Below are 230,686 nucleotides of genomic sequence, written 5' to 3'. Positions count from 1 at the left end.
CTTATATGATTTAGTAAATCATTCCTTTTTGCAACTACCAATTTAAAATACATTTAAATTTTAACCACTCACTTAATAATACAGGCAGGCAATTTATCGCCTGCCTATATAAAAACTAAAATAAACTAACTCTAATAATTAAATAAACTATATTCTTAATAATTTGGATTTTGTGTCATAGTATTTGGCGATAAATCTATTTCTCTTGTTGGAATAGGTCTCAACAAATGCTTTGATGCATCAAAAGCACCATGATCTATAACATGAGGATTGTATAGTTCTATACGCTCTTCTAATTTACCCATACGCTTTAGTACTGCCCATCGGTTGGTTTCACCAGCCAATTCTAAGGCACGTTCTTCAAGTATAGTATCTAAATCTATAGAGGTATAGTGATTTACTACACCTGTAGCACGCTCTCTTACTCGATTTATGTGAAATAATGCCTGTGTGGTATTACCTGCCCCAAGAAATGCTTCGGCAGCCAATAAATGTGTTTCGGCTACCCTAAAGATAAAGGTATCACGGGCACCGCCATTTTCGTCCAAATAAACCTCATCATCAAATTTTTTCATGATTGGGAAGTTTACAAAATATGGAGTAGCAGAGTATTGATAGTTTACCCCAGGAATATCGTCTGGTTTTCCCCATAGGTACTGATCTGGTTGATACACCCAATACCTATCTAATTTATCGGTAAGTTCAGCAATATCGATTGGCTCCTTAGGGAAATACACTACGGTATCTCCAGGAACAATAACATCATTTACCCAAGAATCATCTTCGTCTGCGTAGATTACACGATGTATAGTTGCTTCTTCGCGTGTATCATTATCGGCGAATAAAGAATAGAAATAGGGTGTCATCATCAAACCATCTCCTTGTACACCATATTGGTTTGTTCGACTCACACCTGCATAATCGAACAGATTATACATAAATAATGAATGTTTGTTATTATTTCTATCGCTTGCGAATGCATTATTTTCCCACTGCGTTGCAAAAAGAATCTCATCATTAATTTGATTATCATAATCAAACACTTCTGCAAAGGATTGGGTTCTAATATCGTATCCATCTATAGCTTGAACAGCTAAATCTGCTGCCGTTTGAAAATCGTTAGCTCCTGCATACGATTTATAAGCTCGTGTTAAATATACTTCCGAAAGAAGGTGCTGTGCTGCTCTTTTTGAAATACGTCCTATTTCAGGATTGTCTTTAAGATCTGGAATAGATGCTTCCAATTCACCAATTATTAGTGCAAAAGTCTCTTCCTCCGTCGAACGCATATAATCGTTACGTATGGTTAATGGTTCTTCAAGATCTAACACTACACCACCGTATTGTACCGCTAAATTAAAAAATGCTAATGCTCTTAATGCCCGAGCTTGTGCTATGCCATAAGCTTTAGCTTCTAAATTGGTATCGCTCCAGCTTACTTGGTTTTCGTATCGGTTTATAGCTGTATTTGCTTTGGCTATTACATTGTAATTAACACTCCATACCCCATCGGTCTCTGGTGCGATAAAATTATTATAATCGTTAGCACTACTAAAGGCAAATAGTTCGCTTTTTGTAGTAAATAGGTCTGTTCCCGCAAATTTGTAGCCATGGTTTCTATAAGCGTTTCTTGTGGCAGTGTAAACACCTACTATTAATTGATCGGCAGTATCTTCTGTGATGAAGTTTTCACTAGTTACATCAGAATACACATCCTCTTGTATAAAGTCATCACAGGCATTCAATAACATTGAAAAAACAAACAATGCTATTACTGGTTTTATGTTTTTATATATTTTCATCTTTAATATATTTATAATTAGTAGGATAACTTAAGTCCGAATAAAAATGTTTTCATCATATAACCTGCGTTATATGTATTTCCTAACGCGGTTTCTGGATCTGGACCTGCATAATCGGTAAAGGTAAATGGGTTTTGAATATCTAAACTCAACCTTAGACTAGACATTTTTAGCTTATCTAACATGCTCTGATTAAAATTATATCCTAGCCCGATATTACTAATTCTAACAAAATCTACATCCACATAATAATCATTTCCTGTTGAAGCATATTGTGCTGCTGGGTATTTAGCGTTTTGGTTATTAGGCGACCAATAATCTAAGTCTACTTTATTAAACTTAGCTCTATCATTTTGCCAGGGCGCAAAGTTGTTATAAAACTCTGAATGCCCATATGTTCCAAATCTTGCGTGCATTTGTACCGTAAAGTCTATATTCTTATAAGTAAGTGTATTGGTCATACCCCCAATCCAATCTGGTGATATAGAACCTAACACCACATTATCATCTTGGTTTAAAACACCATCATTATTTTGGTCTACATATTTCCATTGCCCTGGGAACGCACCATAAGTATGTGCCTCTGCTGCCTCGTCTATTTGCCAAATCCCATCGAATTCGAAACTATAAATAGCATCCACGGGCGCTCCTATTTTACGCACACCATGGTTTCCATATGGGATTTCATCTAAATCGCCATCTAGCTCTATAATTTCGTTTTTATTACGTGCATAATTTAAGCTTGTAGTCCATCTAAAATCTTCGGTTTGTATATTTGTTGTATTAAGCGTTATCTCTACACCTTTATTTCTTACCGAACCATAATTACCTATAGCTGTTCCATAACCAGTTATAGCCGATAGGGTTTTACCTAAAATAGCATCAACCGTTTTTTTGTTGTAAATTTCAAAACCTAGACGGACTCTATTTTGAAGTACTGCTAAATCGATACCTAAGTTAAATTCTTTAGAGCGCTCCCAAGTTAATTCTTGGTTAGCTAACCCACCTACAACTACACCATTTAAGTGGTTTGTACCAAACACATAATCAGAACCATTTAAAAATGCTAGTGACTGATATGGCCCTATAACATTGTCGTTACCAGACTCACCATAACTAAATCGTAATTTAAGGTTATCTAACCAATCTACGTTTTGCAAAAATGTTTCGTCACTAGCTTTCCAAGCAAATGCTGCTGATGGAAAGAACGCCCATTCCTGCCCTACAGCTAATTTTGAAGACCCATCATATCTGCCTGTAAACGTAAAAAGATATTTGTCATCAATGCTATAGTTTAATCTACCTGCAAATGATGCTAGAGTCTCTTTTTCATATCCAGTTGAATAGTTTCTAACATCTAAACCTGCGGCTGTGTTATAATATTGATATATATCGGTATCGAAATCTCTGGTTTCAATTTGGCTTCCTTCATCCTGTCTGTAATACACAGAAGATATTAAAGTGGTTTTTAAATTGTGTCCTTCGGCCACATCAAAGTTTAAGTCAACAATATTATCCCATGTGTAAGAGGTGTCAAAAAATGCATCATAATAAGCTCTGGTACGAGGTGTTTCATTTCTTGCAGATTTTGTTAACAACCCAAACTGCTGCCCATGACGCGTTGTGCGTAAGTTAGGCGCAAATTGGGTTTTAAAACTTATCCAATCGGTAGGCTGATAAGTTAAAAATACATTTGCTATTACATCTAATGCTCTCGTGTTATTTAACCAAGAATTTTCGTAAGCTTCGTAGTATGGATTTAAAAAACGCCCATCTTGACCATCTGGAAATAAAATAAGATTACCATCTGGATCGCGAGGATTTACAGTAGGCGCTAAACGCAGCGTACTTCTAAACAACTCATTACTTCCAGTTTCACGTTCTGAAAGAGACAAATAAGCTTTTAAACCTGCTGTAAATTTTTCAGACACCTTTTTAGTAATTGCGGTACTTAAATTGTAACGCTCAAATTTTTCAATTCCCATTATACCTTCATTGCTTAAATAACCTATAGAACCATTATAGGTTAAACCATTATTACCACCAGACATTGCAATAGTATGGCTTGTTTGAATACCTGTTTTAAGATAATCGTTTTGCCAATCGGTATAACGACGGTTTGCCACATTATCGGCTTCCTCGTTTGAAGCTCTAAATTCATTTGAAAAATCTATATCGGCATTATTATAATCGTCTACCGTAGGATAATAAGGTGTATCGTAATCAAATAACCCTTGCCATACACTACTTCTAAGCACATCTTCAACAAAAGCAACATACTCATCACCGTTAAACATGTCTGGTTTATTAACTACCGAATTCATACCTATAGTAGCTTCATAAGTAAATCTTGTTTTTCCCTCTATACCGTTTTTAGTGGTAATAATTACAACGCCATTCGCTCCTCGGGAACCGTAGATAGCCGTTGCTGAAGCGTCTTTTAATATATCTACTTGTTGAATATCGGCAGGGTTTAAGATATTAATGTCATCAAAAAACACACCATCTACAACGAACAAAGGTTTTGAAAGGTCTCCATCATAGTTTAAACCATCTCTAGTTTCATCATTGTTTTGTATTACGGTATTTCCTCTGATATCAAATGACAAAGGTGCTCCTGGTTTATTGTTAGTGGTTCTAACATCTACACCTGCAACTCGCCCTTGTAAGGCTTGTCCAAGATCGGTTTTCTTTTGTTGCGTAATTTCTTGTGTCCCAATAGAGGCTACAGCACCAGTTAAATCGGTTCGCTTTACAGCACCATAACCAATTACCACTACTTCCTCAAGCCTTGAAGTATCTTCTGCCATTGTAACATCAATAGTAGATTGTCCGTTGTAAACAATTTCTTGTGTTTGATACCCTAAATAAGAAAACACAATTACATCACCATTATTTATGGTTAATTCGTAATTCCCATCAAAATCTGAGGCTGTTCCTGTATTTGTACCTTTAACAAGAACATTAACCCCAGGTATGGGAACCTCTTGTGCATCTTTAATAGTTCCCGACACTTTAGATTGTGCCCAAGAAACATTAGTAAAGCCTATAATTAAGGCGACTAATAAGAGTTTTAGTTTTTCCATATGATTATTTGTTTAGTTATCGAAGAGCAAATTACAGTTAAACTTTTGTTAAGGAATGGACAAAAAATTCTTAACTATGGATTATTTAACCAAGTGACGTAATAAACCATACCAACCAATACCATTAAACACTTTTAAATTTTATAGAGCAAACTTTAAACAAAACCTTTTTAAGCAGACCAATTAATCCATATATTTGAACTATAACTCCATTTAAAAACACACTCAAAAACATAACTTGCTTAATTAATATTCAGATAATATTTAAACCTTACTAAAATGAAAAAATCTGTACTTTACAGTAAAATATTGCTTGTAGCTTTTGTTAGTTTATTTTATAACTGCAACCAAAAACCAAAAGATGATACACCATGGAAATCTTTGTTTAATGGTGAAAACTTAGATGGCTGGCACCAAAAAGGTGGTGAAGCAAAATATACAGTTAAAGATGGTGCCATTGTTGGAAGCACGGTGCACAATACCCCGAACTCATTTTTAACTACCAACGATACGTACTCTGATTTTATTCTGGAATTAGATTTTAAGGTAGACCCAAGCATGAATTCTGGTATTCAAATTCGTAGCAACAGTTTTCCGTATTATAAAAATGGACGTGTACACGGGTATCAAGTTGAGATAGACCCTTCTGATAGAGCTTATAGCGGAGGTATTTATGATGAAGCTAGACGTGGTTGGTTACATACTTTAGAAAACAACCCTGAAGCACAAAAAGCATTTAAACAAAACGAATGGAATCATTACCGTATTGAGGCCATTGGCGATACTATTAAAACATGGGTAAATGGCGTGCCTGCTGCTCATTTAATTGACGATAAAACCGATAGTGGATTTATATGTCTTCAAGTACATAGTATAAAGCCAGATCACGAAGAAGGTACAGAAATTGCTTGGAAAAACATTAAAATACTTACAGAGAACCTTTCTAAATATTCTAAAAACACAACAATTCCTCCAATTACCACAAAAAACAAACTAACAGTTGATGAGAAGAAACAAGGCTGGAAGCTTTTATGGGATGGTAAAACCACCAACGGATGGCGCGGTGCTAAACTAGACCATTTTCCTGAAAAAGGATGGGTTATTGAAGATGGTGTATTAAGTGTTTTATCCTCTGGCGGTGCAGAATCTAGAGCTGGTGGCGATATTGTTACTACAGATCTATTTGGCGATTTTGAGCTAAAAGTAGATTTTAAATTAACTCCCGGTGCTAACAGCGGTATTAAATATTATGTAGATACCGAAATAAATAAAGGTCCTGGATCTTCAATTGGTTTAGAATATCAAATTTTAGATGATGATTTACATCCTGATGCGAAAAAAGGAAATCATGAAGGCAGTCGTACTGTTAGTTCATTATATGATTTAATTAAGGCAGACCCTAACAAACCTATTAAGCCAATTGGCGAATGGAATACGGCACATATTATTTCAAAAAACAACCATATAGAGCATTGGTTAAACGGTGTGAAAGTGTTAGAATATGAAAGAAAAAGCGATGAGTACAGAAAATTAGTTTCTGAAAGTAAATATGTAAAATGGCCAAATTTTGGTGAACTTGATAAAGGTCAAATTCTTTTACAAGATCACGGCGATTTTGTATCGTTTAAAAACATTAAAATTCGTCCATTAAACTAAAAAAACATTAAAATGAGTTCAAACAGAAGAGATTTTATAAAAAAGACAGCATTAGGAGCCGTTGGAGCTACTTTAGTTTCTAATAGCGTTAATGCGATGACTGCCAAAAGTTACAGTAAAATTATTGGTGCTAACGACAGAATTAATGTTGCTATTCAAGGTTTAGGAAGGCGTTATGGTTCGTACATGCGCCCTATTTACGATAAAAAGAACAATATAGAGTTAAGTTATTTATGCGATGTGATGAAAAGCCAGCGCGATAAAGCAGCTAAGGCGGTTAAAGAAAATAGTCATCACAAACCAAAACTGGAAAACGACATTAGAAAAATAATTAACGATAAAGATGTTGACGCTATTTTTATGGCAACTCCAGACCATTGGCATGCACCAGGAGCCTGTATGGCTGTAGCGGCAGGCAAACATGTGTATTTAGAAAAACCTTGTAGCCATAATCTAAAAGAAGGCGAATTGCTTATCGCTTACCAAAAAAAATACGGCAAGCACATACAAATGGGCAACCAACAGCGTTCTTCAGCGCAATCGCAAGAAATTATAAACGATATCCATAACGGTATTATTGGTGATGTATATAATGCTATAGCATTTTATACTAGTAAAAGAGGCCGTGTACAAAATCAAATTGAAACGGCTCCACCAGAAGGATTAGATTGGGAACTATTCCAAGGACCAGCACCAAGACGCCCGTATACAGACGATACTTGGAACTATAACTGGCACTGGTACGGTTGGGATTACGGTACAGCCGAAATGGGCAACAACGCTACACATGAGCTAGATATTGCACGTTGGGCTTTAGATGCAAAATATCCAGAACATGTTGAAGTAAAATCTGGTAAATTTCATTATAAAGATGATGGTTGGGAAATGTACGATACTATGGAAGCTACCTTCCGTTTTGGCGGCAATAGAACCATACAATGGGATGGCCGTAGTAGAAATGGTTACGACAAATACGGTGCCGGACGTGGTACCATAATATATGGATCTGAAGGTTCTGTATTTATTGATAGAGATGGCTACAAATTGTATGATTTAAAAGGAAAGCTTATAAGAGAAAATATAATTCCTGGTCTAGAAAATGGTAATGCGCTTGGTGGCGGAGGCGCGCTAACAAGAGCTCACACTTTAAACTTTTTTGATGCCATTAGAGGAAAAGCTCCGTTAACATCACCCATAGATCAAGGTGTTATTAGCCAAACACTAACACATTACGCTAATATTGCGTCTAGAATAGACCAATCGTTTGATGTTGATGAAAATACTGGTAGAATTTATAATAGGGATGCCATGAAATTATGGTCTAGAACCTATGAACCGGGTTGGGAAATTAAACCCGTCTAACATTTATTTATTAATATACATTGTATCTTTATTGCCTAAAATCTTAAAATAATCCATGAAAAGAAGAGAATTTATAATTAAGGGCTCTATGGCGTCTGCTGCATTAACAACTTCGGCATTTGCCATGAATAAGGCGTTTAATTTTAAACATGCAAATGAAACCATAAATATTGGTGTTATTGGTACCGGAGACAGAGGAACCGGACTTACACATAACATTAATTCTATTGATAATTTTAATGTTATTGCTTGTTGCGATATTTTACCTTTTAGATTAGAAAACGGTTTAAAAACTGCTGCGGGTAAAGCAAAAGGCTATAAAGACTACAGGAAATTATTAGACAATAAAGATATTGATGCTATATTAGTTACCACACCATTAAATACACACTCGCAAATAGCTATTGATGCTTTAGATGCTGGAAAACACGTGTACTGTGAAAAAACCATGGCAAAAGGTTATCAGGACATTGATAATTTAGTTAAAAAAGCCAACCAATCTAAACATCTTACATTTCAAACAGGACATCAGTACCACAGTTCTAGATTATATACGCATGTGGTAGACCTTATTAAACAGGGTGAATTAGGTAAAATTGCTGCGTTTGAATGCCAATGGAACCGCCACGGTAATTGGAGGCGTCCTGTACCTAGTCCGGAACTTGAAAAAATTATTAACTGGCGCATGTATCGAGAGTTTTCTAGCGGATTAGTTGCTGAACTTTGCTCGCATCAAATAGATTTTGCCAATTGGGTATTAGGTGAAAAACCAACGCAAGTTATGGGAACTGGTGGTGTTGACTATTGGAAAGACGGACGTGAAACTTACGATAATATTCATTTAATATACAACTACGATAGCGGTGTAAAAGCCAAATTTACCTGTTTAACAAGCAATGCTAAAGACGATTACCAAATTAAAGTATTAGGAGACAAAGGCACACTAATACTAGATTATACAAAAGCATGGTTCTATCCAGAAGGCGGCAAAAAGAAACTAGATGTTGTAGATGGTGTTTCTGGAGCCACATCTAGTTTTAGTAAAGGCAAAGGTTATCCTGTGGTTGTGGATCATAAAGAACCTAGCTTACAAGCTTTAATTGACTTTAGAGATAATATTATAGATAATAAAGAACCTATATCTGGTTTAAAAACAGGAGCTAATACAGCTGTTTGTATACAAATGGCCTTAGATGCAATGTACAACAACAAAATTGTTAAAGCACCTTCTTACTATTAAGCTTACATTTAATGCAAAAAAAAACGAAACTTACAGTTTCGTTTTTTTTGCATAACATTTTGTTTGTTATATACTAGAAAATCTTATAATTAGGTAATACTAAAATTTTAGTTCGCAACTACCTTATCTGTTTCAGAATTAAGTTTTTCTAAATTTTTTAATCGAAGTAATGCTTCCATATAATAATAATCGGCATATACTATAGGTACATCAATTTCAGAGTTTTTAGGATAATGCCCAGTTGAGTGCAATAGTAATGCTTGGTTTTTATCTCCGCTTAAATATTCAGACGAACTTAAAGTAGACACCAAATCTTTAGCAGCCTTAAAATACTTTGCTTTTAACTCTTTATCTTCTACTAAATTTACTAACTCAAACAATCCACAAGCCACTACTGCTGCCGCAGATGCATCTTTAGGCGCTTCTGGTATATTAGGATCATCAAAATCCCAATAAGGAATACCATCCTTAGGTAGTCGGTTTAAAAAATGGTCTGCTAATTTTTTTGAAGTTTCTAAAAACGCTTTATCTCCTGTTTCTCTATATGCTACAGCAAAACCATAAACACCCCATCCTTGACCTCTAGCCCACATAGACTCGTCTGCATATCCTTGGTGCGTGTAACCTTTTAAAAATTCGCCAGTATCTTCATCAAAAGATCCTACATGATATACAGCACTATCTTTTCTAACAATATGTTCCATAGTTTGTTGAGCATGACTTACCGCTATGTCGTGCAAAGATGTATCGCCTCCGTTTTTTGCAGCCCAAAACAAAAGCTCTAAATTCATCATATTATCTATAATAGTATTGTACTTAAATTTGTGCATTTGACTAGGCCACGATAAAATTGTACCAACTTTGGGGCTATATAAGGTTGCTAATGTATCAGCAGCAGATAACAAAACATCTTTATAAGCTTCATTACCCGTTAACCTGTAGCCATTACCATAACTACAATACACCATAAAGCCTATGTCATGATTTCTAGCCGAACTATATGCTATCGTTTTTAATGGAGCTGTAAACCTCATAGCTTCTGCTTTCATCTCAGGATCGTTAGAAGCTTCATAAGCATACCATAAAACACCAGGCCAAAAGCCACTGCACCAATCTTCAACACCTACAAAATCCCAATCCGTTTTATCCTTTTTTATGTTTCTAGGGAAACTATCAGCATCTGATAGTGTTTTTACTACCTCTTTTAACTTTACAACATTAGATTGTAAAACTTTACTTGTTTGAAGACCTGAGATTTTATCTGCAGATACTTCTTTTTTTGTTGAATTACAAGCTAACATTAAAAATAAAGCTGCAATTAAAGATGGCTTGACTATACTCATTATAATAATATTAATTTCAAATTAAATTTATAGAAACATGCTTTTTTTAGATTCTATTGTGTTTAATAATTTACCGTATACAATTTTATGAATTAAACCCTAAATGAGCATTAAATTATAATTCAAAGACTATAAACTATAGCTCTTTTATAATGCTTTAACCAATTATTACCGTGTACCATTACTAAGTTTTACCAACCAAGGAGTTGTTTTTAGTTGTTTTAATAGTAAACTGCATGGTTAATTGTTTTATTAAACTATATATGGTACATATTACAGTAAAGAACAATGGTAATATATAGGGATAATTAAAGCAACCTTTCATATCAATAAAAGTAGAAGCAGAGAACTAAATTTAGTACTTGCCTACAAACATTTATAAAAGGGTAATAATTTACAGTTGTTGCACTTTAATTTATCAAAAAGCGATTTCCATTTTTTTAATATTGCTTTAACAATTAATCCATGATTTAATTCATGATTACCAAATGAATTATTTGAATGGACAACTAACACATTAAAACTAAACTTTATGATTAAACTTAAAAACTTTCAGTTAACTCTGAAAAAGCTAGCAAGTCTATTCTGGATAATAGGCTTGATGTTTTGTGGTATATCCAACAAAGCACATGCAACTACTAAAGCTACCACTTTAGATGTTGCTCAAACAACCATAACCGGTACAGTTATAAGTGCCGAAGACGATATGGGAATTCCAGGGGTAAATGTTCTTGTAAAAGGAACTTCAACAGGTGCTGTTACAGATTTTGATGGTAATTATTCCATAGATGCTCCATCTGGTAGCACATTAGTTTTTTCGTACATAGGATATGTTACCCAAGAAATTGTAGTAGGCAACCAAACTACTATTAATGTTACGCTTAGACCAGATCTAGCGCAATTAGATGAAGTTGTGGTAGTAGGTTATGGTACAGCAAAAAAGGAAACTCTAACTGGCGCCGTAGAACAAGTAAAGGCTGAAGCTTTTGAAGATTTAGCCGTGGGTAGTCCTGCTCTGGCACTTCAAGGTAGAACACCTGGATTAGTTGTTACCCGTACCTCTTCTAGACCAGGTAGTGAAGATGTTAACTTTTTAATTAGAGGTGTATCGTCTATAAACGGTATATCGCCTCTTATTGTTATAGATGGTATTCCAGCAATTAATGCAGATTCTTTTAACAATTTAAACCCAAATGATATCGAAAATATAAGTGTATTAAAGGGTGGTTCTGCTTCTGTATATGGTGCTCGTGCAGCTGGTGGTGTTATACTTGTAACTACTAAAAAAGGAAAAGGAAAAGTTTCTGTGAATGTAAGCTCTATATTACGTATGGGCACTATAGGTATTCGCCCTCCTTCACCAACCATGAAGGAATATGGACAACTTTATTTAGCAGCTGTAGATGAAGATATAGCAACAGGAAAACCTCCTAGATACTTCTTCTGGAGCGATAGAGAAACCGTACAAAGAATTGCTAACGGAGAAGAAGGGTATTATGATTTACCGATAAACGGAAGAATATGGTTAGGTAATGGTAACCGATTTGATGAAATGTTTGGCAACTCTTACTCTAGCCAACATAACATTAGTATTTCTGGCGGAACAGAAAAAAGTAGTTATCGTATTTCTGCCGGTTACGACAAAAATGTAGGTGGTTTAAAAGTTGCCGATGACACTGTAGATAGATATAACTTATCTGTAAACCTTTCTAATGATATTAGTGATAAATTAAATGTTACTACTAATATCTCGTACTTTAACAATACCTTCTCAGGTCCTGCAGAAGGATTGGCTAGAGAAGCAGCTACCTGGGATGCACCTTTATTCCCAACGTATAACCCACAAGGCCAATATTACGCAAACTTTGGTGGTGTTAACATTACCGGAGATAGAAATGCCATAGCACATGTTAAAGATGCCGGACGCCAAAATTATATAGATGAACAACTTAAATTAGCGTTCCAAGCTACTTACAAAATTAACGACAATTTAAACATCACTGGTTCTTATGCTTTTAGCAAGCAACATAGTGAAGACCAAGAGTATCAAGTACAAGTCCCTCTTTACAGTTGGGATGGCGATTTTTCTAATAATATCAATAACACTAATTTTATTCAAGAAGAAACAAGCTCTATAGTATACAAAAACTATAAGGCTGCTATTAATTACAGTAATACTTTTGGAGATCATAACTTATCTGGTCTTTTGGCTGTTGAAGCTGAAAAAAATGTAAGTAATGGTCTTAGAGCAAGAAGACAAGGAGCTACTGGTTTTATAGATTATGGCGTATACGACTTAAACTTAGGTGCTACAGATCAAATTGTACAAACTGAAGGTGGAGGTAGCAGTTGGGGCTTCTACGGATATATTGGCCGTATTAACTACGACTACAAAGGCAAGTACTTACTAGAGCTACAAGGTAGACGCGATGGTTCTTCTAGGTTCGCACAAGGACAAAAATGGTCTAACTATGGTAGTATTTCTGCTGGTTGGGTATTAACAGCTGAAGATTTTCTTGCTGACAACGACGTTATTTCTTTCTTAAAACTACGTGGTGGTTATGGAGAAGTAGGTAGTACAGCTGGTATTGGCAACTTTGGCTATTTATCTACAGTTGCTTTTGGAACTACAGTGTTTGGACAAACTTCTGCAGAACAACAAGTTACTACAAGAGCTAGTAGTTTATTTAGCAACACTACTACATGGGAACGTATTGTTAATAAAGAAATTGGTATAGATTTTAGATTGTTCAACAATAAAGTATTTGGTGCTGTAGACTTGTTTAACAAAAGAAACATTGGAATGCTTATTCGAAGACAAAGACCATCTATTTTAGGTACAAACCCACCATTTACAAACGAAGGAACATTAGAAACTAAAGGTTGGGAAGTACAGTTAGGATGGAGAGACCAAATTGGCGATTTCGATATTTCTGTAAGTGCTAATATGAGTGATGCCAGAAACGAAGTCATTGAGTTTTATGATGAACCAGGTTTTATAGGAGTCCCTACAGAAAACCTAAATAGTGGTAATGAAATAATTGAAGGCAAACCTATTAACTCTTTTTATTTATGGGAGACAGCTGGTTATTTTGATTCCCAAGCACAAGTAGATGCCTATTACGCAAGCTTAACTCCTGGTGGTATCTTACCTCCACAAACCTCTAATGATGCGCTACGTCCTGGGGATATGATTGTTGTAGACTCTAATGGAGATGGCATTCTTAACGTAGACGATTTAACCTATAAAGGTGATGCTGCACCTCATTACAATTACGGTTTAAATATTGATGTAAAATATAAAAACTGGGATTTAAGTGCCTTTTTCCAAGGTACTCTAGAACAAAACATATACAGAACAGGTTATTTTGCTCAACCTTTCCAAGCAGAATGGCAAAACCAATCAAATGCATGGTTAGGAAGAACATGGACAGAAGACAACCGTAACGCCGAATTCCCAAGACTATCTACACAACGTGGAATATCTAGATGGAATTATAGAAGTAAAGACCATATTTTACAAAACAATCGATACCTAAGACTAAAAGCGCTTATTATTGGTTATAATATACCCGATATAAAAATTGGTAATACAAACATTAATACGTTCAGAGTTTATTTTTCAGGAAACGATTTGTTTGAGTTTACCAGCGTAAAAGATGGTTATGACCCTGAATTTCAAGCTAGTACAAACGCAAGTGCTTATCCATTTATGCGTACTTGGGCATTGGGTGTAAAAGTTTCATTATAAATTTTAAGACAATAAAATTTATTAATCAATAAAAAAATATACAAATGAAGAAAATAATAAATATAATTATACCATGCGTAATGGTCTTTTTCACAGCCTGTGAAGATGAATTTATAGACTTAACACCACCTGCGGCGATAACAGATGATGTTTATTATACGGAAGCTGAGCACTTTTTAACAGGCTCTAATAGGTTTTATACCAACTTACACAGATGGCAAGACCAACCTTTATATTCAGATCACGGTTCTGATTTAGTTGGTTATGATGAAGCCAGTGATATGCAAGAATACAGTAGAGGCGAAACACAAGCGCCAGCATCTGATGCATATTACAATAATGCTTACAATGCTATTAGAGATATGAATCTTTTATTAGCAAGAGCTGAAGATTATCAAGGAAATGATATTGGAGAATATGTTGCAGCTACTCATTTTCATAGAGCTTACCAATACTTCTTTTTATTGCAACGTTTTGGAGGAGTTCCTTTAGTTACTGAACCTCTAGATGTTTCTTCTGCAGAGTTGTACGGCCCACGCAGTAGTAGATATGAAGTTACCGATCAAATTTTATCAGATTTAGATCAAGCTATAGCAGGTTTACCTAATGAAGCAAATATAGCAGGCTCTGATAAAGGTAAAATTAGCAAAGAAGCAGCTATGGCTTTTAAAGCCGATGTTTTGCTACACGAAGCTACTTGGATGAAATACGTTGGTGATACTACCGATGGTGACGGTACTTCATTTGGTGCTGGAAGTGCTGGAATGAACCCTGCAAATATTAATACTTATTTGCAAGAAGTAGTTACATTAACAAAATCTATAATGGATTCTGGCACTTTTGAATTGTGGAATTACAACGACCAGCTTGATGACTTAAGCTCAAATTTCCTTTTCAATTTAGAAGATGGAGGATCTAACCCTGCAGGACTAGACAAGGCAACTAACAAAGAATTTATTTTCTACAATAAATACGATTTTACATTCAGACAAGCAGGAACATTATTAAGCCATGTAATGGAAGGAAGGGTAAAACCAAGTAGAAAAATGATTGATTTGTTTTTATGTTCGGATGGATTACCAATAGATCAATCTCCATTATTCCAAGGTTACGCCAATCCTGAAGACGAGTTCCAAAACAGAGATCTTAGAATGCGAGCTTACTTTACCAATCACAGAAATCTTGGAGTTATACCTACAATAGCAGGCGATGACAGATTAAGATTAAATGGAACCAACAATTTTGGATACTTTAATGCTAAGTTTATGAGCTGGAAATGGGGTACAGATGAGGCTTATAGAGCTACACAGACTGAAGCGTTCGACATGCCCTTTATACGTCTTGCAGAAGTGTATTTAATGTATGCAGAAGCACTATATGAGTTGAATGGCAGCTTAAGCGATGCTGAAATGAATGAATCTATAAATTTAGTAAAGGAAAGAGCAGGATTACCTCCTCTAACCAATGCATTTTTAACTGCTAACAACCTAGACATAGGAACCGAAATTAGAAGAGAACGTGCTATTGAACTATACGCTGAAGGGTTTACAAGGTTTAATGACCTAAAACGATGGGGTATTGCTGAGCAAGAACTTGGTGAACCCATATATGGTGCTGTTATTGAAGGTACAGTTTGGGAAACCGATACTAATTTATATGATCCTTCTAAATATGGCTTCCCTGAAGAGACAACCGAGACAGGAGTTGGCCCTAGAAGATGTTTAGTAGTTCAGCCGTCGTCAATTCGTAACTTTTCTCGAGATAATTATTTATTTCCGTTACCAACAAACGAGCTTGGTTTAAATGATAACCTGTTACAAAATCCAGGCTACTAGAAATAAAATGATTAAAAAAAATGAATTAGTTAGTTTTTGTTGAGTTAATTTTAAAACAACGTTTTTACTTAGTTTTTTAGCCGCAGTTAAATCTGCGGCTTTTTTTATGCTTTATTTTTGCTGTATTATTTAAACGGTTTTGTGGGCTCAATATATAACTATTACTTTCACCTAAACCCTACTTGCTAAGTCACTTTTTTATGCAATAAAGAGAAACCTTAAAGAACTTAAATCTGTAGAATTGCTTAATAGAAATTAGGCATACTTAATTTGCGTAATTATGCATAATGCTATTTAGTAATTTAGAACGAAATGAAGCATTTATTGATAATCAATGAGATTCCTCGCTGCCTTGAACACCTAATCTTTACAGGAATAAAAAATGAATATTTTTTGGTTTTTAACAGTTCCTGACATTCAGTACTGAAGTATTATTTTTTAAATAAGATATGAGTCAATCACAAATTATTAAATGTGTACAGCTCGTTTATTAATATTTTAAGAGGTAGCTTAACATCTACTATTAATTTTTTTTAAAACTATACTTTAGCTTAAAAACCACTTGCTAATGTATACTTATGGAATGGGTTTAAATATTTAACCAACCATTAAAATAAAGATGTGTTTTAAACATTTTAACGGCGTTACACAAACAAGTTAACCTTATACGTAAATTCATAAAAAAACGCCATAAAAATAAATTTATGACGTTTTGTATTAATTGAAAAAGTGTTTTTTACTTTACGTTTATTCTTTATTATTAATATAAATTAAACTTCTGTTAAGAAAACTAAGGTATAAGTTTAATTACCAGATGAAAAATTACTTGGAATAGTTAACGGTAAAAACCAATTTTCCGGATTCATTAATTTAGCCTGTATAGCTGCAGCTCCTGCATCATCTCCCGAAGTTTCAAACTTATCAGCAACGGCATTTGCCAAAATACTAGCATCGTTACTTCTAAGCGCAAAACGCATTAAGTCCTCCCATCTGTTGCCTTCAAAAGCAAGTTCTAGAGCCGCTTCTTCTAATATAAGCATACCTACTTCTTCTATTTTCTCTGCCTCAGTTAAATCTTCATTAACAGTTACTGGCTCCATAGAAACGCGTCCTCTAACACCTAAATTACCAGATATGGGCTCGTCGCTAGAATTGGTGTTAAAATATTGGTCTACATCAAAATTTAAATACCCCTCGTCATTATCAAAAATCGGCGCATCTTTTGGCTCTACACCTGGATTGTTAAAAATACCATTTACTATAGTTAAGGCCTGATCTGGGAAACCTGCATAATTTATAGCTTCGGCATATCTTAAATAAATCTTTACTACTCTATTCCAAACAAAATATTCGTATTGGTATTTTGTAATTATAGCTAAGTCTCCTTCGCCTTCGTAAGATGCTTCTGCTCTATTATCGCCTAGTTCGTATCGTTCGCCTTCAAATGCTTTAAACTGAGCGCCCCATTTTAAAATGGCAAGGGCAGAAGGCTTTATTTCGTTCATTAAAATAGAAAATGCGCTATTTGGTTGTCTATACTGATCATCGAAAGCAACATAATTAATAACCACATTGTTCTGAATGTTTTCTTGATAAATATTTTCCCAATTGTTCCTTACGTTATAATTTCCACCAGATTGCGTTGTAATAGCCCCATATTGACTAGTTAAGTTGTAAAAATTTCCACCTCCACTAACATTATCATCTAAAAATTGCTTGTAGTGTATAGCTGCCTCTACATAATTACCTTTCCATAAATTTAAATCGCCTAGTAAAATATCTTGATTAGGAATCATTTTAAATATGTTAAACCCTAACGAATTTTCATATTTGGTTACATTTTCTACACCTGTAATGGGTTGTAAATCTAATATAAGTTGATCAATAGCCTCATTAATGGTTAATAACGGATAATTCTTTTCTAAATCGTCATTGGTTCTTATAGGCTCTGTAATGTACGGAAGTTTACCGTAGTGTATTAAAATTTGCATTTGTGCCCAAACTCTAATTCTAAGTATAGATGCATAATCGTCTAGCAATAAATTTTCATAAGCCTCAGTATCAATACCTTCAATAGCAAAATTACAATTGTTTATGATGGCAAATAATGCCGTAGGGTCTGAATAGCTATTGCCTTCTTCTACCTCATGCTTACTTATTTGTCTTAACTCGTCTGCTGTTCTAGAATTTACGTTAACTAGATCTGCTCGTAGTTCTCCCAACACAACATACTGCCCTGTTAGCTCTTGCATTTGGGACAATACACCAAATAAAGCTGATCTTGCATCTAATTCGCTATCTCCTAAGTAATCATCAGAAAGTACAACTTCTTCTGGATCAACGTCCAACAAGCTTTCACAGGAAGTAAACACCGCCAAACCAAAGAGTAATAGTAACGTAATATTTATATATCTTTTCATTATATATGTTTTTATTTTTTTTACTTTTTTATAATCCTACTCTAACTCCAATTAATACTGAACTGTATTGTGGTGTAAAACCAGCATCAATACCCTGCAAATAACTTACCTGTGAAGTACTAAATTCGGGATCAAAACCTAAATAGTCTGTAAAAGTTATAATGTTATTTGCCGTTACATAAAATGTTGCATTGAAAATTTCTGGACTGTAAGACAATGATAAGGTTTTAAGACGTATAAACGAACCATCTTCAATCCATCTATCTGAAAATCTAGAATTACCAGGAGCATCTCCATAAACGGCTCTGGGAATGTTAGTGTTTTGATTACTTACTTGCCAACGATTTACAGTAGCTAAACTTTGATTTGATACACCACTCATAGACTCGTTTTGCCATCTTAAAGCATTGTAAACATCGTTACCTTGGCTAAAAGAAAATACAGCAGACAAACTAAGTTTTTTATAAGTAAATGTATTGTAAATCATTCCTGTAAAATCTGGGTTGGGATCTCCAATCACTACTCTGTCATCTTCATTAATTACATTATCTGAAGCATTTGTATTTACAAATCGTACATCTCCAGCCACAAATGGTCTTTGAAAACCTTGAGGGTCTGTCCAATTTAAACCAGCTGAGGTAGCTTCAGCAGCATCGTTATAAATACCATCTGTTTTATACCCATAAAATAGACCTAGAGGACTACCTTCTTGATTTAGTATAGTAGCATTTACTCCTTCAATATTGTTTATTTGCTGATTTCCGGGTAATGAAAGAATCTCATTTTTGTATGTTGAAATATTACCGCCTATATCCCAACTAAAATTACTTGTATTGAAAATTCTAGCATTCAAACCTAATTCAAAACCGGTATTTTTTATTCTACCGTCGTTATTTAAAAAGCCTTCACTTCCAAAAATTGGACTAGTTTCATTTAAGTTTAACAACCCTTCACTAACATTATTAAAGTAATCTAAATTCAACGATAATCGCTCATTAAATAAACCTATGTCTAACCCTAAATTTGCTTTGGCAGTTTCCTCCCATCTAATAGAACTATTAGCAATATTACCGTTAACCAAACCTGTTCCTTCTAAAAATCTTGTTGAGACAAAATAAGATTCTGCGTTGTAGTTTCCAACACCATCGTTACCTGTTAATCCATAACTTACACGAAGTTTTAATTGATCAACGGAAGGAAGATTAGACATAAATTTTTCAGATGAAACTAACCAAGCAGCTCCAATACCTGGAAAAAACCCAGCAGATTTATCATCCCCAAAACGTGAAGACGCATCTATTGCAAGATTATAGCTTACAAAAAACTTATTTAAAAATGAATAATCTGCATTGGCATAAATAGATCCGTAGTTCCAGTTGCCAATGCTACCAGATGTTACAAAGGTTAAACGATCTCCACTTTGTAAATTAGTGAATTGATCATCTCCAGCATTTCCACTGGTAGAAAAAGAATTTTCGTAATTGTTTTGATTGTAACGTACACCAAGGTTTAAAGAAAAATTGTGAATATCGTCTACGTTAAACACATAATTTAGTCTTGTATCGTTGTATAAAGAAAATAAACTTTCGGCACTCACTTTAGAAGTTCTTACCTGTTCGTCTCCAAATGCGTTAAATTCTGTAGATAAACCTAAATCTGGTAAAAATACTTTCTGTCTGTTTTTAATATAATTGGCACCTATTAAAGTACTAAATGTTAACTTATCTGAAATCTTATAAGAAATTTTAAAGTTACCAAATAAGTTATAATCTTTAGCTGCAAAAATTGTATTATCTGTAATAGCCACAGGATTACTAAAACCACCAATATTATCTACATCCTCGTAAACACCTGTTACTACTCCATCTGCATTTGGAACAAAAGGAGCTAAAAATGGAGATTTGTTGAGTGCTGAAAAAATTGGTGAGGAGCTTAATAAACCATCATCAAAAACATCTCTATTAGTATAACTTACACTTAAATTTGTATTTAAAAATAATTTTTCTGAAATACTTGTTTCAGCATTAAATCGTGTGGTAAACCTGTCGAAACTAGAATTCTCAACAACACCTTTATTAGTTGTATACCCAATAGATAGCCCGTATTTAGAAATTTCATCGCCCCCTGTTACTTTTAAATAGTAGTCGTTTACATAATTGTTATTAAACACCTCATCCTGCCAATTGGTTTCATTATGATACCTTTCGTAATCTTCAAACTCCTGGTTGTTATTAAAAAATGGTAACCTACTAATTTCGTCTACTGAATAGAGTCCTGAATCGTTCAATTGGTTAGATAAAAACGATCTAAACTGTTTGCTATTCATCATTGGCAAGTTATTGGGCTGAAAATTTAAGCCCCCTTGAACGTAAAAATCAATTTTTGTTGTTACACCCTCGGCCTTGTTTGTTTCTATAAGTATCACACCGTTTGCTGCCCTAGAACCATAAATAGATGCTGCATCCTTTATTACAGTAATATTGGCAATATCCTTGGGGTTAATATCAGATAATGGATCGTAGCTGTAGCCACCAATTAAATCGTTGTTAACAAAAGTGTTTGTTTCTATCATCATACCATCAACAATAACTAATGGCTGGGTTGTTCCGTTAATAGTATTATAACCTCTAATAAACATGTTTGCTCCTATTCCTGGTACTCCAGAACGCATAATGGAGCGCATACCACTTAATTCTCCATTAATAATATTGGCAAAAGATTCTCTAGGTGTTGCAATATCACCTTCTTTTGTAGAAATAGCGTTAACAATAGAAGCGTTGGATTTACCATTTAATAGCATATGAACGTCTTGTTCGTAATACGAATTAAAATCTGTATTGTGCAACTCAATTTCAACATCTGTTCTTCCTTTAAGCGCTACTTCTTTTGTTTTGTAATCTGGATTAGACACAATAAGCGTAACCCTAGGATCGGGAACCTTTATTGTAAACTTACCTTCTTTGTTTGTAGTAACAGAAGCGTATGCACCAATACGAATGTTTATTCCAGCTAAAGGTTGTTTATCCCTGGCATCTATTACCGTTCCTGTAACGCTTAAATTGGTACTTTCCTGTCCTCGCAATGCAAAAGTGATTCCGAAAAATAAAATGAAAAGCAGTAAATATGTATTTTTTATTTTCATCATGATCAGATAATTGATATTTAGTTTTAGGTTGTATTAATTATTCTGTTGGAACTAATTCTGCATAATCGATACCGAAACGGCGGTCGTACAATAAAAGCTCTGGTTCACTTACATCTACTATTACTTTTAGTTTCACAAAGAAGTAATCGTCCTCCTGTCCGGTAGCATAGAATGAAAAATCGAAAGTATCGCCAATTGTTACAACACCATCTTCTAAATTACTAACTACTATAGGCCCTATTTCTTCTATTGTAGGACGAAAATTGGAACGAATATAACTGAACTGAAATTTTAATTTTGTGTCTTGTGTGGCTCCTACTGGAGTGAACTTTAAATTTAACTTGTAACTAGCAGCAAGTACATTGCTAAATGTTATTTCGAAAAAATTATTAGTATCTCCAGGTGTTGGATTTTCTAACAAAGTAATCTCATTTGTAAATTCTTCAGAGGCCGTTATATCATATCTTTTTTGTATTGAAAAATCTGTTAAAGAGCCTGTAGTTCTTTTTTCTGTATTTTCTATTTCGTACCTAATTGGTTTGTAAATCACACCTCTAGGATCAAAGTCTAATTCGTTTACTACAAACACATTACCATTACTTAACTCAATATTTTCAACAATTAAACTGGGATCCAGCATAACCTCGCTACCTGTAGTTGAAGTAATAGTAGTACCGTTTAAATTGTCTGGGTCTACTTGCGGAAAGTTTAAATTTCTAAAAATGGTTTTCTCTGTTTTATTCTTAACAGAATCTACTAATGGATGATTGTAATAATCATCAAAAATATCGAAGATGCTTTCGTATGCATCATCAGTTAAACCAATAAAAGAAAAACGTTCTTCTTCTGAACTTAAATCGCCAATTGTTTTAAAATACGTATTGGTAGTAGTATATATTGAGTCGTATACCGGCTGTCCTAAGGTATTGGTACCTATTTTTACGCTATTTGCCTCATCAAAAGCTGTTTCATTAAATTGGCTTAAATACGCCATTAATTTAGGGTATCTTTCAACATTATCATTTAAGTAACCCCAAATATTAGGATTTACATCAATAACCTCATTTATAGTGTGCAGAACCCCGTTAGAAGCTAAAATATCCTTTTCTACTAAATTAACACCTCCAAAACTAGAATCCCCATTTGTATTTATAAATTCAACATACTTATCATTAAACATCTTAACCAAAACCTCATCATTATGAGCGGTATTATAGGAGAACAAACTTATATGGTTTCCTATGAGTTGCTTTAGCAAATCTGGATCGTTTAGAATCGCAGTTGGAACCTGCTCGAAAGCGGCGTTATTAGGCGCCCAAACTGTGTATGCTTGGGCAGATGCCAATTCTTCATTATAACCTGTTTGATTGAGATATTGTACAAATGTTGAATAGTTAGAATCCTCTGAAAGGATTGAAAGAATGTTATTCTCTAACCTAGAGTCTAGTTGCTCGTAATGGTCATCCCAAGCATCGTCTTTACAACCAATAGCCGTAAACAAGCAAATTAGAAGCATAATAAGGCCAAAGTTAACAATGGTATTATTTCTATTTTTCATTATAAGTTCTTTAATTAAAGTATTTAAATTAGTCTACTGGAATCCACTCTATAAAATCTATAGGGCTATTTCCAGATTTTAAGGTTTCAAACCTTACAACATGTCGTTTTTGTTCTGGAATTAGTAATTCCCTAGATACAATAAATCTACTGTTACCTGATTTTTCAGCTTGCGAAACCCCTTTATTATCTACATATTCTTCATACCCTAATCTCCAACCTCTCGAATCCATTAAAGTTTCGTCTGGCCATCCTATATCACCTGCTCTAAGGGTCATGTTATACACAGAACCAATTGGTTCGCCATCAAAGTATATTTGAAAGATGGCACGCGCTCCGTTACCGCCGTTACCCATTACCAACATTTCGTACTTTCCCTTTGGAATTACTGGGGTATCAAATTCAAACCATGCAACACCAGCAATATCCAGCACTGTGTGGTCGATATTTGAGTTTTTACTTTGTCTTAAGTATCTAACGTCTTTCTCGGGGAACCAGCGTATAAACTCCCATGCCGTACTAGGCACCTTTTGGTGCGAACGAATTAGTCTAGATTGATATTCTGGTTGATCGCTAATTACATCAAAGATGATATGTTTAGGCTTTGGAACAAAAATTGTGAATAATTTATCAACGGTATGATAAACACCATTTTTCGAAGGGTAATTACTTTCAGATGTTATTATAGATGTCCAGGTATCATCAACGCCTGTTTCTGTTTCATTTAATCTTAATTCCTTATCGGTCTTAAAAGACTTAATGGCATTTCTAGGCAATACTGTGTTTATAAATGCATCTTCTGGAAAATCTGCGGTGTACAAAAAGTTCTTTGTTGCATGATATCCTACATATCTATTTAAGTCGTTATCTGGGTTTGTAAAATCAGAATCACTGGGCGATATTCTTGCAACTAAATCTTCAAACGAATTAATACCTTCTTTAGCATAAACCTCGTCTGACTCTGCCAATATTGTAAAGTTATTTTTAGAACCATTATCAGCAAAAATGACTGAAAAAATTTCGTAATATCCTGTTTGTTTCATTGCTTCAACAAAAATATTGTGCTTTCCTGCTTTCTCCATAGCTGCAGGAACTGGGTCAACAAATGGCGACATTACACCATTTATAGCATGTATAACTCCATTATTAGTGCGAATATCGTATTGTTCTAAACCTACCTCTCTATTTATCTCTACATTAGAAATACCACCTCCTCTTAAAAAGGATGTTGTTAAATAATCTCCTGTATAGGTAGTATCAGGAAGTCTTCCTTCAATAAAGCTACTAGTAAGTCGTCCAGATGGCATAGTATGGAACTTTACCAAAACCTTTAAAAACTCAATATCTTGTTCAGATGAAAGCTCATCGATAGAGTTTGCATTAAAGTTTTCTTGTATGTATTTAAGTATTGCTTCGTTGGTTGGTGCAAAACACGTATAGTTACCATAACTTTTTAAAGCGTTGTAATACTCTGTTTTTTCCAGAATTTCTAGGTATAATGAAAATTTCTCTGGATTTGATTCTAGAGTTCCAATAATAGTCATCTCGTCCGTAGTAAAGAACGTTGTGTCTTCGAGATCATCGTTACATGCATTTAGGAATAACATAAACACACATAAACCTACAATCCATGTCATTAATTTTTTGGTTTCCATAATTTATTTTTTTTAGTTTTCGTAATAGGGGTTTTGTTCCAAATTAGGATTTAAATCCACCTCATTTTGAAAAATAGGCAGAAAATACGATTCTTTATCTGAGTAAAAACTCAAAATCAATTCGTAATCATCTGCACTACTTTTAATATCCGCCAAGTCCGTTATTAAATATTGGTCTTGGAAATTGTTCCTGCGGGCAAAACGTAATAAATCGTACCATCTTTTAGCTTCGAATGCAAATTCTTTTTGTCGTTCCAATAGTAAAGCATTTAACAATGAAACTTCATCAATAGGAACTTCCAGAGGAGCTCCAGTTGAACGTTGGTGTACCATTTCTATAAGATTTGCCGCTCTATCTAAGTTTTTGTTTTCGGTTGATAATAAATATGCCTCGGCTTGCATTAAGAGCACTTCTGCATATCTATAAAATATAAACGTATTAAAAAATTCTTGCTGTCCGCGGTATACTCCTGTTTCGTCTACTCCGGCAAATTTAAATACGGTATTTTGCTCTAGATCAAAAGTTGCAAAATTTGTTCTTACATCGTCTGGGTAGCCAGCATAAACTTGCCTAATTTCTGGGAATGGTGCATAAATTGGACTCCCAACATAAAATGAGCTTTGATATGTTCGATTTAAATCGCTAAATTGAAGTTCGAAAATACCTTCTACCGAATTACCTTCAAAAAATATTTCATTAAACCAGTCTGATCCTTCCACCAAACTATATCTGCCAGAATCGATAATATCTTGGGTTGCGACTATACATTCGTTGTATTGCCCGTTCCATAAATAAACATCTGCTAAAATTGCTAATGCAGCGCCTTTGGTCATTCTACCTTTATCGTAAGCAGCAGATTGCGAATAACCTAAATTTAAATCTTGTACAGCTATTTTTAAATCTGAGATAATTTGTGCAATAACCTCATCCTCTGTGCTCTTTGCAGGATAAAAATCTACTTGACTGTTTGAAGTGGCCGTTAGTACTAATGGTACTTCTTTGAAATTTTTTACTAGTATAAAATATACTAGTGCACGTATAGTTAAAACTTCTGCTTTGTAGTTTGCTAATTCTTGGTTTGTGAATGATAAATCTTTTTCTTTGGCCGCATCTGCAAATTCTAATACTAAATTACAGTAATTTATAGTTTCGTAAAAATCGGCCCAATTCACTAAACCATTAGTAGGAATAATAAAATTTCGCATCATATTTTGCTCGTTTCCTCCTGCTCTTAAGGACACTAGCATTTCTGCTCTAAGTTCTCCCCACTTTAAAATCCTATCGGTAAAACCAGATTGGTTCATGGAAGCGTAACAACCAGCAACAGCAGAGGCAACCTGTTCTTTATTCTGCCAAAACTCCTGTTGTATTAAATTATCTTGAGGCTCCAGTTGTAAATAATCATCACAAGATGATAATACAGCTAGTAGCATTGGAACCATTATTAATATTTTTATTGTATATCTTTTCATAAGACAAAAAAGTTATTATCGTTTAAAATGAAAGGTTTAATCCTAAGGTAATTTGTTGTGATCTTGGTGTTTGGTTTGTATCGTAACCAAGTTGTGTCCAGTTTCGGCTATTTCCTGTTTCAGGGTCTGCACCCGAGTATTCTGTAAACGTTAATAAGTTTGTACCAGTTAAAAACACCGAAGCATTTGTAAAGTTTATTTTCTTAATAAATTCTTTAGGGAAATTGTATCTTAAAGTTACAAATTTTAATCTTACAAAAGAGGCATCCTCAAGGAATCTATCAGAAGCTAAAGTATTTACAGGACTATTAAATACAGCTCTTGGAATATCGGTTTGGTCGCCTTCAAATCTCCAGCGTCTCAAAACAGCAGTATTTTGGTTGTCAAAATCATCCATACTTTCAGTTTGCATTCTGGCAATATTTATCATTTTTTGCTTTAAACGAAAGTTAAAAAATGCATTTAATTGAAAGTTTTTATATCGAATTGTTGGTCCAAAACCACCAAAGAATAAAGGATTTGCATTACCTAGATATACTACGTCTAAACGATTGATATTTCCATCATTATTAATATCTTCATACATGGCATCTCCTGGCCTAAATTCGTAACCATTATTAAATACAGTGGTTTTAGGCTCTCCGTTTAAATCCACAATCACTTCTCCGTTTTCATCTCTAGCTATTAAATCATCTCTTGTACTAAACACGCCTTTGTAACGGTATCCGTAAAACGAGCCAATAGGGTTGCCTTCTTGAATTCTTTTTAAGTAGCCACCTGGACCTGTTTGAAGCGGGTTACCTTCCTCAGCATCTTGCGATTCTGCAATGCGCTTTATTAAGTTTCTATTTCTTGCGATGTTGAAATTAAAATCTAAGCCAAAATTTTCTTTTTGAATGATTTTGGTTCTTACACTTAATTCAAATCCTTCATTACTAATATCTCCCAAATTAAGAAATGGTACTCTTGAAAAACCTGATGTTGAAGGTATTGGAGTATTACTAGTTAGAATATCTCTACTTTCACTTTGATAAATTTCAAAATCACCGCTTATTCTTCTATCAAAAAATGAATATGTAAGACCTATGTTTTTTTGAATGATAGTTTCCCATCTTAAATCTGTTAGTTCCATATTTTCAGGAATTACAGGTCGGTCGTCTAGGTAATTATAGTCAAATGTTCTATAAGTATTGTATTGGCCGTAATTAAAATTTGGTGCATTACCATTAACCCCATAACTAGCCCTTATACCAATTTCGTCTATAAACTCATAATCCTTCATGAAAGGTTCACTAGACAAAATCCATTTTGCAGCTATACTTGGAAATGTACCATATCTATAACTACTACCAAATTTAGAATTTCCTTCTGAGCGCACACCTCCGCTAAGTATGTAGCGATCTAAATATTGATAATTAAACGTAAAGTTAAACGCTACATTTCTATTTTGTGTAAAACTAGAGTTTAATGTGTTTCCATTTCCCTCTATACGCGTGTTAGCAATTGGAGTTTGAATGAAATTACTAGGAGAATTACTGGCGACAGCAGTGTAACCTTCACTTGTTTTTTCAAATGTTTGAAGCGCAAAACTTGTTAAAAGTGAATGGTCTTCTGTACCGAAATCTGGAGTCCAATTTAAGCGGTTATCTGTTCTGAAAACAAAGAACTCTGCATCTCCAAACGTAGATCTATTTGCTGCCGAATTAGTCCAAGCTGCTCCTAGAGCTTGCTCTGGTACAAATCTAGAAGTTTTGTCTACATTAATATCTAACGAAATAATGGAACGAAACTCTAAGGATGTAATGGGTTTATAGTTAAACCTAAATATTGGAGTTATTCTATTATTTTCGGTATTATTTCGAGAAAGCCTCGCCATAGCTACCGGGTTGTAATACTCTACGCCATTACCTTGAAAGGCATTAATTGGCGTATAGAATTGATCGGTTAGATTACCGTTTTCATCCACTTGATAAATAGATTGGTTTGGCATTTTAATAAGCGCTAAAGCTCTAAGCGCCTGTTGCCCTAAACTTCCATCTCTAGCATAAGACCTATCTAGAGATCCATGACTATATGACAACTCTGAGGAAATACTTATTTTATCTGAAATATTATAGTCTAATATAGCTCTAGCAGTAAATAGTTTAAAGGCACTTCCTATTGTTGTTCCTAACTGATCTTTATAACTTGCAGAAACTCGGTATGATGATTTTGCTCCACCACCAGAAACTCCAAGAAAATGTTCTTGTGTTGTCCCTGTTTGGGTGATTTCGTCAATCCAATTAATATTTTTATTATACAAATTGAACAACTCATACTCAGGGTCGAATTCTATCTGCGGCACCTCAAGCTCGCTATTAACCGCTATGAGTTCGTCTTTTATGAGTGTGGAATATTGGTCTCCGTTTAACATAGGTATACCTTCTGGCTGCCATCCCACAGTGGCTCTAGCGCTATAACTAAATCTAGCAGGGCCTCTTGTACCACGTTTGGTTTTAATTAAAAGAACCCCATTTGCTGCTCTGGAGCCAAATAATGCAGTTGCTGCTGCATCTTTTAGTACTGATATTTCTTCAATATCATCAGGAGAAACACCTATTAGTGCAGAATACTGTTGCTCATCGGCTGATCCAAAATCGAAAAGTTCGTCAATTTCTGTTTCAAAAGGCACCCCATTTATAACAATTAATGGTTCAGCAGACGCGTTTAACGATGATGTACCACGAATACGAATGGACATACCTGCACCGGGTTCTCCAGAATTAGCAACGATATCTACTCCACTTAAGCGTCCTTGTAATTGATCTACAATTCCAGCTGATACTGTTTCACTGATTTCTTTGGTGGAAATGGTCTCGATAGCTGTAGCTGTTCTTCGTTTAGTTACTTCGAGTTCTCCATTGAAAACCTTTTTTACACCTCGAACGAGAACTACATCTAATTCGGCAATATCTTCTTTTAATACAACATCAATTGTTGTTCTATTACCAGGTACTATCTCTTTTGTAACAAAACCAACGTAAGAGTAAGTTAAGGTATTATTCGGATTTTTAAGTGCGATTGAATAATTGCCGTTAAAATCTGTGGCTACACCATTTATAATTCGATTATCTTTATCTTTTTCACCAACAGTTGCTCCAGGAAGAGGTAAACCATCTGCCTCTGAGGTGATAGTTCCAGATATAATAACCTTTTCTTGTGCAGACATGCTGTATACTGATAGCAACATACATATTACCACTAAGACATACGAATATGACCTATATTTATCCTTCATATTTTATAAACTTTTAGTTTGTTGGTTAGTTATTTTATATAATTATCTATTTCGTGTATTACCACCTTTTTCGACAACAGATTTGAGATTCCGCTCGTAGTTATTGCGTTGCCTGTTACGGTATTTGTTAATGTTAGAGTTGATGTTGCTTTATCGTTTTCTACAATAAACTCATCATAAACCGGAACAAAATCAATCACTCTATCAAAGTATAATGACGGGAAACTTCCTGTTAATCTTCCGTCAGCAGGAATGGCTTGTTGTATAAAGTGCTTCTTAGCAAAATCTAAAAGGTTTTTCTTAGCTGTAGCCAACTCCAAAGGATCTAGCCCTTCTAGATAACTTGGGTCTGGACTAGGTATAACACCATCACTTATAGCTTGGGTTACAGCATCGTTATTAGGAGCTAGCAACGTAAAGGATTTTTGTAAGTTTAAAAGGTTTATCAATTTATCTTCAGAACCAGGTATAGGTATTACAGCTTCTGCACCTTCAAGAACCTGAATAAACATTGAGAACGATGCGGCATTATCAACCAACGCAGAATATGTGAACTGCAATGGTCTTTCAATAGCGCCGCTCATTTCGTAAAATTTACCATTATCAGTTTCTCGAACAGATACTATATCTAACTGTGAGCCGTTTTGTATATCACCTCCACCAGCTATTTTACCGCCAGAAGCATAGATGTATTCGCCACTTTTTGTAACGTAATAGTTGTTTGAATTAAAATCTATTGCTTCTTCTACAATTTGATTTAAAACAATATCTTTTAGTGTTGTTGTAACATAATTAATATCTGAAGAACTTGGGTTTGAAGAATTTGGGTCTGGATATACTCTATTGTTCGATTCAACAGGGTCTCCATCAACTTGCATATAAATGATAGATAGGTCTGGTTCAAAATCAACTACTGTTATCTTTCTTGAAGCACTATTAGGATCTGCTATATTAACAAATTGGTCATTTCTTATTCCAAATACAGAAAAATCAATACCTTGGCTTTGTAAAGCATTATCTATACCCAACTCCTGTACAGCTTTAAGCATAATGGTATAATCTGGATCTAATAAAAGAGGTCCCATACTGGTGGCAAAACTATCGTTAGTATAGACCGTATTTATACCTGCGAAGAAACCATTACTGCAGAATTTTTTATCTACAACGTCTTCTTCTTTATAATCAACTAAGTTTAAAGCAACATTAAAAGACTGACCAAAGTTACTTGGACATATATCCCAGAAGTTTGCAAAGAAAAAAGGTTTTAAGAACTTACCTAATACATCTAGAGGCATATCATCGTAGGAGTCGTAAAACTGACCTAGAATATTATCTCCATCCAAATAATTTTGTAACGCATCATTTGTTGGCACTAAAAGACCGGTACTATTTGCTAGTGTTCTATCTACATTACTTAATAATCTTGGGTAGTTTTCTTCGTTTGGATTAAATGGCAACAAATTCTGGGTAATTCCAGTGGCGAAATTTAATCTATGTATTTCTTCTATTTCACCAGTCTCAGGATTTTCCTCGTCACCTACATAATTAATAGTAGCAAAACGCTCTAACAACCTTTTAAAAGTGCTGTATTTACCACCATATTCTTCAGAAGAAAGGTTTTGATATAAATTCTTTCTCGGCTCTATTACTTCGTCTAAAGCATATATCATACCGTTTTCAGCAATAATATTTGTTTGTTCTACATGGGCTTCAAAAACTTTCATATCACCCTGTTCATGCTGTTTACCTGGGAACATATAATTATAATCAGAGGTTTCCGTTGAGGGTTTCACATCAAAATAAGAATCTAAGAAATAACTGATTGTTTTAATTCTTCCGTTACTTGTATCTATTAAGTACTTTCCTGGATCTGGTTCTTCCATTAAGAAAGGATAATCTGAAGCATCAACTTCAACTACAGGGTCTTGGTATTGAGTTCTGCGTTTAAATGAATTACCCTCATAAAACCCCCTGTAATAATATGTTAGAGTGGTAGTATTCCAAGCATCAATTATTATAGAGTATTTAATAATGTTTTCGATTCTTTCAGCTGGAATAGCCTCAAGGTTTGCATAACCTTCTTTTTGCATAAATTTTTCGAAGGCCTCATCGGTTGGTGCAAATACAGTCCACGACCCACCTTTGGTTAAGGGGTCCTTGTATTCTGTTTTCTCCAATGCCTGAAGATAATAATTAAATGTACCTAATGCCTCTAATTGCGGATAGATTGTCCCTACTAAGTTATCTGGACGCGCATATTCTAGTGGATCTGGTTTACATCCAAAAGCAGTCATAATTATGAGCATCATAATTATAACTTTTTTGTGCTTTAATTGTTTTGCCATACTTAATTATTAATTTAAATTATTATAGTTAAAAAATTGGTTGATAATACTAATTTCTAAAAACCATAAAATTTTGGTTTTCATTAACAATATTTTAAGACAAACTTAAGAAAGCAGGTGTTTTACCTATATAAATTATTGCTCTTTAGAGATAAATTATAGTTCTTTTAACATAAAAAAAACACTATATCGTTGTAGATTGTTAAATATTGAATATTTTACTTTTTAAATAGCTTTAAATAAAAATTTAACATGCTATTTTTAGAATATCTTATTCATATATTCTAAGTATTTAATTTTTTAAAGGTTAGTTGCGTTTTTAATTAAAAGTGAGAGACATTATTACAGGAAAGTTGGTAGCGCACTATTAAAAATAAAAATACTGTTTATGTTAGCTATCTTTTTTGTTCTGCTCAACAAACTGACTGGGAGTTACATTAAATAACTCTCGAAAGGTTTTACTAAAATAAGCCGTAGAATTAAACCCAGACATATGGGTTACTTCTTTTATAGAGTAACGCTGTTGCAATAATAACTCTGAGGCATAACGTAACCGTATAGTACGTATAAAATTACTTGGATTACTACCTGTTAGGGAATTTATTTTTCTATAAAATTGTGAGCGACCAATACCCATTTCCTTTAAAAGCTGTTCTTGTTTAAAATCTACTTGTGTTATATTATCCATTACAATTTTTGTAGCTTTATCTAGAAAGACTTCATCTAAATTATTGGTAGTAATCTCATGAGATATAAATGCCCCACCAATTTCAGAAAAACGTTTTCTTAACCTTCTCTTAGCTTCTAATAAATTATCTATTCTCGCCCTTAATACACTTGTTACGAAAGGCTTGGATATGTAACCGTCTGCCCCTTGATTGTATCCTTGCACCCTATCTTCATCTAATGTTTTAGCTGTTAACAGAATAATTGGTATATGGCAGGTATCAAAATCTGTTTTAAGTAGTTCGCACATTTTAAAACCGTCCATTTTAGGCATCATAACATCGCTAATAACTATATCTGGCATAATTTTCTTTACCATTTTTAACCCTTGCTCTCCATTTACAGCTTCTTTTACAAGATAATGTCCTTTTAAATCGTTAGATAAATGAACTCTTAGCTCTTTATTGTCTTCAACAATGAGTACAACGGGTTTTTTAGACGTATCTTTTTCAACGCTATTTGCGGCAACTACCTCATCATCAGATGTAAGCATATCATATTCTAAAGCATTAAATGTATTTATTAAAAATTCATCTTTAATATTTGCTGCTTTTTCTGTTTTAGATTCTAAATCTATAGGTAATTTTACAATAAATTTAGTACCTACGTTTAGTTGACTTTCAAATGAAATATCGCCTTGATGAATCTCTACCAATGCTTTGGTAAAATTTAAGCCTATTCCTGTACCAGATTTATCATTTTTTACATTATAAAATCGAGAAAAAATATTGTTTTGCTGTTCCTTATCAAGACCTATACCTGTATCTTCCACAATAATTTCAATATAATCTCCCGATATCTTCTTTTTGAAAAAGGCCCCTAAAGTGGTGCTTTTTTCATCTCTTATTTTATTAATAGATACACTAATTTCACCACCGCTATTTGTAAACTTTAGGGCGTTTGAAATTAAATTGGTAGTTATCTTCTCTACCTTATCAAAATCAAAATTTCCTGTAATAGAATCGGCATTAGAATTAAAATTATAAACAATTTGTTTTTTAAAGGCTATGTCTTTAAACAGCAAAAAAATGTCCTTACTAAACTTAACAATATCGCCTTTTTGCAACCTTAATGGCGCCATGCCTGCATCCATCTTTCTGTAATCGAGTAATTGGTTAACCAAATGTAATAGCCTTCTGGCACTTCGCTGTATTGATTGTGCAGACTGCTTTATGGTTTCTGTATCGTTATTAAAGTTAGAAAGTATTTTATCTACAGGATTTAAAATTAGTGTTAATGGTGTTCTAAATTCATGAGATACGTTTACAAAGAATTTAAGTTTCATTTGGTCTAACTCGTGCTGTTGCTTTTCTTGAACTTTTAGGGTATAATAATGTACAATAATCCAAAAAATAGCAGCACCAATTATCAGGTAAATTAAATATGCCCACCAAGTTCTCCAATATGGTGGCAAAATTTCTATGTTAAGCGATGCTACAGATGCTTTACTCCACTCTCCATCTACCGATGCTCTAACCTCAAAAGTATAATCGCCATATTCTAGGTTAGAGAGGTTTACAGTTCTATTGGAGCCAACATTTATAAACTCTTCATCTAAACCCTGCATTCTGTATGCATACTGTACGTTCTCTGGATTATCAAAATTAAGGGCAAGAAATTCAAATGAGATATAATTCTCATCGTAGTTTAGCTGTAAATTATCTGTTTGCGATATATGTTTTCTTAAAAGAACCCTACCATTTATAGAGTCACCAGAAATAACGGTCTTATTATTTAGCTTAAAGTTTACAATTTTTGGTTGAAGGTTTACTGAATCGCTCTCTTTAATATTATCTGGATGAAAAATATTAAATCCGTTTATTCCACCAACAATAATTCTTCCATCTTTAGTTTTCTCAATAGATTTACTTTGAAACTCCAACCCTTGTAAACCATCATGGGAGTTAAAATTTTTAAACTGATTTGTTCGTGGATTAAATAAAGATATACCTCCTTTTGTACTTATCCATAAATTATGATTATTATCTTCTTGAATGCCAACAACTAAGTTATTGGGAAGCCCATCTTGAGATGAATACGATTTTACCAACTCTAAAGACGCATTAAGTTTATGTACGCCGCTATCGGCACCCAACCAAATATTGCCTAAGTGGTCTTCCGTTATATGGTTTATCCCTGTTTCTTCAATGCCTTTACCTTTAATATGAGTGAATTTAATTTCTAATGGCACATCCTCATTTAAAGAATTAAGATCTAAAACATTTAAACCCAAGAAAGTTCCTATTAATAAACGGTTTTTAGAATCTATAAAAGTGAATAGAATATTATTGCTTACTAACCCATTTTTGGTTGAAAACGTATTTTTATAATTATGAAAATTTTGAGTTTTTGGGTTATACAAACTTATACCTTGCGTTCTTAAACCAAACCACAATCTTTTTTTAGAATCCTCAACACCAGTCCAAACGGAGTTTTGAGCAATACTTAAGGTGTCTGAAGCATTATGTAAATAGTGCTTAAAAGTCTTATTATTTGGGTTAAACTTATTTAGACCTCCATCTAAGGTACACACCCATATGTTGCCATCGCTACCCTCAAACGTATATAATATTTTTGTGGAACTTAATGAGGTCTCTTTTTTTCCATTATTCCCGTAATGCTTAAAACTGTTGTTTTTCTCTAGAAATAAATTGAGACCTCCGTTATAAGCACTTATCCAAATTCTCCCTTTTGAGTCTTGTAAAACAGATTGTACTGTTTTTTCACTCATACCATTAGGTTCGCCTGGTTTGTAATAATAATGACCAAATAGGTTTTTTGATGGATCGAATTTACTTACACCTTTATCATAACTCCCTATCCAATAAATACCTTTTCTATCAACAAAAACTTTAGAAGGTTTGTTATTTGGAAGCGAAAACGGGTCTGAGGGGTTATTTACTATATGTTGTTTTACCTTAAGGGATTTCTTTTCAAACAAATAAATACCGTTAACATCTGTAGATACCCAAAATAGCCCTCCTTTGTCTTGGTGTATTCCTAAAATTGGGGTGGTATTTTCTACCATCGACACATGCCTAAAGGTATTACTAGCTCTATTCCATAGTATGAGATTAGAAAAATCGTTACCTATCCAAAAATCCCCATCAGAATCAATAAAAACCTTTTTAGGTATATGGTTTAGCTCATAAGGCTTTTTATTATTAATTAAAATACGCTCAAAATTATCTTTACCTGTATTATAATGGTTTAAATAATCCCCATTGGTACCTACCCAAATACTGTTGTTTTCATCTAGTAAAATTACATTGGCTGTATTGTTATCTAGAGAGCTAGGGTTGTTTTCATCATTTATATAATAAGAAAACTTAAAATTTTCGTAGTTAGAGGCATCGTCTTGCAACACTATTTTTATAACACCATTGTTTGTTGCCACCCATAGATGGTTACTAATGGAATCGTACAAAAGATCGTTTATAATTTTTTGATTACTGTTAGAGAGCGATAATTGTTTATATAAATCTATACGTAAAAATTTATTAGTTCTTTTGTTATACAGGTTTAGTCCGTTGTTTGTTCCTATCCATAAATTGCCTTCGTTATCTTCTTCTATTACATTTATTCTATTATTGCTTATGGAATGTGGATCGTTCAAAATCGATCTAAAGACTTCAAATTCGTATCCGTTGTATTTATTAAGACCATCAATTGTTCCAAACCACAGAAAACCTTCCTTATCTTGAAAAATTTCAAAACAAGTACTACTTGATAATCCCTCAGTTGTATCTAAATTTTCAAACTTAAGGTTATTAAACTGTGCACATAAAAGGTTACAAAGCAAAAAGTAGGATAATGTAATGTATATTCTAGATTTCATTTTAAAACTTTAGTTGGTTGGCTTAATTGGTTAGGGCAAAATACTCTCGTTATACAATTTAATATTTAAACATTTAATAGTGAAACTAAGCTTTATGAAAACGTAATTTTTATAAAAATGATTAATTAAATTTAAACTTAATTGTGTAGAATTTTTACAACCTAAAATACTGCGAAATATAATACTATTTTTAGTATATCGCAATTAACCCATCTATATCTTATTTATTTTTGGAATTATTTTTTTATCCTTTTTATTGAATAACAAAACTGAAATTATTTACAAATAAACGCAGTGTTTACAATACTTTACATTTATTAAAGTAAAATACTACCTATTAAATTTTTTAAGATTAAATTTTACAAAACAGGCATTGAAGTAGTTACAACATACATATAACAAATCTTTAATTGTATTACAGATTTCTGCCAAATTAAGAAGTAATACTATGTTCTGAATTTGGCGAAAAAAATTTAAGCTATCTCGCCTAATTTTTCTATTTTAGCGTACTTTTTTAAATAAGCACACGTGGCGGAATTGGTAGACGCGCTGGCTTGAGGGGCCAGTATCCGTTTAGGATGTGGAAGTTCGAATCTTCTCGTGTGCACTCTTGTTTTTAGTATTTACACCTTTATATTTTTAAAATTTTATTTTTACACGAAACAATCGCAGCTATTTAGTAAAACTATTTTAAAGCTTTTAATTGATTGTAAAAGGTACGGTATTGTTGATTATTAGGGTAAAGTTGCACCAACCTAGAGGCTACATTTGTAGCCTTACTAAATTGTCCACTTTTTTGGTAAACATAAGCCAAAACATATAGTAAACTCTCGTTATCTGGTGCTATTTTTAAACCTTTGGCAGCTATCTGTTCTGCTTTTTTAAGTTTATTTATTTTATCGTACAACAAACTTAAATTATAATAAAACCTAACATTGTTTGGCGTATGTTTTATGGCTAGTTCCATTTGTTTAATGGCCTCTTCCACCCTATTTAATTCTGCCAACAACAAAGCATAAGAGTAATAAGTTTGCGAGAATTCTGGTTCTTGCTCTATAACAAGTTTAAATGCATTTTCAGCTTTATCAAACTCTTTATTACGATAGTATAAATTTGCTAAATTCATACGTATTATATTATTCAAGTTATCTATTTCCAGCGCTTTTTCGTACCATGAAATTGCATTTACAACATCTCCTTTTTTTAGATAATACGATGCTTTTTTTGCTCTACCACCAGAAAAATCGCCTGTAACTTCAATTTGTGCATTAAACTCTTCCTCTACTTTTTTGTAAACTTCCTTATAAGCTTCTGGTATTTGAAATTCATTTAAAACAGCCACAGCCATAAAAGCTTTTACCCTAACGCTACGCTTTTTATCATTAAGTAAAGGGAGGAAATATGTAGCATAATCTGCTGTATACATGTCGCCTAACGCATCAATTGTTGCTCCTCTTACAATAGGCGATTCGTCATTTAAAAACGATAGCATTGTATTTATTGTGTTTTCATCCATGTAATTGGTCATGGCTGTAACAGCAGATGCCCTAGCTATTTCTGGATAAATAGTATCTTTTGATAATTCTAGTAATTTTTCGAACCCATGTGGATCTCCTGTTAAACCCGGGGCTAGTAGCTCTGAAAAATGTTTGGATTTTGGTGTGCCATGTGTTTTCTGATAATGTTCCCAAGCCCAGGCATCATCTTTATCGGTATGGCATTGTACACAAGCATTGGGGGTGCCATATTTTAAGCTTAAATCTGGTCTTGGAATCCTAAAACTGTGGTCTCTACGATAATCGTTACCCATGTAAATTTTACCCGTCATATGGCAGTTTATACATTGGGCGCCTTCTGAATTCATGTCATGAAAATGATGAGAAGGCGCTTCGTAAACTTTGGTATCATGGCATTGGGCGCAGAGTTTATTTCCCTCAAACCTTAATTTTAATGAGTGTGGATTATGGCAATTGGTGCACGTAACGTTATTTTGATACATTTTACTTTGAAGAAAAGAACCATATACGTAAACCTCATCTAAAATTTGCCCATCTGGATGATACAAATTATTTACTAACACTTGAGGAAAATAATGATCCAGAAAAGTACCTTCAAAATTATAAAATTTAGTGTATTGCTCCCTTCTTACATGGCATCTGGCGCAATCATCAACTAATTGTTTAGGCTCTGTATTAAAAGTCATTTTCAAATCACCTGCAACTTTATAGGCCGCTCCTAACCTATTTGCATTTTCTACGTGGGCTTTACCAGGACCGTGGCATGCTTCACAACTTACATTAATAAGCGCATATTTTGTATCATAGCTATGAGTTTCTATATCGTAATTTTTTCTAACATTAGTAGAATGACAATCGGCACACATATTGTTCCAATTTAATCCGCCTCTAGACCAGTGCAGCCACTCAGAGTGCACCACTTTAAAATCTGGGTATAAATCAAACCACTTATTTTTTTCGGTATCCCAAGCAGTTCTTAAACATTGGTAATGCCCATCAGGAAACTTAACTATGTATTGTTGTAAGGGCGTAATACCAAAGGTATATTCAATTTTATAATCGTGGTACTTACCGTCTCGTCCTTCTGTATTTACATAAAACTCACCATTTTTTTGGAAGAATCGCGATGTTATACCTTGGCTGGTAAACGTTTTATTATTAAAATCTCCCAATATAGTAGAATCTGTAGCAATTTGCATCGCTTTGTCATGATGGGAGCCTTTCCAATCTTTAAACGCCTCTTTATGGCAAGATTTACAGGCTGCGTCACCTAAAAAGTGATCGTCTGGGATTTGCGCCGTAGACGCGAAGGTTTTTTCCTCAAAATCTTGAATGTCAACATATTCCGATTTGTCATTTTTACAGGAAAAACATACTAAAAGTGTTAAAATTAAAAAGACTAAACGCATAAATTATACCTATAAAAATTTTAAATAAAAGAAGTTGGCAATTACCCTTCAAAAATACTTAATAATCTAGCAGTATCAAAGGGTTTTCATATTCTAAAAATACTAGGCTAAAGCATTCATAATTAGTCAATTTTAGTAAGTTATTCAATAAAACGATAAAAATTAAGTGTTAATTTTTAAAATTTTAAATCCTTTTGTAGTGATTTGTCATAATCTATTTGTAATTTTGTTTAAGAAAAATTAATTTTTGATGAACAATATACAGGTTAATTTTAGTATTAAGGATTTAGAAAACCTAACAGGTATTAAGGCTCACACCATTAGAATATGGGAAAAGCGTTATAATTTGTTGCGTCCTAATAGAAGCGATACCAATATTAGAAGTTACAGCTTAGCGAGTTTGCAAAAATTACTTAATATATCCTTTTTGAACAATAATGGATACAAAATTTCTAAAATAGCAAAACTCTCGGAAAGTGAAATCCCCATAAAAGTAAGGGAAATAGCTTCTAGAGCCAAGGTAGAAGACCACGCCATTAATGCGTTTAAACTTTCAATGCTCAATTTCGATCAAGTTTTATTTTATAATACTTATAATAATTTGATAGAGCACAAGTCGTTTAAAAAAGTGTTTTACGATGTGTTTTTGCCCCTGCTTAACGAAATAGGTTTATTGTGGCAAACCGATACTATTACTCCTGCACACGAGCACTTTTTAACGTCTCACATAAAGCAAAAAATACTAATTAACATAGAACGCCTACAAATATTAGAGCCAAAACCTGAATCTAAAACATTTATTTTATATTTACCAGATAACGAAGTACACGATATTGGCCTTTTATTTATAAATTACGAGTTAAGGAGCAAAGGCTACCATACCATATTTTTAGGTGAGAGCGTGCCAATGTCTAGCTTAGTTAGCGTTTTAGAATTTTTTAATGAAATTACATTCATATCGTACTTTACCGTAAACCCTGAACTTAGTGAAATCCCAAAATATTTGAAGGATTTTGATGATTTGCTTTTAAATAACGATAGAACTGATTTACTACTTCTAGGCCCCAAATTAATAGGTCTAGACGAAGATGCTAAAATACCTGAACGCATTACTTTATACAATTCCATAGAAAACTTAGTTAAAGATTTATAAATTCATTTATTTTTGTTTAACTTTTTATTACATTTGTTAAACAATGAACAAAACAATCGCTATAATAGGCTCAGGATTCTCCGCACTATCCGCTAGTTGTTATTTAAAACAATTAGGTTTTGATGTATCCGTTTTCGAAAAAAATAATACAGTAGGAGGTCGTGCGAGACAGCTAAAAAAAGAAGGTTTCACTTTTGATATTGGCCCTAGTTGGTACTGGATGCCCGATATTTTTGAGAAGTTTTTTAATGACTTCGGAAAATCAACATCCGATTATTATGTGTTAGACAAGTTAAGTCCCGCTTACAAAATTTTTTTTAAGGACGAAATAATTACCATTGGTGATACCATGGACAAAATTTGTGCTGAGTTTGAACGTATAGAACCAGGAAGCTCTAAACCTTTAAGGCAGTTTATCAATAAAGCTGCAACAAATTACGATATCGCTATAAATAAAGTAGTTTTAAAGCCTGGTATTTCTCCGTTTGAATTAATAACACCAGAAACTGCAACAAGAGTAGACCAGTTTTTTAAGACAATTAGCGGTGATGTTCGTAAAAAATTTAAAAATCCTAAGCTAATTTCTACGTTAGAATTTCCTGTGCTATTTCTTGGAGCTAAACCAAGCAATACACCATCGTTTTATAGTTTTATGAATTACGCCGATTTTGGTTTGGGCACTTGGCACCCTAGAGGTGGCATGTATGAAGTTATTAAAGCTATGAAGAATCTTGCTGAAAGTTTAGGGGTTAAATTTTACACTAACAGCAACATAGAAAAAATAAATGTTGAGGATAAACATGCTAAATCTATAATAGTAAATGGTGAAACAAAAACATTTGATGTTGTTTTAAGCGGTGCAGATTATCACCATTCTGAAACTTTATTGGATGAAAAATACAGACAATACTCTGAGGCATATTGGGCTAAAAAAACTTTTGCTCCTTCTTCACTATTGTTTTATATTGGATTCAATAAAAAATTAAAAAATATAGAACACCACAATTTATTCTTCGATACTAGCTTTGAAACGCATGCCGAAGAAATCTACGATAATCCACAATGGCCAGAAGATCCGTTATTTTACGCTAATTTTCCTTCGGTAACAGATGCATCTATGGCTCCTGAAGGCTGCGAAACTGGTTTTTTTCTAATCCCAATTGCCCCTGGAATTGAGGATACAAATGAAATAAGGGCACAATATTTCGATATTATAATGTCGAGGTTTCAAAAATTAACAAAACAAGATGTGCTAAATAATATTATATTTAAAGATTCCTTCTGTGTTAGGGATTTCATAAAAGAATATAATTCTTACAAAGGAAATGCTTACGGAATGGCCAATACGCTATCTCAAACAGCCTTTTTAAGACCAAAATTAAAAAGTAAAAAAGTTAATAACCTTTACTTTACAGGGCAACTTACGGTTCCAGGTCCAGGAGTTCCACCATCACTAATTTCTGGTAAATTAGTGGCACAACTTATTAACAAACACCATAATTAATAATGAAAGCATTATTTGATACCGTTTCATACAATTGCAGTAAAGTAGTAACAAGAAGTTACAGCACTTCGTTTTCATTAGCTACAAAAATGCTATCGAATTCCATAAGAATGCATATTTATAATATTTATGGATTTGTAAGGTTTGCCGATGAAATTGTGGATTCTTTTCACGATTTTGATAAAGCCGAATTATTTGAAAATTTTACTACCGATTTAGAACATGCCTTAAAACACAAAATAAGCTTAAATCCTATTTTAAACTCATTTCAACACACATATCACACCTACAATATTGATAAAAGCATGGTTGATGCCTTTATGAAAAGTATGCGTTTAGACCTGCACAAAAAAGATTACCTCTCTGAAGAAGAGTATAAGGCTTATATTTATGGTTCTGCAGATGTAGTGGGGTTAATGTGCTTAAAGGTTTTTGTAAAAGGTGATGAAGAAAAATACAACGAACTAAAAGACACTGCAATGTCCTTGGGGTCTGCATTTCAAAAAGTAAACTTTCTAAGAGATATTAAGGCAGATTTTAATGAATTAAACAGAAGTTACTTCCCTAATGTAGACCTAAATAATTTAGATGAAAATTCTAAACAACAAATTATTGACGATATAGAAAGTGATTTTGAAAAAGGTTTAAGTGGCATAAAAAAACTACCTATGGAAGCCAAGTTTGGTGTTTTTATGGCGTACCGATACTACAGTCAACTTTTAAAGAAACTTAAAAAAACACCCGCACTACAAATAAAAGATACTCGTATTAGAGTTTCTAATCCAAAAAAAATTGAGCTTCTAATGCGCAGTTATGTAAAATATCAATTAAATTTAATGTAATTTTATACTATGCAAACAGTTTATTGGATTCTTATTTTTTTAGGCACGTATTGTTTTATGGAATTTATGGCGTGGTTTACGCATAAATACATTATGCACGGATTTTTATGGAGCTTACATAAAGACCACCACCATAAAGACCACGACAGTTGGTTTGAGCGTAACGATGCATTTTTTATTTTTTACGCAGTGGTGAGTATTGGTTTCTTTTTACTTTGGAAATACGCCAGTTTTTGGCCAGGGCTACCTATTGGTTTGGGCATTTTTGCTTATGGCTTGTCGTATTTTATTGTACACGATATTTTTATACACCAGCGTTTCAAGATGTTTAGAAATGCAAATAACTGGTATGCACGCGGTGTGCGAAGAGCTCACAAAATTCACCATAAACACTTAGGAAAAGACGATGGTGAATGCTTTGGGATGTTATTTGTGCCTTTTAAATACTTTAAAAAGAAATAATGCGGAATGGCGAATAGTTCCCATTTCGATTACATTATCATTGGAAATGGTTTGGCTGGTTTACAACTGGCGCTAAAATTTGCTGACGATACATTCTTTAAGGACAAGCGAATAGCACTTATAGACCCTTCTCCAAAAACCGAAAATGATAAAACTTGGAGTTTTTGGGAAACCCATCCTTCATATTGGCTAAATTTACCTTATAAAACGTGGAAAAAAGCCACTATTGTTTCATCAAAAAAAACAATCGATTTAACGCTCTCGCCCTACACCTATAAATCGATAAGAGCCATTGATTTTTATAATTATGCCAAATCTAAATTAAAAAATCATGAAAACATCCATTTTATTAGTGATGAAGCAACTTCGGTTCTAGATGGTTTAGAAACTGTTGTAGAAACGAAACATCAAACATTTACAGCGGGACATGTGTTTGATAGTAGAATTCCTAAGGAATTTTATACTAAAAACAAAAGCATAACCATTAACCAACATTTTAAGGGTATTATTATTAAAACTGAAACTAAAACTTTTAATGCAGATACACTTACTATGATGGATTACCGTTTAAAAGACGGCCAACAAACTACATTCACTTACGTTTTGCCTTTTTCTGAATATGAAGCACTCGTTGAATTTACATATTTTACTGAAAATATTGTTGATGAATCTGTTTATGATACTTTTATTGAAACGTATATTAAAACATATTTAGAAGTTGACACTTACACGATTTTAGAATCTGAACAAGGCAATATTCCTATGACTACTTTTCCTTTTGATAGTTTTAACACCAAAAACATCACAAAAATTGGTACTGGTGGCGGTTGGGTAAAACCATCAACAGGATATTCCTTTAAGCATACTGAAAAAAAAGTAGCTAAACTTATTGAAAATATTAAAGCCAATAAAATACCATCCAAACAGCTATTTAAAAGAAAATACAGGTTTTACGATAAAGTATTTTTAAAGGTCCTTAAAGACGAAAACCATAAAGGCGAATGGATTTTTCAGCAATTTTATGATAAAAATGGCGTAGAAACAATGTTTCGTTTTTTAGATGAAGAATCTACTTTTTGGGAAGAGCTAAAAATTATGTCCTCACTCTTTTCCTGGAGCTTTATAAAAGCGTTTTTTAAGACTTTATAACGCATTTGCGGTATTTAACAAACTATCAATTGTATGTCGCACAGTATCGCTATTCCAATTGGCGGCACCTGTTTTGTCTATTACAATATTTCCATTAGTATCAATTAAAAATGTTCGTGGAATTCCCTTAATATTAAACACATCAGGATGCTTTGTTAATGGTGTATAAACATTAAAAGTGTAATTGTTTTTAGTTAAAAATGCCTTTATGGTTTTAGGCTTTTCGTTTGATACAAAAACAAATTCAATTTTATCTTTATAATCTGCATAAAGTGCTTTCATACTTGGCATTTCTGCAATACATGGTGGGCACCATGTTGCCCAAAAATTAATGAGTACTACTTTTCCCTGCACAGTATTAAAATCTAAAACCTCGTTGTTTATAGATTTTAGCCTCCAATTGTAATCTGTAATATGTTTTAAATTAGCAGTATCTTCAATAGACGGACCGAACAATGCCAAACCTTTGTTTAAAAACACTTGAATAGGCGTTCTTGTTTGCGGAATAATTAGTAGTGCTATTGCCGCAAGAAATATGAGATTTTTAAGTCTAGATCTTGTTAATTTCATTTTAAAATAGTTTAGCTCCCTATTTATAGTTGAAAACCACAGATTTTTAATCCCTAGTTTTACAAAAGCTTTGCTTCTTCACTGTTTTAACATTTGAAAATCACAGATTTTCCAATGTCTATTTTGCCAAAAGCTTTGCTTCTTCACTGTTTTAACATTTGAAAATCACAGATTTTCCAATGTCTATTTTGCCAAAAGCTTTGCTTCTTCACTGTTTTAACATTTGAAAATCACAGATTTTCCAATGTCTATTTTGCCAAAAGCTTTGCTTCTTCACTGTTTTAACATTTGAAAATCACAGATTTTCCAATGCTTATTTTGCCAAAAGCTTTGCTTTTTCACTGTTTTAACATTTGAAAATCACAGATTTTCCAATGTCTATTTTGCCAAAAGCTTTGCTTCTTCCCAAAATACATCCATTTCTCCCAAGGTCATTTCAGATAATGGTTTGTTTAATTTTTTTGCCTTTTCTTCTAAATATGTAAAGCGTTTCGTGAATTTTTTATTGGTACGTTCTAGTGCATTTTCTGGGTTTATTTTTAAAAATCTAGCGTAATTTACCATAGAAAATAATACATCTCCAAATTCGCTTTCAATAGCATTTTTGTCTCCAGATTTTATTTCGGCATTAAGTTCCTGCAACTCCTCCTGTACTTTTTCCCAAACTTGCTCTGGCTGTTCCCAATCAAAACCTACACCAGCTACTTTTTCTTGAATTCTATTGGCTTTCACCAAAGCGGGCAAACTTTTAGGCACGCCTTCAAGCACACTTTTTTTACCCTCTTTTAATTTTAAATTTTCCCAGTTTCGCTTTACGTCGTCTTCATTTTCAACATTCACATCCCCATAAATGTGTGGATGACGGTTAATGAGTTTTTCGCAGATAGAGTTGCACACATCAGCAATATCAAAATCTTTGGTTTCACTCCCAATTTTAGAATAAAATACAATGTGTAAAAGTACATCCCCGAGCTCTTTTTTTACTTCATTTAAATCGTTATCCAAAATGGCGTCACCAAGTTCATAAGTTTCTTCAATAGTTAAATGGCGAAGCGTTTCCATGGTTTGTTTTTTGTCCCACGGGCACTGTTCCCGTAGCTCGTCCATTATGGTTAATAATCTATCAAACGCCTTTAGTTGATTTTGTCTTGAGTTCATTCTGAGAATTTTTGTAAAAATACAATTTTGATGGTACAGAAGAAGCAATTATTGCTTTTAAAACTAGTTTGAAACTTGTATGGGTGTACTTAATTTTATGGGAATAAATGGATAACTTGGTTTACCGTTGGATATTCGTTATATGCGCTGAAGTTGTGCGCCATTTAAAAGCCCCTTATTTTATAAGTATTTAAGAAACAATATCTTTAAAAACAAAATCAGGTTAAAACTAAAAAATCCAGCCCTTTCAGACTGGATTTTTTAATATACATATTTTAAAAAAAATTATGCGTTTTGCTTCTTAATTAAATTAAGCGCAGAACCTTCGTTATACCATGCTATTTGCGCATCGTTGTACGTATGGTTTAGCTTAATTACATCTTTACTGCCATCGGTATGAACTACTTCTAAAGTGAGTTGCTTATCTGGCGCAAATTCGTTTAAATCTAAGAAGTTGAACGTATCATCTTCTTGAATTAAATCGTAATCTGCTTCGTTATCAAAAGTAAGCCCTAGCATACCTTGCTTTTTCAAGTTTGTTTCATGAATACGAGCAAACGATTTTACGATTACTGCGGCAACTCCCAAATGGCGTGGTTGCATTGCAGCATGCTCTCTAGATGAACCTTCACCATAGTTATGGTCTCCAACTACTACAGTTTTAATCCCCGCTTTTTTGTATTCGCGCTGTACATCTGGTACGCCACCATACTCACCTGTTAATTGGTTTTTAACAAAGTTGGTTTTTTGGTTAAATGCGTTTACTGCACCAATTAAGGTATTGTTGGCAATATTATCTAAGTGTCCTCTGAAGCGTAACCAAGGTCCAGCCATAGAAATATGGTCGGTAGTACATTTACCAAAGGCCTTAATTAGTAACTTAGCACCTGTTATGGTATCTCCAAGCGGTTCAAAAGGTGTAAGTAGCTGTAAACGTTCTGAGTCATCCTTAACTACAACATTAACATGGCTCCCATCTGCTTCCGGTGCTAGGTAACCGTTATCTTTAACATCAAACCCTTTAGGTGGCAATTCCCATCCTGTTGGTTCGTCTAGCATTACTTCTTCACCGTTTTCGTTGATTAAAGTATCTGTTAACGGGTTAAAATCTAAACGACCCGCTATAGCGATAGCTGCTGTAATTTCAGGAGAAGCTACAAAGGCGTGCGTATTTGGATTTCCATCGGCACGTTTTGCAAAGTTTCTATTAAATGAATGCACAATACTGTTTTTTGGTGCATTTTTAGGATCAGAATAGCGCGCCCATTGCCCGATACAAGGGCCGCAAGCGTTTGTAAATATTTTAGCATCTAATTTTTCAAAGATTCCTAAAATACCATCGCGTTCTGCAGTATAACGTACTTGTTCAGACCCTGGATTTATACCAAATTCTGCTTTAGTTTTTAAACCTTTATCTAGTGCCTGTTGCGCTATAGACGATGCTCTTGATAAATCTTCATAAGATGAGTTAGTACAAGACCCTATTAATCCCCACTCTACTTTTATTGGCCAATCGTTAGCCTTAGCTTTTTCAGTCATTTCAGAGCCTACTGGCGTTGATAAGTCTGGCGTGAAAGGACCGTTTAATAATGGGCCTAATTCTGATAGGTTAATCTCAATAACTTGATCGAAATACTGCTCTGGATTTTCATATACTTCAGGATCTGCAGTTAAGTATGGTCTAACTTCATTGGCAGCATCAGCCACATCTTCTCTGTCTGTTGCACGTAAATAACGCTCCATAGAATCGTCGTAACCAAATGTAGATGTTGTAGCACCAATTTCTGCGCCCATATTACAAATGGTGCCTTTTCCTGTACAAGACATTGCCAGTGCACCAGGACCAAAATATTCTACTATTGCACCAGTTCCTCCTTTTACGGTAAGAATTTCGGCTACTTTTAAAATTACATCTTTTGGTGCCGTCCAACCCGATAACTTACCGGTTAACCTTACACCTATTAATTTAGGGAATTTTAACTCCCAGGCCATACCAGCCATTACATCAACAGCATCTGCGCCACCAACACCAATAGCAACCATACCTAAACCACCCGCGTTTACGGTGTGGGAGTCTGTACCAATCATCATTCCACCTGGAAATGCATAATTTTCCAATACTACTTGATGAATAATACCTGCACCTGGTTTCCAAAACCCAATACCATATTTATTTGAAACCGATTCTAAGAAATCAAACACCTCACTGCTTACTGTATTGGCATGTTTTAAATCGGTTGCAGCGCCTTCCTTAGCTTGTATTAAATGATCGCAATGTACTGTAGTTGGTACAGCTACTTTACTTTTTCCAGCTTGCATAAACTGTAACAATGCCATTTGAGCTGTAGCATCTTGACATGCAATTCTATCTGGAGCAAAATCAACATAATCCTTTCCTCTCACAAATGCCTTAGTAGGGTTTCCGTCCCATAAGTGATTATATAATATTTTCTCAGAAAGCGTTAAAGGCTTTCCAACAACCTCACGGGCTTTATCAACTCGTTCGGCCATTGTGGAGTAAACTCCTTTTATCATTTCAATGTCAAATGCCATAAAAAATATTTTTAGTTTATAGTTATTTTTTCAGTTTCGCAAAATACGAAATTAATACAAAGATTTAAAAATAAAGATGTAGTTGCAAGCCCTATTGATACTTATTTACTATTGTATCATTATTTGAGCGTATCGTTGTATTTTTTTTAGTTGAAAACATCGTTTACTAATGAATTAATAAATGAACTTATCCCAACAGTTTCTATTTCGTGAAAAAGGATTGGAATTACTACTCTTGTAGTTATTTTATTGCATACAAATAATGGCTCTAAAAAAACTTGACATATGCCTTTTTTATTTCGTTATAATTGAACAAAAAAAGTAAAGAGAAGTTCTATTTAAGATTTATCTATACCTTTGAAAGAAACCAAACAACCAAATGCTTCTTATTGTTCTAAGCTGGATTTATATTGCATTTACATCCCTTAATTGGGGTTTTGTTTTTAGAAAACTTCTAAAAATTAATGATTGCCATGTTACAATACATTTAATTTTAGGCCTTTTTCTTTATACTATAATCACTTCTGGTGCTGCTTTTTTTATTAGAATCCACATTGAATATTATGTGGTTATATTAATCTTAAATTTAATCCTTACGTTTATTTTTAAGAAAGACATAGCTCAATACTTAAATACTGCGCTTTATACATTTAAAGCATTTAAAATTCAATATAAAATATTATTTGGTTTAGTATTTCTACTAGCATTAGCGCAAAGTGCCACAGCGCCCTATTTGATTGATAATGAATCTTACTATATACAAACCATAAAATGGATTAATGAATTTGGTTATGTAAAGGGTCTTGCTAATTTACATGTGTTTTTAGGGCAGAACTCCTCGTGGCATACCCTACAAGCTGGTTTTAACTTTCCATTTATTTCTAACCGTTTTAATGATATTAATGGCTTTGTATTTGTTTTATTAGGACTTCTTTTCGTTGAAAAACTTCACAAAAACGAAACTAAACAGGATTTTTTTTTGGGACTGGTTTTAGTCTTCAGCTTATTTTTTATGCAATTTGTAAACACACCATCTCCAGATTTAATAGTTTTTTTAATAACACCATATGTTATATATGAGTTTATTCTGAATTATAAAAACATCTCAATAAACAGGTTTAAAATTCTTTTAAGTCTTGTATTGTTTTTGTGCTTTACTAAAGTAACAATGCTTGTTTTAAGTGTTTTAATTGCCATACTGTTCTTTATAAACTATAAAACCTTAAAGTTTGAAAGCCTAAGGTATACAATAATATGCTGCATAATTCTTAGTATGTTTCTTTTGAAGAATTATATTATTTCTGGATATTTATTATATCCTACTTCTGCATTTAACGTTCTGGATGTGGATTGGAAACTACCAAAACAATTATTACAACTTTATAAAACGGGTACTTACCAATCTGGTATGAACAATACCGATGTTACACATCTTAATGCATTTGAGACGTTTAGCTATTGGATTAAGATACCAAAACTACACGGCTTTTTTAATAAAGTTTATGTGATTTTACTTATTATTTTTCCGCTTTTTATTCTTAAGATAAAAAACAGAAAACCACTACTTATTATTTATATGCTTGCGCTATTGCAATTTGCAATAGTTTGGTTAAACTCACCGCAATACCGTTTCTTTTTTGTTTTTATAGTAGTATTGTCGCTTCAAATATTTATTAGTGTATTTAAATCTCAAAAAATTGGTTTAATTTTTATTTACGTTTCCTTAGCGCTAAGCGCTATAACTTTGTTTATACCCATAAATTTAAATGCGTTTACATCCAATAATTTTGCAATGTCCTTAAGTAATTTTAAATTAAATTCTCTTGTAATTCCTGCAAAAAATTCAAGAACAACTACCACATTTACTAAAGAAAACAATAGTGGTTTTGAATTTAATTCTCCTGGGGATGATGTGTTTTTTTGGGCTACGGGCGATGGCGATTTACCATGCGTTAACAAACAACAGATTGAATATATTAAAACCTATTACCATTTTATCCCTAAATTAAGAGGCAATGGTTTAAATGATGGTTTTATTTCTTATAAACTGGAAAACAGTGAAAACTAAAACAAACTTTCAATAACTTGTTTTTCTGTAATACCTTCAGCTTCAGCTTTATAGTTTTTAATAATACGATGCCTTAATACACTTAAAGCTACAGCTTTAACATCTTCGATGTCTGGAGAGAATTTTCCATGTATGGCAGCGTGGGTTTTAGCAGCTAAAATAAGATTTTGTGAGGCTCTTGGGCCAGCACCCCAATCTATATATTGTTTTACCAAATCTGTTGCGGTGTTACCATCTGGCCTAGTTTTACCAACCATTCCTACGGCATACTCAATTACATTGTCGGCTACGGGAATCCTTCTAATTACGTGTTGGTATTCTAAAATTTCACCAGAAGAAAAAAGGGCATTAACTTTTATTTTTTCGTCGTTGGTGGTTGCTTTAACCACCTGAACCTCTTCTTTAAACGAAGGATATTCTAAATTTATGGCAAACATAAAACGGTCTAACTGTGCTTCTGGCAAAGGGTAAGTACCTTCTTGCTCAATTGGGTTTTGTGTTGCTAAAACAAAATACGGCAAATCTAATTTATAATGATGTCCTGCTACCGTTACAGCACGCTCTTGCATTGCTTCCAAAAGAGCCGCTTGGGTTTTAGGTGGTGTTCTATTTATTTCGTCTGCTAAAATAATGTTAGCAAAAATTGGCCCTTTTACAAATTTAAAATGGCGATCCTCATCTAGGATTTCGCTACCAAGAATATCACTAGGCATTAAATCTGGCGTAAACTGAATGCGTTTAAAATCTAAACCAAGGGCTTGTGCAATAGTGTTCACCATTAAGGTTTTGGCTAATCCTGGTACGCCAATAAGCAAGGAGTGACCGCCCGAAAAAACAGAAATTAAAATTTGATTTATAACATCGTCTTGCCCAACAATTACTTTGGCTATTTCTTGTTTTAAATCTTTATATTGTTTTACAAACTGTTCTACTGCAGCGACATCAGACATATATACTCCTATTTTTTTAACCAATTACTTGAAAATTCACAATCTCTCATATCACCTGTAATTTTAATATAGGTGTCATCAATTTTTTCAGCTTGCCAATTTTCAATGGCTTTAATTTTCTTTTCGTTTAAGGCTAACTCTTTAATTTTAAGAAAGTCGGTTGCATAATCTGCATCATGGTCTTCTATTCTATCTGAAACCGTTAAAATCTTAAATTTTAGCTTGTTAGACCTATCGGTTTCTGCAACAACCTGACTTACCTCTCCTTCTTTTAAATCTTGAATTTGAGAATACAACTCTGGATCCATTCGTGTTAATTCAAAATTATAATCTTGTGTTTCAGGATTTATTAATTTTCCACCATCATATTTAGTCACATCATCATCACTAATTTCTCTTGCGGCTTCTTCAAAAGTAATTTCACCGTCAACAATTTGCTGTCTTACTTTTTCAATTTTTTCTTTAGCTTCAAGCTTCGCCTCATCGGATACTTCTGGTATTAACAACACATGACTAACATCGTATTCTTGTCCTCTAATTTTTTCACAATACACAATATGAAATCCAAAATCAGACTCAAATGGTTCAGAAACCTCGCCTTCTTGTAACGAGAAAGCTGCTTCCCTAAACTCTTTTACCATTCTAGGTTTTTTTCTATTTAGGGTATATTTGTAACCAGATTGTTTAATACCTGGGTCTTGCCCATAAAGAATTACCTTAGACCTAAAACTTGCACCATTTTCTTCAACATCTGCCTTAAACTGTTTTAATTGATTAATGATACGCTGTTTTTCTTCTTCTGAAACTTTAGGCTCTACTACTATTTGGGCCACTTTTAATTCTGTACCAAAACTTGGTCTTTCATCCTTTGGTATTTTATTAAAAAACTGTCGCACCTCCTCTGGTGTAATTTCTACCTCTTCAATAACCTTAGCCTGCATGCGTTGTGCCAACATCATGTCTTTATTGGTTTTAAACATTTCTTCCCTTAGGCTTTCCTCGCTTTCTTTGTTGTAAATTTTCAATAGGCGATTCATATCTCCATTTACCTGTTGCAAGAACTGTTGCACTTGGTATTCAACATTATTTCTCACTTCGGCATCAGAAACCAATATACTGTCTTGAATGGCATGGTGCGCATAAAGTTTATTTTCTAAAAGTTTACCAAAAAGCTGGCATCTAGTAATATCTTTAGTATCTACACCAGAGGCTTGCAGTTGTAAAAATTCCTTATCAATATCAGAATTTAGAACAATAAAGTCTCCCACAACACCAGCAACACCATCTACCTTTACAGGGTTAAATGCGTTGGTGGAGTCTGTTTTAGTATTTTCAGCTTCTTCGGTTGCTGCTATGTCTTGTTTATCTTCTATTATTTCTTGTGCGTGTATTGAAAACACTGCTGTAAACATTAATAGAAGCAGTAATTTTATAGTATTAGTTGTAGATTTCAAACTCTTTGTTTTTAATGGCATCTTTTGTAATATCTTTTTCTAATTTTTTAATGAGCTCTAACTTACGTTTGTTTATAACTATTTGCCGTATTGTTGGCTTAACATACTCTAAAGGTGCGGTATCGTTACGTAATAAAACATCATTTACTTGCATCAAATATACTCCTAATGAATCTTTGAGTTGCACAAAATTAGATTTTTTTAACAGTTGATTTTTATTTTCTGAATTCACTCCCGGAATTTTGGAAATAACCTGACTCATTCTTACCCAAATAGAATCGTTTAATGAATAGGATTTAAACTGAATGGCTATGGAATCTAAAGCCGTTTTATCCTCATCTTCAAACTTTTTAAAACGGTCTTTAATTGTATTGAAATCTATTATGTTTTCATCTACATGAATGTACCTGAATTTTATGAGCTCTTCGTTAAGTTTAAATACATCTTTATTGGCTTCGTAATATTCGTTGGCTTCTTGGTTACTTACCGTTGTATCTAGATTTTTCTTTACTAATGCTTCTAAATAAGCTTTACTGAACAAATCATTTTTATATTGTCCTACCAGTTTATTAAAGTTACTTTGTTTTTCTTCGCTTAAATTTATTTGTGCACCGTCTACCAAAAGTTGTTCTGTGGCCCACTCTTTTATAAAATTCTGAACTATTAAAGTACTGTCTTCTTTGGTAGTTCCTTCAGTTACCAAGCCTTTTAAGTCTTCCGCATAAAGGTAGCTATCGTTAACTCTAGCAATGGGCTTTCTGTCGTCGGATTTTTTAAAGATGTTACATCCCGAAAAAACAACTGTAGAACTAAATAGTATGATGAGGGATTTTATACGCACAATTATTGTTTAAGTTCTGCTTTAACACGTTTTAAGGCATCGTTATTAACCACTACTTTATACTTTTCTTTAAGTTGGTTTAACCAAACATTTTCTTTGTGGGTTTGGTAGTCGCTCATTACCAAACCCTTAACTTCTTCGTAGGGTTTTTGTTTTTTTGGTAACACCTCGCTAACGTTGGCAACTATATAACCACTGTTATGTTTGTACACTTTAGAAACCCCTTTTGAAATATTAAATTTTTCGGGCAATGCTTGATGGGTAGTGGCCATAGTATCTTTTGTAAAAATAACATTTACTTCGCCGTTAGTGTTTACTAAATTTTTAATATCATCGGTAGGCATATTTTTTTTCATGAGTTTAGCCACCTTGTTAATTACTTTTTTATTTGCTGAAGACGCCACTTCTGCATTTACCCTTACTGGCCAAAAGTAATTTGCTTTATTATTTTCATAAAAGGCCTTAACCTCTACAGAATCTGTTTTTGCAGCTTCCCAAATGGTGCTTTCCATTAAATCGAACAACAGCAAACCATCTCTATATTCGCCTAAAATATATGCATAGTCTTTATTTTCTTCCTCAAGATGCTCTTCTTGGTACTGCTTTAAGTTTGTATTTAAAAAAGAATTGTAAGCATCTTCTACAATTTCATCAAAACTTTGTGTGCCTCTTATACGCTTTTGTTGCGACAGCAGAACGTTACCAAAATCGGCGTTTGTAAGTTGTTTATTACCAATTTTTACTAAAGGAGCGTCGCCCTTAAAATCTTCTGGAAGTTTCCAGGTACGTTTGTAAAAATCCTCATTTAATATGGTTTTAAAATAAGATAAATCTGTATTTGTAATGCCATATTTATCTTTAAGGTTGCTAATTAGTGCTTCTTCTATAAGTTGTGACCGCGCATCGCGTTTTACTTTATCTTCTAGCTCAGGTTTTAGCTCTTTAAAAGCACCAATAGGTTTTGCATTTTCTAGTTTTATAATGTGCCATCCAAAGTTGGTTTTAATAGGCTCTGAAATATCGCCTTTGTTTTGTAACGCAAATGCGGCTTCCTCAAATTCTGGAACGCTCAACTGCCCGCTAGAAAATGGCTTTAACAACCCACCACTAGGAGCAGAATTTTTATCATCTGAAAATTCCTTTGCCAAATCCTCAAACGTTTCGCCTTGTTTAATTTTGGTATAAATATCTTTAATTCGCGTTTCAGCATCTGTGGATGTATCACCTTGTTTTGTGCTTATCATTATATGCTTAACCGTGCGTTCGCCTCTAGCCTTTCGTTTATCAAAAACTTTAACAATATGGTATCCAAAACGTGTTCTGAAAGGTTCTGAAATTTCTCCAACTGGTGTGTTGTAGGCTACTTTTTCAAACTTATATACCATTCTAAATCCAGAAAACCAACCTAATTCTTCACCAAAAACAGTTTTACCATTGTGCACCTGTTTACGAACAATCTCAAACCCCTCATTTACAGCGCGTTTTCGTAAATCCTTGATTTTATTGTATGCGACTAAGGTATCTTGTGGACTAGCATCTTCGGCTAATCGCACCAAAATATGGTTAGCCTTTATATCGTTAGAAATATGATTGTAGGCTTCTTCCACCAATGCGTCGTTAACCTTTGCATCGGTCATATAATTTTTAGCCAGTTGTTTTTTGTAACTTTCCAACTCTCGCTTGTAAGAAGGCTTTTCGTGTAGGCCTTGGGCTTTGGCCTCCTTTAGTTTTAATTTATAGTTGGTGAATAATTTTAAATATTCATCTACATCTTTTTGAGACTCATCCTGTACCAAATTAAGATTTTTGTTATATACCCTTAAAAACTCAGAGACATACACAGCATCATCGGCAACGGTAAACAACACCTCATCTTTTGAGGTTTGAGCAATTCCTGAAATAGCAAACTGCAATACAAAAAACAGAACGTAATACTTCAATTTCATTATAACATATTATTAATCAACGGATACAAAAATACTAATATATAGCTTTAAAACAAGTTGTGTTAACAAACGCAAATAAAGGCGTTTTATTTTACATTTTTAATGCTATTTAACACTAAATTTAAGACCTTTGAACGCAAATAAAAACGGTATGCGACAATTAAAACTTATATGGGATTTTCGTGGTCCCGATGCCTTAAAAATTGCAGAGCATCATGAAATACATTTAAGAGATTACATAAAAGCGCAACAACTAGCATTAAACATTACTGGTTTTGAAGCCATAAACGATGTACACGCCATAGCTTACATGGTAGTAAACGAACACCAAATGAAACCTGTTAGAGACGCCTTAAAACCTCATCGTGGGCAGTTATATAGTGAATAAACGCAGATAATTATTACAATTGTGCGGTTATCAGCTATTTAAAACTCGTTTTTAAAAATAAACCCTTTAAACTTTTACTTAAAAGTTTAATTTTACGATATCCTAATAGAGCAACATGAACCCATCATCATCTGGTTGGATACGAAAACTCGAAAGCGAAATAGCTTTAAACAACCTCTTTTTAAAATTTAGCAAGGAGGAATTTTACAATGCCCTTAGAGCTTCGGGCTTTATTTATGGTAGCAATCAAAATATTGCGGCACAGGTAGTACCCAAAACACACCTTACAGAAGAGGAAATATGCAAAATAAACCTTTGTTTAGCCTTATATTACACACATCATAACTCTAAAAACAAACACCCTTTTGTAGATAGTGTTATTAATTTTTATTCTGAAATAAGCGATATAAAAACCTCGTTTTTCAAAGACTTACTTGGAGGTAAAAAATCTTACGAGCAACTAGAAAACATTATACACAAGCGCATACAAATAGATGCCAATGTACTTACTAAAAATTTTAATTACTTTATTATAAATGCACTACTTTATGTAGATGTTTTAGCCTACCAACGCTATGTAAAACAGGATAATTTCTCCATTAATTACATAAAAACGCTAGAAGGCTCTATAGTTACCATTTCGTTGGACGTGTTAAATTCTAAAGAAGAAAAGAACGAATACGATGAGAGCTTAATAAAGTTATTCCAGTCTTCTCTACGCTTTACAGAAAACAACTATTTAGATTATAAAAAATCAGTACAAAATATTACCACAGAAGAGGAACGCTACTATATTTTAGATTTAGCCTGTATGGCGACTTGGAGCGACCAAACTATTGATATAGACGAGCAGCATTTTTTAGAAAAACTAGGCAAAGATTTACAGTTAAATATTTCCAGGATAAACCAAGCCATAAAAACCGTAAACCAGTTTTATACCTTAAATAAAGACAATATAGCACTTTTAAGCTCTAAAAATGTGGTGCAGAGTTTTTACAACAACTCTAGTAAAATGGTTAAAAAACTAATTAGCAGAAATAGTAAACGTTTGTACCAAGAGCTTAAAGACAGTAAAGAATTAATGGTATTACTTACACAATCTACCACCAGGGATTTAAGTAAGGACGAGCAACAAAAAGTACAAGAACAACTTTTAGACATTTTTAAATCCATACCAAGTTTGGCTATTTTTATGTTACCAGGTGGCGCTTTATTACTCCCATTGGTGGTAAAGTTTATCCCCAAATTATTACCCTCGGCTTTTGATGAAAATAGGGTTGACGATAAGTAAGTTAACTTTATATATATTTTTAGCCACCATTCGTTAACGGTAGATTTAAGTCTTTAAAACGATACAATCTTAGACAGTTAATGAAACCGATTACCCACGTCCAGAATAAAGGTTACATGATTTTAAACATTATGTTTAAAAAACGACAAAGCCTCTAAACGGTATTTAGAACCTTTTAACTGAAAATTCACGAAAACCTTCAAATGAAAAAGTGGTATTAAATCAAAGTTATCATTCCTAAACAGAAATCATTTCATTTTCACAAACAAGTTAAATCTAATCATAAAAAATTCTTCCTATTAAAAAAGATGATGACATTTTAAACATCAACCGATGTAATAGTGATAATATTAAATAAAAATCACTATTATGAAAAATTACAACCCTCTATTAATTATCTTCACCTTACTTTTTATTTCTTGTTCAAAAGATAATCCAAACAATACAGCTCCAAGTATTTTCTCTGCGAATACCATAGAAACAAGATTTAACGGAGCAACAATTGAATGGACAGAATCTATTGATCCTGATGGAGACACAGTGACTTATGCCATTATATTGGATGGACAAGAAATAGCCTCAGGAAGCACCTCTCTAAACTACAGCTTTTCTGGTTTGGAGCCAGAAACACTATATGAAGGTTATGTAGAAGCAAGAGATGGTAATGGTGGTACTTCTCAAGCACCATACTTTTTTACTACTGAGCCTGAAGTAATCATTTTTGAAACAAATATAGAATGTAGGTGGTGGGAAGGAGCAGGAGGTTATGGCATAGTTAATTATTTTGAAATTAATGCTGTAGATAATGCTATTAGTTATCATGTAGAAATTTTGGAATACAGTCCAGATCCAATACCTTCTAATATTGGAAGAGTATATTCATGGACACCCAATTCAAACTTACCCACTGGCAATAATGTTGGTTCAGGTGCCAGCCATCTTACAGAATATACACCCGGTGTTTATCATGCTAATACCAGCACTGGAAGCGGTTCCTTAATTTATCTTGATCAGGCAATAGCCAATTGCGAAGCTGTTACCGCTACAGCCAGAGTGACCATAATTATTGGCGAATAAAATTATTTAAAAGATTTTTTTAATCTTACTTCAAAGCTTTAAAAGGCTTTTTTAGGTAGAAAAGTAATTTATGTCTACTTAAGAAAGCCTATTGTAATTTAAATACTATTGTTTAAAAATAAAAATGATTTTCCAACAATGTACAGAGCTCGTTAAAGTAACCAAAAATTCTACTCCAACCACATTTTAAAATCCTTTACACGTTCTCTTGCTACTATAACTTCCTGTGCGTTATAGGAATTTAGTTTTATTTGTAAGCGCGAGTTGGTATAGCTTATCATATCGTTTATAGCATTTATATTCACAAAGAACCCACGGTTAATTCTAAAAAAGGTTTGTGGTTCTAACGCTTCTTCTAACTGCTCTAAAGTAGCGTCGATTAAGTAATTTCTTCCATCGGTTGTATGCAGGTAAGTGCCTTTGTTTTCGCTATAAAAACACTCTATTTCATCTATATTTATGAGTTTTAAGTGCTGCCCTACTTTTACCGAAAAACGTTTTTTATACTCACGGTCTATAGGGTTTACCAGTAATTTTTTTATGTCGTTAAAATCTAAGGTTACCGCTTGTTTTTTGGGTAAGCGCTCTTGGTATTTTTTTACAGCTGCTGCTAAATCGTCTTCATCGATAGGTTTTAAGAGATAATCTATACTGTTAAGTTTAAAGGCCTGTAACGCATACTCATCATAGGCTGTGGTAAAGATTACGGCGGACTTAATTTCGATGGTTTCAAAAATCTCGAAGGATAAACCATCGCTTAACTGAATGTCTAAGAATATTAAATCTGGGTGCGCATTATTTTGAAACCAATCTATAGATTCTTCTACAGAGTGCAGCATTACCTGTGTTTCTAAATGTAAACTTTGAAGCATGCGCTGTAAACGTCTTGCTGATGGTTTTTCGTCTTCTATAATGATAAGGTTCATAGTTTTGGTTGTTTGCTAATGTGGTTGTATTTGTGGTTAACATTTGCTTTGGCTGATAGGGCTGCGTTAGGGATTGAGGGATTTGTTGAAGCTCTCCCGCTTTTTGCGGGAAGCGACTCCCGAAAGCCCGACCACGCCCAAGCGTGGTAACGCCCATATTATTCCCAATGCCGTTTTTCTTGCTCCATAAATTCATTAATTTTACGTTCTTCCCAACGCTTGCTAAATACAAATCTTTTTCCAAATACGCCCAAGGCATGAAAACCAAGGCCTATACCCCAAAATAATGGTGTAGACCAAGTACCAAAGTGCCAAATATCGCCTCCGCTTCTTACTATAGATGCAACTATAAAAATGTTTACAGCTACATACCAGAAGGCATGCCAATAAAATCCTTTTAGTACTTTAAGGCGTTTTTCTGCCCTAATGTAAGCGTCTTCGTTTTTGTACTTTTTCTCGTTGTAGGGTTCTATGTTGTAGTTTTCCATAATTGTGTGTTTTAATTCCATTTTCTATTTTCTTCTTCGCGCATAAACTGTTCTATTTTGCGCTTTTCCCAACTACCTCCAAAGGCTTTATTGCTATAAAACACTCTAAAGGCTTGTATTATTAACCCTAATCCCCAACCAAACATAGGGAACCAGAACCACTGAAAGCCCCAATAGGTTCTGTAGTTTATAAAGATTAAAAAGGGTATTACTAGGCAATAGGACAATAAACTGTAGTAGAAATTTTTTAACTCTTCTACATGGTTTCTTGCACGTAAATAACTGTCGTCTATTTGATTTGATGTTTGTGGTCTCATAACCGATATTTGTTTTGTAAGCATTGGTATTGCTACCGCAAAACTGTTTGCTTGTTTATTTATGTCTACTTTTTTACTGGTTAACAGCTTGTAACGCTGCATAATATTACTTAAGCCTACACCGCTACTCTTTTTTACTATTTGCTTAGGCTGCAAATTATTTTCTACCACCAAATAACCATTATCTTCATAAATTTTAATGCGCAATGGTTTGCTACTGGTTACCATGTTGTGCTTTACAGCGTTTTCCAGTAGCAGCTGCAACGATAGCGGCACCACTTTGCTCTCTGGGTTTGCGGCCTGCTCTGGCATAGTAAAAACAATACTATCTTCAAACCTCATTTTTAATAAGGACATGTAGGTTTTTGCAAATTGCAGTTCCTCGTCTACCGTTACCAACTCTTTGCTTTTTTGTTCTAAAACGTACCTATATACTTTAGAAAGTGATGTGGTGAATTTTTGAGCCTGATTTGGATTTTCCTCTATTAAACTAGTTAATACATTTAAACTATTAAACAGGAAATGTGGGTCTAACTGATTTTTTAAGGCATCGAATTTTGCACTTGCAGTCCCCGCAATTACCTTTTGCTCTTTAAGCTTGTTTTGCTGATACTTGTTGTAAAAATATATAAGGTGAAATATGGCAACTATAATTAAGGTAATCCATAATCCGAATTGATAATATTCGAATTTTTCCCGAGCTAAAAACGCCTCAAACGTATTGCCCGCATAGTACATAGAGGTAAGCGCCCTTAAAAAAAACAAACCCACTAAGGTAATAGTTGTAGAACCAACAACCCCAACTATTATTCGTTTTAGTGTACTGTTTCTTTTCCAATTTACACGATTCATTCGCCCAAAAAAGTACATATTAGAATACCCCAAAACGAATGCGTAAAGCTGGTAGAAACCAAAGTCGATTAAAAATTCGTTTACATTGTTGTAAATAAATCCACCGGTAAGCATCTTACCAACAACATACACAGTACATCCAATAACAAATGTTATTATGAGATTTTTAACCGATTTTTTCATAGTCGTTTTAATTAATTTTTAGAATTTACTCTTTGCAAGATTCTAATAATACCTCTACACGATCTTTACCCCACTGAGGGTGAAACTGTGTTTCTGCTTTAAAATTAGCAAAAAGTTCTAAGGCACGCTTTAAATCTTTACAAAAGGGCGCAATATCTTGTCCAAAATATTGTGCGCTACCAATATTCCACTCTGCTTTCGATGCTACAACCCTAGGATTATTTGGCGCTAAGGCCTCTGCCTTGGCATATAACTCTACAACCTTAGGAGACAATGTCATACCATAAGTAGCGCCGTCTGATGCTATCCAAGCGGTATGTAACATGGCTTGTAATACCATTATTTCTGGATTGTTTTTAGATATTGCCGTTGCATCATTTAATAAATTCTGTGCCTTTTTTAATTTAGCAGCCAGTTTTTCTTCGTCTTTTTCGCCAAAACTGGTAACTATATTTATTTGAGCAGCCCAATACGGCGGCAACCAATTATCAGTTTCAGCCGAAGCTATACGTTCAAACATATGTACCGCTTCTTCGGGTTTGTTTTGGCTCCATAGGTCAAATGCTTTCTGCATACCTTTTTCATAATTACTTTGTGCACTAGCTACAATAGAACACAAAAGTATGGCGATGCTAATTACATGTTTCATAATATTAGGTTTTATAGTGTAATATGTTGTGTTACAGATTCGTTATTTATACTAAATTTTGCGTCCTCCCATTTTGGTGGCCCCATAAATCCCCTAGCGTTATTAGAGCAACCGTAAGCTTCCTTTGGGATACCAAACATTTTCGTATCCATTTTATTATTATCGTTTTCGTCGTGAAATAAGGATATGGCATAAATACCATTGGGTACATTTTTAAATACCACTTTACAGCTATTGTTTTCAATTTTAGAATAGGTTGCTTTAAACCCTTTGCTTAAAAAACTTTCTTTGGAATTATAGAGCGATATAAATACTTTTCCATCGTTACTCTCTAGATTAGATACCGTAACGGTTACAGTGTTTCCCGTAGCCTCTTGCGCTATTGCAAAAGATGTACTTAAAATAATAAGACAGATAATTTTAATGAGATGTTGCATGATTGTGTGTGTTTTGATTATAGCACAAATATCTCATCCAAATTCTTTTTTTTAAAATGCAACTTACCGAACTGTAAAAAAAAAGAGATGAATTGTAGTTTTAGGGATTTTTTATAAAAGTACGGCACAAAAAAAGGTTAAAGATGCTTTAATTAAAAAACACCTTTAACCATCCAAACATGATAATGGGCATTACCCCTAAAAAGTTTGTTATATGTTTGTTACTGTTCTGCCATTTTAAAGTTAATAGGTAAACTAAACGGCACACTTACAGGCTTTCCTCTTTGTTTACCAGGAATCATTTTTGGCAATTTACTAATAATACGTTGCGCTTCGTCTTCTAAAATTTTATCTGGGCCGCGGGTTCTAACTTTTGTAATCTCACCTTCAGGAGAAATTACAAATATTACAAATACACGTCCTTTTATGCCCATATCTAAAGCAGTTTGTGGGTAATTAAAGTTTTTAACCACATGTGCGTTCATTTTTTGCTGAAAACAATTACGTCTTTCAGATTTTTTAACATTCTCACATCCAGGAAACAAAGGCACATCTTCTATTACTGCAAAAGGCACCTCTACATCTTCCTCTATTTCACCCACATCTACGTCTTCCACACTAATAACCTCCGCAATAAGGTCGTCTTGACTAGTCTCTGTACTTTCAAATACGGTTTCCTCTACATCTTCCGTATCTTCAATAATCTGTACAGACTCTTGCATAACCACAGGTGGCGGTGGCGGTGGCGGTGGTGTATTCATGGTTACTAATGGAATTTCCTCATCTAGCTCACTATCCATCATAACGACATCAAGTTTAATATCGTCTTTTTCATACGTTTTATACTCTATTGCTTGCCAAGAAAAAAATAGCATAACATTGAGTCCGATTGCGAAATAAAGGCTACTGTTTCGGCCAACCTCTAATTCTGGGTTCTTTTTAGGTATCATGCTTACCAGTTTTAAAGTTTGTAATTTCTCTAAAAATAAAACCGAGGGAATTTTATTTTTTAACTATCATTTTTTGATAGATTAAAATTAAGTAAAACACGAGCCATTATTTATGATTTTTATCATATTCTCAAAATATCTAAAAATTTTTAATAATATAAAAATACGAAACCGTTGTAGTGCATTTTTTTATCAAATTTACAACTATAAACAAATGGCTTATAATTTTGGTTGTAGCGTAACTATACTTTAACTTACAAGCTAATTTTAAATACGAATTATGAATATAAATCTTGCTGTTTTAATAGATGGAGACAACATTCCTGCTGGCAATGTAAAAGAGATGATGGAAGAAATTGCCAAATATGGCAACCCAACCATAAAACGAATTTACGGAGACTGGACAAAACCACATTTAAGCAAATGGAAAAAAGTATTGCTAGAAAACGCTATTACCCCAATACAGCAGTACAGTTACACCATAGGCAAAAACGCCACAGACTCTGCAATGATAATTGATGCGATGGATATTTTATACTCTAATAAAGTTGAAGGCTTTTGTTTGGTATCTAGCGATAGCGATTTTACCCGTTTGGCAACCCGGTTACGAGAGGCCCGAATGCAAGTTATTGGTATTGGTGAAAAGAAAACACCAAACCCCTTTATTGTTGCCTGCGATAAGTTTATTTATATTGAAATTCTTAAGAGTAGAGACAACGAGAAGAGCGACACCGATGAGGAAGACGATAATAAAACCAGCAAAAAGGCTACGGTTGACAATATTACCAGAAAGGAAATAAATTTAATAAAATCTTCTATTGAGGATCTCTCAGACGAAGATGGGTGGGCATTTCTTGGTGATGTTGGCAGTTTAATACAAAAAAAGCGTCCTAATTTTGATTCTAGAAACTACGGTTTCCAAAAGCTAACCCCTTTAATAAAATCTATTGGCGAATTTGAAGTAGAAGAACGCAACGCCCCAAATAATAGCAGATACAAACATATTTATATAAAAAATAAGGAAAAACCAAAACGAGGCGGAAAACGTAAGAAGTAACTATGTTTTTTAGACAAAAATACATACATTTAAGGCGTAATAAAAACACAATTACACCTCTTAATACTTTATAAAACCACTATCAAAACCATCGTTATGCTTCCAATTACGGAGTTTATGGGTTTTTTAATTGTTTTTAGGGGGAGTTGTGCACAAGTTGACCAAAAATGAGACTAACCGAATTAATCCTGATTTTGCTGATATCCAATTTGACTTTTGGACAAAACAAGTATGTCGGAATTTATAATGACCGATTTTCGGAAAGTATTGAATTGAAATCGGACTCTACCTTTGTTCATAATTACAGATTTGACCTTTCCTCAAGTTGGACAACTGGAAAATGGAAAGTGTCAAATGACACTATTTATTTCAAAACCGAGTTAGTTTCGGACTCTTTGCAAGTTCGAGATTCAAATGGAAATAAAATTAAAGATTCATTAGTGCTTTCAGCTGACCTTAAAATTAACCGAATTGAATTGAATGAATTTATAATGTTATCATTATCAAGTGGCGGACAAAATAGAGTTAAACCACCAAATAAACTCTATTGGAAAAGAAACAAACTTTATCGGATTAACGAAAATGGAACTCTTTATTTGAGAAAAGTAAAAGCATTTTGGACTGACAAAAAAAATAAAACATATTTCCGAAAAGAAATTAATTAATAAAAAAAACCTGTGCACAACAATGTATAACCGCAATTACGGCGGATTCGACTACGTCCGAATCCACTAGGAATTGCTAACGCCAGTGCCAAACCGAAAATTAACGCATATAAACCCATAACTGACGGTTATACGAGACCGTTGCCAGTAATTTAAAAAACACAGGAAAATAAATTATGATTAAAGGTCTTTATGAAACCCATTTATTCGTTGAAAACCTCGAACGTTCAATTGAATTTTATAAAAATATTTTAGGGCTTGAACAATGCCACTTCGAAGAAGAAAGACGAGCAGCCTTTTTTTGGATAGGCGAACCGAAAGAAGCAATGTTAGGTCTTTGGGAAAAACCTAAATCTGAAATTGACAGAAGACACTTTGCCTTTAAGTGCGATAAAAACTTTATAATAAATGAAGCTTCAGAATTTTTAAAAAAACAAGGACTAAACCCATTTAACTTTTTAAATGATGGTACTGATAAACCAATGGTGTTCGCTTGGATACCTGCAATTGCTATTTATTTTGACGACCCTGACGGACATCATTTAGAATTTATTTCGGTTTTAGACGGCAAAAGCAATCCAGAAAATGGAATAATTACATATGAACATTGGTTAGATTTAGAAACTAAAGAAAAATGATAAAATCAATCTTAACAATTTTACTTTTCATTATTACCAATTCAATCTATGCTCAGGTGAGCAAGAATGAATTAAATGGTATTGATGAGGATATAAAAACCTTAATGAATACCTATAAAGCCGTTGGTTTGTCAATTTCAGTGGTAAAAAATAAGGAGATTATATATTCAAAAGGTTTTGGGTACAGAGATTTGGAAAACGAGCTACCTGTAAACGAAAATACAGTTTTCCCAATTGCTTCTTGTTCTAAGGCTTTTACCGCATCTTTATTAGGTGTTTTAGATTATCAAGGCAAAATTTCTCTGAAAGATAAACCTAGCGTACATATTCCGAAACTTCAATTTTATAGTTCTGAAATGGATAATTTAATAACCATTGAAGATTTACTATCTCACAAAAGTGGCTTGGGAGACCTTAACGGTACACTCGTTCTTTTTCCTGAAAAAAATATACCCAAAGTTGTTGAAAAACTCAAATATTTAAAACCTGAGGGTAAGGTAAAAGACAGTTGGCTATATAGCAATATGGGCTATACACTTGCAGGTGGTATAGTGGAGCAAGTTACTGGTATGTCGTGGGAAGAAAATATTGAAAAAAATATATTTAATCCTTTAAATATGGTAAACTCATACACCGATTTAACGAGTATGAAAAAGGCAAATAATTATTCACTTGGTTATGGTTTATCAAAAGGAAAAATCAAGAAAGTACTTTATGAAGAATATCATAACTACAAATCTGCTGGTGGTGTTAGGAGTTCCGCAAAAGATATGGCTAATTGGATGATAGCTTGGTTAAACAATGGTAAGTTTAATGAAGAACAAGTTTTGCCTAAAGATTTTGTGCAGAATGCTATAACTATTCACAATATTAGACCGGGTGAAAATGAAGAAAATGCTTTTCTATTTGGCGATGGTTTAGGCTGGCGTATGGAGTCACAAAACGGGGATTATAAAGTATATCACGGAGGTAACACCTCTGGATTTAGCACGTTGGTTTTAACCTATCCTTTTCAAAAATTAGGAATAACTATTTTAACCAATCAGACTAATTCAATTTTACCTTACATAATAGGAGATATTGTAAAAAATAGAATATTGAATTTACCAAGAACGGATTTAAATGACTATCCTATACTTGTAAACGATATCTATGTCCCAACTGAAATCAATAGTGAATTAAACCCTGAAAAGAAACCGACACATACCCTAACTTCATTTGCAGGTAAATATACTAATCAGGGTTACGGCATAGTAGAAATTGAGGTTAACAACGGTAATCTTTACATGAATTACCCAACGTATCAATTCTTCCTAGAACATCTTTATTACAATGTATTTGTAATGAAACCAATTAAAGAGATTTCTCAAGTAATGGACCCTGAGTTCGCATTAAATTTTAAAACAAATAATCAAGGTGAAATTTCATCTTTCGAAATAAACTTACAGTCAGTACCTGTGGAATTCATTAAGTTAATAGATAAATAAAAACTACTGGCAACAATGGCTATAAGTAATTGCTTGTTCTCGCCTACTTTGGAAATTCCAACGGAATTTCCAACTCGGTGCGTACTTGCAAAGTAAAGTGCTAACCCACGCAACTATTCTTATACGTAACCGTTAGCAACAAGCAGAAAAACTCACTCAAATGAAAAAAACAAACCTATTTATAATATTGTTTTTGGCTTTCAAAATTGTTAATGCGCAATCGGATAAGGTTTCATTTACAGAAAAGAATTTTGAAATGGAATTCTTAAGCTACAACCCCATTCAAAGAACTAATGTTTCATCAAAAAATTATAAATGGAGTATCGAAGTCCTTTCTGAAACAAAAAAAAGTCTTTTAGAAAATGGTAATAAATATTTCGGAGCTCATTATTGGAATATCTTAACAGCTTTTGATTTTCTTAAAGAAGATACTGATTTATTAAAACTAGTTTTTGTAAAATTAGCAAACTCTAAAGGAGGTTGTGAATACATTACCTCTTATAAAGATATGGTTAAATTCGACGATAAAATCCCTGAATTATACAATCAATATTACAAATCGTGTAATAGTGAACAAAAGGGTAATAAAAATCTGGACATTGACGAATATATTACAGACAACAAACTAAACAATGATTTGGTGAAGCTTATTAATATTATCAATATCGATGACCAAAAATACAGAGGTTCTGACGAACAAACATATAATACCAGACAACCAGAATTGGACAAACAGAATCAAAAACTTATTGACTCATTGTTTTCAGAACATAAGAAATATATAGGCATCTCATTAGTTGGTGAAAAATTTGAGTCTGTTATGTGGAGTGTTATTCAACATTCAAATCTTGAAATGATGGAGAAATATTTACCAATAATCCAAAAAGCAGTTCAAGACAAAGAATTAAATAAAACACCATTTAAAATGTTAATAGACAGAATATATTCTCAAAAACATGATTATCAAATTTTTGGTTCTCAAATCGGAGTTAAAAATGCCGATGAAAAAACTCGAAATGAAATAATAAAAAGATACGGAATAGAATAAAGCCAGTTGCCAAAACCGTATATAATTTATTGCTAGTTATAGCCTACTTACGAAAATCCTCGCGGATTTTCTATTCGGTTTTTATTTGCTAAATTTAGTGCATAAACCACGCAACAAACCATAAACACGTAGCCAATTAGAAAACTCACGCAAATGACACAAGAAATATATCAGAAAGCTATAAAGTTTGCTGGAGAAAAACATAAAAATCAAAAAGTACCTGGAACAGATGCGAACTATTTGTTACATATTTCAAATGTTGCAATGGAAATCATTTTAGCACACAAAGAAAATGAAGATTTTGATATAAATTATGCAATACAATTAGCTCTTCTTCACGATACTTTAGAAGATACCAAAACTGAATTTACAGAACTAAAGGAACAATTTGGACAAAAAGTAGCTTTGGGAATTCAAGCTTTGACCAAAAACGACAATTTGACTTCTAAAAAAGAGAAAATGACAGATAGTTTAAACCGAATTAATGAATTAGAAAAAGAAGTCGGAATAGTTAAACTAGCGGACAGAATTACTAACCTTCAAGAACCACCAAAGTTTTGGGGAAAAGACAAAATCTTGAATTACCTGAATGAAGCCAAATTGATTAGCGAAATGCTAAAAAATAAAAATGAATATCTGAACACTAGATTACAAGCTAAAATAGTTGAATACAAAAAATACGCTGAATAAATAACTGGCTACATTACCGTGTATAATTCATTGCTAGTTATAGCCTACTTACAAAAGTCCTCGCGGACTTTCTATCTGTGATTTATTTGCTAACTTTAGTGCTTAAACACGCAACGAAATCATACACTAGACCGTTACCTGCAATTTATGAAAAAAGTCCTATTAACATTTATAATCGAAATTTTAATTTTCTCTTGTTCAGGGACTAAAATTGGGAAGAACAAAACACGATATTTCGATGAAAATAATGTAGAAATTAGTAAATCCCAATTCAATCGAATTCGCTCAACAAATAAATTATTAGGCATTCCTGGAGATTCAATTAATCATAAGAAATTGACTTTAAGAGAAAAACGAGGGAAAATCAATAATAGAAAAAGTCTTGAATTATTGCTAGAGAAAGCTACGAATCTCGAATTAGATTCATTAAAACCAATTGTTATAATTTTTCATCCTGGAAAAGACAAAAACAATTCTGGAGCATTTAAAAACTATAAAAGTAATTCCTATAACATAGAACGAATTAGACAATGGTACGGACAATTAGAAGATGGAATAAATCAAGTTGCTCAAACTAAACCGATTTATATTTATAAAGATAGTAGTGGTTTGGAAAAATACGATGGGATTCTAACTTGGTATAAAGATCCAGAAAAAACTATTGAAAAACTTTTTTTTAAACATCATTATCCGGGTAGCAGTTTTGTGGTTATTTCTAAAAATGGAGATTATATATCATACTTTGGAGAATTTGGAAAAGAATATGTTTGGGAAGCAACTCAAATAATGAATAAATAAACACGTTTCACAACAATGCCCTGTAGGCTTCCCCTAATTAGGACACCTCAAAATTGAACACATAAATATTATATAAGTATGTGTTTAACAGAAAAGTTAGTGCTGCAAACCCGCTACTTTTATAACAGTTATAAAGTAAAAAAGACCGTTGGCAATAATGCTAAACTCGAGCAATAGAAAAAAACGTATTGATTGAAATAATTAAAAACACTAACTAAAATGAAAGCAAAAATTTTATTCTTATTATTTATTTCAATACTATTTTCTAGTAAAATTACCTATGGACAAACTGGTGGAAAAAAAATTAATGCTAGACTAATTGTATGTTCTGGATTATCTGAAAAGAATGTACCATTAGATGACTTGAAAGAGATCCGTGTGAAAGAGGGCGAAAAAGTCACTTTATATGTTAAATGGTTTAATCTTAAGAAAAAAAGTTATATAACATCAATGGACTTCCTTGATATTAACGGAAATTACCTAGCGCAATCAAGCGAATATAAATTTAAAGCTAAAAATAAAACTCATAATACTTGGAATAACAGAAAATTCAAAAAAGTTATTGTACCTGAAGGCGTTATAAAAATCAGAATAAATTTAGACGATGTAATAATTTTAGAGCGTGAAATTGAAATTAAATACAAATCGGAATAATAAATACAACTGTGTTGTAAGTTTTTGTAATTGAGAAAAAAAGCTCGTATTGCCAACACCATGTAAAAATAATTGCTTTGGTTGTTGCTTATCCTGAAAATTCCTTCGGTATTTTCTTGCGTTGGTTTTTGTTTACTAAATTAGTTGCTGAAACACGCAACTAGCACAACAACGTTATGCCTAATTATTACCAACCTTAACCAATGATAAAATTCTTTAGAACAATACGCCACGACTATATGAAAGAAAACAAAACTGGAAAGTATTTAAAATATGCTATTGGAGAAATTATTCTTGTTGTTATAGGAATTTTATTAGCGCTTCAGATTAATAATTGGAATAGTGAATATAAGGCGAATAAGAATTTAAAGGAAATTTACAAACAAATACAAACTGACCTTAAAGTTGATACAGCAAGAATAGAGAGAACTATTGTTAAGTTTGACAAAAAAGATAAAATAATTCAGGACATTTTAGACAAAAAAATAAAACTTTCTTTTTATGACACAATAACCTCAATGAATTATAAAGATTGTTCTATATGTAGACCAGAAACAACATACTCCTACAGTTTCAAACCAATTACCAAAGGCTATAATTTACTAAGAGAGGCAAATTCTTTAACCGAGATAAAAAAAGATTCACTTGCAGATTACATTAATGATTTTTATTCCCAAATAATTCCTCGTATTGACAATCAGTATGAAGATATTCAAAATATAATATTTGAAAACATAAAAAATTATCAAAAATATTCTTGGTTTTCAGATTGGTATGAAAAGAAATATAATAGAGACCTTTTAATTTATCTTTTTGAAAGTGAAATGTATCGCAAAGAACTAAGTCGATTTAATATTTATACTAAACATATTTTTATAGAAACTTTGAAAAACTATAAAATTAGAGCTACAGAAATTTTAAAATTACTTGAACAGGAAATAGAAAAATAACCAAGGCATAACAACCATTAACCAATGATAAAATTCTTTAGATTATAGAAACATTATTTTGCAAAATAAAATAAAAGATCTGGCAGATCTTTGGTTGAGATAGCCGCTTGCGGAACAATAAAAGCAATAATTATGATTAAGTTCTTTAGACATATCCGAAAACAACTCCTTTCAGAAGGAAAAACTGAAAAATATATTAAATACGCCATTGGTGAAATTATATTAGTGGTTATTGGAATTTTAATTGCGCTATCAATTAATAATTGGAATGAAAACAGAAAAAATAAGATTACTGAAGCTGATTATTACTGTAGAATTTTAGACGACCTTGAACTTAATGAGAAGTTAATTGATGAAAATTATAAGCAGACAACCAACAGAATAAAACACACCAAAGCACTTATAAAAGATTTAAACAGCATACCAAATGATAGAAGCACAATCCTGAATAAATTTGTTGTTGCTTTAAGGCAGGATGTTTCTGTACCTAGTAATATTACTTTTGAAGATTTAACATCTTCGGGACAATTAAAACTGTTAACAGATATTAAATTAAAGAACAGACTAATTGAGTATAGTACATATTTAAACAACACCTTAAACCTACTGAAAGAAAATCGGAATGAAATTGTTAAAAGATATACGGATTTTGAGCTTATAACCGAATTAGGCTACCAAGATATTGAATATATACAACAAGAACTTGATAAGGAACATATTGCTTTTCTACCAAATATTAATTGGACTAACGACCCTACTCACCCATATTTCATAAAATTTCAGGACAATCTTATTTTTATTTTGGGTATGCAAATTAGGCATAAACAACATTTTTCTAATTTAAAGCAAGAAATACAAGAACCCATAAAGCTATTAAAAGACAAAAAATGTGAGTAACGAAAGTATAACGATGTGTACAAGCAATTACTTGTTCTCACCTACGTCTTCCAGATTCTACCAAACTAAAGAACGTTCAGATTACCAAACAGGCAATAAACCATAAAACCAACCCTACAAAAACATGCTTGCCTTTGTTATAAGCTAAACATTAAATAAATTAGTTTATTCTTCCGATACATACGTTACAACATTCTAGCCCAACTTATCTATATCTCATCTATAATTAAAAATCAGGGAACTAAAAAAGTATAGTATAGCTACAACGATATAGGATTCAATCTAGAAAATACTTAAGAAACAACTTGATTTTTAAGTATCGAAACATTAGTTTTGTTTAGTAATTATAGTTAATACATAAATATTATTTATGTATTCCATAAATATTATTACTGTTAAAATTAAAACAAACTACAACAACATACTTTTAAAATGGGCAAAACAAACACTTTTCAAAATATAATTAACGCCAGAAAGTTTATAATAGATTGCTATGTTGAAATGCTTTCGAGAATAAATGAAAACGACGTTATAGATCTTATAAAAAACAATAACACGCCAGAAATAAACAAAGAAAAGCTCTCTAGCGATAAAATTATTCAATCCTTAAGCATCTATTTTCAACTAATGACCCTAGCTGAAGAAAATGCAGCTACACAATACCGCAGAAAAAAAGAAAACCAAGAAGAACTATTTTCTATTAGAGGTAGTTGGGCAGAAGCTTTTAAAATTTGGAAAGACCAAGGTATTCATGAAGATGAAATGCTAGAATCAATTTCAAACACGCATGTTATACCGGTTTTAACCGCGCACCCAACTGAAGCTAAACGTGTTACCGTAATTGAAATTCACAGAGAACTGTATTTACTTTTAGCAAAAAGGGAAAACACATCGTTAAGCAAACTCGAACAAAACGATATTGAAGAAAACATTATTAGCCTATTAGAAAGATGGTGGAGAACTGGCGAAATATACCTAGAAAAGCCACAAATTGAGGACGAAAGAGCAAATGTGGTGTATTATTTTAGTAAAATATTCCCAAAACTACTAGAAAGGAGCGACGAACACTTAAAAGGCTCATGGATTGAAATGGGCTTTAAACCATCTAAAATAAAAAATCCTGATGTTTTCCCTAAAATTAATTTTGGAAGTTGGGTTGGTGGAGACCGCGACGGTCACCCCTTTGTAACACCAAGCATCACTAAAGAAACTTTAGAGCTACATCGTAAGCAAGCACTCTCTTTAATTAAAAATAAATTGGTGGATGCCGCCACCAAATTTTCAATTTCAGCCTTATCAAACCCTATTCCGTTTCAATTATTAGAAGCTATTGAAAAAAAATCTGCTGCCTTGGGAAAAGAAGGGGAAAAAGCCATAAAAAGAAACCCCTACGAGCCTTGGAGACAGTACATTAATTTATTGGTACTTAAGCTAGACAATACCATTAAGAATAACTTAACAGACTCTGGCTACTACTACAAATCAAGTAAGGATTTACAAGACGATCTTAGGTTCTTTAGGAGTGTTTTAATTGAAAATGGCATGAAAGGCTTAGCTGAAGATTTACTGTTCGCATTAGAAAGACTAGTAAGCTGTTTTGGTTTTCATTTGGCAAAATTAGATATAAGACAAAACAGTGCATTTCACGACAAAGCCATTTCACAGATATTGAAAAGCAACGGTGAAAAAGATTTTGAATTTGAAAATTGGGACGAACCTAAGCGCGTGGCTTATCTTAGCAAACTCTTAAAAAACAACGAGCCTATTACAGACATAACAGTGTCTTATGGCACTGAAGCCGACAATGTACTGGATTGTTACCGCGTTGTTAGACACCACATTAATCAATATGGTACAGATGGCATTGGCGCTTTTATAGTAAGCATGACACGTAATTTGAGTGATTTGCTCGTAGTGTATTTTTTAATGAAAGAAACACAGTTGCTAAACACAAACATTAAAGTTGTACCATTATTTGAAACTATTGACGATTTACACAATGGCCCAGAAATTCTAGAACAGTTCTTGCAGCACCCTACCACCCTACTTAGAGCTTCTAAAATTGAATACAAACAAGAGGTAATGCTTGGTTATAGCGATAGTAACAAAGACGGTGGCACCATTGCTAGCAAATGGAATCTTTTTAAAGCAGAGGAGAGACTATCGGAAATAGCAACAAAACACAATTTTAAAACTTATTTTTTCCATGGTGCAGGAGGTACCATAAGCCGAGGTGGAGGAAAATACCATCGGTTTTTAGAGAGCATGCCCAACAATACGGTAAATGGAACCATAAAAATTACTGTTCAGGGCGAAACAATAGCACAACTATTTGGAAACCCGCTCACCGCTACTTACAATTTAAATGCTTTAGCTTCTGGTGTGGCGAAACAAAATATTATTGGTAAACATAATTTTGATGCGCACAATTATCCGTTTGAAATAATGGAATATTTGTCACAAAAATCATTTGAACACTACCGAGAATTAATTGAAACCGAAGGATTTATAAACTTTTACGGTAAAGCAACCTGTATAGATGTACTAGAAAAGAGCAAAATTGGATCAAGACCCGCTAGAAGAACAGGCACAAGAACCCTTAACGATCTAAGAGCCATTCCATGGGTGTTTAGCTGGAATCTTTCGCGAATTAGCTTAACTGGATGGTACGGATTGGGCAATGCGCTAAAAACTTTAAAAGAAGAAAAACCCGATGCATTTCAAAATCTAAAAAAGAGTATAAAACACTGGTCGTTTTTTAGGTTTTTAATGATACAAACCGAAACTAACCTTATTCTATCTAACAAAGAAATGATGGCGCTCTATGCTAATTTAGATGATGACACCGATGAAAGAAAGGTTTTTATGTCTAAAATCTTAACGGATTATGATAATAGTTTCCGTTTAATTGAAGAGCTTTTTGATGAGCCTGCTACCACCCGAAGACAAGGCCAATATGATAACATTGAGTGGCGAAACGAAAAATTAAAAGTTTTACACCATTTACATATAAAACACTTAAAAGCGTGGAGAGCACTAAATGATGAAACTAGTAATGAAAAAGAAAAGACATTAACCAAACTTTTAAGCATTATAAATGCTTTATCTAGCGGATTAAAGAATACCGGTTAATTCCATTAGGAGTAAAATATCTTACATTAAACAAGGGCTATATCATTTCAAGTATTATATAGCCCTTTTTTCTCCTAAGAGCAAGCCTATAAATTATCTAACTGGTTACTGGTCTTATCCTCACTAATCGTCCAAAAGAAGCCCACGAAAAAGAACTGATCTAAAGCAGGACGCAACGCACGACGGTTAAAATTCCCATTCATATCCGGAGTATTGGCATATTGATAGCCGTTTATATTTTTAAATCCTAAAACATTATTTACAGAAGCATACACTATTTTTTGCGGACTAACCAAATATGCCCAATTTAAACTCAAACTATTAAACGCTTTAGTTTTTTCATTTAAAAACCCTGGTTTGTTTGGGTTGGTAAACGTTCTACCTGATGCATAAATATAACTAAACCCTACTTGACTCTTCCAATCGTCTATCCAATATTTAGCTACTGCAGAAAAATTATGGGTATTCGCAAAATTAGGCTGTGCTTTTTCAGGAAAGTTTCTGTAGTCTCGCTTAGTATCTAAAAACGAATAGCTCAACCAATAATCTACATTTTTAATGCTTTTGCTATCTCTCCCAAAAAAGTCTATGCCTTTTGCAAACCCATAACCAGTGTTTGTAAAATTGCTATCGAAACTTGGAAACTCGCCACTAAACTTTGCTAAACTATTATAATCTTTATAATATGCCTCGGCTCTAAATATTTTTCTATCAGCATTGTATTGGTAATTTAAAATATAATGTTGAGCATTTGCAGGTTCGAAATCTTGATGAAACTTTAATACATCAGGCGATGGACTTTGGTAAAAATCACCATAAGCCAATGATAACTGACTTTTACTAGATATTTTGTAAGCAATGGTTGCCCTAGGCGCTAAAGTAAAACAATTAAACAGCTCATTATATTCCCCTCTTAATCCTGTTTTAAACGCTAAGTTTTTAGAAATAAAGATATCAGCTTCAGCAAATGCTGCTGCAATATTATTGTTGAAACCATATTTGGCATTATCAACAAACTCATCGTTGTACCGCTCTTCAAAATTAGTTTTAAAATACTCAGCACCAAAGTATAATTTAAAGCGATTATTAATTCGGTTTTTGAATTTCAGTTTAGAATGCACCGATTTTTCGGCATCCCTTATATCGCTTTCGCCAAATTTTATGTTGTTTTTTGCATTAGTGAAACTAAATCCGGTTTGCATGCGCCATGTATCGCTTAAAACACCACTATAAGAGCCGTTTAAATAAAAGTTATTATTGTTTAATTTAATGTATTGGCCTGCGGGAAGGTTTATATCTTCTTGTGTTAACTCAAAATTACTAGCATCAAAAGCGCCATAAAGTTTAAATAATCCGGCATCTGTTTTTTGCCTAAAAACCACTTCACCAGAAGCAGATTCTGGTGCTTTAATAAAATTATTTCTATTTGAAAAAATAGTATTGTAAGGCGCTAAATTCACATAAGAAGCATTAACGCTAACCGAGCTTTTCTCCCATTTTTGGGTATTTCCTAAAGTAGCACCTACGCTCATAACACCTATATCTGTTTTTTCTTGGTCGGGCTCATCTATTGTATTTAGCAACAATACACTAGATAGCGCTTGCCCATATTCGGCAGAATAACCGCCAGTGGAAAAGGTAATACCGTCAAATAAAAACGGAGAATAACGTCCGCGTGTAGGCGCGTTGTTTGTTGTGGGTGTGTAGGGTGTAAACACGCGAATACCGTCTATAAAAATTTGTGTTTCGTTGGCATCTCCACCACGCACAAATAGGCGACCATCTTCGGCAACCGTAGTTGTTCCAGGCAACGTTTGTAAAGCACCCACAAAATCTCCTAAAGCACTAGCTGTTGTTACCACATCCAAAGGTTTTAACACATTTACCTTACTATTGTCGCCTGCGGAAAATGTACCTGCGGATAATACCACAGCATCCAACGTATTTACGTCATCTTTTAATTTTATAACAATATCTTTCATGTAAGATACATCACCTACCATCGTGAATGTTTCATAGGACAAAAATGATACGATTAAAGTTTGGGTACCTGTTTCTGATGTTGAAAACGAAAACTTACCATTATCATCGCTTGTGCCTCCATCATAGGTGCCTTGTAAATAAATATTGGCGCCTACTATGGGGTCTTTTTTTGCATTGGTTACTACACCGCTTATTTTGGTTTGTCCGTGCAATTTAAAAACTATAAGAAGGATTAAAATGGCATATAAATTTTTCATGATATAAAATTTGTTCGCTTTTTGATAGCACAAATTTGAACCAGAAAAGCGCCAAAAAAAATTTACAATTACCGAACTGTTATTTTTTTAAGACGAATTGTATTTAAAAAAAATACAAAAAAAAGACTTCAATTTTTCAAAAACAATAGTTTAAAAAAATAGAAGATTTTAGAAAGGATAACGTTCTAATCAAAACGTTTTCTATAAAATATTTCCATTTTTAAAAGTTAAAAAACAGGTTCATATAAAATGAATTTCTTTTAAAATACCAACTATTATTTTTTTCCTATATTAGCATAACATCTTCGGTTAAATCTAATCAAAATCATCTAAAAATCACCAATAGATTTTATCTATACATCACACTTAAACAATTATTAACCAACTAGTTTAAATAGTTTATATCATTAAAAGATTTAAATAGTGCGTTTTAAGTAAAAAACAGATGTACCGCTCTAAAAACTAATAAAAAAACTTATAAAATTACTTTAAAAAAATTACGTTTTAATGTAACAAATCAAAATTAAAAGCTACTTATACGTTAACTAAACCACCAAAATTTTTGAGCACAGAACTAGAACATAGCTTTGTTGAATTATTAGAAAAGCATCAAAACATCATACATAAAGTATGCAGATTGTACACAAATAATTATGATGCACATAATGATTTATTTCAAGAAATAACCATTCAGCTCTGGAAAGCGTATCCAAAATTTCGTGGCGATGCAAAATTTAGTACTTGGATGTACAGGGTAGGATTAAACACAGCCATTACCTTATACCGAAAATCTAAACGACGTGTAAGCACCCAGGATTTTGAAGGTGTAGCGTTTAAAATGAAAGCTGAAGAATATGACAACACAGAAGAGGAACAATTAAAATTATTATACAAAGCCATACACCAATTAAACGATATTGAAAAAGCACTCGTTTTTCTGTATTTAGAAGATAAGGATTATAGAGAAATAAGTGAAACACTTGGTATTAGCGAAGTAAATGCACGAGTGAAAATGAACAGAACGAAAACTAAACTAAAAAACATATTAAATCCGTAAACCTATGGATGGATTAGACTTATTAAAGAAAGATTGGAAAAAAAGCGAAAGCAAGTACCCAAAACTTTCATACAACGAAATTTACAAGATGATACTTAAAAAATCATCATCTATTGTAAAATGGATATTCATTATTAGCTTATTAGAATTCGCATTCTGGTTTGGCATTGCCTTTCTACTTAAAGGCACCTCCTTTTCTGGTAAAATGCAAGCATTAGATTTAGATGCTGTACTAATACCCATATCTATAATAAGTTACCTTGTTATTTTTTACTTCTTTTACTTATTCTATAAAAATTACAAAAACATCTCCTCTACCGATAATGCCAAAGTACTAATGGAGAATATCTTAAAAACCCGAAGAACAGTAAAATATTATGTTATTTTTAATCTAGCATCAATCTTTTTCGGTACAGCATTGGGCATTTATTACGCTATAAATCACGATTCAGAATTTATTGAAAAACTACAGCAAGCCTCTGTAAATGGCAATGAAACAACATTATATGCCATTATCATTGCATCAGTTATCGTTATGCTAATTATAGCTGTTAGTATTTTAGCTTTATTTTATTGGTTAATATACGGCCTTTTGCTAAGACGTTTAAACCACAATTACAAAGAACTAAAACATCTAGAAGCGTAAATTTTATTTGGGCGTTCCCCTGCGGGTCGCGCTTTTCGCTGCAAGTCCTCGCTCGTACCTCGCTGTGGGCTATCCGCTGCAATCGCTAACGCAGGCTTGGGCATTTGTTTTAAATTATCGCCTAAACATTAAAGTGTTCAACTTTAACAACATCACCAACTTGCATAGAATTTAAATGTATGCTACCTACCCTAACCCTTACCAACCGCAAGGTAGGAAACCCAACAGCCGAAGTCATTTTACGTACTTGCCTAAACTTACCCTCGTTTAACGTTATAGACAACCAAGTTGTAGGGCCATGGCGTGCGTCTCTTATTTTTTTAGAGCGTTCAGGTAAATTAGGTGTGGCATTTAACTTAAACACCTTACAAGGCTTGGTTGTGTATTTCTTGCCATCAAAACCTATTTCTACGCCAGCACTTAACTTTTCAATCGCTTCGTCTGTAATATCACCGTCCACCAAAGCATAGTATTCTTTATCTACTTTTTGGCTATTTATGTAATCGCTCATTTTGCCATCGGTGGTAAGCAATAACAACCCCTCACTCTTTTCGTCTAATCTGCCAATAGACATGATACCTTCTGGAAAATCATAAAGTTCGCCTAAAAATCGTTTAGATTGCTGTTTGGAGTCGTTACTTTTAAACTGACTTAAATACCCGTAGGGTTTGTATACCACAAAGCAGCTAAATGCAGTTTCCAGCATATTATACTTTATATTTTTTTAGCAAAAATGTTTTTTTAAAACTATTAAATAAGTTGATGCTAATGTAAAGTGCTGTTTGTTTTGCTTTTAGTTTTTGTTTAAATTTTTTGCTAGATTTATTAAAGTATTCGCTAATGCTATAAAGTTTAGAAAGCCCCATTTCTTTACACAAACCATAACAATGATAACGCAAATAGGGCGCTATCCTTCTGCCCCTGTAAAGCTCAAAGGTATACATACTATGCATATAAGCCTCGTTCTTAGCTAGATTAAATGTTTTACCTCTAAATAAATACGAGTCCCGTTTAACAAACATAAAAGCTACAATAGCATCATAATCCTTTATACCAACACAAATTTGCCCTTCTTTGAAGTAGCTAACCAAATCTTTATAATATGATCCCGCGATAAGGCGCTGCGCTTTTTCAATGTCGTTTTCATTAAAATGAGATATCGTAAAACCAGATGTATCCCCTTTGACTTTAGGAGGAACTATGGTTTCGCTTCCTTCAAGCGTCCAGTAATACGGCATAATATCTATACCTATTTTCGCTAATCGGTTTCTTAGTCCTTGAAAAAACAAACCGTGCCGAATTATATTCCAAAACCATTTTAGCCTGTAAAAACGACTTTTATTACCAACTTCCATTATGTACCCAATCCAAATTTACGTCCGTATTTACCGTTTCCAGGCTCTAAGCGCATATGCTGTCTTAATGTTTTTGGCGACATTACCTGCCTTTCATTAGCCTCTGCTATCACATGAACGCGTTCCAACATTTTAGAATTAGTTGCCAATTTTGTTCTAGCCGAGTCGTACCAAATATTATCTTCTAATCCAACACGAACTCCACCACCAAAAGCGATAGATAGGGAATTCATTTTTAATTGCTCGTTACCAATACCAGCCAAACTCCAAAAAGATGTCTCAGGCAAATCATTAATCATAACACCAGCATGCAATAAATTAGCTTGTGAACATGCAATGTTACCAAACAGCAAATTAAAATAATAAGGTGGCTCTATTAAATTCTTCTTCCTTAGGTATTTGGCATAATTTATCATTCCTATATCAAAAACTTCTAACTCTGGCACAATATCTTTTTCTTTCATTATGGTTGCCAAATCTGCAATCATATCTGGTGCGTTTATACTGGCCGTTTTATTAAAGTTTAAAGAACTTAAGGTTAAACTGCCCATATCTGGTTTTAAATTTCCTTCTAAAAATAAAGGATCACTACGTTGCTCTAACTCCCCAAAGTCCCTACCACTTAAAGATAAACATAACACTAACTCTGGTGCAAACTTTCTTATGCCTTCCACTATTTTGGCATATACCTCTTTTTTGTAGGTTGGCACGCCTGTTTTTGCATCTCTAGCATGCAAATGCACCATAGTAATACCTATTTCTGAGGCTTTATGGACATCTTCTATAATTTCAGAGACAGATACTGGCACATGAGGTGTCATATCCTTAGTAGGTATCATACCAGTAGGCGTAAAGTTTAATATAAAATCGTTATTCATAGGCATATAGTATAGAAGAGACACAAATGCGTGACTGTTCTTTTTTAATAGGAAAGACAAGTTAAAAAATTACTTGCAAGTGTATCAAAAATTTTCGACCAAAATAGTATAAACAAGTTCTTTAGTAGGTTTTTGTTTACCAATTTTATCTCGCACAACAGCAAATGCCACCTTAAAATCGCAACCAGATTTGTAGTTTGTACAGCCATAGGCCGTTTTACCTTTTATAACCTTACCGTTTTTGCATTTAGGACATATTAATACATCTGGTTTCGGTTTAACGATGTTTTGTTTAGGCTCTAATTTTAATTTAAAATTTTCATCAAACCTTAGCAGTCCTTCAACAAGTCCTGCATCTGTTTTAAACCCTTTTAGATTTACTGTAGATCCCTTTTTAATTAACCTAAGCAACTGTTTCTCTGAAACCTTTTTATCGTGAACCTTAAACGGCATTACAAAATCGCATCCCGATTTATATGCACTACAGCCATAGGCCGATTTACCTTTAATAATTTGTCCGTTTTTACACTTAGGGCATTTTTCAGCAGTAATCCCCCCTTTAGCCTTAGCCTTGGCCTTTGATGCCTTTTTTTGAACAGTAGCAGCGTGAGAAATATTAGCGCGCTTTGTCTCACTTCGCACTTCATATACCAAGGCATCAACCATACGTTTCATGTTTTTTATAAATGCTCCTGCGCTATACTCGCCTTTTTCAATATCCTTGAGCTGTTTTTCCCATTTACCTGTAAGTTCAGCAGATTTTAGCAAATCATTTTGAATGGTTTCAATAAGCTGAATACCTGTTTCTGTTGGTAATACTTGCTTTTTATTACGTTTTATATATTTTCGTTTAAAAAGTGTTTCGATAATATTGGCTCGGGTTGACGGCCTACCTATACCGTTTTCTTTCATTAAATCCCGCAACTCATCATCGTCTACTTGTTTTCCTGCGGTTTCCATGGCTCGCAACAAAGAGGCTTCTGTAAACTGATTTGGTGGTTTGGTTTCCTTTTCTAAGAATGAAGGCTCGTGTGGCCCTTGTTCGCCTTTTTCAAACTTGGGTAATATTCCAGATTCTTTTTCTTTTTTATTGGGATTTTCAAAAACAATACGCCATCCTTTTTCTAAAATTTCCTTGCCTGTAGTTTTAAAAACTACTTTGGCTGCACTTCCTAAAACTGTAGTGTTTGCCACTATACAATCCTCATAAAACACAGCAATAAAACGCTTTACAATAATATCGTACACTTGTTGCTGATTGTATTGCAAAGTGGTTTGCATACCCGTTGGTATAATAGCATGATGATCGGTAACTTTTTTGTCGTTAAAAACCTTACTCGATTTTTTTATTTTTTTTCCTAAAAGCGGCTGGGTTAACAGGCTGTAATTTGTAAGTTTTTTTAAAATACCAGAAACCTTAGGGTAGATATCGGTCGGTAAAAATGTAGTATCTACCCTTGGGTAGGTTACTACTTTACGTTCGTACAGTGCTTGCACTATTTTTAGGGTCTCATCGGCCGAAAACCCAAATTTGGTATTACAATATACCTGCAAGCCTGTTAAATCAAAAAGTTTAGGCGCATATTCCTTTCCTTTCTTTTTGGTAATAGATTCAATTTTAAAATCGCTTTCCTTTACTTTATTAGCTAAAGCCTCTCCATCTTCTTTTTTAAGAAACCGTCCGTCTTCATAACTAAATAGCGTATCGCGGTATAAGGTTTGTAATTCCCAATAGGGCTGCGGCTTAAAGTTTTCTATCTCTTTAAACCTGTTTACAACCATAGCCAAAGTTGGGGTTTGCACACGACCAACCGATAGAACTTGCTTGTAACCTCCGTGTTTTACGGTGTACAATCTTGTGGCATTAATACCCAACAACCAATCTCCAATAGCTCTAGAAAAGCCTGCGTAGTATAAATTATCGTAATCTGAAGCGGGTTTTAAACTTTCAAAACCTTCTTTTATAGCTTCGGTAGTTAATGATGATATCCACAAGCGTTTTACCTCGCCGTTATAGTTCGCCTCATTCATCACCCAACGTTGAATAAGCTCTCCCTCCTGCCCTGCATCACCGCAGTTTATAATTACCTCGGCTTTTTCAAATAAGCGTTTTACTATTTTAAATTGTTTTTGAATCCCAGAATTTGAAACTACTTTGGTTTCAAACTTTTCTGGAAGCATGGGCAGATTGTTTAAATCCCAACTTTTCCAATAAGCTTTGTAATCTACAGGTTCTTTAAGGGTACACAAATGCCCAAAAGTGTATGTTACGGCATAACCGTTGCCTTCAAAATAGCCATCGTGTTTGGTATTCGCACCTAAAACAGCAGCAATTTCGCGGGCAACACTTGGTTTTTCGGCTATACAAACTTTCATGTACGTTTTCTAATTACAAGCGTGCAAATTATGAATTTTGATATGATTTTTGAAGTGAAGTTTTTAGGAGTTATTAACGGGATTTTTGAGACGGATTCCTATAAACTTAAAAAATATAAACCCTTTAATGATTAATATCCTAACTTTAGGTACAGACCTAGTTTTCGTTAGAGCTTGAGTCCCGCACGTACAGGCATAAAGCCCCTCCTAAAGAGCGACTTGCAAAAGCCCAAACCGACAAGGTAATAGGCAAAAACTTTTAATCATCTATTTTCCACTTGCGCAGTTTATCTAACTCTGCCTGTGCTTTTAATTCTGCTTCGGGAATTACTTTTAAAAACGATGGATGTTGCTCTATAGCATATTCTATTTTTTTTACGATGTCCTCGGTAGTTTCGTTATCGTAATCGATATCTAAAGGCGCTTTAATCTCCATAGATTGCAGAATATTTTTCTTTTTTACGCGCAATCCCTTTTTATCAAAAGAGCGCCTAAAACCATCTATAACAATAGGAACTACAACTGGTTTGTAACGTTTTATAATATGTGCGGTTCCCTTTCTAATAGGTTTAAACGGGGTTGTAGTACCTTGTGGAAAGGTAATTACCCAACCATCGTCTAGCGCCTTACCTATATTAGAAATATCGCTCATTTTTACTTGTCGCTTTACATCTTTACCTTCGCTTCGCCATGTGCGCTCTATACTTACAGAACCTACATAGGCTAAAATTTTTGGCAATAAACCAGCCTTCATGGTTTCCTTTGCTGCTACGTAGTAGATATTAAGTTTAGGATTCCATAAGTAACCAATGTTTTTTATAGAATCTGTTCTACCGCTTAAACTAGCATTAAACACATGAAACATAGCTACTACATCAGCAAAATAGGTTTGATGGTTTGATATAAAAAGTACATTTTTTTCCGGAAGGTCCTTAATAATCTCAGAGCCTTCTATTTGCAATTCGTTAAATCCACGAAAACGCCTGTGGGTGATAGCTCCCAATATACGAATGAGCCATTTTTTTACAAAAAGTATGTGTCCGAAAGGATTTGTTTTAAACAATCCCATATCTTATTTATTGTTAAGGTTGGGCAACAAAGGTAGTAAATCTATTAGCTACGCCAACTGCTTAATTATATCTTTGATTTCACTTAACATCATAGCGGTAGCACCCCAAACAGTATAACCATTAAGCATAAATGCAGGCACCTCTATACCAGAACTATAGGATGTGGTAATTTTTTTTGAAATAATATTGTCATCATTCAGCAAATCTGTAAGTTTTACCTCTATTACTTGCTCAACTTCGGTATCTTGTTTTTTAAATTGTGGCGTTTCATTTAAAATACCTAAAAAAGGTTGTACACAAAAATTGCTTGGTGGAATATAAATTTGCGAGAGTTGTTTTATAATCTCCACAGTGTTTATTGGCACACCTATTTCTTCAAAAGTCTCCCTAACAGCAGTGTCTTTTAGGTTTTTATCTTGAGGCTCTATTTTACCTCCTGGGAAAGATATTTGGGCAGAATGTATTCCTTTATAAGTTTTACGAAGTGTTAATACCACCTGTACTTGAAGGTTAGCGTTAGGATAAAACAAAGCTAAAACCCCAGCTCGTTTTGCTTGTTGCAATTGTTCTTGAGAGTACTGCGCAAATGCTTTTCTTGTAGGTGGCACCATTTTAAAATGAGATGATTCGGCTGGTAGCTCTATATTTTTTATTTTTGAAAGCAGTTTTACAAAATCATCAAAACTCATTATTTATGCGTGTTGTATTATTTTTAAGTCTTTTTGTGTTATTTCTGAATTGTGAAGATAAACAATCTAAAAAAAAATCTACCCTAAATACTAAGGATACTACAACTGTAATAAAACAAATTACCGCAAAGAAAGACACCACAGGTAGCGTATCGCCAAAATTCCCTGTTTTAGATACTAAAAACGCAATGGAATTCTTTTTAGTTTATGAAAAAGAAAACCCTGAAAATACCGTTAGAATCTCAACCGACTTTGGTGATATTGATATTTTACTATTTGAAGAAACTAAATTTCATCGTGCCAACTTTATTTATTTAACAAAACGCAAGTATTACAATGGCACTCAGTTTTATCGTGTTATAGATAATTTTATTATTCAAGGCGGTAGTGGTGACGACAGAAAAACTGGTGTAAAACGTAAAAATATTGGCAGATATTTGCTGCCTCGAGACACCAATAGGGGTTTTAAACACGATAGAGGTACTATTTCTATGCCTAGTAGCGATATTGAGAACCCGCATAAACTGGCATCTCCTTACGAGTTTTTTATTGTACAAAAGCAAGGAGGCGCTCACTTTTTAAATGGCGATTACACAGTTTTTGGGAAAGTAATTAAAGGTATGGATGTTGTAGATAAAATTGCAGCTGTAAAAACAGATGAAGCCGACTGGCCTCTTAAAAACATATATATAAGAAATGTAGTCATCCTTAAATAAACATTACATTTCTTTTGAATAAATGTTGGGGAGAGATATTTTAAATTTCACGGCTATTAACCTTACCGCAATAACTACACTACCAGAAATGACCAAGACAAAATTTTCCTTAATAGGAAACTGAATTAAGGTAAAATACGTAATACCACCTAAAATGCAGGCGGTTGCATATACTTCTTTTCTAAATATTATTGGTATTTCGTTACATAAAATATCCCTAATTACGCCTCCAAAACTAGCAGTCATTGTGCCTAGGGCAATACAAATTATAGGGTGTAATTCAGCCACCAATCCTTTTTCAATACCCAATAAAGTGTAAAGTCCAATACCTATAGTATCGAACAGAAAAAGTGAGGTTCTCAAATAGTTTATTTTACTTCTAAAAATTATGGCAAAAATTGCAGAGCCAAGAATAATGTATGAAAACATGATGTTTTCCATCCAGCCAACAGGCATATTTCCAAGCAACACATCGCTAAGTGTGCCACCGCCTACAGAGGTTACAAAAGCAATAATTAAAACACCAAAAACATCCATTTTTTTATTGAATGCCACTAGCGCACCAGAAATGGCAAAAGAAATAAGGCCTAAAATATCTATGATGAAAAAAATATTCATTTTAAAAATTTGTGTTTTTAACGTTTTTTTAAAACTGCTTTTTGTGTTTATAAACAACCAAACACTACCATGTTTTTAAATGGCTGCCAAAGGTAGGAATTACTAATACAGATAAGTTTAATTATTCAAAAAAAATAATGTTTTACACTCAAGAAATGAAATTAGCCTAAACGATTTTTATAAACGTCCTACGTAAATCCTGCAACAAATTAGAAATTCACACCAATTCCACAAAAAATGAAATTTGGTTCTCTTGGATCCCGCAGATGGCGGGATAAGCGATTCACACAAATTCCACTAAAAAGTGAAATTTGGTTCTCTTGGATCCCGCAGATGGCGGGATAAGCGATTCACACAAATTCTACAAAAAAGTGAAATTTGGTTCTCTTCGATCCCGCAGGTGGCGGGATAAGCGATTCACACAAATTCTACAAAAAAGTGAAATTTGGTTCTCTTCGATCCCGCAGGTGGCGGGATAAGCGATTCACACAAATTCCACAAAAAATGAAATTTGGTTCTCTTCGATCCCGCAGGTGGCGGGATAAGCGATTCACACAAATTCCACAAAAAAGTGAAATTTGGTTCTCTGCTTACATATCTTGGGTATAGAAATTATAATCTTTAAGAATAACATCAATAAATTCAATATCGCTACCCTGCTTAACTTCTTTAATGCCTACTACTTCTATAAGTTTATTTCTTAGCTTTATTAGTGTTGAGTAGTCTTTTGCTGCTTTTGCTCGTGTAAATGTATCTTTTATAATACGGGCATCGTTATCAGACAGCTTAATAACATTGGGATATGTTGGCTTGTAATTGGTGTTTAATTGTTCTAAGATAGTATGATTAATATTAACTTTATCACGCAAACTAATTACACCTGTTCCTGCTGCCATATCACCTAAACGTTGTAATTTTTTACTAAAAACAATAACAAAAAAACCAATACCAAAAAGCCAAACATCTACTATTCTAAAAAACCACCGTACTACATAATCAGAAAACGTGGCTTGAAATCCATCAATTTTTACCACACGAATTTTTAACGCCTTTTTACCAATGGTTTGTCCGTCCAAAAACGTTTCTAAAGCTAATGTGTAAAACATTACTGGAAAACTTAATACAGTGTTAATGCCAATTTGCGACCATTGGTCCATATCTTCAAAAACACCAAAAACCTTATTTAAAACCAACAAATAGCCTATTTTAATGGCAGTATCTATAATAAATGCAACCAAACGTTCACCAACTCCTGCAGCCGTAAACTTTATTTTTACATTTTGCGTCGTGTTAATTTGTAACTCTGACATTTTATATTTTAATTTATCTCTTGTATGAGAGAAGTTGCATTTATTAAGCAAAATAAAGAAAAATGGTTGAGTTTTGAGAACGCTATTTTTAATAATAATTTTAAAGATCCCGATGAACTTGCCTCAAATTACATTCAGCTTATAAACGATTTGGCTTACGCCCAAACCTACTACCCTAAAAGTAAGGTGATTACCTATTTAAATCAGCTCGCTGCCAAGGCATTTCAAAAAATTTATAAAACAAAACGACAGGATACCAACCGTATTATTGGTTTTTGGAAAACCGAAGTACCATTAATTTGTTACCAGTACCGAAAATTTATCTACGTAGCGTTTATCATCTTTTTTGCTTTTACGTTTATTGGTGCTATTTCCGCAGCTAACGACGGCGAATTTGTGCGGTCTATTTTAGGAGACGACTATGTGGATATGACATTAGAAAATATTGAAGCGGGCGACCCCGTAGCTGTGTACAAAAGCGGCAGTAACTGGGGCAGTTTTATAGGCATAACCATAAACAATTTACGTGTTGGTATTATTGCGTTTGTTCTTGGCGTGTTTTTAGGTATCGGTACGCTTTATATAATGTTTAAAAACTGTATTATGTTGGGTTCTTTTCAATACTTTTTTTATGAAAAACAAGTGTTTTGGGAAAGTGTACGAGGTATTTGGATACACGGTGCTATGGAAATTTTTGCTATTGTTATAGAATGTGCAGCAGGTTTAATTTTAGGTGCCAGCATTTTATTTCCTGCAACATACTCTAGATATACCTCTTTTAAGCTAGGTGCTAAAACTGGTATTAAAATTTTAATTAGCACATTTCCGTTTACCTTTTTTGCTGGTTTTCTAGAAGGTTTTATTACTAGATATTCTAATACTATGCCCAATTGGTTATCGGTTGGTATCATATTAATTACACTAAGTATCATTAGTTTTTATTATTTGGTTTACCCGTACAAAGTTCAAAAACAAATCACCCAAACACCTGTTCCGCTAACTACTTAATGAAACCAAAAGCCCTACACATATGTTTAAGTATAGTAGTTTTGATATTAAATTATCAAACTTTAGTTGCTAACTCTGCTACCCAAGAACCACAGGTGTATCGGGTTTTCGATTCTAATTTTAAAGAACGCTATGCTAGTGATAAATATAATTACGAAGGCAAAAAAGTAGTTGGCAAAACTAGAGGAGGATCTGGAACATATGAAGATTATGATAAAAACAAAACCAGAACCGAAGAAAAAAACAATGCTGATGAAGTTGTTATAAATCTTGGCCCTTTTGGGTTCTTGTTTTATATCATTTTAGCTATCGCCGTAGTGTATTTAGCTTACGTTTTATTAAACGAGGGCGGCACCGGCTTATTCGCTTTTAACAAAAACAAAAGCATACAAAGATTTGATGAGATTACTGCCGAAAATATTGAACATGCCGATATTAATTCACTTATAAAAGAAGCTGAAAACAATAACGATTACAGGCTCGCCATTCGCTATTACTATCTTTTGGTATTAAAAACGTTAAGTTTAAAAAATCACATAAAATTTGAAGACGACAAAACCAATACAGAATACTTAAACGAGCTTAACGAAAAGCCTTTTAGCAAAAACTTTTCTTATGTATCCTATTTATACAATTACATATGGTACGGTAAGTTTAATTTAGAAGCATCGCAGTATGCCAAGGCTAAACTTAATTTTACAACACTTTTAAATCAGGTAAATTAAATGAAAAAACTTTTACCTGTTATATTGGTTATTGTGGCGCTTATTGTAGTTGCTGCATTAACGTTTGGAATAAAACGCACCAAAACCGTAGATTGGGAAGAATCCTTTAACGAAAAAAGCAACAAGCCCTATGGCACTAGTGTGCTTTATAAAGAATTGCCAAATCTTTTTAAGGGTAACAAAATAAGAACCGTATACCACCAACCATCAAGCTATCTTACTGCTAATTCTGAGTTTGGATATGGCGATCATCATGCCGAAGGCAATTATATAATTATTGGAAATTCTGATTATCTCACTAATTTTTCGGTAGATAAACTTCTAGATTTTGTAGATGTTGGTAACACTTTATTTATTTCAGATTACTACTATGCACAACGCCTACACGATACATTAGGAATTGATGTAGATTTTGAATACAACAGTAAAAAAGATAGTATTTCGTTACTGTTATTCAAAAATAAAAACTTAAACAGTAGCAATATTGATAAGAATGAAGGCGACTACTATTTTTCGCGTTTTGATAGTATTAATCACACCATTTTAGGATATGCGAAAACCGATATAAATCGTGTAAATTTTTTAAAAATACCTTTTGGTAAAGGACAAATTTTACTACACACTGAACCTAAAGCGTTTACTAACTATAATATTTTAAAAAACGAACGGTATCGCTATGTAGAAAACGCACTGTCTTATTTACCCGATGGCGATGTGTATTTTGATTCTTACATAAAACGACAAACGCCCTATGGAGAAGCCGAAAAAAGATCGAACCTAAGTTGGTTTTTAGAGCAACTGTCGTTTCGTTGGGCGTGGTATACCGCATTAATTTTCACTTTGCTATTTATGGTTTTTAATGCAAAACGGAGGCAGCGTGTTATAAAAATTGTAAAACCACTACAAAACACATCTTTGGCATTCGTAAAAACCATATCTAATTTATATATTGAAACTCAAGATTATAAAAACTTAATCGATAAAAAAATCACATATTTTTTAGAAAAAATCAGAAGCGATTTCAATATCGATACCGCAGTTTTAAACGACGATTTTATAAAAAAACTAGCCACCAAAGCGGGTAGAAAAAAAGAAGATGTAGCACAATTAGTTAATTACATAAAATGGTTGCGCACAAAAAATGAGCTTTCTGAAGAAAGCCTCATCAAATTAAATAAATTTATAGAAGCTTTTTATTCTCAATAATTATGAACGAAAACAAAGAAGAAACAAACCACGAGGATTTTTTACCTAAACCAGAGCAAGATGTGGTCTCATCTGTAGACGATAGCGTTTTAAATAACAACAACAATGATTTGGAATTTAAAAACCGATTAGATTTATCTGAGCTTCAACAAAGCGTAGCCAAAATAAAATCTGAAGTTGGTAAAATTATCGTAGGGCAAACCGATATGGTTGATATGTTAATTGCCTCATTGCTTGCTAAAGGCCATTCTTTAATTGAAGGTGTTCCTGGAGTTGCAAAAACGGTAACTGCTAAATTGTTGGCAAAATCTTTAAGCGTAGATTTTAGCCGTATTCAATTTACGCCAGATTTAATGCCTAGTGATATTTTAGGGACTTCGGTTTTTAATTTAAAAGATTCTGAATTTGAGTTTAAAAAAGGCCCTATTTTTTCCAATATGGTGTTAATTGATGAAATTAACCGTGCACCTGCAAAAACCCAAGCTGCATTATTTGAGGTAATGGAAGAACAACAAATAACAATAGATGGGCACAAGTATAAGCTAGATATTCCCTTTATGGTATTAGCAACACAAAACCCCATAGAACAAGAAGGCACTTACCGTTTGCCAGAAGCGCAACTAGATAGGTTTTTGTTTAAAATAGATGTAGATTACCCAAATTTAGAAGAAGAAATAGAAATCTTATCGAGAGAGCACGATTTAAAAGAGGGCACAAAAACAGAACAAATCACCTCGTTTTTAACAGCAAAACAAATTGCTAACTACCAAGGGTTGGTAAGTAAAATTATTGTGGAGCAACATTTATTAAAATATATAGCAGAACTAATTGTAGCCACTAGAAGTAACCGCTTTTTATATTTAGGCGCATCACCAAGAGCATCAATATCTGTATTAAAGGCAAGTAAAGCCTTTGCTGCCATGGCTGGACGTGATTTTGTAACACCAGAAGATATTAAGCGTGCAGTTACCCCTGTATTACACCACAGGGTTATAGTAACTCCAGAGCGCGAAATGGAAGGTGTGACGAGTAAACAAATTATAAATCAGATTATTGAAACTGTTGAAATACCTCGTTAAAACAGTTACAGTAAACATAGGGCAGTTTTCAACACTGCATTATAACCACCAACATTTAACGAAAAACCAGTAACCAGTAACCAATAACCAATAACCAATTTATTGAAACCCCTAAAACCCTTCTACATACAACCCCGATTTTTTTATGCTGGCATTTGCATTGTAGTACTTTTTGCATTGAGCTACTTTATACCTGTACTATTTAACATCGCACAGTTATGCATTTTGGTTTTATTAGGTTTGTTTTTTATTGATGTTTTAATTGTGTTTGCTGGAAAACAAAAAATTGAGGCTAAAAGAATTGTTCCTGATAAATTTTCAAATGGCGATACCAACCAAATTAAAATTTATATTAAAAATAATTATGCATTTGTTGCGTACGCAGAAATTATCGATGAGGTGCCCGAACAATTTCAAATTAGAAATTTTAAAATTAAAGCAACCATATACCCTAAAAAAGATAAATTTATATCTTACAATTTAACACCTAAAGAACGTGGCGAGTATCATTTTGGGTTTTTAAATATATATGCATCTTCAGCCATAAAATTAGTAGCCAAACGCTTTATGTTTGAAAACGAAGTTATGGTGCCCACCTATCCCAGCTTTAAACAATTAAAGAAGTTTGAACTTCTAAACATTAACAAGAACGCCATGGATTACGGACTTAAAAAAGTACGTCGATTAGGGCACACCATGGAGTTTGAGCAAATTAAAGATTATGTATTAGGCGACGATTTGCGCACCATAAACTGGAAAGCCACAGCTAAGAAAAACCAGTTAATGGTGAATCAATTTCAAGATGAAAAATCGCAACCTGTATATTCCATTATAGATAAAGGGCGTATTATGAAAATGCCTTTTAATGGGCTAAGTTTATTAGATTATGCTATTAACGCAACTTTGGTGATAAGTAATATTGTTTTAAAAAAACATGATAAAGCAGGTATGTTGTCGTTTTCAAAAAAAATTGAAAATGTTGTGGTTGCCGAACGTAGAAGCGGACAAATGCAACTTGTTCTTGAAGCACTTTACAACATAAAAACAGATTATTTTGAAAGTGATTTTGGCCGACTTTACGCTAATATTAAAAGACATATTACCCACAGAAGCTTGCTTTTAATGTACACTAATTTTGAAACCTTAGACGGCTTAAACAGGCAACTGCCCTACTTAAAAGCCATTGCTAAAAATCATTTATTAGTTGTTGTGTTTTTTAAGAATACAGAAATAGACAAGCTCATTAACAATAAAGCGGACACGGTACAACAAGTTTATGATAAAATAATTGCTGAAAAGTTTGATTTTGAAAAGCGCTTAATTGTAAACGAACTTAAAAAGTTTGGTATCTATTCTATTTTAACCACTCCTGAAAATTTAACTGTAGATACTATTAATAAATATTTAGAAATTAAGGCTCGTGGGTTGCTGTAAAATACTAGTAAAAAAATGTTAATTAAACTTTCTTTTATTAAACCAACTACCAATAAAACTTAAGTTTAAAGTGAGTTTATGAAAATTTTCTTGAACTAAACTATTTTGTAGAGTCCCTTCCCCTCCGTATGAATATGCTATATTTAATCTCGATTTGTTTGATAAGGGCATTCCTAAACCAACTGAAACAAAATAACTCTCTATTTTTTGGTTAGATATGTCTAAAAAGCCAGTGTTATAATTTAAACCAAACCTGTATTTAACCCTGCTCCAGTACTTACTGTTTTCAATTGGTAAATACTCTGCCCCAAATGCATATATATTCTGGTTGGTGTAGCGCTCGTTATTTTGCAACTGGTTGGTATTATCCCAATACAGTTTTTTAAAATCTAAACTTGTAGTTAATGATGTATTTAGTTTTGTAACCATACCTAAACCAATAGATAGGGGCAATTCAAAATCATCAAGTTCGTTCTCCACTTCTTCATCAACTGTAATTTCAGTACCGCTAATTGAGGTTTTATAAGAATTTCTTGTTTGGCTACCCGTTAAATTTGCTGGTAAACCTACAACAGCACCTAAAGTAACTTCCTTATTGGCTGTTTTAAGCATATTATACTGTATACCTGCCTTTAGTTTAAGTCCATTGTAGTAGTTAACATCTGTAATATTTACTACAGATTCGTAAAACAAATTTGTTTCTTGATTTATGGAACCAAAAAGATATGATAAATCTAGCCCCAACGCTAGTTTTTTAGTTGCATTAAATCCTGTTGATAGGTAAAACTTGTTTAGTCCGCCAGACCCTGTAATTCTAGAAGCATAACTATCGGAAGAACCTTCAACGGGGTTTAAAATATCTATATCGTAACCAACTTTTGTGTAAGGTAAAAGTCCAAAACTCATGCCTAAATTCTTTGTAATTGGAAATGCCATAACAACATGAGAAATATTATAATCACTTGTATTTTCAGAAACTTCATCTGTTTTCAATGTAGAATACATACCATTTAAACCAAACTCGTACAGAAAGGTTTTTTGCCTTATATTTCCCAAACTAGCTGGATTAAATAAGTTTATTTCATCAGAATTATTTTGTGCTATTCCCGTATTTCCCAAACCTGTTAAACCCCCTGTTGCCGTCTTATTTTCTACGCCCAAACCAAATAAAGAATAGGGTGTACTGGTATCATTTTGAGACCAACACGGTGATGCAATACTTATAAGGAACAATAATAATTGTATTTTATTCATTTAAAATTTAATTTAATAGCTTAGGTAAGCTACACTTAGTTTAATATTGTTATTGTTTTCATCAAAATCATCAATCACTATTCTGTCTACTGTTTTGTTATAATCTAAAAATTGAACCATTATGGCATAGTTTAAATCGTAATTTGAAGCCAAAATTGTTTCTACAAACCCACTCATGTCTACGCTGTAATATGTGTTTTGGTTAAACTCATCATCATTTTGATTTAGAACTGCATAAGCTGCATTTGAATCTATATCGGTTAGCTGATTAACAATTCTGTTTTTATGGTCTACTACATAAACAGCCAAAGAGTCTTTTAGTGGTTGAGCATTACTGTAGCTATTTGTAAGCGGGCTAAATGTTAACTCTGCTTTAAGTGCTGTACTTTGGCTAGATAGAGCGTTTAAATTTTTAATTGTAGGCAGTTCTATTCTTGCCGATATACCAGTACCTGCTTGTGCAAAAATTAACTCGTTAGTATCATGACTAGAAATAGTTGTTTCTTGATCTGGCAAATAATCCATTAATGTATTGTCTAAAATATTGTTTATAGCATTAAATTGTTTGCTTGTAGACGATACAAAGAAATCTATTACTTGGTTGTTATCTTCGCTACTATCATCAACATCTTCGGTGTAAAACAAGCGCATGCTAGTATTATTGTTTAAGTCTGAATACGATTTGAAGTTAAATCCTAAAATATGACTGTTAGTAACTGTATCAGGTATTACAGTTAAACCTTTGAAATATTGAAGAAAATCGTCTACTGTATTAATATCATTATCTCTTATTTTATTAAAAATATCTTCACCTAAATCTTTGTTTAGGGGAATATATATGGAATCTGAAGTGCTGTTTGGTCTGGGCGTAAATGACACTTCGCCAAGTACTGCTTCATCATATTCTAGCTTAGATAAATTATAAAATTCATAACCTTCTTTGGGTTCAAAATCATCTAATAAACGATGTACCTTATAGGTTTGCAAATGTGTTGTGTCGCCATAATGGTAGGTATCGTAATTTAAAATCAAACCAATAGAATCGTAAACTGCACTAGAGCTAATAGAAAAATTAGAGTTATTTACCTGAAAGTAGGTTTGCGCCACTAAATCCCCAAAATACGCATCCTTTACACTTCCTAGTAAAATACGGCCAGTACCAGATGTAACTAAAGAATCTAATTTAAATGTTCCTGCGTTTACAGAGAATGTGTCTATTATTTTAATACTTATATTATTCTCTATAAAATCGCTACCAACAGGATAGTTTTTTATATCGTCGCTACAAGAACACATAAAAAACAAACTTAAACTGCACACAAAAAATATCTTCATTTTACTTTTTTAAAACGTAAAATTACTAGCAGAAAAAACGGATGGCTTCTCTAAATATACCAACCCCACATTTTTATAGATGAAGATGTAAAAAATATGTTAAATTACTATAATTCAATACGTTATTCTATTCATAGATATAAATAAGCTTAACATAGACAAAAAGTAAGCGTTGGTCTATTTTGTAATGCTTTAAAACCAACTAGCTGCTAGATTTGCCATGTATAAATAAGTGATAAATATTAACACGCAACAATAATGAACTTATTAAAAAGAAGTAACATCCTATATTTTACAATGCTGTCCATAGTATTTGTTAGCTGCAGTAATTCCGATGATGAAGATTCAGATGAGTATGGTAATTGGGTAGAAAGCTCGTCATTTGATGGTGACTCAAGAGGAAACGCAGTAAGTTTCACAATAGGCACAAAAGGTTATTTGGTTACGGGATATGATGGAGACGATTACCTATACGATACTTGGGAGTACAATTCAGAAGGCGACTATTGGGTAAAAAAGGCAGATTTTCCAGGAACAGCTCGTAGTGGTGCTGTAGGCTTCTCTATTAATGGGAAGGGTTACATTGGCACTGGTTATGATGGCAGCGACGAGCTAAAAGATTTTTGGGAATTCACTCCTGATACTAATACATGGTCTCAAAAAACCGATTTTGGTGGTACTGCAAGATTTGGTGCTATAGGCTTTTCTATTAACGGATATGGCTATATTGGTACTGGTTACGATGGTAGTGAACAAAAAGACTTTTGGAAATACGATGCTACAAATGATACCTGGGAACAAGTTGTAGGTTTTGGCGGTCAAAAACGGCAAAATGCTTCGGTATTTGTTATAGATAACATTGCCTACATTGGCACAGGAATACGAAATGGTGCCACACAATACGATTTTTATGCTTTTGATGGTATTAATTGGACACGCTTAACAGATTTGGATGATGATGACAACGACGAAACCATAACTTTAAGCAGTAGTACCGGGTTTTCGTTAAACGGCAAAGGCTATCTTGCTACTGGTTTAAGTACATCTTTAGTTAGTGAGTGCTGGGAGTATACACCTTATGAAGATTCTTGGGAAGAAGTCCCCAACTTTGAAGGCACCTCAAGACAAGATGCATCTGCCTTCTCGTTTGATGATAAAGCTTATGTGTTTATGGGTAGAAGTAGCAACTATTATTTTGATGATGTTTGGGAGTTTAGACCCGACGAACTAGAAAACGAAGATGATTAGTTAATATTTGATTGATTTTTGGAAAATAGGGTTGGCTAAAAAGTAAAGAGTTATAAATAGGCACTCTAACCTTTTGTCAACCTTATTTTTATAAAAGTATAACTACTATATTATACCTTTTTTAAGAACCATTATATACTTTTGAAGAAATTTTTATATTGAAAAATTATAAAAAAATTCCAGCAACTATTATCCACATGCTTATATGGATAATTTTTTTGGTTATAAGCGCTACCCAAATTTATCTTAAAATAGGTGTTATTCCCCAAGATTTTATGTTACGTTCTAGTATTTTAATACTAGCATTTTATATAAACTACGGGCTACTGGTGCCCAACCTACTATTAAATAAAAAAACACTACTTTATTTTGTAGCATTGTTAGCCTTTGGCGCTTTCTTTTTATTTATAATGGATGAAACATTGCCTAAGCCCAAGTTTAAACCACCAAATACAAGAGATCTTGGCAATGCCAAAAATATTTTTCCCTCCATAAAACCTTTACCATCTTTTTTAAACTTTAGAGGTTTCTTTCCTTCGGGAGGCTTATTGCTATTAATTTTTGCTTTGAGCACAAGTGTAAAATTAGGCATAGAATGGTTTAAATCTGAAAAAAAAAGGGTAGAAATAGAATCTCAAAAAGTAAATTCTGAACTTTCTTTCTTAAAAGCCCAACTTAATCCGCATTTTTTATTCAATTCCCTAAACAGTATTTATTCATTGGCACACAAACAATCTAAAGATACTACCAATGCCATAGTAATACTATCCGATTTAATGCGGTATATGATTTATGAAGCTAATAAAGAGTTAGTACCTCTTGAAAAAGAAGTTGAGTATATAAAGAATTATATTGCACTACAACTGCTTCGTTTAAAAGACTCTAGCAACGTAAAAATAAATATTCATGGTAACTTAAATTACAGTATAGAACCACTATTACTAATATCGTTTATTGAAAATGCTTTTAAATACGGCACAGATTTTAAAGGCAAAACTAATATTTTAATAAAATTGAATATTGAAAGCGATTTGCTTAAACTTTACGTACAAAACTCGGTATCGCACCAACAAACAAAAACAAAGAGCTCTGGCATTGGTTTAGAGAATATTAAAAATAGGTTAAAGTTACTCTACCCTAACCAACATACCATTAGAATAAAACATAATAAAGACAGTTACGAAGTAACTTTAATTTTAAAACTTAAAAAGCAATGATAAGCTGCATTATTATTGATGACGAGCCTTTAGCTCTAGAATTATTAGAGGATTTTATTTCTAAAATATCTTTTTTAGATTTAATAGCTTCATGCTCAAATGGTTTTGAAGCTACAAATATTCTACACAATCAAAAAATAGATTTAATATTTACCGATATAGAAATGCCCAATTTTTCGGGAATAGATATTATTAAGTCTTTAGAATATAAGCCCCATTTTATTTTTACAACAGCCTATTCGCATTATGCAGTAGAAGGTTTTAATTTAAATGCTATAGACTACCTTGTTAAACCTATACCCTTCCACAGGTTTTTAAAAGCGGCAACAAGAGCACTAAACGTAATTAACGAAAAAGAAGAAACTACAAAAACTATTGAAAAACCTACTTCAGAGCCAGAATATTTATTCGTAAAATCTGAATATGAGAATATAAAAATTAATGTAAACGAAATAAAATATATAGAAGGCCTTAAAGATTACATAAAAATATACACAAGCAACCAAAAGCCCATTTTAACTTTAAGTAGCTTAAAAAAATTCGAAGAAAAGTTAGGAAAAAATAATTTTATTAGAGTACATAAATCGTTTATTGTATCAATTCCCCATATACATTCTGTTCAACGTAACAGAATAATTATAGATAAAAAATGGATACCAATAGGTACTAGTTACAAAAATGAATTTATAAAGCGAATAGATTGCTAAAAAAACCGTCTAAAAAATACCGTTCTATGTGCTTTTAAAACAATATTTTTTAAACGGTTTTACTATTATTTTATTACCGCTTAAACTGTTTCGCCTAACCAAGCTTTCATCATCCAAACGGTTTTTTCCTGTTCAGTAATAAAATCGCTCATCATGCTATTGGTTCCTTCATCATCAGCATCATCAGATTTTTCAAGAATACTCCTTTCTATTTTAAGTAACTCTGATAACGAATCAACAATTAATCGTACTGCTTTTACATCTTCTGAAATATTTTTCCCAACTGGCACTTTGGCAGAATTAGTGTAATCATCAAACGTATGTAATGGTGTTGCCCCCAAAGTTAAAATACGTTCGGCTATTTCATCAACCTTAATATTTGCATCTGTATATAACTCTTCAAACTTAACGTGTAAATCAAAAAAACGTTTTCCTTTTATATTCCAGTGTATACCTCTTAAATTTTGATAATACACTTGAAAATTTGCGAGTAAAACGTTTAAGTCCTCTGCTAAAACTTTGGCCTTTTCTGTGTTTAATCCTAAACTATTTAATGTCATTTTTAATATATTTTTGTTTACTACAAATTTACTATTTATCTAACACTTACTAGCATAAATTTTATTGACAGTTGCTATATTTTAATAGCCTAAATTGATGTTTGTAGCAATAATCCCCCAATGATCAAATTATTAAAAATCGCACAGTAAAATATAACGTTAGTACAATATTTTTTTGGGGTAAAAACTAGGTAGCATTATAATTTATTTTGCTAATCACCTAAATTTTGCGCTTGTACTTCAAATAAAACACAATTCATCATTAAAAATTTACAATTCGGTAAGATGAATTATGATACACTTGCTTTGTAAGGCATCTTTGGAATGTTCAATAAAAAATAACACATAAAAATTACACACCATGAGAGCATTAACAACTTTAAGCATTGTATTATTCTTAACGATGAATTTTAGTAACGCACAAACAGAAAAAAGCGGAAATACAATAACAGTAACTATTGAAAATATTACCAATAATAATGGTAGTGTTTTATTATCATTACACACCAAAAACACTTTTATGAAAGGTGCAGGAATTAAAAATGAAAAAAGCAAAATAGAAAATGGTACAGTAACGGTAACATTTAAAAACGTGGCTCCAGGAACATATGCTATTATGGCGCTACACGATGAAAACGAAAATAACAGTATGGATTTTGATGATAGTGGTATGCCTAAAGAATCTTATGGAATGTCCAATAATCCTATGAGCTATGGCCCACCTCAATTCGCTTACGCTAAGTTTGAAATGACTTCTAAAGATTTAGAAATGGATATTAGATTTTAATGATTACTTATAAAAAAAAGACGACCTAATTGGTCGTCTTAATTCTTTTAACTAAACTAAACTTAAACAAAACTATTTTCAATAGTATGAACTATAAAACTGTTGTTTCATTCCTAGCACAAAAATAATTGATAATTATTCTATAATTCTATAAGTATAATTGATAGTTTTTATATTTTTATAGCCTAAACTTATTTTAATGACAATCACCCAATTATACTATGTTTTAGCTGTTGCTGAACATCAAAATTTCACAAAAGCGGCAGAAAAATGTTTCGTTACACAACCTACTTTAAGTATGCAAATACAAAAACTAGAAGACGAACTAGACATTTTAATTTTCGACAGAAGTAAAAAACCTATTGAATTAACCGATGTAGGCAGAAAAATTGTTACTCAAGCCAAAAATATAGTTAACGAATCTTATAGAATACAGGATATTGTAGATCAACAAAAAGGGTATATAGGCGGCGAGTTTAAATTAGGCATTATACCAACCATAATGCCAACATTACTTCCTATGTTTTTAAAAACTTTTATAAAAAAACACCCAAAAATAAAACTTAAGATTGAGGAGTTAACCACAGAAGAAATTATACACCGTATTAACGAAGGCCATTTAGATGCTGCCATTGCTGCTACACCACTGCAAAACGATAGTATTAAAGAACGTGTTTTGTATTTTGAACCGTTTGTAGCTTACATCCCTAAAGGACACAAACTGCACACTAAGAACAAAATTAAAACAGACGAATTGGTTATTGAAGATATGCTACTTTTAGAAGATGGACATTGCTTTAGGGATGGTGTAATTAATTTGTGCAAAGCCTTTAAAAACCATGAGGAGGATAAGTTTCAGTTAGAAAGCGGAAGTATAGAAACCTTAATAAAATTATCAAACGAAGGTTTAGGCATGACGTTACTACCCTATTTGCATACTCTAGATCTAAATACTAGTGCCAAAGAAAATTTACATTACTTCGAGGAGCCTGCTCCTGCAAGAGAGGTAAGCATTATATACCATAAAAGTGAGTTAAAAATGCAAATTATAGAAGCTATGCAAAGCGTAATTTCTGGAATTATAAGAGGCGCTATAAAATTTCAAGATGTAAAAATTATAAGCCCTTTACCCCAATAAAAAAACGACCTTAGGGTCGCTTTTTTTTATGGTTTTAAATAAATCATACATTGATTTAATTCTGGGTTTTGCTGTACTAGAGATAGAATATATATTTTAAGCTCTTCAATCTCATAAGGTAGTAAACGTTGTACTGCCTTTTGTACTTCTTTGCAAAACAATGTCGCATCAAAACTCACTTTATCTAGTACAGTTTTAGTGTACTCTAGCATTGCTCTTGCCATTTTAATATTAGGATTTAGGTTTGTAATATAAGTAGATTTAATTTATAGGCTTAGATTTTAATTAGTGATTAAATTTACATAAAATTTATAAAAACACATTGCTTTTTATGCTATTTTAACATTACCGTGATAGATAGTAAAATTCTAAAACAGGCTCTGGTTAGCCATAAATATTAGTGTCTTCATTTTATTCTCAGTTATTTAAAAACTTTTACAAACCGCTACCAGGTAAATTTTTCTGTATAAAAATCATACATTATATTTCTAAAAACCAATTAATTTCAAATTCAAAAAAAATTACTATATATTTGGGGAATATTGCTATAATCAGCGCTCTCAAAAAAATATGGACTCTCTCAAATACCTGTTTAGCTTTGCTACGCTAGCGTTTTTTAATATATGTTATTCTCAAGTTGGCCCTGGTGGTGTTGGAAATAGTGCTTCCAACGGTTTATGGTTAAAAGCCGACGATATAACACTTGCTAATGGAAGCTTAGTGAACACTTGGACAGACACTTCTGGAAATGGTAACAACGCTACAGCTGCCGCAACCGAACAACCTTTATTTTTTTCTACAAGTACATTAAACAATATGCCAACTGTAAGACTAGATGGCACTAATGACCAAATGGTTGTAAACGATGCTGCAATTTTAGATGGTACTAGCGGTATAACATTTATAACGGTGTTAAGGCCTAATAACTTAAACGGACAACCAAGAGGTATTTTAGGAAAAAGACAAAGTTTTACAACCTCAACAGATTATGCGTATACATGGTTTTTCCATAATAGTAATTATCTTAATTTAGATATCAACACTCAAAATAACAGATTTAATTCTTCTCCCACTAATTTTTCAAATGGCACTAATTACATACTTCAAATGCAGTATAACGGTGCCTTACCTAGTGGGCAAAGGTCTAAAATGTACAATGAACAAAATTTAGTAGCCCAATCTTCAGAAAGTTCAACTTCAATTATCAATAGTGCGTCCAATTTGGTTCTTGGAGCTTTAAATTTTGACTATGGAACGTATCTAGGAGCAGATTATTCAGAAGTAATACATTTTAATTACGCCCTTAATACAGCCGAACAAATAATAATAAACAATTATTTATCGGCAAAATACAATATAGCCTTATCGTCTGACGATATTTATATACAAGATGATCCTGGAAGAGGTAATTTTGATTACAACGTTGCTGGTATTGGGCAAGCTATAGATGGCTCTAACCATACCGATTCTCAAGGTACAGGCATTGTTAGAATTAACAATCCTAGAGCTTTAAGCAATAACGATTTCTTGTTTTGGGGTGAAGAAACTAGAAACCCAACTTATAATTTTAGTACAAACACTACTAACCATACAGAGCAATTAAATTCTAGATGGCGCGTTCGAAGAAGAGGCAACCCAGGAAGCGTTGACGTTACTTTTGATTTGAGCAGCGTAGATTTATCGGGAAAACAAAGCTGTAGCCCTTTACAGTTAATTGTAGATAATAATTACGATTTTTCATCGCCAGAAGCTATTTACGATTTAACAATAGTTGGATCTATCGCTACAGCAACAAACGTTACACTTAACCAAAACAGATATTTTACGCTTAGATATGTAGACGAAATTGTAAGAGATGGCAGCAGTTATTATAATGGTTCTGGCGTTGCAAATGCACCAGATAATACTAATGCCTGTTTAAAGTTTACCGTAAAGTCTGGAGCAGTTTCTAATATAAATACAAGCATACATGTAAGAAGTGTAGAGGTTGAAACAGGCGGTGTTTTAAATATTTTAAATGGCAACCTAATACAAGTAGATAATGAAGTAGTTGTAAATGGTACAATTAATTTGTTAGGTGAAGCGCAGTTAATACAAAATCACACTGGTACAACATTAAATTCTGGTAGCGGATCTTTAACCCAACCACAACAAGGTAGTGCTAGTTTTTATAACTACAACTATTGGAGTTCACCAGTAAATGTAGGCGGCATTTGGCAAGTTGGGTATTTAGAAGATGCTGCTGGTGTTATTAATTTTAGCAATACCTTAAATGGTGATGCTTCTACATCTCCAATAACATTGAGTTCGAAATGGCTATATAGCTTTAATGGAACAACTGATGATTACAGCCAATGGATAAAAATATCACCTACTACTAATTTATTACCTGCACAAGGATTTACCATGAAAGGTTCTGGCGCAACTACTGCCAATCAAGAATATATTTTTAGAGGTATACCCAACGATGGAGATTATAACCATACCGTTACCGCTGGAAATGATTTTTTAACTGGAAATCCGTATCCTTCTGCATTAGATGCAGATCAATTTATAATAGACAACTTACCAGTTATTGATGGTACGCTATATTTCTGGGAACAGTTTTCAACCAACAACACTCACACCTTAGCAGATTATCAAGGAGGGCACGCCATTTATAATTTAATGGGAATGGGCATGCCTGCAACAGCAGACGCTTCTGGCTTAACCAGTGGTTTAGGAACAGCGTCTCTCCCAGCACCAGAACGGTATATCCCTGTTGGTCAAGGGTTTTTTGTATCTATACAAAATTCCGGATCTATAACTTTTAATAACCGGCAACGTGTTTTTGCTAGAGAATCTTTGGGAGAATCTGTATTTTTTAAAACTAATACAAAAAAAATAACCCAAGAAGATACTAGAACTAAAATTTGGTTTTCGTTTACAAAACCCGATACCTATACCAAATATATAGGTTTAGGATACGATGCCAATGCCAGCTACAATTACGACAATGGCTATGATGCCTTAGCATACGATGAATTACAAAACGATATATCATGGTCGTTAAATGGTGAAGCATTAGCGATTCTGGCTTTACCAGAACTTAATATTGAAGATATACTTCCTTTAAATGTTAAAGTAAGCGATGCAGGTTTTTATAATTTTTCTATTAGTAAAATGGAGAATGTTCCTAACGATATAAACATTTTTTTAAAAGATAATCTACAAAACTTATACTATAACTTAAGTGAAGGTGAAGCTAGTTTATTTTTAAATTCTGCAACTGCACCAGACCAGTTTTCTATTGTTTTTCAGAAGAAAAATACTCTTGGGAAAGCTGATTTTGAAACTACTAACAAGTTTTATGCTTCTTACGATGCCAATTTAAAACAATTGAAACTGCATACTAAAGAAGCTATTAATAACATTGAAGCTTACAATGTCTTTAATAGTTTAGGACAACAAGTTCTGCAAGTAAGGTCTCCCAAAACACAAACCATAACTGTTGAAAGCTTAAGCGATGGTATTTATATCCTTGAGATTGCTATTGAAAATCTTAGAAGTCCTAAGAAAATAAAATTCATAAAATATTAGTTTAAAACCTATTGTCTCCATCTAATAAATCGCCTAAACCACCTAAAATACTACCTTCGCCTTTGTTCTTTCCACCGCTCCTTGGTGCTGATGCCAATACCCTACCTGCAAGTCTGCTAAATGGTAAGGATTGTACAAAAACTGTACCTGGACCTTGTAATTTAGCAAAGAATAAACCCTCGCCACCAAACACTGTATTTTTAATACCTCCAATAAATTCAATGTCGTAATCTACGGTATGGTCAAAACCTACAATACAGCCCGTATCTACCTTGAGTGTTTCTCCCGCGGCTAACTCTTTTTTGGCCATAGTACCACCTGCGTGTACAAATGCCATACCATCACCTTCTAGTTTTTGCATAATAAAACCTTCGCCCCCAAAAAGTCCGCGACCTAATTTTTTAGAAAACTCTATGCCTACGCTAACACCCTTTGCGGCACAAAGAAATGCATCTTTTTGACAGATAAACTTTCCACCAAATTCGGTTAAATCTATTGGGATTATTTTTCCAGGATAAGGTGAGGCGAATGATACGTTTCGCTTTCCAATTAACGTGTTGTAAAAAGCGGTCATGAACAAACTTTCACCTGTAAGGATACGTTTTCCTGCACCAAGTATTTTTCCCAAAAAACCAGTATCCTTTTGAGATCCATCTCCAAAAATAGTTTCCATTTTTATACCATCTTCCATCATCATAAAACTACCTGCTTCGGCTATAACACCTTCATGAGGATCTAGTTCTATTTCTACATATTGCATTTCTTCGCCGTAGATACGGTAATCTATTTCGTGTGCTGTCATTTTAAAAAAAAGTTTATCTGTTTAAAAGTTTAACTGTTTATAAGTTGTCTTAAACTAAGTTTTGTTACAACTTATAATGAAATTTCAAAAAAACAAAAAATTATTGCACAGAATTTCCCAGAGATTTCATAGAGATTCGCGGAGAAAAATAATTTTCGCGCTAAGGCACTAAGACGCAAATTGAAACGTGACTTGTTGCTTACTGCTTACTGTTTCACCTTCACACTCCACTCAAAATTAAAGGTAGATACTTCAACATTATCTCCGTTAACTCCAACAGATTTCATCCAAACGGTTTGCCCTTCTCCAGTTTCAATTGCTTTTTGCAAAGCTTCATCAATTAAATGTCCGTCGTTACATGTAAACACAATTCTACCCGTTGCCTTTTTAGTAAATGTAGCGTTATTTGAAGTTACTAACATTGAAATACGTTTGCCAGATGCTTGAATTTTCCCAATCATTAGTGCGCCTGTAGAAAGTTCTGCAGCCATACCTTGCACCGCCCAAAACATAGATTTAAATGGGTTTTGATTTATCCATCGATGTTTTACTGTTACTTCACACTTTTCATTATCCAAATATTTTACGCGTACACCACACAGGTAAGCCGATGGTAACTTAAGCATGCTAAAGGTGTTTAATTTACTAGGTGTTAGCTTCATTTAACTTATTTTTTTTGTGTAAGTTATGAAATAATTCAACACCTATAATTGTTAAAAATTTGTTAATTTTTAGTACTATGCGTAACAAAGTACCTGTTTTTAGACATATATTTGTATAAGAAACTATTATATGTTTTAAATCAATCAAAAAAAAATCATGTTAGATAATCATCAAAAAAACATCGCTACATTTATTCATCTCTCCACCTTTAGTAGGTTTGTTATTCCGTTTGGAAATTTTATTGGTCCGCTAGTGTTATGGATTATTAATAAGGACAAATCGGAATTTATAGATAAACACGGTAAACAAGCATTAAACTTTCAAATAAGCATTTTGCTTTATGCCATTATTTTAGGAACGTTAACCATTCCTTTTTTTATTTTTAAAATATTTAGTGGAATGGATTTTATAGATTTTCATGGATTTCACGATTTTCATATCTCGTTAGGAAAACCATCGCCCTTACTATATATAGGTGGCGGGCTAGGTATAATTGCAGTACTAGCTTTTATTGTAGAATTAGCTCTTATTGTAATTGCAAGTTTAAAGGCTAGAGATGGTGAATTGTACAAATATCCATTTACTATTAACTTTCTAAAATAACGACAATGTAAACTATAGCCAATATCGCGTTAGGGATTGAGGTCCCGCACGTGCGGGATTGAAGCTCCTCGAAGAGAGCGACTGCCGAAAGCCCGACCCGAAGGTAAACGCAAAAAAACAGAACATAAAACATTATAAAGACATCATCAATCAATCAATCAAAAAATGAACAGTTTTAAAACATTAAAGGAATGACACTATGAAGATAGAAAACACAAAAGCACAAATGCGAAAAGGCGTTTTAGAATTCTGCATACTCTCGGTCTTAAAAAATAACGACGCATATGTAGCAGAGATTTTAGAAACGTTAAAGGATGCTAAGTTGCTAGTGGTTGAAGGGACAATTTACCCTTTACTTACGCGACTTAAAAACGCAGGACTCTTAAATTATAGATGGGAGGAATCTACATCTGGACCTCCAAGAAAATATTATGGTTTAACCGAAACTGGTAAACTATTTTTAAAGGAACTAGACACCACTTGGAACGAATTGCGTAACGCAGTAAACATTGTAACAAGCCACACTGAAACAAACACAGCACAAGAAAAACAACAAAATAATGAATAAAACAGTCAACATAAATTTAGCAGGTATATTTTTTCATATAGATGAGGATGCGTACCTAAAACTACAACGCTATCTTGAGGCTATAAAACGTTCATTTACAGACTCTCAAGGTCGATCTGAAATTATTGCCGACATTGAAGCACGCATCGCTGAACTTTTTAACGAGCGCGTACAAAACGACAAACAAGTAATACGAATTACCGAAGTAGACGCCATAATTGCTATTATGGGACAACCAGAGGACTATTTAGTAGATGATGAAATTTTTGAAGATGAGCCTAAACAAAGCTATACTGGTAAATCGTCGCCTAACAAAAAACTTTATAGAGATACAGACAACTCTTATATTGGCGGTGTATCCTCAGGTCTAGCACATTATTTTGGGATAGATACTATTTGGATTCGTTTAGCTTGGATACTATTGTTTTTTGGTGCCGGTACCGGGGTTTTACTTTATATATTACTTTGGATTTTAGTACCTGAAGCGAAAACAACTGCTGAAAAAATAATGATGACCGGAGAGCCCGTAAACATCAGCAATATTGAAAAAAAAATAAAAGACGGATTTGATACAGTAACCGAAACCGTTGGTGATGTAGCTAAAAATGTTTCGGATTCTGTATCAAAGGCTGCTAAGAATGTAGATGTAAAAAAAAGCGCTAACTCTATAAAATCGTCCTCCAGAAGTTTTTTTGAAACACTTGGCGATATTATTTTATTCTTCTTCAAGATATTTGCAAAATTTATTGGAGTACTGCTAATTTTTATTGGTGCAGTAACATTAATAAGCCTTATTGTGTCGTTGTTTACTGTTGGCATATCAGACGCTATTAATGTACCAGGGTTTGATTTTGTAGACGCCGCCAATGCTGCAAACACCCCCGTTTGGTTAGTGTCTGTACTTGTACTTTTTGCTGTAGGTATTCCTTTCTTTTTCCTATTTTATTTAGGATTAAAAATTTTAGTTAACAATCTAAAATCTATAGGTAATATTGCGAAATTCTCCTTATTAGGATTATGGATAATAGCCATTATTGGTATTGCTGTTGTTTTTGCAAAACAAGCCAGCGAACATGCTTTTGATGCTAACGTTACAAAGAAAGAACCATTAAATATTACTGCCAAAGATACCTTACGCGTAAAAATGGTGGGTAACGATAATTATTACAAATCAAATTCCGGACACCTTTACAGAGATACTCATGGTTTTAAATTGGTGTATAACGAAAACGACGAGAAGATGATTTATTCTTCTGACATAAGACTTATTGTACGATCTACAAAAGACTCTTTAGCATCATTAAGCATTGAAAAAACATCTGAAGGGAGTAGTTACCAAATTGCTAAACAACGCGCTGAACAAATTAACTACAACTATGCGTTGGTTGATAAAGAATTACTACTTGATGCTTACTTAACTACAGATTTTAAACATAAATTTAGAGACCAAGAAGTACATCTTATTCTTTATTTACCAGAAGGCTCTACCCTATATGCCGATGATAACACATACTCGTTTCACCGAAACACATCAAATTACAACGATATTTTACAAAACGGACAAGAAGAGCACTACCTAAAAATTTTGCACAACGCAACTAAATGTATGGATTGTGATGATGACACCTTTGATGTTAATGTAGATACCGAAGGAATTAAAATTAACGAGGATGGTATTGAAATTAGGGATAATAACGACCATGTTAAGATAAACAGTAATGGCATTAACGTAGAGGCAGACGATGTTAAAGTGAACATTAACAAAAACGGTATTGATATAAAATCTGATAACTAACAGTTCATCTTTAAAAATCAACAATTCAGAAATTTTACTTTTAAAACTAATAGCATATAAAAGATATTTGAACAACAAATAAATTACTAATCATCAATCAATTAAAACAATTATTATGGCTACACTAATCAGAATTATCGTCACCTCAATCTTAAGTTTGTTATTCCTTTCCTGCAATTTCAATATGAATTGGAATTCTGGTGTAAAAGGGAATGGCAATGTAGTTATGGAAACTAGAACCATTAACCAATCGTTTTCTAAAATTAAAGCTTCCGAAGGTCTAAATGTATATGTAACGCAAGGCAATAGCGAAAACATTACCGTAGAAGCTGATGAAAATTTGCAAGCACTTATTTTAACTGAAGTTAATGATGGTGTACTAAAAATTCATTGTAAAGAACAAATTGGTAGAGCTTCATCTAAAAAAATAAATGTTACTTTTAAATCTATTTCAGCTATTACCTCTACTAGCGGAAGTAGCGTACACGCCACAAATACAATTACCTCAGATAAATTAGTCTTAAAATCTAGCAGCGGTAGTACTATGAAAGTACAAGTAGAAACTAATGATCTTTTTTGCGATTCTTCAAGTGGCAGTAGCTTAAAAGTTTCAGGAGAAACAATAAGTTTAACAGCCGAGGCTAGTAGTGGCAGTAATATTAAAGCAGGAGATTTAAAAGCCGAATCTTCCGAAGTGTCTGCCTCTAGTGGTGCCAACTTAACAGTAAATACCTCAAAGGCGCTTATAGCAAAAGCTTCAAGTGGTGCAAGCGTGAAGTACTATGGCAACCCCGAAATGCTAGACACCGATAAAAGTTCTGGCGGAAGCGTAAGCAAAAGATAACCAACTAAACTTTATACTATTTTACACACCACCTTAATCCTTAATTGGTTTGGGGTGGTTTTTATTTATATTTGTTTCGCGCTGTTAGTGACGTTTACGCTTTTAAGTGTGTCTAAATAAGTAGATTACGAACAAATAGTACAGCGAAACTCGTTATTACGCTGATATTTTAACCCTCATTAAAATGAAAAAATTAGCTCTATCTTTAGTTTTTGGATTATTAATAGGCACAACTATTACTGCTCAAAATCCAGAAAAAATAAAAGGAAACCGCTTAGTTTCTATTGTAAATACCGAGATTAATTCCTTTCATACCATAGCCTTAGATGAGGATTTTGAAATAGACTTAATCTACAACAAAATACCATCAGTTGAAATTGAAACCGATGAGAATTTACACGACGTTATAGATTTTATAATAAAAGATAGCATTCTGTATTTTAACAAATTAAAAAGAATTACCTCGAAAAAAAGACTAAATATTAAAGTAAGCTACGACGATTATTTACAGCATATTGATGTTACCGATAATGCAGAAGTAAACGGTTTAACGCCTTTAAGCTTAGTTAATAGTTCGCTAAAAACAAATGGTTCTGCCAAGGTAGCCTTAACCGTAAAAGCCAATACTTTTGCTTTTGAAAGTGCCGATAAAGCAAAAACCAAACTAAATATTACTGCAGATACTTGTGACGTAAATATGAGAGGTACTGGAAAACTGGAAGCTTTAATAAACGCACCTAAAGTAAATATAGCCCTTTACGAACGTACCATTGCTGCAATTGAAGGCAACTGTGATTTAGCCGATGTAGAGCTAGACAATAACGCGCAATTAAACGGTAAAAACTTTACTATAAACACCTGTAACGTTACAAGCCATATTTCTACTGATGCGTATTTAGAAGTTATTAAAAAAATTACCATTAATGCCACAGGTACAAGTGCCATTTATGTGTACCAAAACCCAGAAATTATTATTACCGGTATGACCGATACTACCAAACTTCAAAAGAAAGTAAAATAGTAGTATATTATATTTTAAATTACCCGTTCTACATTTTTAACTAAAAAATACAATCCGTCGTTAGTGCTGTTAAGTTTTGGTAATTCGAAAATAAAATTACCGAAAATTAATTTTGTTCCGTTAGAAACTATAATAACGATTTAACTCTAGTTCGCAACTACATTCAGAAATAATAAACTAGGTGAAAATTGTACAAAATATTCAAAGAATAGTTCAATTCTCAGTCTTTAAAATTGCTTTGTTTTAAATTGGAATTGTTTTTGATTATCTTTATAATTCATTAAAAACTTTTGACTATTAAGTATGAAAAAACATGTAATTCTCTCAATTTTTCTATTCTATTTTTTAAGTGTTTTAAACGCACAAGACATATTAGTTTCCAACATATCAGAGTTTAATGCCGCATTAAAAAATGCTTCCAATGGTGGCACCATCATTTTAAAAAATGGTGTTTGGAAAGATGCTAATTTAGTGGCTAAAGGAAATGGAACTAAAGACAACCCAATAGTTATTAAAGCAGAAACTGCTGGCAATGTTATACTTTCTGGAGATTCTAGTTTAAGTATTTCTGGAACTTATGTTATTGTTAGCGGGCTATGGTTTAAAGATGGAAATACTACCCAAAAATCTGTTGTGCAATTTAGAACTAGCAGTAAAGACTTTGCATACAATTGTAGGCTTGCAAATTCTACTATTTCGTATTACGATACCAAAGATCCCGATTTAAAAAACCATTGGGTAGATATTTGGGGAAAAAATAATCGCGTAGATCATAATAATTTCACTGGAAAATCATCTCCAGGAACCACTCTAGTTGTTTGGTTAAAAGGAGATGAAAATATAGACAATAACCATCAAATAGATCATAATTATTTTGGTTTTCGTCCAGATCTTGGAGAAAATGGAGGCGAAACCATAAGAATAGGAACTAGCGATAACTCCATGAAATCGTCTAAAACCGTAGTAGAATATAATACCTTTAAAAATTGTGATGGTGAAATAGAAATAATCTCCAATAAATCTGCCAATAATATTTTTAGATATAACCTATTTCTTGAAAGCAAAGGCGCCTTAACTTTAAGACATGGCAATAACGCTTTGGTAGAACACAATGTTTTTTTAGGGAATAACGTACCCAATACGGGTGGTATACGAGTTATTAACGAAGGGCATATTATTAGAAACAATTTATTAATAGGGCTAAAAGGTTCTGGTTTTAGAGGCCCCATTGTTATTATGAATGGTGTACCAAATTCTCCATTAAACCGCTATAACCAAGTAAAAGATGTAGATATACAAAATAATACCATAATTAATTGTGGTCCTATGACGTTTGGAGCGGGAAAGGACGACGAACGTACTTTACCACCTATTAGAACAGTATTTGCAAACAATATTATAACAAATACCGATGCTGGAACCATTCTAGAAATTGATGATACAATTGAAGGCATATCATTTAGCGGTAATATTGTTGATAGTGAAGCCTCGGTTAATTCAGAACTGTTTCAAAAGGCAGAAATTGATTGGGTAATGGTAGGCTCGCTACCTATTCCTTCAGAAAATAACGCTGTTTTAACATCTGTTAGCAAATTAAAAAATAGTCCGTCTGTAGATATTACAAATTTAGAAAGAACGACGTATGCCTCTGGTGCATTTAATTTGGGCAATACCAGAATACCTAGAGCCATTAGTATGATAACTGGCCCTGGCTGGAAACCAGACATTAAGAAACCCGTTGTAAAACCAACCGAGCAATTAATTAAACCCGCTATTGGTGCTATTAGAAAAGCCATTAGTTCTGCGCCCTCAGGATCTATTATAAAATTAGAACCCGGAGTTTATGAAATTGAGAAAAAGATTAAAATAGGTAAAACCATAACAATTCAAGGCGCTAAACAAGGGCAAACTATTTTAAAAATGAAGGATAATACAGAAAATACATTTGATTACTTTTTTAGGGCAGATCCCGGTGCAAAAATTTATTTAAACGATATTGAGTTTTTGGGCGATAATGGCTACGACATGAAATACGCCATTGTATCTCCCGACGAAAACGAATCTGGATTGTATAGCATATACGTTAATAATTGTAGCTTTAAAAACTTTACAAACACTAACGGCGGCAGTATTTTTAAGGCCTATAAAGGTACAAAAGCAGATACTTTAAGCTTTATTAATTCTAAGTTTAAAGATAGCTACAGAGGTTTAAACCTTTCTTATGAAAAAGATTTAGGAATGTATAGTGCCAATGTAATATTTGTGAAAAATAGTGTTTTTGATAATATAGAGCAATTTGCCATTAATTACACACGTAATATTCCTAACGTTAATTTAGAAGGAGGCGAACTGGTTATAGACCATTGTGTTTTTAACAAAGTAGCCAATACCGAAAAAGGAAGAATTATAAAAAATAATGGCATTCACAAGGTTAGTATTTTAAACTCTGCTTTTTTATATAGTTATAAAGCTGAAACTCCTATTGTACTATCTGGAATTGAAAACACTATTAAAAACTGTTTAATCTTTGATAGTGGTAGCATAAAAGTAAATAAAGGTGCCCAAGAGTACGATATAATTAACAAAAACCCTAAATGGGAAGATAAAGATGCTTTTATTCCTAGTGAAAAATCGCCTTTACTAAAAGCTAATAATGGTATAGAAACTATTGGTTTAAAATTAGAGTAGTACTAAAGCAATAATACCTTAGAAAAATATGCGCCCTTTTGATGGTTTATTTATAATAACATCAGTTGTAATTATATTTAAATATAATATACTTAAGTTCGGTTAATATTCTTAGAAAATATTAATTAATGATTTTAAATCCTGCGAGTTCTATTTTTTTCACCTTGTAGGCATAAAATACAGGAATCAAAAAAAACTACACGATATTTAAAACCTTGTAGGATAAGAACAATCATTTTAAAATCACACTATTTTATAGCCGTTCTAGGTTTCCATAAAAAAAGCACGTGATAAAAACCACGTGCTTTTTTAGTCAAAACTAAATCAAAACTAATTAATAACTATACGTCTTGTTGTGCTTGCATTAGTGCTACTAATTCTTAACATATAAACCCCTGAAGCTAATTCAGAAACATTAAGTTTATCGTCAACTAATCTGCTTTTTAATATATTTTTACCAAGCATATTAAATACTTCAACCGATTCTATTTTAACATCACTTGATTTAATAGTAATACTTGTGTTTGCTGGATTTGGATAAATCTTAAAACTTGAAACTGAAAAAATATCATTAGATAATGATGCAGCAGTAACATTTTCAGATCCGTATCCAGAACCTAATACATAGTCTTCAAAAGCATTAGGAATTGAATTTGCACTATTGCCCGAGAATTCCCAAGCTGGAGGTACAGATGCTGACAATAAAGAAGTACAAACCCAATCGGTTGCTATAGCATAACCAGTAGAAGTACCTTGTCTTGCAACATAAGAGGCTTGAGTACCTGTATTTACAATTGTAGCGCTTGAGTTCAATCTAAAATTATTCGGAAGAGGTGTATCATCATAATCCTCAACAAAAATAATGTTACCATAACCTGCCTCAATTTCAGATGCAACATCATCGGCTTCAACTATACTAACTGAATCATAGATTGTCCAGTCTACAGTAGAAGCTTGGTCTGTATCATCTGGGTGACTGTCTAAAATACCGTCATCATCCTCATCTACATCACTACCGCTAGTAACAGTACCGTTAACCAACATAAAAGTATGAGATTGATCTTCAAAATTATTGTCATAAACATCAGTTAAAACTGTTGCATCTGTATCTATAGTATAAGGATGACCAGTAGTAACTATAATTACATATCCATTTGCGCCTATAGTAACACCTGATAGATCTATAAATTCATCTACATCTCCTAGATCACTAGATCCATCGCCTTCTATATTTACAAAATATGTTCCACTTGGAAACGTTCCACCTGCTGGTCCTCTCAATTCAATAAATTCAAAAGGATCGTCAGTACCAGGTGGACTTGCCATAACTTCGTTAATGTAGTATTGCGCACTCATAAACTGAACCGCAAGTAAAAAAGTAAAGAGTAATGTTTTTTTCATAATTGTTTTGTATTAAATGTTAGTAATTAAATTTAGGCAAACCTATATTATAAAGCGTACAAAAAAGGTACAAAATAGTACTTATAAAAGCCACCTAATTTGGCGCATTAATTTGGTTTACCAAACTGGTTAACCAAATATAGGAAAATGAATTTAAATTTCATATAAAATATAAATATTTGTTTGTTAGCGCTTTGTAATAAAAATCAAATATTAACGTTCAACCCATAATAATGGATACCTAACAGGCATATTTCTTAATATTTCCTCTTTTTCTGGAAGTGGCGGTAAAGCTTCCCATGTATTTAGATATTTATTGTTGCTATAATTAAGTCCTCCAAACAATAAGGAAGGTTGTTTGGTTGGCCAATCATCCCAATACATAACATCTTTCTTATAAGGCCATTTGGTTTTATCTTCCAAATATGGATATAGAAATTCTAAGCCTAACTTTAAGCTTTTTCCGTATTTTGTTGTAAAGTCAAATAAATTATCTTCTTTATCTGATAAAATTTGCGCCAATCCAAAAAAAGCATCTAGATTAAATATGGAGTAACCATAAGGTTTTGTTCTGGCCAATTCTTTGGGAAAACCGCCATTATCTCCCATTTGGTTGGGTAATAATGTTTCTTTAAAAAAAATTTTACAGAATTCTAATTGCTGTGTATTGCCAACTAAACTGGCAAATGCTGCAACTTGCATAGCCCAACATGTGCTGTGATTATTCCCATTATCGCGCTCTTTTATACCATATTCGTGAGTCGTCATCCATTGTAAATACTCCGAAAACCAGTTTTTTAGTTCTGCAATTTCAGTTTTTGAAAAAACCGTTGATGTTTGAGACACCTTAATGGCCAAGGCTACTTCTACTAAATGTATGGTGTCTATAATACCAATACCTCTACCGGTAACACGTCCTTTAATGGCTTGGGCATATAATAAATTAGGATTCATTTTAGTAGCACTATCTATAAACCATGCATTTAGATGTGGTTTTAGTTGCTCTAAATAAACATCATCACGGGTTACCAAATATGCTGATACCAAAGCTCCGCTTAACCTACTCAACCTAATCATAGCTTGTCTGTGGGCTACAAAGTTATCTGGATTACTTAATCCGTCTTTTCTAATATAAGGCCCTTCTACATCATCTGGATTTGGCCACCAGTAATCACCTTCAGAATAAAAATCGTGTTTTGTGCCAGCACTACGTTTGCTAAAACTAGATGTTACAGTTATAGGTGCAAGGTTAATATAGTTATCAACTTCCTGCAAAACGCGTTCTTTTTCAAGTTGTAATACTGTGCTTAAATGCGTTTTAGGCTTTGTACAACCTAAACTGAGTAATAGGCAACATAATACTACATATTTGTGCTTTTTTATAAGAATTATTTTCTCTTGTGGATTTAACACTTACTCTATGGTTAAATAAGTTCCTTTAAAATTTTGATTTAGCACCATAACCTCTAAAGGTGCTTCAGAATTGTGTCTTTTTACTTCAATAGATGCTTTTCCATTTGCCATTTCTATAGATTCGCTACCAGTAGGGGTGCCTAAACTTTTATATGCTTCTCCGCCAGATAAACACTGAAAATATACTCTACTCTCGTAATCCAGACAACGTAAACCTTCACTATCATGCGCTATAGCAGTAATTAAATAGTTTCCATTTTCGAGTTTAGTATACTCTAATTTTAATCCTTTGGCCTTACCATTTTTAGTGAATCTATAATTTAATGTCAAGGCATCTTCTACCGTTTTACCCTCTTTGGTTTTTCCAATAGCAAGTAGTTTATTTTCACCCTCTTTAAAATTAAGTTCCCAGTTTAATCCTGCTGCTGGAAATGCTTTAATATCTCGTTTTTTAACACCTAAGCTTTTACCATTTAAAAACAACTCTACCTCTGGACAATTGCTATAAACGCTTACAGATCTAGAAAGTCCTTTTGGTCCTTGGCGCTCCGTCCATGTATGAGATTCAATATAAGTAAAAGGTGCCTTACCCCAATAACTCTTAAACACATAAAATGCATCTTTAGGGTTTCCTGCCCTATCTACTAAACCTTTTTGATTCATGTAAGGAATTGCATTTTCTGGTCTTAAAGGCGTACCAAAATCTTTAAAAGCCCATTGGGCATTACCCACAAAAGTAGAATCATTTTCTGAAATTCTTAAATGCCAATCGAATAAATCTACAATGTAGTTCTCGCTCCAGTCGCCTATTTGAGCAATATTAGCAACATCGGTTTGCACAATAGCTTCTTCCCAACCATCAGCTTGTATTTTGCCTTCTCCTGTTATTGGGTTTTCGGTATGTCTTCCCAAATGACTGGAACCACCGTATTCTGTATGTAAGAAATGTGGATATTCTTTCTTGTATGTATCAATCGCTTTTTGGTAACTTTTATAACTACCAGAATACCAACCAGACCAAATTGAAGGAGAAAACACATCTACAATATCTGCACCTTCGTAATATTTTCTAATGGCAGTTTTTCTTGATGGATCTAGTTCATGAGCATAATCGTTCAACTCTTTTAAATAGGTGTTAATAGCTGCTCTATCGTCTCCATTCTCAAAGTCTGGCAACCAGTAAATTTCGTTACCAAGAGACCACAAAATAATACTTGGGTGGTTGTAATTTTGATGAATGATTTCCTTTAACATGGTTTTAGTGTTCTTTTTCCAAGTCTCGTTTCCTAAACCTCCACGGCACCATGGCAGCTCGTCCCATACTAATAAACCCAACTCATTACAAGCTTTGTAAACTTCAGGATCTTGTGGATAATGTGCCAAACGTACAAAGTTAGCGCCCATATCTTTTATAAGCTCCATATCTGCTCTATGTTGCGCATTACTCATAGCTGCCCCAACACCAGCATGCTCCTCGTGCCTATGCGTTCCTCTTAAAAGTAAACGTTTTCCGTTAAGGTAAAAAGCACCGTAATCTTTAAACTCGAACCATCTAAACCCGATAGATTCTGAAATTTCATCTATTGTTGTATCATTTTGTAATAGCTGTACTTTTAGAGTGTATAAATATGGATTATCTGTATCCCATAATTTAATATCTTTTAAATCATTAAAACTTATTTCGAGGTTAGAGTTAATATTCTCAAGCTTTTGAGACTGTATTTCAGTACCATTTTTATCAATTAAAATAGCTTTAATTGTTGAATTATCACTTAAATTATTAACGGTTAAAGTTGCTAATAAATTTGCATTATCGTTTGTAACGTTGGGTGTTGAAACTTTTAAATTAGATAAGTGTTCTTTAGGAAAGGTTTCTAGCCATACATCTCTGGTAATACCTCCAAAAATAAAAAAATCGCTTTTTTGTGATGGAATAACTTCTGGATTACAGCCATTATCAACCCTTACTAAAATTGTATTGTTGCCTTGTGAAATCGCATCAGTAATATCAATATTAAAACCTATGTAACCACCTATATGCCCTCCTACTTTTTTACCATTTACATATACTTCGCTTGTAATATTTACACCTTCAAAATACAACTGGTATATTTGATTGGAAGCTACCGTAGGAATATTTAATTCTTTTTTGTACCAACCCGCACTTCTTCTATAACCAGGTGTAACATCGGTTGCATCTAGAGCATTCCATGTATGTGGTAAATTAATATCTTGCCATGAAGCTAAAGCCAAAGCTTGGGCGGTTGAATTTGTATTGTTTTCTAAATACTGCCACTCTTTATTAATATTTGTTTTTGAACGTCCCTGTTTTTTTTCAGTGGTAGCATTACATGAAACCATGATCACACAAATAAGGAAAAGACTTTTTTTAAGTACTGAAATGCTAAATTTCATCTTCAATTTTTGGTTTGTTGTTAAATATTCTATTACTAATTTTACTTAATACTAAAGCAATGGGGATTTTGTAGAACTGCTTTATGTTCTAAAAATTTTTCTCTTAAAACAGCTTATAGCTTAGTGCTTTAAGGTGTTTTATCTTTCAACGCTTTTAAGCGTAACATTGTTTCTAAAAAATAGTAATCGCCATAAACTATAGGCTCATCGATTTCATCTTTTTTGGGCCAATTACCTGTACTATGATCTAATATGAATGGTGCGCTTACAGTTTCATCTAAAATATACTTTTCTGATTTTAAATTCTCAACTACACTTCTGCTATAATTAAGATACATATCATTTTCAGTGTATTTATAAAGTTCTACCAATGCGGATGCGACAATGGTTCCAGCAGAAACATCGCGCGGTGCATTTGGTATGGCAGGATCTTCAAAATCCCAGTAAGGAATATTATCTTCTGGTAAGTTTTCGTGATTTAGGTAAAATTGAGCTGTTAATTTAGCACGCTCTAAATATTGTAGGCTATTTGTATAGCGGTAAGCCATGGTATAACCATAAATGGCCCAGGCTTGCCCTCTAGCCCAAGAAGATTCGTCATTAAAACCTTGGTGCGTTACTTTAAGTCTTGGTTGGCCGGTTATTGTATCGTAATCTACAACGTGGTAACAACTATTATCTGCTCTGAAATGATTTTTTAATGTGGTATTTGCATGGGTTACTGCTAATTTATGAAATGTACTATCACCCGAAATTTTGGTTGCTTCAAACAACAATTCCAAATTCATCATATTATCTATAATAACAGGAAATTGCCAAATGTCTCTATTAAAATCCCAAGAACGAATACTTCCTATTTTTTCATTAAAGCGCGTGCTTAGTGTTTTTGCACTTTCTACTATAATGTTTTTATAATCTTCGTTATTTTCATGTTTTAAACCATTCCCAAAGCTACAGAACACTTTAAAACCCATATCATGGGTTCTGTCATTAAATTTTTCTTTTTCTATAAATTTAGTCCATTCTTTGGCTTTGTTTTTATAGGCTTCGTCTCCGGTTAACTCATAAATTTGCCATAGATTACCTGCAAAAAAACCGCTCGTCCAATCTTTAGATGGTACTTTTTTTATAGTATTACTACTTAACGTAACACTACGCGGAAATGCTAACGAATCTAAAGGATATTCTTTTAATTTTTGGTAACGAACCGATAGTAGCTCGGTAAATGATTTAAATTGTTCTTTCGATGTAGTGGTATCATTTTTACAACTTAAAACTATTGAAAGCGTAGCTATAATGAGTATTTTTAGTTTTTTCATAATTACATTAAAAATTCTAATCGTTTTAATGACGATGATTATTTAAATTAAATATATAAGATACTTAGTTTTATATATGGAGATGACTATTTAGTTTACTCTATAAAAGTAAGTAATATCGAGAATGCATAAGTACCAATTAGGGTATAAAAAAGTACTAAAGCCTTATTTTAAAGCAGTTACAATAAGAATAATAGATGTTGCTGTTATAAATTTAGGTTATTAGGCGGTACCGCGATTGTTTACTGCTTAAACAAAAAAAACAGGTTCAAAATAAATATCCTAAACTATGAATACTTATTTGAACCTGTTAAACTTACAATCACTTTTTTCTTGGGTTTATATAACCAATATAAACCCAAGGATAAAAAGTAAACAACTAAATCTAAACATAATATATTTTAGTAACCAGGATTTTGTGGCAATAAATTGGGGTTTCTTGCCAACTCATCCGCTAGTATTGGGAATAGATAATCTCTATTTGGATCAAAATTTTCTTTAAATCCTTCTAAGCCCGAAGCACTAAACACTTCTGCACCCATTCTTCTTCTAGCTATGTCGTACCATCTTTTAAATTCAAAGGCAAGTTCCCATTTACGCTCTTCTAGAACCATATCTCTAAAATCGTCTTGAGATAATCCAGAAACATCGGCGGGAAAAGCAGAACCGTTACCACTTCTAGCTCTAGCTCTAACTCTATTTACATATCCATCTGCTTCAGCTGTACCTGGACTAACTTCATTTAATGCTTCTGCTGCTATCAACAATACCTCGGCATAACGCATCATGCAATAATTCTGTTCTGAGCCTCTACCATTACCTGTTGCTGTATTACCAGTGCCACGTGTATATTTTGCTATGTGTGGTCGGTTTACTCCTCTACCAGCACCGCTTTCTTTAAAAACAGTGTAAGGCTGAACAACGCCATCAAAAACTCCGGTTGTATCTAAGCTAACGGCTTTTCTGTAATCGCGACCGTCCCATCTATTGTAAACTTCTAATGAAGGTACTGCAACAGACCAACCGCCTCCTAAACCATATTGCTCGTCATCTCTCAAACCTGTTAAGGCTGCTTGGTAATCTCTACCATCGTCGCCATCACTAATTCCAATAAAATCTAGGGTAAATATTGGTTCTAAGGACGCATCAATTGTAGCGGCGTTAAATAAATCTTGAAAATCTGGCTCTAATCCTAATTTGTAAACGCTTTCATTATCAATAACACCTTTTGCTTCATCATAAGCTTTTTGGTACTCTCCCATTGTTAAGTATACCAAAGCTAGATAAGAGTGTGCTGCTGATTTAGCAGGAATAGACCTTGCTGGCTGTGTATTTGGCAGCCAAGTTTTAGCAAACTCTAAATCTGCAATAATATTTGCATAAACTTCTGATGCTGGGGTTTTACTTATAGAACTTGCAGCAGCTAAATCTCTAACTGGTTCAGTGATGTAAGGAATATCTCCAAATTGTCTTACCAAATGAAAGTAAGTAAATGCTCTTGTAAAATATGCCTGAGCTGTTACAGGGTTCTTTATTTCATCAGCAACGTCTACATCTTCAGCACCAGCAATAGCTTGATTAGCAGCAGCTATGATTTGGTATGTTCTAAGCCAGTAGCCATCAATCATACCATTATCGGCTTGTACGGTAAATACATCATGATCAATTCTTCTTGCTGATGTTGATGGATCTCCAATAGCTACCATGTCTCCTCTAAGCATAAGGGTTAGTGATAACTTTCTACCCCAGAAATCCTCATGTGTCATGTGCCCGTAAGCACCATTTGCTGCTGTTTGTATATCTGCAGTAGTCTTAAAAAAACCATCTGGAGCTAACAAACCTATAGGCTCTTCTTCCAAATCTGAACATCCCAGTATTGATAAGCCTACCAATAAGAATAAATATTTGTATGTTTTCATTATATATGTCTTTTTATTAATGATTAAAATTTAAGATTAACACTAAAGTTAAAAGATTCTATATTTGGATAGTTTCCAAAATCAAATCCATTAAATGTGTTCTGGTTTCCTGAACCACCACTTCCTAAGAAATTAACTTCTGGATCTAGACCAGAATAATTTGTAAAAGTTAACAAGTTTTGCCCACTAATAGAAATTCTAACGTTATCCATTCCAAGTTTTTCTGTGATATCCGCTGGTAAGTTATAACCTAAAGCTATGTTTCTCAATCTAATATAACTTCCATCTTCAACGAATCTAGAAGAAATAGTCTTTTGTCTAACTGCGGCACGTGGAATATTAGTATCTGTATTTGTTGGTGTCCAAGAGTTTAATATATCTCTAGTAGCATTAGAATCTCCACTGAACAACTGTAAACTAGTAAGGTTCATAATGTCTCCACCTTGAGAACCTTGGAAGAAAATATTTAAATCGAAGTTCTTATAAGTAAAGTTATTTGTAAAACCAAAAGTAAAGTCTGGGTTAGGATCTCCAATTATTTGTTGGTCGGACGTTGTAATCTCACCATCATCATTTAAGTCAGCGAATAATTGATCTCCTGCTCCAGCACCTGGTAAAAGCGCTGTACCCTCTGGCAATGTACCACCTTGATACACGCCTTGATAATCAAATCCCCAGAATACACCTACAGCTTCACCTTCACGTAATACGTGTGTACGAGGAATATTAAAATATCCTGGAGACGCATCTTGGAAAATATCTTGACCATTTAGTAAGGTAACAAATTCATTTCTGTTTCTAGACCAGTTAAAATCTGTAGTCCAAGTGAAGTTTTCGTTTGTAATATTTCTTGTATTTAAGTTAATCTCAAAACCTCTATTATTTACCTCACCTACGTTTCTTAAACTAGCAGAAGTAAGAAAACCTAAATATTGTGGTTGACTAGAATCCTCTATAATAAGGTCTTTAGTATCAATATTATAATAATCTAATGAAAGTGATACTCTATTATTATACAACCCTAAATCTAGACCAATGTTTGTTTGGTAAGACGATTCCCATTTTAAATCTGGGTTAGCAACTTGGTTAGGCGTTACATTAATTACTTGTGCACCATTTATAGGAGTAAACACTGAACCAAAACTTGCTAGAGAACCGTAAGCTGGAATAGCTTGGTTACCAGTTACACCATAACTAGCTCTTAACTTTAAGTTAGAAATTTTATCGTTGTCTTTTAAAAAGTTTTCGTTTGATATTTTCCAACCTATAGCACCAGAAGGGAAAATAGCATATTTTTCATTTTCAGCAAAATTAGAAGAACCATCGCGTCTTACAGTAGCTGTTAATAGGTACTTATCGTCGTAATCATAATTTAATCTACCAAATTGAGATTGAATTTCTACCTCTGAAAAAGAAGATGTTGGTATCAATTGCACTGCACCAGACCCTAAATTACGGTAAGAAAAGGAATCTGAAGTAAATCCTTGAGCACCTGCAGAAAATCTATCTGTAGACGTTTTTTGGTATGAGTATCCTGCTAGAGCCGTTAAACTTCCTTTACCTATTTCCGTGTTATACGTTAAGTAGTTCTCACTTAATATATTTGTTCTCTTGAAATTTTCAATAGTAGCTCTTCCGCCTACACCGTCTCCAGCTGTTACGATTAATGTTGATGGTCTAAAAACCCCCTCATTACCATTTGCTGTACTGTAACCAAATGTAGTTTTAAAAGCGAGTCCTTCTATAATGTCATAATTAGCATATAAATTAGCTCTATATCTGTCTGTTCTTGTTTCGTTAATACCTTCTGTAGCAATAGCATAAGGATTATCTACGTTATCACCTACAGAGTTAATGGTGTTTACACCATTTGCATTTTGTATTGGTTGATCTGGAGCAAATCTAAACATTAATGAAATAACATCATCGCCACCACCATTTGCAGTTTCACCTGTTGACTGAGTAGGTACACCATCTTTATTACCCCTACTTCCAAAAACATTCATACCCAACTTCAATTTGTCGGTTACTTGTGCATCTATGTTAGATAAAAAAGAAATTCTTTCAAACTCAGAATTTATTATAACACCTTCTTGTTTAAAATATGTAGCAGAAGCATAGAAGTTAATATTGTCGCTTCCTCCAGAGAAAGAAAATTGATGGTTTTGAGTACTACCTGATCTATACAGTAAGTCTTGCCAATCTGTATTAGCAGGTCCTTGGGTATAACCCGAATTTATTGTTTGTTGGTATGCTGCAAACTCGTCTGCGTTTAACAGATCTAATTCGCTGGCTGTATTTTGTATAGAATAATTAGAATTTATTTCTATAATCATTTTACCACTTCTACCCTTTTTTGTAGTAACTAAAACCACACCATTAGAACCTCTAGAACCATAAATAGCGGTTGCTGATGCGTCTTTTAAAACTTCCATAGACTCAATATCGTTAGGTTGTGGCATCGTTGCGCCCACAAAACCATCTACAACAATAAGAGGTGCACTACTTGCATTAATGGAGGTATTACCTCTAATTTTGATGTTGATTGGAGCTCCTGGTTCACCACCATTATTAGATTGTACAACCACACCTGCTGCACGACCTTGCAATGCTTGTTCTGCATTCAACAGTGGAAATGCGTTTAATTCTTCAGACTTAACCGAAGATACCGCTCCTGTGATGTCGCTCTTTTTTCTGGCACCATATCCAACTACAACAACCTCATCTAAAGCTGCTAAGTCTTCGGTAAGTGCTACGTTTACTGTGTTGGAATCTCCAACTACAACTTCTTGCGTTGCGTAACCCACGTAACTGAATACTAGAACCACGCCACTGCCACTTACATCAATGGTGTAATTACCATCAAAATCGGTTGATGCACCGATGCTTGTGCCTTTCACAATAACATTTACTCCTGGTAATGTTAATCCATCCGATTGGGATGTTACTGTTCCTGAAATTGTTCTTTCTTGAGCGCTAACATTTAGCACAAAACAAAAACCCAATAATAGGAATAGTACCTTTTTTAACTGTTTTGTTTTTTTCATTAGTTTAATTTTAGTTAATACTTAGTTTGAGTTTTAATGGTTAAATAATTTTTGGTAAACCAAATTGGTTTACCAAATTGGTTTACCAAATATACATAATAAAATTATATTTTTTAATATTCTTAAAAAAAAATTAAAATTTAACAAAATCATACAATTTATAAATTGAGTATACTTAGTAATTATTTTAAATAAATAATAATCAAACTGAAAGCTACAATAATTACAATGAGAGCAATTTCAAGGTAGTTTATTTTCGGTTTGGTATTTTTCATTGAATAAATGTACGTGTATTAGTTGTAGTGGAAATACAAATAGGGTACAAAATAGTACAAACAACTGATTTACAGCACACAAACTACATTGAACTATTTATTTAATCAATCACTAAAACAGTAACCAAAGTAAAATTCAACTAGCCTTATTTATGTTTTTTTGGTGAAAACATAAATTCTATTTTTAATCTACTGTATTAAGGGAATATCTGCTTTAAGAGGGAAACCTATAAACGTATATCTGTATTTAATACTTTTAAGTTGAAAACTTATCTGCGTACTGCGATGGGGTTTTTCCAAATTGCTTTTGAAAACATTTACTGAAGTATTTAGGGTTTTTAAACCCTACCTTATAACTAATTTGTGAGATATTCATTTTTCCTTGCTCTAATAATTGGGCAGCACGTTTCATTCTAAAGTGCATAATAAACTCGTTTGGAGTAAATGTAGACCAAGCCTTTATTTTAGTGAACAGCATGGTTCTACTTACACCTAGTTCTGAGCAGAAAAACGGAATATCGAATTGCTCGTTACCAATATTATCCTTAACAATTTTTATCGCTTTTTTATACAGTTTTTCATCAAAGGATGATACTAATACATCTTCGGGTTTAAGCGCATCGTTATCGGCGAAGCGTTTTCTAAATGTTTCTCTAGTTTGCAGTACATTATTTACGCGAAGCACAAACTCCTTAATATCAAATGGTTTGCTTATGTAATCATCGGCTCCTTTTTCTAACCCATCTAATTTATAAATTAAGGAAGAACGTGAGGTAAGCAGTATTACGGGAATATGGCTTGTTTTTAGTTCTTCTTTTAAAGCCGAACAGAGTTCTGTACCAGTCATCTCAGGCATTATTACATCGCTAATAACAAGATCTGGAGTTTCTGTTATTGCCTTTTTAAAAGCTACCTTTCCGTTTTCAGCTTCAATAATATTATAGTTTTTTTCTAGTAAACCCTTTATAAACTTTCTTAATTGCTTATTGTCTTCTACTAAAAGAATCTTGGATTTATGGTCTTCGGCAACATCATCAATATCATCTTCAATATTCATTTCTGTGTTTTCAAGTTGCTCAACATATTGAGTTATGTCGTCGCTAAACTTAAAATCGTCTAAAATTTCTGTATCGTTTAAATGCGCTTTTCCCAAGGGTAGTGAAACTGTAAAAACAGATCCTTGATTATTTGTATTGTTTGTTACCTTAATATCACCTTTATGTAACTCAATAATATTTTTGGCTATAGATAGTCCTATTCCTGTACCTTTATTATAATTGTTATCTGGCTTATTATTTACAGCCACCTCAAAAAAACGTTCGAAAATTTTGTCTTGATATTCTTCGGCTATTCCAACCCCAGTATCTTCAACACTAATTGTAATATTGTTTTTATGTTGTTTTACACGCATACTAATTTTTCCTCCTTTTGGGGTATACCTAAAGGCATTTGAAATTAAGTTGTAAAACACTCGCTCTAGTTTATACCTGTCGTAATACACTAAAATTTGGTCTTCGTCGCAAATAAAGTTAAAATCATAGCCACCATTTTCGGCATATTCTGTAAACGATAAATAAATTTCTTTTAAAAACTTTACAATATTACCTTCTGCCGCTTCGAGTTTGTATAGGTTATTTTCAAATTTTCTAAAGTCCATCAACCTATTTATCAATTTTAATAAATGGTTTGCACTATTTTCTATAATCAGTAGCTTTTTATAGATTTTACTGCTGCCGCGGTAGTCTTCTATTATTTGTTGTAGTGGTCCTAAAATAAGAGCTAAAGGCGTTCTAAATTCATGGGAAATATTTGTGAAGAATTCTAGCTTTGTTTTATTAATTTCTTTGGTTCTTTCTATTTCAAGATGCTCTAATTCTAATTCGTGCTTTAGTTTTGTTTTAGATTTTAAAATATTTAGCAAAAAATACAATGCCCCTAGTATAAGCAGTGCATAAATTGTAAATGCCCACCAAGTACGCCAAGGTGCCGGAGCAACGTAAATATTTAATTGAGTTATTTCGCTGTTCCAAACATTATCGTTGTTGGCTCCCTTTACTTGAAAAGTATAGTCTCCAGGATTTTGGATGGTATATGAAGCCGTATTAGTAGTAGTTAAATTCCAATCGTTTTCTAAACCTTTAAGCCTGTACTTGTACTTATTATTACTAGAATTTATAAAATTGGGTATTGAAAACGAAATACTAAAGTTACCTTGGTTGTGCGATAGTTTTATAGACTCTGTAAATGGTAAGGTTTGCTCTAAAACCTTTTTTTTGTTATTGTTTTTGTCGTTGTTTTCTTTAATATTCAGCTCGGTTAATATAACCTGAGGCGTGTAGGTATTGGTCTTTAAACTGCTTGCGTTAATGTAGGTTACACCTTCGGGACTACCGAAAAAGAATTGTGAGTCTTTTAACCTTAAACTTGCATTAACGTTGAATTCGTTACTAATTAATCCGTCTGTTTGATTGTAAAGTTGTATTTCTTTTGCTTCTGAATTATATTTTATGATGCCTTGATTAGTACTTATCCATAATTGCCCTTTGTTATCTTCTAAAATACTATGTACCGACGGTATACGAATACCGCCAACCGACAAGTTAACAGCTTCAAAACCTGAGTTATTGTATTTGTACAATCCTTTAGATTTTGTACCTATCCACAAATTTTTAAAAACATCTTCGTATATGCAGAGAATATCATCACCATATTGCACTTTTTCGTCATAAAAAAAACTTGATATTGCTCCGTTTTCTTCAATTTTATTCAATCCTTTCTCTGTACCTACCCAAACATTATTATTTGAATCAATACAAATTGCACGCACTAAATTACTAGACAAATTATTTCCGCTTCCATGCGCACTATGAATCCTTTGGTACTTTTTAGAATTTATGTTGAATTTAAATAATCCTTGACCAAAAGTACCTATCCATACATTATGGAAATTATCGTTTTTAATAGCATATACTCCTGTATTACTTAAGGTATCTATAAGTGTTTTTGATAGTATTTTTTGAGTTTCAAACTTATTTGTTTCTGCGTTGTATACAGCTAAACCATTACCAAAAGTTCCTATCCACAGCAAACTGCCGTCTACTATTTTTAACGATTTTATATTATTATCTGTAAGTTGCGAATTATTTTGGTTAATGTAATTGTAAGTATTGTTTTGTTTATTCCAAACATTAACACCACCACCTTCGGTTCCAAAAAATATAATGTCCTTATAATTTTCAATGGAACTTACAACTGAGTAATTCAGTCCTTTACCTTTTTGATTTTGGGTAATATTTATAAAGTTAACATTGGTTTCGTCCCAAATATTAATTCCACCATAGTAAGTACCAATCCAAACAGAGCCTTTCTTATCTTTAAAAAGAGATTTTATTGAGTTTTTACTCAACCCATTTTTGTTATCTATATCGGCTTGTAGGTTAACTATCTTTTTATTTTTATGTACAATTTTTAACCCATTGTAAGTTCCTACCCATAAAGTGCCATTGTCATCAAAAAGTAGCTGTCTAACATTTTTACTGTTTTCATCTATGTTATTTTCTTTTAAATATGCACTAAAGGCGTTTGTTGCTATGCTATAATTAAGCACACTTTTACTTCTGGTAGCAATTAATATATTATTGTGCATCCCCGCTATTAAATCCTGTACATAAAAGGCTTCGCTACCTTCAATAAAATTAAATTCTAAAACAGGTAAACCTATAGAGGTTTTGTAAATTCCTTTACCTGTACCAACAAAAACAGCTCCTGTTTTAGTTTCTAAAATAGACATAACACGCTTTGATATTGGTCTACTTGAGGTGTTTAAATAATTACTAAAAGTATTAGTTGTTTTGTTATAAACGGAAAGTCCTTCTGAAGTTCCAACCCAAACTTGTCCGTTAGAAAGTGTTTTTACTATCCATATGGTATTGTTGGATAAAGAAGTATTGTCTTGGTTGTGGAAATACCTTGTAAAAGTATCTGTTCTTGGGTTATATTTATTTAATCCGTTATAAGTACCAATCCATAAAAACCCATCTTGATCTTCATGTATAGATAAAATATCGTTATTGCTTATAGAATTAGGGTTTCCTTCCTCATTTCTATAAATGGTGAATTTTGTACCGTCGTATTTATTTAAACCATCACGGGTACCTATCCAAATTTGCCCCAGTTTATCTTGATGAATTGCTATTACTGCACTTTGAGAAAGCCCATCAACTGTTGATAAATGAGAAAACTGATAGGGTTGCGTTTGGCAATAGCATACATAGTTAATACTAAAAAATAAAAGAAAGGCAAGGTGTTTTAACATTGAACGTGCAGTGATTTGTGACAGTCTTGTAAATATAAATAAGATTGTACAGAAAACTAAACAATCAATTATTTTTTGCTCTCTTCTTTAGTTGATACATGTATAAAGATGGTATGTTTTGTAAAGATTTATTAATACACTCAATATGCGCCATGGGTTCGTATTCAACCTTAAATTTATGGTTGCCATTAACACCAACAACTCGTGCAAATGGGCCATCTTTCATACCATTTAACAATACAGGATCTTTTAATTCTAACCCAGTTAATAAATTAACCTGAATGTTCCAAAATGTACTGTAAGCACCGTGCGAGGGTTTCCAATACCCTGCGCCACCACCCGCAAATAGCGGATAACTACCATCGGCATTTGGTGCTAAATGTACTTTAATATTATCAAATAAATTTTGATGGTTGGCTCCAGAATGCTGATCTAAAATAGGCTCTACGAAAATCTCACAATCTAAATACACACTTTTAGTAGATAAAGTATTAAAGCTTAAAGGATGTACAGCTTTGTTGTATACTTTTATACCCTCACCCAAAACATTGTAAGTACCAGACATAGCAACAGTGTAATGTGCTATATTTTCTCCAGTAGTTGTAATATTCTTTATGGTTACATTAGCTATTTCCTCGCTTAAAACACCACTATCGGCATTATGTATCACTACATTTTTTACCCAACTATTAAAAACTCGTGTTAAATAAATAGCGTTATAGCCTTGTTCTACATGGTGCGCAATTCTTGGCGATTTAGGAAAAGAAATGCTTAAATGCTCTATACCTACTTCTTCAAGATGTTTCCAAACTACCAATTGTGCTTGGTAACTTGGTTCTATATCTATAATTAAAGGACTACTAATAAATACCTTGTTACCAGAAATTTTAGTGATAACCACTTGTTGTTTAACTAATGGTAAATCTGGAAAATTCCAATGATGACTCCCTATCTTTAAGTCCTGTTTTTTATATAAATCATCAATTATTTGGGCATTTTCACCATCTTTATTAAACATTTGTAACTCTACAACATCTCCAACATTTAGTTTTGTAACATCAGACACCTTAAAACTTAATTCGCCACGTTTTCCAGAGGGTACTTTGGCTAATACATCATAAGGCTTTTCGTATTTAGGCAAATACGATTTTACACGTACGTTTGGTACTTTTGTCCAAATAAAACCTCCAGACCAAGCATATTGAGAAAAAGGCAAATCTATATTATTCTCCTCTTCGCGTTGGCGCTTATCAAATTTCACCAAGTATTCTCTTAATTCCTGCAAAACCTCGGGGTCCTCTGTGTACATTAATGGCCTAGGGCAATATATCTCAGTACCATTAGCACCAGCTCCTGCACCTCGTAAAATAAAATTACTTCGTTCTAGGTATAGAATATCGCTTAAAATAAGTCGTCCTTTTGGCAATTGTAGCGTTACTGTGCCCTTAGTTTTCGATGCTTCTTGTATGGCTTTTTTTAATGCTTTAGAATCATCTAAACCATCATTGGCAATTACCCCATAGTCAGAAGCATATACAACGGTTCCTACTAATTCTGGAATCACTTTCTCTCCATTATGATAACCAGCAAAACTAAAATCTGGCAGGTAGTTATTGTCGTTTATTGTTTTGTTTTGAAGTATTTCAGGAATTTCTTGCGAAAAACCTTTGGCGAAACAACAACATAACATTAAAAATAATAAGAATGGGTTAAGAGGTTTTAAATATTTCATTTATAAACTAATTATCAATTTACAACTAGTGTAAAGGTAATTTTAATAGGGTAATTTTATGTACATAATTGGTAGTATAATTGTTCTAATTCCTGTAAATTTAGCTTGAAAACCTAAAGTTTAAGAAAACAGACTGCCCTTTTGGTTTTTGTTTTATATAAACTATAATATTTTAATTCTTTTTACACTTTTTGGCTACCTATGAAAAAACTAATTTTTACAACTATAATATATTTGTGCTTCTATTGTTCAGCATGTGGACAAGTTACATTAGATGCTAATGGCCCAGGAAACACCTACGAACTTATAAATGCCGTACTAGCCCCAGGCTATAATGTTGTTGAAGCTCCCGATTGTAGTCATCCTGCTTTTGGAAGACATATTAACGAAGTGTTTGATGCAGAATTAAACACCAATGTATTTCGCTTTTTTATACATAAAACGCCTGATAACGATAGATGCATAAATTTCGACAGGCAGCGTAATGAAATAAAAACATATGATAAATCGCCTGATAATCTTCTAGCCGTAGAGGGAGAAACCGTTATTTATAAATGGAAGTTTAAAATCGATGCCGGTTTTCAGCCTTCTTCTAGCTTTACTCATATACATCAAATTAAATCTGTTGGTGGGCCCAACGCCAGCATGCCTATGTATACATTAACATTAAGAAAAGGATCTCCTGATAAATTACAATTAAGATATGCAGAAACAAACACCCAAACAACACTTAGCGAAACAGATTTAACGCCTTTTAAAGGCACCTGGGTAGCAGTGGTTGAAACTATTACATATGGTAGTTCTGGAAGTTATAACATAAGTATAAATAGAGTAAGCGATAATGCTACACTATTTAACTACAGCGATAATGATATTGTAAATTGGCAATTAGGCGCCAGTATAGCAAGACCAAAATGGGGTATTTATAGAAGTTTAAACAACCCTACCGATTTAAGAGACGAAACAGTTCTATTTGCTAATTTTAGTATTGAAGAAATTGAAAACCTAGACGTTGATAATTTTAACAGTATTCGTGATACAATAGTATTAGTACCAAACCCTACTCGTGGTTTTGTTACTTTAAAAACCACAAAACATATTGACTACGATGCTATTTTACTTTATGATGCTTTAGGAAAACAAATACCTACTACTAAACGTTTGAAAAAATTAAAGTTAGATGTTTCCGATTTGAACGCTGGATTGTATTATATAGTATTTACTAAATCAAAACAACCAATACAAGTTTTAAAGTGCATGATACAATAAAAAACAATGCCCGCTTAATTTAACATTAAGCGAGCATTATTAACACTTACATTATCTATACTTAAAAACAGTTTTAGTTTTAGATACCTAGACCTTGTCCTCCACCAACTTGAATGGTTTCAGCTGTAAGGAACGCAGAATCTTTACCTGCTAAGAATGAAACAACAGAAGCCACTTCTTCTGGTTGACCTAATCTGTTTAACAAAATGTTGTTTTTCCAAGAAGCAAAAACTTCTGGTTTGGTAGTTTTAATTTGCTTGTGAAAATCAGTATCAACAGTACCAGGTGACACAGCATTTACTCTAATGCCATATTCAGCTAAATCTTTAGCTAAAGCTCTAGTAATTGCATGAACTGCCGCTTTAGATGTACCATAAACTCCTGCACCAGGGCCACCCGCATTCCAACCTGCAATTGACGTGTAGTTTATAATTGAAGGATAATCACTCTTTTTTAAATATGGAATAGCTGCTCTAGATGCGAAAAATGTTGAATCTAAGTTAAGAGCCATAACAAATCTATAAAACTCTGTAGTCATTTCTTCAAATCTAGATCTACCACCTAAACCACCTGCATTGTTTACAAGAACGTCAATTTTACCATACTTGTCTCCAATTTTTGTAATGTTTGAGGTTACAGCTTCTTCGTCAGTAACATCAAACCCATAATACTCGGCAGTAATACCTTCTGCTTTTAATTCTTCTACTCGCTTAGCTCCAGCTTCATCTTCAATACCATTTAATACCACTGTAAAACCATCTTTCCCTAGTCTTTTGGCTACTTGAAAACCAATACCTCCAGTTGCGCCTGTTATAACAGCTACTTTTTCATTTAAATTGCTCATGTTGTTTTATTTAATTTTAATACTTGTTTTTATTATTTATTCTACCGATTTTATGTTTCTAGCAAAGAAATAAATTGCCCCAACACCTAGAGGAACAAAAATTGCAATTGCAATAAAAATTGGTGTATAAGAAAATTTTGCAACTACTATAGGTACCAAGAAGTTCATTACAATTACAGAGAACACACCTATCATACCTCCAAGGCCAGCTAAAGATCCTACAGATTTTCCACTGAAAAAATCACTTGGAAGAGTTTGCACGTTACTAATGGCGAATTGAAAGCCAAAAAGTACTACAAATACTATAGCTACGAATTTCTCTGCTGTATTTCCCATTAATACGGTTGCAATTAATCCTAGCAACATAATAACGCCTCCTATAAAGACGGTTGTTTTTCTACCTTTATCTATAGAGTTTGTTTTTGCTATAATCTTACCTGAAACATATCCTCCCGCAATACTACCTACGGCTGCTCCTACATAAGGCACCCATAAGAACATACCAACCTCTTTTACATTAAATCCATACACATCGAAAAGATATATTGGCATCCAACCAACAAATAGCCACCAAATTGGTTCTAAAAAGAAACGACCAATTACTACCGACCAAGATTCTTTATACGAAAGGATTTCCTTTAAACTTTTACCTTTAGTTGTTTCTGTTGCATCTTGATCTGCCTTACTCTGTCCTTCAAGAATAAATTTTTGCTCTTCTTTAGTTATCCAAGGGTGCTTTTTTGGTCCTGCCTTATTAATTAATAACCAAGGAATAACCCATAAAATACCAAAAGAACCAATTACCATAAAAGTAATTCTCCAACCAAATGCTACAAATAGAGCAGCAATAAGAGGTGGAGCAACTACAGATCCTATAGAGGCGCCCGCGTTAAATAAACCTTGTGCTATTGCTCTTTCTTTTATAGGAAACCATTCTGCATTACTTTTTACAGCTCCTGGCCAGTTACCAGCCTCTGAAATACCTAGAGTACTTCTAAAGAAAGCAAGAGAGAATAAACCGCTTACCGTAGAGTGTAAAAATGAAGATATACCCCAAACACCAATACTTATAACGTACCCTATTCTTGTACCTACTTTATCAAAAAGTTTACCTGAAAACAGTTGTCCTAAAGCATAGAAAACCATAAAGATGTTTAGTATTAATGCGTAATCATCTTTGGTTAATTGAAGAGAATGGGCTATAGTACCTTCTTTGTCTATACCTCCCCACATAATACCTAATGCGCTTCTATCAATGTAATTTATAACTGTGGCTAGGAATATTAATCCTATAATCGCCCATCTTAATCCTTTAATTTTCACGTGTTTAGTTTTAGTTTGTTATTATTATTTATCTGTGTATTATAACAGTATTGATATAGTATTTTAAAATGTTCCTTCATTTTTTGTTTGGCTAGTTGAGGATCTTGATTTTTAATCGCCTCAAATATTGCCATATGTTCTTGAATACCTTCTTGCGCCAGCCCTTTGTCGCACACATGATGGCGTTCAAAATTTGTAATAATCTCTGGTGTAATAATCAACATAAAAGTATTTATTGTACTATTGCCACTTGCTCTTGCTATTGAGAGGTGAAACAATAAATCTTCTTGAACTGCGTCTTCACCGTTAATTACTTTATTAGAATAAGCCTCTAATGCTTCTTCCATTTTAATTAAGTCTTCCTCGGTACGTCTTAAAGCTGCTAATCTGCAAGTTTTTAACTCTAACAATATTCTGGTTTCTACAAGCGATTTAAAATCTGGCTCATCTAATCGCAGAATATCATCAATCATTCCATTCATTGCAATAACACCTATGTTTGCTACAAATGTTCCACTTTGAGGAATAGATTTTAAAAGGCCATAAAACTCCATTCTGTTTATGGCTTCTCGAACAGCACTTCGAGAAACTTCAAATTTTTCAGACAACATTCTTTCTGAAGGTAGTTTATCACCTGGTTCTAAATTTTTATAATTAATAAGCTCCCGTATTTTATCGATAATACAATTTTGGGCACTACGGTTACCGTTAATTGTTAATGATTCTAATTTCATGTCATCCTAATTTTAAGAGTTAGCAGAAAGGCATAATTGTTATATACAGTTTTTTAACTTCAAAAATGTTACTTTTTCTCAAGACAATTAAACATTTTAAAGTAATCTTAGGCTAAAATAAAAAACCGGTTTTTATTGTGCCTAGTGACTTACTTCTAAATCATAAAATTTTACTTTTGAAAATGAACCTTCATCTCTAGACTGAAAATAATTTCCAGCCTTGAAATAATTTTCGAAAATACCCCATCTTCGCATATGGATATTCTCGTAAACTTTATACTCGTTACCATTTAGTATTACAACCATTTTACCTTCTGAAACTTGCACTTCTAATGTAAACTTTCTAAATCCTACTTCTTGTTCAAAACTAAATCCTTCGTCATCTCCCCAAGCATCTTCATGGAGCAATTCCATATCTGAGGCATTTAAATTTTTAAGCACTTTAGTTTTTACCCGCACCTTACCTTTATCCCAATATATTTTTAAAATTGGTGGCGCATTATTATCATCTTGCCCAATTAAATCGCGCTGCTCGTTAGTTAAGCGCCCATGTATTTGCATTATAATAGTTCTATGGTACTTACCCTCGGCATCTTTTGTGGTTTGTTCCATTTGGATTTTACCCTTTAGGTTACCACCCTGTGCAAATGTCCAATTTACATTATTATTACCTGGCACCATTTGTTCTCTAAGTTCGGACCTTGAGTATTTGGTATTCCGTGTTGTAGATGTAGTTGGCATTGCATGAAACACTATGGCTCCTTTTGTTGAGTCTATGTACATATAAGGTTTTGCTACAGGATTGCTTGCGAAATCGAATATTTCTGGTGGTTCAATTTCATAAGGTTTTCCTGCATCATTTTTAATAGGCAGTGTAACTTTCCAATGGCTTAAATCTATATTTGGCAGCTTATACTTTTTTTTCCTTTTTTTCTTCCTTTTCTCAACTTTAACATCCGAATCTGAAACGCTACCTACCTTATCTTGACAAGTAGCGTTTACAGATATAAAGACTATTAAAATAATACTTAATATTTCTTTTCGGAAGTGTTTCATTTTTGCTTTGTTTATTATTCTGGATGTTTAATTTTTAATCAAATCCAGGGGTAATAATATCTATATTATCATAGAACACCTCGTTACTACTATCAACAGCATTTAATGCTCTTACATAAATTACAGCGATATTAGCTGTAGCTTCAAATGTAATTGTAGTTGTAGTAAAGGTATCGTTAGTACTTGACGATTTAGAACTGTTAAAATCGTTATCTATCAAAGCATATCCATCTGTGTTAATAGCTCGTGCAGCTTCGGTATTTATAGCTTCTTCTGTGGTAATTTCATTATTTAAAATAAACACCTCAGTATTAACACCTTCTGCCTCAGAACGAGAATCTATAGTAAAGGTATACTCAACACCTGGTTCAACCGCTACCAATTGGTATAGACGACGGCAGCTATTGCTTATTTTTACTCCTCTACCGCCACCTGCGTTTGGTCCAAATTTGTTTCCGTCGCTTGTAGATCCTGGTTGCTCGTTAGTACAAAAATTAGCATCTATATAAGCGTTCAAATCAGAATTATACCAAAGCGCTCTGTATGGGCTATCTATGGTTCCTAGGTTATCGTCTACTACTGTACTGTTAGGAGTCATGTCCCAAGCATCGGCATTATCACCAGTATTTGATGTATGATCATTACATTGACTGTTTTGAACAATAACTTTAAATGTAGGTTCTATACCTCCAACTGGTACTGGTTTTGTAACACTTCTAGACACACCGGCATCGTTAGTTGTTGTTAATGTTACATCGTAAGTGCCTGCGGCAGCATAAGTATGTGTTGGGTTAACTTCTGTTGATGTATTTCCATCTCCAAAATCCCAACTATGCGATACTGCTAAAATTGAAGCATCTGTAAAGTCTACCGTAAGAGAAGATACATCAAAAGTAAAATCTGGAACTGTAGATAATACTAGGCCTTCTATATTTTTACTCACAGAAACTTCGTCTCCTAAAAAGTTAGTAGCTGTAAGTGTAGCTACAAAGGTTTCAGCTGTTTTGTATGAATAAACAGGGCTAAAATCTGCATCATCTTCACCATCTTCAGCATTCCATTCTACAGTTTCGCCATCACCAAAATCCCAAACCAATTTACTTGCACCAGTTGTTAGGTTGTTAAATGTAACTTCAGAATCTATTGATGAAAAAGTAAAATCTACAAATACAGGAGCCACTTGCGATGTAGCTTCAGCTACTAAACCGTCTGAACTGGTTGTAGTAAGTTTCACTGAATACAAACCACCAGTAGCATATGTATAATCTGGATTAGCCTCTGTAGATGTATTACCATCTCCAAAATCCCATAAATAAGAAGTAGCATCTGTAGAATAACTTCTAAATACTATTGTTAAATTATTGTCAGCACTAGTACTTGTAGTAAAAAGTGTATTTGGCTGTATATTGTTTACATTTCCTGTTGGTGGCGTGAACTCTTCATAACCACTATCGTAACAAGAAATAAGGCCCAAAAGCATAAACAATAGTGCGAAAACACCGCTATTGAATTTTTTATTTAATTTATAATTCATAATATTAAATTTTTAGAACTTTATTATTGTTTTACTGTAATATCGAATGCATCTAATCTGGCTTCAACACCGGAGTTTGTAGCAAATATTATTACACTTTCATTCTCACCCGCATCAAATGTAATGGCATGTTTTTTGAAAACATTATCAACCCTACCAACATTAGTATCGGTTCTAGAAGCAATAATGTTTGCTTCTAACTGTGCTTCTGCAAAACTTGATGTATTTGGTGTTAAGATAGAAACTGTCATTTCACCAAAAGTAGTTTCTTCAAACGCACTAAAATAAGTTAACACATAAGTTGCTCCTGGAGTAACCTCTATTTCTTGATAGGCAACTCTTGCGCCGTCTGAAGGAAATTTAGCAGCTTGTACACCATCTGGTAAATTTGGTGCATCTACAGGGTTAGTATCAGTGTTTATTTGAATTACAGTAGTACCGCCTCCTTTAGGGCTCCAATCGTCATTACTTGGTACTCTCCATGAGTCTCTACCATCTCCTGTTCCATCAAATAAACTATTGTCTTCGAAACTAGCTTCTGCAATTTCTGGTACCGGAATTGTTGGTACAGCTTGGTTTACCGTGATAATCTTTTCTGTAGTATCAGACTTACCTAAATTATCTGTTACCGTTAAGGCAACAGTATAATCGCCTGGCCCTGGAAAAGAAAAAATTAATTCTTGATCTTCTAGTGTAGCTGGTGGTAACGCTGCAATTTGAGCTTCTAAATTTGCTACATTCTGTAGGGTTTCATCACTAAGATTTGCTACAGCAGCGTCCAACTGACCTTGAAGAGCAGCAACTTCAGCCTCTAGTGCATCAACTTTTGCTGGGTTAGTTTCACAAGGTATTTTAAATTCTATTTTATCAATTTCGTCTTGCAATGCAACAACAGTTGCTAACTCTGCTTCAATAGATTGTTGCAGTATTGGCAAATCTTTGTTAATTAGTGTAACACCATCAAACGGAGTAACAGCCCATTGATACTGCGTACCATTTACTGCTAGGTTAGAACCCGCTTGAAAATTAAACTCGTATTTTGCCCATAATTCAACATCATTACAGTCAAATTCTGAAGACGTAACATCGGTTACACTGTAAAAAGGTGTTGGACCGGTAAAGTCTTCTAAATCACCCACATCAGCTAAATCATCACTAACACAGGATGCTAGAGCTACAAATGTACCTAGAACTATATATTTTATATTAAACAAATATTTTTTCATAATTATGCGATTTTTTTAGTATCCACTATTTTGATTGTAGAAGTTAGGTAAGTTATCTATTTCTCTTTGAGGGAAAGGTAAATATTTCCTTTCCGGAGTGTAAAATAAACTATTTTCGTTTGAAAATTGTGATAAAACCTCATCGGCTTTACCAAATCTAATCAAATCATACAAACGTTGATTTTCGTATAAAAACTCCAATCTTCTTTCTTCTAATAATTGTTGCTTTGTTAAATTGGCTACTTCTTCTAAACCTGCTCTAGCTCTAACTTGGTTAAAAGCATCTATAGCTCTAGAATCGGTAGTGCTATCGTTTCCTGCTAAAATTGCTTCTGCGTATAATAACAATACGTCTGCATATCGTAAAACAATCCAATCATTATCTCCAATTTCACCATTAGTTGGAAATTTTGTATTAAACACATCTACAGTATTATTAGAGAGGTAAGCACCATATTCTATAGGATTTAAAGAAGCATAAAAACGTACTGGCTGCAACTCTGGCGTCATCACTTCTAAAAGATCATCTGTTGCAATATTTACACCGTTAGATGGCCCTTGTAATGTCATAGCAAAACTATGAGATTCAGAGTCTGTTTCAACTTGATCATCTAAACCACTATCGCTTGTAGCATAGTTATCGCTGCTTACCAAATCGTAAGCTATGGCAAATATAACTTCGTTATTAATTTCTAGAGCTGGGTTGTTAGACCAAGATCCGTCTAGTACACCATCGGTATACCCATCAGAAATAGCATTACCAAACACATTTCCAAAATCTATAACCAAATTAGCATAGTATTCTTGATCTGTTATTACATCTATTGTTGGATCGGTAGGATCTGCGTTAAATTCAAACTGTTCTGCATCGTCTCTTTCTGTAAACAACAAATTGTAATTGTAAGCATCGTTATTTTCTACAACAGATGCCAATAAAAGTTCTGCTTCTGTATAATTAGGATTGGGCTGACTTAAATAGGCTTTTGCCGCTAAGCATATTGCCGCACCTTTAGAAGGTCTATACCTATTTTGCGCTACACCATCTAAATAAGCAATTGATGTTTTAAAATCATTAATGATTTTTGCATAAACTTCTGCTTCTGGTAGTTGAGGATAATCTAAAGCTTCTTCTTTATTTATGTCTAAAACTTTGTCAATATACGGCACATTTTTATATGCTCTCACCAAGTTAAAATGACATAACGCTCTCATAAAATAAGCCTCACCAACTGTGTACTGTTGCGATTCTGGCGCTAAAAAACGGTTATCAATAATAGTATTTGCATGCTTTATGGTATGCATATTATTGGAATAATATGTAGCAACGTCACCATTGTTTGGATCTACGTTGTAAGATGCTATTAATGGAAAATTCCCGTTTTCTGAGTTTGCTCTTGAATTATCAGATCTTAGCTCTGTTAAATAAAATTCATTTGCTGGAATTTTTTGATAAGCATCCAAAACTCCGTTTGCTAAAAACATAAATCCGTTGTCTGTTTGCAGTAACTCCTCTATAGAAAGTGCAGTAGGGTTACTTAGGTCTAGTTCTTCTTCACAGCTTGCAAATAAAGCCATTAAAGAAAAACAAATTAAAATATTTTTATATACTTTTTTCATAACTAATTAAAATTGAAAGTTAATCCCTGCTGAAATAGTTCTAACCACTGGACCATCACCTCTTTGGTAGCCCGATGTTAATGCTGTATTAGCATTACTAGATGTTTGCCCTTGTGCTTCTGGGTTAAATCCTTCGTAACCTTTAGCGGTAAAGAACAATAAATTCTCACCTGTTATATAGAATCTTAGTCTATCAAAATTATATTTAGATGTAAAAGACTCTGGTAATGTATAACCTAAAGTTAAATTTCTTAATGCTATAAATGAAGCATCTTGTATATGGTCGTTAGTAAATCTTCTATGTACTGTTAAATCTCTATCAGGGAAATTAGAAACCTCGTTTACAGCCGATTCACTAGCATAATACAATTGGTCTAAATCTGCCACCCTTACTTCTGCGCCGTGAGACCCTTGCCATTGAAAAGCAAAATCGAAATCGCGGTAACGGAAATCTGAATTGAATCCCCAAGTAAAATCTGGATAAGGACTACCTAGCTCTGTTCTATCTTCGTCGTCTATAATTCCATCGTTATTTAAATCCTTTACATATACATCAGCATAATCATTGTTAAATCTATTGAATGGATTATCCACCCACTCTAACGGAATTTCCCTATCGTAAACCCAACCGTAGAAAGACGTTATAGGCTGCCCTACTTTTGCTATAAATTCGGTAGGCCTTGTATCTTGATCGATTCTAGAAATAATTTGCTCGTTGTTACCTAAACTTACCACTTCGTTTCTGTTTAGTGAAAAATTACCAGAAGCAAGCCAGCTAAAGTTTTCGTTGCTTATAATTCTAGAGCTTAAATCTATTTCAACACCTTCGTTCTTAACCTCTCCTATATTTTGCAACCAGTTATCTGCACCATATGTAGCAGCTATTGGAGCGAAAAGGATTAAATCTTCACTTGTTCTTACATAATAATCTAAACTTAAATCTATAAGTCCTCTACCAAATGTAACATCTATACCAGGGTTAAATTCTATTAATTTTTCCCAGCCTAAATTTTGATTGGCTAACGTTACGCCCTTAACTCCTGTTTGCCCGTTGTATCCAATTGTACTGAATGTTTCTTCGAATCTGTAAAGCGATTCGAATATGTTATTTGAAATTTCATTAGAACCTGAAATACCATAACTGGCTCTTAATTTTAAGAAAGTTACAATATCACTTGACGATAAAAAATCTTCGTTAGACATTACCCAGCCTGCAGATGCTGCTGGGAAAAACCCAAATCTTGTATTAGAACCAAACCTTGTACTACCATCAGTACGAGCAGATACTTGTAATAGATACTTTTCGTTATAATTATAATCTATTCTACCAAAGTACGATACCAACTTATCCGTACCATTATCAGTATATGTTGTACCTCCATCTGCGATGGCAATGTTATTGTTAAAATCGTCTGTATAACCTACAGCTTCAGATTCTTGTCTGTAAAAATCCCTTCTTGTGTATTCAAAACCTAGTACTGTGTTAAAATTATGTTTTCCAAAATTTTTCTTGTACTTAAGAAGTGATTCAAACGCGTATTGATTTAACTCGTCTCTCCTTTCTAATCGGTAAGACTCTTGGTCTCTGTTTTCCTGTCCGTATAAATAATCGGCTTCGTTAGTTTTGTTATGTCTAAACACACCAGAAATAGTTTGTCTAAAGTTAAGACCTTTAGCCAATTCAAAATCGATGTAAGCAGATGTATTTAAGTTTAACTGCTTTTTAGTTCTAGACCTTTCTAAAAAGTGCACTAAAGGGTGTACGTTTTTAGTAGTTGACAAGGTTAACCCACCTGAGGTTAAAGGGCTAACTAAAGGAAGGCCTGTATTAGGATCTCTAGCGATAGATCTTGGATTATTAGGGTCTACCGTGAAAACATGATCAAAAGCTCTTGAGAAGCCGTAGCTGCCTTCTTCAAGGTTTTCAAATAGCTTACCTGCATCAGTAGAAACACCTACATCTCTTGAGAAATTAGTAACATATTTTAAGTGTTCCTCATTTAAGTATAGCGGTAAATGCCCATATTGTCTTATTGGATCAGTAAATCTTGCTGGTAATCTATCTTGATCATTATAGTTAACACGTAAAGTTGTTCCAAATCTAATTTTTTTGTTTTTAGACTTGCTATCAACCTTTATTCTGGCATTATATTTCTGGAAATTATCTTTTAAAGCAATACCTTCATCTTCAAGAAAACCTAAAGATGCGCTATAGCTGGTTAGTTCGGTTCCTCCTCTTCCTGCTAGGGAATGACTTTTTACCGTACCTCCAATAAAAATCTCGTCTTGCAAGTTTTTCCAGCCATCTCCTAACGAGGCAATAAAATCCATAGCTTCAAGTTCTGCATAAGCGGTATTATAATCTCCTATTATTCTAGAATAATTTGGACTATCAACAGAAATTGCATCTACTTGACTTTGTAAACCATTTAATCTCATTCTTTCATCTGAGATTGAAGTATTAAAGTTATCATTCTTGTTAGAGTATCTGTAACCCGTAAATGTGTTATAAGAAAATTGTGTTTTACCAACTACACCCTTCTTTAGCGTAACTAAAATTACACCATTAGCACCACGAGAACCATATATTGCTACAGATGATGCATCTTTTAAAACACTTATAGATTCAATATTGTTGTTGTCAATAGTTGCTAAAATATCGGCATCATTACCTAAAACAAGCCCATCAACAACAATTAAAGGCGATGATGATCCTGTGATAGAACCTGGCCCCCTTAATGTAATTTTTGGGTCACCACCTGCTTCTGAAGCTACCGTTTGTATTCTTAAACCTGCCACTCTACCTCGAAGTGCATCTTCTACACGAGATACGGCAACGTCTTGTAAATCATCTCCGGACACTTTGGTCAATGCACTAGTTACAGTTTTTTCTTTTTGATCACCGTAACCAATAATAACAACCTCATCAAGTTGCGCTATATCTTCCGATAAAGAAACATCAATTGTTGATTGCTCTGCTACAATAACGGTTTTAGTGGTATAACCAACGTACGAGAATTGTAGAACATCTCCACTTTTTGCTTTAATTTCATAATTTCCATCAAAGTCTGTTGTTGTACCATTGGTAGTTCCTACTACAATCACATTAACTCCCGGAATTGGAAAATTATCAGCGACTGAAACAACAACTCCTTTAATTGTTTTTTCATTTTGGGCATTTATACTAATGCCCAACATTAAAATAATAGCTAAAATTAGCTTAGTTTTTAAATTCATAATTAAACTGTTTATGTTTAAAATGTTTAGTTTTTGTTTTTTTAAATACTAATTAAAATACTACTTAATCAAAACACTACAAATAACACTAGTTTATATAGAGTAATTACATGTTTAGTATTAGCAATATTATATTTAATATTCACTTCTTTTAAAAAGAAGTAAGCCAGTTAAATAAGGTTAAACGTTTGCCTCTTTTTTTAAGTTTTAATTTCATAATCATTATTAATTTTAATTGTTTGGTTTGAAAATATTTTCAAAAAACAATATTTAGAATATTAAACTTGGCATCATAATAAGTACTGGCTTTTTGTACTATTTTACCCCAAAATTGCATTTTGAAAACTGGTTTACCAATCTGGTTAACCAAATATATGTTAAATTTTTGTTACAAAAAAATATAATTGAATTTTAACATTTAAATCCAGAAAATGCCTTTTAAGTAAGTTAGTATATTCTTACTTATTACTTTTTATCTCCAAAATAAGACGGTCCTTCACCAGTTAAGAAGTCTTCTCTTACAGGGCTAAATGTATCAATAAGTTCTCCTTCTTCTAAACACACAGCGCTATGCAATAAATTAGGAGCTATATAAACGCCATCTCCTGCTTCTACAATTTGCTTAACACCATCTATTTCAAATTCAAATTTACCTGAAACACAAAAGGTAGCTTGTGTATGAAAATGTTGATGTGGAGCACCTAAAGCGCCTTTATCAAACTTTACTCTTACCATCATAATTTGGTTATCGTAACCTAAGAACTTTCTAGATACACCGCCTCCTAGATTTTCCCATTCCATGTCTTTTGTGATGATGTACTTTTCGCTAAATCTTTCCATAATTTTTAATTTAATTGATTTCTGTTAATACGTAGCTCCCTTTCCAGGTGTACGTTTTGTTGTTTATATTTAATGAATGTTGAGCCTCTTTATCATTATTTTCGTTTGAAATGATAAAGACTCTTGTTGTATTGTTTTTTGTTTCTATTTTAACAGCTGTATATGCACTAGTATCATACACAACCTCTATATTTTTAATATTACTGTAGGCATTCAAAGCCATCTCAGAAACTGGTGTATAAGTACCGTGCGATTCTATAATAGAAGCGAATACAGCATCTTTAGTATTCTTTTTGCGTAAAATTAAAGCGGGTTCTTGTCGCAAATTGTATTCCGGGTCGTTTGCGCCTATGCGTGCTAAGATAATTTCATCGTTATTGGAAGTTACCGCAGAATACGTATAAAAGGTGTTGTTTAACAACCAATTTAATTTAATATGTTTCCCGTTTGCTGTAGCGATAGCCTCTTTGTATAGGTGTTGATAACCATCTGATGTTCCCAATATTTGCGGCGTTTTTAATTTATCATACTCAAAATTAGTTTGCATAATATGCCCTAGATAATAAAAAGGTAAATCGTATTGATTTGAGCTTTTGGATTGCACTCGCATAATATCTAGAATGTAAGGGTTATTATAATCGCTATCTTTAATAATTACCATAGTTCGGTGCAATTTTGTGCCAGGGTATGCATTTTCTTCTTTGGCACTTGCTACTTGCACATTGTCTTGCGCTACACTAAAAATATATCCGTTTGAATGGTGTTTACTACCTATATCGTATTTTCCTTGAAATTGCGATGTTTCGTTTTGAACGATAGTGTTATGCGAAATGGTTTGTTTTGCCCATGTAGTGTTTTCCTTTAAGTAATTTCCACCTCCTTTTTGTTCAATGTTTACGAAACGGCTCATCCCATAATCTTGTACAACTTCGTTACCATCTTCAAATAATGCGTAAGATAATTTATCGTAGTGTCCATGGCTCAATCCGTGCGCTGTGTATTTAAACACCAACTCCATTGGTGCACTACGCAAAATACCTACACCGCCTTGATTTCCATTTGGTCCGTCTGATAATTCTATAGATTTTTTATTAAAAGGTTTAGCCTTCCCTTGTTGAATTCCTAGTGCCACTGCTAAACCAGCATCATCTAATGTTACTTCACCTTGTTTTTGGGCAATACTCAATAATTCTGGATTGTTCCCTCCAAAGTGATATGCTATATTTACTGCTGATACCAACGAGCTATTGTAGTAAGACATTCCTTTTTGTGAATCGTTAAGCAAGAAAAAATCTCCATCGGCATCGGTTAAATTCAATAAGGCGTTAACCCCCTTAAGTAGCACTCCATCTTTATACTCCAGTATTTTTAATTCTGGTTTTTTATTTTCTAATGCTTGTGCAAATATTAAAAACGGGTACATGGCATAGCGCTGGTAATAAGGCCCTTCGGTGTAATATCCATCAGGGGAAAATGGCTCATCAAGGTTTGCGAAGAACCCTATTTTACCATCTTCAGGATTTATATAGCCACCATCATTATCTTTCATATCCTTAGCGAGTTTTATGTCTTTTAATCCATAAAGTGCCGCCTGTAAAAGGCTATCATCATCCATAGCCAAAGCTATCATTCCTACGGCTACATTCCCCCAGGTACTGTGATTATGAACCCTGTTAAAAAATTGTGGATTTTCTTTTGAAATATAATTCGCAAAAGGCTTAAATAATTCTGTTTCTAGGGTCTCTCGTTCTTCCTGTGTTAAATAGTTATAGATACAATCGTAAGCTTGACTGGTATAGACCAACCAATTAGAATCGTTTAAACATTGCCAAAACAGTTTGCCTCTGGCATAAGATCTCGTTTTTGGATGCGCAGGCCATGTTGGATACTGTTCAGCATAAGAAAAGAGCATATCTTTTACAAATTTAGCATACGTTTCATCATCTAGGATTTGATATAGCACACCTGCTTTTTGCATTAAACTATAGTTCTTTTTATGTGTAGCGTGCGTATAGCCTCCAGAGTAATCTTTTGGTGTTGGTACATCAAAACCCGCTTTTATTTCAGCATCAATCTCTTTTTTTGTTGCGGCCAAGGTTTCATCAAATATGGGAATACTGCCCAAATTTGCCTTAATATCCTTAACACCTTGTTGGGTTAAGATTAAACTTGGGTGTGCTGATTCTGATTGATTTTCGTTGGATTTAGAATCACTACCATCGTTACAAGACACGATTGTAACTAAGGCAACACACAAAAGATATACATATGGTTTCATATTATTTTTTTTCTAGTTTAATTGTATTTCCAGGGCTTAACTGAAATGGTTTTTTGCTATTATTGTTTAAAATTGTTCCAGACACTTTATTTTCACTTAACAACCTTACAACAGTATTTGTTTTATTAAGGTTAACAAGCACATCTACTTCGCTGGAAAAAGCTATTGTATTATCATCAATTTTTAAATTAGATGTTGAAAAATAAATACTAGTATTTTGTTTAGATAGTTTTAAAACCTCATTATTTGTTATAGTCCAACCCTTTAAATTATCATTTGGGTTGTTCTCATCAATGCGCTTATCAAATGCTTCAAACGGAAATAAAAGTGTAATAAAACTAAAATCTGTATTTGCGTTTTTAGAAACTATTGCCCATTCCTTTCCCCTAGTGCCGTTTCGCGTCACCTTATCTACCTTTTTTAATTGGTAAATATCTAAACCTGCACCGTTAGCAAAAGTAGCCCGCAGTAGATTTGGCGCATGTGTTTCTGTATAATGTCCTTGCCATACTTGTTTGTATGTGTGAGGTGTTTTAGATTTAAAGTTATCTTTTATAACCCAAAAATCTTTTTTTAAATATACAACCTGCCTGCTGTAATCTACATTAATATTATTAAAACCGTTGTGCTTACCTATAAAAACATCTATATCCTTATCTGTAAACCACGAAACAACTTGAGGGTTTGGCAATTGTTTAAACTTACCAAAACCACTACCACCTTTGTTTGATGTATATTCTTTACCCTGTAACTCATCATCTACTAATGCTACATTTTTAGTGAGTGAATTTTTAAACAACTCTAAATCCTTTAGATAATAGCGCACTTGATAATTGGGTAGAATAACATTGCCATTTGCCATGGCTTGAACACCTAATATATCGCCATGTTGGTGGTCTGGTTTTAAATTATCCAACCCTGCGGAAATCATCATCATATTATCATTTTTTCCATAACCATCGCGCAGAACATAGTATCCTGTTGTTGGAAAACTTAAAGAAGTATAACTTGGTTTCTTTTCTTTAATATTTGAAAGCAATTTGAGTTGGGATTCACTTAAATACCAATACATTTTTGGTGCTACCTTATCTGTGGCAAAGTATCCCATTTCTGGGTCTTCAAATAACAAATACCCTAGAGTTAATACTCCAGATATATCGTTCTTTTCTGCCCAAGGTATATTAGTATCATCAGAGAGTACTGGTGCAGATTTATCGGGATAAGCAATTTTAATTAACGTAGTAAACAACGATTTTAATTTAGACTCCCAATACGCACTTACCTTTAAATTACTTGCTTTTGCCAGTTGATATACATAGTAATAGTTACCAATATCGCTAATATGGTAATGTACAGTACGTTCAAACTGAAATCCATCGTTGTTTATTTCTTTAGCAAGATGCTCTTCTAATAAAGCCATAGCATGCGTGTACCACTGGCCACTATCCTTAAAGTCTCTTAACAAAATAGCAACCATGGCCAGAGCAGACAATCCTCTGGTTTGGTGGTTTCCAGATTTAAATACTTGATTGCGCTGATACAAATGGGCACCATGCTGTAATAACGTGGCTATTGTTGTAAGCTGATCTGTATTATTATAGTCTGCTTCACCAAGAAACATATTATGTATTTGTAACCAGTTTAAAATACGGTATCCAGATCTAAAAGCCTCATAAACACCATTACCATCTTCTATTTTTTCATAATCACCAGTATGAAATGCAGTATTTAAAGATTGTAACTGTTCTTTAAAATAGCTTAAATAGGCCTTATTCTTATTATCGTAGTGATAATACAAGGCTATATCTACCATTTTGTGTTGGCGCGCCAAATGGCGCAACGCATAAGCATCTACCGGTTTTCCGAATTTGTAATTAAAAGGCAATTGCCATTTTGTGTCGGCAGGGTACTTAGCCATGTGGTCTAGTGCTCTTTCTACATGTTCTTTTTCAGCACTTGAATAAACCGAGATGTAGATTTTAAAACGTTCCTTAAAATTTTGCCAATCGTAGAAATAACGTTCAGAGAATTTATCCCTAAAATATTTTGCCAAGGCAGAAGTTGAGATATGTTTCGTATTGAACTCAGCTTTTACATCCTCTTTAAGATATTTAGATAATTCTTCAACAGGGATAACCGCATCAGATGGTATATTCTGAGAGAAAGTATTAGCTGTAATTGCTAAACAAATAATTGTAAGTATGTATCTTAAAATGCTCACAAATACGAATTAGTACATTAACTTTAGTTTTAAATTTTCTTCAACCTTAATTTTACCAGAATTAATAATTGTGTTACCCGAATGCGTATTGTTTTTTGCGCCCCAAAGCAATGCCACAAGATTTACAGGATTGTTCTTAAATGTATTATTAACAATATTTACATTAATAATTCCTCTGTGATTTAATAAAATATTATTTTCTTCCTGTGCGCCACAGTTGGTAAATGTGCTATTTACAACCAATAGATTTCCGCCAATGGTAGATTCATCGTATCCGCCACGGTAATAATCTATTACGTTTTGTTTTACTTTATCAAAGGTGCAATTTTCAACGGTTAAGTATTCGGTATTGTAATCGCCTTTATCGTTGGTTTCTTCAGAAAGCTCTAAACCATTGAAACAATTTGAAATGGATGTATTTAAAAACGTAATGCGTTCTGCGAAAGATTCTTTATAGACTTTCAACACATAGTTAAAATCACTAATATCACAATGTGTTACCGTTAACCCAAAATGAGTAAACATGTTTTCTTTTAGAGATGCAAAAGCTTTTTGGCTATTGGCTCCTTTTAATGAAACGTTTTCGATATTAAGAAATCCCTTAGGGTGCAATTCTAATAATGGCGTATCTGCTTCACCTTCGTAAAGTAAGGTAACACTCCCCTTTTTATTGGCCTTAATTGTAATATGCTTATTAATTACAATTGATGATTTTACAAGATGCTGTCCTTCTTCAAGTAAAATGATGTCGCCCGATTCTGCTTTATCTATTTTAGATTGAATATTATCGGTTACCGAAATATTTATCGTTTGTGGTGCTCTAGCTTCTTTTTCGTTGGAATACCAACTGGCACCATATTTAGATTTGTCTAAAATTGAAGGAACAGTCCCCTCTGTAGATATTACGGCCCCAATAGTGTTATTCTGATTTCGGGAATTCCCAAAAAGATCATTAGAAATACTTTCAAACTCAAAACCCTGATAAGGTTCAATATCTAAATCACTACTTGGTAACAGAATATGTGGTGCTACTTTTTCCACATTAAACGACTTGGCAATAATACCTTCATACCCTTTAAAAGCAACACCTTGATTATTCACTGCATTACTTTTAAATGTAACACCATCTGCTTTATCGTGCTCCACTACTATAGTTTCATTGCCCTTTTCATTGTAAATTACATTGTTTGCCACAATGGTTCTTAATGGTCTTGCAGAACGAATTTCTGATGGTGGCAATACGTCTTTCTGACTAATATTTGTACCAACACCAAACTGCCAAGGCGCATCACAATTTACATAGGTATTGTATGCAACCACTACATCTGTAACTTGGTTGTAACGGTTTAATGGCGACTTTGGAATACCGTTCATAACCGCCAGTGGACTCCTAAAGCTTTCGCCTTTAAGATTGTAGAAATAATTATTAGTTACCCAATGCCCAGTATTGATTATTCTAATGCCACCAATATTTTTATTCTCGCCATCTCCAATAAAATAATTGCCATCTATTTTACAATAGTTTCCGTGGCGTGTTACCAGAGAGCCTTCGCTTTTATAAAACACATTATTTCTAAACTCGTTAAAATTGGTTTTACTGGAAATAATTTCTACTTCACCATTACACTCTTCAAATAAATTATTGGCAACTAGGGTATAACTGGGCGACATGGAAGAATAGCTATCGCCTATTTGAATGGTTTCTCCACTTGGACCGCCTTTTGGAGGTTTGGGCCCAAAATGATTTCCAATAATTTGATGGTAATTATTAATATGTGCGTTACCTTTTAAATCTACTCTTATGGTTGGCCCTCTGTTTGTTTTACCTGCTATATAGCAGTTTTCCAAGGTATTATGCCTTCCCCAAAATTGCACCCATCTATCAGAATCGTCACGATGCATTTTATTAAAATCTTCAATAACGCAATCGGAAACCGTACAATGGTTCCCTATAGTTTCCTCATCTATTCTAAACTCAATTACAGCATCACTTGGTGAATACCCGTTTTTAAAATGCAAACCTTCTACCACTAGATAATTGCCCCCAAATTTTAAGTGGGACTTACCACTAATAATTACCTCTCCATTAGTTTCAGCTTTAAGCGTAATAGGGTTGTTTTTTTCGCCATTGGCTTTAAAATTTATTAGAACATTTTTATAAGTCCCGTTTTTTAGAACAAGAACTTCTCCAGGTTTAGCCTCAGATATCGCATTATTTAGCTGCTCTATATCTGAGATTAATAATTTAGATTCTTGGTTGCTTTCACAACCAAGAACCACTGTGACTAATACAAAAACTAAAAGAATATGTCTCATTTATTTATTTTTAATGTGCTACTTTTAAACTACAGTTTTTCAATTACTTAAAAATCTAAAAGGTTAACAGAAAACTATGCGTTATGCAAGAAGAATTTACATCTGTAAATTGGTTAACCAGTTTGGTTGACCAATTTATGATATTATTTTGTTATAACCAAAATGCTAGTCATAAATTTCACTCTTTAACATTTAAAAAATATTTAATAAAACACACTAAACACTAAGAAATTAGTATTAAAAATCTTAATTAATGCTAAAAAACCAAATATTGAACTTAAAATGTATAAGGGAAGTTAAAAAAAAGTACTATTGAAAATGCAGATATCACTTTCTATAATTGGCAATAATTAAAAAATAAATGCCTAACTATTATTTTACAGCCTCTAAATAACAAAAAAACCTAATATAAATTTATCAGGTTAATATTCAACTTAAGAGCTGGATTTCTTAAAGTATTCTTTTTTGTAAATACTTGCTAAAAACTAAATACAAAGCTCCACATATTATCCAAGCAGGTAAGGTTACAAACGATAAAAAAACATTAAACTGAACGGAAATAAAATAAAACACACCAAAACTAATAGCCCATGCATAAAGGACAGATTTATTAAAATTGATATTGGCCTTTTCTGCATAATTTTTAATAATACCTGTTTGTTTATTGAAAAAATGTTCAAAAACTATAATAGCTCCAATAGGTGATAGAATAAAACCATACAAAGCTACAAAACCAAGAAGTTTCATGGCGAAAGCTGGAAATAAACCTGCAATAGTTGCTACAGTACCCGCCAAAATTGTAACTTTTGCAGTAGAAAATTTAGGAAAAATAGCTTGAAAAGCTAATCCTGCTCTGTAAATGGTTGGGTTAGCTGTTGTCCATCCTGCTAATACTACAGCTACAATACCAAATACGCCAATAGCATTATTTGCCAAAGGCCCTGGTGCTACAGGTGGAGCCTCCCCATTCGTTAAAAAAGCCTGTGCTTCGGGAGATTTTAGGTAAACCGCATATAATAGTGCTGCTGCGATCCACGCCATGTAATGCCCTACGTACATACCTGCAGCCGTAGCCCAACCTGCTCTAGCTTTTTTAGCAAACCTAAAAACCGATAAGTCTGACATACCAATATGCATTGCAGCATTAGCAAACCAAGACCATAGCATAACATGCCAAAAGGTATATTTTGTTTGACCTGGAAAAGGCTCTGAACCTTCCCCCCAAATATTCCAAAAATCTGAAAAACTATCTACTCCTAGTTGATGTAACGCCACAATACCACAAGCTATAAAAGCAGCAACAATAAATGGAGACATCCAATTAGCTGCTTTGGTAACAGTATCGTAACCTCTTGCGGCAATTATAGATATTACAGCTCCAATAAAAATAACTATAACTATCCATGTCACGCCATTAGGCATGGTATCAGTTAGTTTAGGCATAGGCATATTAAAAGGAATTCCTACCGCCGTTGCAGAAACAGTTATCATAGAACCTGCCAAAAAACAAAATAAAATACCATTTGCAAGATTGTAGCCTGTAACTAATTTTTTTCCGCATATTTTTTCTAATTGGTAATACAGTGTTAATCTATTTTTAACAGCTATTTCTGCCGTTAAAAAACGCCAACTTAATACTGCTAACAAGTTACCGACTAATAAACCAACAATAAGGTCGAAGGCACTAACTCCTGTTGTTAAAAACAAAGGCCCAATCATAAACTCAGTACCTGCTGCATGCTCACCAGCATACATCCCTATAAAGCTTTTCCAACTTTTAAGTTTAGATGTTGGCACTGGCTGCCTTTCAAATTCTCCTCCTGCTATTTCTTCAATATCTTCATTTATATTAAACTGGGTCATAATTTAGTTGGTTTAGTGATATTTATTTGATCAAGTGATTGGAAAAATCTTGTGTACTTTCGCAACATAGTTGTTCCATAACCTGTTGTACCTCTGTTTTTAAGAGCGAAATAGTATGATTGCCTCCTTTTTTTCCCAATGCAGATACACCATACATAAAAGAACGCCCCATAAATGTAAATTCTGCACCACAAGCCATTGCTCTGGCAACATCTGGCCCTGAACGAATACCACTATCCATCATTACCGTAATTTTATCACCATACTTTGCAGCAATAGTCTCTAAGGGTTTTATTGTAGATTGACCAGCATCTAATTGCCTCCCTCCGTGGTTAGAAACAATTATTCCGTCTAAACCTAACCTTATGGCCTCTTCAGTGTCCTGTTCAGAAGCAACGCCCTTTAGTACTAATTTACCTTTCCACATATCTCTAATAGGCTTTATTTTGTCTTCATTTAATCTGCCGCTAAACGTTTGATCCATAAATTTACCTAGTTGCTTTAAATCTAAGCCCTTTGGCATATAAGGTTTTAACGTTTCAAAAGAAGGTTGCCCATATTTTAAGGTATTAAATGCCCAATTTGGTTTACCCAGTACTTGAAGTATATTTTTAAACGACATTTTTGGGGGCATTGCCAAACCGTTTCTAATATCTCTTGGACGAAAACCAAATGTTGGAACATCACATAAAATAACCAGTACTGGGCACTCTGCTGCTGCTGCTCTATTAATAATATCATCTCGCAAAGCGTTTTCGGTTGGATGGTATAATTGAAACCACGCCTTACCTTCTGTTAGTTCGCTAGCGCGTTCTATACTGGTAGTAGTTACTGTACTAAGTATAAAAGGAATATTGTGTTGAAATGCAGCCTTTGCTAGAATTTCTGATGCATTTGGCCACATTAACCCCTGTAAGCCTATAGGTGCTATCCCGAAAGGCGCATCGTATTCTAAACCCAAAACTTTTGTTCTCTGCGATGAGCCGCCATGGTTTTTTATATAATTAGGTTTAAGTTGTACCTCTCTAAGTTCTGAGGTGTTTCTAAGCAAATTAACATCATCATTACAGCCACCATCTAAATACTCAAAAGCAAACTTTGGTATTTTTTTTTGAGCTCTCTTTCTTAAATCATCAACTGAGGGGTAACGGGTATCAAATTTTATAGCCATACTGATTATTTATGATAGAAATTTTTTTCTCAAATCTTCAACCTGCTCATCGTTTATTGGCGTCATTTCTCCCAAGGAGGCACCAAGTACTATAGACTTAGCACTAAATTCCGCAACTTCCAAGTAGTCAAAAGTTTGCAATAATTTATCACCGGTAATAATAACCGAATCATTTTCAATTATTAGAGCAGTTGTAGAATCTTCTATAATTTTTGAGTTGTTATTTGTTTTAAAGTGATCGCCGTATTTTACCATAGGAATATCTTGTAAAAAAATCCAACTTTCTGGTATGGTACGTACATTAATGTAAGTACCAGTTACACCAAATGCCATTAGATAAGGAGATTGAGTCATAATAATGGAGTTTACTTTAGGGTTCCGTTTGTATATCTCCTGATGAATCCAAGTAGCCCTACTGGGAGTTTTGTCTTTTTCTCTTTTACCTTGTTTTATTTGAACAATATCATCAATATGCATATCCCAACGGTTTATACCTGTTGGTGTTATTAAAAAATCGTTATCTCTCCATCGCATAGAAACTGTGCCATAGGAACTTATCATTAAACCTTGTTGACAAGCCCGTTGAACTATATCGCATATTTCTAAACGCTTTTCAACTTCATCTGAAGGATGTTTGGCAGTTTCCATTACAGGAATACTATTTGGAACCTGAGCCTCAAAAGCATCAATCTGATCATTAGACAGATATTTTGGTGTTCCTATTTGAGAGCCATATAAAATGGTACGTGCACAAAATTCTAAAGTTTCAAAACGTTCAAAAGCATCTGTTAAATCACTACCTCCCAGAACAATACCATGATTTTCCATGATTACAGCTTTGAATCCTTTTTTAAATTCGTCGGCTATAACTTGCCCTAAATCTTCACTTCCAGGTAATCTATATTTGGCATAGCCAATTGGCCCACAAATATGTCGTGCTTGTGAAATTATATTGGTATTTGGTATTTTACGCACAATACTAAAAGATACTAAAGCTGGCGGATGTGCGTGTATAACCGATTTAATATCTGGTCTAGCTTGATAAATAGCCTTATGAAATGGAAACTCTGATGAAGGTTTGTGTTTTCCAATAATTGTTCCGTCTTTTTTTACGCATACAATATCTGATGGTCTCAAAGAGCCTTTGTCTATAGCTGATGGTGTTACCCAAATATTGCCATCTGAGTCAATTATTGAAATATTTCCACCCGAAGTAGTGGTCATGCCTCGTTTATAAATTCTACCTATTATGGTAGTAATTTGATTTCTAGGGTGTTCTAAATTTATTTTTGTTGACATTTTTAGGTATGCTTTAACTAATTATAAAGGGTACATGCTTTTTTAAAGCATAGTTTTCTTTAAGGAATTTTGAATTTAATTTACAATCCGATATGGAAATAGCTGCACCTAGGGCAGAACCAAGAGCAGCATTAGTGGTGCTAAGCTTTTTACTATCTCTAAAATTATGGGACAAAAGTTTTATGTAAACATCGTTATCGCTAAAACCACCATCTATATAAACTCTAGAAATTTTACTTTTCCCTATCGCATCTCTTATACATTTAATTTGTAATTCTACAAGTTCTGCCATTAGTTGGTGGTATGCCTGTTCGTAATTATCGTATGGTATTTTAGTGATTTCTGGCATATGTTTACTTTCTATACTTTCCCATCTAAAACAATACTTAAAATCCTTTTCTATGCTTCTATAAATATTATAATTAAATTTTACAGATCTATGATAATCGTCGTTAACTCCAAAAATTTCATCGAGTTTAGCAACTTGAATCTTATATTCATTACCTAAAAACAAACGTGTAGCCTTTACGGGCTTACCATTTATACGCATATAGTTAATAGTTTTTTCGCTATCAGATTCATTAGAGATTGGTGTTTTAGTAAATGGATTAAAAATAATACTCCAAGTGCCTGTTGATACCAAAACAAATTTTTTCTTTATACTTTTTATATAAGGTAAAAGTGCTGCAGAACTATCGTGAATACCTACACCTATTTTTATACGTTTTCCATTATAATTCATATTAATACTCGTTTCAGTTGAAACAATAGGTGGAAGAATATTGTTAATACCCTCATTATAAATCCAATGGTGGTAGTCCTTTTTTTTGTAATCCCACATTGCTGTATGGCACCCAATACTCGTATATTCGCTTAAAGGTATTCCTGTAAAAATATAACTTACATATTGTGGCAAATGCAATGAATATTTAATTTTTTTAAATACCTCAGGCTGCGTTTGCTTTAACCAATATAATTGTAATCCTGAGTTTAGAAGGCTTAAGTTAGAACATCCTGTAGCGTTAAGAAACTTATCTTTAGGGCCGTACTTTTTTATAAAAGAATCTATTATGCTAGAATCTACAGGCTTTATGTAATTGTAAAGTGGGGTTAATGGCATCCCATGCTCATCAAGGTGAACTAAACTTGCTCCATAAGTTGAAAAGTTAATGGCTTTCACATTAAATTCTTTAGCTTTTAAAATACGATGAAACACCTCTTTTAGCCATTTTTGTAAAGCATCTAAATCTTCGGTAGGAAACCCATCCTCATCCTTAATTTCATTAAAACGGATATATTCTTTGTGTACCTCTTTAAAATCTTCATTGAATAAAAAAAACTTTTTATTGGTTTTCCCTATATCAAAAACAGCTGTTACTTTTTGTCTCATTATGCCATTCTTAAAGTCCCGAAGCTACAGTATGCTTACCTCGCTCTTCAATTAGTTTATTCCTGATCTTTAGGGCTCTGTAAGATTCTATGGGATGTAATGCACCGTTGTTATTAATTCGTGCTCTTTCTAATAAAGGCCTAACATCTGTTCTATAAGCGTTTTGCAGAATTTCTTGACATCTAGTTACATCATTATCCAACTGAGCAGCCTTCAACTTGTTATGGTCTATCAATAAAGCTTTTGCATAAGCTTCCTGTATAGCCTCTAAAGATTGTATTAAATCTTCCAACGGATCTTTTACATTGTGGCTAGCATCAATCATCCACGCTAAATCTGGGTTTTGTGGGTTATTCTTCATACCATACACTAATTCATTAAATATTAAAAACAATGCATACGGTTTTACACTTCCTACGGTAAGATCATCGTCCCCATACTTACTATCATTAAAATGAAAACCTCCCAGTTTACCTTTAAGCATTAAAATAGAAACTATTTGCTCTATGTTACTATTGGGCAAGTGGTGGCCTAAATCTACCAATGAAAAAGCTTTTTCTCCACAGGCATTTGCCAACATAAAGGAGGTGCCCCAATCTTGAATTACGGTACTGTAAAAATTTGGTTCGTAAGGTTTATATTCTATAAGCATTTTCCAATCTGCCGGAAGTGCTTTGTAAATTGATTTTAAACTATCTTCGGTATGCTGAAGCGCAGTTTGAAAGTTATTCTGCCCTGGAAAACAGGAGCCATCTGCCAACCAAACAGTTAAGCTTTTAGACCCTAGCTTATCACCAATATTTACAACATCTATATTATGTTGAATGGCTTGCTCTCGCACTGCTTTACTAGTGTTACTTAAAGAACCAAACTTATAGCTTTCGGCAGCACCTTTTTGGTCTTGAAATGTGTTTGAGTTTACAGCATCAAACTTTATATTCAAAGCTTTAGCTTGTTCGTTAATGGCCTTGTAATCGTTTGGTATATCCCAAGGAATGTGTAGTGATACCGCCCCTGCTGTTTGTGTTAGTGCATGTAAAACCCCAATATCTTGAATTTTTTGCTCTAAGTTTGAAGGTTCGCCGTAAAATGAAAAACGCCCAAAACGTGTGCCTCCAGCGCCTAAAGCCCAACTTGGTATGGCGACTTGAAACTCTGATAATTTTGAAACTATTTCAGAAACATTGTGCCCATGTGCTGTTAATTTATGAGCTAAAAAATCAAAATCCTCATTGTGGCTTTTTATACTTTTTGTATTGAGATCTTGAATTTCGTCTTTTTTTAATATCATCTTCTTTGTTTTTATTGAAAAGAGGCTTCCATAAATATAAAACTTACGGAAGCTTTCTTTTACTGAACTAAAACTAAAACTAAAATAATTATCTTACAAATGCATTTGCCATACCACCATCAACATTAATAATATTTCCCGTGGTTTTATCAAGTAAGCCCACTAATGAAAAAACAGCATTAGCAATATCGCTAGGGTAGATTATTTCATTTAGTAAATTCCTTTTGGCATAGTGTGCTGGTAACTCTTCTACAGTAATTCCGTATGCTTTAGCTCGTCCTTCGGCCCAAGCACCTTCCCATATTTTACTGCCTACAATAACACCATCTGGGTTTACGGTGTTTACACGTATTTTATTTTTACCAAGTTCTGCTGCTAATAATCTAACCATATGTTGTTGGCTTGCTTTTGCAGTACCATATGCCACATTATTGGGCCCTGAAACCAATCCGTTTTTGCTGGCAATTGAAATAAAATCGCCACCAAGATTTTGTTTTCGCATAATAGCAACTGCTTGTTTTGCTAGCTCAAATTGGCCTTTAACCAAAATGTCTTGTAATACCGTCCAATCTTTTTCCGTGGTTTCTTCTAACGGTTTAGATATTGCTAAACCTGCACTATGAACCACAATATCAACACCACCAAATTCTATACACGCTTTTTTGTACGCTCCAGCTATAGATGATATACTAGTTACATCACATAAGGTATAAGCAGAAACATCTCGTTTATAAGTAGCGTTTGCAGCTTTTAAACTTGCTTCATCAATATCTGTTAATACTACGTTTGCACCTTCGGCTGCTAATTTATCGGCTATGGCTTTTCCTATACCCCCACCAGCACCGGTAATTAACGCAATTTTTCTAGACAGCGGTTGCTCTTTAGGCATACGCTGTAATTTTGCCTCTTCTAATAACCAATATTCAATATCAAACGCTTCCTGTCTTGGTAGAGATGTATAAGCTGAAATTGCTTCCGCACCACGCATTACATTAATAGCATTAATATAAAATTCGCTTGCAACTCTGGCCGTTTGCTTATTTTTTGCAAAACTGAACATACCAATGCCTGGATAAATTATAATTACTGGGTTGGCATCACGCATTGCAGGACTATTTTCTTTTTTACAAGTGTTGTAATATTCAGCATATTCCGCCCTATAGTTTTTAAAAGCAGGCTCTAATTTTTTTAGTACATTATCAGTATTGGTTAAATCTTCATTTTTATCTAGTTCTAATACTAAAGGTTGAATTTTTGTTCTTAGGAAATGATCTGGACAAGAAGTGCCCATAGGAGCCAACCTATCCAGATCGTTGCTATTAATATATTCCAAAACTACCTCACTATCGGAAAAATGCCCAATCATTCTGTTTTCAGAAGAACATAATCCTCGCAACAATGGCATTATCTGGGATGCTTTTGTTAAGCGCTCTTCCTTTGGTAGGCTTTTTATTTTTTTACCTCCAAATACAGCTCCTTTTTCTTCAATCTTTTTCTCTATATATTCAGAAGCCATTTCAATAACTTCTAAACTATTTATATAACATTCATATGATGTATCTCCCCAAGTAAAAAGACCATGGCTACCAAGTACAATACCTCGTATACCTGGGTTATCTTCTAAACATTTTTCTAATTGCAGGCCTAAATCAAAACCAGGGCGTTGCCAAGGCACCCAGCCCATGGTATTTCCCCATATTTCTTTCGTTACTTTTTCACTATCCTTTGCTGCAGCTACAGCTATTAAAGCATCTGGGTGCAAATGGTCTATGTGCTTAAAAGGCAATAACCCATGTAAAGGAGTATCAATCGATGGTGCTTTACTATCTAAATCATAAATACAATGGTTAAAGAGCCCTACCATTCTATCCTCATCTTCTAAACCTTTGTATACATTCTTTAAATTTCTTAGCCTTTCAGTATATAAACCAGCAATACCACTTTTTGTTAGGGTGCCTATATCTCCACCTGAACCTTTTATCCACATTACTTCTACATCTTTGTTAGTAAGCGGATCTTTTTCTATGGTTTTACAACTAGTATTTCCCCCACCGTAATTTGTTATTCTTAGGTCGCTACCCAGTATATTCGATCTGTATAAAAATTGTGCAACTTGGTCATCACCAAGCTTTGCTAATTCTTCATCATCCCAGAGATAATCTACGTACTTAAAGGTTTTTATTTTATTATCCATTAATCTAAATGCTTATATTTATACCCGCTAATTTAGTTTAAGTATACCATAAGAGCATCCTGTACTATGAGGTTTGATGATGAAGTAACTTTAAGTACTGAAAAACAGATGCTTTTACAATCAAATAATAAAAATATAACAATAGATGTTTAGCTTTGAACAAATAGAAATTAATGCAGATTCCAGAAAACCTAAATATTTACAAATTGTTGATGGCATTATTGAAAATATACAAGCAGGATATCTTAAAATTGATGAAAGACTACCCTCTATAAATAACTTTAGCGAGGAGTTTTACCTCTCTAGAGACACTGTAGAAAAAGCCTATGCCATATTAAAGGATAAAAATGTAATAGTTTCCGTAAAAGGAAAAGGGTATTACGTAAATAGAACTATATTACTTTCTAAAACAAACGTTCTGTTTATGATTAACAAATTGAGTAATTATAAAATGCGTATTTATAATGCGTTTGTGAATACTCTTGGAACTAATGCCTACGTAGATTTAAAAATATACCATTGTGAAGAGTCCCTATTTCTTAATTTATGGGCAAAAGGTGCTGGAAGTTACGATTATTATGTAGTTATGCCCCATTTTAAAACCGATGAATTACTACATTTAAGTTATACAGAAAAAGTTACAAAAGCTTTAAGTAAAGTACCTGTTAACAAACTTTTGTTAATGGATAACAAATTACCTGAAGGCGATAACTACCGAGGTATTTATCAAGATTTTGAAAATGATATATACGATGCACTAAATAAGGCATTCAAGAAAATGTCTAAGTATGAAAAAATAATCTTGGTGTTTCCTGAAAAATCTGTTTATCCATATCCAAAAAGAATCTTACACGGTTTTAGAAAATTTTGTGTTGAGCATAACTTGGATTTTGACATTTACAATGAGGTTTACGACGATATGATATTAAAACCGAAAGACTTGTTTATTACAATAGAGGAATCTGACCTGATTAACCTTTTAAAACAAATAAAGGAAAAAAATTTAGTTCTTAGCAAAGACATTGGTCTTATATCCTATAATGATACTCCATTAAAAGAGCTTTTTGGAATTACTGTTATTTCTACCGATTTTAAAGCCATGGGAGAAACTGCTGCTGATATGATTTTAAATAACAAAATTGCTAAAGTAAAAAACCCTTTTAGGTTTATAGACCGAAAATCGTTTTAATAGTTTGCTATTTTAATGCTGCTACTTTCAATTTATTTAACATAATTTGCATCTGATTCTTTAAGCTGTCTTTTTCTGGATTGTTGATTAAATTATTAGTTTCATTTATATCTACGTTTGTATCGTACAACTCTTCAAAAACGATGTTTTCACTATCAAAATCCTTAAAATAGGTCATATATTTTTTATCTTTAAACACCACGCCTTCGGTACTGGGAATGTAATACCTTTCGCTAGATTGCCACAAATGCTCATAAAAAAAAGAATTGCGCCATGGCATTTGTGGTTCTTCAATTAATGCTTGTATGTTCTTTCCCTGCATGTGTTTGGGTGCTTTAACATTTGCAAAACCTAAGATTGTGGGTGCTATATCTATATTTAAGACCATTTCATCTCTCGATGCGCTTTTATTTAACTTATTACGTAAATCAGTAATCACTAAAGGCACTCTAATAGAAGGATCGCTACCATACCATTTTCCTGCAAAACCATATTCACCAAGATAAAACCCATTATCGCTGGTAAAAATTATAACCGTATTTTCATCTTGACCACTTTCTCTTAAAGCATCCATGATGCGGCCCACAACTTTATCTACGCCCGATATTAAACGGTAGTATTTTTTAATATTTTCCTGTTGTATTTTTGGAGTCTTAAAACGACTTTCCCATCTATTCCTTGCTACATTATTTTTAGTGAATCTTTCAGGGAAATGACTAAAAAACTCTTTAGACGAAGTAGTTGGCACTGGTATATCATCATCTTTATACAAGTGGTTAAACTGCTCATCTGGCAAAAAATATCCTGGATCCCCCTCCACATGAGGTGCTTTAAAACTCACCGAAAGACAAAATGGAGCATCTTTATTTAGCTGCTTATCTAAAAACTCCAAAGCTTGATTGCCCATTTTTTCCGTAAGGTGAATAGGGTTACCATTTCCATCGAATTGCTTATAACTACCTTGCCCGTTAAAGCCTTCCCAAAAATCAAACTTATCTTCAGGTACTTCATGTCCCACGCCATACTTACCTATAAAACCAATAGTGTATCCAGATTCTTTTAATAGTATAGGATAGGTGTTAGCCAATTGCTCCTCTGAAAAATTTTTTGAAAAACCCCAAATACCATGCTTTCGTGCGTACTGGCCACTTAAAATACTGGCTCGACTTACGGCACAAATAGAAGTAGTTACATACGCATTATTAAAGGTTATGCCTTGTTCTGCCAATTGATCTATATGCGGTGTTCTAATAATTGAATTTCCCGTATATCCTACTGCGTCGAACCGCAAATCGTCACATAATAGAAATATAATGTTTGGACGATTTCCCGATGTTACTGTTTGTTTTTTGTCTTCCTTTTTAAATGTGCATGAAATAAGAAAGAATGCTAAAATTACAGATAAAACCGTTTTATTATTCATTAGTACTGTATTTTGATTCAAATAATTATTTATTGAATATTTTCACCATCATGAAAATCTTGTTTTAGTTTTCCGTGTAGGCTGGGTTTAGTTTAGGAAATTTTGCCTTTAGTTCTTCTAATCGAGATTTCATTTTAACTTTTAGAGCCTTTAATTTATCAACATTTTTTGTTGCAAGATTATCACTTTCAGATATATCTGTTCTTAAATTATAAAGTTCGTACAACTCATTCTCATAATTATAAATAATTTTCCAATCACCCTCACGATATGCAGTAGAAGGCTTGCTACCTTGATGATTGTAATGGGGCAAGTGCCATAATACTCCCCGCTCATTTAAGGATTTGCTTTGGAAAAGAGGAAGCAGACTAATACCGTCTGAGGTTTGTTTAAGACCTGTTATCTCCATAATTGTATTGAAAAAATCCTGCCCCACCACAACCGTAGAATCTTCTCGGTTATCTTTAATTCTTATAGGCCATTTAATAATAAGTGGCACTCGAATACCACCTTCGTAAACATAGCCTTTTCCTTCTCTCAAGGGGCCACTGTTTGTGGGCGGTGTATGTTTTATGAAAGCAGGTAGGCTTGGTACATGAAGCCCACCATTATCTGACGTAAAAATAATAAGAGTGTTGTCTGTTAATTTAAGTTCATCAAGTTTTTTCATTATTCGCCCAACATTCTGATCAATAGACTCTACCATAGCCGCGTAATGAATATTTGGCATAGTACCATCTTTATCTTTTCCTCTTTTCTCCTTGTACTTTTGCACTAGTTCTTTTTTTCCTTCTATAGGAACATGTGGAGAATAATAATTAAGATTAATAAAAAACGTAGAATCTTTTTTCTTATCAATAAATTTTATGGCTTCGTTTGTTAAAACATCTGTTAAGTAATCGCCTTCACTGGAAACATTAAGTAGTTCTGGTTTTTGTCCGTTATTAAAAAAAGGGTAAAAAAAACTGTTGGGTAGCCCATTCCATCCTCCAGCAATATTTACATCGAAACCTCGATGGTGAGGTGCAAACTTACCACCCCCTAAATGCCATTTTCCAAAAAATGCAGTAGCGTAGTTTTTTGTTTTCAAGGCTTCTGCAATGGTTGTGTATTCTAAACCTAATTGTTGTGCAATTGGTGGAGTTAATAATTTTTGATGAGGACCCGCGGGCTGATTTCCATGAATATGCTCAGTTATATCTGTTCGTATTGGGTGAAGTCCTGTTATAAGAGCAGACCTCGATGCACTGCACAGTGGTGCTGGAGCATAGGCATTTGTAAATTTAATACCCTCGTCTCCCAGTTTTGTTAAATTGGGAGATTCTATAAAATTATTACCATAATTGGCAAGATCTTGCCATCCTAAATCATCTGTAACAATCATGATAATATTAGGTAATTCTTCTTGTTGTTTTTCTTTTTTATGGCTAGAATATACCATGGTTAAAAACAGCACCATGATTACCAACACTATTGTTAAACCAAAGACATTTACAATTTTCATTAGCTATTGTTTTAAACTATCTTTTATCAATTTCAGGTGATATTCTCCAGAAGACAGTATGTATGTCTTCATATTTTCATTAGTGGAAATAAACCCATCATAATCTTTTAAGTTTGTTAAGGAAAAGCCTTCTGGCAGGGTTAATGCAGCATTTACATTAGTAGGTAATTCAATTTTATAGGACACGTTATCTGCTTTTTTTTCCCAATGATTCGTTACTGTTCCATAAAGCGTTTCATGTGATGTTTTTACCCATTTAACATCTACTTCTAAACCTGGTTTTAAAATAATAGTTGGAGTTTTAGAAAAATCTGTTTTAAAACCGCTAAGATGTTCAAATAACCAATAACCAATATTTGCAGCAAAAGGATGATGATTTGTACCATACCCCTCGGCATTTAGGTTTTCTCCCATGGTGCTTCTTTCATCTTCAACAAAATGTAACCAACCAGGGCTTTTCTCTTGCATCAATAACCTAAACATAACATCTTTGTATCCGTTTTTAGATAAAAACTGAATTAAAGGACGTACACCAATAAATCCAACCGAAGTATGGTAATTATTGTTTTGTATTGACTCCAATAGCTTTTGGGCTACCTTTTCTTTTATATCATTGGTCGCAAGGTTATAATACAAAGCTACAGCCTGTCCTGTTTGAGACTTCTTATCATACCAACCCGTTTTTTCATTAAGAAACTTTTCGTTGAACACTTTTTTTATTCTCCTACAATGGTCGGCATATAATCTTGCATCCTCATTTTTTCCTAAAAGAGTTGCAAATTGCGATGTAATATTACACAAGTAATAAAGACCAGCAGTTGAGGTAAGTGCCACAGATGTTAGACCAGGACCCCATCCATCTTTATTATGCTCTAAATCTAGCCAATCGCCCAAAGACCAGTATACAATATCATCAATTGCCGTATCTAGAACAAAATCAGTATATTCTCTTATAGGTATATAGGAATTTTTAACAATTACAGTATCGCCAGTATTCTCGTAAAGCTCTTTTGCTACAAAAGCAATAGTACCTCCCCACCATGGGTCGTCATACTGAACAATAGTATCTTTTTGAGTTATACCTTTTTCTAAAAATCCCCATCCGTTAGTGGGTACTATTGGTGGAATATGGCCATTGTATTCTTGAGCCTCTATTAAATCTGAAAGATATTTTTTATAAGTATTAATAACATTAAAGTTGTAAAAATACGTTTCCATAGTATTCATACCACCGTCAAAAGTCCATCCCATTTTTTCTCTTGTGGCCTCCTCACCAGGCATACTATGAATAGAGTTGAGTAATGTTCGTTTTACAGCTTGATGCAACTGATTAAGGCGCAGATTAGAACTTTCAAAAGAGGCAACTTCCTTTAAATCTGTATGAACAGACTTTGCCTCAATACTTAATATTGCATCTTTTGGAACCCCCTCTACTTGCACATATCTAAAGCCATGATATGTAAACCTTGGTGCAAATTCATCTACTTCTTTTTCACTTAAAATTAATTTACCGTGTTGAAAACGTCCAAAAGTATGGCCAGAACTATGCTTTATATTTAAAGAACCATCTTTATTCAACACCTCGTTAAAATAAATATTAACAACTTTTCCTGCTTCACCCTTTACACTTATATCTGCATAACCCGTTATATTTTCACCAAAATCAAACACCGTAATGTCCTTTTTAGGATTCCACACACTATCTGGCTTTAAAGACTTTGTTTCGCGCATAGGCGGCATATACTGGTAAGTTAGTTTACCTACAGGTGCTGGCACTTCTGTAACACTTTGCCAACCGTTATCTTTAAAATTAGAGGTGTTCCAGCCATTAATATCAATACGCGCATCTATAGTTTCACCACCTCTAATACTGTTGTAAATTATTGGGCCATAAGACCATTTCCAAGTAGCATCTGAGATAATATGCGCTTTTGTTCCGCTTTCATATTCCACAATAATTTCACAAAGTAATTTAGGAGGTGTTTTCCAATTCGCTTTTTCCATCTGAAAAAGGTCGCGCTCAGTATGATTGTAAAAACCATTACCTAATATGGCTGATACTGTATTGAAGTTATTTTGTTTTAATAGTTCGGTAACATTATACGCCAAATATTTTACGTTTTTTTGATAATCTGTGAAAACAGGATCCAAAACGTGATCTCCAACTTTTCTGCCGTTAAGGTAGAGCTCGTAATACCCTAAGCCAGACACATATACCGTAGCAGTTTTTATAGAATCATTTGTTTTAAATACCTTTCTTAGATATACAGCTGATGAATCTTCGGCAACAAAAACTCTTGAGTTATCATAACGTGTAAACGGTTCTCGCTTATCAGTAACTGTCTTGTACTTATTTGAAATCCATTTAGCCTTCCAATCACTTTCTTTTAAAAATCCTGTTTTCCAAAAGTGCGTATTACTGAATGATGAGGGATTATTGTTTTCGTCCCAAACTTTCACTTTCCAATAATACATTGTATTTGATTCATTTGCCTCAAAATGCAACTTATTACCAACACTTTTAGTACTTATAATTTTTCCAGTATCAAAAATATCTCCTTCGTTTTTTTCTAAAAGTGCTTCACTGCTAGCTATTAAAACTCGATAAGCAGACTGAGATTTCCCATTCTCTTCTGAAAAAAGTTTCCAGCTCAGTAAAGGATGTGTTCTATTTATACCCAAAGGATTATTTAAATATTCTACAGTTAAATCTTTTATCTTTATTGATGATTCTGTTTTGCAGCTTATTGCACATGTTATCAATAGTAGGGGAATAATTCTGTAATTCATTCTAAAGATTTTTTTTGATTTTTTATAATTTGCAACCCTAAATATTCTTGAGTATAAGAAAGGTGTTCTTAAATAATATTTAAAAACACCTTTAACAAAAACTAAAACTCAAACAATTAGTTTACCAACCTGGATTTTGCGCATACCCATATTGATCTACTTGATTAAAAGGTATAGCTAACAGGGTTCGTATATTTTCGTATTCTAAACCATCTGTAAGATGTGGTTTTAATGCCATTTGATCTTCACCATGTGCTTTCATGGTTTCTACAGCTTTACCTGTTCTTAACAAATCGAACCAACGGTGGTTTTCAAAGGCCAACTCTAATCTGCGTTCTACAGCAATTTTTTCTAAAGCATCTTCTTGACTGGTAGCTGTAACTGGTGCTGCTACCCCTGTTCTAGGACGTATTTCATTGTTTATAATATCTATACCTGCTTGATAACTGCCTGTTTGCGCTAAACACTCTGCTAGCATTAATCTAGCATCGGCATATCTAAACATAGGAAAATTAACATCCTGTTGTCCTGGAGCCAAAGGCGCATAATTGTATTTATTTACAAAAGCCTCTCCTCTATTATATGCAATGTTTACTGCGGCACGCGCATCGTCTGCTGGGTAAAGATCTATAATATCTTGCGTGGGTTGGTTTAAACCAGCTCTACCACTTGCAGGGTTAAATATTAAAATATCTCTTCCGCTAGTGAATGGCACAAATTGACCAAGGAAATTAGATGCTTGTCCACTCGCATAATCAAATTGTATTTCGAATACTGATTCTGCGTGGTTTTTGTTGCTTGGGTTAAACACCATTTCGTAATTACCTAGAATACTGTACCCAAGGCCTTCCATTTGGCGTAAGTAAGGAATAGCTTCATCATAACGCTGTATAGTCATCAAAATTTTTGCCTGTAGCATAAGTGCTGCACCTTTAGTAGCACGACCTACTTCAGAGTTTGGCCATGATGCAGGTAGGTAGTTAATTGCCTCTTGGTTGTCTTCCAGTATTTCTTCATATACCTCACTTACTGGAATTCTTGATGTAAACACCTCACTAAATGCATCGTCTACACTAGAAGCCACCAATCTATGAAAGGGAATATCTCCAAACGAACGTGCTAAATTAAGATAGAAATAAGATCTGAAAAATAAAGCTTCTCCCTTTCTAGAATTCATAAGCTCTTCATCATCAAAATCTACATTATCAATGTTATTCAACACAAGGTTACAGTCTAAAATACCGCCATACCATGCGTTCCAATAACTTGAAATGTTGCCATTATCAGAATTCATAGTAAATTCATCGATCTCTTCGGTAGGGGTTCCACCTCTATCTGCTTCATTACGTTGGTAAGAAGTATTATCTGACCTAAACTCTCCAAACCTCCATTGACCATTATTTATGGTTCTATTTGTGCTATAAATAGCATTTACACCCTCGGTAATTTGTTTTTCACTAGTGTAAAAAGAAAGCGGTGTGTTGCTATTAGCCGGCTGTATATCCAGAAATTCATTAGCATCGCAACTCACGATAATGAGTGCCACAACAACAAATTTTATTTTATGTAATATTTTCATAGTATTTATTTTTAAAATGTAATGTTTAAACCTAAAGTAAATGTAGCAGCATTAGGATAACTGCCCTCGTTAACACCTCTTACTAAATTATCTGAGTTTTTCTGTACTTCGGGACTTCCCAGTTTATATTTAGAGAAAACAAAAGGGTTTTGGGCACTAGCATACAAACGCATTCTAGATACCATGGCATTCTCTCCTAAAATATTTTTATCAAAATTATAACCTAAAGTAATGTTCTTAATCCAGAGGTAATCTGCTGCCTTTATGTGGTAAGAGTTAGGTGATCTCCAATACCTAGTAGTATTTTGTTTTGTAGTAGGAACAGATATGGAATTTAATGGTGTTTCCTCTCGTGCTTCTATTATTGCCCCATTAGGTAAATTACCTGTTGCCGGAATTATAATATCTGTTGGAACACCCGGGCGGTAGCGGTTTTCAAATACAGCTCTATCTACATTAAATTGTCCGTCCAAATTATGCATTTGCTGGCTACGTTGATCGTAAATATCAAAGCCAATTGCACCGTTAAGCAGCACACTTAAATCAAAATTCTTGTATGCAAAATTATGTCTCATACCAAATATTAAATCTTGGTTAGGGTCTCCCAAATCAACATAATCTTCTTGACTGAATTCAATTACGCCATCGCCGTTGCCATCAAAAACCTTTGGAGAGCCTACTACTGCCTGAGGGTACTTGGCTACATCAGGATTGTCTAAATCTTCTTGAGAATAAAACCCTAATATTTTAAAGCCTCTAAAAAGCCCTACTGGATCGCCTTCCCTAACAACTGCAAACCGTGTTCCGTTACCCGCTTGACCTATAAAGAACTCATCATCACCAGATAATTCCAAGACTTCATTCTTGTTTATAGTTGCATTGGCATTAAAACTATAACTAAAGTCTTGTGATGGTATTAAATCTCTGGTTGTTAAGTTAAATTCCCAACCTTTATTTTGAATACTTCCCACATTATCTATAATACCCCCTAAACCTGTTGCTGTTGGTATGGTTGTGTTTCCTAAAAAACCTTTTGAGGTAATATCATAATAATCAACTTCTAGATTAAACATATTAAATAAACCAATATCTAACCCAAAGTTTAATTCCTCACTTTCTTCCCATGTTAAATTATTATTAGGCAGTGCAACTAAAGCATAACCACGTACCTGGGCTCCACCCAATATATAGTTTGTACTGTTAATATTACCTTGGGAAGCAAAATTACCTATACCAGCATCGTTACCTGTAATACCATATCCACTCTCAATTTTAAAATCAGATATCACATTTTTTAGGGGTTCCCAAAATTTTTCTTCTGAAACTCTCCAAGCTGCTGAGACAGCGTAAAAATCGCCCCAACGTGATTGCGAACTAAATTTAGATGAAGCATCTCTTCTGTATGAAGTAGATAGGTAATACTTAGAATCGTAATTATAGGATGCTCTACCCAAATAACTTAAACGGTTTATTTCGTCAAGACTGTAAGCACCTTGAAAGTTATTTATATTATCAGTACTTGTGTTACCAAACGAAGGGAAAATAAAATCTTCATCAACAAAATTAGACGCACTAATGTTTAAGCCATCTCCTTTTCGTCGCTCTAATGATGCAACAAAAGTAGCCTCTACATTATGCACATCGTTAAATGTGTTTATATACGTTAACTGGTTATCTAATATAAAATTAGTAGTATTTCCAGAACTAGCACTAGACCCACTATTTGGCCTACCTGTAATATCTGGCGTTAAACCGTCTAAAGGTAAAGTTTTAGGCGTGTAGTTAAACGTACTTCTGTTTCTGTAATTTACATTTGCAGTAGTCCTAAAACTTAAGTTTTTAAGCGGACTCACTTCTAAAAAGGCCGACATGTTAAACGTATTGGTTTTACTTTGCTGTACACGCTCTAAAATTTTGAACACAGGGTTAGCAGTCCAGAACATTCCAGAACCAAAAGGAACAGGATTTCCTGCAAAATTAACCCTAGACAATACGCCGTGTGTGGACTGTGTTAGATTACCAAACTCATCATACACAGGAGCTGTAGGGTCTACCCAATAACTAGCATTCACAGCATTGTATGCACTGTAACCTCCAGAATTTGGCTCTGTAGCAGCACTATTATTAGTTACAAAACTCGGTGCGATGTTTACTCCCGCACGCAACCAATCTGTTAAGTTTGCTTCAACATTGGCCCTTAGGGTTAACCTTTTTACATCTGTCCCTATTACTACACCTTCTTGATCTCTAAAGCCACCTGAAATATTGAATACAATATTGTCTGACCCGCCACTGGCAGATAGAAAATAATCGGTAGTTACTGAGGTTCTTGTAATTTCATCAAACCAATCCGTACCTTTAGCTAACGCAGGATCATTTTCAGCAGCAGCAATGTAGTCTTGAATTCTTGTGTAATGTGCTTGCTCTAAACCTCCCCACGCTCCATTAAAAAGATAGCGATCTTCTAAACGTTCTTTTTGAAATATAGCCATTTCAACAGCATTTAAATTATTCGGTCTATCAAAGTCTTGTGTCCATCCTATAGACGAATACACATTGGCGTTAAACTGGGTTTTACCTTTTTTACCTTGCTTTGTTTTTATAATAATTACACCATTAGAAGCTCTATTACCATAGATAGCTTTGGAGGCCGCATCTTTAAGTACAGAGATACTTTCTATGTCGGCAGGATTAATGTTATTAAGCAAAAAGTTATCGCCACTATTAGAAACACTAGTTAGTGGAATACCATCAACAACATAAAGTGGCGCATTATTTCCCAACGAGCTAATACCTCTAATTAATACTTGGGGTCCACCTGCAGGATTACCTGTTTGACGGAATTGAATACCTGCTGTTTGCCCAACTAAAGCTTGGTCTACAGAGGCAACAGGTAAATCTTCAATGTCTTCGGAATTTAACTGCGTTACCGAACCTATGAGATCTCTTTTATTACTGGTACCATAACCAATTACCACTACCTCATCCAAAGCTGCTAAATCTTCTTTCAATGAAACGTTAATTGTGTCTTGGTTATTCACAACTATTTTTTGAGTTACAAACCCAACATACGAAAACACCAATGTGCTTGTATCATTTACTGTTTCAATAGAGTATTTTCCATCAAAATCAGTTTGAGTACCTCTATTAGTACCTTCAATTAAAATGTTAACCCCCGCCATTGGCATTCCGGATTCATCTGTAACCGTTCCGCTCACTAAACGCTGTTGGTTTTCTGCTAAAAGACTAGGGCTGTAACCTAACAGCATACACCACAAAAAGCCAATAGAGCCAATTGTTTTAAGTGATTTGTAGAATTGTTTAATCATAAGAAATTTTGTTTTAAATTGTTGTCTTATTAGAAAAAGAGTTCGACCTAAAATAACCGAACACTTATTTTAGTTAGTATTACAAATTTAAAGCAGCATTAAACAAAAACTATCCTGTACTATACTGTTAACACATTATTAGTATTGCGTCATATTCCACTACAGCACCTAATCTTATTACGCTTCCATATTTTAACCTTAATGATGTTTCTGTCTTTTTTTATTATTCAAAATCATCTAATTAAGTATAAAAAACAATCTGGGAGCTGTCTAAAAACCTCATTAAATATTAAAGTATGTGAATTATTAATTTCTATTACATAGCGACAATAAAAAAACATTATACTTCTTTTAAACAGTATAGCACAGGATGCAAAATCTATTCTTTTAAAGTAAAATTGCATCAAATACTATAAGTGTATGATTGGATATATTTTACAAAAAAAAGCAAAGCTTTATTGCTTTTATAGTCTAAGTGTTTTTTTCTTTTTTATTGTTCCTTGGCAAAACCTATTTACCCAAGCCTCCTTTCCATGGCAAACCCCTACAATTGTAAACGAAAACAAACTACCTGCAAGGGCTACATCTATATCCTACCCTAATGTAGATTTAGCGATAAAAGCAAATAGAGAAGCTTCTCCTAGGAAAAAATCCTTGAATGGCATGTGGAAATTTTACTGGGCAGAAGCACCTAGCAAAATACCAAAAGACTTCTACAAACCTAGTTTTAATGATAAAGACTGGGGTACTATTCCCGTTCCCTCTAATTGGGAACTCCACGGCTATGGTAAACCTTGGCAACGCTTAACACCAGAAATTTTTAAGAACTACAATGTTTCCCTACCTAACGTTCCAGAACATTATAATCCCACAGGATGCTACAGAACCGTTTTTGTTTTGCCAAAAGATTGGGACAACATGCAGCAAATTCTTCATATAGGAGCAGCATCTTCAGCCATTTCAGTATGGGTTAATGGGTTTTACGTTGGCTATAGCGAAGACAATAGATTACCATCGGAATTTGACATTACACCTTACCTTAAACCAAATAAAAACATTGTAGCTTTTAAGGTTATGCAATGGTGCGACGGTAGCTATCTAGAAGACCAAGACCATTGGCGCATGAGTGGCATTACGCGTGAAGTATACGTAGAAGCGGTACCTAAAGTGCATATTTATGATTTTGAAGTTAGAACTGATTTAGATGAAAATTACGAACATGCTAAATTGCAAATACGCCCCGAAATAAACATCGATACAACTACAAACACAAAAAATTGGACTTTTGAAGCGCAACTCTACGATGAAAACAACTTAATTGTTCTTCCAAAACCACTATCTATTAATATCGATGAAATACTTAATGAATACCATCCACCATTGGGTAATCGCCCCTTTAAAAATTTAATGGAGACTACCATCTTAAATCCCAAAAAATGGTCTGCAGAAACCCCCTATCTGTATACAATAGTTTTTTCTTTAAAAGACAATAAAGGAAATTTAATTGAAGCGCGTAGTACCAAAATTGGTTTTAGGGAAATTGATATTAGCGATGGGCAATTCAAAATTAATGGAATACCTGTTTTACTCTATGGTGTTAACCGCCACGATTGGGATGCGCAAACAGGTAAGGCTGTTACCAAGGAAGCGATGCGAAGAGACGCACAATTAATGAAACAACTAAATGTAAATGCCTCAAGATCCTCGCACTACCCTAATCCGCCCTATTGGTACGAACTCTGTAATGAGTACGGTATTTATGTCATGGACGAAGCCAATATAGAAAGCCACGGAGTTGGCTCCTTGTTAAGTAATATTCCCGAATGGCATACCACCTTCTTAGAACGTGGTATAAGAATGGTAGAACGCGACAAAAATCACCCCTCTATAATTAGTTGGTCTTTAGGTAATGAAGCTGGGTTTGGACCAAATCATGCAGCACTTTCTGCATGGATTAAAGAAATGGATCCTACCCGACCTATACATTCAGAAGGTGCGCAAAATATTTATGGCTATAATTGGCCAAAACCCGAACCAAATGATAGAATTTATACTGATATTATAAGTAGAATGTATCGCTTAACTGATGATATGATTGATTTGGCCACCAAACCGAACGATAATCGTCCTGTAATATGGTGTGAATACGCGCACTCGCAGGGAAATTCTACTGGCGACATGGAAGGCTATTGGGCCGCCATAAGAAAATACCCTAGGCTAGTAGGTGGTTTTGTTTGGGACTGGCGCGACCAACTCCTCTCCAAAAAAAGTGATGATGCTAAAATCCTGTGGAAACATGGTGCAGACTTTGGGCAGCCACAAGCAGACTTAAATCCCATACAAAAAGGACTAATTACTGCCGATGGCCATATAAAGTCAGGAGGGCAGCAAGCAAAATATATATGGCAACCTGCCAGTATTGAAATTAGCAACATTAAGGAAGGTAAATTTACAGTTACAAACAGATATTCTAGAAAAAACCTAAACAATTTAAATGTAGCTTGGGAAATAACCGAAAATGGAACAGTAATAAAGTCTGGTTTTGATACAGCACCTGACATTGAAGCTGGAAAAACAGATATACTAGAATTAGATATACCTAAGGTTAAATTTAAACCTAATATACACTATCATTTAAAAATAAGCTTTACATTAAAAAATGATAAACTTTGGGCAAAAAAAGGTTTTGAAATAGCATCTGAACAATTTTTATTGGCTTACAACCCTGTTATGACCAAACGTAAAAAACTTCCAGCTAATTTTAACATCTCTCAAAATAAGGATAGGCTAGTTATAAAGGCAAATAAGGCCACCATAGCTTTTAATAAAGCTTCAGGTCATTTAATTCAATATGGATTTGAAAATATTAATTATATTAAAACGCCTCCAAAACCTAATTTTTGGAGGGCTCCCACCGATAACGATTTGGCTTCAAAAATAATAGAAAGACAGGGGTTCTGGAAAGACGTTTCCAACCAATTAAAATTGGTTAATTTTAATTCTAAGACTTTAGAAGATGGTATCCTTGTTTCAACAGCTTTTGAAACAAAGAACAAGGAGTTACTTATACATTTAAACTATCTCATAGATGCTAATGCCAACATATCTGTAGAGTATAAGTTTACTCCATCTGCCAACCTACCATATCTACCAAGAATTGGTTTACAGCTAGAAATCCCCAGTACACTAAGTCTATTTAAATGGTTTGGTAGGGGGCCATTAGAAAGTTACGCCGATAAAAAAACAGGTGCTTTTTTTGGTAATTATACTAACTCAATTAAAGACGATTTTACATATTATGTAAGACCGCAAGAAAGCAGTAATAAAACCGACGTTTTTTGGGCATTAATTAGCGATACTTCAGGTAAGGGTTTAAAAATTGAGAGCAGAGTTAAACCTTTAAATATTAGTATATGGCCCTTTAGCCAAGAACAACTAGAAAATGCCAACCGCATTGAAGAACTAACCTTTAAGGACACCTCAACATTAAATATTGATTACAAACAAATGGGTGTTGGTGGCGACAACACGTGGAATATTGAAGCTGCACCTCATAAGGCGTTTAAAATTTCACCAAAGCCCTACAGTTACAGCTTTAAATTAAAACTTGTTGAATAATATATGTATCAATCGCACGTAGCAATGAAATATCTTTTTTTTATATTAACCATAGCAGGAATGCTTTTCACATCATGTAAGCACGAATCTTCAAATAACACTGTTTACGAAAATAAGTTAGAACAACAAGATGATATAAACTTTAATTGGAAAGCCAAATGGATTAGTTGTGACGTTGCAGAAGACACTGTTAATACATGGATTAACTTTAGAAAAGAAGTTTATATAACCACGCTACCAGAAATGCCTACTGTAGCAAGAATTGCTGTAGACTCAAAATACTGGCTATGGATTAACGGCGATATGGTAGTTTTTGAAGGCGGCTTAAAACGTGGCCCAACACCAGATGACACTTATTATGATAAAATTGATATAAGTGCACATTTAAAAAAAGGTAAAAACACCATTGCCATTCTAGTATGGTATTTTGGAAAACAAGGTTTCTCGCATAATAGCAGTAAACAAGCAGGACTGCTTTTCGATGTTCAAAACAACGAATTTGAGATTCTCTCTGACGCTTCTTGGAAAGCTTGGATAAATTCTGCTTTTGAAGAAACCAAACCACCTTTTCCAAATTACAGACTTCCTGAATCTAATGTTAAATTTAATGCCCAAAAAGGTGATTTTAGTTTTATAAGTACGGAATTTAACGACACAAAAACACCTAAAGCAAAAATATTAGGTGAGGCTGGTAGCTCTCCTTGGGGCAAGTTAATAGAACGTAATATTCCTCAATGGAAAAATTCTGGACTAAAAGCTTATGAAAATACTCCAAAATTTCCATTTACATCAACTGGAGATACCATAAAAGTTAAACTCCCCTACAATGCCCAAATAACACCTTATTTCAGTGTAGATGCTGAAAACGGAGCCCTCATAGACATACGAACCGATAATTATCGTGGCGGTGGCACTCCAAACGTAAGGGCAGAATATATTACAAAACAGGGCATACAATCTTATGAAAGTTTTGGTTGGATGAATGGCGACACGGTACAATACCATATTCCTAAAGGCATAAAAGTACTAGACCTTAAATACAGGGAAACAGGTTATGATACTGATTTTACTGGAAGTTTTTATTGTGATAACGATTTTTACAATCTGTTGTGGCAAAAATCACTAAGAACCTTGTATGTTACCATGCGCGACAATTACATGGATTGTCCAGACAGAGAAAGAGCCCAATGGTGGGGTGATGAAGTTTTAGAAAGCGGTGAAGCATTTTATGCACTTTCCCCAAGTTCTCACAAACTAGCAAAAAAAGGCATATTAGAACTTATGAACTGGCAACGTGCCGATAGCACCATTTACTCGCCCATACCTGCAGGTAACTGGCACCAAGAACTACCTACACAAATGCTTTCTAGCATAAGTACTTATGGCTTTTGGAACTACTATTGGCATACGGGAGACAAAACCACTCTTGAAAAAGTATATGATAGAGTTGAACAATACCTCGCACTTTGGAAATTAAACGATAAAGGTACCGTTGTACTTAGAAAAGGCGGCTGGACATGGGGAGATTGGGGTGAAAATAAAGACATGCCCCTACTTTTCAACACACAATACTATATGGCTCTAGATAGTTTCCATCGCATGTCTAAATTATTAGGCTATACCGATAAGGCAAATGCTATTAAAGCCAAAATGGAACAGTTTAAAATAGTTTTTAATACTGAATTTTGGAATGGTAAAGCTTATCGATCTCCTGAATATAAGGGAAAAACAGATGACCGCTCTCAAGGTCTAGCAGTAGTTTCAAAATTGGCCGACAAAGCTAAATTTCAATCTATTTTAAAAATTTTAAAACAAGAAAAACATGCTAGCCCTTATATGGAAAAATATGTACTAGAAGCCATGTTCCAAATGGGATATGCTGAAGAAGCCCTACAACGCATGCAAGAACGCTTTTCTACAATGGTAAACAGTACAAAATACACAACATTATGGGAAGGTTGGGGTATTGGTAAAGAAGGCTTTGGCGGTGGTACTACAAACCACGCGTGGAGTGGTGGCGGACTTACTTTACTTTCGCAATACGTAGCAGGAATTTACCCAACATCCGCTGGTTATGAAACTTTCGAGATTAAACCAAATATTGGGTTTTTAAAACATGTAAAAGCTACTGTGCATTCTGTTAAAGGCATTATTAAAGTAGATATACGTGCTGAAAACGAATTTGTAATAAACTTAAAAATTCCCGAAAACACAAAGGCCAAAGTTTATATACCTTCAACCTATCAATCTATCGTTTTAGATGGGAAAAAAGCCTCTTACAATACTGAAGATAAACATCATATAGTTACAGTTACATCAAAAAACAATCATATTAAAGCAAACTAAACTTCAAGATGAAGAATCAAATAAAGAATAATTTAAAAATAGGGCTCTTTGGCATTGGTTTAGATACCTATTGGGGGCAATTTGATGGTTTATTAGACAGACTCATTAGCTATCAAAATGAAATAGCAAAAAATATTGAGAATAACGGCGTAAACGTTATAAATACCGGAATGGTAGACTCTCCAGCCAAAGCAAATAACGTGGCTTCTATATTCAATAAAGAAAATGTAGACTGCATCTTTCTATTTATATCAACCTATGCGCTATCTCACAATGTACTTCCCATAGCACAAAAAACCCATGTTCCTCTAATAGTATTAAATCTTCAGCCAGTAAAAGCTATTGATTACGATAAAATAAACGCCATGGAAGACCGTGGCAAAATGACGGGAGAGTGGCTTGCTCATTGCCAAAGTTGTGTTGCACCAGAGCTGGCCAGTGTATTTAATAGAGCTAAAATAAAATTTACACTTATTTCTGGCTATCTCAAAGAAGATTACGTATGGCAAGAGGTTAGAGAATATATTAAAGCCATACAAGTTGTAAAAACCATGCGGCACAATCGTGTTGGTGTCTTAGGGCATTACTACAATGGTATGCTTGACGTATACAGCGATCTAACACAACAGGCAGCCACTTTTGGTAACCATTTTGAAATTATGGAATTTGGCACATTAAAGGCTATTAGGGACAAAGTTTCTGATAATGAAGTCAATGAAAAAATAGAGGAATTCAACAAGGTATTTAACGTTTCCCCAGAGTGTAGTAAAGAGGAACTTCATAGGGCAGCTAAAACTTCGGTGGCATTAGATAAGTTGGTAGAAAAACACAAGTTGGGCTCTATGGCTTATTATTACGAAGGTAATGGAGATACCAGTTATGAAAATGTAGTAACTTCTTTAATTCCAGGGTTTACATTGCTTACAGGAAGTAATGTACCCGTTGCTGGAGAGTGTGAAATAAAAAATGTTCAAGCCATGAAAATTATGGACATTTTGGGCTGTGGTGGTTCTTTTTCTGAATACTATGCCATGGATTTTGAGGATGAGGTAATCCTGTTAGGACATGACGGACCTGCACATTTTAAAATAGCTGAAGGCAAAGTAGGACTTGTACCTTTACCTGTATACCATGGTAAACCAGGAAAAGGGCTGTCTATACAAATGAAAGTAGCTAATGGACCAGTAACATTACTTTCTGTTTGCCAAAATGGACAAGGAGAAGTATTTTTTCTAGTAGCAGAAGGCAAATCCGTATCTGGTCCAACACTTCAAATAGGTAATACTAATTCTAGGTATAAATTTAAAATGCCTATTCGAGATTTTATAAACCAATGGTCTTTAGCTGGTCCTTCACATCATTGCGCTATTGGCATAGGTCACCAAGGTTCTCAACTAAAAAAAATTGCAGACTTTTTTAATATAAAATGTATAAAAGTATGCTAAACAATACTAACCGCAAATTTTAAAAACTATGAATCCCTTTTTAGGTATATTTTTTCATGCTGTTGGAGGTTTTGCTGCTGGTTCTTTTTATTTACCCATAAAAAAAATAAAGGAATGGTCCTGGGAAAGCGGTTGGATTATTAACGGTTTTTTTGCTTGGTTAATTGCGCCTATATTCATTTCGATGATTACTGTACCAGAAACTTTTAATATTTTAAGCGCTATTGATGGCAATAGTATTTTTTGGACTTACTTTTTTGGTGTGCTCTGGGGCATAGGAGGTCTTACCTTTGGAATGACCATGCGTTATTTGGGTATGTCTTTAGGTATGGCTTTGGCTTTAGGACTAACAGCAGCTTTTGGTACTTTAATACCTCCTATTTATAACGGTCAGTTCTCAGAATTAACACAAAGTAGTTCTGGAAAAATAGTATTGCTAGGTATTTTGGTATGTTTAATTGGTATTGCAATATGCGGGAGAGCAGGCATTTTAAAAGACAAAGAATTATCTCCAGAACAAAAAAAGGTGGGTATTAAAGAATTTAATCTTAAAAAAGGGGTTATTGTAGCACTGTTTGCTGGCATAATGAGTGCATGTTTTGCCTTTGGAATGGCAGCAGGCAAACCCATTGCAGACTTAGCATTACAACACGATGCACCTGTTTTATGGCAAAATGGCCCTGTGTTTATTATCATACTTTTAGGTGGCCTCACCTCTAATTTTTTATGGTGTATTGGTTTAAACATTAAAAACAAAACCTATAAGGATTATACAAATACTGCAACACCTTTAAAAACAAATTATTTTTTTGCAGCCATTGCTGGAATTACATGGTATTGCCAATTTATGTTCTACGGTATGGGAAGTACCCAAATGGGCGAGCATGATTTTGCCAGTTGGACACTCCATATGGCTTTTATTATATTTTTCAGTACCCTATGGGGTATTGTTACCAAAGAATGGAAAGGTGCTAGCAAAAAAACTATAATAACCTTAAGTACAGGATTACTTGTACTAGTAGCAGCCACCATCCTTATTGGTGTTGGAAATCAATTAGTTGAACATTAATTTAAACAAATAAAACATGTATTATCACTTAAAAAAAATGTTGTCTTTAATTACTGCAACTATCTTCTTCATTGGTTGTAAAGAAGCTAAAAAAGAGACTACTATATCCATTGAAAATTCAAAACCAAACATTGTCTTAATTGTTGCTGATGATATGGGGTGGTTCGATTTAGCATGTTATGGAAACGATTTTATAGAAACCCCAAATTTAGATGCTATGGCCAATGATGGTATACGATTTACCGATGGGTATGCTGCAGCACCTCTATGTAGTCCTTCAAGAGCAAGTTTAGTTACAGGTTTGCACCCTATTTCGGTAAATATCACAGAGCACATACATGGTAATAGACCAGCAGGCCCACATCAAAAATTACAAACCCCAGCTATAAGCCAACATTTAGATTTAGAATATACTACTATTCCAGAGGTATTGAAAGCAAAACAATATCGTACAGCCCATATTGGAAAATGGCACTTAGGCGGCGGTAATTTTTCACCACAGTATCAAGGTTACGATTTAAATATTGCAGGTGCTTGGAACGGTTTACCTAACAGTTTTTTTTACCCATTCTTCCCTATGGGTGAAAAACCAGAAATACAAAATGATGCCAATGAAGGCGATTATCTTACCGACGTGTTAACCAATAAAGCTATAGATTTTATTACCCAACAAAAAGACACTACATTTTTCTTGAGTCTTAACTATTATTCTCCGCATGTGCCAATTGAAGCAAAAGAAAAATTAGTTGAAAAATACAGAAAAAAAAGAGGTAATGATGATGAATCTATTATGCCCAATATTTATTACGCAGCAATGATAGAGTCTATAGACCAAAATGTAGGTCGCATTTTAAATACTCTAGAAACATTAGGATTGGAAAAAAATACGCTAGTTGTATTTACCTCAGATAACGGAGGTTTATCTGTTAAAGAAGTACCAGCTTTTGCAAAACACACACCGCCTACCGATAACGGTTATCTTAGAAAAGGTAAAGGCTATCTTTATGAAGGGGGTATTCGTGAACCTTTTATAATGAAATGGCCATTAGTAATTAAACCAAATCAAACCAATAAAACACCTGTTATAGCACAAGATTTATTCAACACCTTTATTGATGTTACTGGATCGGAAGGAAAAACTAAGGACGGAGTAAGCCTTGTACCTATTTTTAAAGGAGAATCTTTAGCTGAACGGGGTTTATTGTGGCACTTACCTCATTATAGCCCACAACACGGTAAACCATCATCTGCCTATCGCGAAGGCAAATGGAAAATTATTCGTTTTTATGAAGATGAAAGATACGAACTTTATGATTTAGAGGAAGACGTTTCTGAGTCTAAAAATTTAGCAAATATAAAAACTAAAAAATTTATTGAAATGAAAGATAAATTAAATAGTGCTTTACAAACAATGGGAGCAAATTTCCCAGAACCAAACCCTAATTATGTTGGGGAAAAGCCAAAAGATATTGAAAACTAAATTCACCATATACCTTTGTTTTATTATAACCTATTTTGGCTATGCCCAAAACAAGGATTATACAGAAATTAAAGGCATTAAATATTATCAGGATACCGTTTTGTCACAAGATGTCTATGCCAATAAAATGTGTGTATTAGATATCTATTATCCTTTAAAAAAAACCAATGCACCTGCCGTAATTTGGTTTCATGGTGGAGGATTGTCGGGTGGAGACAAGTTCATTCCCAATGCATTAAAAGAAAAAGGCTTAATAATTATTTCGGTTAATTACAGGTTGCATCCTAGAGTTAAAAACCCAACTTATATACAAGATGCTGCAGCTGCAGTTGCGTGGGCTTTTAAGCATATTGAAACATACAATGGCAACAAAAAAAGCATTTTTATTTCTGGCCATTCCGCAGGCGGCTATCTAGCAAGCATGATAGCATTAGACAAAAAATGGCTTAAAAAGCATAATATTGATGCAAATACTATTGCCGGAGTAGCTCCTTTTAGCGGGCATACTATAACACATTTTACCATTAGAAAAGAGCAAGGGATTGATGGCACACAACCAATTATAGACGAATTTGCACCACTATATCATGTACGAAAAGATGCACCACCGTTTTTGCTCATTACAGGAGATAGAGAAAAAGAAATGCTTGGACGTTATGAGGAGAACGCCTACCTAATGCGGATGATGCAAGTTGTGGGGCACAAAAACACTGTACTTTTTGAACTAAACGGATACGATCACGGAGGTATGGCCCAACCTGCTTTTCAATTATTAATCAATTTTATAAATAAAGTAAATTATGAATCAAGAGAATAATAAACCTGTAAAAAATTGGCTTCAAAAGCAATTATTTTTACACTTTCTTATAATATTTACAATACAATTAGTTGTTGCGCAAAACATAACTGTTAACAACGAGTTACCAAGGTTAGACAAAGAGGGTAACATTGTAGATGCCCACGACGGAAGACTTATTCAATTTAAAGACACCTTTTACTGGTATGGCACTAGTTATGGTAATACTAATGGTTTTACAACAAAAAACCATTATGTATGCTACAGCTCTAAAGATTTGAAGGTTTGGAAAAAAGAAGGACGATTATTACCTAACCAACCTGAAGGTGTTTATTATCGTCCACATGTGGTTTACAATAAAAAAAATAAAAATTATGTTTTATGGTATAATTGGTATCCTAAATTATGGAATGGCCAATTTGGTGTTGCCATAAGCAAATCGCCTACTGGTCCCTTTAAAATAGTAAATAGCAATGTAAAAATGTACAGATCTGATGTAGGGCTAGGTGATTTTGGACTTTTCGTTGATGATGACGAAACTTGCTATTTAAGCTATAATACCATACAAAATCATCAGGTTTCTGTAGAAAAGTTAAACGAAGACTATACAGCATCTACTATGAAAAATGGTGGGATTATTGCCGAACATATGGAAGCAGGTACTCAATTCAAAAAAGACGGAAAATATTATTTGTTAACCGATTATACCTGTTGTTTCTGTAATTATGGTTCTGGTGCTAGGGTATACATCTCTAACAATCCACTATCGGGTTACGAGCTTACCACAAACATTAATAGGTATCCTGGCAGGCCTTCATATTTATTAAATAATAACAATACCACAGGTACTATTTACGAAACTTTATCATCTAAAGAAGGCGTTTTTGATGCTGTAGTGGTTCAATTTTCAGAAAACAAAACATTAAGCAAAATACAAATCCACCAGTTTACTGGAAATAGGCCTGAAAACTGTGGAAATGTAGATAACCCTAGAGTACACCCTAAAATAGTAGAACCAACCTTTAATTTATACAGATGGAATTACAACCAATGGGAAACCTTGGATATAAATGAAACAACTATTGAAAAATCAGCATTAAAACAAAAAACCACCCTAAGTTTTAGCACTACTAATGGCACACGTTTTAAAATAGTGCCTATTAAAGATAATTATACATTTAATGAATTTTATATAAATGAAATCAACCTTTTTAACGGTGCTATAGAAATACCTAATAGTGCCGCTAATTTTTATATTACGGGGCAAGATATCCCACAAAAACAAATTATACCCGCACAACAAAGTTATGTAACTAAAATACAAACGGTAAAAGGCGATGAATACTTTTGGGTAGGAGATTTATGGGGCTCGGCGTCTGATAATGTAAAAGGACACGATTACCAATATTGGAGCAGTCCGTTACAATTTAACAAGGATGGCACCATAAAACCGTTAACATGGGTAGGTTCATGGAAACTTTAAACAAAACCCCTTGGCCATAGACTTCAATTACAAATAAAGCTATTAATTTTTTTGATCAGACATCCAAAAACTCAGGACAGAGCAGGATGTCTGATTTGTTTCATACTTGTAAATTTGAATAAACAACAATTTCATTTTCAATTAAGTTTAAAAAAATGCAGCTTATATAACTAGTACTGTTTTAAGCATAACTTTTTATGTTAAACCTAATTAAATATTTACAACATTCTTATGAAAACAAAACATAATACCGTTAAATTATTATTACTCTACTTAATAATATGTATATCAGGATGTAGTAGCGATACTGTGGAACAAAACGAAGAAACCCCAGAGGAAACTACTGAAAACACTGCAAAAAAAATAGTTTTAAGCGTTACAGACTACAAACACGAATTCGTTGGTGGCGGGGTGTCTATAGGTTTATTTCTCGGACACCATTACAGCATGAACCAGACATCACAAGATGAAGCAATTAGGCTATTGGCACAAGATTGTAATATGAAATATTTTCAAGATTACATAGAAATTTATCCATCCGATGATCCTGAGTATTTTGACAGACGAGCCAATTATGTGAAAGCAGCCAAAGTTTATAGGCCAGAATTAGAGTTTTCGTTAGTAGGTAATAAATTTCCTGTAGATTTAATGCACGAAATTACAGTTAACGGCGAAAAATTTCAAGCCTTGAACACTGATGATCCTGAGATATATAACCGTTTGGCTAATTGGTGGTTTGAATTATTTAAAGGGTTTTATGAACGTGGTGTATCTGTAGAAATATTAAACGTAGTAAATGAGCCAGATTTAGACAGACCTTTTAGGAAACAACATTATGGCCTTAATGGAGATACCAAAGAAGCTGTATCTCGCGTATTTAAATATGCAGTACCAAAGTTTAAAGAAATGTTGGATGATCCAGAAATAAACACTTTAAATATGAAGGTGCCTTTAATTATGGGGCCCAGTACCATTTCACCAAATGGATGCCTTACTTATATGGAATATTTTAAAAACAACCACCCTGATGTATGGAATAATATTGATATTATAGCTACACATCAATACGAAAATGGCGCTAATGTACAATTGTTCAAAAATATTGTTAACCAAGCAGAAGGTAAAATGTTTTATCAATCTGAAACGCATGCCCTTAAAGGAGATGGCCTAAACCTAGATGCCGTTTTTGCTTCCAGGGATCTTAAGGCAGCTTTGTCGTTATCTAACTTATTTTCTACCGCTGTAAATAATGGTGTTAGCTCTTGGTTTTATTTTGAAAACAACTACCCCAACGTAGAAGTACATCCAGGTGGGCTGCTAAGTATTCCTTGGCAAGCCGAAAAACCAATACCTTACAAGCATTATTATGTATTTAAAGCATTAACCTCTGCTCAACCAGCAAATTCAAATATTATTGGTTATAGTATGGACAACCCTTCTAAGTCTGAACTTATTGCCTTTATAAAAAAGGACCAGAATATAGTATATGCTCACTATTCAAACTATAGTACCAAAGCTCAAGATATATCAATTACAGTAAAGGGAGCTAATAACAATATTCTTAAAATAAGTGAATATAACCTAACAAGCACAAGCGAAATCAACAATGGAGCTTTAGTAGATACAAAAACATACCAAACACCAGAAGATAATATTACTTTAACTACAGAGCCTCTCTCGATAAATACCATTAAGATAACATTTAACACTCCTTAATTGTTTTGGTTAGAGATATTTATAACCAAACATATCTCATTATATAAAGCGATTATATTATAAAATCACTCAACATGTATAAATATATTTTCCTATTGTTTAGCATTTTCATCTTATCGTGTAATAACGTTATTAATAAACCTACCTATTCTTCTGAAACATGGAAAAACCCAGAGTGGGAGAATCCAGAAATATTTCAGATAAACAGAGAAGCACCTAGAGCAACCTTCTATATGTTTCCTTCAAAAGACGAAGCAATTAAAAACACCGATTGGAAAAATTCTCCTTTTTATCAATCACTTAACGGAAAATGGAATTTTTACTATGCAGAGAATCCCTCCTTAAGACCATCTAATTTTTACAAGGAAGATTTTGATTTGAGCGGATGGGACACAATCGAAGTTCCGTCAAACTGGGAAATGAAAGGGTTTGGTATTCCTATATATACAAACATTGCCTATGTTTTCCCAAAGAATCCTCCATTCATTCAGCATGACTTAAATAATGTAGGAAGCTACAAACGCTCTTTTGAAATAAATGAAGATTGGGATGAAAAAGATATTTTTTTGCATTTTGGTGGTGTTAGTGGCGCCATGTATGTTTGGGTAAATGGTAAAAAAGTTGGGTACAGCGAAGGAAGTAAAACACCTGCTGAGTTTAATATTTCAAAATATGTAAAAAAAGGAAGTAACAATTTGGCTGTTCAAGTATTACGTTGGTCTGACGCTAGTTATATGGAAGACCAAGATTTTTGGCGACTAAGTGGTATAGAACGAGATGTTTACTTATATGCTCAAGACAAAGTAGGCCTAAACGATGTAGCCATTAACTCTGGACTTAAAAACAATTATACAGATGGTAGTTTTAAAATTAATCTAGAGCTAAAAAATACGAGTAAAACGCCAAATAAAAAAACTGTTAAAGTTCAGCTTATAGATGGAGACAACAAAGTACTTTCATTCTCAAAATCTGAAATTCTACAACCTGGAAAAACAATTGTTAGCTTTGAAGATACAATTAAAAATGTAAAATCCTGGAATGCTGAAAACCCACAATTATATAATGTAATAATTACCGTTGGAGACAAATTTACTGCCCTAAAAACAGGATTTAGAACCGTAGAAATTAAAAACAAGCAGGTCCTTATAAATGGCAAAGCAGTGCTTTTTAAAGGCGTAAATTTACACGATCACGATGAAACTGCAGGACACGTTATTTCCGAAGAGCTCACGATTAAAGATTTAAAGTTAATGAAGGAAAATAATGTAAACGCCATAAGATGTAGCCATTACCCAAAAAATCCGTTTTTCTATAGAATGTGCGACGAGTTAGGGTTTTACGTAATTGATGAGGCGAATATAGAAACGCATGGTATGGGTACCACCAATCAAGGTTTAGACAACAATGAAGCTGCAAAAAAAATGCACCCAGCTTACCGCCCAGAATGGAAAGCAATGCATTTAGATAGAACAGAGCGTATGTACGAGCGAGATAAAAACTACCCATCTATCATTACATGGTCTTTGGGTAACGAAGCTGGAAATGGCGAGAACCTTGTAGCTACCTACCAGTGGTTAAAAGAAAAGGATACCACCAGACCCATACAATATGAAGGAGCCACGAATTACGAAAACACTGATATTCAAGCACCAATGTATTGGCGCATAAATCATATGATTGAATATGCCGAAAATAATCCGACGCGTCCGCTCATCCAATGTGAATATTCGCATGCTATGGGCAATAGTTTAGGGAACTTTAAAGATTATTGGGATGTTATCGAAAAATACGATATTATGCAAGGTGGATATATTTGGGACTGGGTAGACCAAGGCATATTAACCCAAAACGAAGCTGGAGAAGCATACTGGGCTTACGGTGGAGATTTGGGAGGTGCAGACCTTCAAAATGACGGTAATTTTTGTTTAAATGGCGTGGTAGATCCAGACAGAGGACCTCAACCAGCCTTGTTTGAAATGAAAAAAGTTTATCAGTATATAAAATTCAGCTCACAAAAACCAAGTTCAGGGATCATTGAAGTTATGAATGCTTACGATTTTACTAATTTGGATAATTTTGAATTGAGCTGGGAACTTTTGGAAAACGGTAATAAGATAAAAAATGGGGTATTAGATATACTATCATTAAAGCCTAAAACCAAAAGTAATATAAATATTAATTTACCAAAACTCAATTTAAAACAAAACGAATATTTGCTAAATGTTTATGCCAAAACACGTACAAAAAAACCATTATTAGATAAAGGACATATTGTAGCTGTTGAACAATTTCGAATGGGCACTTTTACACCAAAATTCAAAAATAAAGAGCCAAATAATAATTTAAATATCGCTTTAAAAGATAGTATTTTAAGCATATCAAATAGTACTGTAACAATAGAGTTTAATAGAAAAAATGGTGAGCTTTTTAAAATAGATTACGGTTATGGCAACATGTTACATAAAGGTATAACCCCAAATTTTTGGAGAGCAACAACCGATAACGATTTTGGCTTTGGAATGCCAAAAAAACTAGGTATTTGGAAAGAAGCTACCTATACTCAAGAACTCAATTCTTTTACAGTAAAAGTAAACGGAAAACATATATCATTAAATACGCTAACTACTATTAATAATTTAAAAGAGGTAGATGTTTCAACAACTATTTATTTACCTTCAGTTAATGGAAGTGTTAAAGTTAACTACACCCTAAAAACAAATGGTGAAATAATTGTAAACAATCAACTCAATAATATAGATACAAATTTACCCGTTATACCAAGGTTTGGTAATAATTTTATAATTAAAAATGCTTATAACAATGTAAACTGGTACGGGCGTGGGCCTCACGAAAACTATTGGGACAGAAAAACCGGAGCACTAGTAGGTAATTATAAATTTAAAGTAGAAGAATTGTATTTTCCTTACATAAGACCTCAGGAAAATGGTTATAGAACAGATATTAGAACTGTAAGTTTTACCAATAATACTGGTTATGGTTTTAGGGTAAGCAAAGTTTCTAAAAACTTTAGTTTTAGTGCCCATCATCAATACAATTCTGACTTTGATGCCGGTATGCAAAAACAACAACGCCATACTACCGATATACCAATACGCGATTTTGTAAATATAAATATAGACCACAAACAAATGGGGGTTGGCGGTGATGACAGCTGGCATGCAATGCCACTTGAAAAGTATTTAATTTTTCCAGAAAATTTAGAATATACTTATTCAATTCAACCTATTTTAATTAAATAAAACTACTGCCTAATGAGAAAAAAAATGATAAATACGGTTCTATTAATAGTTTTATTAACCTTAAATTCTTGCTTTAATAAAGATAAGAAAACAAGTCTAGACAAGAATAAAAAAACTGACAGTATTGCCTTGATTAAAGAAAGCCTTAAATATAATCCTGATGAAAATTGGGAACTAGTTTGGGCAGATGAGTTTGAAAAACCAAACATTGATACTACAAACTGGAGTTTGCAAGTGGTGGAAGCTGGTCGTTTTAATGATGAATGGCAACGTTATACAAATAGTCCAAAGAATGCTTATATTGATAATGGCGCTTTGGTTATTAAGACCATCCACGAGAGTGATGTACATGGTAAAGACCAGTACACATCTGCAAGATTGCATACCGCAAATAAACAAACTTGGAAATACGGAAAAATATCTGCTCGAATAAAACTTCCTTATGGAGAAGGTATCTGGCCTGCATTTTGGATGCTTGGTGCCAATATAAATGAAAATGGCGGCGACACCCCCTGGCCACAATGCGGAGAGATTGATATTATAGAATTGTTTGGCTATAAAGATGACTCCGCGGTGGAAGCACACCTACACTATGCTGATGAATTTGGTTTGCACAAAGGTATTGGAAAAGATTTTATATTTAAATTAGAAAAAGGCAAATTCGCTGATGCGTTCCACATATTTACTTTAGAATGGGATGCAGACAAAATCTCATGGTTTGTTGATGGAGTGCAGTTTGCATCAGTACCAATTACAGATGATACATTGTCCGAGTTTCATAATAACTTTTTTATTTTATTTAATATTGCCGTAGGTGGCACTCATGCAGGTCGACCAAATGATACAACAATATTTCCACAGTACATGTATGTAGATTGGGTAAGAGTATACAAGAAAAAAAGTAGAGTATAATAAACTGAATAAAAAAGCACACTTGAAGTATACTTTTTAGGTAAATTAAAATATATCTTTTGTCGGGATGACAGAACTAACAATAGTTTTTCACACCGCTCATTATGAGTAAGTTACTTTGTTTTTCCAAAACAGGTAACCGAATAGGTAACTTTTGCTTTGAGATAACTTAATTTATTTTGTACTAAGATACTACAAAATCATCAATTAATCTTTATTAAATCAATCTCAATTTTATTGAATTCAAATGAGTGTAAACAAAAAAAGCATCTCTTTGAGATGCCAAATAATTTTTGTGAGCAACGTTTCAATCTATCATAATAACTTTTCTACTCCCATTCAACTCCTTCAGCTCAATCAGTAGTTTCTCATCCTCCCCTAAAACAAATTTGGGAAGCACATACACAAAACGCTGTTTTTTCTTATCTGAGACAAAATTGGGCATTTTGTATCTATAAACTGCTTCTTGCTGTAATTTTTGATATGAGGCCTTCCGCTTTCTATTTCCATTGACTCTATAGATATTCAAGTAGTCAATCTCGAAATCTATACCAGAATAGTTCTCAATTTCCATTACCAAATAGACTTCAGAAGCTTTATAAACCATTTTATGTAATTTTAGTTTTATCCCCTTTTTACGTTCAATCGCCAACTTGTCCGATTTTGAACCCAACAAATATTCACTGAATTTCTGAAAATAATTTATCCTTTTGATTTTTTTGTCTATCGCCTGAATTTCTGGCTTTTGCTGTCTTTTATTCAAAAATTCGCTACCGATACTTTCGCTTTGATTAATAAAATAATTCAGTTTTGGTAGTTTATCAGAATATTTCAGAATATAAGAATAAATACTACCTTTACTTGTAATGGCCAGTAGATTACTTTCCATTCCAGGTTGTGCTTGTAGCAAACCAAAATACTGCTCTTTTTCTCGATTATAAGTGAACACAAAATGTTGAGAGCCCGTAATACCTTGTCGTATGGGTTCTGGAAAAAACAAGGCTACATTTTTATTTTCATTGGCATAAATTGTATCTAGAGTTTTTTGTGCTAATGCACAGCTTGAATATATTGACAGTATAATTACTATATATGTTTTCATTTTTTCTATTTATAGGATTATTTGTGGTTATTGGGTTTCAATACAAGTTTATAATTGTCGGTGATGGTAACCTTGACATTTTTATTGTTTCGTTGGAATATTCTTTTCACACCATTTACCTGAGGTACTCCAGCTATGTTGATATCATCTACAACATCACCAATAACTTCTTGTCTGGCTTCATCTCGAAAACTATTCTCAATGTAAACACCTTCACTTCCATCCTGAAGGTCAAAAGCCTTTAATTGGACGGGGAGGTGATTAATATTTTCGATATTGATAATGGTTCGATTGGGTTTAAAAGTGACAAAACCGTAGACAGAAGTATTTATGGGGAACATTTTATTATCTATTTTTGCTGGCTCGGTTAACCGCATCCGTAAACGGTAATTGGTTTGGACAGTCTGCGTACCATCAACCTGGACATATATTATGGAATCGGTTTGTTCTTGTTTAGGGTCATCGTTATTTAATGGATTTGAAGCAAAAAACAATTGATGCGCCAACTCCAGTTCCTTGACCACAATTTCTATATCCTCTTTAAATATTTCCACAATTGAATCCCTTTTAATCTGAACGGGTTCAGTTTGAAATATCGAATCACTAGAGTTGCCATAAGAATAGCTAATACGTCCCTCATTGTATATACTATCCACTAAGCGCATCTTCTCCTTGTCCAACAAATCAGGGTCATAAACACCTGTGGAATCCAACAGCCGCTCGTTATAAATACTTGGGGCATTGGTCTCTCTAACCTCCTTTAAATCGTTCAGGGCATCCAATTTGGAATTGTACTCCTTTTGGCCCTCCTCCAGCTTCGGTAATGGAATTTGGTTGTTCTGTATGGTCGGTGCTTCATCCTCACTCAATATCAGCATGGTATATCCTGCTAGAAAAAGCAGGATGCATGCTAATACAGCACTAAAGACAATTTTGTTCTTTTCAATTTTCATAATCGATCTTCTTTAAGGTGTTTTCAAAAAAATTAGTGATTAACAATCCATGAGTATTGTTTGGGAAGTTCCTGTCAACATGAACCATATTTCCCGTGGTAATCAATTCGTAGGTATCTGTAATTGTGCCCCTATTGATCTCAAATACAGTTTTCGTCTCAAACCTGTAGGGCACTTTTTCAATAGCAACTTTTGATTCTATGTCCAACACTTTTTGCACCAGCGAATACTGAAGCAATCTATTATAGACCCCATCTGCTTTTTTCTGTCTGTACAGGGCGTCCACTGAACTATTGCCTAGCCATAAGGCCTTTTCCAAGTTCTTTTCAAAATTACTCGCGTTTATGTTATAGAAATAAGTATGGAAACGCTCCAAATGTGCCAAGGCCTCCACTTCTAAATTTTCGTGTTGTGAAACCAATTTTAAAGGGATAACATCACCTTCGCTAGAAATTGCAAAAGCACTATTGATCGTTTCTCCGTGAAGTTTCACCACGAGGAAAACCGAAAACATACTGGTGAGCATCGCTCCGATAACTACCGTAAGTACAATGAAGCGGTTTGTTTTCAAAACGCTGTAAATATTTTTATAAGGAGTTTTCATTATATATTTTTCATTTTTTTATTTCTGAATGTATCTTTTATGAAAATACATTATCCACCACTAAAGAGCTTGAATACAAATGAGGTAGCTTTTTTGTAAAGCTTGAATTTAAGCAGTACCACAAATCCGATAGAGCCCAATTGGATGACCGGGGCAAAAAACTGACTGCCCCAGTCTGTCCCAAATAATGTTGACCAAAAATTGGTATTGACCTCGGTATAGAGATTGTTCACAAATACATTGACCAGAAAGAAAGCGGGAACTAACATATACACACCGGCATAAAGCTTAAAAAAGTTATAGGCCAAATTCCGGAACTTCTCAAATACCGCTAAACTGATGACCAACGGAAAAAAAGCCTGCATGATACCCAATAAAAAGTAGCGCTCAGCCAGAAACAGGGGATAAATAAACAGATCCAATAGCCAAAGGAATAACCCAAGAATAAACGCTATGATTTTAAGTCCGAACAAAGGTGTTACAAGTGCCTCATAAAGCAATGACATTGCTTTTGTGGCGGCTTCCAAAGCACTCACATCCTGCTCGATATCAATATCCTGCATTTGAAGCGGGAGGAGTGCCGGAGCCGTGTCCCTATACTGTGATTCTATGGCGACCAATACGGTATCGAATACGCCCAAGACCTGGGTTGAGAATATTACGAGAATGACCACAGCAAAGTTCTTGGCTAGTTCCCCTGGACTTAGTCCCCATGTATAACCGTCTTTATTTGCAACACCCTCATTATACTTCTTCAGTACGTTGATGAGAAAAAAAAGCACCGCCAAGGTTTTCATACCTGTAATAGTATATTGCGCAAAATCACTGTTCTTAATGGTAGTGAATACCGCATCCACATATTCGAGTCCAATACTTAAAGCTATTCCTGATATCATCAATAATTGGTTTCTCGGTTATTGATTTTATTTTGCATTTCCCTAAACGAAATAATCTCTCTGTAGCGTTTTGTTTTTTGTGTAATTTCAGCGACCATTTCCTTGGACTGTAATTCCTTTTGCTTTAGAAATACGGCACGTTCGGCATCTGTCATTTTGAGATTGTTACTGGACAATATTTCAGATACAAAATCTAAGTCCTCCACAGAGCGTTCTATAATGGTATTGAAAGATTCCGATATGCGATGGACTTCATCTCCCTTTATATATGGCGAGTTAAGAATCTGCCTTAAATCATTTTGGACCATATTGTAGAGTTTTTGGTTGTTTCGGTATAGTTCCTTAACTGCTTTAAGCTGCTTGATTACATTGCTCACCTGTTCGATGCGTTCTTTTTGCTCTTTTAGAAATCGAACCGTTTTTAAAAGCTCCGATGTTTGTTTCGCAGACTCCACCAAGGATTTGGCGAGACCTATAAAATTTGTGTTGTCATACACAGGCATTCCCTGGGCTGAAACGTTGCTTCCGATTAGCACTACAAATAGTGCAGAAAACAATAATTTCCTGATAGTGTTCTTCATAATTTTAGTTTTAAGAGTTAATAAATTGCTTTATAGCCTTTTCCATATTTTTTGTTTCTTCATAAATCCGCATTATGCGGTCACTTTCTTGTCCGTCGGTTAGGTAAGCAGCGAATACTTCTGGTGGTACTTCCAATCGAAAAATGTTGCTTTCCTTTCCGATCTTGATGAACATTTCGGTATATTTCCGTATTCCGGTTAGGTTGTTGCGAATGGATTTTAACTGGTTTAAATCGTGACTGGAAAGGTTGAGCCTGTTCTTCAATTCTGCATAACCTTTTTCATTCCGCAAACTGTAAATAATCTGTGTGTTTTCAAGAATACTTGCTGATGTGGAATTATCGGGCAATTGGTTGATGGATTGCAGAATAATCCCAATAGCTCCATTTTGTTTCCTAATGGCCTGATAGTAGAATTCCACACTTTCCAGTACATTCCCAAATTTGAGCTGTTTTGCAAACTCATCAAATAAGATAATACCCCTTTCAGCTTTGTTTCGCCAAATGGTCCTTTGAATGGCCGACTTAATCAACTTCAACATTACCGAAAGGATTTCCTTGTTGTCCTTGACTTCATCAAGTTCAAAAACGATTAATCGTTTATCTTCAATTTTATAGGTCTGGTCCTCACTTACGTTGAACAAAAAGCTGTACAAACCATCATCCACATATTCTGAAAGGATGTGCAAAAAATCATAGATGCTGAAATGCTGGTCTTGAATATGCAGTTCTTTTAAAAGGGTGTCCTTTTTGGCATCCACAAACTGATACAGATTTTCAAGCGAATGGGTACTATCACTATTCTGTAGATAGTAGTAGCGAAGTACTTTTTTTACGGCAACTTCTTCGGCTTTGGTCGTTGCCTTACCTGAAGCTAACAGTTCCAAAATAAAGATTGCCAAATCCTCTAACCGCTCTGGTGTCAAATCATTGACATCAGAGATATAAAATGGATTGATACCTAAGTTTTTTCCCTGCTCATAGCGAAGGATGATATGGTCATTGGGATAGAGTTTGGCGAATTTGGCATACGAGCCACCCAAATCTATAATGACCAGTCTAACATTTTGCTCAAAATATTGGCGTAGTATATTGTTTGCTAAAAAGGATTTTCCCTCTCCCGTAGGTGCGAAAATGGCAAAGTTTCTTGCCTTGATGCGTTTCTTTTTTTCATCCCAAACATCCTTCAAGACCGGAATATTATGTTGCCTGTCATTAAAGATAACACCTGTGGCATCTGTCTGATAATTGGTATTGTTGATATATAGACAAAGAGCGTGTTTTAAATCGGTTACAAATAAGTCTTCATTTGAAAAGTTGGAAGTAAAGCAGCAATATGAGTTTAAGAAATACTGTTTGCGTTCTTCGCCTTTAGGATAATAAGGCACAATATCCAGTTCTTTAAACTCGGTCTTTATCTTTGAGGCAATCCTTTCTAAATGTGCTTCATCCTTATCCCAAAATATAATGTTCAGATGTCCTCGAATTATTCTAGAACTATCATCGGTATTGATTTTTGCAACAATATCCTCAATCTTCTTTAAAATGACTTTGTTCTGTGTTCCAAAATTAGAACTCTTATTGAGTTCCTCAATTTTCTTATCCAACAGCTTTCGCCATTTGTGCTTGTCATCCAAATAAATGATTTGGTTGACAATGTGGTTTTCGTTCAAATTCAGACCCAATCCGTCAATAAATCCTTGGTGGAACACAAAATCGTCCGAAGTAAATTTATCATTGGTCTTGCTGCTCTGAACCACATCGCCAAAACACAGTTCACTATTAAGAGCCAATACATCAAAATGATAATCCCCAATTTCAATATTCGATTTTTTCAATTGAATATCAGTATCAAAACCCTTGTTGAACCCATTAAAGTATTTGTCCGTAAGAGTGAGAATATCAGAAGGTGCCATTGGCATCAATGATACCTTTCGGCTATTGTTTACAAAGGAAACGGCATCGTTTACCGAAGCGATAAATTCCTGAAGATTATGGTCTATTTGTTTATGGATTCCCTTTTCGACCTTCCGGAACGGATTGGTGAATTTTGAGGCGTTCAACGCTTTATTATACGGAAGTATGAAGAATAAGTAAGACGAATGCTTAATGAATTCCCGATCTTTAAAATAATCGTGGGTCGCCTTTTGCAGAAAAGTTTTATTTGGCAGTTCTTCGGCCAAATATGCCGATTTTTGATAAATGTCTTGTTTATTGATAACCGTGGCCACAGGCAATGATTTAAATGCCTGAAACCACGAACCGTGAATGTCCTCAAAATCTTTTTCCGCAAGGGAATAGATTTCGGGATTGTCCACTTGGTAGCCCAACACCACATTGCCGTTATTGGCAAAAACGATATGGTCTTGAATGTCCAGAATAGGATGATATGCCGATAGGTTAATTTTTTTCATAGTGTAAACGACTTCCTTTTTTATTGCTGATTGTTTGTGGGAATACTTTTTTGATATACATCAAAGCAGGATTCTTGGTTATGTGGGTCAAAGCGATATACAATACACCGTTCAGAAGAAATACCGAAATGATAACAGTAAAGCTGAAGGAAAAGATGATGAACAGCAATGAACCTATAACAACCGTCATCATTAAAGCGAACAATGATATGGGCAGACCCATTATCACGGCTCGCTTGCGTATGTTTTTATAGACTTCGAACCTTTTCATTAGACTACGATGCTAATGAGATAAGTAAAGATGCCTACTACTGCTCCCGCAATCAATACAAAAACCAATACGCGGGTAATGCCTTTTTTTAAATCGGCATTCTCGCCAAAGAAATGTCCGGCATTAAATAGGAAGCCAATTAAGAATATAACGCCCAGAATAATAGGAAAAATGGTTCTGATAGTATCGGAAACATCGTTTACTGAATCTTCGATGCCTCCAATTTGTGCGAAAGTCGTACTTGAAATAAGCAATGTTAGGATAGTTACATAATGTAATTTTTTCATACTCAAAGTGATTTAGATTTTACTTCAATTTTGATATTTTAAAAATAGTATATATTGCAATTCAAACAACTGATATTCAGCAAATTGTGAATAAAATAAATATTGATAAAAATTGTTTTTATTTGATGAGAACTGGTATCAAATCTTATGAAAATTGGAAAGAGCTATGTTGATAACTCTAAAATTTTGGAAATGGTTAGAGCTCAAAAACCTCAGTTTTATGATTTTGATGCTACAATTCTGTGTTATTTTCGGGCAACAAAAAGTGATTGTAATAGACCCTGGACATGGTGGAAAAGACTCAGGTGTAATTGGAATAAATGGCGTCCAAGAAAAGGACGTTGTTTTGAATGTCGCCAAAGAGATTTTAAGGCTCAATAAAACAATCTTGAATAACGAGTTTGATATTTATCTAACCAGATATAAGGACACTTTAATTTCCTTATCAGATAGAAGTCGATTGGCTAAAAGTATTCAGGCTGATGTGTTTGTATCCTTGCATTGTAATGCCTCTCAAAGCGACTCTAGAGGAATGGAAGTTTACGTGCATAATGCAAAGGAATCCGAAACACGTATAAAAGAATCGATTGCGGTAGGACTATCGGTTCTGGAAGAAAGTAGCCTTAAATTAGGCTTTAAAAAGAGAGGTATTCAATTTGCAAATTTTCAAGTATTACGTGATGACATTCCGTTTTGCCCTTCAATTCTCATTGAAATGGGCTTTGTTACGAACACAGATGAAGCGGATTATTTTTTAAAACCAAAAAATATTAGAGCAACTGCATTAGCCATTCTAATGGGATTGTTTAACTGTTTAAATATTGGATTATGAAGGAATTATTTATTGAGATTGTGAAGATTCTGAGAGAAATTATTATTGTAGTGTTTAAGGCAATAACTAAAATTAATAATCCTCAATTTTAAACTTTAGTTTTTTGTCAAAATATAATTTGTCAAAATAATTTTGCAACGTAGGGTCGGTAAAGACAACATATTCACTTTCACATAATTCTTTAAAATGTTTTGGATTTTGTAAAAACATAGCACAAACATCCAATTCGTCATTTGTTATAAGTCTTTTATGTAGCAATTCCCTGTGTTCCAAAAACTCAAAAATCTTTCTAGAAGGATTACTAAATCTATTATAAATTGCTTTCAAAAAAGTTTCTAAATCATCAACATAAATTGACCAAGGATAGGGGTCAGCATTATCTTTTTTAAGTAATAAGCCTAAATCCGTTTGTATGGAAGCAAATCTTTCTGAAGTAACTACAATGGAAAAAATTTCGTGAATATCATTTCTGAGAATTACTTCCGATTTACCTTTAAAAGCAATAACAACTTTTTCATTGTTTATTAATTCTTGTTCCACCTGATAACATTGGTCATACCCTTTTTGAATACAGTCGGCAAAGTCTGATTTAATTCTTTGATAGGCTTGTTCTGTATCTCTTCTCGGTTCTCTATATCTTGATGCTTTACATTCAATGATATAGGCATTTTTATCTGCAATTATTAAGATGTCTTTTTCTTCTGGATGATTGTTTATGTAATAGTTAGTGAAAAAACTAACCCTCTTTGATTTTTTGAAGAACTTCTTGAATAATTCTAAAGTGTGGTTTTCCAAAACAACTTTTCCTTTACGAAAGTTTAGTTGTTCTTTTTCTTTCTTGGTCTGGGTTAGAGTGGTATAGAGTAAGTCATACAAAGCTGAAGGCAATTGTTTTTGATAGATGTTTAGATACTTATTATTACTAATTTTTATAATCGGTTTATTTTCTAAAGGATTTTGTTGGGAATAGAACAAATTACTGTGGGTATCCTTAATGTCAATCGAAAACAAATCACAGAAAATATCAATATACTTTTCTTCAATAGAAGGAAGAAAGTCTTGTTTGGTAAAAAGTAAACATTGATGGGGATTCTCAAAAAAATTCAAAAAACTTTCTTGGGTTTCATCGGAAAGTTCCAAAAGCTTATCAGCAAACTCATTCTCAGCTAATAATCCATTTGCAGATTGCCGAGCCAATTTGTCAAATTTTTTGTCCAAGATAAATGACTTTGAATTTATTGATTTTGCTCGATATATTAATTCAGAATGAGTACATAAATCAATCAAGGTTTTTAAATCGATTCCCAATCTTTTCTGAGTTTTATCTTGGTAGGGTTTAAACATCCTAATGACCTTATTTATCTCTTGCTCTCTGTAATTCAATATTCCATTTTGGAAGTAATTTTTAAACGCTAATTCGTGAACAAGTAGCCTTTGCCTTTTATCAGTAATCTCATCAAATTCATCATAATTCTCTGATAAATAAAAACTAACTATCTCCAACAGAATATCGGCAACTTGCTGAAGTACTAAATCGCTTTCTTTTGAATAACGAAGCTCTTCTTTACCTTCCAATGGTGTTGAAAGCCTTAACATTATTAAATATAAAGAGTCTTTTAGTTTTGACTTGAATTTCTCTGAAAACCCTGTATTTCTTCTTTCCGGATGGTGCCTTATGAAATCAGCAAAAAAGCAAACAAAGCTTTCCTTTGTGTACCTAGAAATTATATTTTGAATTTCTAATGATTTTTGCTCTAAATTTATTTTCTTCATTTTATTTTAAATCCTTACAAACGGATTGTAACATTTAAATCTCATCAAATTCAAAATCAAGATTTTGCAATTCTGGGGTAATCTCTAACGGGTTTCCTCTTTTGGTTTTTCTTCCCGTTTCTGAAATCAAGTGTAAATTGGTCTTTGCCCTTGAACAAATCACGTAAAGTAATTTTTTTGAAGCGGCAACAGGGTCTGCATTGAAAATGTCATTCCAATGTGGTACAAATCCATTTAACAAACCATAGGCAATAACCGTTTCAAATTCTTCTCCTTTAACACCTACGCAAGTATTGATGACAACACCTGACATTTCTCTATAAAAACTCATAAAAGACATTATATCACTTGGAACTTGAAAATCTGGGTCTTCAAGGCGGCTCTTTATAACATCAAAGAAAGTCTTTCTGTTTATAAGAAGTTGCTCGTAAATGGTTTGGTCAATACCAACAGCATCCAAAAATTGGTCAAAACAGTCATTTAAATAATCGATGCCTTCAGTCTCATCGGATGATATTGAATTAATTAGTTTTAAGACGTTTCTTTCAGTTTGATACTTTTCATTGAATTCTGTATTCGTGTGTTCTTTGAAATTTTCAATTACATCAGTACACCATTTGTATCGTAACGAGTATATTCTTGGCTTTGGCTGTGTCAAGAACAATCTAGATAATTTATACCAAATGTTATTTCGGTTTTTCGACATTGGTGCTAGACCGGAAGCATCAAAATTCACATCTGGCAATTTAGCCCTTAACCGTTTCGTTATTGTAGTAATTAACCACCATTGTGGCACCAATACGCAAATTTCGCCTTCTGGAATTCCGTTATCTAAACTATACTCTATAAGTCGTGCGATTTCATCAACCAAATATCCTTTTTCAATTGTATTGTTGTAGGTTATTATGCTATCATCGTCTTTATTTTTGCCAATTGCTTCGATTTTAATTGGATTTGTCTGGAATATTGAATAAAAATCAATAATTCTTTGTGTTGACCTGTAATTCCCTGAAAGCGTAAGTTGTTCAATGGGTAAAGTGTTCAATTCATTTTGTATTTCCTCCAGACTTTTGGCTACACCTCCTAAAGAAGCATAAATTGCTTGGTCAGTATCTCCAACTAGAAAAAGATTTGAGCTACCCTCCCCTGTTATAATAATGGAGGAAATAATTGCATAAAGCAAATCCTGTGTATCTTGGTATTCGTCAACACATATAAGGCTGAAAATGTTTGATAGCGTTTTTTTTATTTTCGGATGCTTGGTTAAAAGTTTGTATGAGTAATAAAGTAGAAGTTCAAAATCAATTAACTTTTCTGATTGCAGTCTTTCGTGATATTCTTTAAGTATCCTTTTCTGAATAGTTTTTGCTTCAGCAAATGTTCCGTCCCTATTAAATCTGAAATTAATCGGATCAATGGGTTTCAGTTTATGTTTTTCCTTTAGTTCACTTATAATACCCGAAGCATAAGTTTCGTCTGCAATTAAAAATCCATTTTCAAGTTCAGGCAAATAACAGGAATAAGGTTTAATAATCCATTCAAGACAAAACGAATGCAAAGTGCCAGACCAAACACGTTTACTGTTTATACCCATCGCATTTAATCTGCGATATATTTCTTCAGAAGCTCTTACGGTAAAGGTAAGTGCCACTACTCTTTGTTTACTGTCTTCATCAACGTTTTCTAAAGCATGAGCAAGTTTATGGATGATTACCCGAGTTTTTCCACTTCCTGGGCAAGCAGTAAGAAGTACATTACCGACTTTAATAACGGCATCTTTCTGTTGGTCGCTTAGAGTATCTAAAATCATAAATACGACAAGAATTTGGCAAATTGGTCATTAGGAAAACTGGCAATATACTCATCGATAACCTGTTGGTCTTCTTTCCCCTTAAAGCTGACTTTTGATGCTACTTCAAAATAACTATCATTTTTACTGCGGCTAATTTTTCGTAACCTGTATTTAGCAGTTTTAACTTTAGATGCATTATTTAGATGGGAAGATGCAAAAGCAACAGCTTTCAAAATGTACTCAGGAATATATGTGTTGTAAACTAAATTATCTGCAACAACCAAAGCAAGCCAACCTTTACCTTTTTTATCTGCCAATCGCAAAACTTCTACACCGGCTATTGAAACTGATTTGTCCTCTAATTTTTTCTTTGAAGTTTCAATAGCTGCTTGTTGTTTAAAAATTTCATCAAGTGATTCAATGAATTCATGACTATTACCGTTCATGAGTACATCTACCTCAAAAGTATAGCTAGAGTAAAAAGGGGATAAAAAGCTGTTTTTGTTGCAAAATTTATCAAGTTTTATCTTTCTTTCAGCACCACTAACTTCCGAAGCTCTGCAATGCTTTTCATAAGTAGAATCATCATCTGCATTTGCAGGTAAATCAACTATACTGGCATCTAAATCGGTTAATATCGCACAGTTTTTTTGAATTCTATCTCCATGAAAAAGCCTTGCAACATTTTTAAAACCTGTGCTTCCAATGTTTACAAGACTGACCCCAATTTCATCGAGCGAAATTCCAAAGACCTTTTTGAACATTTGAGGAATGAGGATTTGTTCTGCATCCCCTTCAACCAAGACAACACCTTTTGCAAAAAGCAAGTTACTTCTTATGGCATCCAAATACCTTTCGGCTCTTGTTATATATTCATCATCGAGATTGTTTGCTGGTTGATATACCAATGTTTGTTTATTTGTTCGACTTAAGATATTTACTGAACTTATACGGCTAACGGATGAAATATGAGTAGAGTGGGTTGAAATGATAACTTGGGTTCTATTTGTTTGTACGTTATCAAATAGTGTTTTTTGGATATGTGTGTGAATATGTGCTTCTGGTTCTTCTATAAGAAGAAAATTTGCAATTCTATCTGTCCTTATTTTCTCATATTCCAATAACTTAAGTGATAGGTAAATCATATTTGCACCACCTAGACTAAGCTCCCAGATTTTGCCCATATAGCCCTCTTCATCTGGGTCTCCAACCCATAATTTGAGCGATTGCAATAGCTTTTCCATATCATTCGGAAGCTCGGATTTTACATCTATATTTGGCCCATAAGTTGTACCCACAGCCTCCTTAATACTTTTATCAATTCCGTCTTTGACCTCTTTCACTTCTTTAAGAGAACTAATCTGGTCGTTGAGTTTATCGATGCTTTCAATTATATCGGTTTGTTTAGAAACTTCAACAGTTTTTTCTTTTCCTCTTAGTAAGTTTATTAAAGGATTAGTGGAATAGGAACGTAAGTCGCTTTCGACGTCACGTAGAGCTTTGATAAACGTACAAGAAACTTCATTATGTACACTAATTTCTCTTGGCAGAAATGTTCCGAAAATTAGTTCTTCCTTATCATCGGGGTTAGGAAATTCAACATTATCAAAATCCCCAATATATTTTTTATAAGTATTATCATCGCTGAAATCTCCAGTACCTCTACACAGGTAAGATGTTTCATAATCATCGATTGTAAGCTTATCAAGATAAAGTTGAAGTCCTTCCACAGTTTTACCTGTTGTTTGTGAGTAATCGTAAAGCTCTTTTCTGAACTGATATTTGGGTCTAAAATAGACCGAATAACTTCCGGTTTTTTTGTTTCCATCCATATCTCCAGAAGATTGTACTGCCAGTACTTGGGCTTCTTCACTTGCATCTAAATCTTCAAAAGTGACCGACAGAATCATCCAATGGCCAGCCCATTTACCTAAACCTCTATTAAAATCAGACTCATTAAATCTAATATATCTTGGAAGTTTGTCGTCAATTAGAACTCGTAATGCAAAAAAAAGATTTGTTTTACCAGAACCGTTTTCGCCTAAAATAGTATTTATGCCTTTTTTGAAGATGAATTTTGACCTACAGAAATTTCGGAAATTCCTTATGGATAGTGAGCTTATATGCATAATAATTATTTTGAAACAATAAAAAAGCCAATGATTTCCCATTAGCTCGGTCAAACTTCATTCTACGGTAATCGTTTATAAATATATTAATATTTTAATACAATTTCTTACGGATTTCCAAAAATTATTACAACTAATACCAGATTAAACTCTCTTATCCACACTCCCCTTCGCAAAAGCCACCAAATTAAACAGTTCCCGCATTCTGCTCCGAACTCGATTTCCATACCTTTCCTCAAGTTCTTGTGCATTTAGGTTGGTTGTAGCATGTGTTTTTTCCTTACTATTCAGGAACAAATCATGGCGGGAGAGCAATACCTCCCCCATCACATTACAATCCTTTCCATAGTGCCTTCCCAAGGGCTCCACACCTAAATCATCAAAACAAAAAAACTGGTCGTTGCCATAATCTTCAATCACTTTATAGCCAATGTGGTTAAAACCAAAAACAATATTTCTGGTAGGGATCATTTTGTAGGGTCTTTGATGTGGAACGATATGCCTAAGTAATTTCATCAAGGTAGTTTTACCACATCCCACGGGCCCAGTTAGCAAGATGCCCTTATAGATGTCTATATCCAATTTTCTACAATTGGCTTCATCCTTTATAAAATAATTACAGAGCTTGAAAAGGATGTCCCGATCATCGTCATAAAGTTTAAATTTCTGGCCAAACAAGAGTTTTCCTTTTGCATTGAGGTAAATTAGCATTTTATCAAAATCATACATAATTTGGTTTCCCTGAATCTTTCCTAGTTCATATTTCACACTGCCCTCAATGATGATATGTGGCGTTATCTTCGTCATAATGGCTCATTGTAATTCTTATCGGTGCTTGTCTTTAGGTTGTCCCGATATGGGACACCTCGACCTTGCTCGGTGGAAGTTTCTGGATTTTGTTTGTTATGTGTTTCAGTTTTTTCAGAACTTAAATTTTTTAAATTTTCGCGTTTGTTTATGTTTTTATTGTTTTCTGTAGTTTGTATATGTTTGTTTATAGGTACCAGTGCTTGTCCACTGCTTGTCCCGATATTGGTGCGGCTTGAGTACAGCACTTGTCCAGAGCTTGTACCAAAATTGAACATCTTGATTTTGCTCCCTTTGAACGGGTTATGGGATGGCGTGTACAAAATATAGCTCCAATGGCTCAGTTCCTTGATACAGCGGTGGTAGGTGCTCTTGGATCCAATCTTGGAAAACGACATCACTTCTTCCCTATTGATGTAAAATTCATCCTTAAAATAATTTGAGTTCCAGAACTGGAACAAGGCCACATAAAGACTTATGTGTGTGGGATTGAGCCGGCTATCCAAAGAGAACTGCAAAAACACGGCATTCAGGTGTTTGATATAATTGACATCTTCCAAAATGAGGCCTTAGAATTTATTGTGAATCCTGTTCTTTTCAAGCACCTGTATGATGTCTTGATAATCATAGTATAGCACACCGCCAACTTTTGTGTAAGGCAATATGCCATTAATGCGAAGGTTTTGTAAAGTTCCTGGAGAGATTCCCAGAAGTTTCCTCACCTCTGGAGATTTCAACCATCTCTTGTTAGGATGTCCAGAATTGTTACTAAGCAATTCTTTGATTTCTTCGAGTAGTTCCATTTTAAACTCTCGAAGATCATCTGTGGTAATAATTGTTGCTGCCATTTGTTTACTTCATTTTATAAACAAAGCCGCTATACGTTAATTAATTTGACAGCGACTTTGCTTTGATTTGACTTTCGTTTGACAAAGTTGAAGCGTTTTAATTAGTTTTATTCACCAGTTGACCCGACTACGGTGAAATTTTAACATTTTCCGTTTTACACTATTTTAGTGTAATTTGGTGGCTGTCTAACAAGGTGATAGATTAAAAATACACTAAATAAAATGATATAGCGTTATAAAAACAAAAGACAGGAGGTCAACCTGATACGGTTTTTTTTAATATTACAATTACTACAATCTTAAGAATCGATTTTGTCCATCGCATGGATTAGTTGCATAGAAAGTTCATCTAAAAACTTAGTCTTGCTTTTTTTACGATTTCTTATTTCTGAATACACTTTGTAGAAATCTCCCAATTCACAATTGAACAATTTTTGCATTACATCTGCAATCTCCTTGATGTCGGTATTCCCATAATTGATAGTATTACTATGATATAGAGCATAAATCAATTCGGTCAGTGCCACCTTGCTGGAAGTCCATTGTAGCGTAGATTTCTGGCAAAGCGTTGGATATACATGCAAACGATTTTCTAAGTAGTCAATAAATCTTTTGCTGGCTAAAACTTTTGCCAATAAATGGTCGTGTGAAGTATTGAAATCTAAGTCGTAGAAATTATCATCCGTATGCATCATCATAATTTGAACTGACTGACCTCGCGTAAAATATGGTATATCCAAATGTGTTTGTCCCTGTTCAATATAATTCACAAAATCTATATGGCGCATTAAAAATTGATAAGCCTTATTTCTAAATTTATCTATGGAAGATTGCCTTTGTACTTTTGGCACTTTAGAAAATTCACTTTCAAAAGCATATATTTTGGAATAGTAAATGAGATAACTAAAAGGTATTTGTTTATAGTTCTTAAAAAAAGTGATTTCCTCAGTAATGGATTTAAAACCGTTTGTACTAATTTCTTTTCTGAATTCCGAAAGCAACTTTCGACTTAATACTATAGCCTCGTTGCACTTCATGAAAATATTCAAATCTGATTTTTGAATCTGTTTCAATGCATTTTGAAATATGTAAAGACGGGAGGGGAAGTCCATTGGTCTAGCTTTAATGAGTATTTACATAGAAAGCAGAATAGCCACAAGGTATATTAATACTAATTGCTGCTGTTTAAATGCTTTTCTAAATATCGATAGTAAACCATACTTTTGAAAATGTAATAAACCTTGATTTATAAATATTATCTAAGTATTTATAAATTACGATATGTTTAAATGCAATAATTTTTTGAAGGGCTATCACTAAGAAATAAAATGAGACATTTATTTGGAATATAGGTCTTTGAATTGGTAGAACAAACGTTCCAATAATCGCAGATCCTCAGTTATGATATCTGCTGTTCCTTTCATTTCCTGCTTAAAGGCAATTGTATTACCGAAAGTTGTTTTTAAATCCTTAGTAATTTTAACATCAACTATATAGGCGCCATTTTCATCGGATACATTTGATATGTTGGACACGCTTCCTTTTAAGACTCCAAATTCATAATCTGGATAATCATTAAGCTCTAGATTTACGTGTTGCCCTATCTTTAATTTTCCCGCATTTACCTTTGGAGTTTTAACTTTTGCAATATAAAAAGGTGTGTGACTTGGTGATACGGTAAACAACAAGTCTCCTTTGGAAACGTTGTAATTTTTATCCAAATATTCTACAAATGATAAAATACCACTATCCCTTGATTTCAGAACATACTTTAACTCCCAATCACTTATTGTCCTTTTCAATTCTTTATATGAGTGAAGTACTTTTTTTAACAGTTGGTTCTCATCCCGATATTTGGTAAAATCTATGTTTTGGGAATCTCTTCGGGAATTGCCTATTGATTCTTTTATCTGGGAAATCAAAAAAATAGCGTTCTCGTATTCTCTGGAAGCTGTGTAAAAAACGACCTGCTTGTTCTCATACATCTGTTGTGAAACAATACCCTTTTTCAATAAAGCTTTATAACGGTCTAAATCTTTTTTTATAATACCAAGTTCTCTGCGACTGATTTCCTTTTGGCTTATCAAGTTTTTGAGACGGTTTTTCAACTCTGCCAAAGAGGTGTTATTGGCTCTTATTTTACCATCAAAAGGTTTTAAGTCTCGATTCATGCTATATTCAAAATAAGCATTTTCAAATTCTGAGAACTGAAGTTCAACCTCTCCTAAAAACAGTAATGGTAATTCCTTAAATGGAAAAAACACTTGCCCTGGGGTCAAGGTAATTGTATCCAATATTGACTTCAAAAAAAGTACATCTTTATTATCAGATGAATTTTCCAGAATAGCAATAACCGTATTTTTACTAACATAATCTTTATCAAATAACAGAATCGTATCGATTTTGGCATCTACCCTAGCATAGATTTTTTGGGGAGGCGGATCAGTGGTCAGATAAGCTTCTGCTGTTATAACATCGGGATATTTTACCAGCCATAAAAGACAAATCATCAACACAATAAGTCCAAGAAAAATAATACTGCCCCAACGTATGAGTTTTGATGGTACCTTATTTAGGATGTCTTGGACTTCCTCACTTCGTATGGTTATTTCCTTTTCAGACCTTTCCATGCATTAACCTAATTCCAATTGGTTTTTCACCAAACTATAGTAGCTTCCTTTTAAAGCAGTTAGTGATTTGTGGTTACCGGTTTCTTTGATCTGGCCATTTTCCAATACCACTATTTGATCTGCGTTTCTCACTGTACTTAAGCGATGGGCTATAATAACTACCGTTTTGCCCAAAAAGAACGTTTCCATATTTTTCATGATCTCTTTTTCGATATTGGCATCCAAAGCAGATGTGGCTTCGTCAAAAAACAAATATTTTGGGTTTTTATAAATAGCCCTCGCGATCAGAATACGTTGTTTTTGTCCCGAGCTAAGTCCTATGCCCTCGGCTCCTATAACCGTATTATAGGCTAAAGGCAACGTCTCGATAAAACTACTGATGTTGGCCAATTGTGCAGATTTTTGAAGCTTTTTTTGATTTACTGGGTTATCTCCCATGGTAATATTTCTGGCAATGGTGTTACTAAAGATATAGCCCTCTTGCATTACTGTTCCGCAACATTCTCTCCAGCATTGATAGGCAATGTGTTTCAGCGATACGTTTCCAACCTTTATCAGCCCTTCTTGTGGTTGATAAAATTGCAACAGAAGTTTCATTAAAGTTGTTTTACCACTCCCACTGCTTCCAACAATTGCCGTTACCTTATTTTGGGGAATAAGCAAGTTAAGGTTTCTTAAAGTTGGAACTTCTACTCCTGAATATCTAAAAGAGACATTAACCAATTCTAAATCTGAGGTTTCAGAAAACTGTACAAGACCATTATCCAGAATATGTTCGTCTTCTTTTCCATGAATTTCAGAAAGCCGTTCTAATGATATTTTGGCATCTTGCCAATCTCTAATAAAGTCAACGCATTGTATTATTGGTGCGTTTAATTGCCCCACAATGTAACTTACCGCTAACATCATACCTAAGGTAATCTCGCCATCAATAACCAATTTGGCTGCCAAAACGGTAACCAATATATTCTTCAGCTCGTTGATAAATCCTGAACCAATATCTTGATATTGGTCCCAAGCCATACGATTTACAGCTATCTTAAATAATCTGGCCTGAATATATTCCCAATCCCAACGAAACTCTTGCTCCGCATTGTGTAGTTTAATATCCTGCATGCCATTTATAAGTTCTATAACTTTACTCTGCTCATTGGCTGTTTCCTTGAATTCCCTGTAATCCAGAACCTTTCGTTTTTTAAGAAATAATAGTATCCAGCCTAGATATGCCAAACTACCAATGAGGAATACTATAAATATGGAAATGCTGTAATACATTAAAACCAGTCCAAATATCACAAAATTTACCAAGGAAAAAAGTACTTGTAATGAAGATGATGTCAGTAATTTTTCAATACGCTCGTGGTCGCCTATGCGTTGCAAAATATCTCCAGTAACTCGTGTGTCAAAAAAAGCAATAGGCAACCCCATCAATTTTAGAAAAAAGTCGGACAACATGGATATGTTGATACGGGTGTTCAAATGCAACAATATCCAATTCCTAATGAGTTCAACTGCTGTTCTTCCCACGAATAAAAATAATTGTGCAATTAGAATCAAATACACAAATTGAATATCTTGGTTTCTAATACCAATATCGACGATGCTTTGAGTCAAAAATGGAAAAATGAGCTGTAGAATGCTTCCTGCCAACAGCCCAAAGAATAACTGCCACAAAAAAGATTTATATCTAGATAGATACTTTAGAATAAAGGAAAAACTCAGTGATTGGCTGGCGAGATTGAAAGTTTTAGAATGAAAGTACAAAGTTGGTTCTAATAAGAGTACTACGCCCTCTTCTGTAAGTTCATTGGCATTATTACCAATCCATTGTTTGATAAATTCATCGTTCTTATAGCTTACATGACCTACAGCTGGGTCTGAAATAAAACAGGTTTTCTTTTTAATTTTGTAGAGCACCACAAAGTGGTCTTTATTCCAGTGCAAAATACAAGGCAGTGGAGCTTCTTTTAATTGTTTAAAATCAATTTTTGCAGGGAGTGATTTCAATCCTATGGTTTCAGCAGCCTTCGCCAAAAATTTAAGATTGCTTCCTGTTCTGGATGTTTCTGAGTATATTCTCAATTCATCTATTGAAACAATCTTTCCATAGTGCTTCGCAATGATTTTCAAGCATGTTGCTCCGCAATCTTTGGTATCTATTTGCCTGAAATTTGGAAACACGTTATTATCATTCGTTTATTTTAAACTATGGTTGGTTTGCCAATATGCAAAAGCAAATACCCTGGCATATTCCTCTATTTGTTCTTCCATGGTATCACCTCCACCGTGGCCCGCATCATAAATAATATCTAAAAAAACAGGAGCGCCCGAATTTGAGCTTTCTTGTAACTTAGCTGCAAATTTTCCGGGTATCCATGCATCAATACGGGCATCATTAAAACTTGCGATAATTAATGATGCAGGATAGGTTGTGTTTGGTTGAAGGTTTACATACGGGTCCATTTTGATTAGTGACATACATTCGATGGAATCCTTTATTGTACCATACTCCAAATAATTTGATGCGTTATTGGCTCGTGCTTCACTACGCAAAGGATTTAGCATGGGGACAACTGCAATAAAAACACTGAACAGATCTGGTCTTTCAACCATGGCCATACCTGTAGATACAGTTCCTGCACTACTGCTGTAAAGCACGGTTTTTTCCTTGGAAGTATATTTTTGCTCTATTAAGTATTCCGTACAGGCAATAATATCTTTCCATGAATTTGACTTATTAGATTTCATTCCAGCTTTATGCCATGAATCTCCTTTTTCACCACCTCCCCTAATATGTGGAACAACAAACACACCACCGTTTAAAACCCAATTAAGATATATAGGAGAAAAATAGGGCGTAATGGATTCTCCATATGCACCGTATGTATATAATAGTACAGGACTTGTCCCATCCATTTTTATGTCCTTTCTATATATTAGTGAGACCGGTACTTCAGCACCATCATGTGAGATTATTTGAATTTCTTTCACTTCCAATGCTTCAAATTCTGGATAACTTTGGTGGTTTGATAATGGGTCTAATTGAAACTGGGAACCATCAAAAATATACCGTTTATAATCAACAGTCCATCCATCTATACCCAAATATAAATTAAAATTTTCATTAGAGCTGCTATAAATGTTTATAGCTCCTGAAGCATGTGGTAATTTTAATTTTGAAACTTGATTGTCTTTATACTCATACAGAAAAGACTCAACCCCATATTTGGAGGTAGTGTAATAAAGGCTATTGCTCGTAATTTGCAATGAGGATATGACTTCATCTTCTTTTTCAGGAACCAGAACGGTTGGACTCGGTAATACATCTTTTATAATATCAAAACTGGAAATGTTTCTATTATCCGCTTCTTTTCCAGAAATATAAAAAAACTTGTCCTTAATAAAATAGCCATAATCCGCATAGACTTTTTCATTTGATGAATATAATGGTTTCCAATGAATGACCTCCTTATCTAAATCATTTATATCAGCATAGAATGCTGACCAATAGTTTTCAACTGAAGCTTTATAGCCTATAAGATATTTGTCTTTGGGTGACAATATTTTTGCAATGGGTAAATCTTCCTCAGTAATTTCTGGTTTGGATTTTGATGAAAAAACAATCCGTCGCTTGTTAGGATTGTCCCCCAGCTTATGTAGTACCGTGCTAGAGTTCAGCATGTAGTTTTCATCATTATAATCTAAAATAGGAATATATAGATATAAAAAACCACTGGAGTCTGGAAGCCATGAGATGCCCAGATAGATATCTGGTGCAGTGTTTGAAATCACCTCTGGAAGCACTTCTTGGCTCTTTACATTTACTATGATAATATCCGAACTTTTAAGCCCATCATAATTCAGGGAAACCACAACATATTGTCCATCCCATGAGGGTTGGATATAATTAATGGTATATTCCCGATTTAGATTCTTTTTAAATACTCTTGGATCAAATAACAAAACATCTTCAGCGTTTTTATTTTTTCTGTAGTAAAGCTTTTCAATACTGTTTTTAATATCTGCTTTCAGAAAAAAAACAGACCCAAAATTTGTATATTTTACACTTGAAACTGCTTGCTCCTTATTGAAATAATAGGATTTTATCTGGTCGGAAATTCTTTCTTGATTTATAAACTGTCCCAAAAACTTTTCTGTATGGGCGTCTTGAGCCTCAAACCAATTTATTACAACAGTATCCTGAAGGTTTTCTATATTCCGATAGGAATCGCCTATAACGTTTCCAAAACAGGTATCCCTTACTGATACCTTTTCTATGAATGGGTAATTTTGATAAGCATTAACCTCCTTTTTACCTGTGCAGTTAAAAACTATAGTAAAACAAAAAACCAGAAAGACATGTTTCATATACATTAAAATTGAGACTTGACAGTAGGTCTATCTTCGCTTTGGAGTTCTTATTTTATCCTTATCTATTATAGGTCCTCCACCTCCTCCAACAATCATTTCTGGTTTACTAATTCTCTTAGGGACAAATCCTTCTTGGTTTTTAGTTTTTTTTTGTCTTGTTGATTTCATAATCTTCAATTTTTGGATTAATAATTTTTTATAAATGTATAAAAGCGTGTTATTCATTTATAGACATTACACTCGCCATTTATAAATTACGTGTACTTTATTTAAACTATATTTTGTTTTTTCTTAATTCATTTAAAAAGTATGATGGCTTAATACCCGTTTTCTCCCGAAATGCTTTTGAAAAAGATTCTGCGGTTGTAAATCCAAATTGGTCTGCAAGACCGTTCATGGAATACTTTAGAAAACTAGGGTCTTTTTTAATACTATTTACCGCATTTGTAATCCTCAAATCCTTTAAATAGCTTGAAAAGTTTACCTGCTTTACATAATTTATAATCATAGATAAGTAGGTTGAATTTGTATTAAATTCCTTGGCCAGGTCATTCAGGGTTATATTTTTAGAAAGATATGCTTTCGATGCTTCAAAGGCATTTAACTTTTCTAAAACATCTTCTACAATAAGTTCTGAAATTCCAGATAGGGGTTTGATTTTAGATGTTTCCTTAGGTACAGAGACCATTGGCAAGTCTCCATCTAAAAGCCTTTGGAGTCTTTTTTTAAACTTTTTCTGCCGTTTATAATAGAAAACCAAAAACAACATTAAGATAAAAACCATTATAGAACTGGCTATGAGCAATTGTTGTCTAGAATATAACTTTCTCTCCAATATTCGTTTTTCTTTTTTGAACTTTGGAATATCATAATCCATACGCATTTTCTCATTTACATTGGTATAGTTTATATCTAACACACTATCCACGGTCAAAAGTTGGTTGATATAATATAATTGCTGTTCTTTATCTTCACTTTGTCCAGCATATTTAAAAAGTTCATTATATACTTTCCTTAACTCTGGATAGGGGTCTTTTATAATTTTATGAATGGAATCTATTCGCTTAAAAGACTCGATCATTAATGAGTCCTTATTCTGGTATTGATAAATCTTCCCTATCATAAAGTAGCTGTCCATCAGGATACCATCCGAATAATTTGATGAGAATTTCAGTAAAGAATCTAAAGCCTGCGGATACTTTTTTAGATAAAAGTTAGCTGTAGCATGGACTTTTCCTAGGTCGTAGTAATTTTGCAAATCATTTATATCTTTAGTTGCCTTCATGCCATCTCTGGCTATCATGAGGGCAGAATCGAGCTTATTATTTCGAATAAGTGATAGTGAAAAATTATTTGTCAACTGTACGTACTCATAATAATAGTCCCGGAGATAGTGGGGTGATTTTATAATATCAAAATAATTCTTCCTGTATATGTCCAGAGCCTCTTCATGCAAACCCCAAACATTCTTAATGGCTGCGATACCCAAAACGGCTTCCAATTCTCCTACTTTATCCTTTTTAGTTTCAGACAACCTAAGTGCAGTTATATAGTTATCTAAAGCTTTATTGTAATTATGGTGATTGTAATAAAGCTTAGCTTTTAATAAGTATCCAGTGGTAGGATAAGCGTCGTATTTTTCATTTTTCGTGATTTCAATTAAGGAATCGCTATAAGCCAAATCGCTACTTAAATTTTCCCAACCTATATAAGAATAATAAGCTCGAGCCATCTCTAAATTGTTTTTCTCGGCTCTAGCTTTTTTTAGATGGTAGTTTCTGTATATATTTAGAAGTGTTGTATCATTGTTATAAAAGGCCTCATCTGTTGAGTCAATTAGTTCTTTATAACTTTTACCTTGTAATGAATCTTGATACGTTACAAGCTTATCTTCTTGCCTTTCATCGTAAAGAGGAAATAGAAAGAGAATATTAAGCAAGGTAGATAGATTAACTACCTTTAAAAAAAGCAAGCAAAGATATTTTTTAAAAAACACAACAAATTGTATTTCAGATGATTGTACATTATAAAATTAACAAATTTTTAATAAAACAGATTTTTAAAGAAATTTGACTAGCGAAAAAAGAATAACAAAACTGATTTTTCAATTAAAAAAACTTATGTGGCATATAATACTTATCAATTTATGAGACGTACACATTACTTAGCTCCATAGGAAAGGAGGTGCAATTTATTCGAAAAACTATATTCTAGAAATACATTTTCTAATACACCTTTTCATTGTATTTGAAAACATCCAGTAAACTATATATTCAGCACTACACACCTATATATCTGATCAACCAATAATTTAATTTCTTCCTTAGAACATACTCTAGGAACTCTAGGTAAGCTTTTTACAATAACCTGTAGTTCAAACTCAACTTTTCTATCATTCCCATCTGCAAAAACAACGAATTCACCTTGCCTTAACCTAAAAAATACATCTGCTCGACGTTTAGACACTTCTTTCTCTCCTTCTGTGATACGTGTATCAAAATTCAAATTGATTCCCTTGTTCACGCTAGTAGTTTTCATTTTAACGATTTCAAAAAAGCGCTCATAATATTTTGCCGTATCAGGATCATTCACTTTTCCAAAAAACTGATAGGATAGGTTGCTTAAAATAGCTTTGCTCGCTTTATCGCCATATAGCATATCGTTCTGGATTTTGTCCTGCATCACATAAATTGTGCAAATATCATAGCTTCTTAATGTTGCTGGAATACGGTGCATATTCAGTAATTTTATGGTTGGTGCCTCTTCCATTAGTATAAAGGATGACTCTCGGTTTCTCACACTCATTTGTTTTACAACCGTATGCATAATCGTTGCAATTATTGGCGCATAGGCGGATTCATATTTAGGATTATTGACTATTGAAATCACCCCTAAATTGTCCTCATTATTAATATCTAATGGCACTTCGTCCTTTGATAGCACCATGAACAATTTTTGGGAACTTATCTTTTTGAAGGCATTCGCCAAGGTACTTTTTACACCCGCGGTTTGTTTCTCTGATTCTATACCATTTATAAAAGCACTTGCCATACTTCTAGAGGTCAAATTTGAACTCAAAAATGCCACTAGTTTTTTTGTGTTTATAGTTTGAAATAAAGCAATGACATGTGGTAGGGTGCAATACTCTGGATAGTCCGTTCTTAATTTCCAGATCAAGCCTGCCAAAAGTCCTTCAACGGCATCATTAAAAAATTGTGCCGTGGCATTTGTTGATTGCCCCTGCTCCAATAGATTTTGTATTAGTACTTTTGAAACTTCGTTAACGCTCTCCTCATTTGGCAGATATCTCGGGGCTATCGGGTTTACCTTATAATGGATGGTATCAAAGGAAATCGTATAGAATTTTAGGTTGGGATTGGACTTGAACAATGAGTAAGCTATTTCAGTTAGTTCGAAATCTTTGTAATCATGGATGATACCACAAAAACTGTACTTGCTGAAATGTTGCAGTAAGTTATAAATAACACTCTCGGTTTTTCCACTTCCCGCAGAACCTATTATAGAAATGCCCCTTTTTACATTGTCAATTTTTAATTTGCCTCGTTTTAACTTAAAATGAACTTGATATTTTTTATCAGTTATGGGACCTTTTTCTTTGTGTAAGAACACATATAAAACTGTACCCATAAAAAGAACAGGAATTATAATATATAAGATGATATGTGGTAGCGCTAAGTTCATATGCCTATGGATCCTGATTCGATGGCCTTTCCTACACCACGCTTTAACTTGTTTATCGCCTTTAGCACTAACTGAACCTTGTTGGTCGGAATGTTCATTAATGAAGTATTTATACCTGTTTTACCTATCAACTTAAAAGCAATGGCCCTTTCGTTAGCAGGAAGCCCCATGATACTGGTATAATACGTTTTTGGATTCTTAATAAACTCTTTTCTTGCCCTATAAGTTTGTACATAATTACGATTATAGTCGAATAGTTTATCAAATGTTTTTTCTGATTCCGAAAAGAATTTGTCCCTATCAAATCCACGCTTAACGACCTTTCCATTCATCTCAACTTCCGAAGCCTTGTATTTGCTCCCTGGGGACAGACTATATCTATTCGAGACATCTTTTCTGCTCACTATAATATGGATATGGGTTTGCTTCCCTTCTTTTTTCATCCCCTGTTTTATCATTTGTCCATTGATTTTATGCGGTGCGTCCCCTTTGAGTTGTTTGATTTGTTTTAACTTGTCATTGACGTTTCCTTGAAGTTTCCCACTTTCTATTTCTGCGATTTCACGTTTTAGCTTTATAATTTTTCTATGATATGGAGCATTTTCCTTAATGGCTTTATCATTACCCTTATAGGTACGTTCGTGTTCTATTTTGGCATAATATTTTATATCATTTATAGTTATTACTCTGCCTTCTATCTCCCTATTAAAAGACTTGGTATAGTCCTTCATGATTTCACCAGTATAGGTTTTTAATGATTCCGAATGGTTCTGCAATTGTTTCAGTTCATGTTGGCTTGGGCTGACCGTTATGGAATAGAATTTTGGTTCCGCTTTTTTGAGTTTTGACGTATTACTATCAATATCATGGATGACCTCCTTTGTAGAAATATTATCTCCATATTGGTTGAAGAACGATTCCATTTTCTCAAGGGGTTTGCCCTCGTTTTCCTTTTCTAAATAGGACACAAAATCGGCTACCGATTGGGAATAGTTATCTCCTAGTTTTTGTGGTGTTATCGTGATGTACATTTTTAAACATTTTACCTCTCTCCTTAATGGCTTCAAATTCCGCTTTGGTCATTTCCAATTTGAAATATCCAGGACTGAAACTTCCTTTTATATATTTCGCTTTTTCAATTAAGCTTTCTAGATCATATTTTAGTGTAGTGAATTGTTCTTGGGCGATGTAGTAGGATTCCCTGTAATGTTCCAGTTCTTCATTTTCAGTAATAAGTTTTGGTGTTTCGAACTCAAAGATTTCTTCTTTTTCAATGGTGGTGGTTTCCTCAAACAGACGCTGCAACATAATAGTAGTAGGTTTGGTCTGGTGCTTTTCAATATTTTTTAAAATAGCAATCACCGCATTGATACGTTTGTTGATTCTTTCGCTTTTAAGCCCTAAATTATCTGTTGGTGAAAGGTCGTTCCAATCAAAAAAGTTGAGCATAGATTCAAGGGCTTCAGTATGTGTTTGGGCAACCTGTAAAGAGAACTTTCTAAATCTATTTGCTGTTTTTATTTTAAATCTTATGGTAGAAAACGTATCCATATTCTTTTTTAATTATCTCTGTTTTGACGCAAAAAATGATGTTTTTATTGGGGTTACGGATGTTTTGCGTCAAATCCTTATTCTTAACCTAAATACAGTTTTTTTTATTCGATTGATTATCAGTTAATTAAAATCAATATAATCTATGTAACATCGCCCTGCGTGTTACCCTCTTGCTTTTCCATATTTTGTCCCGAAGGGATCAAAAATTCCAAACACCTGACTAAAAAGTCAGTTGCTTTTTCGGAGGGTTCCAGCTATTTTAAAGATATTGGATTACTGCTTGAAACTAAAACGTAGCTTCGCTTCAAATGGACAGTTTTGATAGTAAAAAATATGATTTTGGATACATGCTTGAATTTGGACGTCAGTTTTTTAAAGTGCCAAGGAAAATTAAAAAACCTTTGAACATCGGCTTAAGCATCCAAAGGTTCATTATTTGTATTAGTTTTGTCAAATATTGAATACGTACTGGTAGCTGTAGAGATTTTTAATGGCTTCCTCTTCCAGTACGGTATCATAATCCAAATGGTGTATTTCAGCATAGGATTTAAGGTCGTTCCCAAATTTTTGCTCTACGTCCTTTTTGGATTCCTGTAGCAATCGGTTTTGGGTTTCCGCATCGAGGTTGTTGTAATTTAAAAAAATCATGATAGCATCATTTAAATTCAATATTCGCTCGGTAACATCAGGGTATTGTTCACAAAGTACAGGCGCAGTTCTTCCAATGGAAAATCCGTAATGCCGTATCGGTGCGTTTCCAAAATGTTCTCGTTGCCATCGCCATAGCTGATAATGGCTTCACATCCCTTTTCGGCGCTTTCCTTTTCTGAAAGACGTTTGAAATCTATGGTAATGAAATGGCTTTTATCCTTAAGGCTTTTGGCAAATACCGAGGCGTCCGTTATCAGCCAAAAGCATTTCGCTTCCTTTGCTAGATAGTATACCCCGTCCGTGAATTGTGTCTTTAATAGTGGTAGTTGAAACAATTGCTGTGTGCCATAAAATTGTTGTAAATCTGCCTTTAATTTCTTAACTTTAGTAGTCATTGTTTTTCTGTTTTAAGATGAATAATGAAAAGAGGGTGTAGCCGTAGAAAGTAACACCCTCTTTCTTTTAGGTTACTCCTTGTTTCCCAATAGTAATAGTTCGCTAACTACTACTTCGGTTACATAGCGTTTCACTTGGTCTTTGTCCTCGTAGGAACGTGTGGTCAATTTGCCCTCAATGGCAATTTCCTTGCCCTTAGTTACATATTTTTCAATGATATCCGCAGTCTTGCCCCAAGCCACAAGGTTGTGCCAATTGGTATCGGTCTGTTTTTCGCCCTTGCCGTCTTTGTAACGTTCATTGGTCGCCAATGATAAACGGGCTATTTTCTTTCCACTCTCCAATTCTGTAATGGTTGGTTCTTGCCCAACGTTTCCGATTAACTGTACTTTGTTTCTTAATGTACTCATGATTAAAAAAAATTAGATTAATATTTCCCCTATTGGATTTTAAAACAGATTAAATTTTAAGGGGTGTTTTGTTCTATTTCTTTCGTGCCCCGCACAATGGATGGCGTGGGTTTTGTCAAGACTTTTGGAAAACAAATCAGGAGTGTGTGCGACTTAGTTTTTACCAACGGGCTAAAAACAAGGATGTAGATACCTTATTTTTTTTCAAAACTTTGCTTGGTCTTGACAAGTTCCATAAGGACATTAGCTATTCTTTTTAACGCATCTGCGGAGCGGGCGTACAGAAAGTTAAGCCCGCGCAGCAGATGGGTTGAAATTAGAAGTGCTTTTGTCCTGCCTGTTTTTCGATGCCCCGAAAAACAATAAAGGCGGCATCCATTATAAACCCCTTAAAATGACTGGGACAAAGTCTGGGTTTTTAGGGATTGTCGAGCAAAACCCGAAGAAGGTTTTGCCGCTAATCCGGTTAAGAAAATTCAGGGTTTGGCTCTCCGATGAAAAATCCAACATTTTGATTTTTGCTCCTATTAAGCGGACTTGATACCAAATTTTTTATAGAGAAGAAAAATTTCCTAAAAGTTATGGGTTTCCTTTGTTCGAGGCCACTCTAAAAATATAGAAATTAGAACTTTGGGATTGGGTCCAAGACTTTTTAGGGAAGCGTTTTGCCCGCAATGCAATGGAATGGCAATATGCTGAACGGATTATGAAAATGGATTATTAACATTAAGTAGTGGTTAAAGCGGACTTGATTCATGCTTTTTACTTAGAATGCAGTGTTCCTTTCCAGTACCGAAATTTCGGGACGGAAAGGGATAACGAAATGAAAAAGTCAAAAGTTTGGATTATGTCCAAGACTTTTGTAATGAAGCGCTTTTCCCGAAATGTAGCTTTTCGCGGAATGCAGGGGAATGTGCTGAATGGCTTATTACAAATTTCTATTCTTATGAGTTCAATATTGATAATTAAAATAGCTTCCCTTGAATATCAAGAACACCGTCAAATTCCGAAGCCCTATCCTTTTTCAAAATATCCTTGAGTGCCTTTCTTCGATTTTCATAAATCCATATTCGTAAGTTTTTTAAAGGTTCTTTTTCATAAGCTGAAAGTTCTTTTGGAGCTATTTCAGTCATGGCCTTTAACTGTTCTTCTTTTTTAAATTGAATTGCATATTGAAGACCTAACCATGTGTAAATATTTACCCATTCCGTTGGCATTGGTGCTTCATAAGTTCTTGGCATTATATAAGCCAAAGTTTCTGTAAGTGATGCCATGTTCTCTTTGGTCATTGAGCACATAATTCGTGATAGTTTTATTCTACCAAGAATGTCTTTTGGTATGCTATCTTGCCATGTGGATTTAAAAACGATTATTGGACTTGCAAGGCAATCCATAAAATCGAAAACGAAATCGCTTTTGTCCTTTTTAGTTGGTTTTACAACTTTTTCCTTTGCTGGTATCGGTTCGCATTCAAAACCAAAATCGAACTGAATTACTTTTAAATTTTCCATAATTATATATTTTAGATTGTACGTTATTTAAAAAGCCACTAATCATCAAATGATAATTAGTGGCCCTAAACGTTAAGATTTGACCGATTTTTTGAGTTTTGCTATCCGCTCCTTCTGTCGGCCTTTTCTTTTGTCTGCAATCTCTTTTTGCGCTTTTTCATAATCCTCTATAGGTATGGTTCCAAAACTTCCAGCTAAATTCCTTAATGCCTTGGCTTCGCTATATTTTGGCAACGATGATTTAAAGGAATCAAAACCTACATTATTGATGATAACTGCCATATCATTTTTTGTTAGTTCCTCTAGACGTTTGAGCAGTCCGTTTGCACCTTCTTTGTCATACTTTTCTATATCCAGCAGCTTCCCGTAGTGTTCCTTTTTTGGCCAGCTCAATGCATTCCACACTATCAACCTATTAATGACTTCCGTAGATTTGCAGTGTTTGTGCTTTCCAAGTACGGTCAGCTCTTCAGTTTCGCTCATCGCTTCAACGATTCGCTTATGTACTTTTTCTGCATCCAGCTCTAACATTCGTTTTGCCCTTATGTTGATTTTCCCAATTTGGGCCTCAATACTTTCCTTGCTTTTAGGGTCTAAAGGCCTTACCTTCTGCTTCTTGGTTAGTTTAATGGGCACGTACTGTCCTCGATTATAGCCGCCAATCCAAAACCCTTGGATTTTGTTTTTACGTTTGTCCTTTCCATAAACAGTCTCAAAATCATTATATTCCACAAGAACATCTACACCTAATTTCTTCAGATTTTCCGATAGCCCCTCATCAATATCCTGGTGTTTGGATTTGATTAGATGTACGTTTTCGGCATTGTTATAAATTTTCACGATTTCATCTTCAATGTACTTTTGGGTTTTGGTCTCAAAACAGACTTTGTCGAAACACCTATCGGCTTCCTTGACATCTGGGAATAAGGAACTATTTGCGCCTGAACGCTTTGGACAATTAACGCACGCTCCCGCTCTTTTAAACAACTTTTCGTCTTTTGGGTCAAAAACCGCTTTGGATAATAGCGCCGTTATATTTGAGTCGATATAGCTTTGTAGTTGTTTGGCGGATTTTATGCCACCGCTCCAATCACCGGCATTCTGCGCTACCTCTTTCTGATATTTCTTATCGAGACGCGCTATTATCAATGCTTTTGAAAGATTGATTTTATTTTTGTAGAACAGTTTCTTCCATGGGGCATTTAGGTTGTTCAGGCTCAACCGTTGCAGAATGAACTTTTCTGATTTGGCAATCTTGGTTGCAATATCACCGATGTGATAATTCCCTTTTTCGATCATCATCTTAAAGGTTTCAGCTTCACGCAATGGGTGCACATCTTCCCTTTCTAGATTTTCGATAATTTGGGCCTCCAATGCCTCTTGATCGCTCAACTCCTTGATCTGGACCGGTACAGATTCCAAATTGATGAGCTTACAGGCCCTTAAGCGTCTTTCGCCGCAGACGAGCTCATACCCTTTTTCTGATGGCCTTACAAGCAACGGCTGGAGCAGCCCTTTTTCTTTAATGCTTTCTGCGAGCTCCTGGATGGATTGCTCGTTGAATTCGTTTCTCGGATTGGTCTTGCCGATTGAAATTTCAACCAGATTAACCGCTTTTAAATGTTCGGTAATTGTTTCCATAAATAATTTGATTTTGACCTGTCAAAGCTGACTGGTACGATTAAACAATATTTATGCACAACCCAAACGGAAGACAAAATTTTGGAGAGGGAAGGAAACGGAATAAACGAGCGTAGATGGAGCGGTGGCTTTATGCCGTCCCTTTTCCGAGAAATATTTTGCGAGTTTAACTTTCGGAAATATTGTTATAGATATCCCATTTTAAGCAGAAGTTATTTTTAAGTTTTATTTTTATAATAAAGCGCTCCTTTATTATTTAAGAGCAATGCAAAGTGAACATTAGATATTTGGAATCGTGTTCACTATGTTTTTATAAGTTATTTACCCAAAATAAATCACTATGGATTGCAGGAGAATACTATGTTAATGACTTATAAAAAATAGATTTGAAATAATATTTCATAGTTCAGGGACGAAAACAATCAACCTATAGCACTACTCAACTTAAACATCGGTAAATACATAGCTATTAAAATAACACCCACTAGAACACCAACGATAAGAATTATAAAAGGTTCCATGATGGTGGATAGCATTTTCGATTGTTGCTGTACCTGCGTATTATACTGTTGGTTTAGTCTGTCGAAAATAAACTCGGTCTGGTTGGTTTCTTCGGCCACTTTAACCAAGGCTATCATTTTATCATCAAATAACTTATGCTGGCTTAAGCTTTTACTAAGAGATTCTCCTTGTAAAATATGTTGCTCAACAGTTTCTAAGGCATGTTGCAATGGATAAAAGTTAATCATTTGTTTTACAAGTTGGATACTATTTACTACTGGGACTTTTGAAGCTGTAAGTAATGATACAGCTTGGGTAAACTGTGATAGATATATTCCTTTAACGAAACGGCCAATAAAAGGCAACCGTAGTACTAATTTATCTTTTATCTTTTTGAAGCTTTTTCTTTTGTTTAATAAAGACTGGAATACTATTAATGCAATTAAAACTAAGAACAAAATTAAACCGTAATCTCCCATAAAATCAGAGAGACTAATGATAAATTTAGTAATAGTAGGCAATTCTACATTTTGTTGTTTAAAGATATCCTGAAACATGGGCACAACATATCGCAACATAAAAGCAACCACCAAAACCGCTGTACTTAAAATAATAATAGGATAAGTTAAAGCACTTATTAAGTTTCTGCGCTGTTCATTTTTTCTATTGAAAAAAGCACCCAATTGTTCTGTAACCTGAAATAATGTTCCTGTTTCTTCACCAATCTTAATGGAATGATACTCATAATCTGTAAACTGTTTCTGGACTCTTAAAGCTTCTGAAAGACTTTCTCCAGAAATAATATCTTGAGATATTGCAGCTAATATGTCTTTGTTTTGTTTCTTCTTTTGGGAGTTTTCAATAAGTTCTAATGCATCCTTAAGCGTAATTCCTGCCTTTAATAATACACTTAGTTCTGTATAAAAATCTTCTTTAACCTTATTTGAAAATCTCTTGTTAAAAAGTGTAATTTCCTTTTGTAAAAATGAAGTAGATCTAGCCTTTTCTTTGGCATCTATTTGCTTTACCGTAATGTTATCTAAATTAAATGCCATGATTTACAAAATAAGTTGCATCGTTCTCTTTAAACACAAAGAGTATTTGGTTTTGAAATTCCTCAGAGGTTTCCAATTTTATCCCGTCCAGCATACCTTCTGTAATTTTGTTACCATTAAAAAACAGTATTTTATGCTTTAATCTAATATTGAACGTATCTATATCTTTAATGATGTGTTTTTCGTTGAAATAATAAATGACGGAGTCTATATCATTTTTAAAAGTAATCACATCTTCGATTGTATTAAATTCAACCCTTGAAAACCGATTCATATCCAACCATAGAGATTGTTCAAGTTTATTAAGTTCTGTTTGATGTTTAAAATTCAACTGAACACTCAACATGTGTTTTTGTACAAGTGTCAATACTGAAAAGGCTAATCCTATGACAATACTTGTGAGTATCATGACCACAACCATTTCACTTAATGTAAATGCCTTTATTTTAGAATTTATTTGCACTGATTTGTTTTGAAATAGTTTGATGTGTCTCTCTTTGGGTAGCTTCAAACAACACCTTCTGTTCTTGCTGTTCTTTTAATAGTTCGATTTCTATTTCCCAAGCATTAAAATCATCATAGTAAGGTGTTGAAAGCTTTCCGTTTTTATACATATATATTAATTCGTTTAGGTGCGCATCAATATGCCTTGTATTGCTTTTAATGGTATTTGAAAATAAATTATTTAAAATCATGCTCGCTATCATAAATACGATAACAGTTAATACAGACGCTACCAAGGTTTCCATTAGAGTAGATGCTTTTATTTTCTTCAATACAACCATTTTGCAACACTTTTTTCTGAATCTTTGAACAACAGCCCCGAATATGCCTGTGGCAATAAACCGCTATTTATAGTAGCATTATATAAATGATTTTGGTACGACGAACCTGCCTGATTTGCAACAAATCCTGAGGTGTATACACTGCCGTATACCGCTCCTAAGACTTCTAAGTTTTTGTTGCAATACACTTCACCTATAAGTTTAGTGCCCTTATCCATAAAAACTTGTGCCTTATAGTTTTTTGTATTCCCAAAGTAAGCAATAATCCCTCTTATATTGGAGCCCTTACCAATACAAAAAGGAGGTGTTTTTATATTGCTTTTATTGTCAATATTTGTTTTCTTTTCATTTAAAACTAAAGCCGTAGGATACTTAAATTCGCAGTTTTTGCCTACTAAAATTTTATTAGTCGCAATTGCTTGGAACGTACCTTTTGAGTTTTGTTTTATTTCAATTTCTGGAGCAATCAATACCACATCTTTTAAAGCACAAGATGGATCAACTATAATTTTTGTTTTCGATTGGATTAGAATATGACCTGTAAGTGAAATACCAGACAAATAAATAGTATTCGAACTGTACACCATTTGTAAAGCATTAAAAAAAGAGTTTTCGTACTTTCTTTTGATACTTAAATCTATAAACTGATCTTGGTGTAGCGTTTTGAATTTGTTTTGTAAACTTTTAATAGTATCAATAATGGTATTCTGGAGTTCAGGCAATTCATTTTTGCTTGTTTTGGTGTTGCCATAAATAAGTTGGTTTCCATAATAGGAATATCCAGAGATATTCCCTGTTCTTATACCTTGTTTGGGCAAATAAACATTTCCTTTTATCATGGTATTACCAACCAATACTAAAGGTTTATTGTGGTCTTGAATATATAAGGCAGTTCTATTTTGATTTGATTGTGAACCACCAACAAGTGCAATTTTTCTAAACCTATTATGTTTTATTCTAGCATCGGATGATACCTTTTCAAAAACGCCCCAATAATCACGATGTATTTTTAGAGTTTTAAAATCCTGATCTAAATCAAGGGTAACTGTATCGTTACCAATTATAGAATTCTCTATGGCGTACCCAATACCTTTTTCAGCGTTAAAAACGGTTTCTTTTACAAAAGCCGTCTTAATTTTAAATTGTTTTTGGGTATGAACTAATATAATAAAAGCTAGTAATAAAAGGGCAATTACTACCGTAATGAACATAGTAAATTGTAAGGCACCCGCTTTTACTTTACCAAGCCAAATCATGTTTTAGTTATAGTTTTGGTAGTGCCTTTGTAACGCAGTGTAATGCTGGTATCGTTTCCTTTTAGTAACGATATACCTGAAATAGTTTGCCCTTGTTTCATCAAAATCTGCTTGTTGCTTATCGAAACAATAAAGACCTTGTTTTTACCAGATGTTTCTGTAATAATACCATGATATAATACAGGAATCCAAGTGGTTTCAGTCTTTTGCCTTATTTTTGGCTTAGATTGCCGCTCTTTGTGCAACGTTCCTAAAAACGGATCGCGATGGGCTAATTGAATTGAAAACGTATCAGTTTCAGTATGTTGTTTTGGTTTAAACGCCATATCAAAATTAACTTTTGTTTGAGTAATCGGGTCTGGGTTAAGCGTACTCACAATTTTATAACCTATTATGCCCCAAATCACTAAAACAGCCCCCAGCAACAAATATATTTTTGTTTTCTTTTCCAAAACTTATTCTTCTATTGTAAAAGTGTTTGTTGCAAATACCGTGTTATAATCGGAGTTTTCTGCACGCACCCGCCATTGGTAATTACCTGTGCTAAGCATCTTGGTAAACATAGTTGCTGTAAGGGTAGAATCCGTTACTATTTGTTGTGCATTTTCAAAGTTGGGAGTTGCAATTTGTAGCCTGTAAGTTTCAGTATCATCTACCGCAGTCCATGTGAAATTGATCTCTCCTTCTTTCAGAGTCACATCATTTTTTGGTGCTAAGACCCCAACTGTACTTTCAGATATATCGACAACTTCAATAATATCATCACAAGAAGTCATAAAAAAAATAAGAATAAATATTGAAATTAGTTTTTTCACATCCTATAATTTATAATAGTTAATGTTCTTTTTGGCTCTAGATGAGGATTTATAAGTATTCTTAGGGCAATTAAAATAGCTGCCAACTAAATCTACTATGTTAAGCTGGTGCCTCTCGTTTTCTTGCCAACAACAATTGGAGGTTTGGTATTGAAACACAACACCATCGCTAAATGATATAACATCTGATTTTTTATGATCTTGATACGTTTGCATCACATAAATTTTAGGTTTTTTTTCAATTAAGAATACAGCATCGGCGGTAGTAATAGCCTCAAATGCCTTTTGGTTTAAAGCCATAGATATACTGGTTACTACATTTGCATATCTATTATGGCTTAAATAGTTTTTGATACCATGATTTTCTCTGTTGTTCATAGCTTCAACCACTGCTAACTTATCTACAACCTGTAATTGTACATAATTTGGTTTTTTAGCCAACGAATCTACATATTGAATGGATACATTAGAAGCTTGCGAGCTATTCGCTTTTATAAATAGCTTAAATGTCTGTTTATTAAAAGTAATTTGGTTTACTTCAAGCTTAATGGGACGCTTGTATGAAGGTATTGCGCTACCGTTAAAACGTTGCTGAAGTATGTACTGCTTTTCAGAACCAATACTGCCCAGAACCAGTTGTTGTTTGGTCTGGGCTTTTGATGCTTCTGTTATATTCATGCCTTTGCAGCCTAATACAATAGTTAAAAGGCAGGTTATAATTAGGTTTGTTAATTTCATGTTTAAACTAGGATAATACATAAAAGTAAGTACTTTTTAGGTTTATAAGGAAAGGTTTTACCTTACTTTTAGTAAGGTTTTCAAAGTTTTTCGCCTTACATTTTATAAGGTTTCTACTCAGTTTTAAATGTATTTTTATTTAGAGTTTTACAGGCAAAAAATGTATATAGAGAATGGTTTAACCAATATAGACTCCTCGTTTATTTATAAACCCAAGAGGCAGTCTTGGGATACGAACGTAAAACACTATTTTAGATTAGGACTTGAAAATGCGTTGCCCAAAAGATTCAAATCATCCATTCCAAGTTCAAATATCTCAAGGTGGAAACGGGAAGCTAAAAATAAATACAAGGGTAGTGAAGTAGCTGAATACATAAACCAAGAGTTGCAACTTATAAAACGCTTTAATCAATCTTCAAATATTAAAAATATTGTAAATGGGTATTTTACATTATGTGATACGCTACATAAGCTGATTGCCCCAATAAAAAATTTAAAATCACTTTATAAAGATCAAAAAGCACTTATTGTAAATACTGTTGAGTCTTTAAGGGATATTATCGCGATTAATGATGCGTTGAGGGTTTTTAATATTTCTAGAACTACGTATCAAACCTACAAAACTATTGTAATACATAAATGTGAAGCCTCATATTTTAAGTGGTGTACTAAGCGGATATCAAACCAATTATTACGAGAGGAAGTTTTAACTATAAAACATTATATGGAGCATGAAGACTATAAGTTCTGGTCTAAATCATCAATATATTTAAAAGCAGTGAGAGATGAGGCTCTTTGTTGTGGGTTATCTACTTTTTACAAATACTGCAGATTACTTGGGTTTAAAACGTTAAAAAGCTATGCAAAACAAAAAGGGTACAACGCTTTAAAAACTACAATGCCTAATGAGGTTTGGTGTGCCGATGTAACTTTTTTTAAAACTGATGACGGTGCAAAACATTACATCCATATCTTAATGGACCATTTTTCGAAAAAAGTTCTGGGGTATAGTATTGAAAAGAGCAGC

At 33.8% G+C, this 230,686-nt stretch carries 163 protein-coding genes, 1 tRNA gene and 1 pseudogene; 60 read left to right on the top strand and 105 right to left on the bottom strand.

The features are described 5' to 3' along the window. Positions 1-155 precede the first annotated feature (155 nt). Positions 156-1,802: a RagB/SusD family nutrient uptake outer membrane protein gene (locus CLV33_RS08650; protein WP_105473568.1), complete on the bottom strand. Its 1,647-nt coding sequence runs from the start codon at positions 1,800-1,802 to the stop codon at positions 156-158. Between the two features lie 17 nt (positions 1,803-1,819). Further along, the gene (locus CLV33_RS08645; RefSeq protein ID WP_105473567.1) at positions 1,820-4,888 is read right to left on the bottom strand and encodes a SusC/RagA family TonB-linked outer membrane protein; all 3,069 of its coding nucleotides are present in this window, start codon (positions 4,886-4,888) and stop codon (positions 1,820-1,822) included. Positions 4,889-5,167: 279 nt separating this feature from the next. Between CLV33_RS08645 and CLV33_RS08640 the strand changes: the two genes are divergently transcribed. From CLV33_RS08640 to CLV33_RS08630, 3 genes are read left to right on the top strand one after another with little or no spacing between them, the layout of a single operon-like run. Next, positions 5,168-6,544: a 3-keto-disaccharide hydrolase gene (locus tag CLV33_RS08640; RefSeq protein ID WP_105473566.1), complete on the top strand. Its 1,377-nt coding sequence runs from the start codon at positions 5,168-5,170 to the stop codon at positions 6,542-6,544. Between the two features lie 12 nt (positions 6,545-6,556). Beyond that, positions 6,557-7,906, top strand: coding sequence for a Gfo/Idh/MocA family protein (locus CLV33_RS08635; protein WP_105473565.1), 1,350 nt, complete (start codon positions 6,557-6,559; stop codon positions 7,904-7,906). 55 nt (positions 7,907-7,961) lie between these two features. Next, positions 7,962-9,146, top strand: coding sequence for a Gfo/Idh/MocA family protein (locus CLV33_RS08630; RefSeq protein ID WP_105473564.1), 1,185 nt, complete (start codon positions 7,962-7,964; stop codon positions 9,144-9,146). 107 nt (positions 9,147-9,253) lie between these two features. On the opposite strand, the gene CLV33_RS08625 is transcribed toward CLV33_RS08630, so the two are convergent. Then, positions 9,254-10,489, bottom strand: a complete 1,236-nt coding sequence (locus CLV33_RS08625) for a glycoside hydrolase family 88 protein (protein WP_211297545.1) — start codon at positions 10,487-10,489, stop codon at positions 9,254-9,256. Between the two features lie 532 nt (positions 10,490-11,021). On the opposite strand from CLV33_RS08625, the gene CLV33_RS08620 reads away from it, so the two are divergent. Together CLV33_RS08620 and CLV33_RS08615 are read left to right on the top strand one after the other, a co-directional pair. Then, the gene (locus tag CLV33_RS08620; protein ID WP_105473563.1) at positions 11,022-14,240 is read left to right on the top strand and encodes a SusC/RagA family TonB-linked outer membrane protein; all 3,219 of its coding nucleotides are present in this window, start codon (positions 11,022-11,024) and stop codon (positions 14,238-14,240) included. A 44-nt stretch (positions 14,241-14,284) separates the two neighbouring features. Next, the gene (locus tag CLV33_RS08615; protein ID WP_105473562.1) at positions 14,285-16,075 is read left to right on the top strand and encodes a RagB/SusD family nutrient uptake outer membrane protein; all 1,791 of its coding nucleotides are present in this window, start codon (positions 14,285-14,287) and stop codon (positions 16,073-16,075) included. A gap of 803 nt (positions 16,076-16,878) precedes the next feature. Here the strand turns inward: CLV33_RS08615 and CLV33_RS08610 are convergent. From CLV33_RS08610 to CLV33_RS08575, 8 genes are all read right to left on the bottom strand, one after another. After that, a complete protein-coding gene (locus tag CLV33_RS08610; RefSeq protein WP_105473561.1) occupies positions 16,879-18,495 on the bottom strand; it encodes a RagB/SusD family nutrient uptake outer membrane protein in 1,617 nt (538 codons plus the stop codon). A gap of 28 nt (positions 18,496-18,523) precedes the next feature. Beyond that, positions 18,524-21,640 carry a SusC/RagA family TonB-linked outer membrane protein gene (locus CLV33_RS08605; RefSeq protein ID WP_105473560.1) on the bottom strand — a complete coding sequence of 1,039 codons (3,117 nt, stop codon included), beginning with the start codon at positions 21,638-21,640 and terminating at the stop codon, positions 18,524-18,526. A gap of 37 nt (positions 21,641-21,677) precedes the next feature. Further along, positions 21,678-23,198, bottom strand: a complete 1,521-nt coding sequence (locus CLV33_RS08600; RefSeq protein ID WP_105473559.1) for a fasciclin domain-containing protein — start codon at positions 23,196-23,198, stop codon at positions 21,678-21,680. Positions 23,199-23,226: 28 nt separating this feature from the next. Then, positions 23,227-24,852, bottom strand: coding sequence for a fasciclin domain-containing protein (locus tag CLV33_RS08595; protein ID WP_105473558.1), 1,626 nt, complete (start codon positions 24,850-24,852; stop codon positions 23,227-23,229). Positions 24,853-24,864: 12 nt separating this feature from the next. Further along, a complete protein-coding gene (locus CLV33_RS08590; protein ID WP_105473557.1) occupies positions 24,865-26,325 on the bottom strand; it encodes a RagB/SusD family nutrient uptake outer membrane protein in 1,461 nt (486 codons plus the stop codon). 22 nt (positions 26,326-26,347) lie between these two features. Then, a complete protein-coding gene (locus CLV33_RS08585) occupies positions 26,348-29,602 on the bottom strand; it encodes a SusC/RagA family TonB-linked outer membrane protein (protein WP_105473556.1) in 3,255 nt (1,084 codons plus the stop codon). A 29-nt stretch (positions 29,603-29,631) separates the two neighbouring features. Continuing rightward, complete coding sequence (locus tag CLV33_RS08580; protein WP_170063996.1) at positions 29,632-31,911, bottom strand: fasciclin domain-containing protein; 2,280 nt, start codon at positions 31,909-31,911, stop codon at positions 29,632-29,634. A gap of 427 nt (positions 31,912-32,338) precedes the next feature. Then, positions 32,339-36,511 (bottom strand): hybrid sensor histidine kinase/response regulator transcription factor, encoded by a 4,173-nt coding sequence (locus CLV33_RS08575; RefSeq protein WP_105473554.1) that lies wholly within the window; start codon positions 36,509-36,511, stop codon positions 32,339-32,341. 522 nt (positions 36,512-37,033) lie between these two features. Between CLV33_RS08575 and CLV33_RS08570 the strand changes: the two genes are divergently transcribed. Next, positions 37,034-37,118: transfer RNA gene (locus tag CLV33_RS08570), tRNA-Leu, on the top strand. A gap of 78 nt (positions 37,119-37,196) precedes the next feature. Here the strand turns inward: CLV33_RS08570 and CLV33_RS08565 are convergent. Next, entirely contained in the window at positions 37,197-39,437 is a 2,241-nt protein-coding gene (locus CLV33_RS08565; RefSeq protein WP_105473553.1) for a tetratricopeptide repeat protein, read from the bottom strand. 250 nt (positions 39,438-39,687) lie between these two features. On the opposite strand from CLV33_RS08565, the gene CLV33_RS08560 reads away from it, so the two are divergent. The 5 genes from CLV33_RS08560 to CLV33_RS08540 are packed head-to-tail and all read left to right on the top strand — an operon-like array spanning position 39,688 to position 44,547. Further along, positions 39,688-40,590, top strand: coding sequence for a MerR family transcriptional regulator (locus tag CLV33_RS08560; RefSeq protein WP_042245923.1), 903 nt, complete (start codon positions 39,688-39,690; stop codon positions 40,588-40,590). 43 nt (positions 40,591-40,633) lie between these two features. Then, positions 40,634-42,094, top strand: coding sequence for a phytoene desaturase family protein (locus tag CLV33_RS08555; protein WP_105473552.1), 1,461 nt, complete (start codon positions 40,634-40,636; stop codon positions 42,092-42,094). Between the two features lie 2 nt (positions 42,095-42,096). After that, complete coding sequence (locus tag CLV33_RS08550; RefSeq protein ID WP_042245925.1) at positions 42,097-42,936, top strand: phytoene/squalene synthase family protein; 840 nt, start codon at positions 42,097-42,099, stop codon at positions 42,934-42,936. A gap of 9 nt (positions 42,937-42,945) precedes the next feature. Continuing rightward, positions 42,946-43,398, top strand: a complete 453-nt coding sequence (locus tag CLV33_RS08545; protein WP_042245928.1) for a sterol desaturase family protein — start codon at positions 42,946-42,948, stop codon at positions 43,396-43,398. Between the two features lie 6 nt (positions 43,399-43,404). After that, complete coding sequence (locus tag CLV33_RS08540; protein ID WP_105473551.1) at positions 43,405-44,547, top strand: lycopene cyclase family protein; 1,143 nt, start codon at positions 43,405-43,407, stop codon at positions 44,545-44,547. Here the strand turns inward: CLV33_RS08540 and CLV33_RS08535 are convergent. The 3 genes from CLV33_RS08535 to CLV33_RS08525 all read right to left on the bottom strand — a co-directional run bounded on the left by CLV33_RS08535 (position 44,542) and on the right by CLV33_RS08525 (position 48,828). After that, entirely contained in the window at positions 44,542-45,117 is a 576-nt protein-coding gene (locus CLV33_RS08535) for a TlpA family protein disulfide reductase (protein WP_105473550.1), read from the bottom strand. The genes CLV33_RS08540 and CLV33_RS08535 overlap by 6 nt on opposite strands. 378 nt (positions 45,118-45,495) lie before the next feature. Further along, positions 45,496-46,275 (bottom strand): nucleoside triphosphate pyrophosphohydrolase, encoded by a 780-nt coding sequence (gene mazG, locus CLV33_RS08530; RefSeq protein ID WP_105473549.1) that lies wholly within the window; start codon positions 46,273-46,275, stop codon positions 45,496-45,498. 285 nt (positions 46,276-46,560) lie between these two features. Beyond that, entirely contained in the window at positions 46,561-48,828 is a 2,268-nt protein-coding gene (locus CLV33_RS08525) for an aconitate hydratase (RefSeq protein ID WP_105473548.1), read from the bottom strand. Between the two features lie 379 nt (positions 48,829-49,207). On the opposite strand from CLV33_RS08525, the gene CLV33_RS08520 reads away from it, so the two are divergent. Then, positions 49,208-50,896 (top strand): LIC_10190 family membrane protein, encoded by a 1,689-nt coding sequence (locus CLV33_RS08520; protein WP_105473547.1) that lies wholly within the window; start codon positions 49,208-49,210, stop codon positions 50,894-50,896. Here the strand turns inward: CLV33_RS08520 and CLV33_RS08515 are convergent. The 4 genes from CLV33_RS08515 to CLV33_RS08500 are packed head-to-tail and all read right to left on the bottom strand — an operon-like array spanning position 50,893 to position 56,087. After that, on the bottom strand, positions 50,893-51,846 hold the full coding sequence (locus CLV33_RS08515; RefSeq protein WP_105473654.1) for an AAA family ATPase: 954 nt from the start codon (positions 51,844-51,846) through the stop codon (positions 50,893-50,895). The genes CLV33_RS08520 and CLV33_RS08515 overlap by 4 nt on opposite strands. A gap of 8 nt (positions 51,847-51,854) precedes the next feature. Continuing rightward, positions 51,855-53,300, bottom strand: a complete 1,446-nt coding sequence (locus CLV33_RS08510) for a peptidylprolyl isomerase (RefSeq protein WP_244906409.1) — start codon at positions 53,298-53,300, stop codon at positions 51,855-51,857. After that, positions 53,284-54,141, bottom strand: a complete 858-nt coding sequence (locus CLV33_RS08505) for a peptidylprolyl isomerase (protein ID WP_105473545.1) — start codon at positions 54,139-54,141, stop codon at positions 53,284-53,286. The genes CLV33_RS08510 and CLV33_RS08505 overlap by 17 nt, the downstream gene beginning before the upstream one ends. 2 nt (positions 54,142-54,143) lie before the next feature. Beyond that, positions 54,144-56,087 (bottom strand): peptidylprolyl isomerase, encoded by a 1,944-nt coding sequence (locus CLV33_RS08500; protein WP_105473544.1) that lies wholly within the window; start codon positions 56,085-56,087, stop codon positions 54,144-54,146. A gap of 151 nt (positions 56,088-56,238) precedes the next feature. Here CLV33_RS08500 and CLV33_RS08495 point away from each other — a divergent pair, with 151 nt between their 5' ends. From CLV33_RS08495 to CLV33_RS08485, 3 genes are all read left to right on the top strand, one after another. Beyond that, positions 56,239-56,475, top strand: a complete 237-nt coding sequence (locus CLV33_RS08495) for a hypothetical protein (RefSeq protein WP_042246006.1) — start codon at positions 56,239-56,241, stop codon at positions 56,473-56,475. 115 nt (positions 56,476-56,590) lie between these two features. Then, on the top strand, positions 56,591-57,766 hold the full coding sequence (locus CLV33_RS08490; RefSeq protein ID WP_105473543.1) for an LETM1-related biofilm-associated protein: 1,176 nt from the start codon (positions 56,591-56,593) through the stop codon (positions 57,764-57,766). Between the two features lie 369 nt (positions 57,767-58,135). Further along, positions 58,136-58,843 (top strand): fibronectin type III domain-containing protein, encoded by a 708-nt coding sequence (locus CLV33_RS08485; protein ID WP_105473542.1) that lies wholly within the window; start codon positions 58,136-58,138, stop codon positions 58,841-58,843. 170 nt (positions 58,844-59,013) lie between these two features. On the opposite strand, the gene CLV33_RS08480 is transcribed toward CLV33_RS08485, so the two are convergent. The 6 genes from CLV33_RS08480 to CLV33_RS08455 all read right to left on the bottom strand — a co-directional run bounded on the left by CLV33_RS08480 (position 59,014) and on the right by CLV33_RS08455 (position 63,645). Further along, positions 59,014-59,769, bottom strand: a complete 756-nt coding sequence (locus CLV33_RS08480; protein WP_042245951.1) for a LytR/AlgR family response regulator transcription factor — start codon at positions 59,767-59,769, stop codon at positions 59,014-59,016. Between the two features lie 158 nt (positions 59,770-59,927). Next, on the bottom strand, positions 59,928-60,257 hold the full coding sequence (locus CLV33_RS08475; RefSeq protein ID WP_105473653.1) for a 2TM domain-containing protein: 330 nt from the start codon (positions 60,255-60,257) through the stop codon (positions 59,928-59,930). A gap of 11 nt (positions 60,258-60,268) precedes the next feature. Next, on the bottom strand, positions 60,269-61,609 hold the full coding sequence (locus CLV33_RS08470) for a histidine kinase (protein WP_105473541.1): 1,341 nt from the start codon (positions 61,607-61,609) through the stop codon (positions 60,269-60,271). A gap of 25 nt (positions 61,610-61,634) precedes the next feature. Beyond that, a complete protein-coding gene (locus CLV33_RS08465; protein ID WP_105473540.1) occupies positions 61,635-62,258 on the bottom strand; it encodes a hypothetical protein in 624 nt (207 codons plus the stop codon). 11 nt (positions 62,259-62,269) lie between these two features. Further along, positions 62,270-62,695, bottom strand: a complete 426-nt coding sequence (locus CLV33_RS08460) for a DUF2141 domain-containing protein (RefSeq protein WP_105473539.1) — start codon at positions 62,693-62,695, stop codon at positions 62,270-62,272. A gap of 221 nt (positions 62,696-62,916) precedes the next feature. Next, positions 62,917-63,645 carry an energy transducer TonB gene (locus tag CLV33_RS08455; RefSeq protein ID WP_105473538.1) on the bottom strand — a complete coding sequence of 243 codons (729 nt, stop codon included), beginning with the start codon at positions 63,643-63,645 and terminating at the stop codon, positions 62,917-62,919. Between the two features lie 280 nt (positions 63,646-63,925). Between CLV33_RS08455 and CLV33_RS08450 the strand changes: the two genes are divergently transcribed. The 11 genes from CLV33_RS08450 to CLV33_RS08395 all read left to right on the top strand — a co-directional run bounded on the left by CLV33_RS08450 (position 63,926) and on the right by CLV33_RS08395 (position 75,661). Beyond that, positions 63,926-64,702: an NYN domain-containing protein gene (locus tag CLV33_RS08450; RefSeq protein WP_105473537.1), complete on the top strand. Its 777-nt coding sequence runs from the start codon at positions 63,926-63,928 to the stop codon at positions 64,700-64,702. Positions 64,703-64,869: 167 nt separating this feature from the next. Further along, positions 64,870-65,367, top strand: a complete 498-nt coding sequence (locus tag CLV33_RS08445; RefSeq protein ID WP_105473536.1) for a hypothetical protein — start codon at positions 64,870-64,872, stop codon at positions 65,365-65,367. Between the two features lie 176 nt (positions 65,368-65,543). Then, positions 65,544-66,005 carry a VOC family protein gene (locus CLV33_RS08440; protein ID WP_105473535.1) on the top strand — a complete coding sequence of 154 codons (462 nt, stop codon included), beginning with the start codon at positions 65,544-65,546 and terminating at the stop codon, positions 66,003-66,005. Then, positions 66,002-67,492 carry a serine hydrolase gene (locus CLV33_RS08435; RefSeq protein ID WP_105473534.1) on the top strand — a complete coding sequence of 497 codons (1,491 nt, stop codon included), beginning with the start codon at positions 66,002-66,004 and terminating at the stop codon, positions 67,490-67,492. The genes CLV33_RS08440 and CLV33_RS08435 overlap by 4 nt, the downstream gene beginning before the upstream one ends. A 160-nt stretch (positions 67,493-67,652) precedes the next feature. Beyond that, positions 67,653-68,540, top strand: a complete 888-nt coding sequence (locus CLV33_RS08425) for a DUF6624 domain-containing protein (RefSeq protein WP_105473532.1) — start codon at positions 67,653-67,655, stop codon at positions 68,538-68,540. A 153-nt stretch (positions 68,541-68,693) separates the two neighbouring features. Beyond that, complete coding sequence (locus tag CLV33_RS08420; protein ID WP_105473531.1) at positions 68,694-69,230, top strand: HD domain-containing protein; 537 nt, start codon at positions 68,694-68,696, stop codon at positions 69,228-69,230. A gap of 147 nt (positions 69,231-69,377) precedes the next feature. After that, positions 69,378-70,028 (top strand): hypothetical protein, encoded by a 651-nt coding sequence (locus tag CLV33_RS08415; RefSeq protein ID WP_105473530.1) that lies wholly within the window; start codon positions 69,378-69,380, stop codon positions 70,026-70,028. Between the two features lie 219 nt (positions 70,029-70,247). Continuing rightward, positions 70,248-70,682, top strand: a complete 435-nt coding sequence (locus CLV33_RS08410) for a hypothetical protein (protein ID WP_105473529.1) — start codon at positions 70,248-70,250, stop codon at positions 70,680-70,682. Positions 70,683-70,921: 239 nt separating this feature from the next. Continuing rightward, on the top strand, positions 70,922-71,632 hold the full coding sequence (locus CLV33_RS08405; RefSeq protein ID WP_105473528.1) for a DUF6090 family protein: 711 nt from the start codon (positions 70,922-70,924) through the stop codon (positions 71,630-71,632). Between the two features lie 132 nt (positions 71,633-71,764). Next, positions 71,765-72,529 carry a DUF6090 family protein gene (locus CLV33_RS08400; protein WP_146109724.1) on the top strand — a complete coding sequence of 255 codons (765 nt, stop codon included), beginning with the start codon at positions 71,765-71,767 and terminating at the stop codon, positions 72,527-72,529. Positions 72,530-72,961: 432 nt separating this feature from the next. Next, a complete protein-coding gene (locus CLV33_RS08395) occupies positions 72,962-75,661 on the top strand; it encodes a phosphoenolpyruvate carboxylase (protein ID WP_105473526.1) in 2,700 nt (899 codons plus the stop codon). Between the two features lie 86 nt (positions 75,662-75,747). Here the strand turns inward: CLV33_RS08395 and CLV33_RS08390 are convergent, their stop codons facing one another. After that, positions 75,748-77,901 carry a TonB-dependent receptor gene (locus CLV33_RS08390; RefSeq protein ID WP_105473525.1) on the bottom strand — a complete coding sequence of 718 codons (2,154 nt, stop codon included), beginning with the start codon at positions 77,899-77,901 and terminating at the stop codon, positions 75,748-75,750. Positions 77,902-78,463: 562 nt separating this feature from the next. Between CLV33_RS08390 and CLV33_RS08385 the strand changes: the two genes are divergently transcribed. After that, on the top strand, positions 78,464-78,958 hold the full coding sequence (locus CLV33_RS08385; RefSeq protein WP_042245977.1) for an RNA polymerase sigma factor: 495 nt from the start codon (positions 78,464-78,466) through the stop codon (positions 78,956-78,958). A gap of 4 nt (positions 78,959-78,962) precedes the next feature. Continuing rightward, positions 78,963-79,604 carry a hypothetical protein gene (locus CLV33_RS08380; RefSeq protein WP_042245980.1) on the top strand — a complete coding sequence of 214 codons (642 nt, stop codon included), beginning with the start codon at positions 78,963-78,965 and terminating at the stop codon, positions 79,602-79,604. 121 nt (positions 79,605-79,725) lie between these two features. On the opposite strand, the gene CLV33_RS08375 is transcribed toward CLV33_RS08380, so the two are convergent. The 6 genes from CLV33_RS08375 to CLV33_RS08350 all read right to left on the bottom strand — a co-directional run bounded on the left by CLV33_RS08375 (position 79,726) and on the right by CLV33_RS08350 (position 85,972). Then, on the bottom strand, positions 79,726-80,310 hold the full coding sequence (locus CLV33_RS08375) for a pseudouridine synthase (RefSeq protein ID WP_105473524.1): 585 nt from the start codon (positions 80,308-80,310) through the stop codon (positions 79,726-79,728). Position 80,311: 1 nt separating this feature from the next. Further along, complete coding sequence (locus CLV33_RS08370; protein ID WP_105473523.1) at positions 80,312-80,959, bottom strand: GNAT family N-acetyltransferase; 648 nt, start codon at positions 80,957-80,959, stop codon at positions 80,312-80,314. Next, on the bottom strand, positions 80,959-81,837 hold the full coding sequence (locus CLV33_RS08365; RefSeq protein WP_105473652.1) for a BKACE family enzyme: 879 nt from the start codon (positions 81,835-81,837) through the stop codon (positions 80,959-80,961). Before CLV33_RS08365 ends, CLV33_RS08370 begins: the two co-directional genes overlap by 1 nt. An 84-nt stretch (positions 81,838-81,921) precedes the next feature. Next, entirely contained in the window at positions 81,922-84,213 is a 2,292-nt protein-coding gene (locus CLV33_RS08360) for a type IA DNA topoisomerase (RefSeq protein ID WP_105473522.1), read from the bottom strand. A gap of 259 nt (positions 84,214-84,472) precedes the next feature. After that, the gene (locus CLV33_RS08355) at positions 84,473-85,282 is read right to left on the bottom strand and encodes a lysophospholipid acyltransferase family protein (protein WP_105473521.1); all 810 of its coding nucleotides are present in this window, start codon (positions 85,280-85,282) and stop codon (positions 84,473-84,475) included. A 48-nt stretch (positions 85,283-85,330) separates the two neighbouring features. Then, the gene (locus tag CLV33_RS08350; protein ID WP_105473520.1) at positions 85,331-85,972 is read right to left on the bottom strand and encodes an NUDIX hydrolase; all 642 of its coding nucleotides are present in this window, start codon (positions 85,970-85,972) and stop codon (positions 85,331-85,333) included. Between the two features lie 5 nt (positions 85,973-85,977). Between CLV33_RS08350 and CLV33_RS08345 the strand changes: the two genes are divergently transcribed. Continuing rightward, on the top strand, positions 85,978-86,688 hold the full coding sequence (locus CLV33_RS08345; protein WP_105473519.1) for a peptidylprolyl isomerase: 711 nt from the start codon (positions 85,978-85,980) through the stop codon (positions 86,686-86,688). A 3-nt stretch (positions 86,689-86,691) separates the two neighbouring features. Here CLV33_RS08345 and CLV33_RS08340 read toward each other — a convergent pair whose 3' ends face one another. After that, complete coding sequence (locus tag CLV33_RS08340) at positions 86,692-87,306, bottom strand: trimeric intracellular cation channel family protein (protein ID WP_042246019.1); 615 nt, start codon at positions 87,304-87,306, stop codon at positions 86,692-86,694. Positions 87,307-87,896: 590 nt separating this feature from the next. After that, the gene (locus tag CLV33_RS08335; protein WP_105473518.1) at positions 87,897-88,616 is read right to left on the bottom strand and encodes an RDD family protein; all 720 of its coding nucleotides are present in this window, start codon (positions 88,614-88,616) and stop codon (positions 87,897-87,899) included. 24 nt (positions 88,617-88,640) lie between these two features. On the opposite strand from CLV33_RS08335, the gene CLV33_RS08330 reads away from it, so the two are divergent. The 5 genes from CLV33_RS08330 to CLV33_RS08310 all read left to right on the top strand — a co-directional run bounded on the left by CLV33_RS08330 (position 88,641) and on the right by CLV33_RS08310 (position 94,068). Continuing rightward, the gene (locus tag CLV33_RS08330; RefSeq protein ID WP_105473517.1) at positions 88,641-89,624 is read left to right on the top strand and encodes a stage II sporulation protein M; all 984 of its coding nucleotides are present in this window, start codon (positions 88,641-88,643) and stop codon (positions 89,622-89,624) included. After that, on the top strand, positions 89,624-90,349 hold the full coding sequence (locus CLV33_RS08325; RefSeq protein ID WP_105473516.1) for a hypothetical protein: 726 nt from the start codon (positions 89,624-89,626) through the stop codon (positions 90,347-90,349). The genes CLV33_RS08330 and CLV33_RS08325 overlap by 1 nt, the downstream gene beginning before the upstream one ends. Further along, on the top strand, positions 90,350-91,555 hold the full coding sequence (locus CLV33_RS08320; RefSeq protein WP_105473515.1) for a DUF4350 domain-containing protein: 1,206 nt from the start codon (positions 90,350-90,352) through the stop codon (positions 91,553-91,555). A gap of 2 nt (positions 91,556-91,557) precedes the next feature. Continuing rightward, complete coding sequence (locus CLV33_RS08315) at positions 91,558-92,634, top strand: AAA family ATPase (protein WP_105473514.1); 1,077 nt, start codon at positions 91,558-91,560, stop codon at positions 92,632-92,634. A 102-nt stretch (positions 92,635-92,736) separates the two neighbouring features. Continuing rightward, entirely contained in the window at positions 92,737-94,068 is a 1,332-nt protein-coding gene (locus CLV33_RS08310) for a DUF58 domain-containing protein (RefSeq protein WP_105473513.1), read from the top strand. Between the two features lie 18 nt (positions 94,069-94,086). On the opposite strand, the gene CLV33_RS08305 is transcribed toward CLV33_RS08310, so the two are convergent. Next, the gene (locus tag CLV33_RS08305) at positions 94,087-95,322 is read right to left on the bottom strand and encodes a hypothetical protein (RefSeq protein ID WP_105473512.1); all 1,236 of its coding nucleotides are present in this window, start codon (positions 95,320-95,322) and stop codon (positions 94,087-94,089) included. A 12-nt stretch (positions 95,323-95,334) separates the two neighbouring features. Further along, positions 95,335-96,657, bottom strand: coding sequence for a DUF4270 family protein (locus CLV33_RS08300; RefSeq protein ID WP_105473511.1), 1,323 nt, complete (start codon positions 96,655-96,657; stop codon positions 95,335-95,337). Between the two features lie 258 nt (positions 96,658-96,915). Between CLV33_RS08300 and CLV33_RS08295 the strand changes: the two genes are divergently transcribed. From CLV33_RS08295 to CLV33_RS08285, 3 genes are all read left to right on the top strand, one after another. Beyond that, positions 96,916-97,905 (top strand): Kelch repeat-containing protein, encoded by a 990-nt coding sequence (locus CLV33_RS08295; RefSeq protein ID WP_105473510.1) that lies wholly within the window; start codon positions 96,916-96,918, stop codon positions 97,903-97,905. 158 nt (positions 97,906-98,063) lie between these two features. Beyond that, positions 98,064-99,122 carry a sensor histidine kinase gene (locus CLV33_RS08290; RefSeq protein ID WP_105473509.1) on the top strand — a complete coding sequence of 353 codons (1,059 nt, stop codon included), beginning with the start codon at positions 98,064-98,066 and terminating at the stop codon, positions 99,120-99,122. Beyond that, entirely contained in the window at positions 99,119-99,829 is a 711-nt protein-coding gene (locus CLV33_RS08285; protein WP_317045165.1) for a LytR/AlgR family response regulator transcription factor, read from the top strand. Before CLV33_RS08290 ends, CLV33_RS08285 begins: the two co-directional genes overlap by 4 nt. Before the next feature lie 80 nt (positions 99,830-99,909). Here the strand turns inward: CLV33_RS08285 and CLV33_RS08280 are convergent, their stop codons facing one another. Continuing rightward, positions 99,910-100,389 carry a Dps family protein gene (locus CLV33_RS08280; protein ID WP_105473508.1) on the bottom strand — a complete coding sequence of 160 codons (480 nt, stop codon included), beginning with the start codon at positions 100,387-100,389 and terminating at the stop codon, positions 99,910-99,912. 361 nt (positions 100,390-100,750) lie between these two features. On the opposite strand from CLV33_RS08280, the gene CLV33_RS08275 reads away from it, so the two are divergent. Then, complete coding sequence (locus tag CLV33_RS08275; protein ID WP_042244797.1) at positions 100,751-101,176, top strand: DUF2141 domain-containing protein; 426 nt, start codon at positions 100,751-100,753, stop codon at positions 101,174-101,176. Positions 101,177-101,375: 199 nt separating this feature from the next. Further along, on the top strand, positions 101,376-102,314 hold the full coding sequence (locus CLV33_RS08270) for a LysR substrate-binding domain-containing protein (RefSeq protein ID WP_045372355.1): 939 nt from the start codon (positions 101,376-101,378) through the stop codon (positions 102,312-102,314). 26 nt (positions 102,315-102,340) lie between these two features. Here CLV33_RS08270 and CLV33_RS08265 read toward each other — a convergent pair whose 3' ends face one another. Continuing rightward, on the bottom strand, positions 102,341-102,538 hold the full coding sequence (locus CLV33_RS08265; RefSeq protein ID WP_042244794.1) for a hypothetical protein: 198 nt from the start codon (positions 102,536-102,538) through the stop codon (positions 102,341-102,343). 346 nt (positions 102,539-102,884) lie between these two features. On the opposite strand from CLV33_RS08265, the gene CLV33_RS08260 reads away from it, so the two are divergent. Then, complete coding sequence (locus CLV33_RS08260) at positions 102,885-105,893, top strand: T9SS type A sorting domain-containing protein (RefSeq protein WP_105473507.1); 3,009 nt, start codon at positions 102,885-102,887, stop codon at positions 105,891-105,893. Position 105,894: 1 nt separating this feature from the next. Here the strand turns inward: CLV33_RS08260 and CLV33_RS08255 are convergent, their stop codons facing one another. Beyond that, entirely contained in the window at positions 105,895-106,695 is an 801-nt protein-coding gene (locus CLV33_RS08255; protein ID WP_042248830.1) for a TIGR00266 family protein, read from the bottom strand. 206 nt (positions 106,696-106,901) lie between these two features. Next, positions 106,902-107,357, bottom strand: a complete 456-nt coding sequence (locus CLV33_RS08250; protein ID WP_105473506.1) for a DUF4442 domain-containing protein — start codon at positions 107,355-107,357, stop codon at positions 106,902-106,904. 157 nt (positions 107,358-107,514) lie between these two features. Here CLV33_RS08250 and CLV33_RS08245 point away from each other — a divergent pair, with 157 nt between their 5' ends. The 6 genes from CLV33_RS08245 to CLV33_RS08220 all read left to right on the top strand — a co-directional run bounded on the left by CLV33_RS08245 (position 107,515) and on the right by CLV33_RS08220 (position 114,877). Further along, the gene (locus tag CLV33_RS08245; protein ID WP_042244778.1) at positions 107,515-107,961 is read left to right on the top strand and encodes a DUF4870 domain-containing protein; all 447 of its coding nucleotides are present in this window, start codon (positions 107,515-107,517) and stop codon (positions 107,959-107,961) included. Between the two features lie 199 nt (positions 107,962-108,160). Further along, entirely contained in the window at positions 108,161-108,529 is a 369-nt protein-coding gene (locus tag CLV33_RS08240) for a PadR family transcriptional regulator (protein WP_042244775.1), read from the top strand. After that, positions 108,522-110,324, top strand: a complete 1,803-nt coding sequence (locus tag CLV33_RS08235; RefSeq protein ID WP_105473505.1) for a PspC domain-containing protein — start codon at positions 108,522-108,524, stop codon at positions 110,322-110,324. The genes CLV33_RS08240 and CLV33_RS08235 overlap by 8 nt, the downstream gene beginning before the upstream one ends. Positions 110,325-110,439: 115 nt before the next feature. Further along, positions 110,440-111,168 (top strand): head GIN domain-containing protein, encoded by a 729-nt coding sequence (locus CLV33_RS08230; RefSeq protein WP_105473504.1) that lies wholly within the window; start codon positions 110,440-110,442, stop codon positions 111,166-111,168. A gap of 184 nt (positions 111,169-111,352) precedes the next feature. Further along, the gene (locus tag CLV33_RS08225; protein WP_105473503.1) at positions 111,353-112,189 is read left to right on the top strand and encodes a GIN domain-containing protein; all 837 of its coding nucleotides are present in this window, start codon (positions 111,353-111,355) and stop codon (positions 112,187-112,189) included. Between the two features lie 303 nt (positions 112,190-112,492). After that, positions 112,493-114,877: a polysaccharide lyase 6 family protein gene (locus CLV33_RS08220; RefSeq protein WP_105473502.1), complete on the top strand. Its 2,385-nt coding sequence runs from the start codon at positions 112,493-112,495 to the stop codon at positions 114,875-114,877. 330 nt (positions 114,878-115,207) lie between these two features. Here CLV33_RS08220 and CLV33_RS08215 read toward each other — a convergent pair whose 3' ends face one another. The 8 genes from CLV33_RS08215 to CLV33_RS08180 form a co-directional block, all read right to left on the bottom strand. Next, on the bottom strand, positions 115,208-116,278 hold the full coding sequence (locus CLV33_RS08215; protein WP_105473501.1) for a T9SS type A sorting domain-containing protein: 1,071 nt from the start codon (positions 116,276-116,278) through the stop codon (positions 115,208-115,210). A gap of 213 nt (positions 116,279-116,491) precedes the next feature. Continuing rightward, the gene (locus CLV33_RS08210) at positions 116,492-117,691 is read right to left on the bottom strand and encodes an alginate lyase family protein (protein ID WP_244906408.1); all 1,200 of its coding nucleotides are present in this window, start codon (positions 117,689-117,691) and stop codon (positions 116,492-116,494) included. After that, positions 117,692-120,106: a glycoside hydrolase family 2 protein gene (locus CLV33_RS08205; RefSeq protein WP_105473500.1), complete on the bottom strand. Its 2,415-nt coding sequence runs from the start codon at positions 120,104-120,106 to the stop codon at positions 117,692-117,694. A gap of 128 nt (positions 120,107-120,234) precedes the next feature. Next, positions 120,235-121,425 (bottom strand): glycoside hydrolase family 88 protein, encoded by a 1,191-nt coding sequence (locus CLV33_RS08200; RefSeq protein WP_105473499.1) that lies wholly within the window; start codon positions 121,423-121,425, stop codon positions 120,235-120,237. Positions 121,426-121,826: 401 nt separating this feature from the next. Beyond that, a complete protein-coding gene (locus CLV33_RS08195) occupies positions 121,827-123,344 on the bottom strand; it encodes a RagB/SusD family nutrient uptake outer membrane protein (protein WP_105473498.1) in 1,518 nt (505 codons plus the stop codon). 23 nt (positions 123,345-123,367) lie between these two features. Further along, positions 123,368-126,391, bottom strand: coding sequence for a SusC/RagA family TonB-linked outer membrane protein (locus CLV33_RS08190; protein ID WP_105473497.1), 3,024 nt, complete (start codon positions 126,389-126,391; stop codon positions 123,368-123,370). Positions 126,392-126,922: 531 nt separating this feature from the next. Beyond that, positions 126,923-130,981: a hybrid sensor histidine kinase/response regulator transcription factor gene (locus tag CLV33_RS08185; RefSeq protein ID WP_105473496.1), complete on the bottom strand. Its 4,059-nt coding sequence runs from the start codon at positions 130,979-130,981 to the stop codon at positions 126,923-126,925. Positions 130,982-131,045: 64 nt separating this feature from the next. Further along, positions 131,046-132,713, bottom strand: a complete 1,668-nt coding sequence (locus CLV33_RS08180) for a glycoside hydrolase family protein (RefSeq protein WP_244906407.1) — start codon at positions 132,711-132,713, stop codon at positions 131,046-131,048. Between the two features lie 201 nt (positions 132,714-132,914). On the opposite strand from CLV33_RS08180, the gene CLV33_RS08175 reads away from it, so the two are divergent. Beyond that, the gene (locus tag CLV33_RS08175) at positions 132,915-133,982 is read left to right on the top strand and encodes a T9SS type A sorting domain-containing protein (protein ID WP_105473495.1); all 1,068 of its coding nucleotides are present in this window, start codon (positions 132,915-132,917) and stop codon (positions 133,980-133,982) included. A 79-nt stretch (positions 133,983-134,061) separates the two neighbouring features. On the opposite strand, the gene CLV33_RS08170 is transcribed toward CLV33_RS08175, so the two are convergent. The 18 genes from CLV33_RS08170 to CLV33_RS08085 all read right to left on the bottom strand — a co-directional run bounded on the left by CLV33_RS08170 (position 134,062) and on the right by CLV33_RS08085 (position 162,416). Further along, complete coding sequence (locus tag CLV33_RS08170; protein ID WP_105473494.1) at positions 134,062-134,826, bottom strand: SDR family NAD(P)-dependent oxidoreductase; 765 nt, start codon at positions 134,824-134,826, stop codon at positions 134,062-134,064. Between the two features lie 36 nt (positions 134,827-134,862). Further along, complete coding sequence (locus CLV33_RS08165) at positions 134,863-136,149, bottom strand: MFS transporter (protein WP_105473493.1); 1,287 nt, start codon at positions 136,147-136,149, stop codon at positions 134,863-134,865. Continuing rightward, positions 136,146-136,883: a FadR/GntR family transcriptional regulator gene (locus tag CLV33_RS08160; protein WP_105473492.1), complete on the bottom strand. Its 738-nt coding sequence runs from the start codon at positions 136,881-136,883 to the stop codon at positions 136,146-136,148. The genes CLV33_RS08165 and CLV33_RS08160 overlap by 4 nt, the downstream gene beginning before the upstream one ends. Positions 136,884-137,024: 141 nt before the next feature. Beyond that, a complete protein-coding gene (locus CLV33_RS08155; protein WP_105473491.1) occupies positions 137,025-137,939 on the bottom strand; it encodes a polysaccharide lyase family 7 protein in 915 nt (304 codons plus the stop codon). Between the two features lie 34 nt (positions 137,940-137,973). Beyond that, entirely contained in the window at positions 137,974-139,473 is a 1,500-nt protein-coding gene (locus tag CLV33_RS17800) for a PKD domain-containing protein (protein ID WP_105473490.1), read from the bottom strand. Between the two features lie 23 nt (positions 139,474-139,496). Beyond that, the gene (locus CLV33_RS08145; protein ID WP_105473489.1) at positions 139,497-140,699 is read right to left on the bottom strand and encodes a PKD domain-containing protein; all 1,203 of its coding nucleotides are present in this window, start codon (positions 140,697-140,699) and stop codon (positions 139,497-139,499) included. Positions 140,700-140,714: 15 nt separating this feature from the next. Then, complete coding sequence (locus CLV33_RS08140) at positions 140,715-142,316, bottom strand: RagB/SusD family nutrient uptake outer membrane protein (RefSeq protein ID WP_105473488.1); 1,602 nt, start codon at positions 142,314-142,316, stop codon at positions 140,715-140,717. Between the two features lie 6 nt (positions 142,317-142,322). Next, entirely contained in the window at positions 142,323-145,553 is a 3,231-nt protein-coding gene (locus tag CLV33_RS08135; protein WP_105473487.1) for a SusC/RagA family TonB-linked outer membrane protein, read from the bottom strand. A gap of 465 nt (positions 145,554-146,018) precedes the next feature. After that, a complete protein-coding gene (locus tag CLV33_RS08130) occupies positions 146,019-146,393 on the bottom strand; it encodes a cupin domain-containing protein (RefSeq protein ID WP_042244750.1) in 375 nt (124 codons plus the stop codon). 10 nt (positions 146,394-146,403) lie between these two features. Next, a complete protein-coding gene (locus CLV33_RS08125) occupies positions 146,404-148,671 on the bottom strand; it encodes a heparinase II/III domain-containing protein (RefSeq protein WP_105473486.1) in 2,268 nt (755 codons plus the stop codon). A 1-nt stretch (position 148,672) separates the two neighbouring features. Next, positions 148,673-150,892 carry a heparinase II/III family protein gene (locus CLV33_RS08120; protein ID WP_211297544.1) on the bottom strand — a complete coding sequence of 740 codons (2,220 nt, stop codon included), beginning with the start codon at positions 150,890-150,892 and terminating at the stop codon, positions 148,673-148,675. 9 nt (positions 150,893-150,901) lie between these two features. Beyond that, positions 150,902-153,208 (bottom strand): chondroitinase-B domain-containing protein, encoded by a 2,307-nt coding sequence (locus CLV33_RS08115; protein WP_105473485.1) that lies wholly within the window; start codon positions 153,206-153,208, stop codon positions 150,902-150,904. Positions 153,209-153,658: 450 nt separating this feature from the next. Then, positions 153,659-155,071, bottom strand: a complete 1,413-nt coding sequence (locus tag CLV33_RS08110; RefSeq protein WP_105473484.1) for a purine-cytosine permease family protein — start codon at positions 155,069-155,071, stop codon at positions 153,659-153,661. Positions 155,072-155,093: 22 nt separating this feature from the next. Further along, entirely contained in the window at positions 155,094-156,242 is a 1,149-nt protein-coding gene (locus CLV33_RS08105; protein ID WP_105473483.1) for an alpha-hydroxy acid oxidase, read from the bottom strand. Positions 156,243-156,251: 9 nt separating this feature from the next. Beyond that, a complete protein-coding gene (locus CLV33_RS08100) occupies positions 156,252-157,541 on the bottom strand; it encodes a class II aldolase/adducin family protein (protein ID WP_105473482.1) in 1,290 nt (429 codons plus the stop codon). Between the two features lie 13 nt (positions 157,542-157,554). Beyond that, the gene (locus CLV33_RS08095; RefSeq protein WP_105473481.1) at positions 157,555-158,931 is read right to left on the bottom strand and encodes an FGGY-family carbohydrate kinase; all 1,377 of its coding nucleotides are present in this window, start codon (positions 158,929-158,931) and stop codon (positions 157,555-157,557) included. Positions 158,932-158,941: 10 nt separating this feature from the next. Next, entirely contained in the window at positions 158,942-160,222 is a 1,281-nt protein-coding gene (locus CLV33_RS08090) for a sugar isomerase (protein WP_105473480.1), read from the bottom strand. 88 nt (positions 160,223-160,310) lie between these two features. Then, complete coding sequence (locus CLV33_RS08085) at positions 160,311-162,416, bottom strand: bifunctional aldolase/short-chain dehydrogenase (protein ID WP_105473479.1); 2,106 nt, start codon at positions 162,414-162,416, stop codon at positions 160,311-160,313. A gap of 145 nt (positions 162,417-162,561) precedes the next feature. On the opposite strand from CLV33_RS08085, the gene CLV33_RS08080 reads away from it, so the two are divergent. After that, the gene (locus tag CLV33_RS08080) at positions 162,562-163,605 is read left to right on the top strand and encodes a GntR family transcriptional regulator (RefSeq protein ID WP_105473478.1); all 1,044 of its coding nucleotides are present in this window, start codon (positions 162,562-162,564) and stop codon (positions 163,603-163,605) included. Between the two features lie 7 nt (positions 163,606-163,612). Here the strand turns inward: CLV33_RS08080 and CLV33_RS08075 are convergent, their stop codons facing one another. The 5 genes from CLV33_RS08075 to CLV33_RS08055 form a co-directional block, all read right to left on the bottom strand. Next, complete coding sequence (locus CLV33_RS08075; protein ID WP_105473477.1) at positions 163,613-165,028, bottom strand: sulfatase family protein; 1,416 nt, start codon at positions 165,026-165,028, stop codon at positions 163,613-163,615. 64 nt (positions 165,029-165,092) lie between these two features. After that, a complete protein-coding gene (locus tag CLV33_RS08070) occupies positions 165,093-166,532 on the bottom strand; it encodes a sulfatase (protein WP_105473476.1) in 1,440 nt (479 codons plus the stop codon). Positions 166,533-166,535: 3 nt separating this feature from the next. Continuing rightward, the gene (locus CLV33_RS08065) at positions 166,536-169,322 is read right to left on the bottom strand and encodes a family 78 glycoside hydrolase catalytic domain (protein ID WP_105473475.1); all 2,787 of its coding nucleotides are present in this window, start codon (positions 169,320-169,322) and stop codon (positions 166,536-166,538) included. Between the two features lie 121 nt (positions 169,323-169,443). After that, on the bottom strand, positions 169,444-170,901 hold the full coding sequence (locus tag CLV33_RS08060) for a RagB/SusD family nutrient uptake outer membrane protein (RefSeq protein ID WP_105473474.1): 1,458 nt from the start codon (positions 170,899-170,901) through the stop codon (positions 169,444-169,446). An 11-nt stretch (positions 170,902-170,912) separates the two neighbouring features. Beyond that, entirely contained in the window at positions 170,913-174,230 is a 3,318-nt protein-coding gene (locus CLV33_RS08055; protein ID WP_105473473.1) for a SusC/RagA family TonB-linked outer membrane protein, read from the bottom strand. Between the two features lie 420 nt (positions 174,231-174,650). On the opposite strand from CLV33_RS08055, the gene CLV33_RS08050 reads away from it, so the two are divergent. The 10 genes from CLV33_RS08050 (at position 174,651) to CLV33_RS08005 (ending at position 192,355) form a co-directional block, all read left to right on the top strand. Next, complete coding sequence (locus CLV33_RS08050) at positions 174,651-177,848, top strand: glycoside hydrolase family 2 TIM barrel-domain containing protein (RefSeq protein ID WP_105473472.1); 3,198 nt, start codon at positions 174,651-174,653, stop codon at positions 177,846-177,848. Between the two features lie 24 nt (positions 177,849-177,872). After that, positions 177,873-180,194: an alpha-L-rhamnosidase-related protein gene (locus CLV33_RS08045; protein ID WP_170063995.1), complete on the top strand. Its 2,322-nt coding sequence runs from the start codon at positions 177,873-177,875 to the stop codon at positions 180,192-180,194. Positions 180,195-180,202: 8 nt separating this feature from the next. Further along, positions 180,203-181,639: an L-fucose/L-arabinose isomerase family protein gene (locus CLV33_RS08040; RefSeq protein ID WP_105473470.1), complete on the top strand. Its 1,437-nt coding sequence runs from the start codon at positions 180,203-180,205 to the stop codon at positions 181,637-181,639. A 28-nt stretch (positions 181,640-181,667) separates the two neighbouring features. Next, positions 181,668-182,708, top strand: a complete 1,041-nt coding sequence (gene rhaT / locus CLV33_RS08035) for an L-rhamnose/proton symporter RhaT (RefSeq protein ID WP_105473469.1) — start codon at positions 181,668-181,670, stop codon at positions 182,706-182,708. 16 nt (positions 182,709-182,724) lie between these two features. Further along, a complete protein-coding gene (locus CLV33_RS08030; protein ID WP_105473468.1) occupies positions 182,725-184,188 on the top strand; it encodes a sulfatase in 1,464 nt (487 codons plus the stop codon). Beyond that, positions 184,178-185,005: an alpha/beta hydrolase gene (locus CLV33_RS08025; protein ID WP_244906406.1), complete on the top strand. Its 828-nt coding sequence runs from the start codon at positions 184,178-184,180 to the stop codon at positions 185,003-185,005. The genes CLV33_RS08030 and CLV33_RS08025 overlap by 11 nt, the downstream gene beginning before the upstream one ends. Further along, positions 184,989-186,467 (top strand): family 43 glycosylhydrolase, encoded by a 1,479-nt coding sequence (locus CLV33_RS08020; protein ID WP_105473466.1) that lies wholly within the window; start codon positions 184,989-184,991, stop codon positions 186,465-186,467. Before CLV33_RS08025 ends, CLV33_RS08020 begins: the two co-directional genes overlap by 17 nt. A 231-nt stretch (positions 186,468-186,698) precedes the next feature. Further along, positions 186,699-188,183 carry a glycoside hydrolase gene (locus tag CLV33_RS08015; RefSeq protein ID WP_105473465.1) on the top strand — a complete coding sequence of 495 codons (1,485 nt, stop codon included), beginning with the start codon at positions 186,699-186,701 and terminating at the stop codon, positions 188,181-188,183. A gap of 74 nt (positions 188,184-188,257) precedes the next feature. Further along, positions 188,258-191,443 carry a glycoside hydrolase family 2 TIM barrel-domain containing protein gene (locus CLV33_RS08010; RefSeq protein WP_105473464.1) on the top strand — a complete coding sequence of 1,062 codons (3,186 nt, stop codon included), beginning with the start codon at positions 188,258-188,260 and terminating at the stop codon, positions 191,441-191,443. 12 nt (positions 191,444-191,455) lie between these two features. Beyond that, positions 191,456-192,355, top strand: a complete 900-nt coding sequence (locus CLV33_RS08005) for a glycoside hydrolase family 16 protein (RefSeq protein ID WP_105473463.1) — start codon at positions 191,456-191,458, stop codon at positions 192,353-192,355. A 307-nt stretch (positions 192,356-192,662) separates the two neighbouring features. Here the strand turns inward: CLV33_RS08005 and CLV33_RS08000 are convergent, their stop codons facing one another. The 7 genes from CLV33_RS08000 to CLV33_RS07965 all read right to left on the bottom strand — a co-directional run bounded on the left by CLV33_RS08000 (position 192,663) and on the right by CLV33_RS07965 (position 199,462). Next, the gene (locus CLV33_RS08000; protein ID WP_105473462.1) at positions 192,663-193,457 is read right to left on the bottom strand and encodes a DUF4138 domain-containing protein; all 795 of its coding nucleotides are present in this window, start codon (positions 193,455-193,457) and stop codon (positions 192,663-192,665) included. A gap of 17 nt (positions 193,458-193,474) precedes the next feature. Further along, on the bottom strand, positions 193,475-194,410 hold the full coding sequence (gene traM, locus CLV33_RS07995; protein ID WP_105473461.1) for a conjugative transposon protein TraM: 936 nt from the start codon (positions 194,408-194,410) through the stop codon (positions 193,475-193,477). Then, entirely contained in the window at positions 194,400-195,014 is a 615-nt protein-coding gene (locus CLV33_RS07990) for a conjugal transfer protein TraK (protein ID WP_105473460.1), read from the bottom strand. The genes traM and CLV33_RS07990 overlap by 11 nt, the downstream gene beginning before the upstream one ends. Before the next feature lie 50 nt (positions 195,015-195,064). Then, entirely contained in the window at positions 195,065-195,910 is an 846-nt protein-coding gene (locus CLV33_RS07985) for a hypothetical protein (protein ID WP_105473459.1), read from the bottom strand. Next, positions 195,910-196,491 (bottom strand): conjugal transfer protein, encoded by a 582-nt coding sequence (locus CLV33_RS07980; protein WP_105473458.1) that lies wholly within the window; start codon positions 196,489-196,491, stop codon positions 195,910-195,912. Before CLV33_RS07980 ends, CLV33_RS07985 begins: the two co-directional genes overlap by 1 nt. A 10-nt stretch (positions 196,492-196,501) precedes the next feature. Beyond that, positions 196,502-198,904 (bottom strand): TraG family conjugative transposon ATPase, encoded by a 2,403-nt coding sequence (locus tag CLV33_RS07975; RefSeq protein WP_105473457.1) that lies wholly within the window; start codon positions 198,902-198,904, stop codon positions 196,502-196,504. Positions 198,905-199,174: 270 nt separating this feature from the next. Next, a complete protein-coding gene (locus CLV33_RS07965) occupies positions 199,175-199,462 on the bottom strand; it encodes a hypothetical protein (protein ID WP_105473455.1) in 288 nt (95 codons plus the stop codon). Between the two features lie 229 nt (positions 199,463-199,691). Here CLV33_RS07965 and CLV33_RS07960 point away from each other — a divergent pair, with 229 nt between their 5' ends. Beyond that, the gene (locus CLV33_RS07960) at positions 199,692-200,294 is read left to right on the top strand and encodes an N-acetylmuramoyl-L-alanine amidase family protein (RefSeq protein ID WP_244906405.1); all 603 of its coding nucleotides are present in this window, start codon (positions 199,692-199,694) and stop codon (positions 200,292-200,294) included. 72 nt (positions 200,295-200,366) lie between these two features. On the opposite strand, the gene CLV33_RS07955 is transcribed toward CLV33_RS07960, so the two are convergent. From CLV33_RS07955 to CLV33_RS07825, 27 genes are all read right to left on the bottom strand, one after another. Further along, the gene (locus CLV33_RS07955) at positions 200,367-202,067 is read right to left on the bottom strand and encodes an NERD domain-containing protein (RefSeq protein ID WP_105473454.1); all 1,701 of its coding nucleotides are present in this window, start codon (positions 202,065-202,067) and stop codon (positions 200,367-200,369) included. A 34-nt stretch (positions 202,068-202,101) separates the two neighbouring features. Then, complete coding sequence (locus tag CLV33_RS07950) at positions 202,102-203,877, bottom strand: UvrD-helicase domain-containing protein (protein ID WP_105473453.1); 1,776 nt, start codon at positions 203,875-203,877, stop codon at positions 202,102-202,104. After that, the gene (locus CLV33_RS07945; protein WP_105473452.1) at positions 203,874-205,988 is read right to left on the bottom strand and encodes an ATP-dependent nuclease; all 2,115 of its coding nucleotides are present in this window, start codon (positions 205,986-205,988) and stop codon (positions 203,874-203,876) included. Before CLV33_RS07945 ends, CLV33_RS07950 begins: the two co-directional genes overlap by 4 nt. Before the next feature lie 144 nt (positions 205,989-206,132). After that, positions 206,133-206,795, bottom strand: a complete 663-nt coding sequence (locus CLV33_RS07940) for an FtsE family protein (protein WP_105473451.1) — start codon at positions 206,793-206,795, stop codon at positions 206,133-206,135. Then, entirely contained in the window at positions 206,792-207,355 is a 564-nt protein-coding gene (locus CLV33_RS07935; protein WP_105473450.1) for a hypothetical protein, read from the bottom strand. Before CLV33_RS07935 ends, CLV33_RS07940 begins: the two co-directional genes overlap by 4 nt. A 9-nt stretch (positions 207,356-207,364) precedes the next feature. Continuing rightward, positions 207,365-207,643 (bottom strand): helix-turn-helix domain-containing protein, encoded by a 279-nt coding sequence (locus CLV33_RS07930; protein WP_105473449.1) that lies wholly within the window; start codon positions 207,641-207,643, stop codon positions 207,365-207,367. 299 nt (positions 207,644-207,942) lie between these two features. Then, positions 207,943-208,680, bottom strand: coding sequence for an RteC domain-containing protein (locus CLV33_RS07925; protein ID WP_170063994.1), 738 nt, complete (start codon positions 208,678-208,680; stop codon positions 207,943-207,945). Between the two features lie 300 nt (positions 208,681-208,980). Continuing rightward, on the bottom strand, positions 208,981-210,273 hold the full coding sequence (locus CLV33_RS07920) for an HlyD family secretion protein (protein WP_105473447.1): 1,293 nt from the start codon (positions 210,271-210,273) through the stop codon (positions 208,981-208,983). A gap of 3 nt (positions 210,274-210,276) precedes the next feature. Continuing rightward, positions 210,277-212,454: a peptidase domain-containing ABC transporter gene (locus CLV33_RS07915; protein ID WP_105473446.1), complete on the bottom strand. Its 2,178-nt coding sequence runs from the start codon at positions 212,452-212,454 to the stop codon at positions 210,277-210,279. Positions 212,455-212,469: 15 nt separating this feature from the next. After that, complete coding sequence (locus CLV33_RS07910) at positions 212,470-214,641, bottom strand: prolyl oligopeptidase family serine peptidase (RefSeq protein ID WP_170063993.1); 2,172 nt, start codon at positions 214,639-214,641, stop codon at positions 212,470-212,472. 30 nt (positions 214,642-214,671) lie between these two features. Continuing rightward, a complete protein-coding gene (locus CLV33_RS17525; RefSeq protein ID WP_170063992.1) occupies positions 214,672-214,812 on the bottom strand; it encodes a hypothetical protein in 141 nt (46 codons plus the stop codon). A 106-nt stretch (positions 214,813-214,918) separates the two neighbouring features. Continuing rightward, on the bottom strand, positions 214,919-216,583 hold the full coding sequence (locus CLV33_RS07900; RefSeq protein WP_105473443.1) for a helix-turn-helix domain-containing protein: 1,665 nt from the start codon (positions 216,581-216,583) through the stop codon (positions 214,919-214,921). A gap of 326 nt (positions 216,584-216,909) precedes the next feature. Continuing rightward, positions 216,910-218,346: a type IV secretory system conjugative DNA transfer family protein gene (locus CLV33_RS07895; RefSeq protein ID WP_105473442.1), complete on the bottom strand. Its 1,437-nt coding sequence runs from the start codon at positions 218,344-218,346 to the stop codon at positions 216,910-216,912. Continuing rightward, positions 218,343-219,377: a MobB family relaxase gene (gene mobB / locus CLV33_RS07890; RefSeq protein WP_105473441.1), complete on the bottom strand. Its 1,035-nt coding sequence runs from the start codon at positions 219,375-219,377 to the stop codon at positions 218,343-218,345. Before mobB ends, CLV33_RS07895 begins: the two co-directional genes overlap by 4 nt. Beyond that, positions 219,340-219,897, bottom strand: a complete 558-nt coding sequence (locus tag CLV33_RS07885) for a BfmA/BtgA family mobilization protein (protein WP_105473440.1) — start codon at positions 219,895-219,897, stop codon at positions 219,340-219,342. The genes mobB and CLV33_RS07885 overlap by 38 nt, the downstream gene beginning before the upstream one ends. Positions 219,898-220,350: 453 nt before the next feature. Continuing rightward, entirely contained in the window at positions 220,351-220,548 is a 198-nt protein-coding gene (locus CLV33_RS07880) for a hypothetical protein (RefSeq protein ID WP_105473646.1), read from the bottom strand. A gap of 17 nt (positions 220,549-220,565) precedes the next feature. Next, positions 220,566-220,946 carry a DUF6876 family protein gene (locus CLV33_RS07875; protein WP_105473439.1) on the bottom strand — a complete coding sequence of 127 codons (381 nt, stop codon included), beginning with the start codon at positions 220,944-220,946 and terminating at the stop codon, positions 220,566-220,568. A 72-nt stretch (positions 220,947-221,018) separates the two neighbouring features. Further along, the gene (locus CLV33_RS07870; RefSeq protein ID WP_105473438.1) at positions 221,019-221,357 is read right to left on the bottom strand and encodes a single-stranded DNA-binding protein; all 339 of its coding nucleotides are present in this window, start codon (positions 221,355-221,357) and stop codon (positions 221,019-221,021) included. A 965-nt stretch (positions 221,358-222,322) separates the two neighbouring features. Then, positions 222,323-222,868, bottom strand: a complete 546-nt coding sequence (locus CLV33_RS07865; RefSeq protein WP_105473437.1) for a hypothetical protein — start codon at positions 222,866-222,868, stop codon at positions 222,323-222,325. A gap of 72 nt (positions 222,869-222,940) precedes the next feature. Beyond that, positions 222,941-224,509, bottom strand: coding sequence for a ParB/RepB/Spo0J family partition protein (locus tag CLV33_RS07860; RefSeq protein WP_105473436.1), 1,569 nt, complete (start codon positions 224,507-224,509; stop codon positions 222,941-222,943). 422 nt (positions 224,510-224,931) lie between these two features. Continuing rightward, positions 224,932-226,065, bottom strand: coding sequence for a type II secretion system F family protein (locus CLV33_RS07855; RefSeq protein WP_105473435.1), 1,134 nt, complete (start codon positions 226,063-226,065; stop codon positions 224,932-224,934). Next, positions 226,055-226,486 carry a hypothetical protein gene (locus CLV33_RS07850; protein ID WP_105473434.1) on the bottom strand — a complete coding sequence of 144 codons (432 nt, stop codon included), beginning with the start codon at positions 226,484-226,486 and terminating at the stop codon, positions 226,055-226,057. The genes CLV33_RS07855 and CLV33_RS07850 overlap by 11 nt, the downstream gene beginning before the upstream one ends. Positions 226,487-226,511: 25 nt before the next feature. Further along, positions 226,512-226,850 (bottom strand): hypothetical protein, encoded by a 339-nt coding sequence (locus CLV33_RS07845; RefSeq protein WP_105473433.1) that lies wholly within the window; start codon positions 226,848-226,850, stop codon positions 226,512-226,514. Then, positions 226,838-228,106, bottom strand: a complete 1,269-nt coding sequence (locus tag CLV33_RS07840) for a hypothetical protein (protein WP_105473432.1) — start codon at positions 228,104-228,106, stop codon at positions 226,838-226,840. Before CLV33_RS07840 ends, CLV33_RS07845 begins: the two co-directional genes overlap by 13 nt. Further along, positions 228,103-228,483: a hypothetical protein gene (locus CLV33_RS07835; RefSeq protein ID WP_170063991.1), complete on the bottom strand. Its 381-nt coding sequence runs from the start codon at positions 228,481-228,483 to the stop codon at positions 228,103-228,105. The genes CLV33_RS07840 and CLV33_RS07835 overlap by 4 nt, the downstream gene beginning before the upstream one ends. 78 nt (positions 228,484-228,561) lie before the next feature. Beyond that, on the bottom strand, positions 228,562-228,882 hold the full coding sequence (locus CLV33_RS07830) for a hypothetical protein (RefSeq protein WP_105473430.1): 321 nt from the start codon (positions 228,880-228,882) through the stop codon (positions 228,562-228,564). Between the two features lie 42 nt (positions 228,883-228,924). Further along, positions 228,925-229,659 (bottom strand): hypothetical protein, encoded by a 735-nt coding sequence (locus tag CLV33_RS07825; protein ID WP_105473429.1) that lies wholly within the window; start codon positions 229,657-229,659, stop codon positions 228,925-228,927. Positions 229,660-229,819: 160 nt separating this feature from the next. Between CLV33_RS07825 and CLV33_RS07820 the strand changes: the two are divergent. Further along, a pseudogene (locus tag CLV33_RS07820) lies at positions 229,820-230,686 on the top strand (hypothetical protein); the annotation flags it as partial.

The sequence above is a fragment of the Jejuia pallidilutea genome (genome assembly GCF_002973595.1).
GTDB classification, from domain to species: Bacteria; Bacteroidota; Bacteroidia; order Flavobacteriales; family Flavobacteriaceae; genus Jejuia; species Jejuia pallidilutea.
This window is presented reverse-complemented; position numbering and strand designations above follow the sequence as displayed.

What these genes read in the sequence shown, in the direction of transcription:
- CLV33_RS08175 (WP_105473495.1), top strand. Translation starts at nt 132,915, where the DNA reads ATGAAAAAACTAATTTTTACAACTATAATATATTTGTGCTTCTATTGT.
- CLV33_RS07860 (WP_105473436.1), bottom strand. Translation starts at nt 224,509, where the DNA reads ATGGAAACAATTACCGAACATTTAAAAGCGGTTAATCTGGTTGAAATT.
- CLV33_RS08080 (WP_105473478.1), top strand. Translation starts at nt 162,562, where the DNA reads ATGTTTAGCTTTGAACAAATAGAAATTAATGCAGATTCCAGAAAACCT.
- CLV33_RS07840 (WP_105473432.1), bottom strand. Translation starts at nt 228,106, where the DNA reads ATGATTTGGCTTGGTAAAGTAAAAGCGGGTGCCTTACAATTTACTATG.
- CLV33_RS07865 (WP_105473437.1), bottom strand. Translation starts at nt 222,868, where the DNA reads ATGGAAAATTTAAAAGTAATTCAGTTCGATTTTGGTTTTGAATGCGAA.
- CLV33_RS08475 (WP_105473653.1), bottom strand. Translation starts at nt 60,257, where the DNA reads ATGGAAAACTACAACATAGAACCCTACAACGAGAAAAAGTACAAAAAC.
- CLV33_RS08200 (WP_105473499.1), bottom strand. Translation starts at nt 121,425, where the DNA reads ATGAAAAAACTAAAAATACTCATTATAGCTACGCTTTCAATAGTTTTA.
- CLV33_RS08435 (WP_105473534.1), top strand. Translation starts at nt 66,002, where the DNA reads ATGATAAAATCAATCTTAACAATTTTACTTTTCATTATTACCAATTCA.
- CLV33_RS08400 (WP_146109724.1), top strand. Translation starts at nt 71,765, where the DNA reads ATGATTAAGTTCTTTAGACATATCCGAAAACAACTCCTTTCAGAAGGA.
- CLV33_RS08320 (WP_105473515.1), top strand. Translation starts at nt 90,350, where the DNA reads ATGAAAAAACTTTTACCTGTTATATTGGTTATTGTGGCGCTTATTGTA.
- CLV33_RS07920 (WP_105473447.1), bottom strand. Translation starts at nt 210,273, where the DNA reads ATGGAAAGGTCTGAAAAGGAAATAACCATACGAAGTGAGGAAGTCCAA.
- CLV33_RS08595 (WP_105473558.1), bottom strand. Translation starts at nt 24,852, where the DNA reads ATGGAAACCAAAAAATTAATGACATGGATTGTAGGTTTATGTGTGTTT.
- CLV33_RS08485 (WP_105473542.1), top strand. Translation starts at nt 58,136, where the DNA reads ATGAAAAATTACAACCCTCTATTAATTATCTTCACCTTACTTTTTATT.
- CLV33_RS08550 (WP_042245925.1), top strand. Translation starts at nt 42,097, where the DNA reads ATGAAAGCATTATTTGATACCGTTTCATACAATTGCAGTAAAGTAGTA.
- CLV33_RS08180 (WP_244906407.1), bottom strand. Translation starts at nt 132,713, where the DNA reads ATGAAATATTTAAAACCTCTTAACCCATTCTTATTATTTTTAATGTTA.
- CLV33_RS07895 (WP_105473442.1), bottom strand. Translation starts at nt 218,346, where the DNA reads ATGAACTTAGCGCTACCACATATCATCTTATATATTATAATTCCTGTT.
- CLV33_RS08185 (WP_105473496.1), bottom strand. Translation starts at nt 130,981, where the DNA reads ATGTTAAAACACCTTGCCTTTCTTTTATTTTTTAGTATTAACTATGTA.
- CLV33_RS08050 (WP_105473472.1), top strand. Translation starts at nt 174,651, where the DNA reads ATGATTGGATATATTTTACAAAAAAAAGCAAAGCTTTATTGCTTTTAT.
- CLV33_RS08125 (WP_105473486.1), bottom strand. Translation starts at nt 148,671, where the DNA reads ATGAAACCATATGTATATCTTTTGTGTGTTGCCTTAGTTACAATCGTG.
- CLV33_RS07975 (WP_105473457.1), bottom strand. Translation starts at nt 198,904, where the DNA reads ATGAAAAAAATTAACCTATCGGCATATCATCCTATTCTGGACATTCAA.
- CLV33_RS08205 (WP_105473500.1), bottom strand. Translation starts at nt 120,106, where the DNA reads ATGAAATTTAGCATTTCAGTACTTAAAAAAAGTCTTTTCCTTATTTGT.
- CLV33_RS08625 (WP_211297545.1), bottom strand. Translation starts at nt 10,489, where the DNA reads ATGAGTATAGTCAAGCCATCTTTAATTGCAGCTTTATTTTTAATGTTA.
- CLV33_RS08610 (WP_105473561.1), bottom strand. Translation starts at nt 18,495, where the DNA reads ATGAAAAGATATATAAATATTACGTTACTATTACTCTTTGGTTTGGCG.
- CLV33_RS08600 (WP_105473559.1), bottom strand. Translation starts at nt 23,198, where the DNA reads ATGAAAAATAGAAATAATACCATTGTTAACTTTGGCCTTATTATGCTT.
- CLV33_RS08265 (WP_042244794.1), bottom strand. Translation starts at nt 102,538, where the DNA reads ATGGCAAGAGCAATGCTAGAGTACACTAAAACTGTACTAGATAAAGTG.
- CLV33_RS08520 (WP_105473547.1), top strand. Translation starts at nt 49,208, where the DNA reads ATGCTTCTTATTGTTCTAAGCTGGATTTATATTGCATTTACATCCCTT.
- CLV33_RS08635 (WP_105473565.1), top strand. Translation starts at nt 6,557, where the DNA reads ATGAGTTCAAACAGAAGAGATTTTATAAAAAAGACAGCATTAGGAGCC.
- CLV33_RS07885 (WP_105473440.1), bottom strand. Translation starts at nt 219,897, where the DNA reads ATGGATACGTTTTCTACCATAAGATTTAAAATAAAAACAGCAAATAGA.
- CLV33_RS08355 (WP_105473521.1), bottom strand. Translation starts at nt 85,282, where the DNA reads ATGGGATTGTTTAAAACAAATCCTTTCGGACACATACTTTTTGTAAAA.
- CLV33_RS07855 (WP_105473435.1), bottom strand. Translation starts at nt 226,065, where the DNA reads ATGGCATTTAATTTAGATAACATTACGGTAAAGCAAATAGATGCCAAA.
- CLV33_RS08575 (WP_105473554.1), bottom strand. Translation starts at nt 36,511, where the DNA reads ATGAAATCTAGAATATACATTACATTATCCTACTTTTTGCTTTGTAAC.
- CLV33_RS08405 (WP_105473528.1), top strand. Translation starts at nt 70,922, where the DNA reads ATGAAAGAAAACAAAACTGGAAAGTATTTAAAATATGCTATTGGAGAA.
- CLV33_RS08560 (WP_042245923.1), top strand. Translation starts at nt 39,688, where the DNA reads ATGAACAATATACAGGTTAATTTTAGTATTAAGGATTTAGAAAACCTA.
- CLV33_RS08375 (WP_105473524.1), bottom strand. Translation starts at nt 80,310, where the DNA reads ATGCTGGAAACTGCATTTAGCTGCTTTGTGGTATACAAACCCTACGGG.
- CLV33_RS08250 (WP_105473506.1), bottom strand. Translation starts at nt 107,357, where the DNA reads ATGAAGCTAACACCTAGTAAATTAAACACCTTTAGCATGCTTAAGTTA.
- CLV33_RS07945 (WP_105473452.1), bottom strand. Translation starts at nt 205,988, where the DNA reads ATGCATATAAGCTCACTATCCATAAGGAATTTCCGAAATTTCTGTAGG.
- CLV33_RS08110 (WP_105473484.1), bottom strand. Translation starts at nt 155,071, where the DNA reads ATGACCCAGTTTAATATAAATGAAGATATTGAAGAAATAGCAGGAGGA.
- CLV33_RS08135 (WP_105473487.1), bottom strand. Translation starts at nt 145,553, where the DNA reads ATGAATTTAAAAACTAAGCTAATTTTAGCTATTATTTTAATGTTGGGC.
- CLV33_RS08020 (WP_105473466.1), top strand. Translation starts at nt 184,989, where the DNA reads ATGAATCAAGAGAATAATAAACCTGTAAAAAATTGGCTTCAAAAGCAA.
- CLV33_RS08030 (WP_105473468.1), top strand. Translation starts at nt 182,725, where the DNA reads ATGTATTATCACTTAAAAAAAATGTTGTCTTTAATTACTGCAACTATC.
- CLV33_RS07880 (WP_105473646.1), bottom strand. Translation starts at nt 220,548, where the DNA reads ATGATTTTTTTAAATTACAACAACCTCGATGCGGAAACCCAAAACCGA.
- CLV33_RS08365 (WP_105473652.1), bottom strand. Translation starts at nt 81,837, where the DNA reads ATGAATAACGATTTTATATTAAACTTTACGCCTACTGGTATGATACCT.
- CLV33_RS07950 (WP_105473453.1), bottom strand. Translation starts at nt 203,877, where the DNA reads ATGATTTTAGATACTCTAAGCGACCAACAGAAAGATGCCGTTATTAAA.
- CLV33_RS08620 (WP_105473563.1), top strand. Translation starts at nt 11,022, where the DNA reads ATGATTAAACTTAAAAACTTTCAGTTAACTCTGAAAAAGCTAGCAAGT.
- CLV33_RS08155 (WP_105473491.1), bottom strand. Translation starts at nt 137,939, where the DNA reads ATGAAACACTTCCGAAAAGAAATATTAAGTATTATTTTAATAGTCTTT.
- CLV33_RS07990 (WP_105473460.1), bottom strand. Translation starts at nt 195,014, where the DNA reads ATGAAAACTCCTTATAAAAATATTTACAGCGTTTTGAAAACAAACCGC.
- CLV33_RS08105 (WP_105473483.1), bottom strand. Translation starts at nt 156,242, where the DNA reads ATGGCTATAAAATTTGATACCCGTTACCCCTCAGTTGATGATTTAAGA.
- CLV33_RS08090 (WP_105473480.1), bottom strand. Translation starts at nt 160,222, where the DNA reads ATGATATTAAAAAAAGACGAAATTCAAGATCTCAATACAAAAAGTATA.
- CLV33_RS08605 (WP_105473560.1), bottom strand. Translation starts at nt 21,640, where the DNA reads ATGATGAAAATAAAAAATACATATTTACTGCTTTTCATTTTATTTTTC.
- CLV33_RS07955 (WP_105473454.1), bottom strand. Translation starts at nt 202,067, where the DNA reads ATGAAGAAAATAAATTTAGAGCAAAAATCATTAGAAATTCAAAATATA.
- CLV33_RS08115 (WP_105473485.1), bottom strand. Translation starts at nt 153,208, where the DNA reads ATGAGACATATTCTTTTAGTTTTTGTATTAGTCACAGTGGTTCTTGGT.
- CLV33_RS08225 (WP_105473503.1), top strand. Translation starts at nt 111,353, where the DNA reads ATGAAAAAATTAGCTCTATCTTTAGTTTTTGGATTATTAATAGGCACA.
- CLV33_RS08540 (WP_105473551.1), top strand. Translation starts at nt 43,405, where the DNA reads ATGGCGAATAGTTCCCATTTCGATTACATTATCATTGGAAATGGTTTG.
- CLV33_RS08100 (WP_105473482.1), bottom strand. Translation starts at nt 157,541, where the DNA reads ATGTCAACAAAAATAAATTTAGAACACCCTAGAAATCAAATTACTACC.
- CLV33_RS07910 (WP_170063993.1), bottom strand. Translation starts at nt 214,641, where the DNA reads ATGAAACATGTCTTTCTGGTTTTTTGTTTTACTATAGTTTTTAACTGC.
- CLV33_RS08410 (WP_105473529.1), top strand. Translation starts at nt 70,248, where the DNA reads ATGAAAGCAAAAATTTTATTCTTATTATTTATTTCAATACTATTTTCT.
- CLV33_RS08260 (WP_105473507.1), top strand. Translation starts at nt 102,885, where the DNA reads ATGGACTCTCTCAAATACCTGTTTAGCTTTGCTACGCTAGCGTTTTTT.
- CLV33_RS07845 (WP_105473433.1), bottom strand. Translation starts at nt 226,850, where the DNA reads ATGGTTGTATTGAAGAAAATAAAAGCATCTACTCTAATGGAAACCTTG.
- CLV33_RS08545 (WP_042245928.1), top strand. Translation starts at nt 42,946, where the DNA reads ATGCAAACAGTTTATTGGATTCTTATTTTTTTAGGCACGTATTGTTTT.
- CLV33_RS08450 (WP_105473537.1), top strand. Translation starts at nt 63,926, where the DNA reads ATGAATATAAATCTTGCTGTTTTAATAGATGGAGACAACATTCCTGCT.
- CLV33_RS08240 (WP_042244775.1), top strand. Translation starts at nt 108,161, where the DNA reads ATGAAGATAGAAAACACAAAAGCACAAATGCGAAAAGGCGTTTTAGAA.
- CLV33_RS08235 (WP_105473505.1), top strand. Translation starts at nt 108,522, where the DNA reads ATGAATAAAACAGTCAACATAAATTTAGCAGGTATATTTTTTCATATA.
- CLV33_RS08190 (WP_105473497.1), bottom strand. Translation starts at nt 126,391, where the DNA reads ATGAAAAAAACAAAACAGTTAAAAAAGGTACTATTCCTATTATTGGGT.
- CLV33_RS08040 (WP_105473470.1), top strand. Translation starts at nt 180,203, where the DNA reads ATGAAGAATCAAATAAAGAATAATTTAAAAATAGGGCTCTTTGGCATT.
- CLV33_RS08345 (WP_105473519.1), top strand. Translation starts at nt 85,978, where the DNA reads ATGCGTGTTGTATTATTTTTAAGTCTTTTTGTGTTATTTCTGAATTGT.
- CLV33_RS08275 (WP_042244797.1), top strand. Translation starts at nt 100,751, where the DNA reads ATGAGAGCATTAACAACTTTAAGCATTGTATTATTCTTAACGATGAAT.
- CLV33_RS07960 (WP_244906405.1), top strand. Translation starts at nt 199,692, where the DNA reads ATGCTACAATTCTGTGTTATTTTCGGGCAACAAAAAGTGATTGTAATA.
- CLV33_RS08535 (WP_105473550.1), bottom strand. Translation starts at nt 45,117, where the DNA reads ATGAAATTAACAAGATCTAGACTTAAAAATCTCATATTTCTTGCGGCA.
- CLV33_RS08305 (WP_105473512.1), bottom strand. Translation starts at nt 95,322, where the DNA reads ATGAATAAAATACAATTATTATTGTTCCTTATAAGTATTGCATCACCG.
- CLV33_RS08315 (WP_105473514.1), top strand. Translation starts at nt 91,558, where the DNA reads ATGAACGAAAACAAAGAAGAAACAAACCACGAGGATTTTTTACCTAAA.
- CLV33_RS08490 (WP_105473543.1), top strand. Translation starts at nt 56,591, where the DNA reads ATGAACCCATCATCATCTGGTTGGATACGAAAACTCGAAAGCGAAATA.
- CLV33_RS08270 (WP_045372355.1), top strand. Translation starts at nt 101,376, where the DNA reads ATGACAATCACCCAATTATACTATGTTTTAGCTGTTGCTGAACATCAA.
- CLV33_RS08005 (WP_105473463.1), top strand. Translation starts at nt 191,456, where the DNA reads ATGAGAAAAAAAATGATAAATACGGTTCTATTAATAGTTTTATTAACC.
- traM (WP_105473461.1), bottom strand. Translation starts at nt 194,410, where the DNA reads ATGAAAATTGAAAAGAACAAAATTGTCTTTAGTGCTGTATTAGCATGC.
- CLV33_RS08300 (WP_105473511.1), bottom strand. Translation starts at nt 96,657, where the DNA reads ATGAAGATATTTTTTGTGTGCAGTTTAAGTTTGTTTTTTATGTGTTCT.
- CLV33_RS08145 (WP_105473489.1), bottom strand. Translation starts at nt 140,699, where the DNA reads ATGAAAAAATATTTGTTTAATATAAAATATATAGTTCTAGGTACATTT.
- CLV33_RS08350 (WP_105473520.1), bottom strand. Translation starts at nt 85,972, where the DNA reads ATGAGTTTTGATGATTTTGTAAAACTGCTTTCAAAAATAAAAAATATA.
- rhaT (WP_105473469.1), top strand. Translation starts at nt 181,668, where the DNA reads ATGAATCCCTTTTTAGGTATATTTTTTCATGCTGTTGGAGGTTTTGCT.
- CLV33_RS07925 (WP_170063994.1), bottom strand. Translation starts at nt 208,680, where the DNA reads ATGAAGTGCAACGAGGCTATAGTATTAAGTCGAAAGTTGCTTTCGGAA.
- CLV33_RS08330 (WP_105473517.1), top strand. Translation starts at nt 88,641, where the DNA reads ATGAGAGAAGTTGCATTTATTAAGCAAAATAAAGAAAAATGGTTGAGT.
- CLV33_RS07980 (WP_105473458.1), bottom strand. Translation starts at nt 196,491, where the DNA reads ATGAAGAACACTATCAGGAAATTATTGTTTTCTGCACTATTTGTAGTG.
- CLV33_RS08085 (WP_105473479.1), bottom strand. Translation starts at nt 162,416, where the DNA reads ATGGATAATAAAATAAAAACCTTTAAGTACGTAGATTATCTCTGGGAT.
- CLV33_RS08395 (WP_105473526.1), top strand. Translation starts at nt 72,962, where the DNA reads ATGGGCAAAACAAACACTTTTCAAAATATAATTAACGCCAGAAAGTTT.
- CLV33_RS08645 (WP_105473567.1), bottom strand. Translation starts at nt 4,888, where the DNA reads ATGGAAAAACTAAAACTCTTATTAGTCGCCTTAATTATAGGCTTTACT.
- CLV33_RS08340 (WP_042246019.1), bottom strand. Translation starts at nt 87,306, where the DNA reads ATGAATATTTTTTTCATCATAGATATTTTAGGCCTTATTTCTTTTGCC.
- CLV33_RS08440 (WP_105473535.1), top strand. Translation starts at nt 65,544, where the DNA reads ATGATTAAAGGTCTTTATGAAACCCATTTATTCGTTGAAAACCTCGAA.
- CLV33_RS08130 (WP_042244750.1), bottom strand. Translation starts at nt 146,393, where the DNA reads ATGGAAAGATTTAGCGAAAAGTACATCATCACAAAAGACATGGAATGG.
- CLV33_RS08380 (WP_042245980.1), top strand. Translation starts at nt 78,963, where the DNA reads ATGGATGGATTAGACTTATTAAAGAAAGATTGGAAAAAAAGCGAAAGC.
- CLV33_RS08055 (WP_105473473.1), bottom strand. Translation starts at nt 174,230, where the DNA reads ATGATTAAACAATTCTACAAATCACTTAAAACAATTGGCTCTATTGGC.
- CLV33_RS08480 (WP_042245951.1), bottom strand. Translation starts at nt 59,769, where the DNA reads ATGAACCTTATCATTATAGAAGACGAAAAACCATCAGCAAGACGTTTA.
- CLV33_RS08230 (WP_105473504.1), top strand. Translation starts at nt 110,440, where the DNA reads ATGGCTACACTAATCAGAATTATCGTCACCTCAATCTTAAGTTTGTTA.
- CLV33_RS17800 (WP_105473490.1), bottom strand. Translation starts at nt 139,473, where the DNA reads ATGAATTATAAATTAAATAAAAAATTCAATAGCGGTGTTTTCGCACTA.
- CLV33_RS08640 (WP_105473566.1), top strand. Translation starts at nt 5,168, where the DNA reads ATGAAAAAATCTGTACTTTACAGTAAAATATTGCTTGTAGCTTTTGTT.
- CLV33_RS08095 (WP_105473481.1), bottom strand. Translation starts at nt 158,931, where the DNA reads ATGAGACAAAAAGTAACAGCTGTTTTTGATATAGGGAAAACCAATAAA.
- CLV33_RS17525 (WP_170063992.1), bottom strand. Translation starts at nt 214,812, where the DNA reads ATGAAATCAACAAGACAAAAAAAAACTAAAAACCAAGAAGGATTTGTC.
- CLV33_RS08555 (WP_105473552.1), top strand. Translation starts at nt 40,634, where the DNA reads ATGAACAAAACAATCGCTATAATAGGCTCAGGATTCTCCGCACTATCC.
- CLV33_RS08215 (WP_105473501.1), bottom strand. Translation starts at nt 116,278, where the DNA reads ATGAAAAAAACATTACTCTTTACTTTTTTACTTGCGGTTCAGTTTATG.
- CLV33_RS08515 (WP_105473654.1), bottom strand. Translation starts at nt 51,846, where the DNA reads ATGTCTGATGTCGCTGCAGTAGAACAGTTTGTAAAACAATATAAAGAT.
- CLV33_RS07940 (WP_105473451.1), bottom strand. Translation starts at nt 206,795, where the DNA reads ATGACGAAGATAACGCCACATATCATCATTGAGGGCAGTGTGAAATAT.
- CLV33_RS08465 (WP_105473540.1), bottom strand. Translation starts at nt 62,258, where the DNA reads ATGAAACATGTAATTAGCATCGCCATACTTTTGTGTTCTATTGTAGCT.
- CLV33_RS08280 (WP_105473508.1), bottom strand. Translation starts at nt 100,389, where the DNA reads ATGACATTAAATAGTTTAGGATTAAACACAGAAAAGGCCAAAGTTTTA.
- CLV33_RS08455 (WP_105473538.1), bottom strand. Translation starts at nt 63,645, where the DNA reads ATGATACCTAAAAAGAACCCAGAATTAGAGGTTGGCCGAAACAGTAGC.
- CLV33_RS08495 (WP_042246006.1), top strand. Translation starts at nt 56,239, where the DNA reads ATGCGACAATTAAAACTTATATGGGATTTTCGTGGTCCCGATGCCTTA.
- CLV33_RS07875 (WP_105473439.1), bottom strand. Translation starts at nt 220,946, where the DNA reads ATGACTACTAAAGTTAAGAAATTAAAGGCAGATTTACAACAATTTTAT.
- mazG (WP_105473549.1), bottom strand. Translation starts at nt 46,275, where the DNA reads ATGAACTCAAGACAAAATCAACTAAAGGCGTTTGATAGATTATTAACC.
- CLV33_RS07825 (WP_105473429.1), bottom strand. Translation starts at nt 229,659, where the DNA reads ATGAAATTAACAAACCTAATTATAACCTGCCTTTTAACTATTGTATTA.
- CLV33_RS08615 (WP_105473562.1), top strand. Translation starts at nt 14,285, where the DNA reads ATGAAGAAAATAATAAATATAATTATACCATGCGTAATGGTCTTTTTC.
- CLV33_RS08585 (WP_105473556.1), bottom strand. Translation starts at nt 29,602, where the DNA reads ATGAAGGATAAATATAGGTCATATTCGTATGTCTTAGTGGTAATATGT.
- CLV33_RS08060 (WP_105473474.1), bottom strand. Translation starts at nt 170,901, where the DNA reads ATGAAAATATTACATAAAATAAAATTTGTTGTTGTGGCACTCATTATC.
- CLV33_RS08170 (WP_105473494.1), bottom strand. Translation starts at nt 134,826, where the DNA reads ATGAGCAATTTAAATGAAAAAGTAGCTGTTATAACAGGCGCAACTGGA.
- CLV33_RS07850 (WP_105473434.1), bottom strand. Translation starts at nt 226,486, where the DNA reads ATGGTTGTGGTCATGATACTCACAAGTATTGTCATAGGATTAGCCTTT.
- CLV33_RS08420 (WP_105473531.1), top strand. Translation starts at nt 68,694, where the DNA reads ATGACACAAGAAATATATCAGAAAGCTATAAAGTTTGCTGGAGAAAAA.
- CLV33_RS07930 (WP_105473449.1), bottom strand. Translation starts at nt 207,643, where the DNA reads ATGGCAGCAACAATTATTACCACAGATGATCTTCGAGAGTTTAAAATG.
- CLV33_RS08000 (WP_105473462.1), bottom strand. Translation starts at nt 193,457, where the DNA reads ATGAAAACATATATAGTAATTATACTGTCAATATATTCAAGCTGTGCA.
- CLV33_RS08245 (WP_042244778.1), top strand. Translation starts at nt 107,515, where the DNA reads ATGTTAGATAATCATCAAAAAAACATCGCTACATTTATTCATCTCTCC.
- CLV33_RS08160 (WP_105473492.1), bottom strand. Translation starts at nt 136,883, where the DNA reads ATGAAATTAGAATCATTAACAATTAACGGTAACCGTAGTGCCCAAAAT.
- CLV33_RS08255 (WP_042248830.1), bottom strand. Translation starts at nt 106,695, where the DNA reads ATGACAGCACACGAAATAGATTACCGTATCTACGGCGAAGAAATGCAA.
- CLV33_RS08470 (WP_105473541.1), bottom strand. Translation starts at nt 61,609, where the DNA reads ATGAAAAAATCGGTTAAAAATCTCATAATAACATTTGTTATTGGATGT.
- CLV33_RS08070 (WP_105473476.1), bottom strand. Translation starts at nt 166,532, where the DNA reads ATGAAAATTGTAAATGTCTTTGGTTTAACAATAGTGTTGGTAATCATG.
- CLV33_RS08370 (WP_105473523.1), bottom strand. Translation starts at nt 80,959, where the DNA reads ATGGAAGTTGGTAATAAAAGTCGTTTTTACAGGCTAAAATGGTTTTGG.
- CLV33_RS08010 (WP_105473464.1), top strand. Translation starts at nt 188,258, where the DNA reads ATGTATAAATATATTTTCCTATTGTTTAGCATTTTCATCTTATCGTGT.
- CLV33_RS08445 (WP_105473536.1), top strand. Translation starts at nt 64,870, where the DNA reads ATGAGACTAACCGAATTAATCCTGATTTTGCTGATATCCAATTTGACT.
- CLV33_RS08590 (WP_105473557.1), bottom strand. Translation starts at nt 26,325, where the DNA reads ATGAAAAGATATACAATAAAAATATTAATAATGGTTCCAATGCTACTA.
- CLV33_RS08285 (WP_317045165.1), top strand. Translation starts at nt 99,119, where the DNA reads ATGATAAGCTGCATTATTATTGATGACGAGCCTTTAGCTCTAGAATTA.
- CLV33_RS07830 (WP_105473430.1), bottom strand. Translation starts at nt 228,882, where the DNA reads ATGACTTCTTGTGATGATATTATTGAAGTTGTCGATATATCTGAAAGT.
- CLV33_RS07965 (WP_105473455.1), bottom strand. Translation starts at nt 199,462, where the DNA reads ATGAAAAAATTACATTATGTAACTATCCTAACATTGCTTATTTCAAGT.
- CLV33_RS08565 (WP_105473553.1), bottom strand. Translation starts at nt 39,437, where the DNA reads ATGCGTTTAGTCTTTTTAATTTTAACACTTTTAGTATGTTTTTCCTGT.
- CLV33_RS08220 (WP_105473502.1), top strand. Translation starts at nt 112,493, where the DNA reads ATGAAAAAACATGTAATTCTCTCAATTTTTCTATTCTATTTTTTAAGT.
- CLV33_RS08390 (WP_105473525.1), bottom strand. Translation starts at nt 77,901, where the DNA reads ATGAAAAATTTATATGCCATTTTAATCCTTCTTATAGTTTTTAAATTG.
- CLV33_RS08500 (WP_105473544.1), bottom strand. Translation starts at nt 56,087, where the DNA reads ATGAAATTGAAGTATTACGTTCTGTTTTTTGTATTGCAGTTTGCTATT.
- CLV33_RS08015 (WP_105473465.1), top strand. Translation starts at nt 186,699, where the DNA reads ATGAAAACAAAACATAATACCGTTAAATTATTATTACTCTACTTAATA.
- CLV33_RS08045 (WP_170063995.1), top strand. Translation starts at nt 177,873, where the DNA reads ATGAAATATCTTTTTTTTATATTAACCATAGCAGGAATGCTTTTCACA.
- CLV33_RS08425 (WP_105473532.1), top strand. Translation starts at nt 67,653, where the DNA reads ATGAAAAAAACAAACCTATTTATAATATTGTTTTTGGCTTTCAAAATT.
- CLV33_RS08580 (WP_170063996.1), bottom strand. Translation starts at nt 31,911, where the DNA reads ATGATGCTCATAATTATGACTGCTTTTGGATGTAAACCAGATCCACTA.
- CLV33_RS08525 (WP_105473548.1), bottom strand. Translation starts at nt 48,828, where the DNA reads ATGGCATTTGACATTGAAATGATAAAAGGAGTTTACTCCACAATGGCC.
- CLV33_RS08140 (WP_105473488.1), bottom strand. Translation starts at nt 142,316, where the DNA reads ATGAAAAAAGTATATAAAAATATTTTAATTTGTTTTTCTTTAATGGCT.
- CLV33_RS08460 (WP_105473539.1), bottom strand. Translation starts at nt 62,695, where the DNA reads ATGCAACATCTCATTAAAATTATCTGTCTTATTATTTTAAGTACATCT.
- CLV33_RS08335 (WP_105473518.1), bottom strand. Translation starts at nt 88,616, where the DNA reads ATGTCAGAGTTACAAATTAACACGACGCAAAATGTAAAAATAAAGTTT.
- CLV33_RS08065 (WP_105473475.1), bottom strand. Translation starts at nt 169,322, where the DNA reads ATGAATTACAGAATTATTCCCCTACTATTGATAACATGTGCAATAAGC.
- CLV33_RS08075 (WP_105473477.1), bottom strand. Translation starts at nt 165,028, where the DNA reads ATGAATAATAAAACGGTTTTATCTGTAATTTTAGCATTCTTTCTTATT.
- CLV33_RS08650 (WP_105473568.1), bottom strand. Translation starts at nt 1,802, where the DNA reads ATGAAAATATATAAAAACATAAAACCAGTAATAGCATTGTTTGTTTTT.
- CLV33_RS08295 (WP_105473510.1), top strand. Translation starts at nt 96,916, where the DNA reads ATGAACTTATTAAAAAGAAGTAACATCCTATATTTTACAATGCTGTCC.
- mobB (WP_105473441.1), bottom strand. Translation starts at nt 219,377, where the DNA reads ATGTACATCACGATAACACCACAAAAACTAGGAGATAACTATTCCCAA.
- CLV33_RS08630 (WP_105473564.1), top strand. Translation starts at nt 7,962, where the DNA reads ATGAAAAGAAGAGAATTTATAATTAAGGGCTCTATGGCGTCTGCTGCA.
- CLV33_RS07870 (WP_105473438.1), bottom strand. Translation starts at nt 221,357, where the DNA reads ATGAGTACATTAAGAAACAAAGTACAGTTAATCGGAAACGTTGGGCAA.
- CLV33_RS07985 (WP_105473459.1), bottom strand. Translation starts at nt 195,910, where the DNA reads ATGATATCAGGAATAGCTTTAAGTATTGGACTCGAATATGTGGATGCG.
- CLV33_RS08325 (WP_105473516.1), top strand. Translation starts at nt 89,624, where the DNA reads ATGAAACCAAAAGCCCTACACATATGTTTAAGTATAGTAGTTTTGATA.
- CLV33_RS08195 (WP_105473498.1), bottom strand. Translation starts at nt 123,344, where the DNA reads ATGAAAACATACAAATATTTATTCTTATTGGTAGGCTTATCAATACTG.
- CLV33_RS08360 (WP_105473522.1), bottom strand. Translation starts at nt 84,213, where the DNA reads ATGAAAGTTTGTATAGCCGAAAAACCAAGTGTTGCCCGCGAAATTGCT.
- CLV33_RS08415 (WP_105473530.1), top strand. Translation starts at nt 69,378, where the DNA reads ATGAAAAAAGTCCTATTAACATTTATAATCGAAATTTTAATTTTCTCT.